Consider the following 195,536-nt stretch of genomic DNA (forward strand, 5'->3'; position numbering starts at 1 on the left):
TGCGCCATGGCCTGCCTTGTAGAGGCGATCAGCTGCTTGTTGGCGAAGAAGCTGAGGCCAAGCACGCCGAGCGCCGCCACGGCTGCCAGCGCGATCGCGGCCAGGCTGCCGAACCTTGCGAGCCGGACGCGGCGTTCGGCCGCCCGGTCGAAGGACACCCAGCCCGATTCCGGGAAGATCACTTTGGTCAGCAGGTCGTGCAGGAAGAAGCTTTTGCCGGAGCCGGAGAGATGCGCTTGCGAAGCACTGCCGAAACTGCGGCCGATCGCGCCCAGCACCTGGTCGAAGGGCGTGCCTTCCTGGGTGCCCGACGAGAAATAGAGCCCGCGCAGGCTGACATTGACCTGGCTGCGCGATGTGTCGAACAGGCTGCCGACGAACTGCATTATGCGGTCCTTCAGCGCGCCGAACTGGGCAGGAAAACCGAACAGCGCGATCCGCGCCACCGGGTCTGGTTCTTCCTGCAGGCGGTCGGCGATTTCTTCGGCGAGCCGCTTCGCCAGCCCGTCGAATTCCGCCGGCGCTTCGCCGGCCATGTTTTTGGTGCGGTCGGCGGTCTGGAATGTCGCGCCCCATACCTTGCGTCTTCGCGCCTCGTCGAAATCGCCGAAATAATCCATGAAACCGGAGACGAGATCGGCCTTGGTGAAGAGCAGATAGACCGGGAACTGGATCTTCAGCGTCTCGTGCAATTCGCGCAGGCGGCTTCTGATCTCGGTGACATGCGCGTCGAGCTGCCGGTCGTCGAAGCCGATCAGGTCGGCGAGGCTGATGGCGAGGATGACGCCATTGATCGGCTGCCGGGTGCGGTGTTTCTTGAGCAGTCCCAGGAAGGCGAGCCAGCTCGCCTTGTCGCGCTCGCGGTCCGACTCGTGCGTGGTGTAGCGGCCGGCCGTATCGATCAGCACCGCCTGGTCGGTGAACCACCAGTCGCAGGACCGCGTGCCGCCGACGCCGGCCACCGGCTGCGCGTTGCCGGAGCCGGCAAGCGGGAACTTCAGCCCGGAATTGACCAGCGCGGTCGTCTTGCCGGCGCCTGGCGGGCCGATGATGATGTACCAGGGAATGTCATAGAGGAAATTGCGCTTGCCGCTCGTCCGCTTCAGCGTCGCGATGGCTTCGCTCATGCGCGCTTCCAGTACCTGGGAATCGTCGTTGCGGTCGTCGCCGCGCACTATGGCCGTTTCGAGCGCCTTTTGGGCTTTGCGCCGCCACCAGAAGCGGAGCCCGTAAAACGTCGCGAGCACCGCAACGGTGGCGCCGATGATCGTGGCCCTGAGCCACACGGGCCCAAGCGGGTGCGTATCGGCAAAGCGGATCAACGGCCCGGCATACCAGAGCGCCGCCGAGAAACCGGCGAGCGCAACCAAGCTGAAGATCCTCAGCAACCAGCGCATCAGCCGCCGTTCTCCGCGCTGGTCTGCAAGGTCTCCTGTTTCGGGATCATCACGTCGACGCGGCGGTTCTTGGCGCGGCCGTCCGCCGTGCCATTGTCGGCGACCGGCTCGTCCTCGCCCTTGCCGTCGGCACTGAGGCGCGTCGGGTCCTTCAATTGCATGGCCATCATCGCCTGGACGGCCTTGGCGCGAGCGACGGAAAGATCGAAATTCGATTTGAACGTGCTCGACTTCTTCGGCTTCACATTGTCGGTGTGGCCGACGATCCGGATCGGCCCGGGTTCAGCGTTGAGCGCCGTGGCGATGTCGGCGGCGACCGGCTGGAACTGCGGTTTCACTTCCGCCTGGCCGGATGCAAACAAGAGCTGGTTGTTGATCTCGACGACGATGAATTCGCCCTTCTCGCCGACGCTCAGTCCGCCGCCGGCGATCGCCTTGGCAAGCGTGGCGCGGATGCGGTCGATCTGGGCGGTATCTGGGACCGCGGGCGGTGGCGGGCTGGCTTGCGCCGGCTCAGTGGGCGCCGCCACGCTGGCGCGTTCGATGGTGACGGGCGTCGAGGGATTGAGCGCCAGCAATTCGCCGGCGGTCGCGTCGCCTTCGTCGGTGATCAGCACCCGCAATCCGAAGAAGGCCGCTGTCACCAGCGTCGCCGCGGCGGCCGCGACCGCCCAGAGCGGCAGCCGCGCCCTTGGCTTCGGCAACGCCGCCGCCATGCCTTGCCAGCGCGGCGAGACGTCGTCGCCGGCGCGCGGCTTGAAATAACGCAGTGTGTCGTAGACGTCGCGCCGGACGTATTCGAGCGTGTTTCGCTCTTTGGCCAGCCCGCGATACTGCCCCTCGAAACCCAGTGACAGGCAGGCATGCATCAGCTCAAGCAGGTCGTAATGCGCTTCCGGCCTGGCAAGGATATTGTTGAGCGCCTCGTAGAAGCCGGCGCCGGTCGGTTGAGTGTGGAAGACCTGCGCCACCAGGCTATGCTGAAGCCAAGTATCCTTGCTCGGCCATGGCAGATTGCCGACAAGATCGTCGGCGGTTTCGCAAAGGGCGAACTTGGCGATCCGCGCGTCTTCCTCGGCTACGCCGGCTTTGGCGATCGCGCGGTCGAAGGTCTCGATCGCGTCGGCGATACGCTCCGCCAGGGTCGCTGCTTGCCGTTCGACCGGCATCAGCCGCAATTGGCCGAAGAGCATCAACAGCGGGGCCGCGGCGGCAAGGATCGGATTGGCCGCGGCGTATCTCACGCCGCCGGCGGCGTCGAGCAGGGCATCCTGCTGCACCCCCGGCGCCGCATTCGCGACCGCTCCCGGGGTCGGCTCCTGGAAAAGCACGGTTCCGGACGACCAGCCGGTTGGCATCTGCCGGCCACCGCCGGGGTCGAACACTGTCGCTTCGCGGGAAGGCGATGGAGCAGGCCGTGCGCCTTCGGGACCGGACCTCTCGGGAACCGCAAGCGGCTTCTGCTTCGGCCGCGCTGCGCGGATGACGGTCTTGTCCGCAGGCTTGGAGGGATCGCCCTTCGAACTCATTGGCGACGATCCATCGTCGCGGCGCGACAAACATGCCTTCGCCATGGAAAACGCGTTTCAGGCTGAGCCTCGGCGGCGGGCCGCGTGGAAAGGCTCATCTCGCTGAAACATGACATTGCTGCACACGCCCCAAGCCGCGCCGCTTTGCCCGCCGGGCAAGCGTCCTTGTGCATTCTAGTCGCCCGGATACCCAATTGAAACGGGGCCGCCGATTGAAATCGGAAAGCAAGATGCTCGAAGGGGCGGCTTCTTCTGTGAGACCCGTCACATATGGCGGGCGCAGTCGGTGCCTCTGAGTCTATTTCTGCTTGTCGGCTTTGGCGTAGGCTTCGGCGAAATAGGCGAGGAAGACATCCAGCATGCCGTTCTCGTGCTCGTCCTCCATCCTCCGCCATGTCGCGACGAGCGCGTCCCAGGCCTGGCTCTTCCTGGACGAGAAGGAAGCCGGTGGGATTTTTTTGGCGATCGCCTCCGGCGACAGGTCGTCGAGCAGCCGCGACAGCGCCGCCTGCATGGCGGCATAGGTCGCGATCTCGTGCGCCTTCAGGTCTCGGAACGCATCCTCGAGGCTGCGCCTGGCATCGAGATAGCCCGCCCTGCGCTTGGCGAACATGATCTCCAATATGTCGTCGGTGCCCGGCACGAATTTCAGCGGGTTGTTGTCCTCGGCGCCGATCATCGTGCGATGCGCGCTCTTGGCGAGCACCTTAGCCGCCGCGCGCGCCTTGAGCAGCAGGGACAGCTGCTCGACCGTGGTCCTCAGCACCGCGCCGATCTCGGCCGCGACGTCGTGCGGGTCGCGCGCCTGCAGGAGGTCCGGCGCGATGCCGGCCGCCCTGGCGATTTCCCGCAGGATCGCGTCCGCTTCCGCGGGCCGATTGGGTAGGGCTGCTGGACCCGGCTGTTGCAAAGCCGAGGATGTCGAGACGGGCGCCGTCCCGGTCGGGCGCTGTTCCGCCGGACTGAAGAACCGCTCATGGCCGGGGTCCAGCGGGCGGCCGGTCGAGGGCGGCAGCTCGCGCTGCGTCGACCCGGTCCTGGTCTGCGCACGTCCGGCCGCGGCCCGTTCGTCTTCGATTGAAACGCCGACGACATAGCGGCCGATCAGCAGCCGGTCGCCCTGGGCCAGCCGGTGCGGCCCGCTCATGCGCTGGCTCGAACCGTTGACGAAGGTGCCGTTGCGCGAAAGGTCGTAGAGCCAGAACGAACCCGCCTGGTAGCGGACCTCGCAGTGCCGGCCCGAGATGAACTTGTCCGGATCGGACAACGTCCAGTCGCAATTCTCGCGGCCGATCTCGAAGCTGCGGTCGCGGGCGGCATAGCTGGCGGCGGTGCCGGCCGGCAGCCTGTCGACATTGCTGATCTGGAGCGAGATGAACATCCGCAAGCGTCGCCGAACTTGGTCAACAAATGCTTATCTTTTCCGCAATTCCGGGCAGAAACGCCAACGTACCATCCAGGAATTGCTTTGGCATTCTAGCAGCGTGCGAGCGCGGCGGGAGAGGAGGGTTTCACACCGGCGCATAGGCCTGTTTAGCCACAGCTGTTATTTGGCCGCCGCCAAACATGTGCTAGGCTGAAAGCGGTCCGGTGCGGTGGGCGTGAAAAGTTCCCGAACGTGATGCGGTTAACATAGCGGGGGCTTCAATCCATCATACTGGCGGCCGCGTCCAGGAGGGGCACGACCATGCCGAACGAACGCGCCACGGTTGTGCAGACGCCGGCTGGCGCCGACCTGACCTTCACCCATCTCATCGGCCGGGATGAGATCAGCCGCTGCTTTGCCTATACGGTCGGCTTCGTCTCGAAGAACTGCGACATCGACCCGCTGAAGATGCTGGGCGGCGCCGTTTCGGTCGAGGGCGAATCCGATCCGAAGCGCTGGTTCAGCGGCCTCGTGTCGGACTTCAAGCTGACCCGCATCGAGGACCGGCTGGCCTTCTACGAGGCCACCGTCAGGCCATGGCTATGGTTCCTCGGAAACACCACCGATTGCCGCATCTTCCAGAACATGACGGCGGTGGAGATCGTCGAGAAGATCTTCTCGAAATATGGCATCGCCAAATTCGAGAAGCGGCTGCAGGGGTCTTATCCCTCGCGCGAATATTGCGTCCAATACGACGAGAGCAATCTCGATTTCGTGCAGCGGCTGCTCGAGCACGAGGGCATCTTCTATTTCTTCGAGCATGACGAGGGCAAGCACACGCTCATCCTTTGCGACGCGATGAGCAAGCTGAAGCCGGCGCCCGGCTACGAGAAGGTGCTTTACAACTTCGAGGGCCAGGCCTCGCGGCGCGACGTGGAATACATCACCGAATGGATTCCGGGCAGCGCGGTTCGGCCGGGCGCCTATGCCCATACCGACTATGATTTCGAAAAGCCTGGCGCCGATCTGATGGCGAAATCCGCCCAGCCTTTCGCCCATAAGGAGGCCTCGGGCGAGAACTATCGCCAGCCAGGCGCCCATCTCGATGTCGGGCGCGGCGACAAGATCGCTGCGATCCGCCGCGAGGAGCTTCAGGCCGTGCACCAGCACAGCACGGCGGTCGGCACGGTGCGCGGCCTTTTTTCCGGCTGCAAGTTCACGCTGGAGAGCTTTCCGCGCGACGACCAGAACCAGGACTATCTTGTGGTCAGCGCCGAATACAGGCTGTTCGATCCGGGCTACCGGACCCAAAACGAGGCCCATAGCGAGAATTTCAAGGTGGTGCTCGGCGTGGCGCCGACCAAACTGCCTTATCGCCCGCCGCGCATCACGCCGCGGCCGATCATGCGCGGCCCGCAGACCGCGACCGTTGTCGGCCCGTCGGGCGAGGAGATTTTCACCGACAAGTATGCCCGGGTGAAGGTGCAGTTCCACTGGGACCGCCTCGGCAAGAAGGACCAGAACTCGTCCTGCTTCGTGCGCGTCTCGCAGACCTGGGCCGGCAGCAACTGGGGTTTCATCCAGATCCCGCGCATCGGCCAGGAGGTCATCGTCGACTTCATCGAAGGCGATCCGGATCTGCCGATCATCACCGGCCGCGTCTACAACGCCGCCCAGATGCCGCCCTATGGGCTGCCGGGCAACGCCACGCAATCCGGCTGGAAGTCGAATTCCTCCAAAGGCGGCGGCGGTTACAACGAGCTGATGTTCGAGGACAAGGCCGGCTCCGAGCTCGTCAACTTCCAGGCGCAGAAGGACCATCACCTGCTGATCAAGCACGACCGCAACAAGACGGTCCAGCACGACCAGTCCGACCGCATCGACCACGACGCCAAGCACTCCGTCGGCCACAACCTCGACGAGGACGTCGGCAACAACAAGACGGTCAAGATCGGCGTCGACCAAACGACGAATATCGGATCGAACGATACGGAAACGGTGGGCGCGAACCGCTCGTTGACGGTGATGGCAAACGAGACGATCCATGTGGTCGCCAACTCGACCGAGAATATCGATGCGAACCACTCGCAGACCGTGGGGCTCAATCAGACAGTCACGGTGGGTGTCGCGCGCGTCGACACGGTGGGGGCTGCGGAAGCGCGAACGGTTGGCGCCTCGCAGACGAACACGATTGGTGCGTCGCGGAGTGTGACTGTTGGGACGGCGCAAAGCCATAGCATTGGGGCAGATGACAGCTGGACGGTGGGTTCGAACCAATCAGTGGACGTCGGTGCAAATCAGAGCTTCAAGATAGGCGGAGCGCATACCTCCGAGATCGGCAAGGGACGTGATGCGAAGATCGCGGAGGACGATGCGACCGATGTGGGCGGTTCGCGGGCTTTGAAAATAGCCAAGGGCAGCCTCGTGGAGGTCGGCGAGGACGGAGCTATCAAGGTCGGCAAGGCCCTCGTCATTGAAGCCGGCGACGCCATCACCATCACTTGCGGCTCGGCAGCGATCGCGATGAAGAAGGATGGCACGATCTCCATCTCCGGCAAGGACATTTCGGTGAGCGGATCGGGCAAGATCAACATAAAGGCATCGAGCGACATCACCATGAAGGGCTCGGAGATAAAGCAGAACTGAGGGGTTTCGATGACCAAGACAGTCGAGCGCATTGAAGGTGTGGTAATCGGCCTATTCCTGGGTTTCGACGAGGGCGGGCCGCTTGTCGTCTTTCCGGGAAACCCGCGGGAGACAGCCGTTGCGGCGCGCAGCCTCGCAGAACTCACGTCGGATATGATCGGCGCGGAGGTGGCGTTGCTGTTCCAGGACGGAGATCTCGGTCGACCGCTGATTGTCGGGCGCATCATCGATCCTCAGCAACGATCAAATATCCCCCACATCATCCGCGACGGTGAGCAGATGCGGATCACGGCAAATGAGCGCCTCGAGCTTCGTTGCGGCAAAGCGACCATTGTCATGGAGAAGGACGGGCACATCACAATCCGCGGCACCTACGTCACAAGCCATGCAAGCGCCGCCAATCGCATCCGCGGCGGCTCGGTCAATTTGAACTGATGCCGGCACCCGTCCTTCGCGAAATTATCCGCCAGCACGCAGAGATGGCTGCGTTCCTCTGGACAATATACGACCATAACCTCCTCAACCCCGGAAGGAACCCGGACATGGACGAGGAGCGGCTTGCCCGACTCGTCGAGCGCCTGGAAGCACATCTTGACGGGCTACGAGTCGCTGGCGAGGTCGGCATCGAGATCGCAAACGAGCGCTACGCCGAATATCCCGAAGCCGGGGAATTGTTCGTCGTGCGCATGCTCTCGGTCAAAGAAGCATTGCCGGTTGCCGAACTCGATCTTGCCAGGGTGCGCACCTATCTGGCTGCGAAGCCGAAGCCAGACACGCAATCTCATTCGAACCGTCAAGTATAATCTGGGCCGTCCCAGTCCGAGCCATTGTATCTAACAGCGGAGTTCCCGCCCGCCAGCGCAAGGTACGAGCCATTGGATGAAAGCCGATAGACGGGGAAACTATCCTTCAGGTTGGAAACCGTTGCTCCATCGAATATGAACACTCCTTGCCCACCGCCCGCAATGTGGATTTTTTTTCGGTAGAACGCCATTTTGTAGAAGTCTCGGCCTCGCTGGGAGACATCGGTCCAGTTAAGGCCAGAGCCGCGAAACAAAGTCCCTGCGCTGCCCGAGACGAGGACATCGCTCGAGGACAGTACCAACAGTCCAACCAAGATCGCGTTGGTGGGCAGCTGGATTTGGGCCCACTGCCTGCCGTCGTAGTGCCAGAAAAGTGCACCTTCGCCAGATACGTAAAGATCGTTGGACGACGACCCAGCTATGCAAAGAATGGTGTTGCCGAGCGCGGGACTGGCAGCGGACCAGCGGATGCCGTCCCAGCGATAAACAACTCCCTCCGATCCTCCGGCATAGATGCTGTTGTCGTCGAAACCCCAGACCGTATTCAGGTGGCGGGGCGAGACCTGGGCTTCCGCCCATTCGGTCCCTGAGCCCGAATGCACCACGCCATTGTCATCGCACACGTACAAACGACCGGAGTTGGAACGCCATATGTCTGTGAACCAACACGGCTTTTCGTAAAGTCGTTCGGTCTGATTGTCGTCGCTTGCCACATCGGATTCGGAGATGACGAACGAGTAGAAACTTTCACCGTCATAGTATGCGACGGCGGAAGAAATGGTCCCGTCATCGGCCACAACCGTGCCATTTACCGTTACGCTGTAATCAGCCATACCATGTCTCCTTAGCGTCCTCTGCGAACCGTACTCGTGGGACTTGGCTTGAATTTGCCGGTCGCGGGCGCGCGCGCCTGGGTGTCGTCTTTCTTGCTTTCTGGGCCGCTCATCATTGCCTTGAAGTGAATGTCGCAAATCATTCTCAGGCACTCGATGGCCGGGTGCTCCTTACCCCTTGGCCCATCCGGGATGTTCTTGGCCTTTTTCATGGCCTCCATATTGGCTTCCCGAACTTCCTCGTAGCTGGGGTTCGTGCCTTTTGCGCGTTGTGCCTTAGCCCACTCGCCTTGCGCTGCGGTTTTGCGGCCATGCTCGGTGTTCGGATCGGTAGCGTCTTCAAGGCACACGCAGGGGGCATCGTTCATAGTGTAGCCCGGTGTTGTGCTAATGGCCTGCCCTCCACGTGAATTCTGGAAACAGGCGTTTTGTAGGATATGGTCCGATTGTTGGTTGGACGCGCATTCCTTGCTGGCGTCGCCGTAGCGGTGCACCTTCATGCCGAGCTTCGCCAAGATCGACGCACACGACTGCCGGCCGATTTTCAACTTTCCGATCTTCGGCCAAGGCGGCGCGTTGCCGGTCGGCGAGGCGTGATTGTTGGTTGACAGATCGGTCATGCGGCTGACCGGTTCACCGTCAGCCTTGACGTCGCTCGACCAGGCTACGGCATACTCCTTGCCGGTGTTGACCGAGGTGATTACGCCCTTCTTCGCAGCACACCCGGCCTCGGTACCACTGGTCTTGGTATAGTATGACTTATTTTTCTGGGTGATGGTTTTACCGCCGATTTTGACGGTCCCCGTCCCGTTATCGGTATCGGAATCGAGTCCGAACGAAGGGTATGGAATAGGCACGCCCGGTGGCGTTGCCGGATTTTCAGGCGGCGTGAAACAAACGTCTGGAAAGGCAGCAATCACCTTGTTCGCCTGTGCTTTGCAGGCAATCTCCAGACCATTCGCGTAGACAGTCATCAGGCTGCCCTCGCAGCGAGGATTGCCGCCCCGCAGGCACCGGCATCGTTAGATGCCTCAATCAGAACGGGATTTCCCGCGGCGTATCCCTTCCGCGCTGCCATCCAAGCCATGCCGACCATTAGCGGAACCACCGCCGCGCCAATATTGCCGAGGGACTCGCCAGGGGACCAGATGTCTTGAAAATCGTGGCGGCCACGCAGCAATCTGAGGCTGGCCAAGGCGCTCTGCTTGAACCAGTATTGCTCGCCAATGAGGTCAGCTATCCGATAGCCAAGCCGGTTCATCTCGATGCCGGTTTCTTTAAACGCAGTGCTGTAGGCCGAAGTCATTCCGTCCGCACGCAATGGCAGGTCCTCGGAATTGTAGATTGTTGCCGGTTCACGCGCCAAACCAAGTCCGAAGAGGCGCAGGCCGTCACCGCGCGAGCGCGCGCACAAGACGGCGGCGGCGGCCTCACCCGGAATAAATCCGTTTGGATTGTCGGCGGCGAGCAGGCGATTTTCGCCGAGATAGTAAGCGATGGCAGGCGCGGTGAGGTAGCTGTCGACGCCTGCAATCATCACATAGGGCACTTCGCCCGATGCCATTATCCTGCACGCCTGATCGAGTGCGATATGCCCGGAAGGTCGACCATGCGCGACGATACGGGAACGCATATTGGGTTGAATTTCGGTGATCTCCGCAACACTGTGTAGCAAGCGCAGGCCATCATCAACCGGCCGGCCGGGGCGATCTTCCTCGGCAAGACAGAGGATGAGGGCAGTATTGCCGCGCGCCTGTGGCACGGCTTCAAAGGCTTCAGAAATCGCTGCTGCAGCGAGGTGTGCCATACGCTTCTCGCCAATCCAGCTTCGGGGCAACGGCACGGGCGCACCGATCAGAGTATCGGCGCCTGACACGAAACTCGTCTCTTGGAAACCGTCGAGCCGAGCACGCATGGCCGCGCAAGCCGAAGGCGCGTCGAGACCAACGGCGGTCACCATGCCGACCGAGGCGATGTCGAGTCTGGCGCTCATGCGTCCTCGACCTCCTCAGGCGCGGTTCCCTCTGCACGGACATACTCCTTGCCTGCTGCGTGCGCACGCAGCATCGACTCCGTGGGTGGGCCAACCCAGCATTCCGAAAAATCGAGGATGGACCTATGAATGCGTTGCGAAGCGCGCCATACAAGCGAGAAGCGACGGTTCTCCAGATCAAATAGGACAGTGTCTGGATGGATCGTCGCCTCCAGCGACTTGTCGCTGTCCTTGAACAGCGTCAGCGGCAGCGCCGTGTTGGGCAGCCGGAAGCTCACGCGCCCCTCAGGCGTCAGATTGACTAACACCACGTCCTCGCCGCCACGCGGGTGATCGATCTGCTGGTCGGGTGGCGCCATCTGGAAATAGCGCTCATCGAAATCCTCAGGCAGAAAAGGGAAGACATTGTCGATCCAGTTCTGGTCGTAGGTGCCGCCATATTCGATACGGCCCGGCCAGCCGCGGCCCATCGGCCCGAAGCTCATCGGCTTGTAGTCGCCGAAGGGTGAGCGGACTTCCTCATCCACCGCTTGCGTGTTCGGCAGGCGCAAGCCTGGGATGAAGCGCTGGTTCCTGGTGCGCGACCAGCCGGTGCCGACCGGGTTGTGTTTGTAGCTGGCGGGCAACTGGTCCTCGGGGTCGAGCCGGTCGACGCCGCCCCAGGCAAGGTCATAAGAGATTGGCAGTTTCAGGAAGGGCTGCGGCGCCGTCGCGGTGAACACCGGTCCGATGGCGCGCCACTCTCGGTGACCGACGACCTCGAACAGCTTTGACCAGTTGCCGACTTTGATGCCGACCGGCACGCGCTCGGCCGGGCGCCCTCCCGGCGCATAGGCGCAGCCATTGGCTATAACATCGCAGCGCGGCTTGCGGAAAGCGAAATCCGTCTCCCACAGCGTCGCCGAATAGCCCGGCACGCCGGTGTGCGTGTCGGCCATCACCAGCGGCACCTGCTCGGCCGATTTCTGCACCAGTCCGCCCGGCTTCGTCGGAAAATCGAAGGTGCCCTTCACCACCACGACCAGCCACTCGTGGCCGGCCTTGTCCATGCCCATGGTGAACTGGTGCGGATAGCCCATCTGGTTCCAGATCTGCATCAGCTGGTCTCCCAACTCGCGGCGAAGATCTGCTCTAGTGTCGGCTGCGGCGCCTGTGGATCGACGTCGAAAATATCCGTATGCGCCGTCCACATGACAAGATCGTCGATGACATCGCCCTCACCGTCGATAGGCGGAACGGGCAGTGCGGCCAGCGCCGCATCCAGTTCGTCGGGCGTCAGCTCGCCCCGTCGCGTGGCGAAGGCCGCTTCCTCGATGCTGTCGAACCAACCGTCCGCATAGGCCAGCGTGAGAGACGCCTCGGTGAGCCGCACGACGACGCTCAGGGGAAACCGGCGGCCAATCCTGTCGGCGCTTTGCACGACGATGCCCATCGAGGCGCCGAACGAGGCTGGGCCCGCTAGGAAGCGCAACGCGGTCTCCGCCGGCCAGGTTTCAAGGTCGAACAGCGGCACGATGTGCTGCGCCAGCCAGCGGTCCCACATGCGCACGAAATCGCCTGGCAACCGCCGCGTCACGAAATCGCCGGCGGCGGGCATCTTGCCGTAGAAGCCGGGTACATTCATATCTGCGGTGGACATGTGAACTTCTTGAACATTTCGAGCGTGTAGGGGTTCTCGACGCTGGCCGCCTTGAGTTCGAAATCGGCCCACATTCCCTTGGTGCCGAGCCGCAGGCTGTAGACGTCGGTGAGCTTGGTCGCGGCGAAGCGGCCGCCGCGCAGCATTCTCAGCCACGCCCAGCTGCCGGTCTCGTTGAGCATCACTTCGGGCGAGCCGTCGACCGGCTGGAAGGCGAGCGATATCACGCCGGTGCCGTCCTTGCCGGGCCATGTCATCGGCTGCGGCCTCGTCGCGTTGTTGTAGTAGACGAGGTTCTGGCCATCGAGGTTGAGCGTCACCCGCGCCACATTGGGCGACAGGTCCTTAGGCTCCAGGGTGAAATTCATCACCGGCCCGGTACCGCCGGGGAAGAGATCGTCGCGGATGTGGCGCGCTTGCTCGAAGGCCGCCAGCGCCGCCGGGTCGAGGCCGAAATCGGCACGCCATTTCCATGGCTCGCTGGCGGTGTCGACATAGTTGATCAGATGGTCGTTGGTGAAGGCGTCGATCAGTCCGGTCGGCCCGAACAGGCGCTGGAAGTCGCGCACATTGACGTCGACCGCGCTGTCGGGGCTGAACGGATAGCGGTTGTTGAGCGCGGCCTGGCAGAAGGGCAGGATGTCGGCGCGCCAGATGGCGTTTAGCTCGTTGGTGACGGCCTTCTGCGACAGGCCGCTGGTGTCGCCGGCAATGCCGCCCAGCCAGTCGTTGATCGGCGAGGGCAGGATCTGCGCCTGTCTCGCGACCGCACCTGTCAGTTCGGCCAGCCCGCCCTGCTTCTTGATGGCATCCTGCGGATCGGGATTGGCAGTCACCGTCTGCAGCACATTGGACAGCGCCGTCAGCGCCACGACGGCCGCGTCGAGCGCCGGCGGCTGGCCGTCGACCTGGGCGATCGTGCCCTTGAGCGGCTTGAAATGCTCGGCCACCAAACTGCCGGTCATATCGACCTGATCGGCCGAGCCCGCGCGGGGCAGCAGTTTCGCGCCCGTCTTTACCACCTTGCCCAATTTGCCGAGCTTGCTTAGCAGCTTCGAACCGGTCTTGGCGGCGCCGCCGTCCTTGTCGTCGGCCGCCGCGTCGTCGGATCGGGTCAGGTCGGTCTCCTGCACCACCGCCGTCAGCAGGCGCTTCAGCGCGGAGTCGGCGCTGGAAAGGTCCTTGAGGTTCTCGCTGGCGACGTTGAGGTCGGTCAGGGGCGCCAGCCGCATGTCGCGCAGGAAACTGTCCCACTGCGCGATATAGTCGTCGTAGTAGAGCTTCAGGATATCTTCCGACAGCGCGGACACCGAGGTCTCCGAATTCTCCGAACAGCCGCCGGCAAACACGGCGCGGTCGAGCGCCGCCTGTCCCGCCACATCCTCGACCCGATCGAGGATCGCGTCGTGGAAGCCGGCATAGGTGTAGGGGCCTGGCACGCCGACGCGCAGCGTCTTGTCGGAGCGGCGCGCGAACACCTTGGCGCCGTTCGGTCCGGCGAAATTGGCCGGCACCCATTCCTTGACGGCTGCCACTTCGGGGTCAGCCAGAAGCTGCTTGTAGGCGCGCTCCGGCAGCGAGATCGTGCAGACCGTCTTCAGCGCCTCGGCGACCAGCTCCTTGTCAGGCGCGATGTAGCTGTCGTCGACCGCCATGCGGCGGATCGCGGCAAGCTGGTGCTCCTCGGCATCGGCGGTCGGGAAGGGCGCGGCCGGCGCGAATTGCGGCAGGCTGTTCACCCACCAGTTCTGCACGAAATCGGTGTCCATCTGCGACAGGCCGGTCATCATGCGGTAGGTCTTCAGCGCGCCGAGCATGAAATCCGGATCGCGGATCTGCCGCCACATCGTGGCCTCCAGCAACGCGACCATATGCGGCTCGAGCACATTGCGCAGCGCATGGTCGTAGGTGTCGGCCTGCGCGCGCACCAGCTCGGCGGAAGCGGTCGGACCGAGCAGATTGTGGACCGCATCCGGCGGAGCGGTTCTGGCGGCCGCCACAGCGTCCATCGCCGCCAGCGCGCCGTCCATGGTCGGCTGCTCGACCGCGGCCGGCATGGCGGCGACGTCGGTCAGCGGCTGCTGCAATGCCTCGAACTGGCCGGCCTGTTCGGTGATGGCGTTGCGGTTGTCGAGATAGGACCAGGTGAACAGTCCGCCGGCGAGCAACGCCGCGAGCGCGCAGGCGGCCGCCGCCCCGCGCCAGATCCAGGCGCGGCGGCGCTGCGCCAGCGGATCGAATGTGCCGAGGCCGGCCTCCTTGAAGATCACCTCGGTCAGGAGGTTCCTGAGGAAGAAGCTGCGCTTCTCGACGCGCGACGCCGGCATGGCACGGCGCGGCGGCAGCCCGAAGGATGAGGAGAGCGCCGCGGTCAGCCGGTCGATCGGCGCGCCTTCCTGCGTCGCCGAGGTCAGATAAAGGCCGCGCAGCCAGGCGGCTTCTTCGTAGCGGCTCTCGCCGAACATCGCCTCGACCAGCACCTGGATCGGCTCGGAAAGGCTCGCCAGCTGCGCCGGGAAACGGAAGATCTCGGCGCGCTGGCCGAGCTTGTCCTCGTCTTCCAGCCGTGGCACCAGCCGCCGCTCCAGTTCGGCGGCAAGCCGGGCAAGCTCCGTCTGGATCGTGCCGGCATTGACCCGGGCGTCGAGCGGGAAAGTGGTTCCCCACACCTGCTCTCGCGCCGTCGTCGACAAGCCGCCAAAAAAAGCTTCGAAGCCCTTGATCAGGTCGGCCTTAGTCAGCATCAGATAGACGGGCAGGCGGATCTCGAGCCGGTCGTTCAGCTCCGCCAGCCGGCGGCGGATTTTTCTGCCATGCGCCTTGATAGCCTCGTCGCCTTCCGAGAGCACATCGATCGACAGCGCGACGATGACGCCGTTGAGCGCGCGGCGGCCGCGGTGCTTCTTCAAAAGGTCGAGGAACCCAAGCCACTCCGCCGCGTCGACATCGGGCTGGCTCTCCTGCTGGACGTAGCGGCCGGCGGTATCGATCAGAACCGCGTTTTCGGAGAAGAACCAGTCGCAATTGCGCGTGCCGCCGACGCCCTGCAGATCGTCGGTGAGGTCGATCGGGAAATTGAGGCCGGACTGGCGCAATGCCGTGGTCTTGCCGGTGGCCGGCGGACCGACGATCACATACCAGGGCATCTCGCGCAGGAATTTTCTGCCGCCGAGCTTGCGCCGCTTGAGCTCGGCCATCACCTCGCTGAATTTGGCGCCGACCGCCGCGACGCTTTCCTCGCCGGGCGTGAGCTGCTTTTCCTGGACAGGCGCCGCGATCTCGGCAACGAACATGCGGTTGGCACGGATCGCGCGGCGCTGCGCGATGATCAGCCAGATCAGCCACAGGATGATCAGCCCTGCGATGATGGCGATGCGCACATTGTCGGATTCGAACGGGGCGTAAGGGCCGACCTGCACAATCGGGCCGAACACCCAGATCAGCAGCGAGAGCAGCGCTATGCCGATCAGCGTCCAGAGAAAACGCGAGGTGATGACGGCCCAGAGGAAGCGCAGGATGAACATCTCAGAGCCTCTTCTCGACCAGAACCTCGACCCGCCGGTTGAGCGCGCGGCCCTCGCGTGTCGAGTTGTCCGCCACCGGATCGGTTTCGGCGCGGCCCTCGGAAGAGATGCTCTCCTGCGGCACGCCGGCCTGCACCAGAAGCTTGGCTATGGTTTCGGCGCGCGCTTCTGACAGACGCTGATTGCTGGCCAGCGGGTTGGACTTTTGCAGGCGCACATTGTCGGTATGGCCGACAACGGTGATCTTTCCGATCAGCTCCTTGTTGTCCAGGATCACCTTGGCGATCGACTCGATCAGCGGCTCGTAGCCTTCCGTCAGCGTCGGTCGGGAGGATTGGAAGAGCTCGGGACTGGAGGACTGGATGACCAGCTTGGCGAGCGACACGCTCTCGGTGCCGCTGAGCGCTCCTTTGAGGTTGTCCGGCGCCTCGGCCTTGAACTCCGGCAGCAGCGCGAAATCGACCGGCTGCGGCTCAGGCGCGGGCGCGTCCTGCTTGGGCGCGGCGCGGGTGACGTCGCCGCGCGAAGCCGGCGGCAGCGTGCGCACGAGTGCGGAGAGCTCGACCGCCTGGCTGCTCAGGCCCATCGACAAGCCGATATAGGCAGCCGCGGCAACGACGACCGCGGCAAGCGCCATCACCCAGATCGGCACGATGAAGCGCTGCGGCTCGTCGGAGGCGATCACGCCTTTCCAGTTCGGCGACAGCGGCGCGTCCTCCGCGTCGGCGTTGCGCAGGAAGCGTGCCGCCGCCACGCGCACGGCATTGAGCGACCGGTCGCCGGCGCGGCCGGGCACGCGGTATTTGCCGCGGAAGCCGAGCGCCAGGCAGTAATATTGCAGTTCCAGCATCTCGCGGTCGCGGTTGGGATGCCGCTCCAGCTCGTCGAGGCGCGTGAAGAACTGGGTGCCGGCATCGACGTCGCCGCGCAACATCACCACAAGCGGCTGTCGCGGCCAGGCGCTGGCGCCGCCCCATGGCGTGTTGAGCGCAAGGTCGTCGAGCAGCGCCGCCACGGCCCATGCGGCCTGGTCCGCGCGCTCCAGCGAGGAGCCCGCGGCAACAGCGGCATCGCGCGCCCGCACCAGCTCGTCGAGCAGGCGCGTGCGCATCACCTCCGGGTTCTCCGGCGCCAGCGCGCTTTCAAGCTCCGGCGCGAATTCGAGCAGCGGCGCGAAGATGTTGATCAGCGCATTGGGATGGGCGCGCGCGCGTTTGACCGGCGCGCCCGGCGCCAGCGGCGCCATCGGCCGGGGCACGGCACCCGTCAGCCGGATGCGTGTGCGTTCGCGATCCTCCGACAGTCCGAAAGGATCATCCCGGCTCATGGCCTCACCTGTTCACCGAATAGCAGTCGACCTGCGGCTCGCTCGGCAGCACGCCGGAAACGCCGATGACGAAGCCGGGGGCGTCGAGCAGCGAGGCCCAATGCTCGCTCTTCTGGTCGAGCTCCAGGCACAGCCGGTCGCCGTCATAGGGGATCTCGCGCGGCTGCGAATGCAACGGCTTCAGCGGAATGCCCGGCAGACGCGACTTCCACAGTCCTTCGAACTGGTCCGCCGAGCCGACCGTCGCCTGGTTGACGAAGATTTTGCGCAGCGCGTCTTCCGAGAGCTCGGAGCCGACACGGATGACGATGCGGCTGGCGACCAGAAGCTTCGGATTATCGATGCGCACCTTCCACACGTTGGTCGCGTGCCGCATGACCGGCAGCGCGCGCGACTTCGGCTCGATGTAGCGCAGGCTAAGGATGAGCGAACGCAAGGCATCCGCCAGCGCCATATAGGCCGGGCCGGGCGCCATGTGGTCGTAGGCCGGCAATTCGCCGAGCCGCCGCGAGCTCGAGCCGTAAGTGGCCATCTCGCCGGCGAGGCAGGCAAGCTCGAGATAGAGCTCGGCCGGATGGAAGACGTCCTGAGCCAGCATATGCGCAAGCCGCGGCCGCGCGGCATTGGCGAGGTGCAGCATCAGCAAATCTTCGACGCTGCGGCCGGCCCCGCCCATCACCATCTTGCCATGCGCCTCGGCGATCTGGTCGAGGCCGGTGACGACCTCCTGCAGCAATTGCCGGTACCAATGCACGGCGCCGGTGATCAGTGTCGGCGGCAGGAAGCTCTCGTCGAGCGAGACGCCGCCATCGGCGCGCACGCCCTTGATGTCGGCGACCGGCAGCGCCGTGTAGCCGCCGACCGATTTGCCGGGCGCCAGCAGCACCGCCTGCGGCCGGGCGATTTCGATCTCTTCCGGATCGGCGCCGCCCTGCACGGCATCGCGCACCGGGACGATCTTGCCGTGGTAGCGCGCGCCGGTCGATTGGGCATGCGCCGGATCGAAGCCGACGCCGCCGGGCGGCTCCAGCGGCAGCGCCACCAGCACCGGCCCGGCGCCGGTGTCGGCCGTGACCGGCAACGGCTTCGGCGCGTCCATAAGTTCCGGGATGGAGAAGGGCGTGCCGTCCGGGAAGATGCCCCGGGCGGACACGATCGACACCTGGCCGGCGTCGAGCAGCGACTGGTCGAGCGTCAGCTGCTGGAAACCGAACGTGTGGAGCTGGCCGGCCTGCAAGGCGCCGCGCACCATTCCCTCGAAGAACCGGTCCTGCTGCTGGAAATGCTGGGTCCTGAGAAACAGGCCCTCCGACCACAGCACCCTGTTTGCGTCGCTCATGCCACTGCTCTCTGCACTGTCCTGTGGTCGGTTTGCTAGGCGGATATGCCGCCCTTGCCGAGGCTGACGTTGATGGTGAATTTCGACCCCGGCGAAACGGACTTGGTCGTACGCCAGTTGCGTCCGCCCGGTTCGCGGATCAGCGCCACGAAGCCGAGCGCTGTCGCGTTCGGCTCGACCGTGATGGTCTTGGCCGCCGTCTTGCCCGGCGCGACCGAGATCGCGTCGGAGCCGATCAGGTCGGCGCCGAGCGCCGAGCCGGCATCGCCCTGCAGCGCGAAATAGTCGGCCGAGTTGAACTTGCCGGTGCTGGCAAGCCGCATCACCAGCACGGTCACCGGCCTGTCGCCGCCACCCGGTCCCGGGTTCATGCCGGCGCCACCGGTCACATTGACCGTGATGACCGATGGTTTCGGCGGGCCGCTCTGGCAAGCCGCAAGCAGCCCCGTTGCGCCAAGGGCAACGATGAATTCCCGTCTGTCGATCATGTCCCTACTCCTCTTCATATGCGTCCCTGAAGTCTGCGCCGATCTCCCCCAGGAAGCTCGATTCCGCGCTCTGGGCGATGTCGCGATGGCGTTTCTGGTAAAGCTCCCAAAGCTTGGCGTTACGCCCGCCGGCGAGCAGATTGCCGATTGTGGAATTGGACTTTAGCTCTTCCTCGATCGCGGCCGGATCGAAACGGTCGATCATGCGCCGAAGCGCTGCCTGCACGCCGCGCCAGGCGCGCACGTGATGCTGCGCGAGATCCTTCACCGCGTCGGCGATCGCCGCCTCGCCGGAGAGGAAGCCCGGGCTGCGTTCCGAGATGATGGTGACGATCACATCCTCGACCGTCGGCAGGAATTTGAGCGGGTTGACCTCGGAGGCGCCGACCATAGTCTGGGCGACGCGCGCGCTTCCTTTTTCCTCGGCGCGCTTGCGCAAGAGCTGCATCAGACCATCGAGCATCAGCCTGTATTCGCGCCCGAACTTTTCCATTTCGGCGATCGGGTCGCGTCCGGGAAAATCGGCCTCCTCGATGCCGATGCCGCGCAGGAAGGCGGCGCGCAACGCCATGTCGCTCGGCGCTGCCGATATCGGGCGTGACGGTTTGGAGACGGGGCGAGGCGAGGGTGCAGCGGGTCCGGCTGCCTGCGCCGGTATCTCCCATGGACGAACGGCTTTCGGCTTCCCGGCCGGCCGTTCGACCCGGCCAGTTGGATCGGCACTGTTGGCGGAAGCGGGCGCCGTGGCCGGCCCGAAGCTGAAATCGTCGAAGCCGGACGGTTTCGGCGCGGGCTCGGGCAAATCGTTGCGCGACGGCATGTCGCCGAAGCCGAACGGATCCGACCGGCCGGCGGCGGGGCCTTCGTCCGAGGCCGGCGTCGCTACCGGATCGAGGCTGAACGGATCGTCGAAGGCGGGCGAGCTGCGCTGGTTCGAGGCGCGATCATAGGCTCCGGGCACAGGCTGCTCGAACGGGTCCGGCAACTCGGCCGGGCGCGGCGGCCGCGGCTCCTCCTCGACCTTGGCCGAGAAGAAATCGTCGCCGCCGATGCTGGCTGGCGTCCACGATTGCGGCGATGACCATGCCGGCGCGGTGTTGGCGATCGGCGCCTGACCGATCGACGTGTGGCCGGCGCTTGGCTGGACCTCGACATGGAGCACATAGTCGCCCATGCGCAGCCGCATGCCGCTTTGCAGCCGTGTCGACCTGCCGGCCCCGAGCGGGCTGTCGGAATCGTCGATGAACAATCCGCTGCTCGACGTGTCGGTGACGTAGTAGCCGTCACGCCCGCCACTGATCTTGCAATGGGCGCGCGAGACAAACATGTCCGGATCGTCGATCTGCCAGCCGGCATCGGCGCTGCGGCCGATCACCAACTCGCCCTCGTCCAACCGGGTCTGCCTCACCACTTGCGAGCGTGGGCCTTGTTCCAGGGTCAAAAGCAGGCTCATCAGGCTGCCTCCGCCATGTCCGGCCGCCAGCCGACGATGGTGCGCAGTCTGAGATCGTCGGCGTCGCCCTTTTCGGCGGGGCGTGAAAGCCAGGAGGTTCGGCCGAGCTGGATGGTTCCCATCTTCGGAGGTGGCACGGCGTCGCGTGCGAGCACGATCCTGAGATCGACGTCGAGCGCCTCGCCGATCATGTCGCGCACCGCCTTCTTGAACAGGCCAAGGCGCCGTTCGCCGGGCAGGAACGACTTGAAGTCGTCGAGGCTGAGCGGACCGACGCGCAATTCGATCCGGCTCTGCCGGCTGAAGACGCGGGGGCCGATCGTTGCTCCGCCGCCCAGCGCCGCATAGGCCTTGCCGACTTGGCTCTGCAGCGCCTTCGGAATGGTGATCCAGGCGGCGACGAATTCCTTGATCTCAACCGGCACCTTGAAGGCGGTGGCGAGGAACAGCGTCAGCCGCTCCGCGCCGTCGATCTGGTTGGCCAGCGATCCGGCCTGGCGCAGCCGCACCGTGTCGAGCTCGGGATCCTGCGTGCCGGGGAGGCCGATCCCGGCCATCGCCTCCAGCATGGCGCGCACGCGTCCGCCGACCGAACGTTCGACCTGCACCGCCGGATGCGCATCCGCCCATGCGCGGTAATAGAGCGCGATCATGCGATGCTGCAGGATGTTGACGAAGTCGACGAAGGTCGTGTCGCTGGTCTGCTCGGCGCCGGCGCCGGTGAACCAGCGCTGCGACAGCCGGTCGAGCACCCAGCGCGTCAGATGCAGCGGCATCGGACCTTCCGGCCCGAGCAGGCCGAGATTGGCGATGGTCACCCGCGCCGGAGCCTTTTCGCCCGCATCCTGGAATTTGATCACGTCCCTGGCCGAGAAGCTCAGCCGCACATGCTGGCCGAGCCTTGCCGGCTCGCGGTCCGCGGTTCCGGAGTGCCCGAACAGCCCGCGTCGCTGCTCCAGGCGGCGCAGCAGCTCGAAGAAATCATACTCCTCCGACAGTGACTCCGCTTCGGTTAGGGCAGGCTGCACTAGATCAGGTAGCGATTGCCGGGCGTCATTGGCCATGGCACATCCTCCTGCTTCTGCAGCAGCCGCGTACGCGTCCGCACGAAACCATTTATCCCGGCATGGCGGGCGAACAGCCGCGCCAGCAGAGCCGAAAGCAGCAGCGTGCTTTGGCCCGCCAGCACAGACTGGTCGACATGCAGCGTCACCTCCGTGCCGCGGCCGAAACACATCGGCCCGTCGATCTGCAGCCGCTCGATCACCGGGCGGGAATCGATGCGGGTGATCGAATGCACGTTGCGGGCAAGGCTCGGATCGCCCCGGTCGGCATAGAGGTCGAGCAGGGCGTGCAGCGGATCGACGCCGCGGCCTTCCTTGGCGAGGCTGAGGAAATTGAGCGAGAGCTGCGCCACCAGCCGCCAGGCGAGATTGTCGGCACGGGATTCGCCTTCGGCGCCGGCCGGCAGCGCTGCCGGGATCGCCGGCTGCGGCGGCCGCAGCGCGCCGAGCAGCCGCACCGCTTCCACAGGATCGGCGGTCTCCAGCGTCAGCGTCGGCGTGTCGTCCAGGATCGGCAGATCGCGGTTGGTGCAGAGCGCCATCACGTCCAGCCGCTTGAGCGGCCGGTTCGCCGGGCTTCCCGCCGGGCGTGAGACGGCGATAAAGACATCGTCGCCGGTGTAGGAGGTGCGGGTCAGGCCGTCGCGGCGCTCGTCTTCCGTCGCCCGGCGCGGGCGCCGCTCCGTCGAATAGACCCAGCCGCTGCCCCGGTTCTGCCCGAGGCTGAACAGTTCTGGGATTACCGCCTCGCTGCCTTCGGCGTCGGCGTCTTCCACCCGGGTGACGCGGAAGATCTCGAAGTCGCGCGCCCGGGTGCGGTCGGCGTGCAGCACCTGGCGAGTCCGGCGCGGATCGATCTCGATGACGTTGCACTCGCGTTCGAAGAGATTGATGATCGGCGTCACGAACAGCTCGAAATCGGCCGCCGCCATATCGGCGAGTTCCGGCACCGGACGCCGGAACAGGAAGATGATCTCCATTCCCCCATCGCATTTGCGCACCACGGGCTGCAGGCCGGCGACGCGCACATAGTGGAAGCGCTCGGGGATCATGAAATATTCGCGCAGCAGCCGGTATCCCTCGAAGGTCGGCCGCGTGCGCGGCATCAGCGCTTCATCGTCGTGGATCCCGATCATTTCGGGTTCGGGCAGAGCGGTGAGCGGATTGGACTTGCCTTCCGCCCGCGCGCCGACGGCCGAACAGGCGCCGAAGATCGCGTCGAAGATCAGAGGCGCCTTGGTGCGCCCGGCGAAATAGAGGTCGAGACGGTCGAGCGACAATTCGCTGAGCTTGCCTTTTCCGGTTCGCGCGAGCGTGATGCGGAACGCCGCTTCGCCGCGCACGCCACCGACCGGCGCGATTCCGGCGGCAGCCAGCGCGCTGCGGTCCTGAAAGTAGCTGACCGAATTGATCGCGATCGGCCACAGCGTGACCTCTTGCGCGGTGGTGAAGGTCGAGCGCGTCGAAAGCCCTGGATGCAGGCCGGAGACCAGCCGCGTGCCGCGCGCGACGGAATGGCCGGCGATCATCGACTGCACCTGCTGTCCAGGTTTCAGCACGGCCATTGCCGTTGCCGGAGCCGGGGTCACCAGGTCGGGATAAAGCACGTCGAGCACGGCACGCGAGAAGCGCGAGCGCTCTGCGTCGAGCTTAAGCCGCGTGCGAGCGGCAAGGAAAGCCACGCCGTCGAGCAGCCGCTCGACATAGGGATCGGGGCAAGGGACGGTGTCGAGGGAAAGGTTGCGCGCGACCGCCGGATGCATGTCGGCGAATTCCGCGGCCAGCGCACGGATATGGGTCAGTTCCTCTTCGTAATACTCGACGAAGACCCGATCCATCTCAGGTCTCCCGGAATTCGGTTCGCGCCAGGCCGTTGTCGAGATTGATCGTGGTGCGCAGCCGCATGCGTTCCGGCGTCGGCGTCATGATCAGCACGGCATCGATCTCGATCTTGAGGCCGATGCTTTTGTCGCCGAGCGTGACGTTGACGGTCGTGGCGCTTTCCTTGAGACGCGGCTCGAAGGTGGCGAGCACCGCGCGGATCTCGCGCGCCAGGGTATCGCGGTCGAAATCCCGCGACGAGCGGCCCGAAAAGGACGGCACGCCGTAATTGACGACGCTGCGGCGCACCTCCGGAAAATCGCCGAGCGGCGGCAGCTCGTCCAAAGGCTGTTCGTGCTCGGCGTCTGAAAGCATCGGCACGGATTCGAAGCGCTCGGTGTTGAACAGGGCCTCTATGTCGCGCCGGACCGCTTCCCTGAGCACGCGCGCTGACACCACCACGCCGCGGCTTTCGATCTCGGCGCGATGCTCAGTCTGGAAGATGAGCCTGTGCAGCCGTCGTTTCTGCTCGGATGTGAGTTCGGCATCGGCATCGATGGCGCGCGCGCTGCCTCCAAGAAGAGCGTCGACGCGATCGGCGCCGAGCTCTTCGTCCAGCAGACGGCGCAACCCATAGATCTCCGAGGTCAGCCCGGGCAGATCGTTGACGAGGCGGTCCCAAAGGGAGGGCTGGACCGCCTCGCGCTTCGCCCGCGAGCTGCCGGCGAGCTGCGCTTTTGCGCCAGGCCGCTTGGCCTCACTTGCCGACATAGACGTCCATTTCGATCTCGTCGTCCTTGTCGTAGACGAACTTGATCTTCTTGTAGGCGAAGCTGACCTCTTCCTCGATCAGGTCCGACTCGTTGGCGTCCTGGCGCATGTCGTATTCCATGATCGAGGCGTCGGTGAGCGTCACGACCAGATAATCGCTGGTCTCGCCGTCGATGGTGCGACGGGCCGAGAACACCACCTCGTCGAGCGCCTTGTTCTCGAACAGCGCCTTCTTCAGATAGGGCGACGACTTGTCGTAATGCTTGAGGAACTTGATCATTCCCATCGACACGCGGCCGCGCCGCGAAAGCGAGTTGGGGTCGTAGGGCGCGATCATTTTGTAATCGACGCCATGGATCTCGATTTCGTCTTCATGGCCGTCGCGCTTGCTCGGGCCCTTGATGTCCGGGACTTTCAGGAAGCCGTCGATCTTCATCGAAGGCGAATCGGTTCTGTCTGGCATTGTCTTTCTCCACCGCTACGAAACAGGATGACTTTGCTTAACGATTTCAGCCCTTCACCGACGGCAGTTCCGACACCAGCCGGAGCGAGGCGTTGATGCCTTCCAGCTGGTAGTGCGGACGCAGATAGAAACGGGCATTGTAGTAACCGGGCCGGCCCTCGACGCTGTCGACCTGGACCTCGGCCGCGGCAAGCGGGCGCTTGGCGCGCGCTTTGTCGTCGGCAAAGGCAGGGTTGGCCAGCACGTACCGGTTGATCCATTCGGTCAACCAGATCTCCATATCGCTGCGTTCCTTGAACGAGCCGATCTTGTCGCGTGCGATCGCCTTGAGGTAGTGCGCGAAGCGCGACACCGGGAAGAGGTAAGGCAGGTTGGCGGAAAGCCGTTCATTCGCCTGCGCGTCCGGATCGACCAGGCGGCCGGCGCGCGTCTCGTCGTCCTGCAGGGAATGCGCGCCGATGAAGGCCGCGAGGTCGGTGTTCTTGCGGTGTAGGATCGGCATCAGGCCGAGCTTGGCCAATTCCGCCTCGCGCCGGTCGTCGATGGCGACCTCGGTCGGGCACTTCATCGCGATGGAGCCGTCGTCGGTCGGGAAGGCGTGCACCGGCAGGTTGAGCACCGTGCCGCCATTCTCGACGCCGCGGATCTGCGTGCCCCAACCATAGAGCTTGTGGCTGCGGTTGATATTGACGCCCATCGGGAAGGCGGCGTTCATCCAGACATATTTGTTGTGGTCGCCGCCCACCTCTTCCTCGAAGGTGAAACCCTTCACCGGAACGGTTTCGGAGCCGTAGGGCAGGCGCGCCAGCACGCGCGGCATGGTGAGCCCGATATAGCGGGCGTCCTCGCTTTCGCGCAGCGACTGCCAGGAGGCATAGGCCGGGTTGTTCACGATCATCTGCAGGTCCTGCGGGTTGGGCAGTTCCTGCCAGCTGTCCATGCGGAACAGCCGCGGCGAGGCGGCCGCGATGAACGGCGTGTGCGCCGAGGCGCAGACGCCGGAAATGTTGCGCAGCAGGCCAACGTCGCGCGGGTGGTTAGAGAATTCGTAGGCGCCGATGATGCAGCCGATCGGCTCGCCGCCCAGCATCGAATACTCGTCCGTATAGACCTTCTTGAAGATCGGGCTCTGGTCCCACATCTGGCCTTCATAGTCTTCCAGCGTGTCGGCCAGCTGCTCCTTGGAGATGTTCATCACCCGAATCTTCAGCTTGGTATCCGTCTCGGTGTTGTTGACCAGGTACCAGAGGCCGCGCCACGTGCCTTCCATCTCGCGCACTTCCGGCGCATGCAGGATCTCGTTGACCTGCGTCGTCAGCATCTTGTCGATGCCGGCGATCAGCGACTTGATCGACTTGATCGCATTGGACGAGATGGTCGTGGTCTCGGAGCGCGATTGCGCGGCAAGCGCCAGGTTGCGCACCAGCTGCTGCAGCTTCTCACTGTCGTCCTTCTTGACCTTGAAATCCTTTTCAAGGAGTCCGCTGAACTCGCCGAGATCTATCGCTTCCGCTTCGGCGGTGGCGACTGCGGTTTTTTGCTGTTCGGCCATGACTTACTCCTCGCCCTTGCCGTCATCCATCGCCTGGCTGGCGATCTTGCTCAGCAGCGGCTCGTTGTTCAGAAGCTGCGCGATGCGCTTTTCGGCGTCGACGCGGCCGTCCATGAAGCCGAGCAGCTCCTCGAGCTGCCGGCGCATCTTCAGGATCTCGGCCAGTTGCGGGACCTGCTCGGCGATTTTGTCGGGCGCGAAGTCGCCCATCTTGGAGAAGGTAAGATCGATCGCCAGCTCTTCCTCACGCTCCTGGCCTTCGGGCTGCGGCAGGGTGTTCTTCACCCGCGCCTTCACCCGCGGCCCCATCGCTTCCATGAATTTCGGGAACCGGTTGGCGTCGGTTTCGACGAAGTTGCGATCGAGGACCGACTTCGACGCTTCCTTGGTCTGCGATGCGCCGGCAAGGTCGGCCATCACGGCCATGACGAACGGCAGTTCGATCGTCGTCGGGCTGCCGTAGGTTTCGACGTCGTAGGCGATCTGCACGCGCGGCGCGCGGTTTCTTTCGATGACCTTCGCTTTGCTCTCTGCTGGCATGCTTTTCTACCTTTCATCCTTCTGGACGGGCTTCTTGGGATCGGGGACACCGGCGAGCAGCCGGAATTCCTTCAGCCCCGACGGGGCGAGATCTTCCATCAGTTCCACGAAATCCATGTGCACCATCCGGCGCACGCGCCGGGCGAGATGCGGGATGGGGCTGGACGGTTCGGTGCGGTCGTAGAAGGCGACGACGAGGTCGAGGCATTTGACGACTTCGTCGCGCGAGTTGATCCGATCCGGCAGACCGGCGCTCGCTTCCATGGGGCTTGCCACACTTGCCATCGTCTCGGCTCCATGACCGTTGCGGGCGGGCATTGCTGGTTCCGCTACCGCTTGCGGAGCGGGCTTCGCGGCACCGTTCGCCGTGCCGGCGGCACCGGAATTCCGCTCCAGCGTCGTCAGCAAACGCTGCAGGAACTTCTTCAATTCCGGGACGGTGGCGCCATGGCCTTCGATACGGGCGTTGAGCGCGGCGTCCACGGCGTCGAGGGCGGCGATCGCGGCATGCGCGTCGCCCAGCAGCGACGTCATCGCCTCGCCGGCCTGATCGATTTGTGCCGCGCATCCGGCGCGCACCCGGTTCAGCAAGTGGTTGTGCGCGCTTACCAAGGCCCCCTTTTCGGCGGCGTTCAGCCCCGAGGCCGCTTCCTGCAGCATGAGGCGCTCGTCGAGCGCGCCCTGTTCCAGATCGCGTCCGCTGATCGGTCCGACTTGGCGCGGCGAAAAGAAGATCTTCTCGCGCAGGTTCGCCAGCAGGCCTTGCTGGGCGTTCTGGAGGTCGAGAAGCGCATTGATGCGCCGCAAGGCCGCTTCGCGCGGCGGCGCGTTCGCCCGCAGCGCCGGATGCATCGTGTCCCAATGCTGCTCGAAAGTCCCGGCGATAAGCGTCAGGCCCTGGGCGAGACCCGCCAGCCCTTCTTCGTTTGCCAAGGCCCGCGCGACGATGACCAGCAGGCGCAGGTCCCTGCCGCGGGAGCGCAACTCTTCGGCCTTTTCGAGCACCGCCACCCAGTCGACCGGACTGGATTGCGAGGTGGGCTTGCCGTTGCCGTCATGGACAACCTTGAGCTGAGGCTCTGTCAGGCGCTCCAGCTCATGAAAGGCCGGGTCGTTGCGCAAGTCCTCTCCCGACGGATTCTCACCGTTCAGAGGATTCAGCCAGAGTGCGAGATCAATCACACTAACCCCCAGCCAGCGGCCCTGAGACCCCTATGTGACGTAACGTTATCACTGGGCTCATGCGACGACAATTGAGCATCTGCACAAAAACTAACGGAAGCTAAACGCGACCGTTCTCTTCGGCGAAACCCATTGCGCGATTGTCGGACCCGGTATGTGAAATGGCTCGCATAGCCCGGACAGCAATCGTGTTTGTTGGCCACGAGTTTGCAAGGCTTGTGTAACTGGGCGGTGCCGCCCGGATGGATCAAACGCCCTATCCGTCACACGGCTTTGTCAAGCAGCCGCTTATATGGCAGGGTACGGTCGGCAGATTGCAGGAGCAGGTTCGATGGAACAGCGCCGGTCATCGCAGAGCTTCAAGCGTAAGGAACTGGTCGCCAAGCTCAACGCCACGGGCGTGCGCGCCTTCAAGGCCGCGGCCGACACCGCCAAGCTGCGCGGCAATCCCTATGTCGAGCTCGCCCATTTCATCCAGCAGCTGGTGCTGTCCGAGCGCTCGGACGTGCAGATGATCCTGGCCGACGCCGGCATCGATGCCAGCCGGCTGACGGCCGACATGACCCGTGCCATCGACAAGCTGCCCTACGGCGCCACCTCGGTAGAGGAATTCTCCGATCACATCTTTCACGCCATCCAGGAGGGCTGGAACCTGGCGACGCTGGAGTTCGGCGTCGAGGAGGTGCGCAGTGCCCATATCCTGCTTGCCTGCCTGAAAACACCGGCGCTGGAGGGCTTGGTCTCCAAGATCAGCGCCGAGTTCGACAAGGTCGACGCGGATGGAGTGATTTCCCGCTTCGCCGATGTCACCGAAGGCTCGCTCGAAGCCGGCTCACCTCCCGTCGAGCCCGCCACTGAGACGCCGATGAAGCGCGGTCCGGGCGGGGATTCGGCTTTAGCCAAATACGCCACAGATCTCACCCAGCGCGCCCGCGACGGCAAGATCGATCCGGTCGTCGGCCGCGATCCGGAAATAAGGCAGATCGTCGATATCCTGATGCGACGCCGCCAAAACAACCCGATCCTGACCGGCGAGGCCGGCGTCGGCAAGACGGCGGTCGTCGAAGGATTTGCGCTGCGCATCACGCAGGGCGACGTGCCGCCGACGCTGCAGAATGTCAGCGTGCGCATGCTCGATGTTGGGCTGATGCAGGCCGGCGCCAGCGTCAAGGGCGAGTTCGAGAAGCGGCTTAAGGCAGTCATCGACGAGGTCCAGGCCTCCGAGGTGCCGATCATCCTGTTCATCGACGAGGCGCATACGCTGATCGGCGCCGGCGGCGCGGCCGGCACCGGCGATGCCGCCAATCTCTTGAAACCGGCATTGGCGCGCGGCGAGCTGCGCACCATCGCGGCCACGACCTGGGCCGAGTACAAGCAGCATATCGAGAAGGACCCGGCGCTCACCCGCCGCTTCCAGGTGGTCAAGATCGAGGAACCATCGGAAGCGGTGGCCGTGCTGATGCTGCGCGGCGTCGCGGGCGTCTTGGAGCAGCACCACAAGGTGCAGATCCTGGACGAGGCGATCGAGGCGGCGGTCTCGCTTTCGCATCGCTATATCCCCGCCAGGCAACTGCCGGACAAAGCCGTCAGCCTGCTCGACACCGCCTGCGCCCGCGTCGCGGTCTCGCAGCATGCGACGCCGGCCGAAGTCGAGGACATCCTGCGCCGCCGCCAGGCGCTGGAGGTCGAGAGCGGCATCATTGGCCGCGAGGCGGCGATCGGTATCGACGTCGCCGACCGGCAGGCCCGTGTCGATGCCGGGCTGGCGGAAACCGAGACGACCTTGGCCGCCGCCCAGGCGCGCTGGGACCGGGAAAAGGCGCTGGTCACTGAGATACTTGAGCTGCGCGCAAAATTGCGTGGCGAGGGCGTACCGCTCGACGAGGCAGCGGACGAAGAGGCCACTGCGGAGACGGCGAATGCGGAGAGCGCGGAAAAGGCGCCCGAGCAAAAGGCTTCCGAAAGCAAGATTGGCGAGAGCAAGGCTGACGAGACCAAGAAAGCCAAGGCCTCAAAAGGTAATGGGGCCAAGGGTGCGAAGGCCGAAACAACTTCAGCCGAGCCGGCGGATGAAGCCGCTGCCGACCTCGCGCGGTTGCGCGAGCTGATGGCCGAGCTTGCCACCGCGCAAGGCGAGACACCGCTCATCCTGCCGTCGGTCGACCGCAATGCGGTCGCCGCCGTGGTGCAGGATTGGACCGGCATTCCGACCGGACGCATGCTCTCCAGCCAGACCGAAAAGGCGCTCAAGCTCGCCGTGACCCTGTCCGAGCGCGTGGTCGGCCAGGACCATGCGATGGAGATGATCGCCAGGCGCGTGCAGACCAGCCGCGCCGGCCTCGGCGCGCCGGAAAAGCCGGTCGGCGTCTTCCTGCTTTGCGGCCCCTCCGGCGTCGGCAAGACCGAGACCGCGCTGGCGCTGGCCGAGACGCTTTACGGCGGCGAGCAGAACCTGATCTCGATCAACATGTCGGAGTTCCAGGAAGCGCACACCGTCTCGACGCTGAAGGGCGCGCCGCCCGGCTATGTCGGCTACGGCAAGGGCGGCATCCTGACTGAGGCCGTCCGCAGGAAGCCCTATTCGGTCATCCTGCTCGACGAGGTCGAGAAAGCGCATCCCGACGTGCACGAAATATTCTTCCAGGTCTTCGACAAGGGTATGATGGACGACAGCGAAGGCCGCCGCATCGACTTCAAGAACACGCTGATCCTGCTCACCTCGAATGTCGGTTCGGACGTCATCATGGATCGCACGAAGAACGGCACGGTGCGGACCGGCATCGATGACCTCGACGCCGCGTTGCGCGCCCCGTTGCTGAAGGTCTTCCCGGCCGCCTTCCTCGGCCGCGTCGTCACGATACCCTACTATCCGTTGTCGGATTCCATGATCGAGGCGATTGCCCGTCACCAGTTCGGCAAGATCGCGCGCCGCCTCAAGGCCACCAATGACGCCGAGCTGGTGATCGGCGACGGCGTGATGGACCTGGTCAAGGCGCGCTGCACCGAGATCGAATCCGGCGGCCGCATGATCGACGCCATCTTGACCAACACGTTGCTGCCGGAGCTGAGCCGCGGTGTGCTCAACCGCTCGCTCGAGGGCAAGAAGATGGCAAAAGTCACCGTGGGCGCCTCGGCGGAAGGATTTACCTACTCGTTCGAATAGGCCTCCACGGTGAGGGAAGCCGTCCTCAGATGGACCAGAGCGCGCCGCCGTCGCAGGCAACGGCCTGGCCGGTGATGTAGGAGGCGCGGTCGGAGGCGAGGAAGGCTGCCAGCGCCGCGAACTCTTCGGGACGGCCGATGCGCCTGGCCGGTATGGCCTGGCTCACTTTTTCGAGATCGAGCTTCGCATCCGCCAGCCTCTCGGTCAGCGTATAGCCCGGCATCAGCGCGTTGAAGGTGATGCCGTTGGCTCCTTCTTCCTTGCTCAGCGTGTTGACCAGCCCGTGGATGCCGGCGCGCAGCGAGTTGGAAAGGGCGAAGCGGTTGATCGGCTCCTTCGCGGCGATGGAGGTTACGAACAGCACGCGGCCCCATTTCTTCTCGCGCATCGAAGGCAGCACCGCCCGCACGATCTCCACCGCGCTCATGAACAGGTTGTCGAAGGCGGCGCGCCATTGCTCGATGGTGAGCTCGTCGAAGGGCGCGGTGGGCGGGCCGCCGGTGTTGACCACCACGATGTCCGGCGCGCCCAGCGTCGCCTTGGCTCTCTCAACCAGTTGCGTCGCCGCGCCCGGCTTCGCCAGGTCGCAGACGAGTGCCGTCGCGCCGATCTCGCGGGCGGTCTGTTCCAATGTCGCGGCGGTTCGGGCGCAGATCGCCACGCGCGCGCCCTCGTCCAGCAACTCCTTGGCCACGGCGCGGCCGAGTCCCTTCGACGCGCCCAGCACGAGTGCCTTCCTGCCTTTCAATCCAAGATCCATCCGTTCTCTCCGATAATGCCGCGCCTCAGGCGCCGCTGACCTCGACGCTGCCAAGACCGGCAATGTCGAACCGATAGGAAAACGCTTTGTCGGGGAAGCGCGTGCGCACGATGCTGCCCGTCATGACGATGTCGCCGGCCTTCATACCCCTGCCGGAAGCGCTGAGATGGTCGGCCAGCCAGGCCAGCGGCTCATACGGGTGACCGAGCGCATCGGCGCCGATCCCTCTGCCGATCTCGACGCCGTCCTCGTAGACGATTGCCTCGACCTTCTCGAGCGCGGCCGGCGGGGCGACGAATTTGCCCAGCACCACGCCGGCATTCCACGAATTGTCGGCGACCAGCGATCGCACGTCCAGCACCGAATAATCGGCATGGCGATCGTCCACGACCTCGACCGCCGCGCAGACGCCGTCGACCGCGACGGCGACCTCCTCGCGCGTATAGGATGCGGCGCGCGGCGCGAGATCGCGGCCGAGCCGGGCGCAGATCTCGAATTCCAGGCCGAGATGACCGTAGTCTCTCAACGAGAGCTTTGCTCCGCTGTGCATAACCCGCCGCCCGAAAATGGAACCGGCTACAGGATGGTCGATTCCGCACATGCTCTGCATGCTGTGCGAGGTCAGGCCGATCTTGTAACCGGCTATTTGATCGTCGCCGATGATCGACCCGACATAGGCATCCTGCACTTTGTAGGCGGAGGCTAGGTCCGACAATCCCTGGATCGTCGCGAACCGCGTGTTGTCTCGATGGCCGCGCACCAGCGCCTGCGCGGCCTCAACGATGTCGAATGCCATGTCAGATCTCTCCACTCCCTCCGACGGTTCGCTCGCCTATTGCCGAACCAGTTCGTCATCAGCCGCCGACCGCCTAAAAGCGCGATGCCTTCATAAAGATTTCCCGATCTAGACCAATTCCAAGAAAAGTGTGAGCGATTAGGTTCGACGACTTCGCCGTATCAGCGTGCCGACTCTTATCGGTCTCGTTGGACCAAGTGGCCCAAAATCTGTGAAACGCGGCACGCAACGTGTTACGCTTTGAATGGACACAGGTGTACATTCGCGCTAGATACGCGCTTAGCGCTGCTTTTGGATGTTCGGCGCCAATGGCAAAGCAGGTATCCTAAGGGGCAATCGATGCGCATATTCGAGCTGGAGACACGGCGGCCAAGCCCTTGCGGTGGGGCGATATCTCCGGCCTGTGACGGCGGTTTGGGCGCATGACGAGACAGTATTCGGCGCTTTCGCTCTTCAAGGAAGGCATCGCCGGCCAGACCGGTTGGGAAAAGGCCTGGCGCTCTCCCGATCCAAAACCGCGCTATGACGCGATTATCATCGGCGGCGGCGGGCACGGCCTCGCCACCGCCTATTATCTCGCCAAAAATCACGGCATCACCAACGTCGCGCTCCTGGAAAAGGGCTGGATCGGCGGCGGCAATACCGGCCGCAACACGACGGTGGTGCGTTCGAACTATTTCTATCCTGAAAGCGCTGCGATCTACGGGCTGGCCCACAGCCTCTACAAGACGCTATCGACGGACCTGAACTATAATGTGATGTTTTCGGCGCGCGGCATTCTGACCCTTGCGCACAGCGAAGCCGGAATGGAGACCGCCGCCCGGTCGGTCAACGCCATCCAGGTCAACGGCATCGATTGCGAATTGTTCTCGGTCGAGGACGTGCGCCGCGTCGTGCCGATCTACAATTTCAGCCCGGATGCCCGCTTCCCGGTCTATGGCGGCACCTGGCAGCCGAGCGGCGGCACCGCCCGCCACGACGCCGTCGCCTGGGGCTACGCACGCGCGGCGAGCCGTCTCGGCGTCGACATCATCCAGAACTGCGAGATTACCGACTTCATTATCGAGAATGGGCGCTGCCGCGGCGTCGTCACCTCGCGCGGCGCAATCCGGGCCGAGCGTACGGGCATGGCGGTCGCCGGCCATTCGTCGGTGCTGGCGGCCAAAGCGGGATTCCGGTTGCCGGTCAATTCCTACGCGCTGCAGGCCTGCGTGTCCGAACCGGTCAAGCCGATCATAGACACGGTGGTGATCTCGCCGGATACGGGCGTCTATGTCAGCCAGTCGGACAAGGGCGAACTGGTGATCGGCGGCGCGCTCGACCGCATCCCGTCCTACGGCCAGCGCGGCAACCTGCCGGTGCTGGAAGGCGTGATCGCCGGTATGCTCGAAATGTTTCCGATCTTCGGCCAGTTGAAGATGATGCGGCAATGGGCCGGCATCGTCGACGTCGTCCCGGATTCCTCGCCCATCATCGGCGAATCGCCGCTGCCCGGCCTTTTCCTCAATTGCGGCTGGGGCACGGGCGGCTTCAAGGCGATCCCCGCAGGCGGCACCCTGCTTGCCCATCTGCTTGCCACCGGCAGCCATCACGACATCAGCCGGCCCTTCGATCTCGACCGCTTCGCCCGCGGCCGGCTGATCGACGAAGCCGCCGGCTCCGGCATCGCCCATTGAAGGTATAGAAAAGATGCAGCTCTTTCCCTGCCCGTTCTGCGGGCCGCGCGAAGAAAGCGAATTTCACTATGGCGGCGAGGCCGGCAATCTTAGGCCCGACGGCAGCGAGGTGACCGCCGAGCGCTGGGCCGGTTATCTCCACATGCGCGACAATCCGAAGGGACCGACCCGGGAGATCTGGGTTCATCTGACCTGCGGTGAGTTCTTCGCGATGAGCCGCGACAGCGTCGATCACAAGGTGTCGAGCTCTTCCTTGCTCGGCGAAGCGGAGCACGGACGATGAGCGCTTCCCGTCTCGCCACCGGCGGCAGCGACATCGACCGCAGCCGTCCGCTGAGCTTCACCTTCGACGGCAGGCGCGTGGAAGGTTTTGCGGGCGACACGATCGCCTCCGCCTTGCTCGCGAGCGGCCAGGCCGTGGTCGGCCGCAGCTTCAAATACCATAGGCCGCGCGGCGTGTGGGGCTCCGGTGTCGAGGAACCCAACGCGTTGGTCGATGTCGAGAGCGCGGTCGGCCGGGTGCCGAATGCGCGCGCCACGACCGTGCAGGCCGCAGACGGCATCAAGGTCAGGAGCGTCAACGCTTCGCCGACGGCCGAGAACGACCGCAACGCGGTTCTGGACCGCTTCGCGCGCTTCCTGCCGGCCGCCTTCTACTACAAGACCTTCATGTGGCCGGACTGGCACCTGTTCGAGCCGCGCATCCGCGCCATGGCCGGACTTGGCGTCGTCGACAGCGACTGGCAGCCGCGCCAGGTCTCGGACCAGGTCAACCATCATTGCGACGTCCTGGTGGTCGGCGCCGGCCCCGCCGGCCTTGCCGCGGCGGCCAGCGCGGCGGCGGCCGGGCACTCGGTCGTCGTGGCCGACGACAGGATGCATCCCGGCGGGTCGCTGCGCCATCGCGCCGGCGAAGTCGATGGCGTCGAGGGCAAGGCGTGGGTCGAGGCGACGGTTGCCAGGCTGAAGAGCGGCGGACAGCTCGTGCTGAGCGAGACGACCGCTTTCGGCCTTTACGACCACAATCTGGTCGCGCTCAACCAACGCCACTCCGACGGCCGGCCGGACACGCTTTGGCGCGTGCGGCCCGGTCGCATCGTGCTGGCGACGGGCGCGATCGAACGGCCCGTGCCGTTCGCCAACAACGACCTGCCCGGAATCCTGTCCGCCGATGCCGCGCTCAGCTACCTGCGCCGTCATGGCGTCCTTGTCGGCCGGGAAATCGTCGTCGTGACCAACAACGACAGCGCCTATGAGCCGGCCTTGGCGTTGGCCGCGGCCGGCGCTTTGGTGACGGTAGTCGATTGCCGGCGCGACGGCGGTGCGCAAGCGAAAGCCGGCATTCGTATTCTGGCCGGCCGGACGGTTGTCGCGGCGCGCGGGCGCAACGCCGTCCAGGGTGTCCTGCTGGACGATGGCACGACGCTTGGCGTCGATTGCGTTCTCGTCTCCGGCGGCTGGACACCCACCGTGCACCTGTTCTCGCAGGCGAAAGGCAAGCTCGCCTGGAGCGACGAGCTTGCGGCCTTCATTCCCGGCGAAGCCATTGATGGGATCGGCGTCGCCGGCGCCGTGGCCGGCACGGTCTCGCTTTCTGACGCTTTGGCCAGCGGCGCCGCGGCCGCCGGCGACTTCGGATCGTTGTCGCCGGCGCCTCGCGGCACTGGAGCGGAAGCAACATTGGGCGTCGTCAGCCTGTGGCCAAAGCCCAAGGCCAAGGGTCGCGTCTGGATCGACTACCAGAGCGACGTCACCGCCAAGGACGTCGAGCTCGCGGCGCGGGAGAACTTCGTCTCGGTCGAGCACCTGAAGCGCTACACCACGCTCGGCATGGCGACCGACCAGGGCAAGACCTCGAACCTCAACGGTCTGGCGCTGCTGGCGGACATCACCGGACGCGGCATCGCGGAAGTCGGCACCACGACCTACCGGCCGCCCTTCACGCCTGTTCCCTTCGCCAGCCTTGCAGGGGCGCGCCGGGGCAGCATGCACGCCCCGGTCCGCCGCCTGCCGCTGGAGGCAAGCCATCGCGCCGCCGGCGGGGTGTTCCAGGAATATGGCGGTTGGCTGAGGCCCGCCTATTATGGCGGCGGCGAAGCCGGCGCCTCGATCCAGGACGAGGCACGGCGCGCCCGGCAGTCGGTCGCGCTTTTCGACGGCTCGACGCTCGGCAAGATCGAGGTGATCGGCCCGCGCGCCGCCGAGTTTGTCGATTTCATCTATTACAACACCATGTCGACCCTGAAGCCGGGCCATTGCCGCTACGGCTTCATGCTGTCGGAAAATGGCGTCGTCTTCGATGATGGCGTCCTGGTCCGCCTGGACGAGCATCGCTTCATCGTCTCCTGCTCGTCGTCGCATGTCGCCGCGGTCCACGCGCGCCTCGAAGAATGGCGGCAGGACCGCTTTGACCGCGATGCGGTCTATATCCACAACGCCACCGCGCAATACGCCACTTTGACCGTTTCGGGCCCGAATGCGCGCCAGGTCGTCGAAGCGCTCGATCTGGGTGCAGCGCTGGACGATGCCAGCCTGCCGCATATGGCGGTCGCCGCCGGCCGCTTTGCCGGCGACGAGGTGCGCATCGCCAGGGTTTCCTTCACCGGCGATCGCAGCTACGAAATCTCCATCCGCGCCGATCGGGCGGAGGCGCTCTGGGCAAGGATGCAGCAGGAGGGCCGCGCCTTCGACGCCGTGCTGCTGGGACTTGAATCGCTGATGATCCTGCGCGCCGAGAAGGGCTACATCGTCATCGGCAAGGACACCGACGGCACCACCATGCCGCACGATCTGGGCGTCGCCGGACCACGGACCAAACGCGCCAGCGAGTTCGTCGGCCGGCGCTCGCTTTTCACGGAAGCTGGAAACAGCAAGGACCGCAATCAGCTCGTCGGCCTTGCGCTGCGCGAAGGCGAGGCGCCGCTGGCGACCGGCGCGCATGGCGTGGAGAAACGAGACGGCCGCCTCAGACGCATCGGTTTCGTCACCTCCAGCTACCAGAGCCCGACCCTGGGACGCCCGGTTGCGCTCGCGCTCATCGAACGGGGCGCCGCGCGGCACGGCGAAACCATCGACGTTCAGCATCTCGGCGTCGTGCGGCAGGCGAAGATCGTCGCGCCTTGCGCCTTCGACCCGGAAGGGAGGCGGCTCCATGCGTAATCTTGCCGAAAAATGGCCGGCGGCGCCCGACTGGGCCACGTCCACGCTCAACAAAGGCGGCGTCAGCGTGCGGACGCTTGGCGGGCTGAACCAGTTGCTGGTCAGCGGCGACCTCGTTGCCTGGTCGAAGGCGTCAAGGCTTGCCGGCGAAGGCGTCGGCGCCGGCGCGATCGCCAGCGGCGACAAATATATGGTGCGGATCGCGCGCGACCGCCTTCTTGCGGTCGGGGAACAGCCGTTTCCCATTGCCGCCGGCTGGCACCCGGCCGGTTTCGCGGTCACGGCCATGGATGCGGCACTGCATGTGTTCGAGATCGAGGGGTCGGACCTGGAGCGCCTGATCGCCAGGGGCACGGCGCTCGATCCGGGAGCGGCAAGCCGCTCGGCTTCGATCCTTTTTGCCGGCGTCGGCGCTCTCTTCTACCGGTTCGGCAACCCCGATCGGGCGCGTCTCCATGTCGACCGGGGCCTTGCCCCCTATCTCTGGGAGTGGCTCGAACAGGTGCAAGTATTGTAGCGGGGTGGTTTCAGGTCTATCTAGCCGGCGTTCAAAACTTGGCCGGCCCGCTATGTTCTCCGATTCCAATGCTGATGAAGTCGTGCGGCGGCCCGGTCTGATCGGCAACACCAAGGTGACGCGCGAGGACTGGATGAAGCTCGCGCTGGAGACGTTGATCTCCGAGGGCGTGGAGGCGGTGCGCGTGCTTGCGCTCGGGCAGAAGCTGAACGTCTCCCGGTCCAGTTTCTACTGGTACTTCAAAAGCCGCCAGGACCTGCTCGACCAGTTGCTGGACTACTGGCGCAACAACAACACCCGTTTCGTCGTCGAACAGGCCGGCAGACCGGCCGTGTCGATCACACAGGCCGTGCTCAACGTCTTCGAGTGCTGGCTGGATGAAGCGCTGTTCAATCCGCGGCTGGATTTCGCCGTGCGCGCCTGGTCGCGCCAGTCGGCAAAAGTGCATCGGATCGTCAACGAGGAAGACGATGCGCGGGTCGACGCCATCCGGGCGATGTTCTCGCGGCATGGTTATGCGGATACGGAAGCGTTCGTGCGGGCGCGCGTGCTCTATTTCACGCAGATCGGCTATTATTCGCTCGAGATCGTCGAGCCGGTCAGCAATCGTCTTTTCCTGACGCCGGCCTACCTGCTCACGCATACCGGCAAGAAACCGCGCGCAGGCGAGGTCGAGGCTTTCGCCGAAAAGATGCTGCTGAAAAGCCCCGGCTGACCGGCCCCGCCATTCGCGATCGCTTCAATTCAGATCGCATGGCCTCCGCGCCCACTATGACGAGCACTCAGGTCCGACGCAAATGGCAGCTTGGCGCCTCATTGCAGACGTCGGACAGCTGTTGCCTGAACGCGGATTCCGTGTGGGTCCGGATGGCTGAATGCGGTTTCCCTGCGCTCTGGATCGGAAATGCCTCAAACGGGATTGCATCCGGAATGCTCTTGTTGTACGAACGTTCAACAAGGCATTTGACGAGCGCCCACCGTGCTACGGACCGAGTTTCCCTTTGCCGTCGAAACCATCGATCCATATTGGATCGCGCTGGCTGACGGCACGCGAATCGCCGCCACGGTGTGGCGCCCGCGCATCGACACCAAGGTGCCCGTGGTGGTCGAAATGGTGCCTTACCGGCGCCGCGACGGCACCGTTGCCCGCGACATCGACATCCACCCCTGGCTTGCCGGCCACGGCATCGCCTGCGCCCGCATCGACATCCGCGGCTCCGGTGATTCCGACGGCGACCTGGCCGACGAATATCTGCCCCGCGAGCAGGAGGACGCCTGTGAGATCATCGCCCATCTGGCGGCGCAATCCTGGTGCAACGGCAATGTCGGCATGACCGGCATTTCCTGGGGTGGCTTCAACGCGCTGCAGGTCGCGGCGCGCCGCCCGCCGGCGCTGAAGGCCATCATCGCCAATTGCGCCACCGACGATCGCTATGCCGACGACATCCACTATATGGGCGGCGCGTTGCTGACCGAGCAGGAAATGTGGTCGAACTTCATGCTGGTGAAGAAGGCGATGGCGCCCGACCCGCAGATTGTCGGCGATGCCTGGCGCGCCATGTGGATGAGCCGTCTGGAAGCGACACGCTCGCTGTCGGAAATCTGGCTCGCCCACCAGCGTCGCGACGACTATTGGCGGCAGGGTTCGGTCTGCGAGGATCATGCCGCGATCGAATGCGCCGTCATGGCCGTCTGCGGCTGGGAGGACAGCTATTCGAACTTCGTGCCGCGCCTTCTGGAACACCTGCCGGGGCCGAAGCTCGGCATCGTCGGACCGTGGTCGCATGCCTATCCGTGTCGCGGCGCGCCGGGTCCGCTGATCGGCTATCTGCAGGAGGCGCTGCGCTGGTGGCGTCATTGGCTTTGCGGCGAAGACACGGGCATCATGGACGAGCCGCTCTACCGGGTCTGGATCACCGGCGAGGAGCGGCCGCAGCCTTTCTACCTCCCGGATCATGCCGGCAGTTGGGCGGCCGAGGACCAATGGCCGTCGCCGCGCATCGAGCGCCGCGTCTTGCATCTGAACGCCGGCGGACTGGGCGGCCAACCCGCACCGGGCGCCACGCTGTCGGTATGCTCTCCCGCCATCGCCGGCCGCGACTGCGGCCGTTGGGGCGGCTATGGCGGTTCATGCCCCGACATGCCCATCGACCAGCGCCGCGAGGACGGCCTGGCGCTATGCTTCGACACTTTGCCGCTCAACGATGATCTGACGCTGCTCGGTGCGCCCGAGCTCGATCTGCTCGTCAGCGTCGATCAGCCGCATGTCAACCTTGCCGCCCGTCTTTGCGACGTCTATCCCGACGGCACTTCGGCGCTGATGACCTATGGCGTGCTCAACCTCAGCCATCGCGACAGCCACGAGCATCCGACGCCCTGTCCGATCGGAACGCCGTTCCGCGTCAGGCTCAAGCTCAACGATTTCGCCCGCACCATACCCAAGGGGCACCGCGTCCGGCTGGCGCTGGCCAACCAGCATTGGCCGATCCTGTGGCCGCAACCGAAACTTTCGCTGCTGTCGGTCGCGAGCGGCGACAGCAAGCTCGTTCTTCCGGTGCGACCCCCGTCGCCGCATGACCGCGACGTCCGCTTCGAGCCGGCCGAAACCGCGCCGCCGGTCCCGACCACGACGCTGGACGAAGGCTTCGACCGTCGCATCGTCACCGACGATGTCGGCTCAGGCCTGCAGATCATCGCCTTGACCTCGGACCATGGAAGCAGGCGCTACGACGATCGCGCCATCACCGTGTCTTCCGCCAACAGCGACACGATGAGCATCAGCAGCGGCGATCCGCTCTCGGCAAAGCTCGTCACCGAGTATCGATGGGCGATTGCCAGCGCCGACGCCGACACCGAAGCGCGCGCGGTGACCGAGCTCACGGCTGATGAAACGCATTTCAACCTGAGTTGGCGTCTTGAAGCCCGAGAACGGGGCAAGCTCGTCCACAGCGCCTCGGCGACACGGCGCATCAGGCGCGATTTCGCCTGAGGGACAGGGAGGAGGCCATGCTCGCATATGCGGTGAAGCGCATCGGTCTCGGTCTCCTGATCCTCGTCCTTGTCATGGTCGCCATGTATGCGGCCGTCTTCCTGGTCCCGGGCGATCCGGCAACCGTGGCGCTCGGTCCGCGCGCCACGCCGGAACTGAAGCGGCTGCTGATCGAGCGCATGGGGCTCGACCAGCCGGTCTGGTGGCAGATCGTCGAATTCTTCCGCAACGCGCTGACCGGCAATCTCGGCTACGACGTCTGGTCGAACCGGCCCGTTTCCACTCTGGTTCTGGAAGCGTTGCCGAACACGCTTGTCCTGGGGCTGACGGCGCTCGCCGTGGCGCTCCTGATCGGCGTGCCGCTCGGCTGCCTGTCGGTGATGCGGCGCGGCACGGCCGCCGATGCCGCCATCGGCGTGCTCTCGGTCGGTGTCATCGCCGTGCCGTCCTTCGTCGTCGCCATCTACTCGCTGCTGCTCTTCGCCGTCACGCTGCGCTGGCTGCCGGCCATCGGGGCGGGCGAGGCCGGAGATTTCTTCAGCCAGGCCAGGGCGCTCGTCATGCCGGCCGCCGCGATCGCCCTCGGCTGGGTCGGCTATATCGCCCGCATGGTGCGCGCCTCGATGATGGAGGTGATGGGCGAGCCCCATATCCGTACCGCGCGCTCATTTGGTTTGCCGGAGTGGAAGATCGTCTCCAAATATGCGCTGCGCATCGCCATCATCCCGACCATCTCGCTGGTCGCGGTCGGCCTCGGCAGCATCCTATCCAGCGCCGTCTTCGTCGAGGCGGTGTTCGCCAGGCCCGGCATCGGCAAGCTGATCACCGACGCCGTCAGCACCCGCAATTATCCGGTCGTCATGGGCACGGTGCTGATCATGACCGCCATCTATGTCTCCATCACCATCGCCGCCGATCTTCTCATCGCGCGGCTCGATCCGAGGGTCCGTGATGTCTTCCGTGGCTGAGGCCTCTCCATCCGCGCCCGATCGACAACGGCTTGTCCTGCTACACGCACTGCTTGCCGACCCCTTCACCCGCGTGGCACTGGTCCTGGTCGCCGGCTTCCTTGTCACCGCGCTCTTCGCGCCCTGGCTGGCGCCCTATTCGCCGGTCAAGATCGATGTGCTGCACAAGCTGCAGCCGCCATCGGCGGAGCACTGGTTCGGCACCGATCATCTCGGCCGCGATCTCTTGTCGCGCGTCATCTACGGCGCGCGCACGGCACTCACCATCGCCATGGTCTCGGTGGCCATCGCCGGCGCCATCGGCCTGCTGCTCGGCCTCATCGCCGGCTATGGTCCGCGCTGGCTCGACGCCATGCTGGTGCTGACCTTCGACAGCATGAATTCGCTGCCGATGATCATGTTCGCGCTTGCCATCATCACCGTGCTCGGCGCCGGCACCGGCACGCTGATCATCGTCATCGCCGCGACGTCCTTCCCAAGCTATGCGCGGCTCATCCGGGCCCAGACGCTGGCGCTGAAGAACAGTGACTACATCCTTGCCGAGCGCCTGCTCGACGCGAGCGCTTCGCGCATCATCTTCATCCACCTCCTGCCCAATGTCGTCGGTCCGCTGATCATCCTTTTGTCGATGGACATTCCGGTCGTCATCATGGTGGAGGCCGGCTTGAGCTTCCTCGGCCTCGGCGTGCGCCCGCCGACGCCGTCCTGGGGCTCGATCCTCTACGACGGCTACACCAGCATCCGCTCGGCACCCTTCATGGTGATCTTCGGCGGGCTGCCGCTGGTGCTGGCGACGCTCGGCTTCACCTTTCTCGGCGAGGGCCTGCGCGACTATCTCGATCCGCGCCTGCAACTGCGGAGGCCGGCATGAGCGGCTCGCTCGCGGCCAGCGGTCTCAGCGTCCGCTACGAAACACCGCATGGCAGCGTGCACGCTCTTCGCCATGTCGATATCGAGGCACATCCCGGCGAGGTCATCGGCATTGTCGGTGAGAGCGGCTGCGGCAAGTCCACTTTGGTCACCGCTCTGGCAAATCTCTTGCCGGCGAACGCCCGCATCGCCGGATCGATCCGATACAACGGCGTCGACCTGACAAAGCTTGATGCGCATCGCCAGCGGCTACTGCGCGGCGACGAGATCGCGCTGGTCGGCCAGGACCCGATGACGGCGTTCAACCCGGTGCTGACCATCGGCGACCAGCTCGTCGACTTCCAGCACCACCGTAAGGATCTCAGCCGCGCGCAGAAACGGGCCCGCATCGCCACCATGCTCGGTCGCGTCGGCATCGCCGATGCCGAACGGCGCATGCAGAGTTATCCGCACGAGCTTTCCGGCGGCATGCGCCAGCGCGTGGCGATCGCCGCCGCCTTGCTGACCGATCCCGGCCTGCTCATCGCCGATGAGCCGACAACCGCGCTCGACGTCACCATGGAGGCGCAGATCATCCATCTGCTGCGCGGGCTCAGGCGCGAATATAACGGCATCATCATCGTCGTCTCGCATCATCTCGGCGTCATCGCCGAGCTCTGCGACCGCGTCTATGTCATGTATGCCGGCGAGGTGGTCGAGGGCGGCGAGGTCGACGCGATCTTCCACGATCCGCGTCATCCCTATACCCAGGCGCTGCTTGCCTGCGATCCCGCCCGCTTCCATGATCGGCTGGACAGGCTGCCGACCATTCCAGGGTCGTTGCCGAGCCTGACCCAACCACTACCGGGATGCGTTTACGCGCCGCGCTGCGATCGCGCCTTCGCGCCATGCGGCTCCATCGCGCCACCTCTGACGAGGCTCACCGCATGCCATGCCGCCCGCTGCCACGCGGTGACGCCATGAGCCCGCTGCTTGCCGTCGAGGACCTCTCGGTCAGCTTCGTGCGCGGCAGCCTGCTCGACCGGCTGATCAACCCGTTCCCGTTGTCCGGCTTCAACGTCGTCGACGGCGTCACGCTGTCGCTCATGCCGGCCGAGACGCTTGGGCTGGTCGGTGAATCCGGCTCCGGCAAGACGACGCTGGCCCGCACCATCCTCGGCCTCATCCGGGCGGCAGCCGGTCGTATCGTGTTCGAGGGGAGGCAGGTCGCGACGCAGTCCGACTTTCGCGCCATGCGCCGGCGCTCGGCGATGATGTTCCAAGATCCGGTCGCCTCGCTCAGCCCGCGCCTGCGCGTCGGCACGCTGCTCACCGAACCGCAGGTCATCCAGGGACTGCCGATGCCGGATCGGCGCGCGGCGGCAAAGGCGCTGCTGGCGCTGGTCGGCTTGCCCGCCTCCTTCGTCGACCGCTTTCCGCATGAATTGTCGGGCGGGCAGGCTCGTCGCGTCGGCGTTGCGCGGGCGCTTGCGATGAAGCCGCATCTGCTGCTTGCCGACGAGCCGACCGCCGGGCTCGATGTGTCGGTGCAGGGCGATGTGCTCAACCTGATCGGCGAGCTCAAGCGCGAGCTCGGCTTCGCCGCCATGATCGTCACCCACAATCTGGCGATGATCCGCCATGTCAGCGATCGGCTGGCCATCATGTATCTGGGGCGGCTCGTCGAGACGGGACCGACGCAAGAGGTGTTCTCAGCCCCATCGCATCCCTATACCGCGACACTGATCCGCTCCGAGCCGATTCCCGATCCGCGCCGGCGCAGCCACAACCCTGCCGTCACCGGCGAAATTCCGAGCGTGTTCCGGCGACCTTCCGGCTGCGAGTTCCACACGCGCTGTCCCCTCGTGCAATCCCGCTGCAAGACCGAGGCGCCGGTCTATCGGCCGATGGGGGCCGGCCGCATGGTGCGCTGCCATTTCCCGCTGCAGACCGGCGGGCAAGAACGGGAAGCCGTCTTACGCGCTTTCGCAAACCAAAGGGGAAACTGAAATGACGAAATGGACAATGGACAGACGTGCATTCCTGAAAGCCGCCGGCGTGCTGGGCGCCGGCCTGGCGATGAAGCCGGGCTTTGCCTGGGCGGCGGCCGGCGACACGCTGCGCATCCGCATGGAAGGCGATCTGCAGACGCTTGATCCCGCCTTCATGATCGGTGGCATCGAAGATGTCATGATGCGCGGCATTTATGTGTCGCTGAACCGCCTCAGCGATCTCAGGCAAGGTTCGCCATGGTCGCTCTGGGGAGCGGAGAAACTCGAGCTGAAGGATCCGAAAACCATCGCCTTCACCCTGATCGATGGGCTGAAATGGTCGAACGGTCTTGGTCCGGTCACCGCCGAAGACGTGAAATTCTCCTACGAGCGTATAGCCGACCCGAACCTGTCGTCGCCCTGGGCTTATCAGTTCGAAAAGCTGGACCGTGTCGAGGTCGTCGACGCCAGATCCGGTATCATCCACCTCAAGGACCCGTACCAGCCGATCTTCGTCACCAGCCTGCCTTACTATGGCGGCCACATCATCAGCCGCGCCGGCACCGAGAAGGCCGGCGGAAAATTCACCACCGAGCCGCCGGCGGCCTGCGGTCCCTATCTCTTCTCGGACTGGCAGCAGAAACAGAAGGTTACGCTGACGGCCAATCCGGACTGGCCGGGACCGAAGCCGGATTTCGGCAAGGTGGAGATCTATGTCGTCGCCGACGATCAGGCGGCGCAATTGGCCTACGAGGCCGATGCCTTCGACTACACCAAGATCGCCATTTCGGCGACCAAGGCCGTGAAGGCCAAACCGCCCGCCAACACCAGCCTCATCGAGGCGCAGTCGACCCGCTATGTCTGGCTGACGATCAACATGCTGAGCCCGCGCCTCAAGGATCTGAAGGTGCGGCAAGCCGTGCAGTACGGCGTCGACGTCGGGCAGATCCTGACCGGCGTCTATGACGATCTCACCAAGCGCTCCACCGGCGTCGTCCAGCCCGGCACGAAATTCGCGCGCCCGAGCAATCTGATCGCGGCGCCCGATTACGAAAAGTCCGCCGCCCTGCTCGCCGAGGCAGGCGTCAGCGACTTGTCGTTGACGTTGACGGTGATGAACGATTCGATCCGCACGGCGACCGCGCAGATCATCCAGGCGAGCCTCGAGCAGGCCGGCATCAAGGTCGAGATCCAGCCTTACGACGAAGCCGCCTTCTGGGGCGTCGGCGACAAGACGCAAGGCGACGGCTATAAGAACATCGACCTGGCGCTGATGGATTTCGCCGGCGGCGTCGATCCGTCCGAGAACCTGGTTTGGTTCCGCCCCGACCAGATCGGCGCCTACAATTGGTCCGGCTTCGACAGTCCCGAATTCGAGACCTGCTATCAGCAACTGATTGCCGAAAGCGACGAGGCCAAGCGCATCGCCTTGTCCAACCGCATGGAGGATTTGATGGAGCAGTCCGGCGGTTTCGTCTTCATCTGCCACCAGCCGCTGGTCGCGATTCATAGGACCGCATTCGAACCCGTCATCTATCCGGACGGTCACCCCAATCCTGTGCTATTCAAGAAGACGGCGTGATCGCTCGATGGACAGGACGGGCGCAATCCATTAGCTGGGTTGCATGACGCAAGCCCAACCGGAAGATGCAAAAAGGAAGCGCGGCGCGAAGAAGGCGCCGCCGCGCTTCAGCCGCGAGCAGGCGGATGTGCGCCGCTCCATGCTGATCGACGCGGCGGCGCGGTGCTTGTCTGTCGGCGGCATCGGCGCGTTCACCATAGATCGCATCTGCAAGGAGGCCGGCGTCTCGCGCGGGCTTATCAACCATCACTTCGAAAGCCTCGATGGGCTGCTGGTCGAAGTCTACAAGTCCTCGCTCTATGCCAGCGTTAACAACCAGATCGACGAAGCCAAGCGCCGCCGCGCTGAGGCGTCCGGCTGGCCCCCGGAGGCCGCGCTGGCTGCTCTGGTGCGGTCCAACTTCGCGCCGGAATATTTCAGCCGCGAGAACCTGCTGATCTGGCTGTCCTTGTGGGGTGAGATCGCCGTCAACGCTCGGCTCAAGGCGGCGCATCGCGAGCTCTACGACGCTTACCGCGCGGAACTTGCCGAAGACATCGCGGCGGTTGCTGTTGAGCGTGGAAGGCAGGTCGACGCTTCCGCGCTGGCGCGCAATTTCATTGCGCTGGTCGACGGGCTCTGGCTCGAATGGTGCCTCGACGAAAGCGTGGTGACGCCGCAGGCGGCGGAGGCGGCAGGGTTCGAGATGCTCGAAGCGCAGGTCGGACCGCTGCGGGACAGTTGAATGTGAGAGCAGCGCTGCTTTGCACCTTGCTGAGTAAGGCTGCCTCAACCTTTCTTGCTTCTTGGACAGCGGCTATCCGGTCATCTGCTTGAGCGCCTTGAGCAGGCGAACATGGGTGTGGGAATGATGGTGCCTGACATGAACGGCCGAATAGATGGGATGTGAAATCTTCGGCGCATCGGCGACGAACTCCGCCACGCCCTCCTGCCGCAATCTGGTCGCCACCGTCTCGGTGACGAAAGCGGTCCCGCCCCGGCTCCGCAGGAGATAGGCGACGGCGCCGCCATTTCCGGTCGAGACGGGGGTGTTCTCAAGCTCCGGCAGCATCTGCCTGTGGGCCCGGTTGAAGAAGGCCGAGTAGTTGGCCCGGATATAGTCGGCCGGCGTGACTGCGCCGAAGGTAAGGCCGCGCGTCGATACCATGACGAAATTCTCCTCGGCGATCTGCTCGTAATGCATGTCCGGGAGGTGCTGCGGCGAATAGAGCACCGCCAGATCGAGGCTGCCGGTTGTGAGATCGAGGATCATCTGGTTGGAGTAGTCGATCTCGACGTAGATCGCCAATTTGGGCAGCGTCGCCCGCACCCATTCCAGCCATCCTTCCAGCACGCGCTCATAAAGCTCGAACTGGATGCCGATGCGGATCAGCCGGTCGAACTGGCCGACCGCCTGGATTTCGCGGCGGGCGTCGAGCCAGCGCAGCCTGACCGCGCGCGCATGCTCCTCGAATCTCAGGCCGGCGACGGTCGGCTCCGTGCCGCTCTTGCCCCGGATGAAGAGCTGCTTGTCCAGCAGTGTCTCGAGCGTGCGGATGCGGCTCGAAACGGTGGACTGGGTGATGCCAAGGCGCTCCGCCGTCCTGTTGAAGTTGCGGCTTTCGATCAGGTCCAGGAATGTGTCCAAGAGTTCAATCTGCATCTCGGCTATCCAGCGCCAGCAATTCTCTCATGGCTAACGCTTTTCGGGCCGGTCCGACAACGGGTAATCGGATTCTTCGATTAACGTCCCGCCGCTGGCTGCGTTGCCGGCGCTGCCTTGGAAGCGCAGGTTTGCCGCAACTCTCGTCCCACCCAATGGCAGGCAAGACATCCATGTTCATCGTCGACACCGACGTTCACAATTACTGGTCCAGCGCCGAGGTGTTGCTGCCCTATCTCGAACCCTACTGGTGCGATTTCCTGATGCGCGGCGAGAAGCCCGGGCCCAGGGGAAGCTTCCCGCATGGTCACCGTCCGTGGCTGCACCCGGAAGGGTTCTCGAGGCACGACATCCGCCCGGAGACCGAGGAGGACAATTACCTGATCATGAAGGAGAGGCACCTCGATCTCTACGACATCGATGTTGCGATCCTCACCGCCGACGAGCCCTTGGAAGCCTCGACTCTTGCCAACTACCACTATGCCAACGCACTGGTGAAAGCCTACAATGACTACATGATCGACTGGTGGCTGCCGAAGGATAGCCGCTTCAAGGGATCGATCATCATTTCGCCGACCGATCCCCATGGCGCCGCGGCCGAGATCCGGCGTCTCGGCCGCCACAAGGACATTGTCCAGGTCCTGGCGAGCCACGGCTCGCAACGCCCCTATGGCGATCCCTTCTACAATCCGATCCACGAAGCCTGCGCCGAGGTCGGGCTGCCCTTCGCCATCCATTTCGGCGGGCAAGGCGGCGTCAACCACAACGCGGTCGCCAGCGGCCCGACCGCCTATTATTGGGAAACGCACGCCTTGCTCAGCCAGCCGGCGATGACCCATGTGGTCAGCATGATCTCCAACGGCGTGTTCGAAAAATATCCCGACCTCTATTTCGTCGTGATCGAGTGCGGCGTGTCGTGGGTGCCTTCGCTGATGTGGCGGCTTGATGCCAACTTCAAGGCGCTGCGAAAGGAGACGCCGTGGCTGAAGATGCTGCCGTCGGAATATTGCCGCCGCAACATCCGCTTCAGCACCCAGCCGTTGGAGCAACCCCAGAACGTCAGGCATCTGTGGGAAACGCTGGAGCACATGGACGGCCAGAACACGCTGCTTTTCGCCTCCGACTACCCGCACTGGGACTTTGACGCGCCGACCAATCTGCACATCCCATCGGGCTGGCGCGACAAGATCATGGGGCTGAATGCGTTGGAGGTCTACAAGCGCATCGAGGCTCCAGCGGCAGCCGTGAGGGTCGCCTGATGAGCGCCGCAACAACCGCGGCGGCGCGGACCTTTGCCTGCAAGGCCGCCGACGTCGCTGTAGGCAAACCCAGGATCGTCACCATCGGCCGCATCCGCGTCGGCATATTCCAGCTCGAGGATGGCTATGCCGCGCTGCTCAACATCTGCCCCCATCGGGCGGGCAATCTATGCGAGGGGCCGGTATCGGGCACCAATCGGCAAACCGACAAGACGGAATTCATCTATGAGCGCGCCGGAGAGCTCATTCGCTGCGCCTGGCACGGATGGGAGTTCGACATCCGGTCAGGCAAATGCCTTGTCGACGAGAAGCTCAGGGCGCGCACCTTTCCCGTTCATGTCGACGGCGACGACCTCTATCTCGAAATACGCCGCTGACCGCAATGTGCCGTAAACTTTGGAGTTTCGACAATGGAAACCGTGAAGTTCACCCAGATGAAGGATGGCGACCGCGAGGACTATGCCTTCCTGACCGAACATGAGACCGAATACGCCGCCGGCACGGCCGACCGGCTGCTGGCGGCGATGGTCGAACTCGACAAATCGGTATCGGGCTACAAGGTGACGCGACTCGGCCATTCGCTGCAGGCCGCCACGCGCGCCTGGAATGCCGGCGCCGATATCGACTGGGTGGTGTCGGCGCTCCTGCATGACATCGGCGACATCTACGCGCCCTACAATCACGACGAATACGCGGCCGCCATCTTGCGTCCATTCGTACGCGAGCAATGCGCCTGGGTGGTGGAAAAGCATGGCGATTTCCAGCTGATCTACTATGGCGCGCATGTCGGTGCGAATCCGCACAAGCGGGATGCGTTCAGGGACAACGCCTATTTCGACGACTGCGCCGAGTTCTGCGAGAAGTGGGACCAGTCGAGCTTCGATCCGGATTATCCGACACGGCCACTGAACTTCTTCGCGCCGCTGGTGCGGGAAGTGTTCGCCCGCAAGAGCCACGATCCCGCTGTCGTCAGGCCCGGAACGCGCATTGCGATGTCGGATGACGCGGCCGCCGCCGAGCGGTCGGGCATGTAGCGAGACTGAGATATTTTTCAGGGGAGTGCCCCGGCCAGTCCTCCCTGCTTCTCCCTCGAAGGTTGCCCCTCAGTTCAAGGGCGATCCGCCTTCGCGCTTGCGCCGCTCCATATAGTCGCGCAGCGCCTCGTCGATGCCGGGATCGATCGGCGGCTGCTCATATTCAGCGACCATGCGTTTCCAGATCACGTTGGCCCGTTCACGCGCGGTGATCTGGCCGCGTTCCATCCAGGTGTCATAGTTGTCCCAATTGGACACCAGCGGCGAATAGAAGGCGCGCTCATAGCGCTGCATGGTATGTGCGGCGCCGAAGAAATGCCCGGCCGGCCCGACCTCGCGCACAGCGTCCAGCGCCAGCGTGTCGATGTCGACGACGGGCGGATCGAAATAGGCCGACATCATCTGCAGCATCTCGACATCGATCACCAGTTTCTCGAACGAAGCGGTCAGGCCGCCGCCGAGCCAGCCGGCCGCGTGCAGCACCAGATTGGCGCCGCCCATCAGGCAGCCCCACAAGGACATCGCGCTCTCGTAAGCCGCTTGCGCGTCGACCGCATTGGCGGCGGTGACGTTGCTGGAGCGGAACGGCACGCCGATCAGCCGGCAGAGCTGCCCGGTGATCTGCGCGGCCTGCGTATATTCCGGCGTGCCGAAGGCCGGCGCTCCGGTCTTCATGTCGACATTGGAGGTGAAGCCCCCATACATCACCGGCACGCCGGGACGGACGATCTGCGTCAGCACGATGCCAGCCAGCGCCTCGGCATGCTGCTGCGACAGCGCGCCGGCAAGCGTCACCGGGCTCATAGCTCCGGCCAGCGTGAACGGCGTGATGACGTTAACCTGGCCGTGCTCGGCCAATGCGATCAGCCCTTCGGCCATCGGCTCGTCGAGCTGCAGCGGTGAATTGGTGTTGATGATGCCGGTGAACACCGGCATCTCGCGCGCCAGATTTTCGCGCGTCGTGCCGAGCGAGATCGCCACCATCTCCAGCGCGTCGACGGCGCGGCCGTGACCAAGCGCCTGCGGCTGCCAGTTCTTGTCGAGCAAAGTGATCTCGGCATAGTAGAGGTCGAGGTGCCGGGTGTTCTGATGCAGGTCGAGCGGTTCGAACGGCCCGCCGCCTTCCTGGTGCAGCACGTTGAAGGACTGGATGAGCTTCAGATAGTCGCACATCTCGGCATAGGAGCCGGGGCGACGGCCGCGGTCATTGTCCATGACATAGGCCGGCCCGCCGACCGACGACAGGATGCAGTGCCGCCCGCCGACCTTGACGTTCTTCTGAGGGTTGCGGGCGCGCAGCTCGAAGGATGAGGGTGCCATGGCGACGCGTTCCATCACCATGGCGCGGTCGAAGCGCACGCGCATCTCGCCTTCGTCGACGGTGCAGCCGGCCGCTCGATAGAGCTGGCGCGCCCGCGGCTGCAGCACGCGCATGCCGATCTCCTCGAGGATGGTGAGGCCCATTTCGTGGATAGCCTGCACCTGGTCGGCCGACAGGACCTCGATCGGCGCGTAGGGCCGCGTCAGCTGCTTCCACGACCGTTGCGCGATGCCGGCCACCTCGCGCTGGGGGCGACCGGGCCTGCGACGTGCGGCGATACGCTCCATGGCTTTCTGGACCTCCTTGTTGACGCAATTCCGAACGGAAAACCCGTTCGCACTTTTCCTGGAATTGCTCTATTCGGCTGCCGTTCGCATCTCGAAATCCGCTGCCGCATCGACGATCGGCGTGTCGCGGCGGTAAGGCCGCCAGCGAAGCTTCTCGCCGATTTCGCGTGCCAGCTTGTGGCCGCTATGCACCGCATGGGCGATGGCGCCGGGCGCCAGCGTGTCGCCGACGCGATCGACGCTCCGGATGCCCGCCGCCGCGAGCACGTCCGCTCTTTCGCTCAGCGCTTCGAACAACTCGTTTCGCGGCAATCGCAGGCCGACGATCAGCACCGAGCGGCAGGCGATGCGGTTCTCTTCGCCAGTGAACAGATGCGCCAGTGTTGCCGTCTCGCCATCGAAGGATTTCAGCAGATGCAGCGTCGTCACCGGCACGTTGCGGCGCGCCAGCGCCCGGTGCACCAGCGGCAGCTCGTTGGTCATGATGGTCCATCCCGACGCTTGGCCGGACGGTGTCGCATAGTTGACCGGAATGCCTTGCGCGGCCAGATGCTCGGTGAGGACGCCGCCCATGTAGTAATTGTCGAAATCGAAGACCAGCGTCGGCCCTTCAGGAAGCTTGCCGGCGGCGATGTCGTCGGGTGTGAGCACGTCCGCATGGTCGAGACGGCCGACGGGGATCTCCATCGAGGAATAGAGCATGTTCGTCCAGCGCGCGCCGGTCGCCAGCACCACGCGCTCCGGCGCCAGGTCGATGATCTCGTCGGCGCCGAGCGCGCTTTCGGGATAGAGCGAGACATTGCTCATCTCGCCGATGCGGCCGAGGCGGTATTCGACGACACGATTCCAGGCCGACAGCCCTGGCAATGTCTTCTCGAAGGTCAGCCGTCCGCCGAAGCCGCGGCTGGCGTCGGCAAGCATCACCTCGTGGCCGCGGCGGCCGAGTGTCATGGCGCATTCGAGCCCGGCCGGTCCGCCGCCGACAATGAGGATGCGTTCGGGCCTGTCGGCGCGCCCGGCGCGCTCGGGATGCCAGCCGCGCCGCCACTCCTCGCCGGCGGTCGGATTCTGGGTGCAGCGCACCGGCACGCCGTCGTGCCAGCTCGAAATGCAGATGTTGCAGCCGATGCATTCGCGGATCTCGGCCTCGCGGCCCTCGCGGATCTTGGCCGGCAGGAAGGGATCGGCGATCGACGGCCGCGCGCCGCCGATGAGGTCGAGCACGCCGCGCCGGATCTGCGACACCATCGTGTCCGGCGAGGTGAAGCGCCCGACGCCGACCACCGGCTTCTTCGTCAGCGACTTGACGAAATCGATCACCGGCTCGTGGCTGCCTTCGCCGGTGAAGCGCGACGCCGAGCAATCGGTCGGGCTGGAGTCCATCTTGACGTCGAACAGGTCGGGCAGGTCGGCCAAAAGTTCGATCAGCTCATGGGCTTCCGAGGGCTGGTTGCGGCCAGGCCGGCCGCGCAGCTCCTCAAGGCTGACACGAAGCGCGACACCGCAATCCTTGCCCACGGCGTCCTTCGTCACCTCGATCATCTCGCGCACGAAGCGGACACGGTTCCCGATCGAGCCGCCATATTCGTCGACGCGATGATTGTATTCCGGCAGCAGGAACTCGTAGCCGAGATAGCCCATCCCGGCATAGACATAGACGATGTCGAAGCCGGCCGTGCGCGCCTTGCGTGCCGCTTCGGCCTGGCATCTCAGCACCTCGCGGATGTCGGCCTTGTCCATCGTCTTCGGCCTCAGATTGCCCATGAAGCCGACATGCGTGGCCATCCACGGAATGCCGGATGGCGACAGCGGCGGCAGGCGGCTTGTGCGGTTCATCACCGAAGCGCCGCCATGCCATAGCTCCACGCCGGCAAGCGATCCATGGCGGTGCACGGCTTCCGTCATCAGCGCGTGAGCGCGGATGTCGTTGTCGTCCCACAGCGTCGCGAAAGGCAGCGGCGCATCGTCCGAAGTCGGATCGATCGAGCAAGCACCCGTGCAGATCACGCCCCATCCGCCTTCGGCCTTGGCTTCGCGAAACGCCGCGCGAACGCGCGGCAGCGCGTTTGTCATCCCGCTAGCATGCGGCACCTGATAGAAGCGGTTCGGCGCGGTGACAGGCCCTATTCTTACCGGCTCGAACAGGATTTCGTAACGAGGGTTGCACGGCATGGCGGCATCTCGAATGCACTGTTGAACGATCGTTCAACAACGTAATCGAGATCGTTCTGGAACGCAATGGCCAAAGCGAGCCGTCCTTCCAGCCTGGCGCGCATATGACGTCCATATGCCAAATGGCGAGATCCGGCAGGATCACCAACGGCCCGGCGAAACCGACAGTTCGTCATCGGCGTCAAACTGGAGCCGGACTCAAAGCGAGGCTTGAAATGCATGTATGATCGGCACCGTCATGTCGATCCGGCCGATCCTTGCGTGTTCATGTTCTACGAGAACTGGCGCTCGAAGGACGACCTCGAGCGGCATTTGGCGATGCCGCATTGGAAGCCGCTATTTGGACGCCTTGACGATCTGGTCGCACGTCCGACGTCCGTCGTTTCGTGATGTTGAGCCGAACGGCGACGTGAAGCAGCGTCGCCAATTATAGCTCAAGCCTGATCGTCACGCCGGCTTGTCGTCAGGATGTCCAAGCTCGCAGAACCAGCCGCCGAGATATTTCACCGACGGTTTGTTCGGATCGGGAACAGGGGTCTTCGCCTCGATGGCGGTACGGAATGGTTCGGCGCTGTCCTGCGGGACAAAGCCCAGATGGTCGGCGCCGCTGTTGTCGACCATCTTCAGCTTGTTGTTGGAAATGCCGAAGGAGATCGTATGGCCGACGCGCGGCGCGGTCAGCGACGCCTCGACCAGCCGCACGCAGTCGGCGAAGGAGAGGTATGACCACAGCATGCGCCGATCGGCCGGCTCGGGGAAGGACGAGAAGATGCGCAGGCACACGGTCTCGATGCCGAACTTGTCCCAATAGAGCCGGCTGAGGCTTTCGACGAAATTCTTCGACACGCCATAGAGGCTGTCGGGGCGCACCGGTGCGTCGACGCCGATATGCGCCTCGATCTCGTGATAGCCGATGGCATGCACCGAGGAGGCGTAGATGACGCGCTTCACGCCGTGTTTCCGGGCCCCTTCATAGATGTGGTAGGAGCCGCGGATGCTGGAATCGAGGATGGTCTGCCATTCGCATTCGAGCGGCGCGCCGCCGAAATGCACGATCGCGTCACAGTCCTTGGTCGCCGCGATGGTCGCCTCCATGTCGGCGAGGTCGAAGACCGCTTCCTCCTCGTGCGGCGCGAGATCGCCGAACGGCTCACGCCCTGCCAGGCGGATTGTCCTTGCCAGCGGCACCAGCCCCTTGCGCAGTTGCGAGCCGAGCCGGCCAGCGGCGCCGGTGATCAGGATACGTTCGTAATGCGGCATTCGTTTACTCCACGTGCGCGACCGCGGCGTTGATGCGCGCGATCGCTTCGCTCAGCACCTCTTCGCTGGTCGCAGTCGAGATGCGGAAAAAGGGCGACAGTCCATAGGCGACGCCGGGCACCGACGCCACCCGGCCTTCGCTCAGAAGATAGTTGGCCACGGCCGCATCGTCCTCCAGAACGACGCCTTTGGGCGTCTTGCGGCCGATCAGGCTGGCGCAGCCGATATAGGCGTAGAAGGCGCCCTCCGGCGGCGACAGCGTCAGGCCGTTGATCTTCCTGATGCCGTCGACGACCAGGTCGCGACGCCTCTCGAAGGCCTGGCGGAAGCGCGCCACCTCGTCCTGCGGCCCGTTAAGCGCGGCGACGGTGGCGGCCTGCGCGATCGAGCACACCGAGGTGCAGGACTGGCTCTGGATCGTCGACATCGCCTTGACGAGCGGTGCGGGTCCTGCCGCGTAGCCGACGCGCCAGCCGGTCATCGCATAGGATTTCGAGACGCCGTTGACGATCAGCGTGCGGTGCTTGAGTTCGGGACATGCCTTGCCGAAGGAAACGAACTCGCGCCCGTCGAAGAGGATGTGCTCGTAGATCTCGTCGGAGAGGACAAGCACATGCGGGTGCTTGGCCAGCACCGCGCCCAGCGCCTTGAGATCGGATTCTGAATACACCGCGCCGGATGGATTGCCCGGCATGTTGAGGAAGAGCCACTTCGTCCTCGGCGTGATGGCCTCCTCAAGCAATGCGGGCGTTAGCCGAAAGCCAGTGGTTTCTGGACATTCGACGACGACAGGCGTGCCGCCGAGCAGCTTCACCATCTCGGGATAGGAGACGAAATAGGGCGCCGGCAGGATCGTTTCGTCGCCAGTCTCCAGCGTGGCCATCAGCGCGTTGAAGATGATCTGCTTGGCGCCGTTGGCCACCACGATATCGTCGGCCGTGTAGTCCAGCCCGTTCTCGCGGCGGAATTTTCCCGCTATCGCTTCACGCACTTCGGGCGTACCGGCGGCAGCGGTGTAGAGCGTCTGGCCGGCCTTCGCCGCGAAATGGGCGGCGTCGATGATGTGGAGCGGAGTCGGAAAATCGGGCTCGCCCAGCCCGAGATCGATCACGTCCACGCCCTTGGCGCGCAGCGCCTTGGCGGCCTGCGAAGCCGCCATCGATGCGGAGGGTTTCACCACCGACAGGCGCGAGGCAACATAGCTCATCAATCGTTCTCCGAAATGTAGCCCTTGGATCGGTCGTTGGCCCGCGCGGCGGCGCTGCGCTTGGCCGGATCGCCATAGCCGCCGCCGCCCGGCAGCTCCAATATTAGCCGCCGGCCGGCGGGCACATGCTGCCAGCCCTTGGGGCGCATCTTCGTGCCGTCATCCAACTTGACCACGCCGGCGACGCCGGACTTGCCGCCATTGCGTCCGCGCGGCGGATGGTTGACGCGGTCGAACATGGCCGAGAAGTCGAACTCGTGGCCGTCGGTCGCGGCGATCTCGATGATTTGGCCCAGGCCGCCGCGGAATTCGCCGTCGCCGCCGGAATTGGGCCGCAGCTCCTTGCGCCAGATGACGATCGGACCGGTGTGCTCCGTCGCCTCGATCGGCATCGTGTGCACGCCAGACGGGAAGGCCGTCGCCGACAAGCCGTCGAGCTCGGGGCGGGCACCCATGCCGCCCGAGTTGAACATCAGCACTTCGGCGCGACGGCCGGAGCCACCGGCGACGGGGCGTGCCGAAATGTGGATGTTCCACAGCGCGCCGGCGCCTTCGGCAAGGATCCTGCCGGGCAGCGCCTTGGCGAACGCGCCAAGCACCAGGTCGGGAACCATGTGGCCGAAGATGTGCCTGAGCGCCACCGGCGCCGGCCGCACGGCATTGAGGATGTTGACGGGCGAGGACACGGTGAAGAAGGCGAGCGAGGCGGCATTGTTCGGAATGTCGGGCGCCACCATGCATTTCAGCGCGTAGCAGGCATAGGCCTTGCTGTAGATGATCGGGCAGTTGATGCCCCAGCGGCTCATCGGATCGGTGCCGGTGAAGTCGACCTCGACATGGTCGTCGCGCACCGAAACCGTAGCCGCGAGCTTAACGGGCTCGTCGTAGCCGTCGGTCACGAGCTCATTCGACCAGCTTCCCTTGGGCAGCGCCCCGATGCGTTCGAGCATGGCGTCGCGGGTGCGCGAGAAGATGAAGCCGCCGAGACCGTCGAGCGAAGTGAGGCCGATCTCCTTCATCATGTCGACGAGACGCCGATGACCGACCTCGTTGCAGGCGGCCAACGAATAGAAATCGCCGACCACCTGATTGGGCTCGCGGACATTGGCGCGCAGGATCCTGACCAGGTCGAGATTGACCTTGCCCTTCTCCGCGAACTTCATGATCGGGATCTGGATGCCTTCCTCATAGACCGACTTGCCGTCGGCGCCGAAGCCGCGGCCGCCGACATCGACGACATGCGCCGTGCAGGCGAAGAAGGCGACGAGCTCGCCGTTGAGGAAGGACGGCGATACCATTGTGATGTCGTGCAGATGGCCGGTGCCCAGCCAAGGATCGTTGGTGACATAGGTGTCGCCCTCGAACATCTCCTCGCGCGGGATCGCGTTCATGAAATGCAGCACGGCCTCGGCCATGGTGTTGACGTGACCGGGCGTGCCGGTGACGGCCTGCGCCAGCATCTGGCCGCGCGGATCGAACACGCCGGCCGACAGATCGCCGGACTCGCGCACCGAGGTCGAGAAGGCGGTGCGCAGCAAGGTCAGCGCCTGCTCCTCGACCACCGAGATCAACCGGTTCCACATGACCTGCATGCGGATTTCGCCAATATCGCTCATGCCTGGCTGCCTTTGCGGATCAGGAGGATCGCGCCGTCGCTCTGGATGACGGCATCGAAGCTGGTGGTGACGACGGTCGATGTCTCGCGCTCGACGATGACGGCCGGGCCCGCCACACGATCGCCCGTGCAAAGCGTGTCGCGCTCGGCGATGCCATAGCTGCGCGGCGCGCCGCTGACCGGATCGAACACCTCGCGGGTCGTTGTCGGTTGGCTGGTCTTCTTGCCCATGGTGAGCTCGTGCCGCGCAACCGCAGGCCGAACATCCGTTGCCTTCACCGACCAGGTAACGATCTCGATCTCCAGCCCGTCGAGCCCGTCGATGGCGCGGCCGAAGAAGCGCTGGTAGCTCTCTTCGAACAGCTCCTTGAGCTTGGCGACGGCATCGTCGCCGAATGGCGCATCGGCCACCGGCACGGGGATTTCCCAGCCCTGGCCGGCATAGCGCATGAAGGCGGTGATCTCGCAGACGATCTGGCCGCTGGCGCCGGTGCGCACAAAGCCTTCAGCGGAGGCTTTGAGATCGGCGAGCAGGGCGTTGACCTCGGCCGGCTTAAATTGCGACAGGCGCGTCAGCTTCGAGGCCAGCGCTTCGTAGCCGAACGGGGCCTTGAGGAAACCGATCGCCGACCCGACGCCGGCGCCGCGCGGCACGATGCACTGGTCGATGCCGAGCTTTTCGCACAGCCTTGCCGCGTGAAGCGGCGCGGCGCCGCCAAAGGCGATCATCAGATTGTCGGAAATGTTCTTGCCGTTCTCGACGGCGTGGACGCGCGCGGCGTTGGCCATGTTCTCGTCTACCACCTCGCAGATGCCGAAGGCGGTCGCCATGGCGTTGAGCGACAGGCGCTCGCCGACCTCGCGCAGGATGGCCTGTTCGGATGCAGCCGTATCGAGCCTGATCGCGCCGCCGGCGAAATTGTGTGGATCGAGCTTGCCGAGCACGAGGTCCGCGTCAGTGATTGCCGGGCGGCTGCCGCCGCGGCCGTAGCAGGCCGGGCCCGGCTCCGATCCCGCGCTCTCGGGCCCGGTCTGGATGCGGCCCATGGCGTCGACCCAGGCGATGGAGCCGCCGCCGGCGCCGATCTCGATCATCTCGATGACGGGGATCGAGATCGGCATGCCCGAGCCTTTCGAGAAGCGGTAGGTGCGCGCCACTTCGAAGGTCCGCGCGGTGCGCGGCGCATAGTCCTCGATCAGGCAGATCTTGGCAGTGGTTCCGCCCATGTCGTAGGAGACGACCTTTTCCAGTCCGAAGCGCTTAGCGATGTCGGCTGCGAAAATGGCGCCGCCCGCGGGTCCGGACTCGACCAGCCGCACAGGGAATTCCGAAGCGGTTTCCACCGAGATCAGGCCGCCGCCGGAGTGGATCATGAAGACGGGGCATTCGGCGGCCATGTCCTTCAGCCGCGTCTGCAGGCGGGCGAGATAGTCGGCCATCTGCGGCCGCACATAGGCATTGGCGCAGACCGTGTTGAAGCGCTCGAACTCGCGCATCTGCGGCGAGACCTCGGCGCTGATCGAGATCGGGATTCTAAGCTTGCGAGCAAGCATTTCGCGCGCGCGGCGCTCATGGTCCGGGTTGGCGTAAGCGTGGATGAAGCCGATCGCCACCGAGCCGAAATTGCCGGCAGCGATGCGGTCGGCGATCTCCTCAAGCGCAGCTTCGTCGAGCGGCTGCAGTTCCTGGCCTTCCGCGCCTATGCGGCCCTTGACCGTGAAGCGGTCCTCGCGCGGGATCAGCGGTGTTGGCAGCTGCAAGTTAAGGTCATATTGCTCGAAGCGGTTTTCCGTCCGCATCTCGATCACGTCGCGAAAACCTTCGGTCGTGATCAGGGCCGTCCTGGCCCCGCGCCGCTCGATCAGCGCGTTGGTGGCGAGCGTCGTGCCGTGGATGATGATGCCTATCTCGGCCGCCGAAATCCCGGCATCGCGGATGACGACGTCGATGCCATCCAGGATCGCCTGCTCGGGCGCCGAATAGTTCGTCAGAACCTTGGTCGAGAATATCGTTCCCCTGACATCGAGGGCGATGTCGGTGAAGGTGCCGCCGATGTCGGCGCCAAGGCGGATGTCGTCTGATCTGGAGGTCATGCCTTGGCTTTCTGGGAAGCGAGCGCGGCGTCGCGCATCTGGGAAAGGGTCTGGCGAGGCGTCAGCGCTTCGGGTGAGATGGCGATGTCGAGGACGGCGCCGGTCGCGGATTGCAGCGCGCGCTCGAATGCCGCCGCGAAATCGCCGGTGGCCTCGACGCGCTCCGCGTGGAAGCCGTAAGCCTTCGCCAGCGTCACGAAGTCGGGGTTCTCGAGCGAGGTGCCGGAGACGCGAGCCGGATAGTTGCGTTCCTGATGCGCACGGATGGTGCCATAGATGCCGTTGTTGATGATCAGCACGATCGGCTGAGCGCCCGCCTGGATGGCGGTGCCGAGTTCCTGGCAGTTCATCTGGAAGTCGCCGTCGCCGGCAAAGCAGACGACCGTGCGCTTCGGATAAGCGACCTTGGCGGCGATTGCCGCCGGCAGGCCGTAGCCCATGGCGCCGGACTGCGGCGCGAGCAGCCGGGCCTCAGGCCCGAACTTGAAGAACTTGTTCGGCCACACCGTGAAATTGCCGGCGCCGTTGGTGAGGATGACGTCGGCCGGCAAGGTCTCGCGCAGCCAGGCGCTGACCGCGACCATGTCTACGGGACCGGGCTGCACCGGCGCGGCAAACGTTCCCTCATAGGCCTTGCGCGCCGCAGCGCGCCACTCGGCCCAGCCACCCTTCACCGGCGTCAGCGCCTTGGCGAAAGCATTCGGGCCGGCATGGACGCCGATCGCGGGCACGTAGATCTTGCCGATCTCGCGGTCGGAGCCGTGCACATGGATCAGCTTCTGGCGCGGCACGGGCACGGAGAGCAGCGTGTAACCGTCCGTCGTCATCTCGCCGAAGCGGACATTGACGGCGAGGATCACGTCCGCGTCGCGGATCAGGTTCTCCACATGCGGCACCATGCCGACGCCGGCCTCGCCGACGAAGACCGGCGAATGGTTGTCGAACTGGTCCTGATAGCGGAAGGCGGCGACGACCGGGATGTCGGAGGCTTCGGCGAAGGCCTTGAGCGCGGCGCGTCCGTCCGCCGTCCAGTTGGCGCCGCCCATGAGCAGGACAGGCCTCTCGGCCGCCGCCAACATCTTGAGCGCAGCAGCAGTCGCCTCCTGTGCCGGCGCGGCTTCGAAAATCGCTGCGGGACCGCTCAGCGGCACGGATTCGGTCGCGGTGGTCAGCATGTCTTCCGGCAACGCGACCACGACGGGGCCGGGCCTTCCGGTCAGGGCCGTGGTCCAGGCCCGCGCCACGATCTCCGGGAGGCGCTTGACGTCGTCGATCTCCACCGCCCATTTTGCGACCGTTCCATACACTGCCCGGTAGTCGATTTCCTGGAAGGCTTCTCGGCCCTTCATGTCGGTGCCAACCTGGCCGACGAACAGGATCATCGGCGAACTGTCCTGCATCGCAGTATGCACGCCGATGCTGGCGTTGGTGACGCCAGGCCCCCGCGTCACGAAGCAGATGCCCGGCGTGCCCGTCAGCTTGCCGTACGCGGAGGCCATGAAGGCAGCGCCGCCTTCATTGCGGCAAAGCACATAGTCCAGCTTTCCACGCGTGTCGTGCAGCGCGTCGAGAACGGCGAGATAGCTTTCGCCGGGTACGCCGAAGCTCTTGGTCGCGCCCAGGGCGATCAGGCACTCGACAAGAAGGCGACCGCCATTGCGGACCATGCTTCGACATCCTCTTAAGCGGCGGCAAGCCAACCGAGCCCGCCTTTCGGATTTATACCTGCACTGTGGCCGGCCGGCGCGAAATCAAGAAATGCGGTCCATTCGAAAGTTTTTCTTTTCTATGAAATCCGCACCAAAACACCGGGGTTCATCGTGCCTTGCGGATCGAATGCGCGCTTGAGCTGCGCCATGAGAGTGCGCTCGGCGGAACTGCGATTGCGGTCGGCCATGGCGATCTTGGCGCGGCCGAGCCCATGCTCGGCAGCAAAGCTGCCGCCCATGTCGGTGGCCAAAGCGGCCAGCGTCTCGGCGAATGCTCCGGCCTTGCCGTCGAAATCGGCGCGGCCTTCCGGCGGCGACAGATTGTAATGGATATTTCCGTCGCCGAGATGGCCGAACGGGTTGATCCGCACGCCCGGAACAATGTCGTGGCATAGTTTCGCGCCCGCCTCGATGAAACGCGCGATCGCGCCCGGCGGCACGGAGATGTCGTGCTTGAGCTGCTCGCCCTCCAGCCGCTGTCCCTCCGGCTGCTCCTCGCGCAACCGCCAGAACTGCGCCCGCTGCGCGCCCGAACTGGCCAGCGCGCCATCCACGACCAGGCCTTGCTCCATGCCCCATTCCAGCGCCGAAGCCAGGATGTCGTCGAGGGGAACGCGCGTCGAGCCCGACGCCATCTCGACAAGCAGATAGGCCTCGCCGCGCGTCTCCAACGGATAGGCGAGGTCTGGAAGATGCTTGAGGGCGAGCGTCAGGCCGACATCCGAAAAGAATTCGAGGCCCGCCAGGAATTCTCCGGCCTCGCCGCGCAGAAAGGCACCGAACGACACGGCGGCGGCGAAGTCGGACATCACCAGCAGCGCGCTCGCCTGCTGCTTTGGCGTGGGATGGATCCTGAGGATCGCGCGCGTCACGATGCCGAGCGTGCCTTCCGAACCGCAGAACAGCTTGCGCAGCTGATAGCCGGCATTGTCCTTCTGCACCGCGCGCATTCCGTCCCACACCGTGCCGTCCGCCATGACGACCTCGAGGCCTAGGACCAGATCCTGCATCATGCCGTACCGGAATGCTTGGCTGCCGCCGGCATTGGTGCCGATCAGGCCGCCGATCCTGGCGCTGCCTTCGGCTCCCAGATGCATCGGGAACATCAGGCCGTGCGGCTCCAGCGCCTCGTGCAGGGAGGCGAGGACGACGCCTGCCTCGACCGCGATCGAGCCGCTCTCCGGATCCGGCTCGCCGATTGCCGTCATGCGCGACAGCGAAACGATCACCGCGTTTGCCTGCTCGGCGACGGCGCCGCCGCACAGGCCGGTGTTGCCGCCTTGCGGTACGACTGCCAATCCTGCCTGCCGGCAAGCCTTGACGACCGCCGCAACTTCGGCCGTGTTCGCGGGCCTGGCAACGCCCAAAGGCGCGACGCCATAGCGGTTCAGCCAGTCGCGATGATAAGGCTCGGCATCGGTGCCCGAAAGCCAGCCTTTCGGTCCGAGAATCTCGCGCAAAGCGGTGACGGGGCCGGTCATTGCGTACCTGCGATATGTGACACGCCGCGTATAGACAGCAGCGGCGCCTGGCTCAATGACCCAGCACCTGCGACAGGAATTGCCGCGTGCGCTCGTTCCGGCAAGAGGTGAAGAACGCCTCCGGCGGCGCCTCCTCGACGATCTCGCCGCCGTCCATGAAGATGACGCGGTCGGCGACGCGGCGGGCGAAGCCCATTTCGTGGGTGACGCAGATCATCGTCATGCCCTCGGAAGCGAGCGTCACCATGACGTCCAGCACCTCCGCGATCATCTCCGGGTCGAGCGCCGAGGTCGGCTCGTCGAACAGCATGATCTGCGGCTGCATGCAAAGCGCGCGGGCGATCGCGACTCGCTGCTGCTGGCCGCCGGAAAGCTGGCTCGGGAACTTCATCGCCTGCTCGGGGATTCGGACCTTCTCCAGAAAGCGCCTGGCCGTCGTCTCGGCTTCCGCGCGCGGCCGCTTGCGCACGATCATCGGCGCGATCATGCAGTTCTCAAGCACCGTCATGTGCGGGAACAGGTTGAAATGCTGGAACACCATGCCGACCTCGCGCCGGATCCCGTCGATGTTGGCGACATCGTCGTTGAGCTCGGTGCCAAGTACCGTTACGCGGCCGCCGTCATGCTGTTCGAGCCGGTTGATACAGCGGATCAGCGTGGATTTGCCGGAGCCGGACGGACCGCAGATGACGATCTTTTCGCCGCGCTCGACGGAGAGGTTTATCTTCCGCAACGCGTGGAATGACCCGTAATGTTTGTCGAGGCCTTCGATGCGGACGGCCGGGCCGGATGAGAGCGTCGAATCCATGCGCGTCTCCTACCGTTCGCCGACCGACATGCGGCGCTCGAGGTAAGCGCCGTAGCGGGACAGGCTGAAGACGAAGACGAAATAGATGAAGGCGATGAAGGCATAGACCTCGACATAGGCGAAGCGCCATTCGCCGGTGCCGTAGGCGGCGTTGCCGGAGGCCAGGATTTCGAAGAAGCCGACGATCACCACCAGCGAGGTTTCCTTGAACGAGATGACGAACTGGTTGATCGTCGCGGGCAATGCGTTGCGCATCGCCTGCGGCAACACGATGCGTCCGATGCGCTGCCAATAACTCATGCCGAGCGCCATGGCGGCTTCTTCCTGTCCTGCCGGAACACCCTGCATGCCGCCGCGCACGATCTCGGCCTGATAGGCGGAGAAGAACAGGGCGGAACCCAGGATCACCCGGTAGAGTTTGTCGCCCTGCAGCCATTGCGGCAGGGCGAAAGGCAGAACCACGGCAAATGTGAAAAGGATCGAGATCAGCGGAAGCGAGCGGACGCCATCGATGATGAGACCGGTGGTGCGCGATATCCAGGGCAGGTCCGAGCGGCGCAGCAGCGCCAGGCAGATCGCCAGCGGGAAGCCGATCAGGCAAGTGGTGACGAAAATGAAGAGGGTGAGCGCCAGCCCGCCCCAGGCCTCCTCGCCGACATAGGGCAGGCCGAGCACGCCGCCCTTCATCAGCACGTAGTAGAGGCCTGTTCCTGCGCTCCAGACGAGGGCGATGCGGCGGCCGGTCCAGAAGGCCGGCATGCAGCTCAGCACTGTCATGACCACCACGCTGACGCAGGCAAGCGCCGAGCGCCATTGCTCCTCGAAAGGATAGAGGCCGAACAGGATGATCCGCCACCGGGCGGCGATGACCGACCAGCAGGCGCCGGCCGCCGCCTGGCAGGCCTCGGGCCCGCCGCCAGTCGTGAACACGGCCGAGAAGACGGCCCAGTCGAGCAATTTCCAGACGATGAAGGCCATGAGCGTCAGGGATATCAACGACAGCAGCGCCTGAAGCGGTGTCGCGAAGAAGCGGCGCTTCAGATCTTCGAGCCTGCCCGGGGCAGGGGGAGCGACAACGATCATCTCCATCTCTGTCATCCCCTCAGTTGATTGCCCTTGAGGGCGATGGCCTTGTTGATGCGGTTGAACACCGCGGCGAGGCTGAGATTGATGGCGAGGAAGCCGGCCATCAGAATGCCGATCACCTCGAGCGTCTGGCCCGAGTGGTTGATCGTCAGCGCCACGATCATGAAGAAATCGGTGAAGCCCACTGCAATGCCCATCGTGGTTGCCTTCATCAGCCAGACATACTGGTTGGCGAGGATCGGCAGCATGGCGCGCAGCGCCAGCGGCAGCCTGACCAGCGTGAAGACGCGCCAGGGGCTCAGGCCCAACGACAGCGCCGCTTCCATCTGACCCTTGCCGACCGCCTTGAAGCCGCCGCGCACGATCTCGGCGATGTAGGAGCCCCCATAGATGGCGATGGCGATGGCCAGCGCGGAAAATTCCGGCGGAATGCGCATGCCTCCCTTGAGATTGAGGCCCTGCAAGGCGGGGAAGTCGAGCAGCGGCAGATCCGGCAGGCGGCCGACCGCGAGAATGACGGCGGCGCAGGCCAGTGCCGCCGCCGCGCCGGCGAGCTGGATAATGGAGCGTTCGCCAAACGGCTGATTGAGGCGGGGTGTCCGGCCAAGCCAGACCGGCAGGGCGATTGCCGCGATGACGGCAAGCATCGCTGCGGCCAGCGCCGTTCCGCCGACATTGGGAATAGGCACGTAGAGACCACGGCTGGTCAGCAGCATGCCGAAAGCCTCATGCGCGGCGCGCGGCGTCGGCAGATGCGTGATGACCGCATACCAGAAGAAGACCTGCAGGATCAGCGGGATGTTGCGGAAGATGTCGACATAGGTGCGGCCGAGCAGCCGCGCCAGTTCGTTGGACGAGGTCCGCGCCAGGCCCACAATCGTGCCGACGATCGTTGCCAGGACAAGGCCGGTGGTTCCGAGGAACAGGGTGTTGATGATGCCGATCAGGAAGAACCACCAATAGGGATCGTTCGCGGTGGCCGGCAGCAGCGAGAAGTTCACGTCCCAGCCCGTCGACTTGAACAGGAAGTCGAAGCCGGAGGTGATGCCTTGCTCGGCGAGGTTGCGCCTGGCGATCATCACGCAGGCAAGAACCATTGCGGCAAGTGAGCCGACGAAAAGGACCTGCAACAGCGTGTTGCGGACCTTCTGATTTCTCAGCAGGCTGACCATCAGGATATTCCCGAATTGGCGCCGGCTCCGCCGGGCAGGCAGCCGGGCGGAGCTCAAAGCGGATGCGTTAGGAACGGATCAGTCGATCACCAGGGGGTCAATCGATCACCAGCGGGAACAGGACGCCGCCATTGCTCCACAAATTGGTCAGCTCGCGATCCATCTTGTAGGGCGAGTCCTTGCCGAGATCGCGATCGAAGATCTCGCCGTAATTGCCGACCTTCTTGATGACGTTGTAGGCCCAGTCGTCGGAAAGGCCGAGGCCCTTGCCCATGCCGGGCGTGACGCCGAGGAATTTGGCTACCTGCGGCGAGGTCGGCTTGGCCTTGATCTCGTCGACATTCTTGGAGGTGATGCCTTCCTGCTCGGCGAAGATCAGCGTGCTCAACGTCCAGTTGGCGATGTCGACCCAGTTGTCGTCGCCCTGGCGCATGATCATCACCTCGGGCTCGACGGCGAGCACGTCGGGAAGGATCACATGATCCTCGACCTTGCTCTTGGCGATGCGGGCGATGGCGAGTGTCGGCCCCCACTGCGCATAGAGATCGCAGCGGCCGGAGAAATAGGCCTGCTCGAGCTCCTCGGTCTTTTCGATCAGCACCGGCTCGAGCTTGATGCCGAGCTTCTGGGCATAGGCGGCGACCTGCTGCTCCTGCGAGGTGCCGGCGGGAATGCAGATCGTGCCGCCATTGGCATCCTTGAGCGATTTCAGATTGAGCTCCTTGTGCGCCATCACCTTGGTCGTGCCGAGATAGTAGGACATCGAGAATTGCAGGCCGAGCTCGGTGTCGCGGCTGAGCGTGCCGCCGGACGCCTTGATGATGATGTCGACGTCGCCCGACTGGAGCGATGGCCAGCGCTGCGCCCAGCTGATCGGCACGACCTTCAGCTTCGCCGGGTCGCCGAACACGGCGGTCGCTACCGCCCTGCAAAGGTCGATGTCCATGCCCTTCCAGTTGCCCTTGTCGTCCACTTCGGCAAAGCCGAGATAGGAGCCGTCATGGCCGGTGCAGTTCAGAACGCCGCGCGCCTTCACGGTCTCCAGCGTCTTGCCGCCGGCGGCCTCGGCCGGCGCAGCCATATGAACGAGGCCCAGGGCCATGGCTGCGGCCCCCCATTTGATAATTTTCATGTCGGTTGTCTCCACTGTTGAGGTTCGTTTGTTCTTGTTGTTGGAGGTCCGAAACAGGTTCGGACCCCGGTTGCCGACCCGCTCCTAGTCGGTGAGCGGGATCGGTTTCGGCAAAAGCTTGAGGTCGCTTCCCCAATCCTGCTGGACGAGCCAGCGATGCAGGGCGGCGACCGCCTTTACGCGCAGATGGCCGCGCGGCATGACGAGGTAGAAGCCCGGGACCTCCTCGGGCTTCATGTCGGAAAGAGCGTCGCGCCCAAGCGGCGCAACCAGCGCACCCGACTTCAGGTCTTCCTCGGCGTCGATGACGGAGACGAGGCCGATGCCGATGCCCTGCAGGGTCGCGCGGCGCATGGTCGCCGCATCGTCGAAGCCGATGCTCCGATCACCTTCCGTGAGCTCGACGGCGAGATGGCGCAAGATGTCCGGCCAGAGACGCTTCGACTTGACGGTATCGAGCAGCGTGAACCGCGTCAGATCCTGCGCCGACTTGATCTTTTCGCCGATTGCCGGCGTGCAGCAGATGATCTTCGGGTCCGGAACAAGCAGCGTGGTCTCGTAGTCGGGCCAGTTGCCGTAGCCCCACTGCACGGTCATATCGATGTCGTCGCGCCCGAAGTCGGGCAGGTCCACCATCGTGGTCAGGCGAAGGTCCGCGCCCGGCAGGATCTCGCGGAAGAGCGAAAGCCTCGGCAGCAGATAATGCGTGGCGAAATAGGGGCTGGCATTGAGGTTGATGCGATCGCGGTAGTTGGACTTGGTGACGCGGCGCACGCCTTCGGAGAATTCGTCGAAACCGGCCTTGACGTAGTGCGAGAGCAGGATCGCCGACTCCGTCAATTCGATCGAACGCCCCTTGCGCTCGAATAAAGTGACCTGCAGCGTGTCTTCCAGGAGCTTGATCTGCTGGCCGACGGCCTGCGGCGTCACCAGCAGCTCATCCGCGGCCTGGCGGAAGCTCTTGTGCTGCACGACCGCGTGGAAGACGCGCAGAGCGTTGAGCGAAGGAAGGCGAAGCTTGCCGGTCATGGTGAATTCCGCCTCCTTTCGTTCGAGACTCCGTCGGTCATGCACTGCTGGCCATCAGTCGCGCCCGGCTGGCGATGTTGGTCAGGCGTAGATGTAACCACCTGAAACGATTACGTTTTCGCCGGTCATGTAGGTGTTCTTGGGCCCGCCGGTCATGAGCACCCATTCGGCGATTTCCGTCGGCTCGGCGCCGCGGCCCAGAGGGCTCGCCTTGGCCAGTTCCTCGAGGAAGCCGAGCGCCTTCGCTTTCTCGGTGGCCATGCCGGCAGGGGCGACGGAATTCACCAGGATCCCGTCCTCGGCGACGTAATGGGCGAAGGAGCGCGTCAGGCTGACGACGGCGGCCTTGGTGGCCGCGTAATGCGCGTTCTGCGGATGCGCCTTGAAGGCGTCGACGGAGGTCAGGTTGACGATCCGCCCGCGCACCTGGGCTTTCGGCTCTTGAGCCTGCATGTGGCGAACGGCGGCTACCATCATGTGGTAGGTGCCCTTGATGTTGATGCCGTTGGAGGCATCCCATTCGGCGTCAGTGATCTCGAGGAGCGGACGGCGAGGGTAGATCGCGGCGCAATTGATCAGCGTGTCGATGCGCCCCAACTTCGATGCAATGGCGTCGAAGGCTGCGTGGCACTGCGGGCCGACCTGGATGTCGCAAGCCGCGGCCGCGGTCGGCAGACCCTTGGCCTTTGCCGGCTCGAGCGCGCTGTCGGCGGCTTCCTTGTTGATGTCGATGATGCCGATCTTTGCCGCCCCGGCCTCCACGGCCATGCGGGCGAGAAGGGCGCCGAGGCCGGCGCCGCCGCCAACGATCAGAACGGAAAGGTCTTTCATTCCAGTGTTCCCTACTTGGTGCCGCTCGGCGAGGTCGGCCAGGTCGGCATGATGTCGAAACGGGTAACGTCGGCCCATGCGGGGAGCGCGAGCACGCCGACGACCATCCTGGCCACGTCATCCGGCTGCACCACTTTGCTGGCGTACATGGCTTCGCGCGCCTTGGTGTCGAGGATGTCGTTGTAGAGCTGCGTCTCGACACGGCCGGCGACGATCTCGGTGACGCGGATACCGGATGGGGAGAGGTCGGCGCGCAGCGCGCCGGCAAAACCGGAGATGGCCGCCTTGGTGGCGGCATAGACGGCAATGTTGGAGAATGCGGCGTGGCCCGCGACCGAACCGGTGAACAATATGTGGCCGGACTGCCTCTCGCGCATCTGCGGCACGACGAGCCGGGTGAGCAGGATCGCCGCGCTGAGGTTCACCTCGAGCGTTGTGTCGATGTCGGCGATTTTCATGTCGGCGAAATTGCCGAGCGGCGGCATGATGCCGGCATTGTTGATCAAGACGTCGATGGTGAGGCCCGCCAACACCGATTCCAGTGCTTCGCGATCGGTGACATCGACGGCGATCGGCACGATGCCCGGGCGCTCGGCCTGCAGTTCTTTAAGCGCCGCCTTGCTGCGTCCGACCGCATAGACCTCGTAGCCGGCATCGCTCAAGGCGACCGCCATGGCGCGCCCTATGCCGCTCGTCGCACCTGTGATGAAGGCTGTCGTCACGTAGGGCTTCCCCGGTTGCTTGATGCTCAGTTTGCGGGTTGGGCCGATGCCGCGAAACCAAGAAAAGCAGCAAAAAGGAAAGATAAACTTTCGAAACGGTTTTCGCCGCCCGAAACGTTCCGTGCTGCACGCGTGATCCGCGAGGCCGCAAACCGAAGAAAAACAGTGCCTTTAACGGCGAGAGAGCAGAATCCGGCGGCCAGGCGAAGCAAAACATGGCTTTCGCAACCCCGTGACGGTTTGCGTGTTCAGGATCGAGGCCTATCCCCTGTCGGGGGCGGCCTTTTCATCCTCGTGAACAGCGAAGCCGCGGCGGCCTTTTGCTCGGCGTCGGTCGCCTCTATCCCCGACGCCTTCGCCAGCGCGCGCACGCGACCCAAGCTGTTTTGCAGATGCTTGCGCATGGCTTGCCGGGCCTTGGCGCCGTCCTGCCTTTCGATGGCGTCGACGATGGCTTTGTGCTCGCTGTGGATGCGCGCGTAATAGCTGTCCTTGAGCGCCGGCTCGACGACATAGCCGAGTTGGAAACGCGGCACGATCATCGGCCCGAGATAGGCGAGGAAGCCGTGGATGAACTCGTTGCGCGCCGCCTTGGCGATCGCGAGGTGGAAATCATAGTCGTAGTGAATCTGGACGGCGGCGGGATCCGCCTGCTGCGCATCGATCTGCTCCATCATTGATCGGATATTGCTGGCCTCCTTGTCGGTCCGCCGTTCGGCACAGAGCCCTGCCGATTCCACTTCCACACTCAGCCTGAGCTCGAGCAAAGCGATGGTCTCCGGCAGGGTGCGCAGCGCCTCGTCGGGGATCGAAAAATTGCGCGGGGTCGGCGTTTCGCTGACGAACATGCCGCGTCCCTGCTGCGGCACCACCATACCCTCCGAACGCAGGCGCGCCACCGCCTCGCGCACCACGGTGCGGCTGACATCATATTCGGCGCAAAGCTCCGCTTCGGTCGGCAATTGCGCCCCGGGCTGCAATTCACCGGAGCGGATCTTTTCGGCCAGGCTCTCCGCCACCACGGTGGAAAGCGGCTTGCGCTTCGTCATTGAGGTCCTTCCGTTCAGGTTCAGATTCGGGATGATGCCCGAACCGGCAAGACGGTTCAAACCGCCGCGGTGACGATCAGTTCGACCAGCATGCCGGGCTTGGTCATCCGTCCTTCGCCGGAAGAGCGCGCCGGCGCATGCTCCTTCGGCATCCAGGCGTCCCACACCGTGTTTACTTCATCGAAATCCCGCACGTCGTCCAGCCACATCTGGACATGCAGGATACGGGTCTTGTCGGTGCCGGCCTTGGCAAGCAGACCATCGATCTTGCCGAGCACCTCGCGCATCTGGTCGGCCGCGGACTGGCCCGGTCTCGCCACTTGGCCGGTGAGGTAGAGCGTGCCGTTGTGGATGACGCCGTGATGGATGCGGGTGTCGAAGTCGAAACGCTGGATATCGCTCACGATATGCCTTTCAGATTGCCGGCGTCTGCCGGATGGGATTGCCTTGCAAATATTGCGCGTAAGGCGCCTGGACGAGCCAGCCGGCATCGACGGGCAGCGTGACGCCCGTGATCGAGGCCGCGCGGTCCGAGCAGAGGAACAAGGCCGCCTCGGCGACATCGCGAGGTTCGACGAAGCGGCGCAGTGCGGTCGTGGCCTGGATCGCTTCGGGGTTACGTTCGCCCTTGGCGATCTTCGCCTTCAGCCCGTCCGACAGCGTGTAGCCGGGCGCCACGGCGTTGACGCGAACCCCATGCGGGCCGAGCTCCGCGGCCAGGATCTGGGTGAGGGCCAGCACCGCATGCTTGCCAGGCGTGTAAGCAGGAAGCGACAGCGGCGCGAAAGAGGCGAGCGACCCGACATTGAGGATCGCGCCGCGCCCGGCGGCCGACATCAGCCGCCCAAATACCTGACAGCCAAGCAGCGTGCCGCGATAGTTGATGCGCCACATCTGCTCGTCTTCGGCGAGGTCCTGGTCGAGCACATGCTTGCCGCTCTGCAGGATGCCGGCGCAATTGACCACGACATGCGGCGTGCCGAAGGCATCGCCGACGGCTTGCGCCAGCGCTTCTACCGAGGCGGGATCGCCGATATCGGTCTGGACGAAGGGCGCGCGTGGCGCGCCTATGCTCTCGCACGCGCTCGCCGCTTCCTTGCCACGAACGGTGTCTCGGCCGGCGACGACCACGTGATATCCATCCTCGGCGAAGCGCTCGGCGATCGCGCGGCCGATGCCGGACGTGCCGCCGATGACGACGGCGGTCGATACGTCAGCCATTGCGGCGGTCCTTCCGTTCGATGTCGAAGAATGCGGCCATGGCCTCGACCTGGAAATCCATCATCGGCCGGCCCGGCTGGATGCGGCAGCCGATCGCCTTCGCCGCCTTGAGCAGCGGCGTCTCGGCCGGCTCCATGATGATGTCGACGATCGTCATCTGCGGCGTCAGCTTGCTCACATCCATCGGCAATGGATCGCCGGCCTTCAGCCCGGACGGCGTGGCGTTGATCGCCATGTCCATGCCGGATGGATCGGGCTCTCCCACCTCGATGCGGCAGTTGGGAAAAGCCTCATTGACCAGCGCAGCGAGTTTTTGCGCGCGTTCCCTGTCGATATCGGTCAAACGGATTTCCGCCGCGCCTTCTTCGGCAAGACAGTAGGTCAGCGAGGCGCCCGCGCCGCCGGCGCCGACCTGGAGGATACGCTTGCCGGCGATCTGGTGCCCGCCCGCCTTCAATCCGTCGATGAAGCCGACGCCGTCGAAATTGTCGGCATACCAGCTGCCGTCAGCCTGCCGGCGCACGGAATTCGCGCTCCGCACGCGCGCGGCGCGGTCATGGGCAGCCGCGCATTTGTGGTAGACCGGGACCTTGTACGGCACCGAAATGATCACGCCGCGGATGTTTTCCGCCGCCGTGATGCCGGCCCAAAAAGTATCGAAGTCCTCCGGACGGCAGCTCAACGGCACCATCAGGCTGTCGAGCCCCTTCTGCTCGAAGATTTCGTTGAAGATACCGGGGCTCTTCGCATGGCCCACGGGATGGGCCAGCATGACGAAGACGTCGGCCTTGCCGGTTCCGCGCATCGGTTATTCCTTTCCGTTTGAGAGTTCGTGGTCGCTCAGAATTTCGAGAGCCCGCACGAGCGACGAATGGTCGGCTTCCGCGCCGCCCGCCCGGGCCGAACAGGCATTCATCAGCTGCTGCGCCGTTGCCGTGCCTGGCAGGGCGACGCCGAGCGCCCGCGCGCTTTCCAGCGCGAGATTGAGGTCCTTCTGGTGCAGCCGGATACGAAAACCCGGCGCGAAGCTGCGGGCGATCATGCGCTCGCCATGCACCTCGAGCACGCGCGAGGAGGCAAAGCCGCCCATCAGCGCACTGCGCACCCTGGCCGGGTCGCAACCGGCCTTGCCGGCAAAGACCAGCGCTTCGGCGACGGCCTCGATGTTCAGAGCGACGATGATCTGGTTGGCGATCTTGCAAGTCTGGCCCGCGCCGTTCTGCTCACCGATCAGCGTGATGTTCTTGCCGAGCTTTTCGAAGATCGGCAGCGCCTGCTCGAACTCCGCAACCGGCCCGCCGACCATGATGGTCAGGCTCGCCGCCTTGGCGCCGACCTCGCCGCCGGAGACCGGCGCATCGAGATAGCCGGCGCCTGCTTCCCTGATCTTTGCCGCGAGCTCGGCCGTGGCGATCGGGCTGATCGAGCTCATGTCGATCACCAGCTTGCCGGCTGACAGCCCTTCCAGAACGCCGTTCTGCCCGAGCAGGACGCGTTCCACGTCAGGCGTGTCGGGCAGCATGGTGATGACGATCTCGGACATCCGCGCCACCTCGGCGGGGGAGGCGACGACCGTTGCTTTCAGGTCCTCTGGAAGAGGGGAGCGGTTCAGGACAGTGACGATCTCATGCCCGGCATCGGCGAGATGCCGCGCCATCGGCGCGCCCATGACGCCAAGCCCGATGAAGCCAATTTTCATATCCACTCCCGTACAGCGTCGGAGCACCTTGCAGCTCACTTGAGGCATATGATATAGGACATCATACAAATTTCAATGCATCTTCTTTTCGCTGGAGGTCCATCGCAAAATGCAGGAGCGGGTCAATTCGCTGAAGGCGGCCGTTCTGGCCGGCCGGGCTCATATCGGCATCTGGTGCTCGCTGGCCTCCGCGCTCACCACCGAGGTCGTTGCAGGCTCCGGAGCGGGCTGGCTGCTGGTCGACGGCGAGCACAGCCCGAACGATCTGCGCAGCATCATGGCGCAGCTTCAGGTCGCGGCGGCGTTCCCCTGTGAGGCGGTGGTACGGTTGCCGTCGGACGATGCGAATCTCATGAAACAAGCGCTGGATGTCGGCGCTCGCAGCCTGATGATCCCGAATGTGCGCACAGCCGACCAGGCGCGCTCCATCGTCGCGGCCATGACCTATGCTCCCGGCGGCTTCCGCGGCTTTTCGGTCGGCCACCGCGCCAACGCCTTCGGCCGCATCGCCGGCTATCATGCAAAAGCGCGCGAACAGCAGCTGCTTGCCGTGCAGGTCGAGGACGAGACTGGTGTCGCCAACGCCTTCGAGATCGCGGCGGTCGACGGGGTAGATGTTCTCTTCGTCGGGCCGGGCGACCTTTCCACCAATATGGGCGCGATGGGCAATCCCGGCGCCGCGCACGTGCAGCAGGCGATATCGTCCGTTCGCAAAGCCGCTGCGTCGGCAGGCAAGGCCAGCGGCATCCTGGCTCCGGTGAAGGCCGATGCCGACCGCTATCTCGCCGACGGCTTCACGATGGTTGCGGTCGGCTCCGACCTCGGTCTGCTGGCGCGGGGTTCGGATGCTCTGATCGCCTCGTTCAACCAGTAGAGCGGAGTACAGAAGTGGCGATACCCCCTTACAAGGCCCCGTCGCGCAACGCCTATGATATCATCATCGTCGGCGGCGCCGTCATCGGCTCGTCGGCCGCCTATTGGCTCAGCCAGGCTCTGGGCAACCGCGCCTCGGTTCTCGTGGTCGAGCGCGACTCGAGCTACGAGTTCTCCTCGACCGCGCTCTCCACCAGCGCGATCCGCCAGCAATATTCCAATCCGATCAATGTGAAGATCAGCCAGTTCGGCATCGAGATCATCCGAACCTTCCAGGAGCGGATGGCGCCGTTCTACACGGATGAGCCGGCGCCCGATCTTGGCTTCAAGGAACACGGTTATCTCTATTGCTGCTCGCCTGAAGGCGTGGAAGCGGCCAAGGAGCGGGTCGAGCTGCAGCGCAGCCTCGGCGCTCATACGGTCTTTCTCGAACCGGGTCCGCTGAAGGAGCGTTTTCCGTGGCTCAATGTCGAGGATCTCGGCGGCGGCTCCTGGGGCTCCCGCGAAGAGGGCTGGTTCGATTCCATGGGCCTGCTGAACGGCTTCCGCCGCGCCGCGCGCGGCAGCGGGGTCGAATATATCGACAATGCCGTGACGGGACTGGACGTCGTTGACGGGCGGGTCGTCTCGGCGCGCTTGGCGACGGGCGAGACGGTCGCCTGCGGAACGCTGGTCAACGCGGCAGGTCCACGCGCGCAGCAGGTCGCAGCCATGGCCGGGCTGTCCATTCCGGTCGCGCCGTACAAACGCTACAGCTTCGTTTTCGCCAGCGCCAATCCGATCCCCGGCCGCATGCCGAACGTCATCGACCTTTCCGGCACCTTCGTGCGTCCCGAAGGCGAGCTTTTCCTCACCGGCAACACGCCGCAGGGCGACGGCCCGGCCGACTATGACGACTTCGAAATGCATTTCGAGGAATTCGACGATTACATATGGCCGGCGCTCTGGCACCGCATCCCCGCCTTCGACGCCTTGAAAGTTCAGACCAGCTGGACCGGCCACTACGAATACAACATACTCGACCACAACGGCATCGTCGGCTTCCACCCTGAGGTGAAGAACTTCATGTTCGCCAACGGTTTTTCGGGCCACGGCCTGCAGCAGTCGCCGGCGGTGGGCCGGGCGGTCTCGGAGCTGATCGTCCACGGCGCCTTCCAGACGCTCGACCTGTCGCCGTTCTGCTATGAAAGAATCCCGCGCAACGAGCCGTTCCTTGAGGAAGCGGTGATCTAGGGCAATTCCAGGAAAAGCGGTCAGGCTCGGCGCCTTCGCCGCGGCCTTCTGGAACTGGACGCGAACCGTACAGCATTTCACGTCGGAGAGAGCCGTTTATAGGACCCCCTGTTGGTGCTTCGATATCGACAGGTTCTCAGATACCAACAAAAATACCTCGCCCCGTTGGACGAAATTGAGGCGGATCAGGTTCATATTGCGAGGTGGGTTCCGCCCGATCTTCGCGGTGCACTACCGTCCGAGCTGCACCAAGGCACTTCGCAGAGGAGCGTCGCCAATATAGATCAGTCCGAGATAAGGATTCGCCATATCGACGATCAGAAAAACCGCCCCTGCAACCGACAGCGCGCAGATGAACAAGGTGAGCCCGACCGTCATGTTGCGTGGCGCCAAAAGACCGAATGTGGCGAACAGGACGGCCAACCAGAACACCAATATGGTTACGAAGGGCCATGGTAGCCCTTCGCTCCCGGCGTCCATGTGCATCCAGTGAGCCTCGGCAATTTGACCGCTGACTTCGAGTGCCCGCGATTGCAGCCAGCGCTGGCCATCGGTTCCCGGCGACAGTGCCCGGAGCAGGTCCTGCACGGGCTCGACCCCGGCATCGAAAACCGACGCGTCGTCGGCTGAACCCTGGTTGTCCGTGTTGGTCCAGGTTTGGTTGAGCCGCGCCACGACGAGCTTGCGAAGCAAGCGACGCGCTTCCTGGGTCTCGGGGCCATAATGCGCCATGACACGGTCAAGCAGCACAACGTGGCCGACCGACGTACGAAGTTCCGCGTCGGCATCGTCGTAATCGGACTTTGCCGAAGCGATCAGCAGGCCGAGAGCGAGCGCCGAAAGCGTTCCTACGATCGCGGTGGCGAGCCTGATCGTATCCTTGGAGTCGGTGCTTAGATGGTGCTCCGGAAGGCGGGGCCTAAGCAACATGCCAAACCATGCGGCTCCGAACAGGCAAAGGAAAACGATTCCCCCGAGGACGACAGAGCTCAATGGAGTGCTCCTATTTGCTTACACGAGTTTGTGCAAACCAGTTGGACTGCGGTCAGCTCCCGCAGTTGTTCGGCGGGGGTCCGCCCGTGAATCGCTCGGATATCCATTGGACCGCCGCTTTCGCACTTCTATCGGCAGCGAGTGCGTGTCCGACTTTCGGCATCATCACCAATTGGACCGGGCTGCCGGCTGCACAAAGCCGCTTTGCGTAGTGTTGGGTCACCGCGGGATCGACGGTGGTGTCGGCCTCACCCTGTGCCAGAAAAATCGGGATGTTGCTGGGCAGAATGCCGATTGTGTTCTGGGCAAGCAGCGACCGCCACGGTTGCAGGCTGGTTAGATTCTTGACCCGCAGAAAGCGCTGCTGAAGCTCTTTGCCGATCTCGGCCCGCGGCTTGATGTCGATGGGCGACTCTATGCAATCCTCAGCGAGGCGGTTGACCACGGGCCGAGCTGCTGGAAGAACGACTTTGTCGATGGGCGCGCCGAAGACACGTGCCCAGGACCACAACGTCATGGCGAGAAGGTTTTTGCCGCCCGGCGTCGCGAAATCATCGCGCAGCAGGGTTCCGAGATCAGTCGCCGGCGCAGCCGCGGCAACCCCGACCAGGCGCAGCTCTGGCGCATATCGCTTGACCAAAAGGCCGGCGTAGAGGACGGCTTGGCCGCCTTGCGAGTGCCCCCAGACTGCAACCTGCGATCCGGCCTCCGCGTCCGATAGGTTTCGAGCCGCACGCAGAGAATCGAGCACCGCGCGGCCTTCGCTCATTCCAACGAGATAAGGATGGGGACCGGGCGTGCCGAGCCCGGGATAGTCGGTCGCCGTGACGATGTAGCCGTGCCTTACCATATCCCGGAGACCTTGGATCTGCTGGAACTTGAACAACGCGAGCGATGGCGCGCAGCGCGGAACAATGCCCGAGGTCGGATGCGCCCAGGCCAGAATCGGCCTTCCGCCGGCGGGCGCTGCTCCCGTCGGAACCACGATCGTGCCGGAGACTGCGATCGGTTCGCCCTTGAGCCCGGTCGATCTGTAGAGCACGCGGTAGGCTTTCGCCGAAAGGAAAAGGCCAACGAACAGCCGCTCTTGCCGGATAATGGTTCCAGGGGGTCCCAGGACCTCTTGCGGCGAAGCCTCATAAAACGCGTCCTGCGCTCGCGCAGCGAGATTGCCAGCCAGCAACAGACACAAGGCAAGGACGATAACGGCTGGCCGCCTATTGGCCATGGAAATGAAAAGCAGCTTCATCTCGCAATCCTCATTTTCCGTTCCGGTGAATCGAAGTCGCGCAACGATTTTGAACATCCGTCCCGCTCGGCCTGAAGCCTTTCTGCTCGGCCCCTGGTCCCGCCGCGACACTAAAGTCCCAGATTGCTCTTGACGTTCTTGAGGTACATCATCTGGTCCGTGTAGGCGCTGACGAGGCAGTCCACATTCGCACCGCAGGCGTTGCGACGGCGGAGGAACTGGCTTTGCGCAGTCTTCGCCTGCGAGACAGTTGCCGCCGGCGCGCCGCTTCCCGTGATGATGAAGTACATGCCGGCGGTCTGTTCATCGAGTCTGCTGAGATTGGCATTGGAGCAGATGGCCTGTTCAGCCGGCAGAAGCGCGTGTTGACAGTCGAAGGAGGCGGCATTCGCTCCTGCCGTCGAGATCAGTCCGGCCGAGAAGAGAAAAGTATAGCGAAAGGCCATGAGCAACATGTCGATGAGTCTTTGCATGGCTAGTCTCCATTGTTAGAATTGTAGTGATCGCGCACTTCGCGCCAGGCGGATGTCCTTCCGACGCGTTTGTTTACAGAGCGCGGAAGGTCCGCTCGACCGTTGCATCTGAAGATAGATAGCGTTGTTGCTCTTGATCCATAACTCAAAATGCTTATCGGCGTATGCCCATGATCGCAGACATGACTTGCGGTGGGAAGATAGTATTGTGTAGTCAGAACAAACCTGGCCTAGCGCTCCGCCATCTGTGAAAAGATTGCAGTGAGCTGGATCCACTGCTGGAGGCGCCGGCGGTGGGAATGCATCGCAAGCGCAGCGTACGGAATCTTACTGATGATGATGACAAGTCTCTGTTCGATTCAGCTGTCGACGTGCCTTTGCGCCCGTCGTCAGCAGGATGGACGAGGCTGCGGCAGCAGCCTCGCTCATCCATTGCGGCGCATCGGCTCTATGAGGAGTGCCATCCGCAGCTTCAGTTCTATCCGACGGGCATCCTGGTCATGGGAGACGGAATTCTTCGCCAGGGACAACAGCCAGCGCTCGGAAAGCCCTGGCCATCAGTCGAACGTCCGAACATCTCGGCCTGGGTCGATGAGCAGGACCTGTTCGGTGGCCAGCAACATTCCGTCAAAGGAGGCAGCAATGACCCTCACTGTAATCCAGCACGTGCTCGAGCGTCTCAAGGCGATCGGCATTTCCGATGTCTTCGGCGTTCCGGGCGACTACGCCTTCCCGGTCAACGACGCCATCTGCAACGATCCCGCCATGCGCTGGATCGGCTGCGCCAACGAGCTCAACGCGGCTTACGCCGCTGACGGCTATGCCCGCATCAAGGGCATGGCAGCGCTCTGCACCACCTATGGCGTCGGCGAGCTCAGCGCCATCAATGGCATTGCCGGCGCCTATGCCGAGCACCTGCCGATCTTCCACCTGGTCGGGGCACCGGGCATGGCCGTGCAGACGTCCCGCCGGGCCATGCATCACACGCTGGGCAACGGCGAATATGATCTGTTCCACCGCATGAGCGAGCCGGTGGTCTGCGCCCATGCGGTCATGACTCCGCAAAATGTTGCCTATGAGACCGAGCGGCTGATCGCCGAAGCGCTATTCCACCGCCGGCCGGTCTACATGGTTTTCCCTGCCGATTATGCCAACCAGCCGGTGCTGGGCTCGGCCGAGCCGATCCGTGCACCTGGAAGCAATGCCGAAGCACTCGAAGCAGCCGTCGCAGCGATCGTGGCCGCACTCGACAAGGCCGAGACGGCCTGCGTGCTGCCAGGCATCCTGATTGCGCGCAGCGGCCTCAAGGCTGCGATGCAAGCGGTCATCGACAAGTCTGGCCTGCCCTTCGCCACCATGTTCATGGACAAGTCCGTGCTCGATGAGCAGCAGGCGGGCTTCATAGGCATGTATGACGGGGCGATTATGAGCGAAGAGGTGCGCGGCTTCGTCGAGGAGTGCGACCAGGTGCTGGCTATCGGCACGCTGGCGTCCGACTTCAACACCGGCGCCTTCACCGCTCGCCTCGACCCAGCCAGGACTATCTCCATCGGCCATCATCATGTCCATGTCGGCGGCAAGACCTACGGCAATGTCGAGCTGGGGAACGCGCTTGAGGCGCTGTCGAAAAAGCTGACGAAGCGCAACTGGAGGCGCATTCCCGCCGTCTCGCTCGGCGCCAAATCGGGCAAGGGCAATGATCCGATCACCGTGGAGGCGCTTTATCCACGCTGGGCCGAGTTTCTGAAGCCCGACGACATCGTGATCGGCGAGACGGGCACGGCCTCGATGGGTCTTGGTTTCGCGCTGATACCGAAGGGCGCTACCTTCCATAACCAGACGCTCTGGGGCTCGATCGGCTGGGCGACGCCCGCCGCCGTGGGCGCCGCTGCGGCCGCACCCGGCCGCCGGGTCGTGCTGGTCACCGGCGACGGTTCGCACCAGCTTACCGCGCAGGAGATCGGCCAGTTCGGCCGGCTGGGGCTGAAGCCGGTCGTCTTCGTGCTCAACAATGACGGCTACCTGATCGAGCGGCTGCTCTGCAAGGATCCGGAGATCGCCTACAACGACATCGCCCCATGGCGCTACACGGAGCTGCCGCATGCGCTTGGCTGCGACGGCTGGTTCACGGCCCGCGTCACCACCTGCGCGGAATTCGACGAAGCGTTGGAGCAAGCCGGCAAGGCAGACAGCGGTGTCTACATCGAGGTCGTCACCGATGCTTACGCCGCCTCGCCGCTCGCCATGAAGCTTCATGAGAGCATGGCGTCGCTCTACAAGGCTTGAGCACCATTGCTGGGTCGAGGACGTAATTGGCCCCGGCGACCGCCGGGCGACCAGCGGCCCATTCAATGGTAGCTTCGGATGGTGCTTTCCTGTCGTCCGGGATGAAAACGAAGGACTAACTTGACGATTTGGGATGAGCGGGCTTTCGAGCCAGCATTCCAAGTGAGCAGCGTGATCACGAGGGGAGAGAGCCAATGAAGCAGGACGTCGAGCTCAGGGCGTTGTTACCGCTCTACCTGGTGACCTTCATCGGGTTCTGCGGCTATTCGCTCATGATCACGCTGTTCATCCCAATGCTGATGGGAGACAACGGCTTTCTCGACCCCGGTACAACAGCCGAGCGGCGAAGCATGGTGCTAGGCATGCTCTTGGCGGTTTATCCCCTCGGCCAGTTCCTGGGATCACCGGTCATCGGCGCCCTGTCTGACCGTTATGGCCGCAGGCCTGTGCTCCTGGTCTCCCTGTTCGTCACGATGGCCGCCTACGTCCTGATCTCCCTTGGCATTGAGTGGCGTTCGCTCGCGATGCTCGCTGCTGGCTGTCTAGTCGGCGGCCTGGCCGAGTCCAACATCGCGATTGCCCAGAGCGCCATATCGGACGTGACCGGACCAGACGAGCGTCCGCGCCTGTTCGCCTGGGTCTATTCCTCATCAAGTCTAGGCTATATCGCCGGCCCGGTTGCCGGCGGCCAGCTGGCGCTCTACCTCGGCTGGAGCTTGCCTTTCTGGCTGATGGTGCCATTGCTTGCCGTAACCGTGCTTTGGACCTGGCTCAGCTTCCGCGAGACGCTGCCGCCGGGCGCAGACCGGCAGTTCAAGGCGTTCGCGGCTCTCACCAATCTCGGCACGGTTTTCACAGACCGTCCGATCCGGCTGCTCTATCTGATCAACTTTCTGATCTATCTCGGTCTGTTCGGCTATTTCCGAATGGTGCTCGTCTACATGGTGGATCGCTGGCATACCACCGTCGACCAGACGACGCTGATCTATTCCGGCCTGGCAGTTATTTCGGCGATCGCCAGTTTTGGGGCGATGGCTCCCCTTGCAAAATTCTTCGGCCTTCATCGGCTGGCCGTCGCAGCCGCGGTCGCGGCGGGACTGGCTATGATGTCGGTGACCTTGCCGGCCGAGCTCTCGTCCATCTGGATTACCGGCGGGCTGGCAACCTTCATGGGAACGCTTGCGCTTGCTTCCTGCCCCACACTACTCGCCAATGCGGTTTCGGCCGAACGTCAAGGCCGCGTCATGGGCAACAACCAGGCGCTGCAGGTAGGCGCGGAATCGCTGAGTGCGATGATCGGCGGTGCGCTGGCCGGAGTGTTTATTCCCCTTCCATTAATCGCATTCGGTCTGCTCCTAATCGCCGCCGGTTTCATGCTGGCAGCCATGCATCGATTGCGTATGCTCGGCGTTTCTGAAGCTTCCATCTGATGGAGAGCTAAACCAAGCCGACGAGCACGACCGTAAAGCGCGTAGCCGAACCAAAGGTGCCGACCCAACCTAAAGCTGACACGCTTGATGCCGGTGTTGGCCCGCATCAGTTCCAGTCAGGTGTTGTATCATCTCAAGAATTACGGGGCGTGCCCGCGGTTCTAAGGCGCAGCAGCCCGCTTGGCCCAATCCTTGTCGTCCTCGCAAGGCAAGCCACGACCCTTGTCGACTTTGGTCCGTGGATAATTCTCGTAGTTCGCCGATTTCAAATATTCGATCAATGCATATTTATCATCGTCACTGAGCTTTGGACCAATCCGTCCGGCGCGTTGCGTGTCATCCGTCCACCAATGGCCTGTGTTCAGGTTGCCGGCAATCGAAGTCTCCAACATCATCGACCCTGGCGCATCGTCTTCGGTATAGCCCAGGTGGGCCGGGTCGTACTCGCGGCTGCCGAATCGAAAGCGGGCCGGCCGGGTATCGCTCAGAAGATCGAACACCGTCCGTACAGAGCCATTGTGAAGGAAAGGCGGTGTTGCCCATACTCCTATCAGCGGCCTGGCCTTGTAGCCGCAAGGCGCGTGAAATTGGACGTCGGCCTCCTGCTCTTCTTTGGGTGTGTTGAAATCCGCGTAGAGCTGCCGACGTATCGCGTTTATGGCAACGTCGAGCTCGACCGCTGTCGCGTTTTTGCTCATTCCCAGCTTGCTGGCGTCATAAGTGCGCCCGGCCCAATGCGTAGCTTGGTTGGGATCGGTCCCGATCTTGCTAAGTGGCACGACAACGACATCCCATAGCCCGTCCGGGGTTTCCCTGATCTGGTGACAACCGGCGCAATGATCGACGAAAAGGTCGCGCCCTTTAGCAGCCTTCGCTTCGTCGATCGGACCGAGGACTTCCGTTGGCCAGGTGGGAGCTGTCAAGCGCTCGAGGGTCTTTTCCATCCAAAGGAGGTTGTCGAGCTGAACGGAGGTCTTCCAGCGCAACGGCTCCGGATTAAGCTCGCCGGTGTGGGGATCGATGATGTTCGTCCTGGCACGCACGCCGAGTGCTTCTCCGATGTTGCGCGAGGTCGAGTTTGGAGGCAGGAAACCGTTGAACTGCAGCCAGCTCAAACGCCATATGTCCCAGAGCTGCGGGTAGGTCACAGGCGCGTCGAGCGGTTGTGAGTTGGACGGTACGCCTAGATCACCTCCGAAAACTTGATTGCTGATGCCTTGCACAGCATCGTATCGCCCGCGGCCGGCTCCAACCGTGTGCAGCTCATAGAAGGAGGGACCGCCGCCGAGCGACTTGAATGCCTCCACGGCCTCTTCGAGGTCTCTGTCGATCCGGTCTGCCGGGTAACCGGACTTCACTGCATCGTTTCGGAATTCTACAAAGCGTGCCTTGTCGTGAGCCAGGGCAGAAACTGCTCCCAGCACGCGTCCGGCAAAGCCTGCCAGATCGATCATGGATTGGCCGCCATCGATCCGGACCGACGTTCCCCGGTATTCAATTTGACCGGTGTGGCACGCAGCACACGAAAGACCAGCAATGGGGATTCCGCCGGTCCTAGCCGGATCGCTGACTGTGAAACCAATTGGCCAGCCGTAAGGATTTTTGGCGTCGTCCTTAACGCCGTCGTATAAAAAACCCAAAGCGCTCAGCGCTTCCGGATCCATGATCCGGTCCCCGTCTGCATCTTTGAGCGCGTCGAGCCAGGCTGCAGGAATGAGGCGCGTGCCTTGATCCGTGAAATAGAAGCGATGCAGCGTCGCCTGGTCGATGTTCTGATCGAGACTGACCGACCGGGCTGGCGTGTCGCTCAGCGCGAAGGTGATTGATGAAGCCGACAGTGTGGCCGCCGCGATTAAAAGACATTGGAGCCTGCGTTTCATCTGGCCTCCGCTTTTGATTCCGAAAGTGGCGTTGTCGTGGCTTCGCGCGATCGGGTTTCCACGGGATGGCTTTAATCGTTTGAGAGGCATAGTATTTATAGTCTTCCAAGAGTACCTTGTTACTTCTTCGGGCGCAATCGCAACGGAAACAATCTATGTCGGATCATATCGATGGCCCACGGCAGATCGGAGATCCATCTGTTGATCTTACCGATCTATTCGCCTTCACGAGCCCGGAAGATCCGCCCCGTATGGTGTTTGCGGTGAATGCGTTTCCTTCCGCCGGAGCCACAGCTTTATTCTCGAATGCGTGCGATTATACCTTATCGATTCGTCCCGCTGCCGTTGTGGGACTTGGCGCAGCGTCGAAATTCCGGACGTCGTCCGATGAGTACCGCTTCACTTGCCGATTTGAAGTCCTTGAGCCTGGACCGGATGGCAGACCGGTGCAGCACGGCACCTGCACCTTGCCAGGCGGCCAGCAACTGCGTTTCGCCGTTGATGACGAGGATGGCGCGAAAACAGACGATGGCGTCTTCCGAATTTTTGCCGGCTTACGGTCGGATCCTTTTCTGCTCGCCTGGGTCGTAGGCAAGGACTCGTTGACGACATGTCCGAATCTGCTGCAGCACGACAATGTTCTGTCGATTGTCCTCGAGTTCGATACGCAGCGCGTTCTAAACCCGCAGAGCGGCTCATTGTTCGCCGCGGTGGCCGAGACAACTCCGGTGCCGTCACCGCCGGGTCTGCTTAATCTAAACCCCCATCGGTTCGATTGGATCGGCCGGCCGGAACAAACCAATCTGCGGCTGAACAATCCGGGATTAGTCGAAGCAGATGATCTCCGTGACCTGTGGAATCAGCAGACCCCGTTTGCAATCCGCGAAGAATTCAAACCGATTTTCCGACGGCGGCTGAAGGACAGTCTGGAAAATTACGACATGCGTGACGGCAAGGCCGACTGGAGCTCCGAGGAAATAGCGGCAAGCGTCGAGGTGTTCCTCGATGACTTCTTGCTGTTCGATGTGCATAAACCGATTACGGACACGAGCTTTCTCGAAATTGAAAAGAGTACGCTCAATGGCGCCGCCTATGAGACCGGCGGCGGCCGGACTATCGACACGCATGATTTCGATATCTTGCTCACCTGGTTGGTGAACCGAGACCGAGGTCCTTTCATGCAGGGCGGTGCGGCAAGCGCCACCAAAGCTGCCAGCAAATCCTTTCCCTACCTAGCTTCGCCCAATGCGCAACTGCAGACCGTGGTCACCACTGTGAACCTGCTGGCATCGCCCGAACCGGTATGGGCGTTGATAGGCGACTTCGGTGGCATGTGGCATCCATTGATTGCCCACATAGACACTGCCGGTACCGGCATTGGGCAGGTGCGCACAATCGAAACGGTTGACGGAAAGCGTATCGTGGAGCGCTTGGAATCGATGGATCCTGGTCAAAGGTCCTATGGCTATTCCTTGATCAGCGGGATCCCGGCCGCGGACTACACAGGGATGCTCGACGTGAAGCCGCACGGAACTGGCTGTTCGGTGCAGTGGCGTATCCAGTATTGGGCGGATGGGCAGCCGGATGCTGTCGTGAAGGCGATTGTCACCACTTTGGAAAAGGTCGGTCTGGAAGGCTTGAAGGCGCGTTTCGGCTCGGCTGCACCTTGAGCAGACTGTTGGTCCATGATTGATCTTAAGCAAGCGACGCATGGCTCGATAGCCGCGCACAATCTCGAGGGCGCTCGCCTTCATGGCTGGGCCCGGTTCTGGCGAACACCAACCCAGTCTGCCGCGGCCGCTGCGCTCCTGGATCAGGAGTTGCTCACAGCCCAGTTTTGCGGCGACACGAGCGCCTTTGATCGTATGGAGACACTCGCGAATGAACTTCTACGAGTAGACCCCGAGGCGGCGGAGACATGGATGGTGCTTGCACAGGTGGCGAGCGCCACTCACCGATTTGGCGACGCAAGAGCAGCCCTGGCGCGAGGAGAGGCGCTTGGGGCGCTGCCAGAGAGCGTAGAGGGACTCTCCTTGGCGATCGACCAAGCTACCGGTACCGACATGGAGCGGCTTCTGTCGAGGCGGCGCGAGCGCGCCGTCCGGACCGGACTCTGGGAGGAGTTGGTTCCGCTCGGAGCACTGCTTGCCGATTTGGGCGAATTCGATGCGGCTGAACAGACCTTTCTTCGCGCTCTCCGGGAATACGGGGAGATATCGCCGTTTGCGCTTGCCTGGGCTTGCTTCGAACTCGGAGTGCTGTGGGGAGAGCGTCGTACGGAACCCTGCGCCGACGCGCCGCTCAATGGTACAGGGCCGCCCTCCACTATCTGCCATGTTATGTGAAAGCCAGGGTGCATCTGGCGGAGATCCTGCTGGCCGAAGGGCAGACCAACGAGGCGGAATGTATGTTGCGCGCCGCGCTTTCGAGCAGCGACCCCGAAGTCCATTGGCGCCTATCGGAAGTGGCGGAGGCAACGGAAGATCCCGCAGGTGCCGAAACCTTTATGACAGCCGCCCGAAGCGGGTTCGAAGCGCTTCTAGAGAGACATCTCCTGGCCTTCGCTGATCATGGCGCCGAATTTTATCTGGCGGGTGGGGCGGATCCGGCTCGAGCCTTCGAACTTGCGCTCCTGAACTATTCCAACCGCCAAACCACCCGCGCCTACAACCTGGTCTTACGGGCGGCTCGGTCGGCCGGGCAACCGGACTTTCACACAAGGCTTCGGCCAAGCCCGGCTGGAATGTGAGATGGAGCATCATATGCTGGACCGTCGAGGCTTTCTGATCATCTCCAGCAGTGCGGTCGTCGCGTTCGGCGCGAGGACGAAGGCTGACGGTCTTGGGGCGCCACGGATCGATTCCGCCCCATCACGCCGACCTGCGGGGAAGGTCGCGGAAATCTCGTTCGTTATCGAAGGATGGGGCGGGCAGGCGCCCAGATCCGACAGTCAGAACGCTGTTCGGATACGGATCAACGCGTCCTGGCGGGCCGCCTGGCGCTAGTCACCTGACCACACCAGCAGCGGAACGTGTTCCGGTATGCTGGGCCAAAGGAGCGAAGTCATGACCGAGAGTTCCCAATCTTCTGAACCCCGTTCCCCGACCCAGTTTCTTTTCCCCACTGACGCACAGTTCTGGTTCGAAACGGTTCGCATGTTCGGTGCCGACGAATATGGTGCCGCTTCTTTTGGCGAAGTGCTGGCAACCAGCGCTCGAATAAGGGCGGGAGATTATGAGAGCTGGTACCAGCAGTGGAATGGCATCGCTGATCGTATTGCGCTCGAAGCCGACGGACAGCTCCGGCGAAACCATCGCGTCAGTGCCCGCGACAGCTATCTTCGCGCATGCAGCTACTACCGGTCCTCGGAATTCTTCCTGCACGCAAATCCGAAGGACCCGCGTGTTATTAGGGCATATGAATGTTCGGTCGCTTGTTACAAAGCCGCCGCCGCATTGTATGAAGTTCCTATCGAGCCTGTTGAAATTCCCTACGAGAAAACGACCCTTCCTGGTTATTTTCATCGGGTCGACAGTAAGGTTCGTCCGCTGCTCATCCTTCATACTGGCTTTGACGGTTCAGCCGAGGAGAAGCATTGGAGCGGTGCGCGTGCGGCGGTCGAGCGCGGCTACCACGTTCTTTGCTTTGATGGACCGGGACAATCCGGACCGCTGCACCGGGAAGGCCTGACTTTTCGGCCGGACTGGGAGAAGGTCCTAACGCCGGTGGTTGACTTTGTGCTGGGTCTGCCCGGCGTTGACCCAAAGCGAATCGCCCTTCGAGGCGACAGCATGGGCGGGTATCTCGCGCCCCGTGCTGCCGCTTTCGAGCATCGTATCGCAGCCCTAATCGCGAATGACGGCGTGTACGACTACGCCGCGCCTTACTTCGCAGGCCTGCCTGAGGCGCAGCGCAATGCTGCGCTCGGCGCGCTGAAATCGGGAGCATCTTCGCGTGTCGATGAGGTCCTGCAGATAGCCATGGAGAAGTCTCCCGTGGCTCGTTGGTCAATCACGCACGGCATGTGGTGCTTCGGTGCATCCAGCCCAAGTGAGTACCTTCACAAGGCGCTCGCCTTCACGCTGGATGGTGGTATTGCCGAGCGGATCCGTTGTCCGACCCTGGTATGCGATGCGGAAGGGGATCTCTTTTTCAAGGGGCAACCGGAACAGCTCTACCAGCATTTGACCTGCGACAAGATGCTGATGAGCTTCAGTATTCATGACGGTGCTGGCGCTCATTGTGAGGCCGGTGCAGGTCGCTTCTCGAATGCACGCATGTACGACTGGCTGGACGAAACGCTCGGTCTATAAGACGTGCTTACTCGACGCCTCCTGACGAAGGCGCATCCTCATAATCGTGTTGGAGCTACATAAACGACCGGTCCTGCGGGTCAGGTTCGACTTCTGGTCCACCGCCATCGACTGTCCGTTGCCGGCGCTCAGATGATGCTATGGGCTCTCACCGGCGTAGAATGGGCGCGCCGAGGACCGCAGGAGACGCTGGCGTGTTAGTCAGCGCAACATGTCGGCGAGTGCAAGGCGCATCGAGGTACTTGGGATTCCAAAAATGCCGCCATAAGGCAGGTCAAGGTCGAGAATCACGAACATCACGCTCGCGACAGAGACGACGGCGATTGCCATGACGAAGATTGACAATGAGTTTCGCGGGGCCTGGAGGCCAAAACTCAGGAACATCAATGTCAGCCAAAACGTCAGTACGCCAGCAAATGGCTCGGAAACCGTTCCCCGGGCGTCTTCGATAACAGCCCAACGCGAAGCCGTGACGTTGGAGAAAATCTCCTTGCACCGAATTGCGACCGACTGATGCAGCGAATCCTGCGGTTGCAATGCCGCTAGCGAAAGCCCGATTCCGCGCATAATCCCTGTGAGCGCTGAAGCCTCGCCGACGAGCGGAAAGTTGGACGTGTCGGGATACGCAACTCCTTCCGGCCTGGGCTCTTGGGGCCATGTGCTGGCAATGACCGCGGCTGTGTAGCCATGCAGCTGTTGGCGTTGCTCGGCAAGCTCGGAGCCGTAGTCTTGCATGCAGCCGTCGAGCTGCGTGAGAGCTGCGGCGTAATTGTTTCGGTCACGATAGGCCGAATTGTAGGAGCTGGTTTCCGAGGCCAGAAGCAAGCTCATGACGAGAGCGGCAAAGGTGACCAAGAGCGCTGTCACGTTACGCAAGAAATCGACCGATTCGCTGCTGCGATGCGGCGCGGGAAGCCTCACTCGCAAGAAAGCGCCTACCATTGCGCTGGCAACCAGCACGGCAAGCAATAGTGATGTCCAGAGGATTTCTCGGCTCATGGCAACCAATTGAACTTAGACGCGACCGGGTTGGCTGAATTGCCACAAATGATCAGGCTAGGTGTTCAGCATGGCTCCAATTCTGGCTCAACGTCGAGAACTTCTCATCGTGTAGTACAAGATCTCTTCCGACCAGCACAAACAGAAGATTGGGAAATTAGTCTCACCCTGACTGGCAATAGGGGGTGAATGGACAGGATCACATATCGATCGGTGCCGGTCCTCTGAGGGACAGTTCGGAGCCTCGCAAGCCGCTTCTGGGTTGTGTTGAAAGCCCTCAAAGCTCGATGCCGGGTATCTGCAGGCAGACATAGCGCCAGCAGATCCTGCGCGCGCGCTCAAGATCCTCTTCTTCATACTCACCGGCATTCTGCCAGAAGAAGCCGTCGATGAGGGCCGCGATGCCATCGACGATATCGTCGACCTGGTCTGCCGGGACCAGTCGCTGCGCAATCTCTCTCGGTCGACTACAATCTGCCGATCGGCACGGCGCACGCATTGCGCAACGTGTCGCTGGACATTCAGAAGGGCGAGATGCTCGGACTTGTCGGCGAATCCGGCAGCGGCAAATCGACGGTCGCCTTCGCGCTGATGGGCCTGCTCGCCAACAATGCCACGGTGACCTCAGGCACCGCCATCATCGAAGGCAGGGAGTTCGACCTGACCAAGCCTAATGCGACGGCGCCCTTGCGCGGTCGGGGCATGGCGATGATCTTTCAGGACCCAATGTTGTCGCTCAACCCGGTTTTCACCATCGGCACGCAACTGATCGAGGTGCTGCGCCGGCGCGCGCCCGACAGCGACCGCAAGACCCGGATCGCGCGGGCCGAGGATGCGCTTGCGAAGGTGAAGCTCAGCAATCCGAAGCAGCGGATGAACCAGTATCCGCATGAACTCTCTGGCGGCATGCGCCAGCGCGTGGTGATCGCCATGGCGCTGCTGTCCGAACCGGCATTGCTGATCGCCGACGAACCGACCACGGCCCTCGATGTCACGGTCGAGGCGCAGATTATGCGCGAAATCATCGGTCTGCGTGATCGCATCGGCTGTGCGGTGCTTCTGATCACGCACAGTCTGGGACTGGTCACCGAGCATTGCGACCGCATTGCGGTGCTTTACGCCGGCGAACGGCTGGAAAGCGGTTCGGTGCGGGACGTCCAGCGTCGGCCCGGCCATCCCTATACGCGCATGCTGTTCGATTGCGAGATCCCGATCGACCGCGAGCGCCATGCCGATGCCGCGCAGAACCGCTTCACCGTCATTGCCGGGGAATTGCCCGATCCACGCCGGCGGCCGCCCGGCTGCATCTTCAACGGCCGCTGCGACGTCTCGTTCGCGGATTGCGCGAAGGTGGTTCCCGGCGACTATCCCGTTGCCGGTAACGCGGCGCATGGCGCCCGCTGTCTTCGGCTGGTGACGCCATGACCGACGCGATCACAGTTCTTGACGCGCGGCTGCGCTTCGGCGAGACGGCGGCGCTGGAGAGCGTCTCGGTTTCGATCCCGCAGGGGACATGCTTCGGCATCGTCGGCGAATCCGGATCCGGCAAGACGACACTGATGCGGGCCATGCTCGGCTTGCAGCGACTGGACGCGGGCGAAATCCGCATCCTCGGCACTCCTTTGCAGCAGGGACACGCCGCGCTCAGGCAGCGCGCCCTCGTCGTCCAGCCGATCTTCCAGGACCCAGCCGCCTCGTTGTCGCCGCGCAGCCGCATTCGTACGCTGATGAACGAGGTCGGCACGGTGCTGAAAGAGCCGCATGCGGCGACGCATGAGCGCCTGCTCGTCATCCTGAAACGGCTCGGCCTGCCCGACAGTGTCATCGACAAATACCCGCATGAGATCAGTGGCGGGCAGGCGAGGCGGGTGGCGATCGCTCGCGCGCTCTTGATGAAGCCCTCCGTCCTCATCGCGGACGAGCCGACCGCCGGCCTAGACGTCTCCGTTCAGGGCGATCTGCTCAACCTTTTGCAGGACATCAGGCGCGCCGAAAACATCACGCTGGTCGTCATCAGCCACAATCTAGCGGTGGTGCGGCTGATCGCGGAAAATGCCATCGTGATGCGCGCAGGCAGGGTGGTTGAGGGCGGCGAGGTTGGATCGTTGTTCGCATCGCCTCGACAACCTTACACCCGCGAACTGTTCGCAGCCTGGCCGAGCTTGGCTTCGAACAACAAGGGCCGCTGAGCGGAAGGACATGCGCAAAGAAATTGCAAGAACAGGCGACGGCGAGAGGTTGGCGGAGAGCTGGCGCGGAGATAGTGCGTGAGGGCTGCGTCCTTGGCCTCCGCGGCCCGGAAAGCCTGCGCTACCTCCCGCAACGGGCCGGGAGCCAGCTCAACCCGGAGGCCCACTTCGGTGGATGTCTCATCAAGGTTGAGATACCCAGGTCTCCATGCAGAGCACTAACACCTCTGGCACCGCCTTGGGTAAGTCGCCTTCGAATATAAGGAAACAGCAGCGATCCACCACCAGAGATTTGTTTAACCGAAGTCTGGACGCTTACGGCCTGCCTTGAAAGAGCTACGTGGTGCGGGCCGTCGCATTTTCATGCGTGGGGAAAGAGGTTGGTGCCCAGAGGCGGATTCGAACCACCGACACGCGGATTTTCAGTCCGCTGCTCTACCAACTGAGCTATCTGGGCCTGTGCCGGCTAACGGGGGCGCCCGCCGGTTTCGCGAAGGCACCAGGCGGCGCCCCTTGAAAGCGCGTGGGTTATAGCACGGGTATCTTGGCTGTCCAGAGCAATTCCAGGAAAAGTGTGCGGCGGTTTTCCGCCCCGGAATTGCGTAAAAACAGGCGCAATTCCCGGAAAACTGCGCGGCTCTTTCCAGCTCCTGAATTGCGTGATAACAGGCACTTAGCCTAGGCGCCGGCTTGTCCGATAAGAAAAATCGCTGGAAAACAGCGGCCGCCGCTCAATCCTCGCCCTCGGGCGAGGGGCTTGGCTTAGGCGCGTCGTCCTCTTCCTCTTCCCCGTCACGGCCGGGGATGACATAGGCGCCCTTCAGCCAGCGATTGAGGTCGATGTCCTTGCAGCGCGCCGAGCAGAACGGGTAATGCTCGCGCGAGGAGGGTTTGCCGCATTCGGGGCAGGGCCGCTTCGGCCTCAGCGGCGTTACCTTGTCGTCCGAACTCATGTGTAGACCATGCTCATGAGCGCGCGGCGTGCCAGTTCTGGTGCGCCTTGAAGCCTTCGCCGGAAAGCAGCGCCACGCTCTCGTAAAGCGGCAGGCCGACCACGTTGGTATAGGAGCCGACCAGCTTGACGACGAAGGAGCCGGCCAACCCTTGCACGGCGTAGCCGCCGGCCTTGCCGCGCCATTCGCCCGACGCGATATAGGCGTCGATCTCCTCGCGCGGCAGCCGCTTGAAGCGAACGCGGGTCTCGACCAGCCGCTGCCGCAGCTTGCCGCCGGGCGTAATCAGGCAGATGCCGGAATAGACCCGGTGCGAGCGGCCGGAAAGCAGGCCGAGGCAATTGATGGCGTCGTCGATCGTCTCGGCCTTGGGCAGGATACGCCGCCCCACCGCCACCACCGTGTCGGCGGCCAGGATGAAGGCCGGTCCATAGTCTTCCTCGCTTTTCAGCGAGATAAGCGCCTTCTCGGCCTTGTCCTTGGAAAGACGCTTGGCCAGCGAGCGCGGATGCTCGGCGCGCAGCGGCGTCTCGTCGACATCGGCGGGCAGCACGCGGTCCGGTTCGATGCCGGCCTGCTGCAAGAGTTCGATGCGGCGCGGCGACCCCGAGGCAAGCACGAGCTTCTGCAGGATGCTCATCGCGCTTCGCGCCGAACTGTTACTTGAAACGGTAGGTGATGCGACCCTTGGTCAGGTCGTATGGCGTCATCTCGACCAGGACCTTGTCGCCGGTCAGCACGCGGATGCGGTTCTTGCGCATGCGGCCGGCCGTGTGGGCGATGATCTCGTGCTCGTTTTCGAGCTTCACCCGGAACATCGCATTGGGCAGCAGTTCCGTGACCACGCCCGGAAATTCGAGGACTTCTTCCTTCGGCATTCGATACCTTTGCTTGGATTGCGTTCCGGCGCCTAGAGCATGATGCCGAAAAGTGTGAAGCGGTTTTCGGACGACATCATGCTCTGATCGAGCCGGAATTTGCGGCGGAACCTATATGATAATCGCCCGCTTGTGAACATGCTTAATCCGAACCGTTTTCTGCGTCCGGAAGCGGAAAACGCCGGCTTATGCGCGCTTTCAGCCGCTCTCGCACGTCGCGATAGGCAGCCATGATGTGCTCGCGCGTCCCGCCTGTGTCGGTTGGATCGGGCATCGGCCAGTATTCGACCTCGATGGCGAGCGAGCGGGTGAGCTCGAGCGCGGCATGGTGCGCCTCCGGCGCCAGCGTTACGATCAGGTCGAAATAATCGTCCTCCAAATCCCCCAGCGTCCTGGGCTGGCGCTCGCCAAGCGAGAGGCCTTCTTCGGCGAGCACGGCATCGACGAAGGGGTCGCGTTCGCCGGCGCGCACGCCGGCCGAAGCGACGAAGGTGGTGGAGGGCAGCATGCGGCGCGCCAATTGTTCCGCGATCGGCGAGCGCACGGCATTCATGCCGCACAGGAACAGGACGGAATGCGGCAACGTGGCCAGGATTAGCCCCGCCAGTGCAGCACGCAGACCAGCGTGAACAGCCGGCGCGCCGTGTCGAAGTCGATCTCGATCTTGCCGGCGAGCCGGTCCATCAGCGTCTGCGAGCCCTCATTATGCAGGCCGCGCCGGCCCATGTCGATCGCCTCGATATGGCTCGGCGTCGAGGACCGGATGGCCTCGTAATAGCTTTCGCAGATCAGGTAATAGTCCTTGACGATGCGCCTCAGCGGCGTCAGCGACAGGATGTGGGTGACCACCTCGGCGCCGTTCTCGCGGCTGACCGCAAAGACCAGGCGCGACTCCGCCAGCGAAAGCTTGAGCTTGTAAGGGCCTGCGCCGTCATCATTGACCGGCCGAAAGCTGTTCTCCTCGATGAGGTCGAAGATCGCCACGGCCCGCTCGTGCTCGACGTCGGGCGTCGAACGTCCGATCGATTCGTCGAGCTCGACGTCGATCAGCCTGTCGCAGGTTTGGTGGTGGCCGGCCATCGCTACATGTGCAGCCTGATCGCCACCGAGCGGGCATGCGCGTCGAGCCCTTCGGCCCTGGCGAGCGCGATCGCGGCGGGCGCCAGCGCCTTGAGCTGCTCCGGGCCGAGCTTCAGGATCGAGCTGCGCTTGACGAAATCGAGCACGGACAGTCCCGACGAGAAGCGCGCCGAGCGTGCCGTCGGCAAAACATGGTTGGAGCCGCCGACATAATCGCCGATCACTTCCGGGGTGTGCCGGCCGATAAAGACGGCGCCTGCGTTGCGCATTCTGGCAAGGAATGCCTCGGCATCGTCGAAGGCGAGCTCGACATGTTCTGCAGCGATCCTGTCGACCAGCGGCAGCGAGGCGTCGAGCGTCGGCACCAGGATGACGGCGCCGAAATCGCGCCAGCTTGCCGCCGCCGTCTCGGCGCGCGGCAGAACTTTCAGCTGGCGTTCGACCGCCTGCTCGACCGCCTTGCCGAATTCTGCGTCGTCGGTGATGAGGATCGACTGGGCCGAAACATCATGCTCGGCCTGCGCCAAAAGGTCGGCCGCGATCCAGTCCGGATCGTTGTCGGCATCGGCCACAACCAGCACTTCCGACGGCCCGGCGATCATGTCAATGCCGACGGTGCCGAACACCTGGCGCTTCGCCGCCGCGACATACGCATTGCCCGGTCCGACGATCTTGGCGACCGGCCTGATCGTCTCGGTCCCGTAGGCAAGCGCTGCAACGGCCTGCGCGCCGCCGACGCGGTAGATCTCGGAAACGCCGGCAAGATCGGCGGCCACCAGCACCAGCGGGTTGATAACGCCGCCCGAGGCCGGCACGACGATGACGATGCGCTCGACGCCGGCGACTTTGGCCGGCACGGCGTTCATCAGCACTGAACTCGGGTAGCTCGCCGTGCCGCCCGGCACATAGAGGCCGACGGCTTCAATCGCCGTCCAGCGCGAGCCGAGCTCGACGCCGGCGGCATCCGTGTAGCGGTCGTCCTTGGGCTTTTGCCGCTCATGATGCGAGCGGATACGGTCGCGGGCGAATGTGAGCGCCTCGACGGTCGCCGGATCGGCCGCTGCATAGGCCGTGGCGATGTCGTCCTTCGACACGGCGATGCCGAGCGCGCCGAGATCGGCTTTGTCGAACTTACGCGTGTAGTCGATCAGCGCCTTGTCGCCCTCGGCGCGCACGCTGGCGATGATGTCGCGCACCACGGCCTCGACATCGGCCGACACCTCACGCTTGGTGGTGAGGAAAGCTGAAAAGCGCTGCTCGAAATCGGCGTCCTGCTGGCGGAGCGTGATGGCCATTGCGTTTTAGCCTCTGTGCACGGGGCGCGAGGAGGCTTCCCAGGAGCCGCCGACATCGGCAAGCCGCGCCTCGACGCATTCGACGTCGAGCATGATGGTGCCGCCGCCCGAAAACACCAATTCGATGATGCCGGCCGGCTTGCTGATAGCGATGAAGCTGACCGCCAGCAGCGACAGCACCTCGGCCGGCTTGTCGCGCGGGATGCCGCTGGTCTTGGCGCCGAGCACGCGGTCGAAATGCAGAACGCTCTGCCGCCGTTCGTTATGCTGGCGGAACAGACCGGATTTCGCTTCCCAGACGAAGCGGTTCATGGTCAGCACGAACCGCTTGGCCGCCGGCAGATATTCGAGGTCGGAGACCTTCATCACGGCGTCCTGGACATGCGCCGAGACGATGCTCAGATCCTGGTCGTCGAGCGCGATGAGCTTGAGAGCTGCCATGCGGAATGCGCACCTGAACGTTGACAATTCAACGTTCTGTTATGCGGTCTTCGCTGCTGGCGCAACCGCCCGCGAAAATTGCCGTGAAGCGTCAGCCCGAAATGCGCTCGATCACCGCGCCGCAGCCGGAGAGCTTCTCTTCCAGCCGCTCGAAGCCGCGGTCGAGGTGGTAGACGCGGTTGACTGTGGTCTCGCCTTCGGCCGCAAGGCCGGCAATGACGAGCGACACCGAGGCGCGCAGGTCGGTCGCCATCACGGGAGCGCCCTTGAGCCTGGCGACGCCGTCGACGATCGCCGTCTGGCCGGAAAGCGTGATGTGGGCGCCGAGGCGCGCGAGCTCCTGCACATGCATGAAGCGGTTCTCGAAGATTGTCTCGGTGATGCGCGACTTGCCCTTGGCCATCGTCATCAGGCCCATGAACTGCGCCTGCAGGTCGGTGGGGAAAGCGGGGAAGGGGGCAGTGGTCACGTCGACCGGCGCAATGCCGGCGCCGTTGCGCTTGACGCGGATGCCTTCATTGGTCGGCGTGATCTCGGCGCCGGTCTCGACGAGAACGTCGAGCGCCGTCTGCAACAGGTCGGGCCGTGCACCTTCCAGCATCACGTCGCCGCCTGTCATCGCCACCGCCATGGCATAGGTGCCGGTCTCGATGCGGTCCGGAATGACGCGCACGCGGGCACCCGACAGCGCCTCGACGCCCTGGATGGTGATGGTCGAGGTGCCGGCGCCGTGGATCTTGGCGCCCATGGCGATCAGGCACTCGGCGAGATTGACGATTTCCGGCTCGCGCGCGGCATTTTCCAGCACCGTCTCGCCCTTGGCGAGCGAGGCCGCCATCATCAAGACGTGGGTGGCGCCGACCGACACTTTCGGAAACACGTACCGATTGCCGTGGAGGCGGCCGTTCCGGGTCTTGGCCACGACATAGCCATTGTCGACGTCGAGCTCGGCGTCCAGCGCCTGCAGGCCTTCGAGGAACAGGTCGACCGGGCGCGTGCCGATGGCGCAGCCGCCGGGCAGCGACACCTTGGCCTCGCCCATGCGGGCAAGCAGCGGGCCGATAACCCAGAAAGAGGCGCGCATCTTCGACACCAGCTCGTAAGGCGCGGTGGTGTCGACGATGTTGCGGGCCGAAAAATTGATGGTGCGCGAATAGCCTTTCTGTTGGCTCTCGCGCCGGCCGTTGACGGAATAGTCGACGCCGTGATTGCCGAGGATGCGGATCAACTGCTCCACATCGGCCAGATGCGGCACGTTTTCGAGCGTCAGCGTGTCGTCAGTGAGCAGCGCCGCGATCATCAGCGGCAATGCCGCGTTCTTGGCGCCCGAGATCGGAATGGTACCGGCCAGCTCGTTGCCGCCGACAATTCTGATGCGATCCATAAGAAAATGTCCCCTCGGCCCGAACAGGCCGCTTCAATCGGTTGAGTATGCCCGGCTTAGACCATTGGCCGGCCTGGTTCAAGAAATAGGATTTTCCTAAAACCGGACCGACTATGGCCGGGCAGTGTGGCTGATTTGGTCAGTCCTTGTGCATTTTTCCAGCAGCCGGCAACCCTTCCGACCGCTGATCGGCATCGCCCGCGCGCCGCGAGCGCGTCTGCGCCTTGCGCTTCTGCAGATTGGCGCGCAGCGCCTCGGCCAACCGTTCCTTGCGCGCGGCTTCGCCCTTTTTCGGTGGATTTGTCTTCTCGCCCATCGTCCAACCCCTGACCGGTGGTCAGCCGGCTGCGATTCCGCAATGGGTAGCATTTTGGCCTGGCGATGTCATGAAAGCTGGAGGTCGGGCGGGTTTAAAGCATGTCTCCCGAAAGTGGGAACCGGTTTCGGGATAAAGACATGCGTAAAATCAAAAACCTAAAGCGTATGGAGCGAATCTGAAAGATCGCGACGCGCTTTAGGCCTGTGGATCAGCCGCGCATGCCGCTTCGAGCCGCATAATTGTTGGCAAGAATCGCATGCGACGCTTTGGGTTTTTCTTGGCCTTGCGCTTACCGGTTCGATATGGCAGAAGCGCCGCCATCGCAGGCTGCGGTAGCTCAGTGGTAGAGCACTCCCTTGGTAAGGGAGTAACCAATTTGACACCAAAGCTGTTTTCGCAGCAAAATCAATCCGTTATCGCCTGGCCGCTTTGCGAGTGGTGTAAGGTCTCGGTGCCGATCTGGTTTCGTTGTAACCAGCTGGCAAGTACGTCAGGACTCAGGGGACTCCAACAATCCCACCAGCGCTGTCACCAGACGCGCTTCTTGGGTCGGCTTACCAACGTTCGGCGCGCCGGCTAAAACTGCCCCTCCAAAAAGGTCCGCCCGGTCGTAAGCACTCGCAACGGCGAATGGCACCTGGAGACTGCGCAGTTTTTCCGCGACGGGAGTGACCAGTTCGTCCCCCAAATTCACGTCGAGCAACGCGACGGAGGGCACCTCGATTTCCAATAGCTTCAGGGCCGCAGCGACACTGGGAACCGGACCCATGACACGCCAATCGCGACGCTCAAGCATCGCCTTGAGGTCCATCGCGATCAGAAATTCATCTTCCACGATCAGGACGGTTTTTTGCACCTGCCTTCAATTGGGTTGGACCGCCTTTTTCAGCGGGATAGCCATCTCCACCTCCAAACCCGAGGCTCGATAGCTTTGTTCCACTTGGCCGCCGAGATCATATGCCAAGGCGAATTGAAGGAGCTGGGTCCCGTAACCGGTGGAAGAAGGCGGGGTTACCTTCGGGCCACCGCGTTCCGTCCAGTTCAGCCGCAACAGGTTCTTGTCCTCGACCGTCCAACGCAACTGGACCTGCCCGCCTGCCGTCGAGAGCGCCCCGTACTTGAGGGCGTTGGTCGCCAGCTCATGCAGGGCAAGCCCGAGAGACACCAATTGCTTGGTATCCAGATGGACCTCTGTCCCGCTCTCGATCTGTATGGATTGAGGGCTCGCTTGGAAGGGCTTCAGCGTGCGTTCTACCAAAGCTTCAAGGCTGCCATCCGCGCCACCGATGAACCCCTGATCATTTGCCTCTGTAATGGCGGTCAACCTGCCGAGAAACGCGTCTCGAAAAGCCTCCCCCGAGACGCCTGCAGCTTTGGTGTGATTTGCGAGCGCCCGCACCAATCCAAGGATGTTCTTCATTCGATGCCGAAGCTCGCCGATCAGAATTTCTATCTCGGCCTCTCTGCGCGTTCTGGAAGTTGCGTCCACGAATGACAACAACATGGTGGTGCCCAAGTTGTCGGGATTGAAAATGGTCCGCGCCGTGACGAGCATCGTCCGCTGTCCCACCCCAAGGAAATCGTGATCCACTTGGTAATCGATGACGGCTGTACTCTTCGGGATCACGTCCGAGAGGAGGCGACGCAGCTCGGGAATATTCCACTGACCGTCGCCAAGATCGTAAATCTGCCTCCCAATCGTGTCGTCGCGCTGGACTTGGAAAGTTCGGAAGAAGGCCCGGTTGGCGCTCTGGATGCACAAGGCTGCGTCCAAAACCAGCAACGGAACGGGAATCGTGTCGACAATCCCCTGCGCCTGCACATGGCCGGTCCTCAGGATCCGGTAGAGGTCTTCCAAGTTCACCATGGCTGGGTCGCGAAGTGATGGCTTACCGCATTCGGCAATGGTTTACCCCACAACGGTTGCTCGCTCAACAGTCCAAGGCTGGTGGCATCGCCTTCTCATTCTCCTTCCGCTTTCCGGCGCTTCGATTGTTGCCCCTCGTTGGCTGGCCGGCGCGGCTTCTTTTTCCCGAACACTTTGTCGATGACGCCCTTGCCCTTTTTGGCGTGGGTATAGTTTTCCATGAGTAGCTTCTTCGTCTTCCAACGGCCCTTTGCGGCCGTGGTAGCGACGTCAACGCCGTTCATCACAATCATCTCGGTCGCGAAGCTGTGGCGGCCTGGCTGATGGGTTCCGAGATAAGGGATGCCGGCCTTGGCGCAGATGCGCCTGATGTCCTTGTAGACCGAACCGCGCTGGATATAGCCGAACAAGCGTGTGTTGGGCTTCTTAGCGGCACGGCCGTTGTGGCGTGGGCCTGAGCGCCTATTCTTCCAGGGTACGCGGACCTCCCATGCGGCCAAACGTTCCCGCTTCCACTGGCGGAGTTCCTGGATCTCGTAGACCATCTCGACCGTCAGATCGGCCTCACCGTCTTCGCCATTCTTGGTGTCGCGGAAAATGACCTTGCGGTTCACCAGGTCGACGTCGGGGGAGTCGTCTTCAAGCGCGATCGCCTCAGAGACGCGGGCGCCGGTCTGGTAAATGAAGAGCATCAAGGCGCTGATCCGGGGGTCGTCGCTGTGCTCCCGGAATGTGTCGATGTAGGAACGGTCGACGGCGCGCTTCGGCGGGGTGCTCGGCCGACGCACGTCTTTGTCCGATTTCTTGAACCCCTTGATCACCACTTCCCGACATTTGCCGTCGTCGGCACTGAGATTGATGACGGCTCGGGTCGGGATGATCACCTGCCGGTTCCATGTCGTGTAGGCCGCGCCGGGGTACAGCACCTTGGCGGCGGCGCGCACGCCCGATCCTGTCATGTCCGAGATCCTGGTGTCGCCGAAATGTTCAAGCAGCTTTTGGATGTAGCTCTCGCTCTTGCCGGCTTCCAGATAGGCCTCGACGGCTTGGGCGAAGGTGAAGAGGTCCTTCGGGTCGAGATCCATTTCCTGCTGCGCGCGGACCTCGCGATTCAGACGGACCTTGTTCGCTTTGACTTCGTCAGTTTCGCCAGTGCTCTCGTGTACGCGCTGCTCGCCTTGTCGGGTCGGGACCGAGCCCGTGAGCCACCAGAACCGGCCGCGCTTATAGATGGTGAGCGGCATGACGCATTACCCCATAAAAACAACTCATCGATCTGCCGCGGCGAGATCAGCACCTGCTTGTCGACACAGTAGCAAAGGCCCGCTTTGATTGCCTTCTCGCGCAACGACCTGGCGGACATACGCAACCCTTTGTCGTGAAAACGCGAAGACCAGTATTCCGGCGTCTGCGAAACGGTAAGCACCTCGGGCGGCTGGTCGTTCATGCGTTCTTCCCGGTCGCGGCCATCTCCTCGAAATCGCCTTTCTCCGGCGCGCGCTCATGAGCATCGATGCGCGCCAGCTCATCCCATTCCTCGCAAAGGTATTCGTATTCGGACTCGTCGCTGTCGAAGAACGGACGGCGGCGGAGGTCGCGGTGCATTCGCCAACGGGTTTCGTCCGCGTAGCGACGGATGTGAAAGGGCATCACCCAATCGGGCGGCGTCGTCTTCCAGGCATCGTAGCTGGCCCATGGATCACTGGCCATGGGAACGCTCCTCGACCAACCAGGTCTGCGAATTTCCGGTGAAGCCGAAGAGGCTGTCGCCCGCCTCGATGACGGCGACAGCCCCGTCGCGCACCGCCGCGTGAACAACATGCTCGGGCACGACCTGGTAAGGCCCTTCGAACCACCATCGCCTCTGGCCACTGGAGAAGCCGAGGCGAAGGGAATCGCCCTTCGCAAGTCGCTCAATGACGGCGGCGACTTTCACGGCGCGCCTAGTTGACCGAGACGCGGCTGTGAGAGCGGCTGCGGATCGGGCGCACGGTCGCCTTGGGATGGCGGCCGAGGCCAGAGGCTTTCGCCAACTGCGACCGCGCGGCGGAATAGTTCGGCGCCACCATCGGGTAATCCGCTGGCAACCCCCACTTCGCGCGGTAGGCGTCGGGCGTGAGGCCGTGGTCGGTCATCAGATGCCGCTTGAGCGATTTGAATTTCAGCCCGTCTTCCAGGCAGATGATGAAATCGGGATGGACCGACTTCTTGGGATTGACGGCCGGCTCTTTCGGAGCGGCCTCGCTGACGATCGTCGGGGCGTCGAGCTTGCGGACAGCGCCGTGAACGCTGGCGATCAGGTCGGGTAGCTGCGTGGCCGGTACCGGGTTGTTTCCGACATAGGCTGAGACGATCGAGGCCGTCAGCTCGATGAAGTTCTTGTCTTCCATGCTTACTCTCCGTGGTAGGGGTTGTGTCGTCGAGGTCAGATCGCCTCGGGTCGACCTGGTGACGGGCGCGCGTGCCCTATTGGTGCCGGCGTCTCGAGGAGATCAATCTCCATCATGCCGGGGTAGCAGGTGGGGGAGCGGCGGCGGATCTGCCGGCGCATGGCCGCGACGTTCACCTGCTCGTAGCCGTGCTGTTGCAGGAAGGCGGCGATTGTCTCCGCCGCTTGGGCCGGCTGCGTCAGCAGCCGCTCGAATGACATGACGAGGGTCGGGCAGCGGCTCTTGGCTCCGACCGCCGCCATGTTCAATGGCCTCTCGCTCCGGATGCCTGCGACCATCGAGCGGATGCTTCTGCGGTTTGTCGCGACGCCGCTAAACATGGCGGAGACCATCTTCAACTGCGACTTGGCCTGCTCGTGCGGTTCCCGATCGAGCCAGATGACGATGTGCTTGGGCAAGTCGAAGACGGGGTGTTCGGCCGGCGCTATGAGCTTGATGGCTTGGCCCCGAAGCGCGGCGAACGCGCTCGGGTCGAAGCTGCGGAACATGCTGGCGCTGCCTTCAAAAGCGGGCCATTCGCCGACACAGGGAACGCCGCCGGCATAGAGCATCTGCATCATCAATGATGTCCCGCATCGGCCGAGACCGGCGACCACTATTGCGGGCAAACTGCTCATTGATGGTTCTCTTTGCTACCAGTTCGGTTCTTAGAGTAACCATTTTGGTTACAAAGAAGTCAAGCAAAAAAGCCGATTATTTTTGATTAGGTCTCGGGCCCGAAAGCACCTGGCTGATCCGCAAACAGGATCACGGTTCGCCAATGTCGGCGCACCCTGTGTCCCAGGCGCCGGAGCGCCTGCAACACCTTTCGCTGCAGCCAGGGCTTTTCCATCAAGTTTCCGGGAAAGCGAGGATCGCTATGCGCAGCGAGCGCCGGCACTTCGATCAGAGGGGAACCCTTGGGATATAAGCTCTGCGTCTGAACGCTCAGAGCCGGGATCATCTGATAGGATTTCAGACCGTCGGCAATTCCGCATGCGGGGTTGAACGCCACATGGTCGACCGCATCCGAGAATACTCGCGTCAGCGCTAGAAGGCGCTCGGCCGCCGGCTTCGAAAGTATGTATCCTCCGCACCCAAAGGAGAAGCTCCGTAGGCGCGCCAGTTCGAAGCCATCGCGAAGCGCAAGTACGGTGCGGTCTAGCCACACCCTTCCGACGACTGTCTCGACTTTGACGAGGTCCGCGTCGCCAGGAATCCAACTGGCCTCCCCAACCAAAAACAGACCCGCCCGCGCTGATATCAACATGTCGTCTTCGAAAACGCAGCCGTATGGGTCCGGGCCCGACGCGATCCGCTCCCAGCATTTGCGGTGGCTGAGGAAGCACCCCACCTCTTCCGGCGTCATCGGAGCTGCCCCGGGGATGGGCCTATACACGTCCGAAATTTCGGCATCGGTGAGCAGCCGCCCGTCCACCGCCGGAACTCGTTCAAAGGCTGCTCCGATCGAGTTGAGGCGGTCAGCCATGTGCTGCATTCTGCCCGGGCTGCGGTCCAGGTTGATGACGTAAGATTTCATGGAGGATGTTATTCGACACCAGTTGCGGGTCGATCCCTTACTTGAACCGCGCAACAAAGGCGGATCACGAGTGCTTGAGCCTATTTGTGATCAGGTCTCGGCGCGTCGGCGCCGATGACGCGCAGCCCTGCCTCGGTGAGACGAACATAGGTCCATGGGTACCCGTCGCTCCCTTTGAGGCTCGCCGGCCTATAAGTCTCGACGAGATTGCTATTGACGATCGCGGTAATCGCTCGCGCGATCACCTGGTTTGCTGTGGCTTCGAAATTGCTGAAACGGCCCTCCCGCTGGAGGATCGTCAGGATGCGCTCGGGGGTGATCTGCTTTCGCGGAATCTCGTCGAGGCCGACCGACCAGCAGTCGATGAAGAACATTTCAGTTTCGCCGCTCGAGTCTCAGGTAGCCGAACCCAGGTCCGGACAGGATCTTGTGGCCAGCCGCGCGTAACTGCTGCACGTAGCGATATACTGTGCGGGTGCAGATGCCGACTCGCTCGGCCAGCATCTCGGCCGTAACGACGTCGGGACCGATCTCGGCGAGGAGCTGGTCGCGTTTCAATTCCCGAATGTCATTCATAGGAGCGATCCTTGCGTTGTGGGCGTTGCGGGGGCGGCGGTCTTCGGTGGCTGCGGCAGCATCCATTTCGCCGGCACGACGGGCTTGCCCCTCTGGGCGAATGGTAGGAGGCGCTTCCAGTCGAAAAACCCGAGCTGGCCGCCGACCGGGATGAACTCGACCGGTCGCGCGTCGGCAACGATCAGCCCCTTCGGGCCGAAAAACCACGGGCTATCGAACTCGGTCACGATGTCGACGACGGTGCCGACTCCGACGATGCCGCCGCGCGCCAGCTCGGCCGGCGGCGGGCATTGGAAACCGAGAGCCCGGCAGAGACCAGCGCAGTCCTGGTATTCGTCACGCGTCATGCCGGTCGAAGCATGGATCGCGAAGTCGCCGCGGAATTTCAGGCCCGGGTTGCCCGCGCGCCAGGACCGGTTTTCGACCGGCTTCCAGCTCATCATGAGGCAGTGCGCCCAGGGCTGGCGCACCGAGAGAGCCAGCGTCGGAAGGTCATCCATCATTCGCTCCTGGCGATCAGCTTGGGTTTCAGTCTGCCTTGCTTGGCCCGGTTCTCGACCGAGATCGGGACACCCGGCCTCTGCTCGAAAATCGTCTGCAGCACCTTGCGCACCTGGTCGGCGCCGGGCGCGTCGGTGGCGAGGATCATTAGCGCCGCGTCGGAGAGCGCCTGATTGATGTTGGCTGCGCTTGCAACGACCGTCGACGCGGCGCGCATCCTGGCCCGGCTACGCTGCCGGGAGAGCCGGAAATATTCCCGCTTCTGGTCCGCGTTGAGGCTGGTGAAGCTTCCCGGCTTCGGCGCGTTCTTCGCCGTCAGCAGGCCATAAAGCTTCGCCAACGCCTCGTCGGGCGAAAGTTGCGTTTGGACATGTCCAACTGCAGTCTCCATCAAGGCGCCGCCGTCAGCAGAATGCCGATCAGGATCAGAAGCGCCCCGATGAACGAGATGACGGCGCCGAGGACATAACCCTCAACCGGCACCCAGCGGCCGGTGATATCGAGATAGGCGCGCCGTGCGCAGGCGCTGATCATGAGGATGAAGCCGACGGCCAGGAAGAACGTGCTCATCACGAGCCTGCGATGTTGGTATGCGTGGTGATGATGTTTGCGCCGCCGTCTGCGCGACCAGGATCCGATGCGGCCGGCGCAAGCCGGTAATAGTCCAGCGCGGCTTCGGCGACGGCGCACTCAGCGAGATCTTCGACCGTCCGGCCTTTCTCTGCCGAAATGGCCTTCATGCGAGCTGCGGTCAGCTCGTCGACATATACCGAGATGATCGGCATCACTCGCCGCCCTCGCTGCGATCGCGCTTGCGCGCCTTGGTGATCAGCACCACCTCGCCGTTCGGATAGATCAGCTCGACTTGCTCGTTGCGGCTGATGCCGTCGAAGATCGTCATCAGTTGGGAGGTCAGGGATACGTTCGCGCGCTCCAGCAAATCCATCTTCGCTTCCGTCTGCGCCTGAGCAATGCGCAGCTGGAGGTCCGAGATCCTGGGCGGGTGCGATACTTCGTTAGGCATGGTCAGTCTCCTCGTCGACGTCTGGTGTGAAGGGTATGAGGCCGCAGCTCGCCTTGAAGCCGATGAAGGGTTCACGAGACCCCAGGCCACCTCCATGTGGCACGCCCGGCACTCCTCCATGTGATCCATGCCGAAGCGGGTCGACCTGGTGGCCGCGCCTTTGCAGGCCGCGTTGCGCGGATCCGGTTCGCTGGTCATCGCTTATTCACCACTTCGAAGGTGAACACCCCGTCCACCACCTTCATGGTGAGGTTCGAAGAGCCGGTGGAATCGATCTCGGCCACCGGCATCTCGACTTTGTTGCCGAGCCGGCGGACCAAGGCGATGATGAGTTGGCTCTTCATCACTCGATCACCATCTGGTGCTCGTAGGAGAGGTCGCGGATGCTGGTCATCGAAAACCTCTTTGGAGCTTCGGGAATGGCCGGCTGGGAATCTTTCGTTTCGGCTTGCCCTTCCGGGCGCGCCCCTCGAGTCGCTTCGTCTTCGCGATCTCGCGCTGGTCGACCGGCGTTTTGACCCCATGCGTCGGCTTGTTCAGCGCGACGATGTTCTCCAGGCAGCAAGACGGCGGGATGGTGTCTTGGGCTTCCGGGTTCCAGCGTCGCCGTTGCAGCGCCGGGTCGTGGTCGAACTGGACCCCTTCGAGCGGGTTGAGCCGCGCGCCGCCGGGCTCCTTGCCCCCTTGGCGCACGACGATCTCAAGCTTCTCGCGGACGCTGAGCGCGCGCGGCCGCCAGTTCTCGGGCGGACCGAGCACCTGGGCGCCGTGGTCGGGGAGGAATGCGATCCGGCCGGCCATGATCAGGCCGCGCTCGGCGGAGTGAGCGCAGCCAGCCGCCGCGCCTTGATCTTGTCAGCGAGATCGCGGCTGCTCTCGTCGTCGTGGAATTGAGCCTCGACATCGAACTCGGTCCAGATTTCCTCCACGGCCGCGGCGGACTTCGCGCCCTGCAGGGCGATCTGGAAATCCTCGAAGAATTTGCCGTAGTCGAAGGCCTCTGGCTTCTCCTCCTCGGCAGCTTCGGCTCCATCGTGCATGCCCTCGACGTCCTTGTCGAAGCCGTTGTCGGGGATAGGGTCGATGGCGTCGAGGCTCGGCACCGGTGGCGGCGATGGCGGGGTGAGCCTCGCCTTGGGTGCAGGTTCGTCCTCGTCGTGCTCAATCAGATCGCCGGCGATCTCGCGGGCCTCGAACTCGTCGCGGACACCGCCGAGCACGTCGCCAAATAGCTCGCGCAGACAGAAACCGGCAGCGCGCCATTGCTTCATCCGCTTGGGATGGCGGAACCAGGAGGAATCGTTGGGGACGTCGCCCCACACCTTCTTGCCGTCGATCCAGGTGGTGCCGCGACGGGTCGGGCGCTCGTCCCAAAGGCCGGCCTGCTTGGCATCGGCAACCGAGTAGGCCACGACCTTCATTTCGCCAGTGTCGGCGCGCACCGCCTTGCACCAGCCGATGGTGCGTTCGTCGACGGTGTTCATGCCTGCCACCACGTCCTTGTGGAGGCCGAGATTGAGGAGCGCTTCCTTCGTCGCGTCGCGCAGATAGCCCAGCTCCAGCGATTTCGCCCGGCCGGACTTTCGAACGACGTTGATTAGACCGTCGCCGTAAAGCGCCGGCTTGCCGCCTATGACGGTAAAGGAGCGCAGCGAAACCATGGGTGGCAGGCCGAGCTCCGCGCCGGACATGATGACGATGGCCACCGCGCTGGTGCCCTTCTTGCCCCAACGCTTCCAGGCGTCGTCGCCGGCATCATCAGCCGGCTCGCGGCCGACAAGCGCCTGTGGCGCCAGACCGGCCTCGACGATCATGGTGGCGAGACGCCACGTTTCCTCGATCGACTGAGGGATGATGGCGCTGATCGCGCCGCCGACCATAAGGGCCGGCACCTGTGCCCGTTCGTTCATTTCCGATCCTCGGGGTTGAAGCTATTGGCGCGCCACGTCCGGCGCATTTCTTCCTGCTCGATGCGCATGTCGTTCCAGGCGAACCAGAAGGCGGCGGGGACTTCGCGGAAGAGCCGCCTGCAAGCGGCGCTGAACATCACGGGAAGCCAGAAAATGACGATGGCAACGCGGACCAGGCTCATGGCTAACGGTCCACGTCGTCGAAGACTGACCGCTTGCCGTTCTCGTTGAGCAGCGTCCCGTCGGGCGACCACATGTGCTGGCCGTTAGGATGTTTGGCCGCGCGCTGCTCATCAGTGCGCACGTCTAGGCGCAGGATCGTGAGCTTCGCCGCGTCGGAATGGTCCTTGACCTCGGCGATCGTGACGCTGGCCTCGCGGCCGCGCACGGGGACCATCACTCGCTGCCCGACGGCGACGTCGAAAGCGCCGGCGAAATAGTCGTAGGTCTTTTCGCTCTCGCCGAATTTCACGGCGACGATCTTCTGATCGCTCATGCTGCCCTCTTGTCTGGAACCCGCTCCATGCCGGCTGGCACGGCCGCGTCTTTGTTGCGCGCGATGCGGTTGGCGATTTTCTCGACCGCCTCCCGCACCTCGGGCTCGTCTTTCAGGGCCATGACCAGCGCGTCGTAATCGGTGATGTTCGCGACCCAATAGGTGTGCAGGGACATCTTGGCGCCGGTCCTGCCGGCGAAGACCGGACGGGCTTGGGCCTCGCGTGCAGCTTCCACGGCGCGCTCGCTCAGCCGCTTGGCCTCGGCCTCGGCCTCGAGCCGTCGTGCCTCCTGCTCGCTCTCCTCTGCGAATGAAGTCGCGATGCCGGGGTAGGTGTCGGCTTCGCGCTGGGCCTTCTCCTCCTCGGCGGCGCGCGCGGCGTCGGCCGCCCGCTGCGCAGCCGCTTGGGCGTCGCGCTGGATGCGGTCAGCTTCCTCGCGGGCCTTGCGCTGGCGATCCTGCTCCTGCCGGTCGAGTTCTTTTAGCCACGCCTCCCCATGCTTTTTCAGCTTCTTGGCGAGGTCCTTGGCATCGGTGCGCAGATCGCGCCATTTGTCGTCGACCGCGTTGCCGCCATCGAGCCAAGGACGCTTCTCGACGTTGAATTGTTCGTCCGCCCTGTTGGCGATGCCGGAGAGCCGCTTTGCCCACACGCCCGCCTGATCGGCCTGCTCTTGGGTGCTGATCGGCTTTTTCAGGAAGCCCTCGACGGTTTCCTTCTCGGCCGCAAGTTCAGCCGTGAGGTCCTTGTGGAGGTCGCCGGTTCTGGGCGGGAGGTTGTGTTCCTTCGAAACCGACGGAGGCTCGTCGGGCCATGGCTCGCCGGCCACCACCGAATGATAGAGCGCTTCACTGATCGGGTTGCGGCAAGCATAGTTCCAGACCTTGTCGGCCTCCGCTTCCCTACCACCCTGCAGGCAGATGACATTGCCCGCCGGGTCGCGCCAGATGGCAACGGGAACCAGGGGCGCATCCTTGAACGGACGGTTCCTGAAAAATCCTGACTCCGGGCTGTCGGCCGAAGGGGCGAGCAGGAGTAACTGATCGTGGGTCAGCTCGCGATATCCGCCCGCCAGTTTCAGGGCCTGACGCCACCATGCATATTGGTCCGCCGTCATCCGTTTGTTTCCTTTTTGTGTTACACGTGAAACCATTTTGGCAACACAATGGGCGCGACAAAGCGGTCGCGGGGTGCAGTGCTGCTTAGATTGGGAGAACCCGGCCGAGCTGGTGCGGGCGAATGGTGCGGGGGGTCACACCAGCCCGGCCGGGAGCACGCAGATACTCAACACATGACCGCGAGGCGTGATGGGAAAATACAACCAGGGGCAACTGGGCCATCGGTCTAGCGATCCTTCTGCGTATCAGGATCGTAACCGATTTGGTACGTTTTGCAAGAGGTGTTTCCGAAATGGTTACACGACAGGCAAAAAAATACGGATCAGAGTGTGGAAATCCGGAGCCGGGCGCGGCCAATGACCTTCAAATCCCCCGGCTGCACGGTTTCGTTGGTCGCCGCGGGGTTGTCGCTGTGGACCTGAACGGAGCCTGTTGTATTCGGCGAAAGGTAGCGCCACTGCACCGCGCCGGCGATTTCTAGAGCGTAGAGCCCGGGGCGATTCGGCACGTTGTCATCCAGATCGATTACAAGCGCATCCCCTTTGGCAACAACGCCATTGGCCTGGTAGGCGTCGACCATCATGAACCGAAGGGTGTGGCCCTCCGAGTTCGGCAGCATCCGTGCCAAAAACTCTGGGTCGATCACCAGCCCCGGCGCTGCGGGCCGGCTTTTGCCGGCGGAGATCTCGAAGACGTGGCTGAATTGGCTGACGTCGACCTCGGCAAGCTCTGGAAACAAAAGCTCTTCCGGCCTGACATCCAGGTGCGGCGCGATTCGTTGCGCCCACTTCATGGTGAGCTTTCGTCCGTTGGGGCCGTCGTCTTCCTCAAGGCGGCCTATTTGCGGCCTTGTGGTCCCAACGCGACGCGCCAGCTCGGCCTTGCTGATGCCGGCTTTTTCCCGGAAGTGCTTAATTCCATTCGCCATATCAATGCGGTAGCTCAAAACGGTATCGTGGGAAACTGTGCCAAATTGGTTACAATCCTTGACGTGTAACCAAATTGGTGACAAAACCCGCCCATGGAAAACCTGCATCAACTGACGAAATGGCGCTTAGATCGCAATCTAAGCACTGCTGACGTGGGCCGGATGATCGACTGTACGCGGCTGACAGTCGATCGGTACGAGGCCGGCCGGATGCCCAGGCAACCATATCTCGACCGCATCGTCGTTATGTCCGACGGTGAGGTGAACGCAAACCACTGGTTGGGCAAGGAGGCGGCAGATGTCGTTGCACGGCGCCGTGCTCCGGCTTGACCCGAGATACGATCGACACGGTTCCTCGTTCCGTCCGAAATTGGTCGGCGCGTTCAACAACTCCCCAGGCCGCAACTCCAAGCGGTTTCCAGCAATCTTCGTCGTGGGCCATCGGCATTCCCCCTGCGGTTGCAGGAATGATGGCGGGGAAATCGTTGGATGTGTCCGACAAGGCATCCGAGAATCCCGATGGGTCGTCGTTCCTTCTCCTGTTTTTTGTGAGGAATCGATGCAGGACATTGCTGCAGAGCTACAACAGGTGGTGTTCAAAGCCGCCGGAACCATCAAACCAGGCATGGGCATCAAAGCCCAGATCAACGCCGCTTGCGACGCGCTGGGCTACCCGCGCGGCCACTGGCGGGTGAGGGAGGCCTGGTATGGCACCGCTTCCAACTGGAACGGCAAAGCCATCTTCGACCTTCTCGGCCGCTACAATCGTTTGTGCCAAAAGACCGGCTCCGATGTTGAGCCAGTTAACGAACCCGTAGCCGTCATCGCGAAAGCTTCGAACACTGGGTGATTTTGACGGAGGTGTGATTTCCTCCGCCAACATCTTCGGCCCTATGTCCCGCACGCAATGTTTCAGCATGAAACATTCCGAGGAGATTTAATCAAAATGAAGCAGACGGACGTGGGGGCAACGGTAAACGCCGAAGTAAAGACAGTGATGGCCGAGTTCTGCCAGACAGCAAGAAGCATCGGATCGGCCGCCGCCGAGCACGCTGCTACGGTGCATCTTGTGGCAGCAGCGGCATATCTGGGAGAAACAGTCGGCCCCAGCGTGACTAAACAGATTCTGTCGGCGATTTTGTCGTCGATCGGATAGACCACAGACTATCGCATTGAACGGCAATACCATTTGTAACTTGTAGGATTGCCGCTCCTCGCGTCGAGAGAGCGACAACATGACGATCATTACCCGCAAGCGGGCGGACCAATACGCCATCATCCCGAATGCTGTCGCCAGTGACGACAGGCTGACGTTCGAGGAGCGTGGCGTGCTGGTCTACCTGCTCGCGAAGCCACACGACTGGAACGTGTCGGTCAAGAACCTCCAGAACCAGGGGAGCATCGGCCGCGACAAGGTCTATCGGATCCTCCAGAAGCTGGAGGAGGTCGGCTATCTCAAGCGCGAACAAGCAAAGAGCTCAGACGGCCGTTTCGCCGCCTACAACTACACCGTCCATGATGATGCTGTGCCCGAGAGCCTGCCGCTACCGCGTCCTGAAAATCAGGAAGCGGCGGCACCGCGTCCTGAAAACACGGAAGCGGCCTCACCGCTTCCTGAAAAACCGGTAACTGGAAATCCGCTTAACGGTGAATCCGACACATACAAAGAACCTACTAAACCAAAATCCCCCCTAACCCCCCTGGCGGGGGGGACAGATGGTCTTTTGGATAAAATGATTTCCATCTGGCCTCAGGAGCACCTGGGCAAGCGAGACGCGGCCGAGCGGGAACTGCAGGCGCTTCCCGTCGACAAGCGACAGCGCGCTGCCGACTGCATCAAGGTCTTCCTGCGTCACTGCACGCTGCGCCGGGAACGAGTGCCTCGCCTGTCGGTCTACCTCTCCGGGCAGATGTTCGAGATCGTCTATGGCGCGCCGGACCTCGATAGCGCCGGCTATTACCGAATTCATCCCGACCGCGCCGAATGGCCGGCATGGCTCGAATACGTTCGCCGCAAGCACGGCGAGGCGAAGGCCGAAAAGGTCCAGGCCGAACGACTGATCCTCGGAAAAACACGCTGGCCGGTCGATCTTTCGCTTGCCAATAGTGTAACCAATTTGGCAACATCTGGAACCGTAACGGATACTGTTTCGGCGGCTCGGGCATGATGAAAATGAAGCGGCTCTTTCTCGACACGCCCGCCGAGCTGGAGAAGCGGATCGACCGCTTCATCGAGCATATGCGGCATGCCGAGGACATCTTCTTCAACAAGAACAAGCGCGGACTGCCCACGCCTCGCGACCTGCTCTGGCTGCTGTTCGCCGATGCCGTCGACACGGCCCGCAACATGCCCGACGCCGAACGACGAATGGTCTCCAAGGTCGGCTCGGCCATGCCGTCGTCTCGAGACACCGAGCACCAAGCCTACGTGCGCGAGCTGTCTCGCATGGCCGACGGAATGCCGCAGTATGACACCACCGACGTTCGCATCGTGGTTCACCAGGCGGCCGTCGATCGCATGGTCGACATCATGGACCTTCTGCGCTTCGTGCGGGCAGGGCGGCAGGGTCAGGACGCGCAGCGCTACAAGCGGACATTCCTGGCGCATGCCGGCGGCCACGGCGTCGAGTTCTGCACGCGCGTCTGGGATCGGCACCGCGTCGAGATCATGTCGAGGCAAGCGCTCCACGACGTCAAGAGCCGCGTCCTGGGCCAGATCCTGGTCGGCATCGAAAAGGAGTTCGGCCTGGTCCGTACCAGCCGGAGCTTCCGGCGCAAAACCGTTCGGGAGATCGACCAGCTGCGAAGGGAACGCAAGCGCGAGGAAAAACGTCGCCGGCGTGAGGAGCAGGAAAATAATGCCGGTTGATATCGCGATGCCGCGCAACCTGGTCGATCGGCGCAAGAATGCCGGCCATGCCGCGGTCTGCGCCGTCGGCTTCGACGCTGATCCGGGCGTCTTCCGGCTTGCCACAGCCGAGAACATCGAAGCGCATCTCCCCCAGCTCCAGCCCGGCCGGTGGGAGAGGCTGCATTTTGCGCACGTTGTCTGGACGCCGGGCCTCGCCGTGGCGCGCACCATGGTTCTGGGCGCCGAGCGCACTCTGGCAAACTGCCATCTTGGCCAGCACTGGTATCGGGCCAGTCTCGACGCGCTCCACGGCGTGATCCTGGCAGAGGCGGCATCTCTTCGATCGCCTATCTGGTCGCAATCCGAGATGATGCACATGCTCAAAGGTCAAGCCATGCGCGCGGCTGACCGCTTTGCGGCCGGGATCGTCTGATGTTCCCGACAGCCGACCAGATCGCACTTGCCATCGTCATGGCCTGCCGGCCGCACCGCGAGGATCCGTTTGCGGTGTGCGCCGGCGAACTCGGCATGCGATCGCGTCATGTCGCGATGGAAGCCTTGATCATCGCCTTTCCTGACGCCCGTCGAGTGGGGCTCGGCAAATGTCTGGCCTACGGCACTCCGCGCTCGGCGCAGGGCCAGGTGATCGGGGCCAAGAAGGGCAAGTGGTGGAGCGACGATCATGTCGACGAGATCGTCGGCGCCATCGTCGCCGAGCAATACGGCGAGCAAGCGCAATGATCGTGCGCCTTTCCCGTTTCGTCCGCCGTCTTCGCGGCCGCGCAATCCCGCGCGTGTCGTGTCGCGGCATATACCTAAGGATCAACTGACATGGACACTCAAATCGCCGGCACCGAGCCGCTGGATGTCGACGAAGACTTCGCGGAGGCCGTCTCCCAGGAACTCGCCCGAGATACCTCCCAGCCGAAACCTACGGTTCGCAACATGATCGTCACCACCGGCATGTCCCTGAAACGGCACATCGACCGGCTGCGCACCAAGGAGACCGAACTGGAGGCGACCAAGGCCGCCGCGACGGTTGAGTACGAGCGCGTCATCGCGCAGGCGAAGCTGGTGCGCGACAATTGCTACCAGGAGACCGACGCCGATCTCCACCAGATCAGGACGACACTCGAGGTGCTCGATCCGGCCCGTGCCAAGCTGTCAGAAATGGCGTAGGCCATGGAGGCGGTTGTCCCCTTCGACGATTCCGGACTCGCTCAGGTGATCGAGCGAGCTCGGATGCTGTTCGACGACGGCGACGTGGCGTCGGCGCGGATGTTGGCGTCGGGTGTCTATGACCAGGCAAAGGCCGCCGGCAGCTATGCTGCTCGCTTCCATGCCGGCGAGCACCTGATCTTCAAGGCGCGCAAGCTCCAAGGCGACGCCCTGCTGATCGAGGCCCGTGCCAAGATCACGATCGCCACGGAGTGGACTGCCGCCCAGGAAAGAGGGGAGGCATCGAAAGGCGGCAGACCGAAAACCGTTCCAGACGGGAACGGTTTCACGGCAGCCGAAGCCGGGCTCACCCGAAAGGAGATCCACGACGCCCGCAAGCTGGCGGATGCCGAGCGGCGAGATCCTGGCATTGTCGAGCGGGTGATCGCCGGGCGGGTAGCGGAAGGACTCGAGCCGAGCAGGGCGAACCTGCGCGTGGCGATCGGCACCGACACGGCCAGCGCGGACGAGCGCGGCAACAATCTTTACGAGACGTGCCCGGAAGCAGTGCACGCGCTTCTGGCGCTGGAGACCTTCGGCCCTCGCATCAAGGAACCGGCATGTGGTCGTGGCGCGATCTCGCGCATGCTGGAGGCGGCCGGCTACGACGTCGTGCTTTCCGATCTCATCGACTATGGCACCGCCGATCGCCACGGCGTCCTGCAGGAGGTGCGGGACTTCCTCACCAGCGAGGCAGGCGACGATTGCGACGATATCGCCACCAACCCGCCCTACGGCGGCGTGCTCAATGCTTTCGTCGCGCATGCGCTGCGCGTGCACCGGCCGCCGAAGATGGCGCTGCTGCTCAACCTGAATTTCCTCTGCGGCTTCGACGATCCGGACCGCAACTACGCCATGGACGACTGCAAGCCGGCGCGCATCCATGTCTTCACGCGGCGCCTGCCGATGATGCATCGCGATGGCTGGGACGGCAACGAAGCCTCGAGCCGCATGAACTTGGCCTGGTTCGTCTGGGAACAGAACCTGGTCGGCGACTATGCCGGGCCGACGGTCATCAACCGCGTTGACTGGAAAGACTATCTGCCGAGCGAGCCCGTGTGATGCCTGCCTATCGCAGCTCGGCCGAAGCCGAGATCCGAGATGCCGCTGTGGCTCGCCTGCGCCAACGCCGCCCCAATGCCAGGATCATCCATGAGATCAACGTCAGCTCGCATGGCCCCAACCGCATCGACGTGCTCGCCGTCGACCGCGCTGAGATTATCGCGTGCGAGGTGAAGTCGGCCAAGGACAAGCTGGACCGCCTGCCGGCGCAGATCGCATCGATGTTCGGCGCGGCGCATCATGTCATCGCGGCGATCCATGAAAAATTCCTGGTCGAGCAGGAAACCAACCAATGGGCGGCTCACGAAGAGCGCGCCGGAAAATTCTTCATGCGCAAGGTGCCTGAGGGGATTAGCCACAAATGCGAAATCTGGGTGTACCCGGAACGCCGGCGCGCTTTGCCTACCGCTCACCACGATCATCTCGAAAAGTGGGCTCTGCCTCACCCCGTGTTCGAGCGCCCTTTGCCCGCGAGCGCAATCGATCTCCTCTGGCGTGACGAGCTGCAACAGCTTTGCTCCTCGTTACGCGTCTCCGCGACGCGCCAATCCGTCATGACGGACATGATCGCGGCGTTGCGGTGGCACTGCACCGGAAAGGAGCTGACGCGCGGCATCTGCCGACTCCTTCGAGCTCGCCAGTGCAAAGAAGCCGATCCCGAAATCGTCGAAAGGTCTGCCGCATGAACCACTTCGCGGGCTTCACCACGCCGGTCGTGGGTGGTCATCATGCCATGCTGCGCTTTGCCGAGGATGGGCGCGCCGAGCCGGTGCTTGGCCCCGGCGGCGAGCCGAAGATTTTCCCGACCGAGCTGGAGGCCTTGAAGGCGGTCACGGAGAGCCTGCTGCGCTACTTCAATGGTCATATGAGGCGCGACGGCGAAACGATCACCAGCGCCCGCGACGCGGCCGAACGCATCTTTCGAAAGGGCCGGATGATTCCGGTGGAGCACCGCTGATGTCAGGATTTCGCGAGGGCTGGGCTCTCAAGTCGCCAACGGCCGTCACCACGCACTACTTTCGCCGGCGCGGCCTCGGACTCGCCGTCTCTCTCTGCGGCTCACAGGATGCGCCGGCCGGGTGGCTCATGGAAAATTCGGGCGCCGGGCAATGTGAACGCTGCGCCACGGTGCGGGCGAAGGAACTCGCCAGATTGGACGCTGCGCCACCAGAGGCGGCCGAGGACGAGCGCGGCGATCGACGGGCGTGCGAAGGGAAGGCCGGCGACTGACGCGCGCTGGCGGAGCCTCTACACTCGACAAGAAAATGGGGCAGCGGAGACCAATCCGCTGCCCCTCCCTACCACAGCCGCCGGCGGTGCCAGCGGTGCGGATTCCTACACCAGCATCGAGCGCGCATGTGCCTGGCGCAGCTGCGACTCCATCGAACGGATGGAGCGGGACGCCGCCGCAAGCGTGTCGGCCCATTTGTCGGCCTTGGTGGGGTCGACCGACTTTAAGGCGATGCACTCGCCATCCTTAAAGCCACCGGCGATCGCGGCGATGATGCGCTCGACCGTCTTCTCCATCCTGCTCATGGCAGCGATATCGTCCTTCGAGGGCTCCGGCCTGTTCTCGTCGTCGAACATGCCGCCCTGCTCGATCCGGTCGCGGACCGCCTGCGCCGCGGCCTTAATGCTCGACCAGTCTTTCAACTTGCCGCTGGAGAACAGCCTCACGATGTTGATCTGATCGGCCGTGGGGAGGTCGACCAGATCGTTCGCGTGGCCGAGCGGGAACGCGCCACTGTCGACTAGCTTCTGGATAGTCTCGTCGAGATTCAGCAGCGCCGTGCGGGCCTTGATGCGCGTCGGCTGGACGCCGATATCCTTCGCCAGCTGCTCGACCGTCCAGCCGCGGTCGATCATCGCCTGAAACGCGCGCGCTTCCTCCAGCGGCTTGATGTCGGCGCGGGCGAGGTTTTCCACGATCGCCTGGAGCGCCATCTCATTGTCGTCGATCTTCACGACCTCGCAGAGAATGTCGGCCGCCTCGATCAACTGGTGAGCGCGCCAGCGGCGCTCGCCACCGACGATCATGAACTTGCCGTCGACCGGGCGGACCGTGATGGCCTGGATAAGGCCGCGCTCGCGGATCGATTCCGCCAGCTCGCGAAGCTTCACCGGATCGAAATGCTTGCGCGGCTGGTCGGGGTTCGGGATCACCAGGTTCAGGGGGATGCGCTTCTTCATGGTAGGGGCTCCGTGGTAGGGAATTTCCTGGTAATATCAACAACTTAGCTTGTAACCAAAATGGTTGCAAGCGGTCGGAGAAGAAATATCCTTAGCCGGGTCCCTTCGCTCCCCAAGCAAGCCTCACGTGAGAACTCTGTCAGAGGCAGTCGCCAAAGAGCGAGAACATAGCGGCGACTGCGAGTTTTCAGTTGAATCGAAGCCCGGTCGTGACGTCAGACATCCGGCGGTCGAAACTCACGCACCACTTTGAACATACCGGGCTCGAAGATCGCAGTCTTCATGACTTCTCGAAGCGCGCTCATCGAGTCACTGTCGGTCCGCATCGCCTCGTATTGCGCAACGCTCTGCCATCGCGCTCGCATCACGACCCGCTCACGATCCAGGCTGAGATGCAGGGTGGCCCCTCCGAAGCCGGGGGCCATCACCACAGACTCTTCCGTGACTTTCGTCAGCAGCGCTATCAGTTTGGTCGGGTCCTCCGTCTTCAGCCGGAAGGTGTTGATCAGAACAACGGGGCCCTGATGGTTCGGCATCATGAAGCGCTTCCTTCCGCCTGCGGCTGAGCGCTTTCTGAGCCTGGGGTTGCCGCAGTTTGCAGCACGGCTTGCAGCTCCTGGTCGAGACGCTGTGCGACAGCGTCGACCAGCGGGTCGCCGAACTGGCCGAAGACGGCGGCCGGTCGGTCGTACTCGAACGCCGAGCCTTCCCCGTCCTCTCGCAACAGGACGCGGATGGGCGCATAAATCCCGGCCGAGAGCTGGTGGCGGGTCATCTTCGAGGCCGTCAGCGGGTTGCCGATATCATATTGGATGGAGCGCCGCTTCTGGCCTGCAATCGCCAGCAGGGCGCCATGGTCTCGGAAGCTGAAGATCGACAGGTTCGCCGAGGCTTCGAGCTCACGCAAAGCGCGCTCGGCTTCTCCGTATCGCAGAAGGGTGAATATACCATCGTCGATCCGCGGGACGAGGCTCTCGAGCCTGTCCTTCGTCTCCGCGAAGGGCTTGGGGGAGCGGATGGTGACGTGCTCGTTTGTGAACACTCGTGTCTCGATCGTAGGGGCCATTGTGTGTCTCCAAATCATGGGGGGCCGGAGGTCAAAAGCGATTGGAAGGTGACTGCCTAGGCGTTGAGGATCCTCTCCACGCGCGCCGCGAGCGCGAGAAGCGCGCGATCCTCACCTTCCGGCCCATCGAGCTCCAGCCCGATCGGGAGGTCATGGCTGTCGGGGCCAATCGGCAGGCTAACGCCGGGCAGTCCTGCTGCGCTGGCGGGAATGGTGTTGTTAGCCAACACTCGGAAATCGACCTCTTCCCCGCCCACTGTGAATTGCGTCTGGTGATCAACTGTCGGCGCCGAGCAGGGCGTCGTCGGGAGGATCAGGGCGTGGGCGCTGTGCCGCGTGAAGACCTGGCTCATGCGTTCCTTCACCGCCAGCCGATCGGTGAACAGGAGGTGATAAGCTTGCTCGCTGAGGTAGCCGGGTGCACCGGGTATGACGAAGTGGTCCCAGGCGTCCTTGACGCCAGCGCGCAGTCCCTCGTGCAGATCCTCGAAGGTGACGGGGATGGCGTGGCGCTCCAGGAACTCGCTAAGGGAGGCCTTGGTCTCGCGGAAGAAGAGGCTCCACGTGGTGTGCAGGGCTAGCGCCTGGAATTCCTCGCCGAGATCGATCTCGACGATTTCGGCCCCGGCATCGGCGAGGCGCAGGAGCGTGTTGCGGAACTGCGCCTCGACCTCGGGATCCACCGGGTTCAGGTACTGGCGCGGCGCAAAAGCGAAACGGATCCCTTTCAGATCGGCTCGAGCGTTCAGCTCGGCCACGGGCGCACCCGTGACGACCTGGTCGATCAGCATGCAATCCTCGACGTTTCGGGCGAAGACCCCTGTCGTATCGAGGGTGTGTGAGATCGGCGCGACCCCTCCGCGCGGCCAGCGCCGGGTTGTCGGCTTGAACCCCACGACGCCGCACAGCGAGGCGGGGACCCGGATCGACCCGATCGTGTCGCCGCCCAGCGTCGCCGGAACGAGGCCGGCGGCCACCGCCGCCGCCGAACCGCTCGACGAACCGCCGGTTACATGGCCGGGCGCATGCGGATTTCCGACCTGGCCATAAGGGCCATTGTCGCCTGTCAAACCATAGGAAAGTTCGACCAAGTTGGTCTTCCCAAGCACGATCGCGCCCGCCGCCTTCAGCGATGCAACCGCCTCCGCGTCTTCAGTTGGTTGGAAGTCTCTGAGCGCATCGACGCCCAGCGTCGTGCGCAAGCCGGCCGTGAGATAGCTGTCCTTGATGCCGAGGGGAACACCGAGCAGCGGTGCGCTCAGCCCCTTGGCGCGGGCCTTGTCGGCTTCGCGGGCAGCGGAGAGGGCCCCGGGCTCGTCCAGGGTGATAAACGCTTTCAGGCCCTCGTCCTGCCGAGCCTTGGCCAGAAGGGCAGAAACGTAGTTTTCGGCATTGACCTCGCCCCGGCGAATGGCTTTCGCGGCGCCTGACACGCCCAGGCGTGTGAGTTCTTCCGGCAAATTGGCCCCGGTGGCCTTGGTCCGCTGGTTCAGCATGACGCTTTCCGATCCGTTTAGATGTTGCACGACATCTATTTGGATGTCATATAACATCTAATCTGTCAAGGACCCCATTGTTGGGTGGTGAAAAGGAGCGTCGATGAGGAAGTCGAACAAGGAAGCCGCGGAAACCCGGCGCGCAATAGTCGCCGCGGCCGCGGACCACATCCGGCGCACAGGCATCGGCGGGGCCAGTCTTTCGGAGGTGATGGCTGCTGCCGGCCTCACCCATGGCGGCTTTTACAAGCACTTTCGCAATAGGGAGCAGCTGATAGGCGAGGCGCTCGTCGCTGCGGGCAACGCATCTGCGGGTATGCTCGGCGCGGTCCGCGCAGAAAAGGGGCGGAACGCTGCGTTGGACAGCTACCTGTCCGCTGAGCATCGTGATGCGGCTACGCCTACCTGTCCAATGGCGGCCTTGGGGAGCGAGGCTGCCCGGTGCTCAGGTGAGACCCGGGCGGCCGCGGCGACCGTCATCGAACAGATGATCGACGAACTCGCCGAAGATCCATCTTCGGAGGAGGCTCGCGGCGAGGCCATGCTGGACTACGCCACCATGATCGGCGCCATGACCTTGGCCCGGATCGTATCGGGGACGCCACTGTCGGAGCAAATCCTTGAACGTGCTAGGGAGCGCCTGCATCGCTAGGGGCTCCCCGCTTGGATGCGCCGCGATCGGTAGATCGCGGCATCACATTTCGCCCTCGATCTTTTCAGCCAGGGGCGTAATGACCTCGTCCCAGATGGCTCTGCAGATTTCGTTGTCGGCGTGGTCGGACACGACGTCATAGCCCGAATTGCCATAGATCAGCTGGAACCACCCGAGCTTGTCTCCGGTCGGGCTCCGCAGATGGATGGCGTCCTCGTCGGTCGAGAAGAGCGCCAGCATGATCGCCGCCTTGTCGTCGGAGCGTTTCACCACCCAATCCTCGCCGTCGTTGACGGAAATCAGGTGGCCCCGGTCGAGGCAGGCCTTCACCAGGGCGCGGGCGATGCGGCGTTCGGCGCGGATGCGGTTGACAGTGTCGCGCGACCGGCGCGCCAGCGCCTGCTCGATCGCCTCGTCGAAGCCGGTCTTCGGCTCGCCTATCTCGGCATCCTCGGCCAGGCGGGCGGACAGCACCCGGTTGCCCGAGGCGTTGAGAGCGTTGCAGATCGCCAGCATCTCGGCCGGCGTAACGTTGATGGTCATGGTCATTCTCCGTGATAGGGTTGGATCTCGAGGAAGGCGCGGGGATCAACCCCACGCCAGTCCCCAGCGCTTGGCGCACACCGCCCCGTAGCCGACGTCGATGGAGCGGTGATCGGTCAGCTCGGTCGCGCAGAAACAGCAATTGCCGGTACGCTTGCCGTGGGCGGCGCCGGCCTTCGAGGGGTTCTCGGCCAGAGCGCTGAGAGCCGCGACCAGGCCGTCAGGACCGGGCGACCGACGCGAGCTAGTGAACTCGCCCTTGCGGTCGATGCGGCCGTACCAGTCGCGGGTCTCGAACGATCCCGGCGACGACACGTTGATCTGGCCGGCGTGGGCGGAGCGCTCACCGGCCAGAGCGAGCACAACCGTCTCGCCGTTGACGTCGAAGCGGATCTTCGGATGCTTGACCTTGTTGGCGATCGCGGTGTCGAACAGCGCGATCAAGCCGTCCATCGAGCCGACCTTGGCCTTCGGCGCCGCGGGCTCGCCGGCCTGTGCGCGCTGGGTCAAGGTAGCGACCCAGGGCCACTGCCGTTCCGAGAGACTCGAGCGGCTGTCATACTGGTGCAGGAGTGAAGCGGCGAACTCCGCGTCGCGGCCGTGCAGCTTCGGAGCTGACTGGCGCAGGGCTTCGATTTCGAGGTTCATATCTGGTCTCCGTGGTAGGGATTTCCCAGATCGGTGCGGCTCCGGCGGTTATGCTAGGCCTGGCCCGTCCCCGGTTCGATTTCACTCGGCCGGTCAGTTGACGAGAAGTCACCAATCGCCGGCCCATTGCTGAAAGGGGAGTTCCGGCGAAGGCTGCAGCGGTGAAAGGAAACGGCTTTCTGCTGCACCGATCTGAATTTCTAAGTTACTTCAATAACTTAGCGTGTTACCAAATCGGTTACAATAGGGTACAAGCCAAAAAATCGAATAATTTCAACCACTTCGCTGGTGGTCAGTTCACCGGCTTGAACCGGGATTGCAGGATTTCGCCGGAAATGGAGCGCTGGTCGTCGCCCGACTGCACCAGTGCCTGGTCAACGTGCTCCGGGTTGATGCCGATCACCTTCCAAACGCGGCCCTGCTGGTCGGGGGCCTCGGCGCCGAGGTAGGGCGCGACCTGGAGGGGCTGCGGCGGCTGGCGCAGGCGGTATTGCGCCGGCAGCTTGGGATGATGCCAACCGCAGCCTTCGGCCTCCAGGCCATGTTCGAACACCTCGAGCCGCAGCTTTTCTTTCAGCCAGACCGAGATGTAGGCGCGATGGCAATACTGGTTGTCGGTCGGGGCCTCGTAGCAGAGCAGGGCAACATCCCTGCCGCCCGAGAGGTCTTCCATTTTGGCGACGATTCGGCCCGCGTTGAGCTTGTCGAGGCCTTCGAAGTAGAGCTGCTTGTATTCGCGTTCGCTGGCGGTCTTAAACCACTCGCCTGGGGCGAGTTCGGGCATCTTGCGGAAGCCCGCCGGATATCCTCGCGGCGTTCCCCTGGACACCCCGATTTTCTGGATCTCGGGCGGGAGCTTGGCGAACCAGGAGCTGGTGAAAATGCGCATCTATCGTCTCTTTCCGTGGTAGGGTTTGGACAGGTCCAATTGTAAAGCGGGCGAACTTCTCAAGCAACCAAAATGACACTGTGTGTTACCATTTTGGTACGTTGCCTCACCCGTACATCTGCATTAGGTATGGGTTCTCTCCAGCGCCTTCGGGCGCTGTCCTGTGGTAGGGATGGAGAGCAAGGCCGATCAGGGGCAACCCGGTCGGCCTTTGATATTTTCGGCGCGGCTGTGGCACTTCGAAGCGCACTTCGGGATAATTGACCCACGCCGTCACGGTCTCGAAACTGATGGCGCGCGGCAGGCTCTTGAAATCGTTGAGCAGCGTCCGGCCGGCCAGGATCCCGTTGCCAGCGAACTCGGCGCCCGAACGGAAAAACTGGAACGTCTTGCGCCACGGTCCGGTTGAGAGCCAGAGGTCGAGGCCCGGCGCTAGCTCCACCCGGTCGAGGCGATCGCTATCAAGAAGTTTGCAGAAGAGCTTGTGGCCCAAGGGCCGGGGCGTCTGATATTCGAACGCCCGCCGGTGTGTGGAATCGATCAGGATGAAGCGCATTGCAGCTCTCTTGCCTCTAGGCGTTGGTTGATGGTGGGGAGCGACCCGGCTGCGAACAATTCGAGCCACCATTTGATCAGCTCGGCGTGGTAACGATCGTCGGCCGCACGATGACGGGGCTCGCGCAGCTGCCGCTCGATCCAGTCAAGCCGGTCGCAAAGCTCCGGCCGGTAGAGCAGGTGGCGGAACGCATCTGCGAGCCGCATGTCGAGAGCGTAATTCCCGGTGCAGCCGAGGGGCGAGCAGTCGCTATGCCAGGACTCCCACAAGTCGAGGGCCTGGCTAATGGTGGGGAGCCGGCGCCGCCGCTCCTCCTCGTCTTCTGGTAACGGACGAAACACTTTTGGACTCCGTGGTAGGGATTTAGATCCTATGATGTAACCAAATTGGTTACAATATGGTCAAGCTAAAAGTAGCTTCTGCGGCCGTCCTTCCAGACCTTGACGGTGATGGTGTTCACGTAGGTCCCGACCTGGGCGAAAGAACCGTGCGGCAGATCGCGGAACTGGCCGTTCAGCTTCTCGATCAAAGCCCGAAAAGCGATGGCCTTGCGGGTCTCGCGAAACTCGCTACCGGCCGACATGATCGCGGCGAGGCACCCGCCATCCTCCAGGAAGTCCAGGGCGTGCACGACGTGGTCGATATCCCGCTCCATGTCGAACGGGGGGTTCATGATGACGCGATCGTATTTCCCCGTCACGGAGGGGCGGAGCGCCAGGAAGTCGGCGGCGTACACCTTGCGGTATGTGCCCTGCGCCTCGAGCGCTGCGGCAAGCGCTGGCTGGAGCTCCACGCAATCGACCTGGTTGTCGAAGCGGTATTCCCTGCGCCAGCGGTCCATCCGGGCCTCGTCCCCATAGCCCGAGTGATCACCGAAATCCTTGATGCTGGTGAGGCAGCGGCGCGCCAGATTGCCGGTGCCGGCGCTGGGCTCCAGGATCCGTAGGCGCGGCTTCTCGATCGGCTGGAGGAGGGGAACACCCTTAAGCAACTCCTCGGCCGCGGCGTCGGGCGTCGGGAAGAAACCGAAGTTCTTCGCCGGCGTGGTCTTGCGGTTGCGGAAAAGGTCGTCCGGTTCCTGGGTCTGCCCGTCGCCAATCACCTCGCCGTAGTATTCGGCGAGCATCTTGTTGACCTTCTCGACCAGGTCGTTGCGCGTGAACCAGAGGTGTGCGTTGCCGTTCTTGTAGGCGACAATCCTGAAATACTCGCCGCGATGTTCGGACTGCTGCGGCTGGAAACCCTTGCGCTCGGCCCGCACCACATTCTCGATACTGTTGTAGGAGGGCTTCTTACCGTCGAGGACGGAGAAGGTGCGTTCGATATCGCGCACGGTGTCCCATGTGCCGCCCCACGAAACGTGGCCATGGTCGCGGTCGAAGGCATAGGTCAAGATCATGCGGCTGCCGACCTTGAACCCGTCGTGAGATCGGAACCGGCGATCCAACTTGGAGAAGGCCGTCGCTATGCCGCGCCGGAAGATCATCTCGGATTCGCCGGCCCACTTCTCGATGGTGGCGTACACGTTGTCGACGGTGACCGGTGGAATCCCCATGATCTCGTCGAGGTTCATCAGCTCCTTGCCGTCGCCGCGGCGGTGGTCGTAGCGCTCCGGCACCCACTTCAAGGTGTCGCGCAGCTCGTCCTTGGCCTGCTTGTCCATCAGGACTTCCAGGTCCGTCATCTTGACCAGATAGTTCCAGCACGAGATGTCGATCAGGCGGATGGCGGTCCGCTTCCACTGCTCGGCATCGGGCAGGTCGACGGCCTCGAAAAACGCTCGCACCTCGCGGTTGTCGCGGTCGCCGTACCTGGAGCAGGCATGTTCGCCAGCGGCCGCTTTCCAGAGCGCCGCCGCCTTCTTCAACTCCCGGTCGGCCTGCTCGATGGATGCGAACGCGCCATGGTAGGCGGCCACGGCTGCGTCGCGATAGGCGACGATCTGCTCGATCGTGTTGCGGGGGATCAGCGCGTTCATGGCTTCGCCTCGACCGGCTTGGCGCTCACGGCGCCGTGCATCTTCTGGAACGTGAAGACGTCTTTGCGCTCGATGACGATCTCGTAGCGCTTGCTGCCGTCGGGCAGCGTAAATTCATATTCAACTGGCTTGGTCACAGGTCTGGTCTCCGTGGTAGGGATTGGTGGGCGACGGGACGTCTCCCGCCGCCCTATCGAAGGGTATTGTTTGTCTCTCAGGGCATCGCCTCTCCTTCTGCTGTTGCGTCAGCTTCCATGTCCGTTTCGGCCGCCTGGAGGTCGGCCAGCCGATCGCGGCAGGAAGGGCAGCGGCAGCTTTCGCTGCCGTCGAAGGGGAAGGGGGTTAGGCAGTCGTCGCAGTAGGGCATCGTTTCAACCGTGGTAGGGAAAAACCTTGTAACCACAACAACTTAACCTGTTGCCAATTTGGTTACAATGGAACCACGGACAAAAAGTCGTGTTCGACGCTCTACAGTCGCATTAACGGTTTAGGGTAAGCGGCAGCCTTGGCCGATATGCGCCATCGGGGCCGTCCATCCGGCGCGTGTTATCCCTGGCGTTGTCTCTAGCGAGCACGTGGAACCATCGGCCGAGGGTATCCCGCCTACTGGACCGTAGGTTTGAGTATTTCCGGAAAGGTCTGCAGATCGTGACCAAGTGTGACTGCTTGGGCTGGCCTCATGATAATTGGTATTGGCTCGCCTTGAGCCGGAAACATGAGAAGCACCACGCCACCAAGTTCTTCGCTCATCACGACGGACCATTTTTCCAGGACGAGCATTTCCTTGGAAACTGCGATCTTCTCCGCCATCAGAATGTCCCCTCAATGCGGCCCCTTAGGCCGCCATTAGTTGCGCCAGGTCTGTTTGAATTCTTGGTCGAACCATCGCTCGGCGTCTTCAAGCGGACCCATGGTGGACCGGAACTCAAGGTAACCGGAGTATCCCTTCTCCCGTAGCCACGACTTGAAATCCGAGAAGCTTGGCTCGTCGGTGGCGGTGATGGTCAGGCCCCGATCTTTCGCCCACTCGTGGCAAAGGTATCGGATCGCCTTTTCGGCCTCGTCCTTCTTCATGTCGGCGCCTCATTTCCGCAACGGATAGCCGTCGACGCCGGTAGTGCGTCGCTCGACAGACTGCTGGATGGACATCAAAGCCCGGCGCGCCGGTCCCGGCTCGGGGTGCAGTCCCTGCCTGAAAGCGGCGATCATCTCGGAAATGGCCGACTTGAGCCTTTCGACGGCTTCTCCGTCCGCCTTCGTCCTCCCCCGGTCGAACTCGAGCGAGGATTCTATGCGCTGGACGACATCCCACCAGGACATGGCTTCATCAAGCGGCGCGTCGTGGGTAAGCCGCTTCCGAAGGTCTTCAACTAAATCGAGCGTATCGTTCATGGAAAGCCCCTGCTATTGCGCCCGCTGATGCATTGCCATGAAAGGCGCAAAGATCATGCCCATTTCCTCTCCCAATTTTCTCAGATGCTCCACTTTGGCGAGCACGACCTTCCTTGCCTCATGTCGAACTGCTTCGTCTTGCTCTCCCCATTTGCCTGACGCGCTGCCAGCCGCCTGGTGACCGTCTATCGCCGTCTCATGGAGGTCTTTCAAATAGTCTTGCACGCTCTTGGGAAAAAGGAATTGGGCGCGCCGGCGGACCTCATGGAAGGGTTGTAGCTGGTGAAGCTCAATGTCATGCCAAGTGTGACTGAAGCAGAATTTGTAAAACTCCGCGGTCTCGTTGAAGACACTGAAGCGCCTGTCGAAAAGGTCCAGAAGGATCTTGTCATGGGCGGTTCGCCATTGACGGTAGGCGATGACGGCAACGGCAAGAGCAATAGCCGCTGTTGCAAACCCCGCGAATGTTGGCCCGAGAGCCTGAATAAGCCTAATCCAATACGGAAGTGCTTGCTCCGTTACTGTCTGGGTCATTGTCACCAAACATCCCCGCCAAGACGAAGCGCAGCATCGCGCGACTGTTGCGCGTACGCAAGCATCACCCCGGCGCGAGCGCCCTGTAAACGGCCATGGCGCCTGCAATGAAGCAGCCGAACGACATCAGACCGAACATGGCACAAAGGTAGAGCGTTGCCGTGACTGGATCGGTTCGCGGCTTCCCGGTAGGCCAACGGTCTGTTCGATACATGATGGCGGGATCAGACCATCGGTCATACCATCGCTCAGCGAACTGGAAATTCAGCCAAGCCAAGAAGGCAGCGACGAGGATGAACCCGATCCCGAACAGGTTCCAGCCAACGCCGGCCATAAGGTCCGGCATCGCATCTGGCGGAAGCTTGTGGTTTCCGTTCCAGAGGCCGCTGATCGCGTAGATCGAGCCGCCATGGACGGCCAACAGGCTGGCGATCAGCCATCGACCGTAGTCAACGTGGTTCCGCTGGCTTGCGGCCCGAAGTTCGCCCATCTGCCGAAAGACCTCGCGAGCATGTTGCTCATACCGCGACCGGTCGGGCTCGGGCCAGTTGCTGATGAAGAATTTCGGATCGTCGGTCATATGCGATCATCCCCCCGAGGTTCGTCCGCGCGGGAGGTTGCTGCAAGGTCCGATGTTGCGCAAGCTTCCCCCAGAGGGGAATTGAACTATTAACCGAATAAGCCGACCTTTCAGAAGGCGAATGCGAGTTGGCCGGAGGCTTCCTGTCTGGAAGCGACACCGAGGGAACGGAGACCTGGCAGGGCAGCGATGAAGCCGCCGGGCTGGTAGGCGGGATCGTTGCGGCGCTCCTCACGGAGGCGGCTGTCGTCGGCGTCGTGCCGTTTATTGCCCTGCCAATAGGCGAGGCCGAATGGCGGGTTGTGGAGCTTGCACTTTGCGGCCGTCTTGCCGTGATGATCGATGAGCAGGTTCTGCTCCATCACGATCGTCAGCATCTCGTCGACGGTCATGGCCTCGTCGACAAACCAGCGCTCGCGGGAGAGCCCGCCCCCGGTAAAGGAGCGGAAGCCGGTCTCGCTGAAAAACGGCCGGTCGAGGTCAATCACCCGGCCGTCGAGCCCGGCGCCACCGAAGAAGCCAGGATAGCGCACGTCGGTCCGACAACCGTGGATGGTGAGCATGAACCGACCGGGCTGGCCGTGCATCGGGATTTCGCCATCCGGCGCGGCCAACTGCTTGCCGAGCCACGCGGATGCCGAGTTCCAGCAGTTGAAGCGGGATCGGCATGTCGCGGGCGTGTACCTCGTCCCGTTCCCACCGTCTTCGCTGTAGCCGTAGCGCTCAATGCGGTAGAGCGTCTCGACACACGCCTCGATCACCAGCTCGTAGGGCAGACGGCCGGGCTTGTCGCAGGCCATCATCGCGGCGTGGTAGTGGTGGAGGGCTTCGCGGGCGATGCAGACCAGATATTCGTCGGACCCGTCGCGCAGCATGGCGACATTCTCCGCGATCTCCTGGCCGCGCTTCTCGGCCTCGATCTGCCAAGGGTGTTTCTTGGCTGGTGCTTTCGGCTTTGCGGTCTTAGCCATCAGAGCAGCCTCCCTTCGGCCACCTGCCAGATGCCGTCGCCCAGCGGCTCGAACGGGCCGCGCTGTAGGGTCTGGCGAACCTTCGCCTTCCAGTTCGGATTGCGGTCGGCCTTCGGGCTGGTCGCCATCTCGCGGTAGAGATCGTCGAGCCGCACGGCCCCGCCGGCGCGCTGCATCACCTTCAACACTTCGTCGACCCACGAGCCGACGGAGGCAAAGCCGAAGATCAGCGAGCGCAGGCGCAGCGGCACGAACGCGCCGGGGATGCCGCTCGCGGCCAGCCGGTCAGCATCATCGGCGCCATAGGCGCAGAACACCGACGGCGCTCCGGCGTTGGCCTTGGCTCGAGTCCCGCCGGCATCATGGAAATGCAGCCGCCCTTCCATGAACAGCAGCGCGTCGGCCGCGCGCCACACGAAATCGTGGAACACCTGCGTTTCGGTGCGCGCGAAGATCAGCGCGATTCCATGAGCGTGGTCGGCCATACGGCCCATCCAGCGGCCGATCACGTTGTTCGAGTATGGTGGGTTGAGCCACACGCGACCGTGCCAGGGCCGGGCCAGACCGTTGTCGGCGATGGTGTAGTGCTGGCGCGCCATGTCCCACGGCCGATCGAGCGGCGCGCAGGGGTCGAGGTCGAAGCTCTCGGCGCCGCCGAGCGCGGCCAGGATGGCGGGAGGGGTCAGCCAGACGTCGGTGCCGGCCGCCGCGGACTGATGGGAGCCGATGGGCATCACACCGCCTCCGCTGCCGCTTCATCGATCTCTTGCAGATCAACCTTCGTCTGATTGCCCGCTTCATCGATGACGGTGAAGACATTCGCGGTCGATTCCGGCTTGCGCATGATGTCCCATGCCCAGCGCGCGGCGGCCTCTGGATCGCCATCGTCTTCGTAGTCGATGGCCCATGTAACGAGGTAGCGGGCCATCAGCTCTGCCTCTCGCATGCATCGTGGCAGTCGCCGTTGTTGCCGAGGCATTCCGGATCGCCCTTGGGGCATCCGTCGTCGTCTTCCTCCTCCTCGTCGACGTCCTCGCGAGTGAGCTGGTCGAAAGTCCACTCGTCACCCTCCTCGTCGAGGAAGATGATCTTGCCGTTGCGCTTGGCGGTCTGGATATCGTTCCAGAAGATTTCGGTGCCGCCGGCATACTCTGGCTCGCCCGTCTCTGGGTCGATATCGCTGATGTGGGCGCGGCCGGTCAGCCGCTCCAAGGTTCCGGTGATCGCGCTTCCGGTTGGGGATAGGTAATGGGCCATGGTCTCTGGTCTCCGTGGTAGGGGATTGTTGCCAAAATGGTTGCGAAACACGCTTGACAAAAAGCCAGGGGGGCAGGCAGAAATCGCGCAGCCTGATATTGCTTCGCGATTCGGCCGGTCCCCGAAAATCAGTTGGTGTCGAAGCCGCTCGGCGAGGGCTGAATTCCGGCCTCGTTCGCCACGAAGCCCACAACGTCGAGCACGTCGCTGGAGCTTAGTTTCTCGATGGTTTCGGCAAAGCGCCGCTTGAAATAGGTCTGGTGCTCGGCGCCGGCGTAGCGGGCCATTCCGATGGCAGCGGCGAAGGTGATCGCTTCGAGACGCGCGCCGCCGAAGCCCGACTTCTGATGGAGGCTGGCCGCGAGATCGTTGAGGGTCATTGTCTGGGGTCCGTGGTAGGGAAAGTAACCATTCTGGTTACAAGTAACTTATTCGGTTACACCTCCGATGCAAGAGAAAAAACAAGGCTTTTTGCGTCATGTTTCAGGGCGTTGTGCCGAAGGAATGCATCGCGCAAATCCTTCGCGTCTCTGAGGTCGACAAGTGGGGCCGGGTCTATAATTGCTGCTCCGGAACGTTCCGGTTCGAGCAGATCACGCTCGCCACTTTCCCCGGCGTGGAGATGCACTCCAACGACGTCAGCCTCTACTCCTCAGCCATCGCCGGCTACGTGCTGGGCAAGCCGATAGACTATGAGTTTCACGGCGCGCTGGACTTCGTGAACGAGTTCGACTTTCGCGAGCCCGATCAGCGCCTCGCCGCGCTGGCCGTCGGCTTCAATCTCGGCCGCTTCGCCGGCGGCAAGGCGAACGCCTACAAGACCAGCCATCGCGAGCACCTGGTTGCGAACTTCGGCAGCTATGTCGAGCGCACCCTGGAGAAGGTGCGCAAGCTTCCGGGCATGATCCCGATCAAGAGCTATTCGCCGCGCGACTGGATCCTGCATCTCGAGGAGGCCATCGACCGCAAGGCCGCGATCTTCTCCTACCCGCCGTTCTACAAGGGCGGCTACGAAAAGATGTTCGAGTTCCTGGCCGAGAACATCAAATGGGACGCGCCTCGATATGAGCTGTTCGATCCCAAGGCGCTGCGCGGCCTCATCGAGCGCGTGCGGCAGGCCGGCGTCCCGTATTGCATCCTCTCGGACCAGATTTACGACGATCTGAAACCCGAGCTGGAATTCGTCTCGGGCCGAGGCCACCCGCACTACTGCTACGTGTCGACGGGCAAGTCGTCCTACCTGCAGCTCGTGCCGCGGTCGGCGCCGTTCCGCTACAAGCCGATCGACCTCGACAAGATCAAGCCGGATTCGGTGGTGACGATCGGCCGGGCCGATGCCGCCCAGATGACGTTCCTCAAGGACGTCTACCTGAAAAAGGGCATCACCCACACGCCCGGCATGGTGAACTATCTGGTGCGGGTCGACGACATGCTGGTCGGCGGCCTGATCTACAACCTCGACAAATTCGCCAAGCGGTCGATCTACCTGCTGTCCGACTTCGCCATCTCGCGCGAGGGCAGGCTGTCGAAGCTCGTCACCAGGCTCGCCTGCAACGGCGAGCTGCTGCGCGACATGGGCAAGCGCTTCATCGACCGGTTCGACAAGGTGCAGACCTCGGCGTTCTCGGACCATCCCGTTTCGATGAAGTATCGCGGCATCTTCGAGCAGACCAAACGGGAAGAGATCGACGGGCCGGAAGGCAAGTTTCGCCTGCATTACGTCGGCGCCCGCATCGATGAGACGCCGCAGCAAGCGTTCGAGTGGTGGTATGGCAAGCACTTCAAGCGTTGACTGGTCGAAGCTCAAGATCGAGCTGCGCCGCGTCGACTACCGCACCCTCAAACGGCGCGAGAAAAACGCGCACTACATGTCGCCGGCGAAGTTCAAGCGCCTGGTCGAAAATATCAAGATCGATGGCGCGGTCACGTCCGTCATCCTCTGCTGCCTCAACAAGGACGGCTCGGAGGAAATTCTGTCGGGCCATCATCGCAGCGCGGCCGGCATCGAAGCCGGCGTGTTCGAGGGCGATGCCCTCATGATCCTCACGCCGTTGAGCGAGGCCCGCAAGGTCGCGATCCAGCTCAGCCACAACGCCATCAACGGCGAGGATGACGCCTCGCTGCTCGCCCAGCTCTACGCCTCGCTCGACATCGATGCGAAGAAGTTCTCCGGGCTCGATGACAGCGTGCTCGCCGGCGACAAAGGACCAGGTGCTACCGCGCTCGGCGGGGCGAACATCAAATACGACGAGCTGTTGTTCTCCTTCCTGCCGGAAGACCGCGTGCGGTTCGAGGTCGAGATGGAGGCGCTTGCCAAAAGGGCGAAGCGTTTCCGCATCCATGCCGCGCCGCAGTCAAGGTTCGACGACTTCTTCGACGCCATCGTGCGCACCAAGAGCCAGCTCAACATCGTCAATTCGGGCATCGCCCTCTCAGTCATGGCGCGCCTTGCCGGCGAGCGGCTGGATCAACTCGAAGCGGAAGCGGAGGATAAATCCGATGCGGCATGAACTGCCCACTCTGCGCGGCTCGTTCCCCCAGCCCGAAGCGCCCAGCGCCGGCCCGCCATTCGGCACCCCGTTTATCGTGGTGCTCGCCATCCTGTCGTTCACCTTCGTCGTGTGCCTCGCACGCGTCCTGCTTCCGTGATCCAGATGCATACCCGTGTGTGTAACGCAGTGTCGGTGGTCAGCATGGCTGCACCATGCAAGCATTCGGGTCAGTTTGCGGATTTGCGCAATTTCGCTGACCCCATGATCCGCAAGGCTTTGCTGCCGGATTTGACCACCATCATGGCATTCAGTTCGGCTCGCGGCATGATGACCATGGGTCACGGGATCAGTGGCAAAAAAAAGAGCCACGCCGAACAGATTGAACACTCGCACGCACGAGTCGTTCGATGATCAAGACGCAGGCGACCGTCACCACGTCGAAGCCCAAGGCGAAACCGGCGAAAAAAAAGCCGACGCCGAAGGGCAAGGCCGGCAAGGCAAAGGCGAAGCCCGAAGCGGCAAAGCCGGCACCGCAGCCCAAGGCCGAGCCGAGGGCGAAGGGTGAGAGGCCACAGGGCGGAGGCTCGCAGCCCAAGCTGGTCGAAAAGGATTTGCCGCGCGTCATCGAGATGCTGCGGCAGTATGGCGGCATCAAATCCGTGGTGGCCGACAAGCTGAACGTCAGCCGCACCACGCTCTACGCGTTCCTCAACGAACACCAGCCTGCCCTCGACGCGGCGGCCGAGATCGACGACGAGATCAAGGACATCGCCGAGGGCAAGGTGATCATGGCGATCCGCGCCGGCGACATGCAGACCGTGCGCTGGTACCTGGAGCTCAAGGGCAAGGATCGCGGGTATGTGCGCCGCGTCGAGCAGACCGGCAAGGACGGCGGCCCGATCGAGACGCAGCAGAAGGCGAACCCGAAAGACTACACCGACGAGGAGTTGGACGTCCTGATTGCGGCAGCGCAACGACGGAAGGCCGCCGAAGCGCAAGGGTGACTTGAATGGCGCAGAAGTCTGCCGCCGCCCGCGCGCCGCTCATTGCCCCCGACCTCGAAGACCTGCTGATCGAGCGAGACCGGCGCAAGGCCAAGGGATCGTTCGCCGAGTTCGTCAAGATCGCCTGGCCGGTGCTCGAACCGGGCAAAGACCTTGTCTGGAACTGGCACATGCAGGTGGTTTGCGACCATCTGCAGGCGCTGGTCGAGGGCAAGTTTCTCGAGCTGGGCCTGCGCAACCGTCTCGTCGTCAATGTGCCGCCGGGCACGTCGAAGTCGCTTCTCGTCTCAGTCTTCCTGCAAGCCTGGGAGTGGGGGCCTGCCGGCCGCCCGGGCATGCGGTATCTGTCGACGGCGTACAACGACGGGCCGGTCAACCGCGACACCCGCAAGTGCCGCGATCTGATCCTGTCGGAATGGTATCAGGCGCGCTGGCCCGAGGTGCGGCTTAGCCGCCGCGCGGAGACGTCGTTTGCCAACGACAACACCGGCACCCGCGAAGGCATCGCCTTCGGCTCGCTCACCTCGCAGCGCGGCGATCGCCTCATCATCGACGATCCGCACTCGACCGAGACGGCGGAATCGCCGACCGAGCGCGCCGCGACCACCCGCAGGTTTCGCGAGGGCGCGCAAAACCGCCTGAACGACCAGAAGCGCAGCGTGATCATCGTCATCATGCAGCGCCTGCATGAGGCCGACGTCACGGGCGTCATCCTCGACGGCAAGATGGATTACGTCCACCTCTGCCTGCCGATGCAGTTCGAGCCCGACCGGTGCTGCTACACCCCGATCAAGGTCGCCAGCTCCGTCGGCGAGCCGATCCTGGCGCGCTACGACGCGAGCAAGCAGCACTGGTACGGCGAGAACGACAATCTGCCGGAAGAGCGCCGCGCCGAGATCGAGGCGATCAAGCTCCAGCTCGTCTGGCGGCAGGATCCTCGCACGGTCGACGGCGAGATCCTCGATCCGATCCGCTTCCCGCCCGATGAGCTGAAACAGCTCTACAACGACATGACGTCGTATGCCGTCGCGGGCCAGTATCAGCAGCGGCCGGCGCCGCGCGCCGGCGGCATGTTCCAGCGTGCCTGGTTTGAGGGTCGCATCGTCAGGGCCGCGCCGAAGGGCACGATCTGGGTCCGCCATTGGGACTTGGCCGGCACGCGCGGTGGCACTGGCGCGCGCACCGCTGGCGTCAAGCTCGGCCGCGACCCCGAGGGCCGCTACTATGTCGGCCACGTCGTGACGCTGCGCGAGGAAGGCAAGTCGGTCCGCAAGACGATCGAGACGCAGGCCGCGCTCGACGGCAAGACGGTCCATATCAGCCTGCCGCAAGATCCTGGTCAGGCCGGCAAGGCGCAGGTGCAGGATTTCGTGGCGCAGCTCGCCGGCTACAAGGTGCATGCCGAGGGCGAGACCGGCGACAAGGTCACGCGCGCCGAGCCGTTCGCGGCGCAGTGCGAGCACGGCAACGTCTACATCGTCGAAGGGGAGTGGAACACGCTCTACCTCGACGAACTCTGCCTGTTCCCAGCCTCCAAGCTGATGGATCAGGTCGACGCATCTTCTGGCGCCTTTACGAGGCTGCTCAACATCAAGGGGGCCATGGTGATCAGCGACGACGTGCTTCGCCGCGCCCGCCAGCCGGGGCCGCGATGAGCAAAAAGCGCAAGGACAAGAAGGCGCGCAGGAAGGCCAAGCGCATTGCGGAGGCCGCCAAGATCGCACCGGTCGCAGCGCTGCCACCTGGTGCGCGCGGACCGACCCGCATCTCGGATGCGATGCTGTCGGCGCTTCGCGCCCAGAGCGCCGCGCCAGCGGAGCCGGTGAAGGTGTTCACCCTGCCGCAGCATCCCGCCGGCGTCGTGCCCGAGGGTAAAGGCCTGGCGATGGACAGCGCCGTCGGCGCGGTCCAGTCATGGGCCAATGGCTTCGCGCTGAACGGCTACTTCTCGGAGGGGATCACCTTCCTCGGCTACGCCTACCTCTCGGAACTGGCGCAGCGCCCGGAATACCGGGTGATCTCCGAGACCATCGCGACCGAGATGACGCGCAAATGGATCCGCTTCACCTCGAACGCCGGCGAGGACAAGGCCGACAGGATCGCGGAGCTGGAGACCGAGTTCAAGCGACTCAACGTGCGCGACATGTTCTGCCGCGCGGCCGAGCAGGATGGCTTCTTCGGCCGCGGTCACATCTACATCGACACCGGCGATACCGACGATGCCGACGAGCTGCAAAAGCCGATTGGCAACGGCTGGGACAAGCTCAGCGTCACCAAGTTCGCCAAGAAGCCCATCCAGGCGCTGCGCACCGTCGAGGCGGTCTGGTGCTATCCGACCAACTACAACTCGAACGATCCGCTCAAGGACAACTGGTATCGGCCTGACAGCTGGTATGTGCAGGCCAAGATCGTCCACACCTCGCGCCTCATCACGCTGATCGGGCGCGAAGTGCCCGACCTGTTGAAGCCGACCTATTCGTTCGGCGGCTTGTCGCTCTCGCAGATGTGCAAGCCCTATGTCGACAACTGGCTGGAGACCCGCCAGTCGGTGAACGACATCATCTCGATGTTCAGCGTGTTCCTGCTCGCCACCAATCTCGGCGAGACGCTGCAGGCCGATGGCGACCAGCTCTTCCGGCGCGCTGAACTTTTCAATTTGGTCAGGTCCAATCGCGGCCTGATGATGATCGACAAGGATACCGAGGACTTCAAGAACGTCGCGGCTCCGCTCTCCGGGCTCGACGTGCTCCAGGCGCAGGCGCAGGAGCACATGGCGTCGGTGAGCCACATTCCGCTGGTCAAGCTGCTCGGCGTCCAGCCCGCCGGCTTGAACGCCTCCTCCGAGGGCGAAATCCAGGTCTTCTACGACTACGTGCATTCGTTCCAGGAACACCTGTTTCGCCAGCCGATCCACCGCCTGCTCGGCTTGGTGATGATCTCGCTGTGGGGCGAGACCGATCCTGGCATCGACTTCGAGTTCGAAAAGCTCGAAGAGACCAACGAGAAGGAAGCGGCCGAGGTTGAAAAGACCAAGGCCGAGCGCGACGTCATCCTGATCGACGCCGGCGTGATTTCGCCTGAGGAATCGCGCCAGCGCGTTGCCGGCGATCCGGACTCGGACTTCTCCTCGATCGATGTCGAGGACATGCCCGACCTGCTCGAAGAGGAGGATGACGGCCTTGTGGTCAAGGGCAGCTCCGAGGAACGGGACGAGGCGGCTTGACGAGGCCCGCGAAATCCGGCTCCGGCTGGTCGAGCTGGTGGGCATGAGCACGCCGGGCGAGATCGACCCTGACAAGTTCTTCCAAACCGTTCTCGTGTTGGAACGGTTTGTCTGGGACGCGGGTGTTGCCAAGCCCGAGAAGCCGGCAGATAGTGCGGCTCCCGTCACGGACAACGCCGGCACCGCTTGATCACGCTCCACCTCTGGGAACTCCTCAAAGCACAGACGCCCGACGATCGCGAGATCGCTGAGACGCTGAGGGATCGTGATGTCCAGCCTGCAAAGTCGTCGGACGGCCAAGCGCAACGAAAAGGTGCTTCGCCCCGTCCGGCCCAACGTCGGGATTGAGACGGCCTATAGGGGCCGCCTGACACGCTTGATCGACGCCATGAGCGACAGCGTGATCTACTGGCTGAAAGCCTCCTATCGGGCCAATACGCCCCGCATAGCGCAGGACGAGACGCCGGCGGATGCGCTGCGCCGATCGATCCGCAAGCTCGCCGCGCAGTGGACCAAGCGCTTCGACGTCGCCGCGGTGAAGCTCGGCGACTATTTCGCGCTCTCGGTCGAGCAACGTTCGAGCGCCGCGCTGCGCAAGATCCTGCGCGATGGCGGCATCTCGGTCGAGTTCAAGATGACGGCCGCGATGCGCGACGTCGTGGACGCGACGATCCACGCCAATGTGGCGCTGATCAAGTCGATCCCGTCGCAGTATTTCGACCAGGTCGAAGGCGCGGTGATGCGGTCGGTGCAGACCGGCCGCGACCTCGCCGGCTTGGTGCAGGATCTCGAGCGCTATTCCGGCACCACCCGGCGTCGGGCCGCCTTCATCGCGCTTGACCAGAACAACAAGGCGACAGCGGCCTTCAACACGGCACGCCAGCTCGAACTCGGCATCGATGAAGCTGAGTGGCACCATAGCGGCGGCGGCAAGGAACCTCGCCCCACGCATGTCCAGGCCGGCCGCGAAAAGGTCCGCTACAAGATTTCGACCGGCTGGTACGACCCGGCCGTCAAACGCTTTATCCGGCCGGGCGAGGAGCCCGGATGCCGCTGTGTCGGGAAGCCCATCCTCAAGGGGTTTTCCTAGACACGGCTATACAAAGGATAGTGGTTCAGGCGGTCATTCTAATCCGTTCCCGCGCCGCTGCGGCTATGAACGCGGATCGAGTGACGCCCTGCCTTTGAGCCGCCTCGTCGATGTCGGCAAGTAAGCCTGCATCCATCGAGATATTGGCGCGAGCCAGTCGACCGGAATCCTTCAATAGCGGCACCGACGCGAGCACAGCACCTTGACCTTGAGCACTGCGAACATCCTTGTCCGCAAGTAGTTCTTCGATAGGGCGCGGACGAGGGGCATGACGGCCCTCAGCGATTTCCTCGGCGACCCATTCGGCGAGAGCGTTAGTTGCATCGGCGATTGCTTCGTCCAGCGTGGCACCCATAGCGGTGCAGCCGGGAGCATCTGGGAAGATGACTCCATAGGCCCCGTCGGCGAAATCGATAAGCGCGATGTAGCGTGACATAATAATTCAGCTCCCTTGAGCTACGTTGAATGTCTTGACTTAGGGCTGGGATTACTCCCAGCCCGCCGCTTTGGCGATAGACCGTGCCACCAAGGGCGTCACGGTCTTATGGCGGGGAACCATGATCATTGGCATCCCGTCCTTTTTGTATTTGTCGTGCTTCGTGCCACCCACGTTCTTCCAGCCCTCTCTTTCGAGGCGGCCTTTGATCTTGGTGGTGTTGGTCTCAAGCATGTCTTGGCTTTCATATCTATGCACAAATATTTGCACATGAGCGGGCGGAAAGTCAAGCTGCAATGTGCAAATATTTGTACACGACGCGAGGAATTCAACCCATGCCAGCCACCTCTGAGGCTCAACGCCGTGCGATGTACGCAGCGGCCGAGGGCCGCAGCACGCTCGGCATTCCGAAGGCTGTTGGCGAAGAGTTTGTCGGCAAGGACGGCGCGGGGCAGGCGGCCTCGCTGATGCTGGTCGCGCCCGATGGCGATGTCCTGGTGCTCCGGCGCTCGTCGACCGACACCAACTGGCCCGGCCATTGGTGCTGGCCGGGTGGCAAGTCGGAGGAAGGAGAAACACCCCTCCGGACCGCCCAGCGCGAGACCGACGAAGAAGCCACCGGCCCTGAGCTGTTCCTGGAGGCGGGCCCCGCGCAGCTGCTCGACGTTCGCGCCACGCCGCAAGGCTGGCTGCACTACACCTATGCCCAGCCGGTGGTCGAGAAGTTCCAGCCGACGCTGTCGGCCGAGCATTCCGGCTATGCCTGGGCTCCCCTGGGATCGCTGCCCGAGCCGCTGCATCCGGGCTTGCGCGACATGCTGGGCGAGCGGCTTGGCATCGCCGCCGATATGTCGCCCGAGGCGATGGACACGCTGCGCTCCAATTTCGTGAAGTGGACGAGGGGCGAAGACATCGGTCTCGAGGGCGCTTGCCCGATTTGCGGCGGCACCGGCGAACTCGCCGGACCTGGTATCGTGTGCGACGAATGCCGCGGAACTGGCTCGGTGGCGCAGGCCAACGACGCGCTCGCCATGGATCGCAACAGCGTGCGTTCGTTCGACCAGGATGGTCATCTGCGCGTCGAGATGACGCCGATCTCGAAGGCGAACGTCTGCCCCTACTATGGCCGCGAGATCCCCGACTTCGAGGCGCTGGGGCTCGATCCCGACCGCATCTATCGCCTCTATCGCGATGCGGATGAGCTGGCGAAAGCCGCCCCGACCTTCGTCGGCAAGCCGCTCCTGCTCAAGCACATCCCGGTCAGCGCCAAGGAACATCCGCGCGAAGCCGTGGTCGGCGCGCTCGGCGATGCCGTCGAGTTCCACGCTCCCTATCTCATGGCGCCGCTCAGCATCTGGGACGGCGCTGCAATCGCGCTGATCGAATCCGATCGGCAGAAAGAACTTTCGAGCAGCTATCGCTACCGGGCCGACATGACGCCCGGCACGCTGGCTGGAGAATCCTACGACGGCGTGATGCGGGACATTTCCGGCAATCACGTCGCCTTGGTCGAGGAAGGCCGCGCCGGGCCTGATGTTGTAGTCGGCGACAGCAAAATGGAGATCATCACGATGAAGAAAACAGCACTGCTGTCGCGCATGGCGTCCGTCGCCCACGGCGCGATCCTTGCCCACGTCATGCCCAAGCTGGCCGCCGATCAGAAGATCGATCTGCGCCCGGCGCTGGCCGACATCACCGCCAAGAACTTCAAGGCCAAGCGCCCGTCGCTTGTCGAGGCGGTCGCCAAGGCCACCAAGGGCAAGCTCGCCGCCGACGCCAAGCTCGACGGTCTCGACGGGCTCCTGCTCGCTCTCGACGAAGAGGCCGACGCGCAGGAGGCCATGGACGAGGACGACGACGACGAGGAGGCCAAGAAGAAAAAGGCCGCCGAGGACGCTGCCGAGGAGGAGGAGCGCAAGAAAGCCGCCGAGGACGCCGAACAGGAAGACGAGGAGGAGAAGAAGAAGGCGATGGATGCTGCGATCGCTGCCGCCGTCACCAAGGCAAAGACCGAGATCCGCGCCGAGATGCTCCAGACCGCCAAGGACGTCCGCGCCGCCGAGGAGGCCGTGCGCCCCTATATCGGCAAGCTCGCCATGGCCCATGACAGCGCCGAGGACGTCTACCGCGCCGCGCTCGCCTCGCTCGGTGTCAACGTCGACGGCGTTCACCCCTCGGCTCTGCCCGCCATCCTCAAGGCGCAGCCGCTGCCGGGCGGTACTCCGGTCCAGAGGCCCAGCGTCGCCATGGACGCGGCCGGCGTCAGCTCGTTCCACGAGATGTTCCCGGTCACGAAGACCCACATCGTCCAGTCGCTCTAAGGCGAGCGGCTGAAATTCCTGAAACCCCTTCGAGCCGGCCAGCGAGCCGGCTCTTTTCATGAGGAGAATCGCCCATGTCTGGCTTTCAGACGCAGGCCGCCTACAATCCCGCCCCGGCTGTTGAGGGCGACTTCGCTTCCACCAATCCCCGCACCACCGTCCTGGCCGCCGCTGGCGCGCTGGTGTGCGGTGTGTTCGGCGCCATCGTCGGCCGCTTCGCCTGGCTGAGCTCTGCCCAGGTCGACAGCGACAACGCTCCGGCGATCGTCAACACCTTCGGCACCGGCCCGGTCGCTGGCTTCGTCCATCGCGAGCAGCAGGGCCTGATCGAGCAGTATCTGCAGGAATCGACCATGCTGGTTCCGGCCGGCTTCCCCATCACCCTTTTCGATGGCGGCGATTTCTGGGTGAAGAACGCCGGCGCGACCCCGGCCTTGGTCGGCCAGAAGGTCTACGCCAACTATGCCGACGGCACGGCGACCGCTGCTCCGACCGGTTCGCCGAATGGCGCAACCACTTCGGCCGGCTCCATCGCGGCCGCGACCAGCGGCTTCGTCGGCTCCATCGTCGGCAATGTGCTGACGGTCACGGCGGTCAATGCGGGCACCATCGTTCCCGGCACCACCATCTCGGGTACCGATGTCGTCAACGGCACCAAGATCGTGCAGCAGCTCACCGGTACGCCGGGCGGCATGGGCACGTATGCGGTCAACATCCCCGACCAGGATGTCGACCCGGGCACGGTGATCGCTGGCACCTATGGCGTGTTCACGGCGGGCGGCGCCATCGTTGGCGTCTTCGGTGTTGGCGACACGCTGACGGGTGGCACCATCGCCGCCGTCACCACGATCACCCAGCAGCTCACCGGCCCGGCCGGCGGTGCTGGCACCTATGCGGTGGACGTCAACACCGTCGTCGCCGCGGCGGCTCTCACCGCTGCCACCAACGTCGAGACCAAGTGGACCGTGCGTTCCTTCGCCCAGCCGGGCGAGCTGATGAAAATCAGCTCGTGGCCGCAGGGCTAACCAACCCCTCCCATCAACCTCGAACCATGCGCCGGCGTGAAAGCCGGCGGTCTGTGAGGAGACACCACCATGAAATTCCACGACTTCAACACGGCCGCCGCAACGTGGGCACAGCACCGCCCGATGTTCGAGCAGGCCGGCATCTACCTGCCTCAGGCGGTCGCCTACGTCGTTGAGGGCTACCGCACCAACCATCTCGCGATGGACGCGCAGCCCCAGCTGGCGACTTCGCCCAACGCCGGCATCCCGGCCTTCCTGACCACGCTCGTAGACCCCGAGGTCTACCGCATCCTCTTCGCCCCGACGCAGGCCGCCGTGATCTTCGGCGAAACCCGCAAGGGCACCTGGATCGACCAGACCGCGATGTTCCCGACCGTCGAGCAGACGGGCGAGGTGTCGAGCTATGGCGACTTCAACGACAACGGTCGCTCTGGTGCGAACATGAACTGGCCGCAGCGCCAGTCCTACCTGTTCCAGACGATCGCCGAGTATGGCGAGCTGGAGATCGAGCGCGCCGGCCTCGGCCGCGTCAATTGGGTCGGCGAGGTCGACGGCGCCGGCACCACCGTGCTCGCCCGCTTCCTGAACACCACCTATTTCAAGGGTGTGCAGGGCCTGCAGAACTATGGTCTCCTCAACGACCCGAACCTCTCGGCGCCGATCACCCCGGCACCGAAGGCCTATGGCGGCGTGAAGTGGATCAACAACGGCCAGATCGTCGCCACGGCGAACGAAATCTACGCCGACATCCAGGCGCTGTGGCTCCAGCTCGTCACCCAGACCGCCGGCCTGATCGACCAGAAAGCCAAGATGACGCTGGCGCTGTCGCCGGAATCGCAGCTCGCCATGACCGCGACGAACTCCTTCAACGTCAACGTCGAGGATCTGCTGCGCAAGAACTTCCCGAACATCCGGGTCGAGACGGCGGTGCAGTATGGCGCGCAGACCGCGATCAACCCGGTCGGCATCGCGGCCGGCAACCAGGTGCAGCTGATCGCTGACGCGATCGAAGGCCAGAAGACCGGCTATTGCTCCTTCAACGAAAAGCTGCGCACACACCCCATCATCCGCGCCATGTCTTCGTGGAAGAAGAAGATGACCAGCGGCACCTGGGGCGCGATCATCCGCCAGCCGATGGGCATTGCCCAGATGCTTGGCGTGTAGCAGGCGAAAGGTTGGCCGCCGTTTAGGTTTTGTTCACTATATGAGCGCAGCCTAACGTAAGGTCATGCCGGTACAGCGTACATGCCTGAAGCCCTAGTGCTGATCCCTCGGTGCTAGGGCTTTTTGATGATCCATTCGACTATGTTTGGATCAACGTAGTCGTCGCCGGTGACGATGCGCACCAGCTTCGTCGCTCGCGGCCGCCACTGGTCTTCGGGCACCTTGTCTTCGTCAACCCAGCGCTGGAATGCGCCGCGCATCACGTCGTATTCGAAGTATGAGTTGTTGTCGTTAGTCGGTTCATCGCCCATCGCCGGAAACGTAGAACCGTTGGAACCGTTCCCTGGGGACCAGGCAAGTGCGGCGTGTTTCCACTATTGACACATTTGTAACCAATATGGCACCAATCAAGCCGTGGGGTGGAGCAGCCCGGTAGCTCGCCAGGCTCATAACCTGGAGGTCGTCCGTTCAAATCGGACCCCCGCAACCAGATCAAAGGGGAAGCCGTCGCGCCCCGAATGCAGAAACAGCTCTTCCATGGGAGAGCCCGACGGACGGCCAGGTTGGGAGACCTGGCAAGAGTTGCGCCACGGAACCTCGCTCCTGGGAGCGGGACGAGAGGTAAGCCGGAACCGAGACCGTTATAAGTCCGGCAGTTATCGAGATGCGGAACCCGCCCGGTGCAAAAATCCGGTCCGACACGGGGAAAGCATGGCCAAAGGGATTGATCGAGATCGGCGATAACCCGGCGGCCCCCTCATTTCCCGGGGAGCACCGCGAGAGGTCCCCAACCCTCGAAGCCCCACCGATGGAGCGCGCCGCACACGGCACCATCGGGAAACAGCGGTCTCGTTTCTCAGTTCCCGCAAGGGAACCAGGGGACGGGCGGACGGACGAGGCTTAGGCCCGTGAGGCGATGGCAGGCAGTGGTAGGAACTGCTTCCGGATTGGAAGTGGTTCACGCTGAACCACCGAAGCCACCGCCAAGCCGGGGTGGGAAGCGAGCGGTCCAGCCGTCCCCTTTTCAGTTTGCGGATGCTCCGTGAGAGGTGCCTGTTCCACAGGCGCTGAGCCAGGATTGACACCTGGCATCCGCTCCAGCCTTCGGGCCGCGTCACTGGTGATTGTTGGTGGGGGCACTGATGATCGCCTCTGGCGCGGCCCGGACGCCTCAAGGAAGCGCGTTTTCTTTCAACCGGAGTACAACGATGTCCGCCACTGTCACCGTCGCCTGCAAGCTGCCGCATGGCCTCGTCCTGCGCCTCCACAAGATGGAGGATGTGAACGAGCCGACCGCCGGCGGCGGCTTTCGCAAGGTGAAGCGCGCACAGGTCGTCGGCGAGCCGGTCACGATCAAAGGCTATAGCCGCCCCTTCGATCGCCGCACCGAGCAGGCACCGGCCGCTGTCACGAGCAGCTATGCGCTGACCAGGGGTGTCGACGCGGACTTCTTCAAGGCTTGGCTCGACCAGAACAAGGATCTCGACGCGGTCAAGAACAACCTGATCTGGGCGCACGACGACACCGACATGGTCGAGGGCTTCATCAAGGAGCACGCAGCGCAGAAATCGGGCTTCGAGCCGGTCGATCCCAACAACCTGCCGCGCGGCATCCAGGCCTACAAGAAGGAAGAGGCCTAATCTCTGACGCGGGCGAACACGGGAGGTCGCCATGGGCGTCATCGTCACTTTCGACTATGCCGCCTTCGTGGCGATCTACCCGCAGTTCGCATCGCTCAGCCAGCCGCAGGTTCTGCAGGGCGCGCTCCCGGTTGCAACGCTCTATTGCCGCAATGATGGCGGCGGCCCCGTCACCAATGCCGCGACGCAGACCACGCTGCTCAACCTGATGGTCGCGCACATCTGCCAGCTCATGTACGGCGCGAACGGTCAGGCGCCGGCCGGGATCGTTGGGCGCGTCTCCAATGCTGCCGAGGGCAGCGTGTCGGTGCAGGCCGACTTCCCCGTTACGCCCAGCAACGCCTGGTTCATGCAAACCCAATTCGGCGCGGCTTACTGGCAGGCCACCGCCGCCTACCGGACCATGCGCTACATCCCCGGCCCGCGCCGCGCCTTCAACCCGTGGCTCAACCAGTAAAGGATATCGTCCATGGACCTCCTCCAGCAATTGCAGCGCGAGTTCCGCGCCTTCCGCAAGCACGCCGAAGACCGCATCCAGACCTTGGAGCGCAGCCTGCGCCTCGCTTCCCCGCCACCTCCCGTGGATCAGCCGGAGACGCCCGCCACCACCACCGCCGCGGCTGTTCCCGATGGAACGACCGGCGCGACCGGCGCCACGGGTGCGGCCGAGACCACGGGTGCAACGGGCTCTACCGGCCCGGCCGTTTCAAGCGGGCCGACCGGTGCCGCAGATGCCGGCGCAACTGGTGCCACGGGCGCAACCGGCGCTGCCGATCCCGTCGCTGATCCGAAGGCCAAAGCAAAGGCGTAAGTCCGTGGTGGAGCTCTCCGGCGGCGACAAGCTCGCCGCGAAGCTGGCCGAGATCGCCAAGAGCCTGCAGAAGGCCGTGTCGGTCGACGTCGGCTTCTTGGAGGGCGCGACCTATCCCGACGGCACCTCCGTCGCGCTGGTCGCGGCGCTGAATGAGTTCGGCAGCCGCGACACGCCGCCCCGCCCGTTCTTCCGGGGCATGATCGAAGACAAGAGCCCCGAGTGGCCCGACGCCGTGGGCAACCTCCTGGTCGCGAACGGCTACGACGCTGAAAAGACGCTGGGCCAGACCGGCGAGGCGATCAAGGGCCAGTTGCAGGCGGCGATCACCGCCTATGACGGCCCGCCGCTGCAGCCCGCCACCATCGCCCGCAAGGGCAACGACAAGCAGCTCGTCGACACCGGCCACATGCTGGCGTCGGTCGACTATGCCGTCAAGAAATCCTGAACCCGGAGACCACTACGATGAGGGCCATCCTTTTTTCGAGCAACCTCGGCGACATTCCCGCCGACCTGGCATTCAAGAACAACTTCGCGGCCGTGACCGATCCGGCCGCTACCGACGACTCGAGCGACGGTTATCAGGTCGGCTCGGCCTGGGTGAACACCGCGACCGACACCGCCTTTGTCTGCGTCGATGCGACCGCTGGCGCGGCCATCTGGACGGCCACCGCACAGGTCGGCAGCACGCAGGGCGCGCCGGCAGCGCACAGCGTCTCGGGCACGCTTACGCCCGCCGATCTGCTCTCGCGCATCATCACCATCCAGCAGGGCGCCGGCGCTGCCTCAGTGCAGCAGCTCCCGACCGGTGCAGCGCTCCAGGCAGCGCTGCCGGCCGACTTCGAGGCCAACGACTCCTTCGACGTCTCGGTGATCAACACCTCCATCGTCGATGCCGAGGACGCCACCATCACCACCAATGCCGGCATGACGCTGGTCGGTTCGATGGACTTTCCGGCGCATAGCAGCCCCACGATCCCGTCGAGCGGGATCCTGCGCTTCCGCAACACCGGCGCCGGCACCTTCACGGTCTACCGCGTCGGCTGATCGACCATGAACCTGCACGGGATCGTCTCGGCGGCGATCGGCACGGTGAACCCGTTCGTGACCGCCACGCTGAAACGGTCCAGCGGCTACACCACGGCGGCCGACGGTACGCGCACGCCGAGCTTTGTCGACGTCCCTGGCGTCCCTCTGCAGGCGCAGGCGCTGAGCTACAACGACCTGCAGCTGCTCGACGGCCTCAACATTCAGGGCGTGCGCCGCGCCGTCTACCTGAACGGCTCGGCCCTCGGCGTGGTGCGCGAGCTGCAAGCGGGCGGCGATCTCTTCGTCTTTCCTGCCGGCACCTTCCCGGAAGGCACCACCTGGCTCGTGGCCCATGTGCTCGAGTCGTGGCCCGACTGGTGCAAGTGCGCCCTGACCCTACAAATGGATGGAGCCTGAAATGGCAAACGGAACCTTCATGGTGCCATGCCCCGCCGGCCAGTGGACCAAGGTCGCTGACGGTGCCAACTATTCGTCGGCGCTGTTGCAGGTGACCAGCATAGGCGGCGTCTTGGCGGCGATCGCCGACAGCGAGCCGGCGGCGGGTGCTTCGGATTGCGTCCTGCTTTCCCAGACCTTCGTGCCGTTCCCGCTCGCGGCCGGCGACCAGGTCTGGTGCCAGCCGGTCGGCGCCGGCGAGGCCACGGTGCGCGGGATCGGCACCAGCGTCTGATGAGCGGCCCGGTCCCCAGCCAGTCAGGCATCCAGACGGTCCTGCGCGGCTTTCTGCTGCAATATCTGCCTGCCGGCGTCGAGGTGATATCGGCGCAAGACAACCGCGTCCCGGAGCCGGCTGGCGATTTCGTCACCATGACGGTGAGCCGCCGCGGTCGGCTCTCGACCAACGTCGATACCTATCAGGATTGCGCGTTTGAGGCCTCCATCGCCGATGAAGTTATGACGGTCACTCAGGTCTCGTTCGGCTCGCTCCTGGTGGGGGCGACCGTCTTCGGAACGGCCGTGGCCGCCGGCACGCTGATCAGTGGGCAGACTGGTGGCGCGACAGGCGGCATCGGTATCTACACCGTCACGCCGGCGCAGACCGTGACGGCGCAGCTGCTCTCGAGCGGCGCTGAGACCATCATGCAGCCGACCGACGTCGTCATCCAGCTCGACGTGCACAGCGCCTCGGATGGCAGCGCGTCCGACATGGCGCAGACGATCGCCACACTGATCCGCGATGAGCGGGCGACACGATACTTCGCCGATGCCGGCATGGATGGCGCGCCCCTCTATGCCGACGATCCCAAGCAGGTCCCGTTCTTCAACGGCGAGCAGCAATACGAGACCCGCTATGTCGTCGACGTGCATCTGCAGGCCAACCAGGCAATCGGCCTGCCACAGCAATTCGCCGACCAAGCCGTGATCGACGTCGTCAACGTCGAAGCGACTTTCCCGGCCTGACCCCTCAAACAGAAAGGACCTGGTCCATGACGACCATCCCGGCCTCGCAGCTTGTGAACGTCATCCCGAACGTTCTCAACGCGGGCGGCAACGCGCTCGTGATGAACGGCCTCGTGCTGACCCAAAACACTCGCGTCCCGATTGGGCAGGTGCTCTCGTTTCCGAACGACGGTGTGTCGGTGTCGAACTTCTTCGGCCCGTCCTCGGAAGAGGCCGAGATCGCGGCGGTCTATTTCAACGGCTTCAACAACTCGACCCAGAAGCCGGCCACGATCCTGTTCGCGCAGTATGCGTCCGCGTCCGTCGCGGCCTATCTGCAAGGCGGCAAGGCCGACCAGCTCTCGCTGGCGCAGCTCCAGGCTTTGAGCGGCACGCTCAGCGTCAACGTCGACGGCTATGTGCGCACCGCGAACGCGATCGATCTGTCGAGCGCGAACAGCTTCTCGGCCGCCGCGGCGCTGATCCAGACCGACCTGAACTCCGCTCCTCCGCAGGCGGCCGCCGTGACAGGCGCTATCGCCCCTGCGACGGCAGCCGTGACCGCCTCCATCGCCGGCAACGTCATGTATGTGACCGGCGTGACGTCGGGCGTTCTGGTCGCAGGCGCGGCCCTCTCCGGCGCTGGCGTCTCGGCCGGCACGCAGATCACCGACCAGCTCTCGGGAACGCCGGGCGGCATCGGCGAGTATGCCGTGTCGATCGAGCAGGTGGTCGCCAGCACTGCGGTCTCCGCGACCTATGGCACCCTCACGGTCACGGCGCTCGCAAGCGGCACCCTGGCTGTCGGCCAGACGCTTGCCGGTGCAGGGGTGACGGCTGGCACGCGCATCGTGGAGCTTGGCACCGGTGAGGGCCTTACCGGCACATACTTCGTCGACAAGACCCAGACGGTGGCGAGCGGCGCAATCACGGCGTCGGCCACGCCGCTGGACGTCAGCTATGACTCGGTCTCCGGCGGCTTCGTCATCACCTCCGCCATCGCCGGCGCGGCCTCGTCCGCAGCCTTTGCCACCGGCTCGGTCGCGGCGGGGCTCTTCCTGACGCAGGCGACCGGCGCGACGCTCTCTCAGGGCGCCGATGGAACGACGCCTGCCGCGTTCATGGCCGGGATCACCCAGCTCACCCAGAATTGGGCGACGTTCATGACGATTTTCGACCCCGATGGCGGTTCGGGCAGCGTGCAGAAGCAGGCCTTTGCCGAGTGGGTCAACAACACCAACAAGCGCTATGCCTACATCGCCTGGGATGCGGACATCACTCCCACCGAAGGCAACGATGCGACGTCGAGCTTCGGCAACATCATCGCTAGCGCCAATCTCGACGGAACCTGCGCCATCTACCATCCGGCCGGCGGGACCACGACGCCCGCGCAGATCGCCGCCTTCATCTGCGGCGCGGCGGCCTCGATCGACTTCCAGCAGACCAACGGCCGCATCACCTTCGCATTCCGGGGGCAGGATGGGCTTGTGGCGGGTGTCACTACCGCGACGGTGGCGAGCAACCTCATCGCCAACGGGTATAACTTCTACGGCGCCTACGCCACGGCCGCGCAGCAGTTCCTGGAGTTCCAGAACGGCACGGTGTCGGGCGAGTTCGAATGGCTGGACAGCTACATCAACCAGATTTGGCTGAACAACCAGCTCCAGCTCTCGCTCATGGAGCTGCTCCAGAACATCAACTCGGTGCCGTACAACGCGGCCGGCTATGAGCTGATCAAGGCGGCCTGCCTCGACCCGATCAACCAGGCGCTGAATTTCGGTGCGATCCGCGCCGGCGTGACGCTGTCGGCGCTCCAGATCGCGCAGATCAACTCGGCGGCGGGCGTCAAGGCGAGCGATACCCTCCAGCTGCAAGGCTGGTATCTCCAGGTCAAGGACGCCACCCCGCAGGTGCGCCAGGCCCGCCAGAGCCCGCCGATCAACTTCTGGTACATGGACGGCGAGTCCGTGCAGCAGATCGAGCTGACCTCGACCCTCGTCCAGTAAGCGGCAACCAATCCACTCGTCAGGAGCCAGACCATGTCGACCCTAACCGCCGCGAACGCGGTCATTACCCTTGCCGTGCCGAACCTCTTTCCGACGCCGGTTCAACTGCAGGGCTTCGCCACCGACAACATCTACGACATGGACAGTGTCGACCAGGTGGAGACCGCCATGGGCGTCGACGGCATCCTGTCGGGTGGCTTCGTCTACAACCCGATCAACCAAACGTTCGTGTTGCAGGCCGATTCCCCGTCGATCGCCTTCTTCGAAACCTGGGCGGCGACGCAGGTGCAGGCCAAGGACGTCTACACCGCCAACGGCTCGACGACGCTGCCGTCGCTCGGCCGCTCCTACATCTCCACCAAGGGTTTCCTGGTGAGCCTGCCGCCGATGCCGGCGGCGGCCAAGATCCTGCAGCCGCGCCGTTTCGCGATCCGCTGGCAGAGCGTTCAAAGCGTCCCGAACTGAGGTAACCCATGCGTAAAGAGATCGACGTCACGATCGCCGATGACGGCCGTGACCAGGGCAAGACCTTCCACATCCGCGAGATGCCGGCGACGCGCGCTGAGAAATGGGCGATGCGCGCGCTACTCGCGGTGGCGCGCTCCGGCGTCGAGCTCCCCGACGACTTCGCCGGCATGGGCATGCAGGGCATTGCCATCGTCGGCATCCGGGCGATCACCAAGATCGCCTTCGAGGATGCCGAACCGCTGCTCGACGAAATGATGGAATGCGTCACCATCAAGCCAGACCCCCGCAATCCGGCCATCCAGCGCCCGCTGATAGAGGGTGACGTCGAGGAGATCGCGACGCTGATCCAGCTCCGGCAGGAGGTCATCAACCTTCACGTCAGTTTTTTTACCAAAGGCGGCCAGTCGAAATCGATCTCGACACAGTCGCCGGCGTCCGCCTCCTCGAATACGGCAATGTCTCCCGAGCCATCGGTCAAGTTCTCTCAAAGGGCAAAACCTCGCTCCGCGAGCTAGACGAGTGGTTGTCGATCGAGGATGTCCACGACCTTCTCGAGGTGGCGATGGTCGATGCCCACAACCTGATGCTGCTGAGAAAGAGGGACGCCAATGGGCACGATCATTGATGAACTGATCGTCCGGCTGAATCTCGATCCAAAGAATTTTGAAGATGGTCGGAAGAAGCAGACCGAGGCCTGGCTAAAGTCGCGCGATGAATTCCGCAAGGGCGGGAAGGAGATCGAGGACAGCTCGAAGAAGGCGGCCGAGACCGTCAACCTGATCACCCGGCGCGTGCTCGAACTCTTCGCCGTCATCACCGGCAGCCAGGCGCTCAGCGACTTCGTGCGCAAGCTCACCAATGCCGACGCTTCGCTCGGCCGCTTCGCCTCGAGCCTCGGGGAATCGCCCCAGCGCATCGCGGCCTGGGAGAATGCGGCCGAACGCTTCGGCGGCTCGGCCGATGCCACCGCCTCGACCTTGGAGCGCGTCAACAAGCAGCTCTACAACCTCAACAAGAACGGCGAGGCGCTGCCGCGCGAATTCTCGCAGTTGCAGGCCTGGACCGGCATGCGGATCGACCCCAACCATGGGCTCGATCGCTACCTGTCCGATGTCGCCGCGGCTCTGCAGAGGTTGCACCAGATCGATGCCGGCGCGGCGCACAATGTCGCGCAGGCGCTGGGCATCGACCCGGCGACCGAACAGCTCATGTACAGGATGGGCGCGGGCATCGACGTCTATCTCGACAAGCTCCAGAAGAGCCTGTCGCCCAGCAACGATGCCATCGAGTCCGCGCAGAAACTGCAAGCGAGCTGGGCCGAGCTCCTCCAGCACATCATCGCGCTCGCCAACGCCATCTATGACAAGCTCGGCCCGGTCCTGGTCGATGCGGCGACAAAGATGTCAGCCTGGATCGACAAGAACCAGGACTGGATCCGGACCGGCATCGTCGACGCGGTGAAGCGTTTCATCGACTTCCTCGAAAAGATCGACTGGAACGCGGTCGGTGCCGGCATGCAGACGTTCGCGCACGGCGCGAAAGACGTCGTCGATGGGCTCGGCGGCATCGTGCACGCGACCGAGATCCTGTTCGGGCTTTGGCTCGGGTCAAAGTTCCTCCGCGTTCTCGGCAACATGCGCATGCTCGCTGCTGGCGGCGCAGGGGCCGGTGCAGCGGAAGGTGCCGGCGTTGGCGTGATGGGTCTTCTGGGCAGGCTATCGCCTTGGCTGGCTATGCTGGGCCTGTCAGGCGACACCCCAAAAAGCTCGGGCGGCTATAACCCACCCGACTTCGAACTCGACCAGATCACGGCTCTCAAGCATTGGGATCGCAGCGGCCCGCAAACGCGCAACCATGCGCATCGGGCTGGCGAGACCACCGTCGACGGCAAGCCCGTTTCGAGGGGCAATCCGCTTCCCGTCACCATCACCGACCAAAAGAGCGACGGCGGCGGCTTCTGGAGCAACCTGGTCAGCGGCATCGGTAGTCTGTTCGGCGCCGGCAGCACCGGCGGCTCGGCGGGCAAGCTTGGAGCGCTCGCGGGCGGCATGGTGGGCGGCACCGGTCCCGGCGGTCCGCAGCGGGCCTCTGGCGGCACGCGAGGCTGGTGGACGCCCGAGCGGCAGTCGCAGGCCTATCAGACCCTCACGGCCGGCGGCTTGTCGGATGCGGGCGCGCGCGGCCTCATCTCGCGCTGGATGAATGTCGAGGCGGCAGGCGGCCCTTCGACCGTCAACAGCATCGGCGCGTCTGGTGTGGCGCAGTGGCTCGGTTCGCGTAAGGCGCGCCTCATGGCCTTCGCCAAGGCGCGCGGCAAAGACTGGAACGATGCCGAGACGCAGTATCAGTTTGTCCTGTCCGAACTGAACGGTCCCGAGAGCCGGGCCGGGAGCATGCTGCGCAACGCCAAGACCGACGCGCAGGGCGCAACCGGTGCATCGATGTTCGAGCGCGCCGAGGGCTACAACGCTTGGTCGGGCATGGACGCCTACACCGGCCGAACCTACCGGGGTATGAAGGCAATCAACACCGGCGCCGCATCGGCGGCGCTGTCGAACATCTCCAGCACCCACACGGCCACGACGTCGAACAGCTCGGTCGAGGCCCATATCGGCAAGGTCGAGGTTCACAGCCAGGCGACCGATGCCAACGGCGTTGCGGCCGACATTAACGACGCGCTCAGCCGGCGTCTCTTCACCGCGCAGGCAAATAGTGGATTGGCGTGATGGCCGGCATTCTTGAACTTCTGACCCAGGATGCCTTCGGGTTGCTGTCGAGCGCGTTCGGCCTGCAGCCGTGGGGCATCTATTTCGGCGGCGTGCCGGTGATCGTCGCCGACAACGTCGTAGAAGTGCAGTATCGCCAGCAATGGTCGATCTCTGACTTCCCGGTCGAGCGGGGGGCCTTCGAGAGCTACGACAAGGTCCAGATACCCTACGATGCGCGACTGCGCTTCACCGCCGGCGGATCGGCGGCTAACCGTGCCGCGATGTTGGCCTCGATCGCGGCCGTCGCTGGCGATACCAATCTCTATGACGTGGTGACGCCGGAGGCGGTCTATCTCTCCTGCAACATCACCCACTACGACTACAGCCGACGCTCGAATGAGGGGATGGGGCTTCTGTCGGTCGATATCTGGCTGATCGAAGTGCGCCAAGCCGCCGGCGCCGCCATGTCTAACACCCAGGATCCGAGCGGGGCATCTCAGGTCAACGGCGGCACCGTCCAGACCGTGCCGGCGAGCAGCGCGCAGCTCGAGCAATTCCAGACGTCGTCTGGGCTACCGGCCGGGGGCTTCTGATGGTCATCATCCCTCTGCAGGCGGTGCCGAACCAGGCGATCGGCGTGACGCTGGACGGGCAGGTCTCGCAGATCAGCCTCTACCAGAAGAACACGGGCTTGTTCATCGACCTCTATGTCGACAACGTGCTCGTGATAGGCGGGGTGATCTGCCAGAACCTCAACCGGATCGTCCGCTCGCTCTATCTCGGCTTTTCCGGCGATCTGCTCTTCATCGACAACCAGGGCGACACCGACCCGTACTACACCGGGCTCGGCACCCGCTACAGCCTCGCCTACGTGTCGGCGAGCGAGCTTCCGGCGCGCTAGCAGCCTTCGGCCCTTAATGACCGGACCATGCGAACTATAACCGGATCGTAGGGCACCTTTTCGTCACGGCTGTAGTTGATCGTAAACAGCGCCGCGCGGTCGGCGCATACTTGGATGGCGCGAACATATCTGATCTGACCGTCTTTGATCCCCGAATAGCTGGCCCAAGTCGGCGTCAGGCGTTTATACGTCAATTTCCAACCGTCTTTTTCGTCCTGCTCCATGCGGTGCTCGATCTCGGCTTCGAAACTGGCTTTTCCCAGCCGAGCACCCCACACGGCCAGGAACGCGTGCCTTTCGCCTTCAAAAGCTGCGCCCTGATCCGAACGCTGAGACAGCGCGAACCCGGGTGGCACATCAAAGATGAAACCAAATTCCTTGACCCCGAAATGCTGCCACGGCTTTGCGTGGACCAAGGCGGTGGAGCACAGAATGCAAACGCAGGCCAAAATCAAACGACGCATTAGCGTTACTCGTCCAAAGTGCCCGGACTCCCGCTCCACGCCTTCCAACAAAGCGTGAGCGAATCCATGCCACCATCCAACTTGTTGGCGGAGCGAACGTTCCATTAGCTCGGGTGATGGCGGCGGGTCTCAACTAATCAGCTTCGGCAGCGTTTGAACCGGTCGCCGACAAAGCACGCGTGGAGCTGCTTCAACTGCGCCGCCACCGCCTCGCGCTGGTCGCACGCCTTGATGGTGTCGGGATCATCGCCCGATCCGCCGCGGCACTGCTCATTCAGGTCGAGATAGGTCTTCTCGAGCGCAGCCTTGTTCGGCTTCGCCAGCGCCGGCGCGACGGTGAAAAGCAGGAGGGCAGCGGTCGCGGCGGCAAGGACTTTGGGCATGGTCGTAACTTTCTTCATGTGAGGCGGTGGTCGGATGGCATTCAGCCAGAAGCGAATTTCCGTCGAGTTCGAACTCGCCAATGGACAGTTTGAAGGCGGCGGCAACACCGCAGAAGTCTCCGGTTTGCGCGTCGCCTGCAACATCGTCAACGCCGGGCAGGGCTCCGGGCAAGCGGAAATTTCGATCTGGGGCCTGCCGCTGGCTCTGATGAACCAGCTATCCACCGTCGGTTCACAGTATCTCCAGATGTACAAGAACGGCATTTCGGTGCTCGCTGGCGACGAGGAGACCGGCCAAAACGTCGTGTGGACCGGCGCCATCGTCTATGCCTACGTCGACGCGCAGGCGATGCCGGATGTGTGCTTCCGGATCAGCTCGCTCCCTGGCGTCTTCCATGCCGCAAAGCCGATCCCGCCGCTGAGCATCAAGGGATCCGGCGACGCCTCGCAGATGATGAAATCTCTCGCGGGGCAGATGGGCCTGGCGTTCGAGGATGCCGGGGTCAAGGTGAAGTTCGCCAACCCCTACTATCCGGGCACGGCATGGACGCAGATGCTGGCGATTGCGCGCGACGGCGGCTTCGACGTTGGCATCGATCGCGGCACGATGGTCATCACGCCACCCGGCAAGGCGCGAAACAGCGACACGGTTCTGATTTCGGCAGAGACCGGCATGGTCGGCTACCCGTTCTTCCAGCAGGCCTTCGTGCTGGTCCGCGCGCTCTACAATCCGGCCGTGAAGTATCAGGGCAAGGTGCAAATCCAGAGCGACCTGACCCCAGCCAACGGCACATGGAAGGTCAACCGCCTCGAGTATCAGTTGGAGGCAATGATGCCCCACGGAAAGTGGTTCATGCTCCTCGAATGCATCGCTGTTGATGCCTCGGCGCCGGCATGAGCAGCCAGGGCTATTTCGGTCAGCAGACCACGTCGGACGACACGGCTGAGATCAATCGGCTGCGCTTCCTCATCCGCCAGGAGCTGGCGCAGGCACGCACAGGCATCCCGGTCAAGGTTGTCGCTGTGCATGGCGGCGGCATCGGCGCGCCGCCCACCGTGGATGTGATGCCGCTGATCAATCAGACCGACGGGCAGGGCAACCAGACGCCCCACGGCGTCATCTATGGCATCGCCACGATGCGCAACCAGGGCGGCACCAACGGCATCATCAACGATCCGAAGGTCGGCGACATCGGCCACATGACGATCTCGGACCGCGATATCTCGGCGCTGAAAGCCAATGGCGGAGCGCAGTCGAACCCGGGCAGCTTCCGGCGTGGCAACATGTCGGACGGCATCTATCAGGGGGCCATCGCCAATCCGGCCAACCAGGACCAGGCCGTCCAGTTCACCGAGGGCGGCATCAAGCTCTTCGACAAGAACGGCCAGATCATCGAGTTTGCGGCCGGCTCCATCACCATCACCACCGCGCAGCTGCGCGTGACGGGCGATGTCATCGCCGGCGCCGGCGGCGAGAACATCAGCGTTCTCAACCACCGTCACACCAACGTCCAGCCCGGCGGCGGCACGTCGGGCCCACCGGAGCCGGGAACATGAAGACGCTGCTTCTCGACACCGACACCTGGGATTTGGTGGCCGACGCGTCGGGCAACATCGCCGTTGCCGACGAGCCCTATTCGCTGGCTCAGGACGCGGCGAGCGCGATCCGGCTGTTCGCGGGTGAGCTCTACTACGACACCACCCAGGGCATTCCCTACTTCGACCAGATCCTGGGCAAGGCGCCGCCGGTCTCGCTCATGAAGGCGTACTTCAATCGCGCGGCGCTGACGGTGCCGGGCGTCTTCTCGGCGCAGACCTTCATCCAGTCCTGGACCGATCGCGCTGTCACCGGCCAGGTGCAGGTGACGGACGAGGCGGGCAACATCACCGCAGCAGGCTTCTAGCACATGGCCGACACTACCAACGTTCCCCCGCCGCAGTGGACGGACACGGGGTTCCTGATCCCGTCGGCCGCGGAGGTCCTTGCCGGCGTTACCGAGGACATCAACGAAGCTTTTGGCGGTGTCCTCAATCCCGCGCTGAACACGCCGCAAGGGCAGCTCGCCAGCAGCGAAACGGCAGTGATCGACGAGGTCAACTCGACGTTCCTGTATTTCACCAACCAGGTGGATCCCGCCTATGCAACCGGGCGCATGCAGGATGCGATCGCGCGAATCTACTTCATCGAGCGAAACCCGGCTCAGCCGACGGTCGTGCAGGCGCTCTGCAATGGCCTGCCGGGCGTCGCAATTCCAGCCGGCTCGCTGGCGATTGCCGAGGATGGCAACCAGTATCTGTGCACCGAGGACGGCGTCATTGGCGCGGGTGGCAGCGTCACCTTGCCATTCGAGTGCCTGGTGGTCGGCCCGATCCCATGCCCTGCCGGAAGCCTCGACCAGATTTACCGAGCCATCCCTGGCTGGGATTCGATCACGAACCCGGATGACGGCGTGCTGGGCAACAACGTCGAGAGCCGATCTGCATTCGAGGCGCGCCGTGCTGCCTCCGTCGCACTGAACTCGCAGGGCTCGCTTCCGTCGGTCCTGGGAGCGGTGCTGGCGGTGCCGAATGTCATTGATGCGTTCGTGACAGAGAACGCCAGCAATGACGTCCAGACCATTGGCGGCGTCTCGATCTACCCGAACTCGCTCTATGTCGCGGTGGTCGGCGGCGACGCCGACGACGTCGCGCAAGCCATCTGGTCGCGCAAAGCGCCCGGCTGCGCCTACAACGGCAATACGACGGTCACAGTCTACGACCAGAGCCCCGGCTATGTCCCGCCGTACCCTGCCTATCGGGTGAGCTTCGAGATCCCCGATCCGTTGGCGATCCTGTTCGCGGTCAACATCGTCAACACGCATCTCGTCCCCGCCGATGCCGCGACGCAAATCCAGAATGCCATCGTCAGCGCCTTTGCCGGCGGCGATGGTGGCCCGCGCGCGAAAATCGGCACCACGCTGTTTGCGAGCCGCTTCTACGCGCCCGTCGCCGCCCTTGGCTCGTGGGCGCAGATCATCTCGATCGAGGTTGGCTCGAACAACAACCCGAGCGCCGTCTTCACCGGCCAGATCGCCGGAACCATACTGACGGTCTCCGCCGTTGCTTCGGGTGCATTGGCGGTCGGCCAGACTATTTCCGACACCACCGGCGCGCTGACTGTCGGCACCACCATCACGGCGCTCGGCACCGGCACCGGCGGCACCGGTACCTATGTCGTCTCCAACAACAAGAATGTGTCGATCGAGACCATGACGGCCGCGATCCCCAATCGCTTCGACATCGACGTCAACATCGACCAGGTGCCGACAATCTCCCCCAATGACATCTCCGTCACCCTGACCTGATCATGGAAGACACAGGACCTCCCTATCCCAGGCCGCCGGCCGGGATACCGAACGGCTTTGGCCAATTCGCGATTGGCATCAGCCCCATCGGCGATTTCCCGCCTTTCGACGTCTGGCGCACTGTCATCAGCCAGTATGCGAATGCGCCCACGCTGACGCAGCTGATCGGGAACATCTTCTCGTATCTCGACCAGACGGCCAACTTCGATGCGTTCTTCGACTACATCTGGAACGTCGACACGGCGCAGGGCTATGGGCTCGACGTCTGGGGCCGCATCGTCGGCGTCAGCCGGGTCTTGCAGGTCACGACCGGGGACTGGTTCGGGTTCGATGAGGCGAGGCCAGGAGCCGATCCGTTCGGGCAAGGCGCGTTCTATTCCGGCGCTCCGCTGACCTCGAATTTCGCGCTGTCGGACGAGGCATACCGCCGGCTCATTTTCGCCAAGGCGGCGGCCAACATCACTAACGGGTCGATCCCCGCGATCAACCAGATCCTGCTCAGCCTCTTCCCCAACAGAGGCAACGCCTACGTTACCGAGGGCGGCAACTACGGGACATGGTTCGGGTTCGAGGAGTCGCTGAACTCCGTCGGCTTCAACCAGGCATCGTTCTACGCGGGCTCGTCGATCCAGACGATGACGATGACCTACACCTTCGCGTTCCAGCTCACCCCTGTCGAACTCGCGATCGTCCAGAACTCCGGCGTCTTGCCGAAGCCGACCGGCGTCAAGGCGTCCGTCGTCATCATCTAAGGATCACTCCATGAAGCTTTCCGCCTTGCCTGCCAAGTTCCCCGTCGCTTGGGGAGCTTCGGCGAGCCCGAGCTATATCCGCTCCATCCCGCTCGGCTCCCAGATCGGGATTGTGAATGGCGCGGCCTCCCTGACCGACGGCTTTCCACCACTCAACTTCCTGCCGGTCGGGTCGGGCGGCGTGCCGCCATTCGGCCAGGACATGAACGGCATTCTGCAGCAGATCACGCAATGGTCGCAGTGGCAGAATGCAGGCGGTCTGGTTCCCTACGATCCGGCCTTTTCGGCAGCGATCGGCGGGTATCCCAAGAGCGCGTTGCTGGCCGGCGCGGCGACTGGCGTCGTTTGGCTGAGCACGGCCGACGACAATACGTCCGATCCCGATACGGGCGGCGCGAATTGGGTCAACATCGGAGCCGCATCCGCGCCGATCATGGTTGGTACCGACACAGGCTCGGCCAATGTCTGCACCGCCGCGGTCCTGCCGGCGCCGAGCGCTTATGTCGATGGCCAGATCTTCGTCGTCCAGAAGGCCGCATTCGACAACAACGGCGCCATGACGGGCAACATTGATGGGCTGGGCACCCATCCTATCGTCAACATGGACGGCACCGCGCTGACGCCAAAGCAATGGCCGGCCAGTGCAACGGGCATCCTCGAGTTCAACAACGCGACGACGTCGTTCCGTCTGCTCAACCCGGCTGTGACCGTGGCCGCCAACGCGGGCCTTGCCGCGACTGATCAGCAGGTCCTTTCGCTGAGCATCACGAGTTTGCCGGCACCCACCGGCGCACTTTCCTTGAACGACAGCCTACCGCTGCACGTGGTGGCGGACGGCGCGGACCGTGAAGTCACGCTCTCGGCGCTCGCCGCAATTCTCCCTGGCGCGATGAAGGCCATGCGCGTCATGACGGCGAGCGGCACATACACGCCGACGGTCGGTGCCAAGAGCATGCTCGTCTTTGCGACGGGCGCAGGTGGCGCAGGTGGCGGTAATGCAACTTCAAACGGCTTCACTGGCGGCGGCGGAAGCGCCGGTGGAACGGCTGTCTATTTCGGTCCCGTGTCTCAGCAGACCGTCACCATCGGCGCCGGTGGTGTCCCAAATCCCTCAAGCGGCAACGATCTGATTGGCGGTTCCGGAGGAACCACCTCTTTCGGCGCTCTTGCCGTCGCTAGCGGTGGCCTTGGCGGCTCTTCCAGCGGCACCAACTCCTACGGAGCGGGCGCGCAAGGGGTGGGCACCGGAACCGCCGGAACACTCTTGGTCCACGGCGGTGGCGGCTCGCCTGGTTCAGGCCATGAAGGCGGTTGCGGGGGCACCTCGTTCTGGGGCGGCGGCGGCTATGGGGGCGCAACGCCTTCGACCGGCGTCCAGGTACCCGGCGGCCCGGGCTCTCTCGGCGGCGGCGGCGGTGGTGGCGACGGCGGCGGCGCGGGCGGGGCCGGGGGCAACGGTGTGGTCGTCATCTTCGAATTCGACTGATCGCGGCATCGTCGCCCTTCTCGTAAGCCGACCACTCACACACATTCGGATTGGGACAAATGAATCCCTTCAGCTACGGCAACGTCCTGACCGCTGGCCAGTGGAGCTACCTGTTCTCGCAGAAGCAGGACGCGCTCGGTTATACCCCGGTGAACCGGGGCGGCGACACGATGCAAGGGCCGCTCAACACCCAGGCCTCCACGGCCGACGGCGCTGGGTTCAGCATCCCTCCTGGCGCTGCTCCGGGAGTGCCGGTCGACGGCCAGATCTGGATGACCATCTTTGGGCTCTTCTTCCAGATCGGCGGGAAAACGATCGGACCGATCGCCAACGGCACCATCGTCGGGCCCTCGAACTCCGTGGTGGGCGACATTCCCGTTTTCTCCACGACCGGCGGCACCGCCCTTGCCGACAGCGGGATCTCGCTCGCATCGCAGCTCCCAAACCTCATCCTGGCTACTCCAGCCTTCGGGAGCGGCGTGCCCGCATTCCGAGCGCTGATCGGGGCTGATCTACCCACGCCGCAGCCCGTGGCACTTGGTGGCGTGAAATCTGCGGCGGCTCCTCCACACCAGTTCGGGACGGGTGTTGATACCAGCGGCAACCCGACGTTCGCGCAGCCTGCAATCAGCGACGTCTCGGGCCTTGCCGCGAACATGCTCGCCTTTTTTGCCGGCGGCACGAGCGCGCAGCTCGCCGCGGCGATGGTCGACGAGACCGGTAGCGGTTCGCTTGTCTTCGCCACGAACCCGACCGTTGCCCTTGCCTCGGCCTCGACCGCCGTCACGCAGACACCCGGCGACAATTCGACCAAGCTGGCAACGACGGCCTATGTGCAGGCAGCGATCTTTGCCACCACGACGCTGCCCGCGACCAGGCTGGCCACGACCGCCGCGCTGCCGGCGGTCACCTATGCCAACGGAGCATCCGGCGTCGGCGCCACGCTCACCGCCTCTGCCAACGGTGCTTTGACGGTCGATGGCGTAGCCGCGAACCTCAACGACGTGGTCCTGGTCAAGAACCAGGCCTCATCGTTCCAGAACGGCATCTACACCGTCACGGCGACCGGTAGCGCGGGCGCGCCTTTCGTGCTGACGCGTGCGACCTACTACAATCTCTCGGCCGACATCGATCTTGGCGACCAAACATTCGTGACAGGTGGAGCGACGCAAGGCGCCACGACCTGGACACAGAATGCCAAGGAAAACCCGGTCATTGGCACTGACCCAATCACGTTCGCCCAGACGGCGGGCGTCGGTTCCTACACAGCCGGCAACGGCCTCACCCTGGCGGGCACGCAATTCGCGATCGACACGACGATCGTCACTGACCTGTCCTCGGCGCAGTCGCTCTCCAACAAGACGCTGGTGAGCCCGGCCCTCAGCGGCGTCCCCACCGCGCCGACTGCAGGTGCCGGCACGAGCAGCGCGCAGATCGCCACCACGGCATTTGCGGCTGCGGCTGCGGCGGCCGCCGCTGCCGGAACGCTTGTCAACGTCCAAGTGAAGACTGCCTCGGGCACCTATACGCCGACGGCAGGCGCAACCCGCGCAATCGTCTTCGTGACTGGAGGCGGCGCTGGCGGCACGACCGGCACGGGCAGCGGCAGTGAAAGCGGCGGCGGTGCTGGTGGCACGACCATCTTTTTCATGAACGGTGTCTCGGCACAGACCGTTACGATCGGCTCGGGCGGCGCTGCCGGCACCTCAGGTGGATCATCCGCGTTCGGCACTGTCACCGCGAACGGCGGCTCTGCCGCAGCCTCTCAGAACATTGGTGGTCGCGGCGGCGCCCCGAGCAGCACAGGCACGCTTAACATTGGTGGCGGCGACGGCGGCTCAGGCACTAATGCGACCGGCAACTCCCAAGGCGGCGAGGGCGGCGCCAGCTTCTGGGGCGGCGGCGGCGCGGGCGGCCAGACCGCCGGCGGCCACAACGCTGGCGCGGCCGCGCAGGCATTCGGCGCCGCCGGCGGCGGCGGTTCGTACAGCTCCGGCGCTGGCGGTGCCGGAGCGCCCGGCGTCGTTCTCATCCTCGAGTTCAAATAAGGATCGCATCCATGCAACTGGCAGTCATCGAAGGCACCGACGTCGTCAACATCATCGAGGGCGACCCGACCTTCACGCTCGACGGCTTCACGATTGTCCCGCTCGTGCAGCCGGGCTACATCGGCGGCACTTACAGCAATGGCGTGTTCAGCGCTCCGCCAGCGCCGGCTGCCGTTGTGCCGGAGAGCGTGTCGGCCCGGCAATTCCACCTCCAGCTAAGCGTTGCTGGGCTGCGCGCGCAGGTCACCGCCTGGATCGGAACGCAGCCCGTCGAGGTGCAAGACGCCTACGAATACAGCGGGAGCTTCGTCCGCAGCGAGCCGATGATGGAAACCGGTTTCGCCGCACTTGGCTACACCTCCGATCAGATCGACGCGTTTTTCACGGCGGCCGCTCTGCTCTGACCCTGCTCGAGTCCCCGTTCTCATTCTGATCAAGCTGCCCTCCCGGGCGGAAAGGAAGTGTTATGCGTCTCGTCGCTGACGTGCGCCGCGTGGTGCTGTTGTCCCTGAGTTTCTGGATGCAGGTGTTCGGCCTCGCCGTGCTCGTCCTGCCGGAGCTCTGGTATCGCGTGACCGGACAGGACTACGACCCAAACGTCGCATGGTGGCTTGGCGTGCTCCTGCTGCTCGCCGGCATTGTTGGCCGGGTCTATCAGCAGGGACTGTCGCCATGGAAGGAATGGGTTCGCATCATTGCCGTGGCGGCGATCGCCTTCGCTTTGGCGCTCCTGCTCGCATGGCCCTCCGGCGCAAGCCCCTTGGGTGGCAGTCCGGCGACCGAGGCACAGACGCTCGATATCGCCGTGCCGTTCATCGCCAAGAAGGAGGGCGAGAAGCTGGTCGCCTACAGGGACTCCGTTGGCGTCCCGACTATCGGCTTTGGCCATACCGCCGGTGTGCACATGGGCATGGTGATCACGCACCAGCAGGCGCTCGACATGTTGCGCCAGGACGTCGCCTCGCACCGCACCGGCCTACACCGATATTTTACGCCGGCGACGATCGACGTGCGCCTGCCTGCCACGCGCGACGCGGCCTACACCTCGCTGGCGTTCAACGTCGGTCCTGCCGGCGCGGGCAAGAGCACCGCAACGCGCCGCCTCAACGCTGGTGACGTCGTCGGCGGCTGTCAGGCGCTGACCTGGTTCGATGAGGCCGGCCATAGGGTGCTGCGCAGCCTTTGGGAACGGCGCCAGCAGGAAAAGGCGCTTTGCATGATCGGCGCAAGTCGATGATGCTCGCTTTCCTCGCGCCGGTTCTGGCAGTCCTCGGCCCGGTCTGGACTTTCTGCACCAGCCGCGTCGGCCTGCCGCTGGTTGTCGCTGGCGGCATCATCCTCTTCTACGAGGGCCTGCCGCTCGGGCCGCTGCGTGACATTCCCTATCTCGGTCCGGAGCTGACAGGCCTCGTCGGCGGTCGCGTCGATCGCGCGTATGCCGCCGGCCAAAAGGCCGAGGACGCGATTTGGGAGGAGAAGATCAAGCTCGCCGCCATCGCCCAGGCGGCCGACACCAAAACGCGGCAACAGGACATCGATGCCGCGGCACAAGCCTACATCGACAAACAGCATAGCGACGCCGGCCGCATCGCCGACCTGGTGCGCGCGCAGAAGGACCAAGACAATGCACCGCCCGTTTCGACGAACCCTTCTGGCTGCAAGCCTGATGGCATCTCTGCAGGGGTGTCAGAGCGCCTCGACGCCATCGGTCGATAACCTGGTGCCGAAGCCTACCGCTCACGTCGATCCGAGTGTGATGCAGGAATGCCGAGGTGTCGTCGATGTCCCGCACACCTTCATTCCATATGATCAGGCGATCCTGCTTTGGGCGAAAGATCGGGCGTCGCTTGGCGATTGCAAACGCCTCGACCACGCCAAGGGCGACACCATCAAGGCGCTCGTGAAATGAGCGGTGGTGCAGTGCCTCAACGTCTTCGCGAACTCGACCCGGAAACCATCCTCTGGCTCGATCGCCTCGACAGCAAGCAGCGTGAAGCCCTTATCTGGGCCGGTCGCCTCAAGCCCGAACAGCGAGATCGGCTCGATGATTTCCTCGACATGGACGAGGATCACTTCCAGGCGGGGTTCGCGGTGGTGAAGCTCTGGACCCGGCTGCGCTGGCTGGGCTCCACATCGATGTGGATCATTTTGACGGTTGCGGGGTTGTTGCTGGCGTTGACCCAGATCATCGACCAGTTGAAGGGATCCAAGCTGTGAGGCTGCCGCGCACCGCTTCCGAAGTTCTGACCGGTCTCATTTTCCTCTTGGCCGGGGCTCTCGGGGTGCTGCTCTACCTGCAGATAGCACAGGCGCTCACCCTGTAATTCCCTGCTCATCACATCCAGTCTTCCCCATCGGCGTCGGCCGGTGGGGGACTTTTTTGCGTTTGGGCGGTTGATGAGCCAGAGCTAAATAGCTTTACCCTTGTCTCGAAGCCGAACAAAACTCGCTGGAAGAGAGGCAATGAACAACACCAGACAAACACTCAGGAGGACGATGTCCTTGTAGAGGAATTCACCGGCAAGGTTCCACGCTATCGGGTCCGTTGAGATGCTCCAGACCACGACCCCAGGGGTCGTGAAGAAAAATGACCAGGTGATCAGAAAGGTTCCTACCCCGATCAAGGCGCCCAAAGCTGACAGAATGGGCACAAACGCGCCTAATGCCAGAAGAAGAGCCGTGAATAACTCGATGCAGCCCAGCAGATAGGCCTCGCCCCTGAGGCCGAAAATCTGGAGCCAAAAAACGAACGGGCTGTTTGAGATGAATTGGGCGATACCGTTCGCTGACTGCGGCGTGAATTTCTGGATCCCGAACGACACGAAGATCAGAACCATGACCCACCTGAGAAGGGCGAGCGGCCAGTAAGATCCAACCCCTTTCTCGGCGACGTTGAATTCTCTATGCATGCTTTTGTCCTCTGCCAAGCAATCCAGGAATAACAAGGAGCCCTTCCCTGACGCACGGGTGCCAAGCGCCAGGTCCAGTGACCCCACCGCCAACTTCGTTGCGCCCCGCAGTTTCGTTACAGTCCCGGCTGCGAAAAACACGTCCGCCCTCGACCTAACTTAGATGAAAGGCACTGGACATCATGTGTAAGCTCGGCGGAGATGACGATCTTGTTTGCACGGTCTGCGACGTGACCGGTCGGCCACTACTCCGGTCCTCGATGAAAGCCGAGCAACTGGTGGTCAGCGACGAGACACAAAACGCCGTAGCGGGGCGGCTCTATCGCGGCGCTCGGAACCATCCCAGCCCTGCGAAATTGACTCGCCGTGTTGCGTCGAGAGTTCCGCGTTTAACCATGGCCCGTTCCGTCTCTAGCCAGAATGCAAAGCGCGCCGCCGTTCGCAAAGCACTCGACCGCCACAAGATCTACATCACCGCGCAGCGCTTCGCAGGCGGCACGTACGAAGCTCGGGTGCTGGTCGAGGGCGAGGTCTATTGGGTCGATGAATTGCGGCTGAGCCAATTGCGGGCAGGCATTCCCCCAACAGAGCTGGAGTTGATACCGGAAGACGATGGCTGAAGATTACGGTTTGCCTCTCTCAGAGGGCTCATTTGTCCTTCGGGGTGACCTGCACAGCCTGCAAAAGCCCTAACACGATCAGCGCTAAGACCGTGCCAAGCACTCCGATCTGCCAGAACCCAAGGCCCACTGCCAACCCGATAGCTCCCGCGAGCCACATTCCTGCGCCGGTGGTCAGACCTTGAACTTCGCCTTTCGAAAAGAAAACTATGCCTGCGGCAAGGAATGCGACCCCGGCGGTGGTTGCTTCAATGAGCCTTATCGGGTCGATCGCCACCTCTTGGCCATCGAAGACATGCATGTGAGTTATTTCAATGGCAAGGACGGCGATCAAGGCAGTTGCCAGGCAGACCAGGATGTGAGTTCGCAGTCCGGCCGGCCGATCACGCCATTCGCGTTCTAGTCCGACCAGTGAGCCGAGTATTGCGGCCAGCAACAGCCTGGCTGAAATCACCGAGAATGGCAGCCAAGTCTTCTGCCCGAAACCTTCGACAAGCTGGTCCATGAGTAACCTCTCGACTGGAAGACGATGGTGCGGGCTGAGGGGCTCCGCTTCCGACCTAGTGCCGCGTCATTGTCAGCGCCGCCCTAAGGCCTTCGCCTCTCGCTCCAGGGTTTCGCGGGCGTTCCCGTGCTTCCTGATCAGATCGCGCACCTGCTCGGGTGTCAGTCCGACCTTCTGGGCGAAATACTCAACCTCATAGTCTTCATCGGCCGAAACCCGATCGCGGTCGCGGAAGTCGCGCTTGCTCTTGTCGTCTGCCATGTCGGTTCCTCCTGAGGGGGAGAAACACGGCTGTTGCCGCCTTGTTCCCGCTCGTGGGCGTTCGGCCGCGGAACGTCTCGACCGCCCGGCCGTTTCCCGAAATGACGCTTTCAGACGATATCCGCATGGTACGAGGGCATGTCCGGCTGGGTCGACATCACCTCGCGCAACAGCGCGATCGCATAGCCCAGCTGGAGCGTGACGGATTGTCGACCGACGGCGCCCTCGATTTTTTGGCGCTTCTCGAAAGCATGCAAGACCTTCACGAACTGCATCTGGCACGGCTGCTCGCAAAGGCTGCGGGACAAGACTTAGTCATCGAACCGGCGGGTGCTGCTGGCTCGGGAACATAGTTGAGTCTGCGCGATTCATCCTCAATGAGCACACGCGGCATCAACTTCGTCGACCGATGGGTGGCAGAGCACCTGCCAAATGCGATGACTGATGATCCCGTCGCCGTGAGCGACCAGGCCGACGAACTGATGAAAGCGGCTGAGCGAGAAGGCATCCCGGCCGCGGAGATCAACGAGGAAGTCGACAGCGTCTTCGAAGTGATCTTCGAAGCGATGGAGAACCGCGAAGGAAGCTTGGCGGGGTAGTCCGCGAATAACGCATATTACATACAAATTCGCTAAAATGCCCGGAACCGATCAGCCTTACGCGGCTTGAATCGCGGTTGTTGGGTATGTGCATGCGTAACGCCTCAGAGCGGTTGAAGTTCATCAAGCCGATGGAGCCGGTGCAAGTTGCGGAGCCGCCGGTCAGTGACGACTGGCTCCACGAGATCAAATACGATGGTTTTCGGACCCAGCTCGTCCTCGATTGGGCCGGCGCCCGCGCCTTCTCGCGGCATGGCCACGACTGGTCAAAGCGATATTGGCCAGCCATCCAGGCGGCAGAAATGCTTCCCGCGACGTCCTTCATCATCGACGGCGAGATGACCGCGCTCGATGCTGACGGCAAGCCGAACTTCCATGCCATGCATTCTCGAATGAAGTGGAACGCCGAGCTGCTGACCTTCGTGTCGTTTGACCTGCTGCACCTCGACGGTGAGGACCTTCGCGCGCTGCCGCTGGTGGAGCGGAAGGCGCGGCTCTGGAAGCTGGTGAAGCCGGCCGACGGCATCATCCAGTATAGCGTGCACGTCGAGGGCAACGGCGCCGATTTCTTCGGGGCCGTCGACAAGATGGGACTCGAGGGGATCGTCTCGAAGCGACGTGAGAGCCTCTATCGGGGCGGCAAGACCGAAGCCTGGGTGAAGGCGAAATGCTGGGACATCGGCGAGTTCGAGCTGCTTGGCATCAGGCGGGAGCCCGGCAAGCCTGCCGTCGCGCTGATGGCCCGTGATGGCAAATATGCCGGCGGCGCAATGATCAACGCAAACCGTTCCATCAAGGAACGGTTATGGCGGCGGGTCGAGGAGGCGAGGGCGAAGCAACCCGCTGGCATGCCGACTGCGGTCGTGAACGGTGTGGAATGGGTGAGGCCTGGCATCCTGGCGCGCGTGAAGACGCTGAGGGGTGAGGCGAAACTACGCCACGCATCAATGCTGGATTTCAGAGAGCGCTGAGACCTACATCGCCTTGATGCGCTTGATGTTGGCGAAGATCCCGCGGCCGGCGTCAGTCAACTCGAAATAGTCCGCATGGGGATTTGGAACCCGCCGGATAGTGCGCTCCTTCAAGCCCCGGAGGATCCCGGGCATGTTCGGATTGTAATAGCCTGGCTGCTCGCCCACGTTCTCGATGGCGCGCATATAGTCGTATTCGGCTTTTTTGTCTTTGCGGGTGAGGGCTCGCATCTGGTCTACCACGGCTGAATGAAGGGAAGGGCTCATTCAGGTCGCCGGCGCGCGCCGGCCATGGGCGCGTGTCAGCGACCGGTGGTAAAGAGGAAAGCCTGCAGCAGATGCTTCATGATTTTCCCGATAATCGATCCGGCGTTGCCTGTCCAGACCGGAGCGGTATCTTCAGCGCAACGGGTTCGAGAGGAGAATAACGATGGCCGTCGCCAAAAAGGACCAGGAGCGCGTCACCTATGCCTGGATGTATGGCCAGCAGGCCCGCAAGGACGGCAAGGAACGCTCGGTGCCGGAATACTGGACCGAGCATGCGGAAGCGTGGCTCCAAGGCTTCGACGGAGTGCCGCTGGGCAGCGAACCGAAGCCGGTGAGCGAGCAACTCGAGGCGGAACTGGACGAAGGCGCGGTCCGCACGCCAGAAGTTCGACTCTGAAGCTATCCGCCGAAGTGACGATCGGGTATAGCAAGCGGCAACATTTAGTTGAAAGACGTGGGCCGCGATGAATCGAGTTGAACTTCTCAAGCAAGTGTCATTCGGCGAGCAGGTCGCCGAAGACGAGGTGAATGAGCTTGCCGACTACTTTGTTGAAACCAACCAATGGGACAGGATTGTAGCGGGGAAGATTGATATTGTCCGAGGTGAAAAGGGTGGAGGCAAGAGCGCTATCTATGCGCTCTTGATGAGTAAGGCCGACGATTTTTTCGACAAGTCGATATTGCTAGTTCCAGCCGAAGCGACCAGAGGCCAGACCGTGTTCAAAGATTTGGCGGCTGACCCGCCAACTTCTGAGACAGAGTTTGTTACCCTTTGGAAGCTTTACATCGTGACCCTGGTTGCCCAGCAGCTTCGCGAGTTCGACGTTAAACACGACAGAATCAATGAAATCTATGACCCTTTAGAAGAAGCTGGACTACTTGAAAAGCAATTGAATCTGCGCAGCCTGCTGCGTGCTGCTCAAGACCTCGCGCGACGCATTGTGAAGGCCGAGGCATTTCAAGGGGAGTTGACGATTGATCCGAATACAGGTGCTCACACGTATGGGGGGAAAATCGTTCTCCGGGAGCCGTCTAAAGATCAGAAGTTGAAAGGGTATATTACAGTTGATCACCTTATCGAGGTTGTGGATGCGGTTTTAGCAGGAAACAGACTCAACGTCTGGATCCTTCTCGATCGATTGGACGTAGCCTTCCAAGACAACCACCAACTCGAAGAAAACGCGCTCCGCGCACTTATTCGCGCTTACGGGGACATTCGGGCTCACCCTCAAATTTCTCTCAAGATTTTCCTCCGCGAAGACATTTGGAAACGTATCGGCGCCACGGGGATGCGCGAGGCCAGCCATATAACGAAGTATGTTGTCCTCGACTGGAACCAATCGACCCTTCTGAACCTAGTTGTTAGGCGCATTTTGAAAAACGACGTTCTCGTGAAGGAATTCGGTCTCGATAAGGAACAAATCCTCAAGGACGCATCCCTTCAGGAAGAGCTTTTCTACCGATTTTTCCCCCAGCAAGTTGAGCAAGGACCACAAAAGTCGCCGACATTCAAATGGCTGGTCAGCCGGTGCGCCGATGGTACAAAAAGGACTGCGCCCCGCGAACTCATCCATCTGCTCCGAAGCATCCTGGACGAAGAGATAAAGCAATTAGAACGGGGCCGTCCCGCCCCTGACGGCGACCAACTATTCGACAGGAGCGTTTTCAAGGCTGCCTTGCCAGTGGTTTCTGACGCCAGATTGCACACCTACCTCTATGCAGAATATCCCAACGAAAAAGACTATGTCGCCAAGCTGGAAGGGCAGCGGACGGAACAGACGCCGGAGAGTCTCGCCGAGCTGTGGGGCATGAGCCGGTCGGCAGCGGCAACGAAGGCCGCGCGACTGGTTGAACTCGGCATATTCGAGGAACGCGGAACCAGAGAGCAGACCTCCTATTGGGTTCCTTTCCTTTACCGGGACGCGTTGAAAATGGTGCAGGGCCGCGCCGAAGCGGACGAGGAAGAGAACTAAGCTCGGGCGTTGTTCATGGTTCGGGTTCGAAATACTCCAGGATAATCACGTAGCCGGCGTCGACCCTCATGCGCGGGTCGTAGTCGGTCTGGTGATCAATTGCGTCGTGTTCCGGCTGCCAGATGACGTTAAGGACACGACCGCCATTGTCGGCGGCTTCGTTCAGCTTCATGTGGAGCACCGTTGGGTTGTTCGGGCACGTCTCGACAGCATAGCGCAGCGGCATGTGACATCTCCCCTCAGCTGAAAAAAGATTCCACAGACTGCCTTGACGATCAAGGAATTTGTTCCTTTTTTGTTCTGATGCCGGAGACCTATAGCCCAAAGGGACGCGATTACCCGCTGTCCGCCCTCAATGACACCATGCGCCTGGTGCGCGTGCGCTGTCGCTATTGCAAGCGCTTCCACAACTATCAGCCTTCCGACCTCATCCAGATCTTTGGCGATGTCGATGTCGACTCGCTTGCCGAGCGGATGGTTTGCGAGAGCGGCGGCCGGGATCACGGCCGGCTCGATATCGAGGCTTTTGCACCTACAGGCCGGGAAGCGGTCGGCCTGGTGATCCGGCAGCTCATCGGGTTCAAGGTCCAACGCATCCCAATTTGGCGAGAACGGCCATGAGTTTCCCCTTCAAGCTACCCGAGATCACCTATCCGCTGGTGATCGATACGGTCGGCAAGACCCTCGCCATGGGCGAGGAAATCAGCGTTCATTGCCACACCTATGGCTGTGGACACACCGGCCGGCTCAACCTGGTGAGCATCGCGCGTCGCCGCGGCATGAACTATTCGTCCGGTGAGGCCGCCCTGCGCGAGGTCATCTATTGCCCCCGTTGTCGCGAGGCTGGGCGCAACGACAAGAACGTCGGCTTCATCCACCACACCTTGGCCGACCCATTCTCGAAGTGGCCGCGCCAGCGGAACGACTACGCGAAGGCAAAGGGCGAGTAGCGTCGGTTGGGCCTTTCACCCATTAACCCTCCTGCGCCACAGCTTGATCAGTTGGTCGGCTATATCGATAACTGCGCCGGCCCACGCATCCTCAGCGTCACCGGGTCTAGCGGCTTGGGCCGCATCAAGCTTTGCAACCATTTTGACGATCTCCCCGTTTTTGAACGTGAGGTGATCGTCGGTATGCGCGAACCTGTTCCTGATTGCTCGTATCTTATGAATTTCGGCGGCTAAGGCCGGCGGAATGAAGCCGAAGGCTCGGGCTATCTTGATCTTGTGGGAGAAGGTCGATAGCGGGCCGTTCTCATAGAGCGACTCCAGCACATTGTTGGATTTTTCTGGCATGTGGGCCTGGAGGACCCTTGTGAGTATCCCTTCGAGCCATGCTGCCTCGGTCAGAACTCTCCCGATGACAGCGCGATCGCCCATGTCACGGAGCTGCTTTTCTAGACCGTCCATCGGACTTTCCACCGTCGGCTGACCGTGGCTTTTCTTCTCGTCATCTGTCATTGCGCCAGCGTAGCTGTGAAAATGTGGGATTGGCAAACCCCACCACCACATCCATTCGCCACGGGGACGGGGCAAGGACGCGCGCGGAGGCCTCCGCAGGTAGTGAGTGAAGGGCGGGGTGCGAAAAACCTCTGTACGGGGCTCTATTTCAATTCGCATCCAGACTGGCAACAATCTGGCAACAAAAACGGTGTAGCTCTCGGCAAACCGGTGTAGGCTGGAGCACGTGCCGAGCCCGTTTGGAACCACATTGGAAACAACGGGCCAAAACGGCGCAGGGTGTTAAAGGCGGCCGCAACGCCTTGCAATTCAAGGCGTCTGCGGTTATTCAGACGCCCGTCGGCTGCGGTAGCTCAGTGGTAGAGCACTCCCTTGGTAAGGGAGAGGTCGAGAGTTCAATCCTCTCTCGCAGCACCAGCTTTCCGAAGCACCGAAATGAGCCCCTCCGGCGATCGCGCCGGCTCAGTTGGTGACATGCGACAGCCGCAGGCCGGCTTCGTCCGTGGCCTCGGCCAGGCCTTCCTCCGCGAAGCGGAACATGTCCTCGAAATCCAGCTCACGCTCGAAAATGACACCGCCGACTTTGATCGCAAGCACGTCCTTGTCGCCTTTCGGCGCGAAATAGATCTCGCCGACCGTGCCGCGAATGCGCTCGCCGACGTCCTTGGCGTCCTCTTCGCTCGCGCCCGGGAGGAAGACGCCGAACATCGAGGTTCCGATCCGGCCGATCAAATCGTCCTTGCGCACCGCGGATTGGATGGCCGATGCGATCAGCCGCAAGGCTTCGTCGCCCCATTCGAGACCGAAACGCAAGTTGATCGATGCCAGATGTTCAGGATGGATGACCAGAAAAGCGCCCGACCTCGGACCGGCCGGTCTCGCCGCTCTCCTGTCGACCATAGAGGTGAACACCTTGCCGTTCAGGCAGCCGGTCAACTGGTCATAGGTGCCGGACCTGGTGAGTTCCTGGCGGTACCGGCGGATCTCGATCTGTTGCCAGCCGATGAGGGCAAACAGCGGCAGACCGATGACGATCGGCACGATGATCGCCGTAACGGCCCCGCGGCCGAACGGCGTCAGGCTGTCGCTGAAAAGCAGCAGGTAGTTGAGCGCGAGCGAAAGGCCGACGCAGGCGGCAGTGCCGAGCGCGGCCAGCAAGATGAGCTGCTTCCATGTTTGAACCGGCGCGGTCGGTGTTTTCGTGGTCAAGGGCCAATCTCCTGTTCGACGCATCGGCTTACAGGAGGTCGGTTACGATTTCGGTTTCACGGAAGCGTACAATTTGATGCAAGTCGGCATCTTCTCCATGGCAAGCGGCGGATGCGGCGCACTGGCTGCCGTTGGACCGGTCCAGGTTTTAGAGCAATTCCAGGAAAAGTGTGAGCGGTTTTCCGTTCGGAATTGCGTAAAAACAAGGAGATAGAGCATTTCACCCTTTCGGTGAAACGGTGAAACGCTCTAGAAGTGCCGAACCGCCCTGACCATTCTGCTTTCACGCAAGGTCCGGGACGGAACCGGCTGCCGACGTTCCCGCGGGCAGCGCTATTGCGGTGGGCCGAAGATGCCCATCCTGGCGTTTCTCGCCACCATTTCCGCCTTGCCGTAAATACCGGTGGGCGCGGCCATCGCCCAGCCGTTGGAAACCAGCCAGGCGCCGACATCCTGCTTGCCGAGGGCGCAGGGCGCGGCGATGGCGAAACGGTCGGCATCCGGCGGCAGGAGGCATTTGAGCGCCCAGCCGCGCAGCCAGGCGTTGAAAGCGGCGCGCGCCCGCTGGCCGCAGGGCCAGGCGGTGTCGTCGACCGTGCAGGTCCTGTCAGGGTCTATGTCGACCGTACCGCTGATGGCGACCGTGCGTCCCATGGCTTCGAAGACCGCCGCGGAAGTCGCGACCGGACGGAAGAGCAGCGTCTCATGCCAATCCTGCGGCATCGGCGTCTTCGGCGTTGTTGCAAGCCCGAGTTCGCCAAGTGGGGGGCGCGGCTCGATGCGCTCGATCCCGGATGGGTCGAGTGGCGGCGGCGCGATGAGGTTCTCGGCGATCTTGCGCGCCGGCTGGCCTGGTCGCCTGTCATGCGTCGGGGTAGGCCGGGCCGGCTTCGGGTCGCCGGCGCCCTGGACCGGCGCAACCGAAGGCGGGTTTGGCGGCAGCCAGCGCCCGCCCTCCGCGATCAGCACCATGCCTGCGAGCAGCCCGACGCCGCCCAGCGCGGACGCAAGCATGGGGCGACCGGGCAGGTTCGTCTGGCTCACGCGTGGCACTCCGCGGGATCGGGCCGGCGGTCGATGATGCTGCCCGAGCCCGAACCATTAGCTCCTGCCGACACGGCGCCGCCCCCGACCGTTGAACCGGATCATACATTAGACATGAGCGACATTCCTTGAAAAGCAAGGCGTTGCGTTAAGCGTCGCGCAACCAATGCCGCCTAGAATCGGCTGTCGGATGTCGAAGGGATGACGCGATGCGCAAGCCGATACTGCTTTTTGCCTTTCCGGCGCTGATGCTGCTTCTACTGGCGGCGGAGCGGATGGCGGCGCTGCTTCTCGGCTTCTATCCGGCGAGCCCCGCTGTGTGGCACGCCTGGCTCGAGCTGCGCCCGTTCTCGACCATGTTCTGGCAGCAGGCGCATGTCTATCTCGACGGGTCGATGGCGCTTGACGTTGCCATCATTGTCTTTGCGATCGGCGCCTGCTGGATGGCCAGCCGCTCGAAATGGTCCGGGGGTTTTTTCCTCGCCAATCACGCTGCCATGATTTTTGCCGGGCTCATGATGGCACTGAGCAGCCACGCGGAAACGGCGAGCACTATCGCCGCCTTCGTCACGCCCCATGGCCTTCAGTTCTCGGTGATGGTCGACCTAAGCTTGCAGAACTGCCTGGTGCTGTGCCTCGGTCTCGCGGCCTGCGCTTATTGCCACGTCGCTTTCCTGCGCGAGGCGAGACAGCGCACGGAAGTTCGCGCGGTCCGCGTGCTTGCGCTGCAGCGCGATCTTTAACCGGCCGGCCCACCGGGCTCAGTTGATCTTCTTGTAATAGACCTTGCCGTCGGGCTGCTGGATACGCTTATAGGACGGATTGGAGCCGGGAGGCGCGACCCTGCGCTTGAACGAGGGCTCCCCGTTTCCGGCGCCGACGCTTTCATCGACCGCTGAAGCGTCCGCCACCGTGGTGTTGCCAGCCATGGACGGCTCCGTCGGGCCGGGCGCCGGCTCGCTGGCGGCGACCGGCTGGCCTTGCTCCAGCTTGGCGATATTGCCGTTGATCTGGCCGAAATTCGCCTGCAACTGGCGGTCCAGCGTCTCGAACCGGCTCTGGAAGCCGTTGTTGACGGTGTCGATGCGGGCGCCGATGCGCTGCTCGAACTGGCCGAGTTGGTCCAGCCGCGCCTCCATGGTCTTGAGGTCGTTGACGCCGCGATAGAGATAGACCGCAGCCGTCACGTTGACGGCGGTGACAAGCAGCGCGCCGACCGCGATGACGCCGATCATCTTGGCCCGGCTGGGCGTTCCCGGGGCGGCCTCCCGGTGAACGAGTTCGATTGCCGGAACGTCCGGCTCGCTGATCATCGTCATTCAACCACCACCTTTGCGCCCACCGCGACGCGTTTGAAGAGATCGATCACATCGGTGTTCGTCAGCCGGAAGCATCCGGACGTGCCGTCGAAACCGACGCCCTTGGGATCGTTGGTGCCATGGATGCGATAGAGCGTGTCGTGCCCGTCGCGCGACAGGTAAAGCGCCCTCGCGCCGAGCGGATTGTAGGGACCGGCCGGCACCATCGCCGGCAGTTCCGGCTGGCGCGCGCGCATCTCCTTGGGCGGGCGCCATTCCGGCCATTCGGTCTTGGAGGCGATCTTGACCGTTCCGGTCCAGCCGAAGCCGTCGCGGCCGACGCTGATCTGGTAGCGCAGCGCCTGGCCCTGGCCCGTCACCAGATAGAGCGCCTTCTCGTTCTTACGGATGATGATGGTGCCGGGTTGCTCGTCGGTCTGGAAGGCGACCGTCTTGCGCAGGCTTGGGCCCATCGCGGGCAGGGGAGGTAGGCTCGACCCGGCCATCGCCACGTCGCAGGCCGACGCCAGCGCGATGCCGATCAGGCCGGCGGCGGCAAGACACCTGGCTGTGCGAAGCATTTGCTTTGCCGCAATTCCGGACGGAAGGCTACGGCGAAGTCCCCGAGCCTGACCGCTTCGCATTTTTCCTGGAATTGCTTTAGCGCTGGGCATTGTCCAGCCGCTCCTTGAACATGCGTTTTAGGTCCTTGTTGAAGCGCGCGCGTCCGTCCACCTCGGAAGGCAGGATGGCGCGGTTCAGCGCGTCGGCCAGAAGCGCGTTGTCCAGCGCCAGCGACTTGATGTGCGGCGCCTTGAAGATCTTCTCCAGCTCGCTGCGCGAGAAGTGGTTGCCGAACCATTTGCGCTTGTGCTTGTTGGCGACCAGCGTGATCGAGACGCCATTGCCGCGCAGCTCGCGGATCTTCTTGTAGAGCCGCTTGCCTTGCCTCAGCGAGGCGACGTTGAGCTCGAAGACGATGAAGATCTCGTCGCTCGTCCTGAGCACCGAATCGTGCCACGGCGTCTCGATGTTGGGCAGGTCGATGACGATGTCGTCGAAACGGTAGGCGACGAGATCGAGCAGCCGGAAGACGAAGTCCGCCCCCTGCGGCTCGAACGGCAGTTGCGGCCGCTCGAAGGAGTAGAGCGTGAGGCCTGACGGCCGCGACAATTTGATGACGTCCATGAGCTCGACATCGAGCCGGTCCGGCTGGCCGATGATGCCGGAGAGGTCGAACTGGTTGAACTGGTTGAGATAGGCGCCGCAATTGGCGCTCTGGAAATCGAGGTCGACGAGGCAGGTCGCGGCCGCCCGCTCGGCCGATTTCGAGGCGAGGTGCTCGGCCGCCGAGATCGCCAGCGTGGTGGCGCCGGCGCCGCCGCTCGCGGCAATGAAGGTGATGATGCGGCTCTTGGTGCCCTGGTTGCCGGTGTCGTGGAAGGTGACGGCGTTGAGCAGCTCCTTGGCGTCGAGCGGCTTGTGCAGCCAGTCGGACGCGTTCATGCGCACCAGCACGCGCGTCTGCTCGGAGGTGAGCTCGTCCGAGATCGCGATCAGCGGCACCGAAGCCCAGGCCGCGCGCGCCTCGACGATTCCCGCATTGCCGAGCAGCTCGCCATTGCCGAGATCGAGGATGATGATGCCCGGCCGGCTGTCGGCCGGCGGCCCCTTCAGGAACTCCGCTGCGTCCGAGACCTTGACGTCATAGATCGCCAGCGCGTCGAGCCGCGTGGTGACATCGCGCTTGAAGTTCGAATCGGACGAAAACAGGGCCACCTGTTTCCGCTTGGTCGGGAGAACTCTGGTGTCGATGGCGTTCATGGGAACGTACTCTTTAAATCTTCACCCGTGACTGTACTCAGCATGGAGGGCATGTTGACGTTCGCGAAGCCCATCAGTCCCTGAAGGAAGAAGAACTGGAAGGTCCGGTTCTGAAGACTGACCGTGATCGTCGGCACTGGGCCACCGAGGCGGGTCTGATAGCCGAGCCCGGTTGCCGTATAGGTGACGACGACGTTGCTGCGCAGCAGGCCCGAGAAGAAGTGGCACATTCCGGGTCTCTGGATGCCGGTCAGTGCAGGACATGCGTCGTCGTTGGTATTGGCCGTGTCGCCGCGGAAGATCCGGCTGAAGGCAGCAGCGCTGAATCCACCGTTGTTGGTGCAAGATCCGGTGGTACCGGTGTAACTGCAGACGAACGGACCGTAGGCGTCGGCGACGACCGGCGCGCCAGGATTGGCCGTTGGTGCAGCCGTCGCAAGATTGGCCGCAACGGGATCCGATATGGATGCCAGTCGCGCTCCTATCTGCACGGCCTTGGTTGCCGCGTTCCACTGGTAAAAGGCATAGCCGAAGTCGACGAAGCCGAGCGTCAATGCAAATAGAAGGGTCGAGACAATGGTCATCTCGACCATGGCCGCGCCCTCTTCGGATTTTGCGAACCCCCTTATCATCGTCAGAACCGCATCAACCGTTCTTGGTGGGAGCCGCTAAGGGTGATCGGCCCAATGCCGATGAGCGCCAGCATGCCTATTCCGGTATAGGGATAAGTGCCGGAGGCCTGGACGACGCAGACTTGCGCGGTCGTGGATCGATACTGCGTGACGCCGTTAACCACGGCATCGTGGCAGCCTGTTCCGATCGTCACGGTGACATTGGTTGTGAGCCAGCCGGGGACCCGTGCGGTGCCCGAGCCAGCCACGTTGCCGAACACCGCGATGTTGGTCGCGAGGTTCGCGCAGTTTATGGCTGCCAGCCCTGCATCCGTGTAAATCTGGCTGTTGCAACGTGCGCCGAAGCGGGCACCATCCGAAAGACCAGCTTCCATCAACAGTTTATCGTGGATGAGATTGCCGAATTCGAACACCCCGGCTGAAAGCGCGAGCATCAATGGGGCGACGAGGGTCATCTCGACCATCACCGCGCCGCGTTGGTCGCGCCGGAATTTTGCAAGGTGACGCAGGGCAAGGCGAAGCATTTTCATCACCGGTAAAGTTGGGCTTCGTCGCGCAGGAAGCTATCCAAGGTCCCCTGACCGCCGCGACCGGTGATGTCTACGAGTTCGACAAAGACCGACCCGCCTGCGTTGGCGCCTGGAACGGGTTCGGTCAGGAAGAAGCTTGCGAAAGCCTCGACGGGGAGATTGGTGCTGTTGCCGTTCAAATCGTTGCCGGCGGCCTCAAGCGCATTGCAGTTGAGGATCGCGCCGTAAAGCAAGCGTCGATCGACAGTTGTCACAGGTGGTTGGCAGGAACTCGGCGGCGTTCCTACCTCGCCGCCCGTTGAGGCGACCCCCACCAAGTTATTCGCGATCTCGTATTGGTAGACCTGATATCGGGTCGGTTTGCTGGTGTTCCAGGAAGAGGGATAGCTGGTTCCTCCGAAATTGGTGCTCCAATAGCCGGACAGGTTCCAGTTCCCGTCGCCCATCCGGCCGCCCATATATGGTGTCGTGCCGTCCCTCGGCAGGCCCATATTGCCCGTCGCGTTGAATGTCAGTTGATTGTAGTTGGGACATTGGTTGCTATTGCCATTGCCATTCCCGTTGCCGCCGGTCGACGCGCCCTTCCGCACATTCGAGGCAGGGCCGTATTCCGAACTGTTGAATGCATTGCCGTTGGCATTGATGCCGAAACGCACGTTGAATGCATCCTGGATCGGGCCGGTGTTCTGGCCGGTCTTGGTGCTCACGCCCTGCGCCGAATAACAGCCGATAGGCCTCGATGTCGCGATCGTCTGCGCGAGACCCTGCGCGCCATTGCCGACGGTGTCGGGCGGCGCCAGGAAGCCGAAATTGCCCGGGCCGTATGCGGCGTTGTTGCCCACGGTGCGAAGTTCGATGAGCCGCCGACGAATGGAAGGATCCGATGCCGCTTGCTGCAAGGTGACGCCGCCGGCAGCATTGGTGCCGTTGACCATTTCATAGGGGTTGCAGATGAAGACCGGCGTATAGTTGCAGACACCCGAGGTAAACCCTGCGACAGAGGTCGCGCCGACATTGAAGCTGTTGTTCGCGGTGCTTCCTGTCAAGAACGACGCCGGGAATATGGCGGCGAAGCCAACGGGCGTCACGGTGACGCGCACGAACCTTGCGTTCGGCGCATCCGTCACTTCGTCGGTGATGATGTTGGCTGCTGCGATCGCAGTGCTGTCCGACGCTGGAAGCGACCGAAGATAGGCCCTCGTCACTCCCGCGGCGAGCAACGTTTGCGGGACGTTGGCCGTGGAGAAAGTATATTGGTTGCTCACCAGGGTCGCTAGAGCCCGGTCGGCGCGGACAATCGAGTCGGTTCGGCCATCCAGTTCAGCAGCCGCGGCCAAAGCCATGGCATCGCCTGCCTTCTGCAGGTCGTTATGCATGTTGTTGACCCGGCTCATATCGATCGCAAGCAGCGAGAAGCCGATGATCGCCGGCAGCATTATGCTGACCAGCAGCAGCGCTACGCCTCGCTGATCGCGCCAAAATCTGCGAATGGTCCCCAACATGACGCTACCCTTTACCCCTCGGTGTCAGGCTCCTCGCATTCCCTGATACAACCGCTTCCTTTCGTTCATTTCACTGTGTGGCCGCACCTGTCGGACCCACGTTGACCGTCATGTTTGTTGTGGGCGCCGGGGAGGGCGGAAGCTTGTATCTTTGCACAACGCCAACCGATCGTGCGCCATCGCCTTTGATCTTCGTGTTGCTCGAAGCCGGGTTGTACGGATCGACGGTCTGCAGCAGCTGGTTGGCGTTCTGCGAGTCGCCGGAAGCCAGCGTCATCGTGTCGTAATTGTTCAAATAGTCGGCCGCGCAGCCCGCAAGCAGGCTGGTGCCGAGAAGCACGACCAGGAGCTTACTTTTTGACATAGACCAGCTTGTCCTTCGATTTCACATCCAGCATGTGGCCGTAAGGGCCGGTGACGCCGTCGCCATGCTCATATTTGCGGATCATGTCTTTGCTGACTTCGAGTTGGCCAAGCAGCATGAGTTCCGGATCGTTGGCCGGCCTCGTCTTGTCGAAAGGCGTGGCCAATTGCTCGCCAGGCTTCACCGGGCGCACCAGATGCGGCGTGACGATGACGACCAACTCCGTCTCTTCCTTCTGCGTGCTAGAATTCTTGAAAAGCGCACCGATGATCGGTACCTGGCCAAGCCAAGGCACCTGATCCTGAAGCCTCGTGTTCTTGCTGGACAACAATCCGCCAACGGCGAAGCTCTGGCCGTCGCGGAGGTCGACAGTAGTCGCCAGCTTGCGGTTGGTGAAGATTGGATCGCCGGCGGGCGTGAAGCCCGTCAGGTCACTGACTTCCGGCGCCAGCTTCATATGGATCTTGCCGTCGTCCAGCACGACAGGCGTGAAGTTGAGATTGACGCCGAACTGCTTGAATACGATTTCGATCTCACCCTGGCTGTTGACGCTGCGGATCGGCACCTCACCGCCGGCGTTGAAGCTGGCGGTTTCGCCGGAAACCGTGGTGAGGTTTGGTTCGGCCAGCAGGCGCACGACGCCCTTCGACTCCAGGGCCTCGATGATCAGGTCAACCTTGACGTTGCTGTCGATGATGCGGGTAATCAGCGCTCCGAACGGACTGGCGGTCGACAGCAGGCCACTAATTAGCTCCCCATCGCCAAGCACGACCGAATTGCCGTCGTCGTCCTTCGATATGGCGCCTATTCCGGTTCCGGTTCGGGTCGTGCCGCTCCTGTTCGTGCTCCTGAAGGACACCCCGAGATCGCGACCGGCATTGCGCTTGGCTTCAAGAATACGCACCGAAAGATTGACCTGCTCGCTATCATCGATGGTCACGGCATTGATGATGGCTTCGGGGCCATATTGCTGGGTCACCTCGACGATCTGCGCCAGCGTCGCTGCGTCCTTGACGTGGCCGCTCAGTCGCACCTTGCCGTTGATCGACCCGATCTCGATACGTGCTTTCGGCGCCACCTGGCGGATCGCGGCCGCCATGTCGCTGACATCCTGGCCGACCTCGATCTGGATGGCCCCCAGCGAGCGCTTGTCCTCGGAAAACAGGTTGACCGTGGTGGTGCCGAGACTCTTGCCGATAATGTAGAGTGTCTTGTCGGTCATCGGTTGCGCGTCGGCGATCTTCTCGTCGCCGACGACGATATCGCCCAACGTCGCGTTGACCGTGATTGTCGTGGACTGAGAAATGGGCACGAACACGCGATGGAGCGATGGGCTCGACACGTCTATGAAGCGGTCAGCCGCTCTCGCTGACTGGCCGGCCGTTGCCGACAACGCTACGGAGAATAGCGCGGCCGCCGCTATCCTCATCCAAATCCCCTTCATCCCTCGTCTCCCATTGCTGCCTGTGGGCAGCCCCTCGTTTACCGCCCGCTTTCTAGCGTTGGCGCGGCACGTCATACGTTTCGAGCTTTACGCCCCGGAACACGCCAATTGTGGCTCTTGCGGGCGGTTCGGGCTGCACATATTTCACCGGCTCGGCTGGGGGGGGCGGCTGCACGACCACGACTGGTTTTGTCTTGCTTAACTCGTCCACCTGGCTGCCGACGCGTTCCACCGCTTTGGCCAGTCCATCGATCTTAGCATCGGCGCGCTGGCGATCCGCTGCAGCCGCGGCATCGGCCGCCGCCTGCTTCTGGGCTTCCGCCTGGCGCTTGGCGACATCCTCCGGCGTGTCGCCCGTGAGATCCGAAAGCGTTATACGCTCGGTCGATTCTGCTTTGCTGGCGGCTGCTTGACGGAGCGCCAGCGACAACTGGCCGGCATCTGCTGCAAGAGTGAGCTTTTGCGCATCTTTGGTGCTGACTTCGACGGTCACCGCCTTCACGACAGTGGGGCTGTCCTTGCTTTCGTCGGCCACCTGGTCGACGGCGAGCACCTTGACGCTCTGCAGCAGAACGTCGACGTAGCTCTTTTCCGGGCCGCCATCGTTATGCGCGGTGCGAGTCAACAGCACGTCGACACGGTCACCGGGGAAGACGAATCCGGCGACGCCGAGCACGTCGTTCACCCGGATGGAAACGGCCTTCATGCCCTCCGCCAGCACGGCTGAAAGTGTGGCGCGTTGGCCTGGGCCTGTAATCTTGGTGGCAAGCACGGGTTCATTGACGCCAATCGCCTGAAGCGCCTGCTTGGCTCCGTCGCCAGCCAGAAGATCTTTTGTCGTCTTGAAAGCGCCGGCCGGGACCGCGCCTGCAGGCCAGGGAATCTCGCGCAATTTGTCCGCGCTGAGAGAATCTCCGAATTTCAGCGGCACGGCGGCTACGACCAGCGTGTCGCGATTCACGTCTTCCGTTCGAGCCATGGCGCTGCGCTGATTAGCGAGCCAAACGTTGGCAAGAACAACCGCCAGGACCCCAAACACGCTGGCAAGAACAATCATTATAAGAGTATTTGCGCGCATTTCCTGCCCCCACCCACGTCGCTCAGCTCGCCGACACGGGTTCCGTGCCCGTGCCGGCGAAGCGACTTATGCATTTACGGCAGTGCCGCCTGCAGCGTTGTCCATTGGCCGACAACCCAGTTGCCGACAAGGATAATCGTGGCGATCACCGCCACGGTGATAATGCCGAGCAGGATGGTGTATTCGACCATAGCAGCGCCATTTTCGTCGCCGCTGAACTGCCGGGACATTGCCATGAGCTTCTTCATGCCAACTCTCCCTTGGAGTTTGAACCCGACGAGACGAGTCAAGGATGTAATCTAGACTCGAGCATCCCTCGTCGCCTTTAATCCATCTAGGCATCGGCGCCAGAAAGCCGGCGCCGATGACTGCTGATCAAATTACGGCAGCGCGGCCTGCAGCGTCGTCCACCGCCCCACGACCCAGTTGCCGACAAGAATGATCGTGGCGATCACCGCCACGGTGATTATGCCGAGTAAGATCGTATATTCGACCATAGCAGCGCCGTTTTCGTCGTCGCGGAACTGCCGGGCCATCGTCATGAGCTTCTTCATGCCAATTAACTCCCTTTGGAGGTTTGAACCCGACGAGACGAGCCTAAGGATGAACCCCATACCCAAGCATCCCCCGTCACTTTCAATCCTAGGTCGCGCAAAAAAGCTGAGTCAAACAGATTAACGGTTCCTTAACCTTCAAATACTCGATTTTACGCTTCTTCAATTTAGACAACAGCTTGATTCGGCTCATTTTTCAAGCGATCTTAACCATTCATTCACAATTCGGCCACGCCAATGCCCCCAGGGCAACAACATTAGGTGCTTGGCATATTCCTTTATATCGAGCGAGTTAGCGGGAACTTCCGTTCGAGTTTCTGGCCAAAGGTCCTACGACTTTGGTCCGTTGGGCCGCGCTATGACGAATAAAATCGACTTCTTGAGTCTCGTATCTTAACTATGTCGCAAGTAATACGGCCGGTGTGTTCTCCAGGCCGCTTGTGCCGCTCGTGGTTAACGCTTAGTTTCGAACCCGGGGAAATGGCAGGGGCAAAGCCAATGTTAGGCCGCTTCATTAAAGGACAAGCCGAGACGCGCGTGCCGCAGGCAAATGCTGTAGCGCCATTGTCGCAACTTCAGCCAACGGAACCGAACGCCGACGTCGACAACTCCGACGAGGCGTTCCTTGCCTTGAAGGTCGACCTGCATCGACATTTGATTGACCGCTTCAATCTCGCGGCGCTGGAGTCTGCTTCTAAGGACGAGATTCTGGATGACATTCGTCCAATCGTCAGGGAATTTGTTCGCGCCCGAAATGTACCGCTGAATGCCCGGGAGCTCGATCAACTGACCAGCGACACGGCGGACGAGATGCTTGGGCTTGGGCCTATCGAGCCGTTGCTCAAGGACGAGTCCATTGCGGACATCTTGATCAATACCCACAAGCGGGTCTTCATTGAACGGCGCGGCGTTCTTGAAGAAACCTCCATCCGGTTTCGCGACGAGGCGCATCTCTTACGTGTGATCAACAAGATCGTCTCGGCCATTGGCAGGCGTGTCGATGAATCATCACCGATGGTTGATGCTCGCCTGGAAGACGGGTCGCGCGTGAACATCGCTGTGCGACCCATTTCGGTAGACGGCCCGCTGGTGTCTATCCGGAAATTTTCAAAACATCCCTATTCGCTTGAGCGGCTGATTGCCTTCAACTCGATCCGCCCGCCAATGGTCGATTTGCTGCGGATAGCCGTGCAGACACGCAAGTCGATCCTGGTTTCGGGGGGTACAGGTAGCGGCAAAACGACTCTGCTAAATGCATTGTCGAGCTATATCCCGTCAAAGGAGCGACTGGTCACGATCGAGGACGCGGCGGAACTGCAATTGCAGCAGCCGCATGTCGGACGTTTGGAAACCCGTCCACCCAATGTGGAAGGCAAGGGCGAGGTCCGTCAGCGCGAGTTGGTCAAGAATGCGTTGCGCATGCGGCCGGATCGCATCATCGTTGGCGAAGTGCGCGGCGAGGAAGCGTTCGACATGCTGCAAGCTATGAACACCGGCCATGAGGGGTCGATGACAACCATTCATGCCAACACGCCGCGCGATGCGATTTCGCGAATGGAGCAGATGGTCGGCATGGCCGGCATGCCGATGACGAACGACTCCATCCGGTCGCAAATCGCTTCGGCTATCGACATCATCGTGCAGACGCAGCGTCTTTCGGATGGCGGCCGGCGGGTGGTTTCCATCTCGGAGATCACCGGCATGGAAGGGAATGTGGTTCAACTCCAGGAAATCTACCATTTCGTTCGCCGCGATGTCGGCCCGGACGGCTCCATCATCGGCGATTTCCGGGCCACCGGGGTTCGCCCGCGATTTGCGCAGGAAGCTGCGACCTTGGGCCATCATTTCGGAAAAGACGCGTTCAATCCGCAGGTTCCGCTCTGATGCCGACCGGCCAAACCCTTCTCTATTTCATCTACGTCCTAGCAGCTGCGTCGGTCATCCTTGCCGCGGAGTCCTTCTACCTCTCCTTTGCGAGCAGGCGCGCGCGGGCAGGAGTGATCAACAGGCGCCTGCAGCGCCTAGGGGAAGCCGCCCCTGCAGAGCAGAGTCTGCAGAGCCTCCTTCAGGAGCGCGGCCTTACCGCTTCGGGAGACTTCATCTTTGGAGCGGTCGCTCTGAATCGCCTCTACACACAATCCGGCGTAACGGGCAACCCGCTCGCGTTTGGAGCGATGTTTTTGCTCGCCGGGCTCGTTCTTGCACTTATTTTGTCTTTGATCTTTGGTGCATCGATACTCCTTGCCATTGGCGCTTTCATTGTGGTGGGAGTAGTGCTGCCGCTTCTTGTGTTGCGAAGGGCGAGGAACAAGCGAATCAACAGATTCGCGGCTCAACTTCCTGATGCCCTCGACATGATTGTGCGTTCCCTGCGCGCTGGCCACCCGACCACGGTGGCTATTGGCTTGGTTGCGCGAGAGATGCCCGACCCTCTGGGAACCGAGTTCGGTATTGTCTCCGATGAGATCACATTTGGTTTGAGCCTCGAACAGGCGGTACGGAAGCTTTCCGAGAGAGTAGGGTTTGAGGGTCTGCATCTGCTATCGGTATCGCTCTCGATCCAGGCCAAGACTGGCGGCAACCTGACCGAGATCCTCTCGAACCTGGCCTCCGTCTTGCGCGAACGCCGGAAGCTGCGAATGAAGATACGGGCGCTCTCTGCCGAAGGGCGGATTTCGGCTTGGATCATCTCTCTTTTTCCGGTCTTCATGTTCGCGATTATGATGCTCGTCTCTCCTAGCTTCTACGGCGATGTTTGGGGAAGCCCGATAATATTGCCCGTTTTCCTGATTTTCGGGCTATGGGCTCTGCTGGGGGACTTTATCATGTATCGCATGGTCAATTTTGATTTCTGAGGAGCGTGAACAGACTTGCTGACCGGTATCGGGAATTCGCCAGTGTTGCTGTCGATCGCTGTCTTCATGGCGGCAGCGGCAATTTTTCTGCTGGCTGCGCTTATTATCCTGCCGGTCATTCAGACCAGAAGAATGGTATCTAGGGCTCTCCTATCCGAGGGTATAACCAACCGTCGTTCGCTGGGCGCGCAGCAAGAGCTCAATAGGATCTCTGCGCAGCGACCGGTTGACGCCTATTTTCGTGCCTTGGAAAAGGAGCGCGGCGAGCCAAATGCATTGGAAGCGAAGCTGTTTCGTGCTGGGTTCCACCAGTCGAGTGCTCCGGCTGTGTATACCATCTGTCGTCTGGGCTCCGTGTGCGTTGGCTTCCTGGCGAGCTACGCGCTGCTGTCCAATCTCTTGCCTCCACAATTGCCCAGCTTCCTCGCATTTGCAGGTTCGGCTCTTCTCGGGCTCGGCTGCATCGTCATTCCTGGTATCATGCTCGATCGATTTGAGAACGCTCAGAAGCAGGTCTATCGGCGTGGTTTCCCGGATTTCATGGATATGATGATCACATGTGCCGATGCAGGGATGAGCTTGGAGGCCGCGGTTGAGCGGGTTGGCACCGAACTCGCCGGTACGCACAAATGGCTGGGTATTCAGCTTTCGATTATGAATCTGCAGTTGCGTGCCGGCAAGCCACTGCGCGAGGCCCTCCGCGAATTGGCTGACCGAGTGGGCCTGGAAGAGGCTAGATCCTTGGCAGTGTTGTTCCGACAGTCTGAAGAACTCGGCACCAGCCTCACCGAAGCTCTGCGGGTCTACAGTGACGAAATGCGTTCGCAACGGATTTTGCGCGCGGAAGAGCAAGCCAACGCCTTGCCGGTCAAGATCATGATCCCCTTGGGTCTATGTATCTTCCCGGTGGTGATGATGGTGGTGATGCTTCCGGTTATCATCCGCATGAAGGGCATTTTCTTCTAGTTGAACATATGCTTTGGTCCTAATATGGGTCGGGGACTCGCGGGGACACCACATGAAGAAGCTGATTGCCGCCGCAACTGGCCTGTTGATGATAGCGCTTGCCGGCTGTCAGACGGACACCACCAGCGGCGTTGTGCGCACCAACGAACCGGCAAAAGGCGATTACACCGCCTTCGGCGATGCCTTCGACGGGCTGAAAACGGTCAGCGATGTCGACTACTACGCCTCGGACCAGGCGGTTACCGAGGCCAAGACCCAGTTCCGTTCCGAAAACTACGGCAACGCCGGCGCGCTGTTCTACAAGGCCACGCGGCTGGCACCCAATGACGGCGTCGCCTGGTTGGGTCTTGCAGCTTCTTGCGACCGCATCCGGCGCTTTGATCTCTCCGATATGGCCTACGGCCGGGCCTATAAGCTGCTCGGAGCGACGCCGGAATATTACAACAATGTCGGCTATTCCTATCTGCTGCGCGGCAAGCTGCAGGAGGCGCGAACCAATTTCCTCAAAGCCTACGAGCTCGCGCCCAACGATCCGACAGTGGCCAACAATCTGAAGCTGCTATCGTCCAGTGTGCGGAACATAGAGCGGTCATGAGCCTTTTGCTCGCGGTATCGCTGTCGCTCAGGGCACTGGCCATCCCGCTTCTTGGCAGAATAGCCTGGACCGATTTCACAACGCAGAAGATCGCCAACCGGGACGTGCTGCTGCTGATATGCCTCGGCCTCGGCTCGCTTCAGTTAGTGGCCTTGGTCGCCGGATCCTGGTGGGACATGGGACTGAGCGCACTCGCCGGCTTGCTATTGTTCGTCGTGCTCTTTCCGTTCTGGGCTTTACGCAAACTTGGCGCCGGCGATGTGAAGCTCATGGCTGTCATGCCGTTTTTGATTGGAGGCAGCGGTCTCGCCCTCTTTTCCATTCTGCTCTTGGTGCTCGCCTTTGCCACTGCCATAGTCATGAAATTTCCTTTCATGCTGCCGGAGGGTGCCTTTCGCGTCTACATCCAGCACCTTGACCGCAAGGGAGTTGTACCGTTTGGCGTGCCGATCGCCATCGCGGCAATCTGCACGATAGCGTTTGAAGTCCTGGTGGGAGCCAGCGCGTTCGTTAACCCGTTTTGACACAACGTGCCTATTCGTTATTAACCCTCCGGAAACCATTAGCTTGCGCTAAAGCTGCTGAAGTGGTTGAATCTTGACGGTCGGCGGGGTGGCCGTATGGATATCTTGAACCTTAAGAGTCTTTTGATCACGGCGCTGATCTTTGTGCCGATCGAGCATTTTTTCGCATTGCGACCGAGCCAAAGGATTTTCAGGAAGGCCTTCTTCAATGATCTGATTTACGCTGTGTTCAATGGCGTCCCTATAACCGTCGGCCTGATTGCAACAGTGACGCTGGCGACCAGCATCTTGGGATGGCTCGTACCAGCCTTTGTGGGCGCGGCGATTTCATCTCAGCCGGTTTGGCTCCAACTCCTCGAGATCATCGTCATCGCGGATATTGGCTTTTACTTCACACATCGGGCTTTCCACGCGATCCCGTTTCTTTGGAATTTCCACGCGGTTCATCATAGTATCGAGGAACTCGACTGGCTTGCAGGGCATAGGATCCATCCGGTCGATCAGATCCTGACCAAAAGTGCCTCGTTCGTCCCTGTCTACTTGTTAGGCTTTAGCGAGGAGTCGATTGCGCTATTTGTGTTCATTTTTCACGCCCACGCCTTGCTGCTGCACGCCAATGTACGGCTGAATGTCGGCCCGCTCCGGTGGTTCATAGCATCTCCTCAGTTTCATCATTGGCACCATGCGCGCGAACGCGCGGCCTATGACAAAAATTTTGCCGCGCAGCTTGCATTCATCGATGTCGTCTTCGGGACGATGCATCTTCCTGGCAAATTAGTGCCTGAGTGCTACGGCGTCGATGATCCCATCCCATCGCATTATGTTGAGCAATTGGCCTATCCGCTGCTCCCAAAAGGCAAGATCAATGAAGTTCCCTCCGCCAGAGATGCGTGATTTCATAGGTCGTGCCACGATGGCGCTATACTTTACGGTCTGCGCAACCTTGAAGGCAGCCGCAACAGCCGGAGAAATCGGCAATGCGGAGTGGACAGCGCCGTGGCTGATCGACATCGGAGCGAGTATAACGGCGCTCGGTTTCATGGTGCTCGTGGTTGTGACGACTGTGGCGCGGCTTCCGCCCGTAAGGACGGCCCAAGGAATCGAGCCACGCATTTCCGCCCTGATCGGTTGCTTCGCCACGATAACTCTGATCGCCGTTCCTCGTTTGCCAATAGCACCAAAGCTGGAGCTGATCGCCGATCTTGTTACGATTGTTGGTTTCTGCTTGTGCATCTGGTGCCTATGGTGGCTTGGTCGGTCGTTCAGCATTCTCGCGCAAGCAAGGCGGCTGGTTACGGCAGGTCCGTACCAGATGGTGCGCCATCCGCTCTACGCCTGCGAAGCTATAGTTCTGTTCGGCATCATTCTTCGAAATCCGACTTGGGTAACGATCACTGTAGGTGTCATAGTCCTTGCATTCCAATATCGCCGGATAGTGAACGAAGAAAAAATCTTGCGAGCTGCTTTTCCGCAGTATCAGGAATATGCGCGAATGGTTCCCATGCTGGTCCCTCGGTTTTCTACGACCGCGCTGATAGATTCTGGCACAGGTTAAATGGTCTTGCCTCAATTGGATTATGTTGATGGCATCGAGGCGTTATTTCTATACAACAATTATGACGACCGGCGTTTTTGCGTCTGTGGATTTGGTGTGGCTTGGCCGTTCTACTGTCAGCCTGTCCCCACTTAACTGGTCCGATTTCGCAACGGTTGCTGCCTGCGTCGCAGGGGCAGTTGTCGTCTCGCGGTTCGTCGAGTGGCGCCTGGCAACGGACGCTTCTCGAATGGCGCGGATAATCCGTAGAGCATCTGACTTTCTTCAAAGCCTCGCGCTTGTCACCGCAGCCTTTGTTCCTTTGGCGATCAGTACCACAATCTTTATGTATCTGGCGAGCGCAACGGAACGCCCTTTCGCCGATCCAACACTAGCTTCGATCGACATGTGGCTCGGCTTTGACTGGCAGCGATTTCTAGCTGCTACCAACAACGGAATTGTTGCTCCCGTGTTGAGCTTCGCTTATCACGCTCTTGGACCTCAATTGCCACTTGTCCTCTTGTGGCATGCGGTAACTAGGCGGAACGACAGAGCCATGGAGCTTGTTGCGCTGCTTGCCGTTTCGTCGTTATTTACGGGAGCGAGTATGGCAATTGTTCCGGCTGAGGGTGCTTACGCTTACTTCAGGCCAGCCGCCGAACAGTTCAATCACTTCACCGCCAAGGCCGGTGTATGGCATTACGACACCCTAATGGCATTGCGATCCGGCCAGCCGTTCGATCTAGTAGTAATCAAAAGCGATGGCTTAGTTACCTTTCCGTCATACCACACGGCGCTCGGCATCATGATCGTCTACGCGCTTCGGCGTTATCGTTGGCTGTTCTGGCCAGTGGGTTGCCTGAACGCCATAATGATCGTTAGTACGCTCCCGGAAGGCGGGCACCATCTGATCGATGTGATTGCCGGGACGATGGTTGGCATTGCTTCGATTCTTGTCGTCAGGAAGATCGGTTCCTATCATCTTCAGACAGCTCGTACGCCATCGACGGCGTACCCTGCAGCCGAGGCATAACGGTCTGCAACTCGTGCCCAGAGGTCTAGCTCGTTGGGGACTCAAGCGCTGTTGTCTACTTCTCCTAGCCTCAGCCGGCGTTTGGCCATGTCCATTGCTGTTCCGGACTTTTCTTGACAACAGGCGGACTTGGGTGTTCGCCGGAAACAGCCGGTTTCGGCGGCTCAAACATCAGCCACTCGAAGAGCGCGACAGCACCTGCACCCACCGTGCCAACAATCGCCAGAATGAGCAGCTTCCCGAGAAAACCCACGAAACCCGCCTCGCCCCTCAAAACCCCGCCGTCTGCTTCTCCACCAGCTTCAGCTTACCCTTCTCCACCTTGAAAAATGGCATCGATCTCTGGCTCGAGCCGTCGCTGCGGAAGCGGAACAGGCCGGTCGAGCCGCGGAAGCCGGTTGTGTTCTCCAGCACCTGCTTGTTGAAGCCGTCTGGGCCGGCCGCGCTCGCTATGCCCGCGCTCAGCGCCACCATGTCGTAGGCATAGGCGACATTGACGTCGGGCTGATACTTGTAGGTCGCCTTGAAGCGGTCGGCGATCGGCCCGGTCTCGCTCTCGTCGAGCGTCGCGATATAGGCGCCCTCGTAGAGCGGATCCATCGGGCGCTCCAGCCAGCGGTCGGTGCCGATCAGCGTCACCGCCTTACTGGGAATGCCTTTGGCCTTCAGCGCCGCCAGCACCGCCGTGGGGCTGCCGCCGCCGCAGGCGACGACCACGGCGTCGGGCGCCTCCACCAGCGAGCTCATGTCCGACACCACCTTCGCGCCGCCGTCGGTCGGCGAATAGGGCAGCGTCACCGCAAGTGTGGCGCCATAGATGCTGAGCGCGTTGGCGACCCGGGATTCAACCGGGCTTGAGTCGGCGCCCGCCGGCACCATCAGCACGAATTTCCTGGCGCCCTTGCTGGCGATTGCCGCCGCGCCCGCCGCCGCGCTGTCGGCCTCGCTGAGCCGCACGGAATAGACGCCGGGGCCGCCGGCGAAATTGTCGGCCAGCGCCAGCACCGGCGGCCGCTTGGAGCCGGAGAGCTTGGCAAGGTGCTGCGCGGCCGCAAGCTCGGACGGCCCGATGACCGCCTTGGCCGTGCCCGAGGTGATCGCCTTCACCGCGAGGTCTTTCGCGTAGCCGCTGTCGCCGCGCGTATCCTCGATCGTCAGCGTCAGAAGCTTGTCGCCGAGATCGGCCATCGCGAGGCGCGCGCCGTCATACATCTTTCGGCCGTTCTCGCCCGTGCTTCCGGGCGCTGAAAGCGGCAGCAGCATGGCGACCCTGGTCGGCCCCGTGCCGAGCGTCAGCTGGGCCTTGGCGGCGGCGGCCGAGGTCGGGCCGCCCGAAGTCGCGCTGCCCGAGGTCTCGACGCTTGCTTGCTGGGCGGACGCCACGGCAGCGCCCGCCTGGCCGGCGGGTGCCGCGATCGCCGATGGATCGAGCACGTCCGACGATCCGTTCTTGGACTGGCATCCGGACGCTGCCGCCGCAATGGCAAAGGCCAGGGCCAAGGCTCGCCACCGCTCGCGTCGGAGATCAGTTGTCGGCATCCCGCCGGCATGCGCGGCAGCCGCCGGCGTCGTCGCGCACGCGTCCGCCTCCACCCTGGCTTTCATCGTCGTCATTGCAAACGGTCGGCGCGGCGCACGCCCGTCAGCTCAGTGCATGTACTCGACCATGCGGTCGTGGAAGCATTCGCATTTGTTGAGCGTGTCTTCGTCCTTGTAGTTCGTCTTGAGGTAGCCATAGGCCATGCCGCAGGCGACCTTGGCTTCCGAGGCCCAGACGAAGGCGGGACGCGACGAGTTGATCCATTCCGGGCTGTTGGCGACGGCGACCGATTCGTCCATCAGCTTCACCACATGGTCCTTGAGCTCGACCATGTTGTCGGTCAGCACCAGGTCCGATGTGCCGACGGTGTGGCAATAATTCACCGCCGGCTCGCCGATGATATCGGCGGCGAAGCCCGTCGACCCGGCCAGCAGCAGCGCCGCGGCCGAAGCCAGCAATCTTGCGGAATGTTTCATGTAAGCCCCTCTTCGAATTGCGAATTCATGTGTTGCTTATGCATAGCATGGAAGCGTGGCTTTGCGCCACGCCCTTAAACCACGTTCGCCGTTGTCGTGTGCGTATGCGCACCGTCATCGTAGAGCAGCGTGATCGTGTTGGCGGCGGGCAGATTGGTCAGTTGCGCAACGTCGACGAAGTTGGCGCCGCCGGTCACACCGTTGACGTCGACGCTCAAGGTTCCGGTCGCCTGGTTGTAGTTCACATAGTCGCCGATGTTTTCCGACCCTGTCTTGAACAACGATGTCAGGTCGATCACATCACCTTCGCCACCATTGTAGTCGGTGATGAGATCCTTGATGTCGATGTGGTCGAGCTTGAACGTGTCGGCGCCGCTGCCGCCCGTCAGCGTATCCTGGCCAAGACCGCCAACGAGGGTGTCGTTGCCGCCCCCGCCATTGATCGTGTCGTTGCCGGCGCCACCGGCGAGATAGTTGTTACCGGCGTTGCCGAACAAGAAGTCGTTGCCCGCGCCCCCGATAAGCCCTTCTATGCCAGTCAGGCTGTCGCCGGTCGCGTCGCCGCCGCCAATAGTGCCGGCCGCGGGGTTGTTGAACGTTCCCGGCGCGCCGGATGCGTGGCCATCGTCGGCGAGGTGGATGGATACCGCCGCCACGCTTCCGGTGTAGTCGGCAATATCGGTCCCGGCTCCGCCCGCGATCGTGTCGGTATGCGTGCTCCCGGCGATCACATCGTTCACCGTTCCAGCGAACCCGTTCAGAGTATAGTTGCCGCCCGAACCCGCAGCCACCTGATGGATGTCCAACCCTTGGATGGCACTCACGTCGCCATCCTTATCGACCGCGCTCACCTGGAAATGGTAGTTCGAATCGCTCGGCAGGATCGTCTGGGAGATGCCAACGCTTTCAAGACGCAGCTTTGAGCCTGGATCGCCAGTGATCGAGATCACGTTGAAGTCGATTGATGGGTCGATGATGAGGTGGCCATTCGTGAGAGTTGCCGTGCCACTTTCCGTCTGTCCCGTCCCGGTATTCGTCGCCGTCCAATGCACTGAACCGGAGCTGTTGTTGCCGGCAGTGAAATCGAGAGCGCTGATATAGCGAGGATTGAGCGAAGGAGCGTCATTTCCGGGTGTTCCGGAGGTGTGAAATTCCATGGTGAAGTTTTCACCATTTTCGACGAACTGGTCGCTCACACCGAAGCCTTGTGTGGAAGAATTGACACCGTTTCCGTTGCCGGTGAATTCCACCAGGCCGTCAGGTGTCTCAAGGAACGGAGTCGGACCACCCGCGCTCAAGCCCGTCAAGGTTTGAGTCACGCTCGTCGCCGCTTGCGGCGTGATGAGGTCGAACTCATACGTGCCATCCGGCCTAACCGTAAGATCGAAGACCTCGGTTGCACCCGACATCGCGTGGAGGACGGTTGTACCGTCCGCCGTGTGTGACGTCGTGTAGGTGATACCGGCAATCACGGGACCAGTAATGTTGAAGTGATCGAGGCCGTCGGCACCTGCCGAAATTGAGAACAGACCGCTGACGGCTCCGACCTCGTTCGGGATCGTGCCGGGGGTGAAGGAGCCGAGAGTTGGGCCGTCGTCATGGAAGTTGAGCGAGTTGCCGATGTTGAGCGTCTGTGAAGCCGTGTCGCCATCGGCGTCGGTCACCGTAGCCGTCAGCGTCACTAGGCTGGCCGCCGACAGCGTCACGTTGTCATCCGGATTGCTGGCGTTTGGATGCACCACGGCGCGCTGTTGGTCGAGCGTGACATTGCCCGAGGCGTCGGTCGAGACCGTGAACACGATCGCGCCACCCGGGCCGGCCCGGCCGACCACTTGGCCGCCCTCAAGACTCAGCACCACCGCCTGGCCAGTCGCCGTGTCGGTCAGTCCAGTCGCTCCGGCATTGAAGCCCACCGTATAGGTCACTGTTCCGGCACCATCGGCGCCGAAGCTTGACGTGAAAGCGCCGGCGAAGCTCTTGCTATCGTTGACCGCCAGATTGCTTTCGTCCACGGTCAGGGAGACGGCTATCCCGCTCAGGGCAATTGAGGGGCCGTCATCGAGGAAGGTGACGGCGCCGCCGATGTCGATGGCGCCGGTGCTGGCGGTGTCGCCGTCGGCGTCCGTCACCGTCGCCGTCACGGCGATCTTGCCGGCAAGGTTGAGCGCGTCGTTGTAGGCGGCAGCCGTCGAGCCGTCGACCAGGTGTTCGAGCGCGACGTT

At 63.1% G+C, this 195,536-nt stretch carries 226 protein-coding genes and 4 tRNA genes (1 of these 230 running past the window's edge); 99 read left to right on the forward strand and 131 right to left on the reverse strand.

The annotated features are described in order from the left end of the window. The 3 genes from tssM (P9273_RS02820) to tagH (P9273_RS02830) all read right to left on the reverse strand — a co-directional run. Positions 1–1,397, reverse strand: the 5' portion of a protein-coding gene (tssM, locus tag P9273_RS02820; RefSeq protein WP_278047513.1) for a type VI secretion system membrane subunit TssM. Its footprint begins 2,131 nt before the window's first position; only the first 1,397 of its 3,528 coding nucleotides appear in the window; it begins with the start codon at positions 1,395–1,397; the stop codon falls past the left edge of the window. Continuing rightward, complete coding sequence (gene tssL, locus P9273_RS02825; protein WP_278047514.1) at positions 1,397–2,926, reverse strand: type VI secretion system protein TssL, long form; 1,530 nt, start codon at positions 2,924–2,926, stop codon at positions 1,397–1,399. Before tssL (P9273_RS02825) ends, tssM (P9273_RS02820) begins: the two co-directional genes overlap by 1 nt. A 298-nt stretch (positions 2,927–3,224) precedes the next feature. Beyond that, the gene (gene tagH, locus P9273_RS02830; protein ID WP_278047515.1) at positions 3,225–4,307 is read right to left on the reverse strand and encodes a type VI secretion system-associated FHA domain protein TagH; all 1,083 of its coding nucleotides are present in this window, start codon (positions 4,305–4,307) and stop codon (positions 3,225–3,227) included. A gap of 306 nt (positions 4,308–4,613) precedes the next feature. Between tagH (P9273_RS02830) and tssI the strand changes: the two genes are divergently transcribed. Genes tssI through P9273_RS02845 form a run of 3 tightly spaced genes read left to right on the forward strand, consistent with a single transcriptional unit; the run spans position 4,614 to position 7,741 of the window. Further along, positions 4,614–6,938 (forward strand): type VI secretion system Vgr family protein, encoded by a 2,325-nt coding sequence (gene tssI / locus P9273_RS02835; RefSeq protein WP_278047516.1) that lies wholly within the window; start codon positions 4,614–4,616, stop codon positions 6,936–6,938. A gap of 9 nt (positions 6,939–6,947) precedes the next feature. Beyond that, a complete protein-coding gene (locus P9273_RS02840; protein WP_278047517.1) occupies positions 6,948–7,373 on the forward strand; it encodes a DUF6484 domain-containing protein in 426 nt (141 codons plus the stop codon). Continuing rightward, the gene (locus P9273_RS02845; protein WP_278047518.1) at positions 7,373–7,741 is read left to right on the forward strand and encodes a hypothetical protein; all 369 of its coding nucleotides are present in this window, start codon (positions 7,373–7,375) and stop codon (positions 7,739–7,741) included. Before P9273_RS02840 ends, P9273_RS02845 begins: the two co-directional genes overlap by 1 nt. On the opposite strand, the gene P9273_RS02850 is transcribed toward P9273_RS02845, so the two are convergent. The 17 genes from P9273_RS02850 to tssA all read right to left on the reverse strand — a co-directional run bounded on the left by P9273_RS02850 (position 7,732) and on the right by tssA (position 27,730). Further along, positions 7,732–8,574 carry a WD40/YVTN/BNR-like repeat-containing protein gene (locus tag P9273_RS02850; protein ID WP_278047519.1) on the reverse strand — a complete coding sequence of 281 codons (843 nt, stop codon included), beginning with the start codon at positions 8,572–8,574 and terminating at the stop codon, positions 7,732–7,734. The two genes, P9273_RS02845 and P9273_RS02850, sit on opposite strands and share 10 nt — an antisense overlap. An 11-nt stretch (positions 8,575–8,585) precedes the next feature. Beyond that, positions 8,586–9,548 carry a DUF4150 domain-containing protein gene (locus tag P9273_RS02855; protein WP_278047520.1) on the reverse strand — a complete coding sequence of 321 codons (963 nt, stop codon included), beginning with the start codon at positions 9,546–9,548 and terminating at the stop codon, positions 8,586–8,588. Beyond that, positions 9,548–10,567: a 3-oxoacyl-ACP synthase gene (locus P9273_RS02860; RefSeq protein WP_278047521.1), complete on the reverse strand. Its 1,020-nt coding sequence runs from the start codon at positions 10,565–10,567 to the stop codon at positions 9,548–9,550. Before P9273_RS02860 ends, P9273_RS02855 begins: the two co-directional genes overlap by 1 nt. Then, on the reverse strand, positions 10,564–11,664 hold the full coding sequence (locus tag P9273_RS02865; protein WP_278047522.1) for a DUF2169 family type VI secretion system accessory protein: 1,101 nt from the start codon (positions 11,662–11,664) through the stop codon (positions 10,564–10,566). Before P9273_RS02865 ends, P9273_RS02860 begins: the two co-directional genes overlap by 4 nt. Next, complete coding sequence (tagF, locus tag P9273_RS02870) at positions 11,664–12,206, reverse strand: type VI secretion system-associated protein TagF (RefSeq protein ID WP_278047523.1); 543 nt, start codon at positions 12,204–12,206, stop codon at positions 11,664–11,666. The genes P9273_RS02865 and tagF overlap by 1 nt, the downstream gene beginning before the upstream one ends. Continuing rightward, positions 12,188–15,730, reverse strand: a complete 3,543-nt coding sequence (gene tssM / locus P9273_RS02875; protein ID WP_278047524.1) for a type VI secretion system membrane subunit TssM — start codon at positions 15,728–15,730, stop codon at positions 12,188–12,190. Before tssM (P9273_RS02875) ends, tagF begins: the two co-directional genes overlap by 19 nt. A 1-nt stretch (position 15,731) precedes the next feature. Further along, positions 15,732–17,057 (reverse strand): type VI secretion system protein TssL, long form, encoded by a 1,326-nt coding sequence (tssL, locus tag P9273_RS02880; RefSeq protein WP_278047525.1) that lies wholly within the window; start codon positions 17,055–17,057, stop codon positions 15,732–15,734. Between the two features lie 4 nt (positions 17,058–17,061). Next, positions 17,062–18,396: a type VI secretion system baseplate subunit TssK gene (tssK, locus tag P9273_RS02885; RefSeq protein ID WP_278047526.1), complete on the reverse strand. Its 1,335-nt coding sequence runs from the start codon at positions 18,394–18,396 to the stop codon at positions 17,062–17,064. Positions 18,397–18,431: 35 nt separating this feature from the next. Then, the gene (tssJ, locus tag P9273_RS02890; RefSeq protein WP_278047527.1) at positions 18,432–18,884 is read right to left on the reverse strand and encodes a type VI secretion system lipoprotein TssJ; all 453 of its coding nucleotides are present in this window, start codon (positions 18,882–18,884) and stop codon (positions 18,432–18,434) included. Between the two features lie 4 nt (positions 18,885–18,888). Continuing rightward, on the reverse strand, positions 18,889–20,337 hold the full coding sequence (gene tagH / locus P9273_RS02895) for a type VI secretion system-associated FHA domain protein TagH (RefSeq protein WP_278047528.1): 1,449 nt from the start codon (positions 20,335–20,337) through the stop codon (positions 18,889–18,891). Further along, positions 20,337–21,401, reverse strand: coding sequence for a type VI secretion system baseplate subunit TssG (gene tssG / locus P9273_RS02900; protein WP_278047529.1), 1,065 nt, complete (start codon positions 21,399–21,401; stop codon positions 20,337–20,339). Before tssG ends, tagH (P9273_RS02895) begins: the two co-directional genes overlap by 1 nt. After that, positions 21,365–23,239 carry a type VI secretion system baseplate subunit TssF gene (gene tssF, locus P9273_RS02905; protein WP_278047530.1) on the reverse strand — a complete coding sequence of 625 codons (1,875 nt, stop codon included), beginning with the start codon at positions 23,237–23,239 and terminating at the stop codon, positions 21,365–21,367. The genes tssG and tssF overlap by 37 nt, the downstream gene beginning before the upstream one ends. Position 23,240: 1 nt before the next feature. Next, positions 23,241–23,993, reverse strand: a complete 753-nt coding sequence (tssE, locus tag P9273_RS02910) for a type VI secretion system baseplate subunit TssE (protein ID WP_040994288.1) — start codon at positions 23,991–23,993, stop codon at positions 23,241–23,243. Further along, positions 23,980–24,429, reverse strand: a complete 450-nt coding sequence (locus tag P9273_RS02915; RefSeq protein WP_278047792.1) for an Hcp family type VI secretion system effector — start codon at positions 24,427–24,429, stop codon at positions 23,980–23,982. Before P9273_RS02915 ends, tssE begins: the two co-directional genes overlap by 14 nt. Before the next feature lie 73 nt (positions 24,430–24,502). Further along, the gene (gene tssC, locus P9273_RS02920; RefSeq protein ID WP_278047531.1) at positions 24,503–26,008 is read right to left on the reverse strand and encodes a type VI secretion system contractile sheath large subunit; all 1,506 of its coding nucleotides are present in this window, start codon (positions 26,006–26,008) and stop codon (positions 24,503–24,505) included. Between the two features lie 3 nt (positions 26,009–26,011). Then, a complete protein-coding gene (gene tssB, locus P9273_RS02925) occupies positions 26,012–26,548 on the reverse strand; it encodes a type VI secretion system contractile sheath small subunit (protein WP_040994294.1) in 537 nt (178 codons plus the stop codon). A 6-nt stretch (positions 26,549–26,554) separates the two neighbouring features. Then, the gene (gene tssA / locus P9273_RS02930; protein WP_278047532.1) at positions 26,555–27,730 is read right to left on the reverse strand and encodes a type VI secretion system protein TssA; all 1,176 of its coding nucleotides are present in this window, start codon (positions 27,728–27,730) and stop codon (positions 26,555–26,557) included. 331 nt (positions 27,731–28,061) lie between these two features. Here tssA and tssH point away from each other — a divergent pair, with 331 nt between their 5' ends. Beyond that, the gene (gene tssH, locus P9273_RS02935) at positions 28,062–30,893 is read left to right on the forward strand and encodes a type VI secretion system ATPase TssH (RefSeq protein ID WP_278047533.1); all 2,832 of its coding nucleotides are present in this window, start codon (positions 28,062–28,064) and stop codon (positions 30,891–30,893) included. A gap of 25 nt (positions 30,894–30,918) precedes the next feature. Here the strand turns inward: tssH and P9273_RS02940 are convergent, their stop codons facing one another. Both P9273_RS02940 and P9273_RS02945 read right to left on the reverse strand, forming a co-directional pair. Next, positions 30,919–31,653 (reverse strand): SDR family oxidoreductase, encoded by a 735-nt coding sequence (locus P9273_RS02940; protein ID WP_278047534.1) that lies wholly within the window; start codon positions 31,651–31,653, stop codon positions 30,919–30,921. 25 nt (positions 31,654–31,678) lie between these two features. Beyond that, the gene (locus P9273_RS02945) at positions 31,679–32,449 is read right to left on the reverse strand and encodes a 2-keto-4-pentenoate hydratase (protein ID WP_278047535.1); all 771 of its coding nucleotides are present in this window, start codon (positions 32,447–32,449) and stop codon (positions 31,679–31,681) included. 422 nt (positions 32,450–32,871) lie between these two features. Here P9273_RS02945 and P9273_RS02950 point away from each other — a divergent pair, with 422 nt between their 5' ends. The 12 genes from P9273_RS02950 to P9273_RS03005 all read left to right on the forward strand — a co-directional run bounded on the left by P9273_RS02950 (position 32,872) and on the right by P9273_RS03005 (position 46,904). Further along, the gene (locus tag P9273_RS02950) at positions 32,872–34,125 is read left to right on the forward strand and encodes a sarcosine oxidase subunit beta family protein (RefSeq protein ID WP_278047536.1); all 1,254 of its coding nucleotides are present in this window, start codon (positions 32,872–32,874) and stop codon (positions 34,123–34,125) included. Positions 34,126–34,138: 13 nt separating this feature from the next. Next, the gene (locus tag P9273_RS02955; protein ID WP_278047537.1) at positions 34,139–34,408 is read left to right on the forward strand and encodes a sarcosine oxidase subunit delta; all 270 of its coding nucleotides are present in this window, start codon (positions 34,139–34,141) and stop codon (positions 34,406–34,408) included. Then, positions 34,405–37,284 (forward strand): sarcosine oxidase subunit alpha family protein, encoded by a 2,880-nt coding sequence (locus tag P9273_RS02960; RefSeq protein ID WP_278047538.1) that lies wholly within the window; start codon positions 34,405–34,407, stop codon positions 37,282–37,284. Before P9273_RS02955 ends, P9273_RS02960 begins: the two co-directional genes overlap by 4 nt. Next, entirely contained in the window at positions 37,277–37,801 is a 525-nt protein-coding gene (locus P9273_RS02965) for a hypothetical protein (protein WP_278047539.1), read from the forward strand. The genes P9273_RS02960 and P9273_RS02965 overlap by 8 nt, the downstream gene beginning before the upstream one ends. 82 nt (positions 37,802–37,883) lie before the next feature. Further along, the gene (locus P9273_RS02970; RefSeq protein ID WP_336619355.1) at positions 37,884–38,516 is read left to right on the forward strand and encodes a TetR/AcrR family transcriptional regulator; all 633 of its coding nucleotides are present in this window, start codon (positions 37,884–37,886) and stop codon (positions 38,514–38,516) included. A gap of 264 nt (positions 38,517–38,780) precedes the next feature. Further along, the gene (locus P9273_RS02975; RefSeq protein WP_278047540.1) at positions 38,781–40,790 is read left to right on the forward strand and encodes a CocE/NonD family hydrolase; all 2,010 of its coding nucleotides are present in this window, start codon (positions 38,781–38,783) and stop codon (positions 40,788–40,790) included. Between the two features lie 17 nt (positions 40,791–40,807). After that, the gene (locus P9273_RS02980; RefSeq protein ID WP_278047541.1) at positions 40,808–41,758 is read left to right on the forward strand and encodes an ABC transporter permease; all 951 of its coding nucleotides are present in this window, start codon (positions 40,808–40,810) and stop codon (positions 41,756–41,758) included. Beyond that, positions 41,742–42,629 (forward strand): ABC transporter permease, encoded by an 888-nt coding sequence (locus P9273_RS02985; RefSeq protein ID WP_278047542.1) that lies wholly within the window; start codon positions 41,742–41,744, stop codon positions 42,627–42,629. The genes P9273_RS02980 and P9273_RS02985 overlap by 17 nt, the downstream gene beginning before the upstream one ends. Beyond that, positions 42,626–43,591: an ABC transporter ATP-binding protein gene (locus P9273_RS02990; RefSeq protein ID WP_278047543.1), complete on the forward strand. Its 966-nt coding sequence runs from the start codon at positions 42,626–42,628 to the stop codon at positions 43,589–43,591. Before P9273_RS02985 ends, P9273_RS02990 begins: the two co-directional genes overlap by 4 nt. After that, the gene (locus tag P9273_RS02995; RefSeq protein ID WP_278047544.1) at positions 43,588–44,616 is read left to right on the forward strand and encodes an oligopeptide/dipeptide ABC transporter ATP-binding protein; all 1,029 of its coding nucleotides are present in this window, start codon (positions 43,588–43,590) and stop codon (positions 44,614–44,616) included. Before P9273_RS02990 ends, P9273_RS02995 begins: the two co-directional genes overlap by 4 nt. A gap of 1 nt (position 44,617) precedes the next feature. Further along, positions 44,618–46,180, forward strand: coding sequence for an ABC transporter substrate-binding protein (locus P9273_RS03000; protein ID WP_278047545.1), 1,563 nt, complete (start codon positions 44,618–44,620; stop codon positions 46,178–46,180). 43 nt (positions 46,181–46,223) lie between these two features. Further along, on the forward strand, positions 46,224–46,904 hold the full coding sequence (locus tag P9273_RS03005) for a TetR/AcrR family transcriptional regulator (RefSeq protein ID WP_278047546.1): 681 nt from the start codon (positions 46,224–46,226) through the stop codon (positions 46,902–46,904). Between the two features lie 72 nt (positions 46,905–46,976). Here P9273_RS03005 and P9273_RS03010 read toward each other — a convergent pair whose 3' ends face one another. Next, a complete protein-coding gene (locus P9273_RS03010; RefSeq protein ID WP_278047547.1) occupies positions 46,977–47,822 on the reverse strand; it encodes a LysR family transcriptional regulator in 846 nt (281 codons plus the stop codon). A gap of 173 nt (positions 47,823–47,995) precedes the next feature. Between P9273_RS03010 and P9273_RS03015 the strand changes: the two genes are divergently transcribed. From P9273_RS03015 to P9273_RS03025, 3 genes are read left to right on the forward strand one after another with little or no spacing between them, the layout of a single operon-like run. Beyond that, positions 47,996–49,081, forward strand: coding sequence for an amidohydrolase family protein (locus tag P9273_RS03015; RefSeq protein WP_278047548.1), 1,086 nt, complete (start codon positions 47,996–47,998; stop codon positions 49,079–49,081). After that, positions 49,081–49,458 carry a Rieske (2Fe-2S) protein gene (locus P9273_RS03020; RefSeq protein ID WP_040994324.1) on the forward strand — a complete coding sequence of 126 codons (378 nt, stop codon included), beginning with the start codon at positions 49,081–49,083 and terminating at the stop codon, positions 49,456–49,458. Before P9273_RS03015 ends, P9273_RS03020 begins: the two co-directional genes overlap by 1 nt. 33 nt (positions 49,459–49,491) lie before the next feature. Further along, complete coding sequence (locus P9273_RS03025; protein WP_278047549.1) at positions 49,492–50,115, forward strand: HD domain-containing protein; 624 nt, start codon at positions 49,492–49,494, stop codon at positions 50,113–50,115. A gap of 69 nt (positions 50,116–50,184) precedes the next feature. Here P9273_RS03025 and P9273_RS03030 read toward each other — a convergent pair whose 3' ends face one another. Together P9273_RS03030 and P9273_RS03035 are read right to left on the reverse strand one after the other, a co-directional pair. Next, entirely contained in the window at positions 50,185–51,723 is a 1,539-nt protein-coding gene (locus tag P9273_RS03030) for a trimethylamine methyltransferase family protein (protein ID WP_040994328.1), read from the reverse strand. Positions 51,724–51,792: 69 nt separating this feature from the next. Next, positions 51,793–53,895, reverse strand: coding sequence for an oxidoreductase (locus tag P9273_RS03035; RefSeq protein WP_040994330.1), 2,103 nt, complete (start codon positions 53,893–53,895; stop codon positions 51,793–51,795). A gap of 219 nt (positions 53,896–54,114) precedes the next feature. Here P9273_RS03035 and P9273_RS03040 point away from each other — a divergent pair, with 219 nt between their 5' ends. After that, the gene (locus P9273_RS03040; protein WP_278047550.1) at positions 54,115–54,285 is read left to right on the forward strand and encodes a putative quinol monooxygenase; all 171 of its coding nucleotides are present in this window, start codon (positions 54,115–54,117) and stop codon (positions 54,283–54,285) included. Positions 54,286–54,342: 57 nt separating this feature from the next. Here the strand turns inward: P9273_RS03040 and P9273_RS03045 are convergent, their stop codons facing one another. From P9273_RS03045 to P9273_RS03130, 18 genes are all read right to left on the reverse strand, one after another. After that, the gene (locus P9273_RS03045) at positions 54,343–55,155 is read right to left on the reverse strand and encodes an NAD-dependent epimerase/dehydratase family protein (RefSeq protein ID WP_278047551.1); all 813 of its coding nucleotides are present in this window, start codon (positions 55,153–55,155) and stop codon (positions 54,343–54,345) included. A 4-nt stretch (positions 55,156–55,159) separates the two neighbouring features. Beyond that, positions 55,160–56,362, reverse strand: a complete 1,203-nt coding sequence (locus P9273_RS03050) for a pyridoxal phosphate-dependent aminotransferase (RefSeq protein WP_278047552.1) — start codon at positions 56,360–56,362, stop codon at positions 55,160–55,162. Further along, entirely contained in the window at positions 56,362–57,978 is a 1,617-nt protein-coding gene (locus P9273_RS03055) for a hydantoinase B/oxoprolinase family protein (protein WP_278047553.1), read from the reverse strand. Before P9273_RS03055 ends, P9273_RS03050 begins: the two co-directional genes overlap by 1 nt. After that, positions 57,975–60,071 carry a hydantoinase/oxoprolinase family protein gene (locus tag P9273_RS03060; RefSeq protein ID WP_278047554.1) on the reverse strand — a complete coding sequence of 699 codons (2,097 nt, stop codon included), beginning with the start codon at positions 60,069–60,071 and terminating at the stop codon, positions 57,975–57,977. Before P9273_RS03060 ends, P9273_RS03055 begins: the two co-directional genes overlap by 4 nt. Then, positions 60,068–61,738, reverse strand: a complete 1,671-nt coding sequence (locus P9273_RS03065) for a thiamine pyrophosphate-dependent enzyme (protein ID WP_278047555.1) — start codon at positions 61,736–61,738, stop codon at positions 60,068–60,070. Before P9273_RS03065 ends, P9273_RS03060 begins: the two co-directional genes overlap by 4 nt. Before the next feature lie 119 nt (positions 61,739–61,857). Further along, positions 61,858–63,261, reverse strand: a complete 1,404-nt coding sequence (locus P9273_RS03070; RefSeq protein WP_278047556.1) for an FAD-binding oxidoreductase — start codon at positions 63,259–63,261, stop codon at positions 61,858–61,860. Between the two features lie 52 nt (positions 63,262–63,313). Continuing rightward, entirely contained in the window at positions 63,314–64,069 is a 756-nt protein-coding gene (locus P9273_RS03075) for an amino acid ABC transporter ATP-binding protein (RefSeq protein ID WP_278047557.1), read from the reverse strand. Between the two features lie 9 nt (positions 64,070–64,078). Further along, positions 64,079–65,158: an amino acid ABC transporter permease gene (locus P9273_RS03080; RefSeq protein WP_278047558.1), complete on the reverse strand. Its 1,080-nt coding sequence runs from the start codon at positions 65,156–65,158 to the stop codon at positions 64,079–64,081. A 5-nt stretch (positions 65,159–65,163) separates the two neighbouring features. Next, entirely contained in the window at positions 65,164–66,327 is a 1,164-nt protein-coding gene (locus P9273_RS03085) for an ABC transporter permease subunit (protein ID WP_278047559.1), read from the reverse strand. 97 nt (positions 66,328–66,424) lie between these two features. Continuing rightward, positions 66,425–67,459: an amino acid ABC transporter substrate-binding protein gene (locus tag P9273_RS03090; protein WP_278047560.1), complete on the reverse strand. Its 1,035-nt coding sequence runs from the start codon at positions 67,457–67,459 to the stop codon at positions 66,425–66,427. An 84-nt stretch (positions 67,460–67,543) separates the two neighbouring features. Next, positions 67,544–68,488: a LysR substrate-binding domain-containing protein gene (locus P9273_RS03095; protein WP_040994350.1), complete on the reverse strand. Its 945-nt coding sequence runs from the start codon at positions 68,486–68,488 to the stop codon at positions 67,544–67,546. A gap of 81 nt (positions 68,489–68,569) precedes the next feature. Next, entirely contained in the window at positions 68,570–69,319 is a 750-nt protein-coding gene (locus P9273_RS03100; protein ID WP_278047561.1) for an SDR family NAD(P)-dependent oxidoreductase, read from the reverse strand. An 11-nt stretch (positions 69,320–69,330) separates the two neighbouring features. After that, a complete protein-coding gene (locus tag P9273_RS03105; protein WP_052458579.1) occupies positions 69,331–70,041 on the reverse strand; it encodes an SDR family oxidoreductase in 711 nt (236 codons plus the stop codon). Positions 70,042–70,289: 248 nt separating this feature from the next. Next, entirely contained in the window at positions 70,290–71,090 is an 801-nt protein-coding gene (locus P9273_RS03110) for a FadR/GntR family transcriptional regulator (protein WP_040994354.1), read from the reverse strand. Between the two features lie 56 nt (positions 71,091–71,146). Then, the gene (locus P9273_RS03115) at positions 71,147–71,494 is read right to left on the reverse strand and encodes a RidA family protein (protein WP_040994356.1); all 348 of its coding nucleotides are present in this window, start codon (positions 71,492–71,494) and stop codon (positions 71,147–71,149) included. A 10-nt stretch (positions 71,495–71,504) separates the two neighbouring features. Then, positions 71,505–72,311 carry an SDR family NAD(P)-dependent oxidoreductase gene (locus P9273_RS03120; protein ID WP_278047562.1) on the reverse strand — a complete coding sequence of 269 codons (807 nt, stop codon included), beginning with the start codon at positions 72,309–72,311 and terminating at the stop codon, positions 71,505–71,507. Then, complete coding sequence (locus tag P9273_RS03125) at positions 72,304–73,116, reverse strand: shikimate dehydrogenase family protein (RefSeq protein WP_040985596.1); 813 nt, start codon at positions 73,114–73,116, stop codon at positions 72,304–72,306. The genes P9273_RS03120 and P9273_RS03125 overlap by 8 nt, the downstream gene beginning before the upstream one ends. 3 nt (positions 73,117–73,119) lie before the next feature. After that, positions 73,120–74,010, reverse strand: a complete 891-nt coding sequence (locus P9273_RS03130; RefSeq protein WP_278047563.1) for a 2-hydroxy-3-oxopropionate reductase — start codon at positions 74,008–74,010, stop codon at positions 73,120–73,122. A gap of 109 nt (positions 74,011–74,119) precedes the next feature. On the opposite strand from P9273_RS03130, the gene P9273_RS03135 reads away from it, so the two are divergent. After that, positions 74,120–74,884 (forward strand): HpcH/HpaI aldolase family protein, encoded by a 765-nt coding sequence (locus tag P9273_RS03135; protein WP_278047564.1) that lies wholly within the window; start codon positions 74,120–74,122, stop codon positions 74,882–74,884. Between the two features lie 14 nt (positions 74,885–74,898). Further along, positions 74,899–76,116, forward strand: coding sequence for an NAD(P)/FAD-dependent oxidoreductase (locus tag P9273_RS03140; protein ID WP_278047565.1), 1,218 nt, complete (start codon positions 74,899–74,901; stop codon positions 76,114–76,116). A 231-nt stretch (positions 76,117–76,347) separates the two neighbouring features. Here P9273_RS03140 and P9273_RS03145 read toward each other — a convergent pair whose 3' ends face one another. From P9273_RS03145 to P9273_RS03155, 3 genes are read right to left on the reverse strand one after another with little or no spacing between them, the layout of a single operon-like run. Beyond that, positions 76,348–77,109 (reverse strand): bestrophin-like domain, encoded by a 762-nt coding sequence (locus tag P9273_RS03145; RefSeq protein ID WP_278047566.1) that lies wholly within the window; start codon positions 77,107–77,109, stop codon positions 76,348–76,350. Between the two features lie 52 nt (positions 77,110–77,161). Beyond that, a complete protein-coding gene (locus P9273_RS03150; RefSeq protein WP_278047567.1) occupies positions 77,162–78,415 on the reverse strand; it encodes an alpha/beta fold hydrolase in 1,254 nt (417 codons plus the stop codon). Between the two features lie 53 nt (positions 78,416–78,468). Then, complete coding sequence (locus P9273_RS03155; protein WP_278047568.1) at positions 78,469–78,831, reverse strand: lysozyme inhibitor LprI family protein; 363 nt, start codon at positions 78,829–78,831, stop codon at positions 78,469–78,471. A 642-nt stretch (positions 78,832–79,473) separates the two neighbouring features. On the opposite strand from P9273_RS03155, the gene P9273_RS03160 reads away from it, so the two are divergent. Beyond that, positions 79,474–81,117: an alpha-keto acid decarboxylase family protein gene (locus P9273_RS03160; RefSeq protein WP_278047569.1), complete on the forward strand. Its 1,644-nt coding sequence runs from the start codon at positions 79,474–79,476 to the stop codon at positions 81,115–81,117. Positions 81,118–81,311: 194 nt separating this feature from the next. Beyond that, positions 81,312–82,547 (forward strand): MFS transporter, encoded by a 1,236-nt coding sequence (locus P9273_RS03165; protein ID WP_278047570.1) that lies wholly within the window; start codon positions 81,312–81,314, stop codon positions 82,545–82,547. 161 nt (positions 82,548–82,708) lie between these two features. Here P9273_RS03165 and P9273_RS03170 read toward each other — a convergent pair whose 3' ends face one another. After that, positions 82,709–84,427: a di-heme-cytochrome C peroxidase gene (locus P9273_RS03170; RefSeq protein ID WP_278047571.1), complete on the reverse strand. Its 1,719-nt coding sequence runs from the start codon at positions 84,425–84,427 to the stop codon at positions 82,709–82,711. A gap of 155 nt (positions 84,428–84,582) precedes the next feature. Between P9273_RS03170 and P9273_RS03175 the strand changes: the two genes are divergently transcribed. The 4 genes from P9273_RS03175 (at position 84,583) to P9273_RS03190 (ending at position 88,740) form a co-directional block, all read left to right on the forward strand. After that, positions 84,583–86,097: a DUF4331 family protein gene (locus P9273_RS03175; protein ID WP_278047572.1), complete on the forward strand. Its 1,515-nt coding sequence runs from the start codon at positions 84,583–84,585 to the stop codon at positions 86,095–86,097. Positions 86,098–86,112: 15 nt separating this feature from the next. Further along, positions 86,113–86,772, forward strand: coding sequence for a hypothetical protein (locus P9273_RS03180; RefSeq protein WP_278047573.1), 660 nt, complete (start codon positions 86,113–86,115; stop codon positions 86,770–86,772). Positions 86,773–86,780: 8 nt separating this feature from the next. Beyond that, positions 86,781–87,176: a hypothetical protein gene (locus P9273_RS03185; RefSeq protein WP_278047574.1), complete on the forward strand. Its 396-nt coding sequence runs from the start codon at positions 86,781–86,783 to the stop codon at positions 87,174–87,176. Positions 87,177–87,492: 316 nt separating this feature from the next. Further along, positions 87,493–88,740: an alpha/beta hydrolase family protein gene (locus tag P9273_RS03190; RefSeq protein WP_278047575.1), complete on the forward strand. Its 1,248-nt coding sequence runs from the start codon at positions 87,493–87,495 to the stop codon at positions 88,738–88,740. Between the two features lie 201 nt (positions 88,741–88,941). On the opposite strand, the gene P9273_RS03195 is transcribed toward P9273_RS03190, so the two are convergent. Both P9273_RS03195 and P9273_RS03200 read right to left on the reverse strand, forming a co-directional pair. Beyond that, complete coding sequence (locus P9273_RS03195) at positions 88,942–89,700, reverse strand: bestrophin-like domain (protein ID WP_278047794.1); 759 nt, start codon at positions 89,698–89,700, stop codon at positions 88,942–88,944. Positions 89,701–90,016: 316 nt separating this feature from the next. After that, positions 90,017–90,238 carry a hypothetical protein gene (locus P9273_RS03200; RefSeq protein WP_278047576.1) on the reverse strand — a complete coding sequence of 74 codons (222 nt, stop codon included), beginning with the start codon at positions 90,236–90,238 and terminating at the stop codon, positions 90,017–90,019. An 8-nt stretch (positions 90,239–90,246) separates the two neighbouring features. On the opposite strand from P9273_RS03200, the gene P9273_RS03205 reads away from it, so the two are divergent. Both P9273_RS03205 and P9273_RS03210 read left to right on the forward strand, forming a co-directional pair. After that, the gene (locus P9273_RS03205) at positions 90,247–91,164 is read left to right on the forward strand and encodes an ABC transporter ATP-binding protein (RefSeq protein ID WP_278047795.1); all 918 of its coding nucleotides are present in this window, start codon (positions 90,247–90,249) and stop codon (positions 91,162–91,164) included. Then, positions 91,161–91,928, forward strand: coding sequence for an ABC transporter ATP-binding protein (locus tag P9273_RS03210; protein WP_278047577.1), 768 nt, complete (start codon positions 91,161–91,163; stop codon positions 91,926–91,928). The genes P9273_RS03205 and P9273_RS03210 overlap by 4 nt, the downstream gene beginning before the upstream one ends. 381 nt (positions 91,929–92,309) lie before the next feature. On the opposite strand, the gene P9273_RS03215 is transcribed toward P9273_RS03210, so the two are convergent. The 10 genes from P9273_RS03215 to P9273_RS03260 all read right to left on the reverse strand — a co-directional run bounded on the left by P9273_RS03215 (position 92,310) and on the right by P9273_RS03260 (position 98,275). Beyond that, positions 92,310–92,385: transfer RNA gene (locus P9273_RS03215), tRNA-Phe, on the reverse strand. Between the two features lie 274 nt (positions 92,386–92,659). Further along, a complete protein-coding gene (gene yacG / locus P9273_RS03220; protein WP_278047578.1) occupies positions 92,660–92,881 on the reverse strand; it encodes a DNA gyrase inhibitor YacG in 222 nt (73 codons plus the stop codon). A 13-nt stretch (positions 92,882–92,894) separates the two neighbouring features. Beyond that, entirely contained in the window at positions 92,895–93,521 is a 627-nt protein-coding gene (locus tag P9273_RS03225) for a Maf-like protein (protein ID WP_278047579.1), read from the reverse strand. 19 nt (positions 93,522–93,540) lie between these two features. After that, a complete protein-coding gene (gene infA, locus P9273_RS03230; protein WP_006200926.1) occupies positions 93,541–93,759 on the reverse strand; it encodes a translation initiation factor IF-1 in 219 nt (72 codons plus the stop codon). Positions 93,760–93,901: 142 nt separating this feature from the next. After that, entirely contained in the window at positions 93,902–94,342 is a 441-nt protein-coding gene (locus P9273_RS03235) for an arsenate-mycothiol transferase ArsC (protein WP_278047580.1), read from the reverse strand. Positions 94,343–94,353: 11 nt separating this feature from the next. Continuing rightward, positions 94,354–94,839, reverse strand: a complete 486-nt coding sequence (locus tag P9273_RS03240) for a UPF0262 family protein (RefSeq protein WP_278047581.1) — start codon at positions 94,837–94,839, stop codon at positions 94,354–94,356. Positions 94,840–94,841: 2 nt separating this feature from the next. Beyond that, complete coding sequence (gene hisD, locus P9273_RS03245) at positions 94,842–96,134, reverse strand: histidinol dehydrogenase (protein ID WP_278047582.1); 1,293 nt, start codon at positions 96,132–96,134, stop codon at positions 94,842–94,844. 6 nt (positions 96,135–96,140) lie between these two features. After that, positions 96,141–96,575 carry a DUF2948 family protein gene (locus P9273_RS03250; RefSeq protein WP_278047583.1) on the reverse strand — a complete coding sequence of 145 codons (435 nt, stop codon included), beginning with the start codon at positions 96,573–96,575 and terminating at the stop codon, positions 96,141–96,143. A gap of 91 nt (positions 96,576–96,666) precedes the next feature. Further along, positions 96,667–97,959 (reverse strand): UDP-N-acetylglucosamine 1-carboxyvinyltransferase, encoded by a 1,293-nt coding sequence (gene murA / locus P9273_RS03255; RefSeq protein ID WP_278047584.1) that lies wholly within the window; start codon positions 97,957–97,959, stop codon positions 96,667–96,669. 139 nt (positions 97,960–98,098) lie between these two features. Then, entirely contained in the window at positions 98,099–98,275 is a 177-nt protein-coding gene (locus P9273_RS03260; protein ID WP_278047585.1) for a hypothetical protein, read from the reverse strand. A 329-nt stretch (positions 98,276–98,604) separates the two neighbouring features. Here P9273_RS03260 and P9273_RS03265 point away from each other — a divergent pair. Further along, positions 98,605–98,680 (forward strand) — tRNA-Thr (locus P9273_RS03265). 88 nt (positions 98,681–98,768) lie between these two features. On the opposite strand, the gene P9273_RS03270 is transcribed toward P9273_RS03265, so the two are convergent. From P9273_RS03270 to P9273_RS03375, 22 genes are all read right to left on the reverse strand, one after another. After that, on the reverse strand, positions 98,769–99,134 hold the full coding sequence (locus P9273_RS03270) for a response regulator (RefSeq protein ID WP_278047586.1): 366 nt from the start codon (positions 99,132–99,134) through the stop codon (positions 98,769–98,771). A 6-nt stretch (positions 99,135–99,140) separates the two neighbouring features. Continuing rightward, the gene (locus P9273_RS03275; protein ID WP_336619356.1) at positions 99,141–100,145 is read right to left on the reverse strand and encodes an HWE histidine kinase domain-containing protein; all 1,005 of its coding nucleotides are present in this window, start codon (positions 100,143–100,145) and stop codon (positions 99,141–99,143) included. 95 nt (positions 100,146–100,240) lie between these two features. Next, positions 100,241–101,389 (reverse strand): tyrosine-type recombinase/integrase, encoded by a 1,149-nt coding sequence (locus tag P9273_RS03280; RefSeq protein ID WP_278047587.1) that lies wholly within the window; start codon positions 101,387–101,389, stop codon positions 100,241–100,243. Positions 101,390–101,588: 199 nt separating this feature from the next. Continuing rightward, complete coding sequence (locus P9273_RS03285) at positions 101,589–101,855, reverse strand: hypothetical protein (protein WP_278047588.1); 267 nt, start codon at positions 101,853–101,855, stop codon at positions 101,589–101,591. Then, complete coding sequence (locus tag P9273_RS03290; RefSeq protein WP_278047589.1) at positions 101,845–102,081, reverse strand: hypothetical protein; 237 nt, start codon at positions 102,079–102,081, stop codon at positions 101,845–101,847. Before P9273_RS03290 ends, P9273_RS03285 begins: the two co-directional genes overlap by 11 nt. A gap of 7 nt (positions 102,082–102,088) precedes the next feature. Next, positions 102,089–102,535 (reverse strand): MucR family transcriptional regulator, encoded by a 447-nt coding sequence (locus P9273_RS03295; protein WP_278047590.1) that lies wholly within the window; start codon positions 102,533–102,535, stop codon positions 102,089–102,091. A gap of 35 nt (positions 102,536–102,570) precedes the next feature. Next, positions 102,571–103,155, reverse strand: a complete 585-nt coding sequence (locus tag P9273_RS03300; RefSeq protein ID WP_278047591.1) for a hypothetical protein — start codon at positions 103,153–103,155, stop codon at positions 102,571–102,573. A gap of 143 nt (positions 103,156–103,298) precedes the next feature. Continuing rightward, positions 103,299–104,114 (reverse strand): glycosyltransferase family 25 protein, encoded by an 816-nt coding sequence (locus tag P9273_RS03305; RefSeq protein ID WP_278047592.1) that lies wholly within the window; start codon positions 104,112–104,114, stop codon positions 103,299–103,301. An 80-nt stretch (positions 104,115–104,194) separates the two neighbouring features. Continuing rightward, entirely contained in the window at positions 104,195–104,488 is a 294-nt protein-coding gene (locus P9273_RS03310) for a hypothetical protein (RefSeq protein WP_278047593.1), read from the reverse strand. 1 nt (position 104,489) lies between these two features. Beyond that, positions 104,490–104,690, reverse strand: a complete 201-nt coding sequence (locus P9273_RS03315) for a helix-turn-helix domain-containing protein (protein WP_278047594.1) — start codon at positions 104,688–104,690, stop codon at positions 104,490–104,492. Beyond that, positions 104,687–105,190, reverse strand: coding sequence for a hypothetical protein (locus tag P9273_RS03320; RefSeq protein WP_278047595.1), 504 nt, complete (start codon positions 105,188–105,190; stop codon positions 104,687–104,689). Before P9273_RS03320 ends, P9273_RS03315 begins: the two co-directional genes overlap by 4 nt. Continuing rightward, positions 105,190–105,582, reverse strand: a complete 393-nt coding sequence (locus P9273_RS03325; RefSeq protein WP_278047596.1) for a hypothetical protein — start codon at positions 105,580–105,582, stop codon at positions 105,190–105,192. The genes P9273_RS03320 and P9273_RS03325 overlap by 1 nt, the downstream gene beginning before the upstream one ends. Beyond that, entirely contained in the window at positions 105,582–105,761 is a 180-nt protein-coding gene (locus P9273_RS03330) for a hypothetical protein (RefSeq protein ID WP_128314367.1), read from the reverse strand. The genes P9273_RS03325 and P9273_RS03330 overlap by 1 nt, the downstream gene beginning before the upstream one ends. Next, complete coding sequence (locus P9273_RS03335) at positions 105,761–105,976, reverse strand: hypothetical protein (RefSeq protein ID WP_278047597.1); 216 nt, start codon at positions 105,974–105,976, stop codon at positions 105,761–105,763. The genes P9273_RS03330 and P9273_RS03335 overlap by 1 nt, the downstream gene beginning before the upstream one ends. Next, entirely contained in the window at positions 105,976–106,413 is a 438-nt protein-coding gene (locus P9273_RS03340; protein WP_278047598.1) for a hypothetical protein, read from the reverse strand. The genes P9273_RS03335 and P9273_RS03340 overlap by 1 nt, the downstream gene beginning before the upstream one ends. Beyond that, positions 106,410–106,559: a hypothetical protein gene (locus P9273_RS03345; protein ID WP_278047599.1), complete on the reverse strand. Its 150-nt coding sequence runs from the start codon at positions 106,557–106,559 to the stop codon at positions 106,410–106,412. Before P9273_RS03345 ends, P9273_RS03340 begins: the two co-directional genes overlap by 4 nt. 46 nt (positions 106,560–106,605) lie before the next feature. Further along, a complete protein-coding gene (locus tag P9273_RS03350) occupies positions 106,606–107,016 on the reverse strand; it encodes a hypothetical protein (RefSeq protein WP_278047600.1) in 411 nt (136 codons plus the stop codon). A gap of 2 nt (positions 107,017–107,018) precedes the next feature. Beyond that, positions 107,019–108,125 (reverse strand): hypothetical protein, encoded by a 1,107-nt coding sequence (locus P9273_RS03355; RefSeq protein ID WP_278047601.1) that lies wholly within the window; start codon positions 108,123–108,125, stop codon positions 107,019–107,021. Next, positions 108,122–108,307 carry a hypothetical protein gene (locus tag P9273_RS03360; RefSeq protein ID WP_278047602.1) on the reverse strand — a complete coding sequence of 62 codons (186 nt, stop codon included), beginning with the start codon at positions 108,305–108,307 and terminating at the stop codon, positions 108,122–108,124. Before P9273_RS03360 ends, P9273_RS03355 begins: the two co-directional genes overlap by 4 nt. Positions 108,308–108,309: 2 nt before the next feature. Then, positions 108,310–108,621 (reverse strand): hypothetical protein, encoded by a 312-nt coding sequence (locus P9273_RS03365; protein ID WP_278047603.1) that lies wholly within the window; start codon positions 108,619–108,621, stop codon positions 108,310–108,312. After that, entirely contained in the window at positions 108,618–109,739 is a 1,122-nt protein-coding gene (locus P9273_RS03370; RefSeq protein ID WP_278047604.1) for a hypothetical protein, read from the reverse strand. The genes P9273_RS03365 and P9273_RS03370 overlap by 4 nt, the downstream gene beginning before the upstream one ends. Before the next feature lie 323 nt (positions 109,740–110,062). After that, on the reverse strand, positions 110,063–110,686 hold the full coding sequence (locus tag P9273_RS03375) for an XRE family transcriptional regulator (protein WP_278047605.1): 624 nt from the start codon (positions 110,684–110,686) through the stop codon (positions 110,063–110,065). A gap of 75 nt (positions 110,687–110,761) precedes the next feature. Here P9273_RS03375 and P9273_RS03380 point away from each other — a divergent pair, with 75 nt between their 5' ends. From P9273_RS03380 to P9273_RS03430, 11 genes are all read left to right on the forward strand, one after another. After that, complete coding sequence (locus tag P9273_RS03380; RefSeq protein WP_278047606.1) at positions 110,762–110,998, forward strand: helix-turn-helix domain-containing protein; 237 nt, start codon at positions 110,762–110,764, stop codon at positions 110,996–110,998. A 229-nt stretch (positions 110,999–111,227) separates the two neighbouring features. Next, entirely contained in the window at positions 111,228–111,518 is a 291-nt protein-coding gene (locus P9273_RS03385; protein WP_278047607.1) for a hypothetical protein, read from the forward strand. Between the two features lie 96 nt (positions 111,519–111,614). Next, entirely contained in the window at positions 111,615–111,824 is a 210-nt protein-coding gene (locus P9273_RS03390) for a hypothetical protein (protein WP_128314376.1), read from the forward strand. 79 nt (positions 111,825–111,903) lie between these two features. Then, the gene (locus P9273_RS03395; protein ID WP_278047608.1) at positions 111,904–112,836 is read left to right on the forward strand and encodes a hypothetical protein; all 933 of its coding nucleotides are present in this window, start codon (positions 111,904–111,906) and stop codon (positions 112,834–112,836) included. After that, complete coding sequence (locus tag P9273_RS03400; protein WP_278047609.1) at positions 112,833–113,537, forward strand: hypothetical protein; 705 nt, start codon at positions 112,833–112,835, stop codon at positions 113,535–113,537. The genes P9273_RS03395 and P9273_RS03400 overlap by 4 nt, the downstream gene beginning before the upstream one ends. Then, positions 113,527–113,952: a hypothetical protein gene (locus P9273_RS03405; RefSeq protein ID WP_278047610.1), complete on the forward strand. Its 426-nt coding sequence runs from the start codon at positions 113,527–113,529 to the stop codon at positions 113,950–113,952. The genes P9273_RS03400 and P9273_RS03405 overlap by 11 nt, the downstream gene beginning before the upstream one ends. After that, positions 113,952–114,260, forward strand: coding sequence for a hypothetical protein (locus P9273_RS03410; RefSeq protein WP_278047611.1), 309 nt, complete (start codon positions 113,952–113,954; stop codon positions 114,258–114,260). Before P9273_RS03405 ends, P9273_RS03410 begins: the two co-directional genes overlap by 1 nt. A gap of 90 nt (positions 114,261–114,350) precedes the next feature. Further along, positions 114,351–114,698 (forward strand): hypothetical protein, encoded by a 348-nt coding sequence (locus tag P9273_RS03415; RefSeq protein ID WP_278047612.1) that lies wholly within the window; start codon positions 114,351–114,353, stop codon positions 114,696–114,698. 3 nt (positions 114,699–114,701) lie between these two features. After that, the gene (locus P9273_RS03420; RefSeq protein WP_278047613.1) at positions 114,702–115,799 is read left to right on the forward strand and encodes an SAM-dependent methyltransferase; all 1,098 of its coding nucleotides are present in this window, start codon (positions 114,702–114,704) and stop codon (positions 115,797–115,799) included. Beyond that, positions 115,799–116,485: an NERD domain-containing protein gene (locus P9273_RS03425; RefSeq protein ID WP_278047614.1), complete on the forward strand. Its 687-nt coding sequence runs from the start codon at positions 115,799–115,801 to the stop codon at positions 116,483–116,485. Before P9273_RS03420 ends, P9273_RS03425 begins: the two co-directional genes overlap by 1 nt. Next, on the forward strand, positions 116,482–116,757 hold the full coding sequence (locus P9273_RS03430; RefSeq protein WP_278047615.1) for a hypothetical protein: 276 nt from the start codon (positions 116,482–116,484) through the stop codon (positions 116,755–116,757). The genes P9273_RS03425 and P9273_RS03430 overlap by 4 nt, the downstream gene beginning before the upstream one ends. A 377-nt stretch (positions 116,758–117,134) precedes the next feature. On the opposite strand, the gene P9273_RS03435 is transcribed toward P9273_RS03430, so the two are convergent. From P9273_RS03435 to P9273_RS03450, 4 genes are all read right to left on the reverse strand, one after another. Next, positions 117,135–117,989, reverse strand: coding sequence for a ParB/RepB/Spo0J family partition protein (locus P9273_RS03435; RefSeq protein WP_278047616.1), 855 nt, complete (start codon positions 117,987–117,989; stop codon positions 117,135–117,137). Between the two features lie 215 nt (positions 117,990–118,204). After that, positions 118,205–118,528 carry an antibiotic biosynthesis monooxygenase gene (locus P9273_RS03440; protein WP_278047617.1) on the reverse strand — a complete coding sequence of 108 codons (324 nt, stop codon included), beginning with the start codon at positions 118,526–118,528 and terminating at the stop codon, positions 118,205–118,207. After that, on the reverse strand, positions 118,525–119,055 hold the full coding sequence (locus P9273_RS03445; protein ID WP_278047618.1) for a DUF302 domain-containing protein: 531 nt from the start codon (positions 119,053–119,055) through the stop codon (positions 118,525–118,527). The genes P9273_RS03440 and P9273_RS03445 overlap by 4 nt, the downstream gene beginning before the upstream one ends. 56 nt (positions 119,056–119,111) lie before the next feature. Further along, positions 119,112–120,551 carry an amidase family protein gene (locus P9273_RS03450; protein ID WP_278047619.1) on the reverse strand — a complete coding sequence of 480 codons (1,440 nt, stop codon included), beginning with the start codon at positions 120,549–120,551 and terminating at the stop codon, positions 119,112–119,114. 103 nt (positions 120,552–120,654) lie between these two features. On the opposite strand from P9273_RS03450, the gene P9273_RS03455 reads away from it, so the two are divergent. After that, a complete protein-coding gene (locus P9273_RS03455; protein ID WP_278047620.1) occupies positions 120,655–121,203 on the forward strand; it encodes a TetR/AcrR family transcriptional regulator in 549 nt (182 codons plus the stop codon). A gap of 42 nt (positions 121,204–121,245) precedes the next feature. On the opposite strand, the gene P9273_RS03460 is transcribed toward P9273_RS03455, so the two are convergent. The 17 genes from P9273_RS03460 to P9273_RS03540 form a co-directional block, all read right to left on the reverse strand. Further along, positions 121,246–121,746 carry a hypothetical protein gene (locus P9273_RS03460; RefSeq protein ID WP_278047621.1) on the reverse strand — a complete coding sequence of 167 codons (501 nt, stop codon included), beginning with the start codon at positions 121,744–121,746 and terminating at the stop codon, positions 121,246–121,248. A gap of 45 nt (positions 121,747–121,791) precedes the next feature. Next, complete coding sequence (locus tag P9273_RS03465; protein ID WP_278047622.1) at positions 121,792–122,394, reverse strand: DUF6011 domain-containing protein; 603 nt, start codon at positions 122,392–122,394, stop codon at positions 121,792–121,794. A 292-nt stretch (positions 122,395–122,686) separates the two neighbouring features. Further along, the gene (locus P9273_RS03470) at positions 122,687–123,283 is read right to left on the reverse strand and encodes a DUF488 family protein, N3 subclade (protein ID WP_278047623.1); all 597 of its coding nucleotides are present in this window, start codon (positions 123,281–123,283) and stop codon (positions 122,687–122,689) included. Between the two features lie 106 nt (positions 123,284–123,389). Next, a complete protein-coding gene (locus tag P9273_RS03475) occupies positions 123,390–123,839 on the reverse strand; it encodes a hypothetical protein (protein WP_278047624.1) in 450 nt (149 codons plus the stop codon). Further along, positions 123,824–124,180, reverse strand: a complete 357-nt coding sequence (locus P9273_RS03480; protein ID WP_278047625.1) for a hypothetical protein — start codon at positions 124,178–124,180, stop codon at positions 123,824–123,826. Before P9273_RS03480 ends, P9273_RS03475 begins: the two co-directional genes overlap by 16 nt. Before the next feature lie 65 nt (positions 124,181–124,245). After that, positions 124,246–125,817 carry a DUF4942 domain-containing protein gene (locus tag P9273_RS03485; protein ID WP_278047626.1) on the reverse strand — a complete coding sequence of 524 codons (1,572 nt, stop codon included), beginning with the start codon at positions 125,815–125,817 and terminating at the stop codon, positions 124,246–124,248. Beyond that, a complete protein-coding gene (locus tag P9273_RS03490; protein ID WP_164757276.1) occupies positions 125,814–125,954 on the reverse strand; it encodes a hypothetical protein in 141 nt (46 codons plus the stop codon). The genes P9273_RS03485 and P9273_RS03490 overlap by 4 nt, the downstream gene beginning before the upstream one ends. Positions 125,955–126,420: 466 nt before the next feature. After that, positions 126,421–126,627 carry a hypothetical protein gene (locus P9273_RS03495; RefSeq protein WP_278047627.1) on the reverse strand — a complete coding sequence of 69 codons (207 nt, stop codon included), beginning with the start codon at positions 126,625–126,627 and terminating at the stop codon, positions 126,421–126,423. A 36-nt stretch (positions 126,628–126,663) separates the two neighbouring features. Continuing rightward, positions 126,664–126,891, reverse strand: coding sequence for a hypothetical protein (locus P9273_RS03500; protein WP_278047628.1), 228 nt, complete (start codon positions 126,889–126,891; stop codon positions 126,664–126,666). A gap of 9 nt (positions 126,892–126,900) precedes the next feature. Continuing rightward, a complete protein-coding gene (locus P9273_RS03505) occupies positions 126,901–127,209 on the reverse strand; it encodes a hypothetical protein (RefSeq protein ID WP_278047629.1) in 309 nt (102 codons plus the stop codon). A 12-nt stretch (positions 127,210–127,221) separates the two neighbouring features. Continuing rightward, positions 127,222–127,743 (reverse strand): hypothetical protein, encoded by a 522-nt coding sequence (locus P9273_RS03510; protein WP_278047630.1) that lies wholly within the window; start codon positions 127,741–127,743, stop codon positions 127,222–127,224. Between the two features lie 64 nt (positions 127,744–127,807). Beyond that, on the reverse strand, positions 127,808–128,323 hold the full coding sequence (locus tag P9273_RS03515; protein ID WP_278047631.1) for a hypothetical protein: 516 nt from the start codon (positions 128,321–128,323) through the stop codon (positions 127,808–127,810). Between the two features lie 110 nt (positions 128,324–128,433). Next, positions 128,434–129,294, reverse strand: a complete 861-nt coding sequence (locus tag P9273_RS03520; protein ID WP_278047632.1) for a hypothetical protein — start codon at positions 129,292–129,294, stop codon at positions 128,434–128,436. Then, entirely contained in the window at positions 129,294–130,028 is a 735-nt protein-coding gene (locus P9273_RS03525; RefSeq protein ID WP_278047633.1) for a DNA N-6-adenine-methyltransferase, read from the reverse strand. Before P9273_RS03525 ends, P9273_RS03520 begins: the two co-directional genes overlap by 1 nt. Beyond that, entirely contained in the window at positions 130,028–130,222 is a 195-nt protein-coding gene (locus tag P9273_RS03530) for a hypothetical protein (RefSeq protein WP_278047634.1), read from the reverse strand. The genes P9273_RS03525 and P9273_RS03530 overlap by 1 nt, the downstream gene beginning before the upstream one ends. Further along, entirely contained in the window at positions 130,222–130,551 is a 330-nt protein-coding gene (locus tag P9273_RS03535) for a hypothetical protein (RefSeq protein ID WP_278047635.1), read from the reverse strand. Before P9273_RS03535 ends, P9273_RS03530 begins: the two co-directional genes overlap by 1 nt. A gap of 128 nt (positions 130,552–130,679) precedes the next feature. After that, complete coding sequence (locus P9273_RS03540; protein ID WP_278047636.1) at positions 130,680–130,931, reverse strand: hypothetical protein; 252 nt, start codon at positions 130,929–130,931, stop codon at positions 130,680–130,682. Positions 130,932–131,029: 98 nt separating this feature from the next. Between P9273_RS03540 and P9273_RS03545 the strand changes: the two genes are divergently transcribed. From P9273_RS03545 to P9273_RS03585, 9 genes are all read left to right on the forward strand, one after another. Further along, complete coding sequence (locus P9273_RS03545; protein WP_278047637.1) at positions 131,030–132,343, forward strand: putative antirestriction adenine methyltransferase; 1,314 nt, start codon at positions 131,030–131,032, stop codon at positions 132,341–132,343. Then, entirely contained in the window at positions 132,321–133,061 is a 741-nt protein-coding gene (locus P9273_RS03550; protein ID WP_278047638.1) for a ParB N-terminal domain-containing protein, read from the forward strand. The genes P9273_RS03545 and P9273_RS03550 overlap by 23 nt, the downstream gene beginning before the upstream one ends. Further along, on the forward strand, positions 133,051–133,200 hold the full coding sequence (locus P9273_RS03555; protein WP_278047639.1) for a hypothetical protein: 150 nt from the start codon (positions 133,051–133,053) through the stop codon (positions 133,198–133,200). Before P9273_RS03550 ends, P9273_RS03555 begins: the two co-directional genes overlap by 11 nt. Positions 133,201–133,244: 44 nt before the next feature. Continuing rightward, complete coding sequence (locus tag P9273_RS03560) at positions 133,245–133,454, forward strand: hypothetical protein (protein WP_278047640.1); 210 nt, start codon at positions 133,245–133,247, stop codon at positions 133,452–133,454. Next, positions 133,451–134,047 (forward strand): hypothetical protein, encoded by a 597-nt coding sequence (locus tag P9273_RS03565; RefSeq protein WP_278047641.1) that lies wholly within the window; start codon positions 133,451–133,453, stop codon positions 134,045–134,047. The genes P9273_RS03560 and P9273_RS03565 overlap by 4 nt, the downstream gene beginning before the upstream one ends. Before the next feature lie 5 nt (positions 134,048–134,052). Then, positions 134,053–135,702, forward strand: coding sequence for a phage terminase large subunit (terL, locus tag P9273_RS03570; RefSeq protein WP_278047642.1), 1,650 nt, complete (start codon positions 134,053–134,055; stop codon positions 135,700–135,702). Next, positions 135,699–137,270, forward strand: a complete 1,572-nt coding sequence (locus tag P9273_RS03575; protein WP_278047643.1) for a DUF1073 domain-containing protein — start codon at positions 135,699–135,701, stop codon at positions 137,268–137,270. Before terL ends, P9273_RS03575 begins: the two co-directional genes overlap by 4 nt. 43 nt (positions 137,271–137,313) lie before the next feature. Further along, positions 137,314–137,460 carry a hypothetical protein gene (locus tag P9273_RS03580; RefSeq protein ID WP_278047644.1) on the forward strand — a complete coding sequence of 49 codons (147 nt, stop codon included), beginning with the start codon at positions 137,314–137,316 and terminating at the stop codon, positions 137,458–137,460. A gap of 198 nt (positions 137,461–137,658) precedes the next feature. Then, positions 137,659–138,360: a phage head morphogenesis protein gene (locus tag P9273_RS03585; RefSeq protein ID WP_278047645.1), complete on the forward strand. Its 702-nt coding sequence runs from the start codon at positions 137,659–137,661 to the stop codon at positions 138,358–138,360. A gap of 25 nt (positions 138,361–138,385) precedes the next feature. Here the strand turns inward: P9273_RS03585 and P9273_RS03590 are convergent, their stop codons facing one another. After that, the gene (locus P9273_RS03590; protein ID WP_278047646.1) at positions 138,386–138,796 is read right to left on the reverse strand and encodes a type II toxin-antitoxin system HicB family antitoxin; all 411 of its coding nucleotides are present in this window, start codon (positions 138,794–138,796) and stop codon (positions 138,386–138,388) included. 51 nt (positions 138,797–138,847) lie between these two features. Beyond that, the gene (locus P9273_RS03595) at positions 138,848–139,030 is read right to left on the reverse strand and encodes a type II toxin-antitoxin system HicA family toxin (protein WP_278047647.1); all 183 of its coding nucleotides are present in this window, start codon (positions 139,028–139,030) and stop codon (positions 138,848–138,850) included. Between the two features lie 101 nt (positions 139,031–139,131). Between P9273_RS03595 and P9273_RS03600 the strand changes: the two genes are divergently transcribed. The 3 genes from P9273_RS03600 to P9273_RS03610 all read left to right on the forward strand — a co-directional run bounded on the left by P9273_RS03600 (position 139,132) and on the right by P9273_RS03610 (position 143,306). After that, the gene (locus tag P9273_RS03600) at positions 139,132–141,117 is read left to right on the forward strand and encodes a DUF2213 domain-containing protein (protein ID WP_278047648.1); all 1,986 of its coding nucleotides are present in this window, start codon (positions 139,132–139,134) and stop codon (positions 141,115–141,117) included. Between the two features lie 74 nt (positions 141,118–141,191). Continuing rightward, positions 141,192–142,142 (forward strand): structural cement protein Gp24, encoded by a 951-nt coding sequence (locus P9273_RS03605; RefSeq protein WP_278047649.1) that lies wholly within the window; start codon positions 141,192–141,194, stop codon positions 142,140–142,142. Between the two features lie 69 nt (positions 142,143–142,211). Next, on the forward strand, positions 142,212–143,306 hold the full coding sequence (locus P9273_RS03610; protein ID WP_278047650.1) for a hypothetical protein: 1,095 nt from the start codon (positions 142,212–142,214) through the stop codon (positions 143,304–143,306). 113 nt (positions 143,307–143,419) lie between these two features. On the opposite strand, the gene P9273_RS03615 is transcribed toward P9273_RS03610, so the two are convergent. Then, positions 143,420–143,617 (reverse strand): hypothetical protein, encoded by a 198-nt coding sequence (locus P9273_RS03615; protein ID WP_278047651.1) that lies wholly within the window; start codon positions 143,615–143,617, stop codon positions 143,420–143,422. Positions 143,618–143,719: 102 nt separating this feature from the next. Here P9273_RS03615 and P9273_RS03620 point away from each other — a divergent pair. From P9273_RS03620 to P9273_RS03690, 15 genes are all read left to right on the forward strand, one after another. Next, positions 143,720–143,796, forward strand: a tRNA-Met gene (locus P9273_RS03620). Between the two features lie 718 nt (positions 143,797–144,514). Beyond that, on the forward strand, positions 144,515–144,946 hold the full coding sequence (locus tag P9273_RS03625) for a hypothetical protein (protein ID WP_278047652.1): 432 nt from the start codon (positions 144,515–144,517) through the stop codon (positions 144,944–144,946). A 31-nt stretch (positions 144,947–144,977) separates the two neighbouring features. Next, positions 144,978–145,403, forward strand: a complete 426-nt coding sequence (locus tag P9273_RS03630) for a DUF4054 domain-containing protein (protein ID WP_128314992.1) — start codon at positions 144,978–144,980, stop codon at positions 145,401–145,403. Positions 145,404–145,415: 12 nt separating this feature from the next. Continuing rightward, positions 145,416–145,757, forward strand: a complete 342-nt coding sequence (locus tag P9273_RS03635; protein ID WP_278047653.1) for a hypothetical protein — start codon at positions 145,416–145,418, stop codon at positions 145,755–145,757. Positions 145,758–145,761: 4 nt separating this feature from the next. Further along, positions 145,762–146,205, forward strand: coding sequence for a hypothetical protein (locus tag P9273_RS03640; RefSeq protein ID WP_278047654.1), 444 nt, complete (start codon positions 145,762–145,764; stop codon positions 146,203–146,205). A 17-nt stretch (positions 146,206–146,222) separates the two neighbouring features. Beyond that, positions 146,223–146,804: a hypothetical protein gene (locus tag P9273_RS03645; protein ID WP_278047655.1), complete on the forward strand. Its 582-nt coding sequence runs from the start codon at positions 146,223–146,225 to the stop codon at positions 146,802–146,804. A 6-nt stretch (positions 146,805–146,810) separates the two neighbouring features. Beyond that, a complete protein-coding gene (locus P9273_RS03650) occupies positions 146,811–147,203 on the forward strand; it encodes a hypothetical protein (RefSeq protein ID WP_278047656.1) in 393 nt (130 codons plus the stop codon). Between the two features lies 1 nt (position 147,204). After that, positions 147,205–147,477, forward strand: a complete 273-nt coding sequence (locus P9273_RS03655; RefSeq protein ID WP_278047657.1) for a hypothetical protein — start codon at positions 147,205–147,207, stop codon at positions 147,475–147,477. Further along, positions 147,477–148,208, forward strand: a complete 732-nt coding sequence (locus P9273_RS03660) for a phage neck terminator protein (protein WP_278047658.1) — start codon at positions 147,477–147,479, stop codon at positions 148,206–148,208. The genes P9273_RS03655 and P9273_RS03660 overlap by 1 nt, the downstream gene beginning before the upstream one ends. A gap of 26 nt (positions 148,209–148,234) precedes the next feature. After that, complete coding sequence (locus P9273_RS03665; RefSeq protein WP_278047659.1) at positions 148,235–150,193, forward strand: DUF3383 family protein; 1,959 nt, start codon at positions 148,235–148,237, stop codon at positions 150,191–150,193. 33 nt (positions 150,194–150,226) lie between these two features. Beyond that, positions 150,227–150,658 carry a phage tail fiber protein gene (locus P9273_RS03670; protein WP_067328704.1) on the forward strand — a complete coding sequence of 144 codons (432 nt, stop codon included), beginning with the start codon at positions 150,227–150,229 and terminating at the stop codon, positions 150,656–150,658. An 8-nt stretch (positions 150,659–150,666) separates the two neighbouring features. Beyond that, a complete protein-coding gene (locus P9273_RS03675; RefSeq protein WP_278047660.1) occupies positions 150,667–151,176 on the forward strand; it encodes a hypothetical protein in 510 nt (169 codons plus the stop codon). Between the two features lie 93 nt (positions 151,177–151,269). Next, on the forward strand, positions 151,270–153,387 hold the full coding sequence (locus tag P9273_RS03680; protein ID WP_278047661.1) for a phage tail tip lysozyme: 2,118 nt from the start codon (positions 151,270–151,272) through the stop codon (positions 153,385–153,387). Beyond that, positions 153,387–153,962, forward strand: coding sequence for a phage baseplate protein (locus P9273_RS03685; RefSeq protein WP_278047662.1), 576 nt, complete (start codon positions 153,387–153,389; stop codon positions 153,960–153,962). Before P9273_RS03680 ends, P9273_RS03685 begins: the two co-directional genes overlap by 1 nt. Beyond that, a complete protein-coding gene (locus P9273_RS03690) occupies positions 153,962–154,270 on the forward strand; it encodes a phage baseplate plug family protein (RefSeq protein WP_278047663.1) in 309 nt (102 codons plus the stop codon). Before P9273_RS03685 ends, P9273_RS03690 begins: the two co-directional genes overlap by 1 nt. On the opposite strand, the gene P9273_RS03695 is transcribed toward P9273_RS03690, so the two are convergent. Both P9273_RS03695 and P9273_RS03700 read right to left on the reverse strand, forming a co-directional pair. Next, entirely contained in the window at positions 154,267–154,734 is a 468-nt protein-coding gene (locus P9273_RS03695; RefSeq protein WP_278047664.1) for a hypothetical protein, read from the reverse strand. The genes P9273_RS03690 and P9273_RS03695 overlap by 4 nt on opposite strands. 137 nt (positions 154,735–154,871) lie before the next feature. Next, entirely contained in the window at positions 154,872–155,117 is a 246-nt protein-coding gene (locus P9273_RS03700) for a hypothetical protein (RefSeq protein WP_278047665.1), read from the reverse strand. A gap of 34 nt (positions 155,118–155,151) precedes the next feature. On the opposite strand from P9273_RS03700, the gene P9273_RS03705 reads away from it, so the two are divergent. The 12 genes from P9273_RS03705 to P9273_RS03760 all read left to right on the forward strand — a co-directional run bounded on the left by P9273_RS03705 (position 155,152) and on the right by P9273_RS03760 (position 164,964). Further along, a complete protein-coding gene (locus tag P9273_RS03705; RefSeq protein ID WP_278047666.1) occupies positions 155,152–156,015 on the forward strand; it encodes a baseplate hub protein in 864 nt (287 codons plus the stop codon). After that, positions 156,012–156,674 (forward strand): hypothetical protein, encoded by a 663-nt coding sequence (locus P9273_RS03710; RefSeq protein WP_278047667.1) that lies wholly within the window; start codon positions 156,012–156,014, stop codon positions 156,672–156,674. Before P9273_RS03705 ends, P9273_RS03710 begins: the two co-directional genes overlap by 4 nt. Further along, entirely contained in the window at positions 156,671–157,021 is a 351-nt protein-coding gene (locus P9273_RS03715) for a hypothetical protein (RefSeq protein ID WP_278047668.1), read from the forward strand. The genes P9273_RS03710 and P9273_RS03715 overlap by 4 nt, the downstream gene beginning before the upstream one ends. Before the next feature lie 3 nt (positions 157,022–157,024). Beyond that, positions 157,025–158,461, forward strand: a complete 1,437-nt coding sequence (locus P9273_RS03720; RefSeq protein WP_278047669.1) for a baseplate J/gp47 family protein — start codon at positions 157,025–157,027, stop codon at positions 158,459–158,461. Between the two features lie 2 nt (positions 158,462–158,463). Beyond that, the gene (locus P9273_RS03725) at positions 158,464–159,213 is read left to right on the forward strand and encodes a DUF2612 domain-containing protein (protein ID WP_278047670.1); all 750 of its coding nucleotides are present in this window, start codon (positions 158,464–158,466) and stop codon (positions 159,211–159,213) included. A gap of 10 nt (positions 159,214–159,223) precedes the next feature. After that, entirely contained in the window at positions 159,224–160,699 is a 1,476-nt protein-coding gene (locus tag P9273_RS03730; protein ID WP_278047671.1) for a glycine-rich domain-containing protein, read from the forward strand. Between the two features lie 59 nt (positions 160,700–160,758). After that, positions 160,759–162,747 (forward strand): hypothetical protein, encoded by a 1,989-nt coding sequence (locus P9273_RS03735; RefSeq protein WP_278047672.1) that lies wholly within the window; start codon positions 160,759–160,761, stop codon positions 162,745–162,747. Positions 162,748–162,758: 11 nt separating this feature from the next. After that, positions 162,759–163,151, forward strand: coding sequence for a hypothetical protein (locus P9273_RS03740; RefSeq protein WP_278047673.1), 393 nt, complete (start codon positions 162,759–162,761; stop codon positions 163,149–163,151). Positions 163,152–163,213: 62 nt separating this feature from the next. Then, positions 163,214–163,984 (forward strand): lysozyme, encoded by a 771-nt coding sequence (locus P9273_RS03745; RefSeq protein WP_278047674.1) that lies wholly within the window; start codon positions 163,214–163,216, stop codon positions 163,982–163,984. Continuing rightward, entirely contained in the window at positions 163,981–164,463 is a 483-nt protein-coding gene (locus P9273_RS03750) for a hypothetical protein (RefSeq protein ID WP_278047675.1), read from the forward strand. The genes P9273_RS03745 and P9273_RS03750 overlap by 4 nt, the downstream gene beginning before the upstream one ends. Positions 164,464–164,467: 4 nt before the next feature. Next, positions 164,468–164,656, forward strand: a complete 189-nt coding sequence (locus tag P9273_RS03755) for a hypothetical protein (RefSeq protein ID WP_278047676.1) — start codon at positions 164,468–164,470, stop codon at positions 164,654–164,656. Further along, complete coding sequence (locus P9273_RS03760; protein WP_095783063.1) at positions 164,653–164,964, forward strand: hypothetical protein; 312 nt, start codon at positions 164,653–164,655, stop codon at positions 164,962–164,964. Before P9273_RS03755 ends, P9273_RS03760 begins: the two co-directional genes overlap by 4 nt. A gap of 191 nt (positions 164,965–165,155) precedes the next feature. Here P9273_RS03760 and P9273_RS03765 read toward each other — a convergent pair whose 3' ends face one another. Beyond that, positions 165,156–165,656 carry a YkgB family protein gene (locus P9273_RS03765; protein ID WP_278047677.1) on the reverse strand — a complete coding sequence of 167 codons (501 nt, stop codon included), beginning with the start codon at positions 165,654–165,656 and terminating at the stop codon, positions 165,156–165,158. A 182-nt stretch (positions 165,657–165,838) separates the two neighbouring features. On the opposite strand from P9273_RS03765, the gene P9273_RS03770 reads away from it, so the two are divergent. Next, positions 165,839–166,276, forward strand: coding sequence for a hypothetical protein (locus P9273_RS03770; RefSeq protein ID WP_278047678.1), 438 nt, complete (start codon positions 165,839–165,841; stop codon positions 166,274–166,276). A gap of 28 nt (positions 166,277–166,304) precedes the next feature. On the opposite strand, the gene P9273_RS03775 is transcribed toward P9273_RS03770, so the two are convergent. The 3 genes from P9273_RS03775 to P9273_RS03785 all read right to left on the reverse strand — a co-directional run bounded on the left by P9273_RS03775 (position 166,305) and on the right by P9273_RS03785 (position 167,317). Further along, complete coding sequence (locus P9273_RS03775) at positions 166,305–166,781, reverse strand: MgtC/SapB family protein (RefSeq protein ID WP_278047679.1); 477 nt, start codon at positions 166,779–166,781, stop codon at positions 166,305–166,307. A 72-nt stretch (positions 166,782–166,853) separates the two neighbouring features. Then, positions 166,854–167,042 (reverse strand): DUF3606 domain-containing protein, encoded by a 189-nt coding sequence (locus P9273_RS03780; RefSeq protein WP_278047680.1) that lies wholly within the window; start codon positions 167,040–167,042, stop codon positions 166,854–166,856. A gap of 110 nt (positions 167,043–167,152) precedes the next feature. Next, the gene (locus P9273_RS03785) at positions 167,153–167,317 is read right to left on the reverse strand and encodes a hypothetical protein (RefSeq protein ID WP_278047681.1); all 165 of its coding nucleotides are present in this window, start codon (positions 167,315–167,317) and stop codon (positions 167,153–167,155) included. A gap of 102 nt (positions 167,318–167,419) precedes the next feature. Between P9273_RS03785 and P9273_RS03790 the strand changes: the two genes are divergently transcribed. Then, positions 167,420–167,641: a DUF768 domain-containing protein gene (locus tag P9273_RS03790; RefSeq protein WP_278047682.1), complete on the forward strand. Its 222-nt coding sequence runs from the start codon at positions 167,420–167,422 to the stop codon at positions 167,639–167,641. Positions 167,642–167,733: 92 nt separating this feature from the next. Then, positions 167,734–168,612 (forward strand): ATP-dependent DNA ligase, encoded by an 879-nt coding sequence (locus tag P9273_RS03795; protein WP_278047683.1) that lies wholly within the window; start codon positions 167,734–167,736, stop codon positions 168,610–168,612. 3 nt (positions 168,613–168,615) lie between these two features. Here P9273_RS03795 and P9273_RS03800 read toward each other — a convergent pair whose 3' ends face one another. After that, entirely contained in the window at positions 168,616–168,879 is a 264-nt protein-coding gene (locus P9273_RS03800) for a hypothetical protein (RefSeq protein WP_278047684.1), read from the reverse strand. Positions 168,880–169,042: 163 nt separating this feature from the next. Here P9273_RS03800 and P9273_RS03805 point away from each other — a divergent pair, with 163 nt between their 5' ends. Beyond that, entirely contained in the window at positions 169,043–169,276 is a 234-nt protein-coding gene (locus P9273_RS03805) for a hypothetical protein (protein WP_278047685.1), read from the forward strand. A 67-nt stretch (positions 169,277–169,343) separates the two neighbouring features. Next, positions 169,344–170,852, forward strand: a complete 1,509-nt coding sequence (locus P9273_RS03810) for a P-loop ATPase, Sll1717 family (protein WP_278047686.1) — start codon at positions 169,344–169,346, stop codon at positions 170,850–170,852. A gap of 13 nt (positions 170,853–170,865) precedes the next feature. On the opposite strand, the gene P9273_RS03815 is transcribed toward P9273_RS03810, so the two are convergent. Beyond that, positions 170,866–171,024, reverse strand: coding sequence for a hypothetical protein (locus tag P9273_RS03815; RefSeq protein WP_278047687.1), 159 nt, complete (start codon positions 171,022–171,024; stop codon positions 170,866–170,868). A gap of 11 nt (positions 171,025–171,035) precedes the next feature. On the opposite strand from P9273_RS03815, the gene P9273_RS03820 reads away from it, so the two are divergent. Both P9273_RS03820 and P9273_RS03825 read left to right on the forward strand, forming a co-directional pair. Further along, positions 171,036–171,473, forward strand: a complete 438-nt coding sequence (locus P9273_RS03820) for a hypothetical protein (protein ID WP_278047688.1) — start codon at positions 171,036–171,038, stop codon at positions 171,471–171,473. Further along, positions 171,470–171,802 carry a hypothetical protein gene (locus tag P9273_RS03825; RefSeq protein ID WP_278047689.1) on the forward strand — a complete coding sequence of 111 codons (333 nt, stop codon included), beginning with the start codon at positions 171,470–171,472 and terminating at the stop codon, positions 171,800–171,802. The genes P9273_RS03820 and P9273_RS03825 overlap by 4 nt, the downstream gene beginning before the upstream one ends. A 15-nt stretch (positions 171,803–171,817) precedes the next feature. Here the strand turns inward: P9273_RS03825 and P9273_RS03830 are convergent, their stop codons facing one another. After that, a complete protein-coding gene (locus P9273_RS03830; protein WP_278047690.1) occupies positions 171,818–172,312 on the reverse strand; it encodes a DUF4145 domain-containing protein in 495 nt (164 codons plus the stop codon). A gap of 342 nt (positions 172,313–172,654) precedes the next feature. On the opposite strand from P9273_RS03830, the gene P9273_RS03835 reads away from it, so the two are divergent. Continuing rightward, positions 172,655–172,729, forward strand: a tRNA-Thr gene (locus P9273_RS03835). 45 nt (positions 172,730–172,774) lie between these two features. Here the strand turns inward: P9273_RS03835 and P9273_RS03840 are convergent. Together P9273_RS03840 and P9273_RS03845 are read right to left on the reverse strand one after the other, a co-directional pair. Beyond that, positions 172,775–173,521 (reverse strand): GGDEF domain-containing protein, encoded by a 747-nt coding sequence (locus P9273_RS03840; protein WP_278047691.1) that lies wholly within the window; start codon positions 173,519–173,521, stop codon positions 172,775–172,777. Positions 173,522–173,854: 333 nt separating this feature from the next. Continuing rightward, on the reverse strand, positions 173,855–174,565 hold the full coding sequence (locus tag P9273_RS03845; protein ID WP_278047692.1) for a thermonuclease family protein: 711 nt from the start codon (positions 174,563–174,565) through the stop codon (positions 173,855–173,857). Between the two features lie 209 nt (positions 174,566–174,774). Here P9273_RS03845 and P9273_RS03850 point away from each other — a divergent pair, with 209 nt between their 5' ends. Then, the gene (locus P9273_RS03850) at positions 174,775–175,308 is read left to right on the forward strand and encodes a hypothetical protein (RefSeq protein WP_278047693.1); all 534 of its coding nucleotides are present in this window, start codon (positions 174,775–174,777) and stop codon (positions 175,306–175,308) included. Between the two features lie 18 nt (positions 175,309–175,326). On the opposite strand, the gene P9273_RS03855 is transcribed toward P9273_RS03850, so the two are convergent. From P9273_RS03855 to P9273_RS03905, 11 genes are all read right to left on the reverse strand, one after another. Further along, positions 175,327–175,884: a hypothetical protein gene (locus tag P9273_RS03855; protein WP_278047694.1), complete on the reverse strand. Its 558-nt coding sequence runs from the start codon at positions 175,882–175,884 to the stop codon at positions 175,327–175,329. After that, positions 175,881–176,444 carry a L,D-transpeptidase gene (locus tag P9273_RS03860; RefSeq protein WP_278047695.1) on the reverse strand — a complete coding sequence of 188 codons (564 nt, stop codon included), beginning with the start codon at positions 176,442–176,444 and terminating at the stop codon, positions 175,881–175,883. Before P9273_RS03860 ends, P9273_RS03855 begins: the two co-directional genes overlap by 4 nt. A gap of 79 nt (positions 176,445–176,523) precedes the next feature. Beyond that, positions 176,524–177,687 (reverse strand): AAA family ATPase, encoded by a 1,164-nt coding sequence (locus P9273_RS03865; RefSeq protein WP_278047696.1) that lies wholly within the window; start codon positions 177,685–177,687, stop codon positions 176,524–176,526. Continuing rightward, positions 177,684–178,280 (reverse strand): TadE/TadG family type IV pilus assembly protein, encoded by a 597-nt coding sequence (locus P9273_RS03870; protein WP_278047697.1) that lies wholly within the window; start codon positions 178,278–178,280, stop codon positions 177,684–177,686. Before P9273_RS03870 ends, P9273_RS03865 begins: the two co-directional genes overlap by 4 nt. A 41-nt stretch (positions 178,281–178,321) precedes the next feature. Then, entirely contained in the window at positions 178,322–178,843 is a 522-nt protein-coding gene (locus P9273_RS03875) for a TadE/TadG family type IV pilus assembly protein (protein ID WP_278047698.1), read from the reverse strand. A gap of 5 nt (positions 178,844–178,848) precedes the next feature. Next, positions 178,849–180,351: a pilus assembly protein TadG-related protein gene (locus tag P9273_RS03880; protein ID WP_278047699.1), complete on the reverse strand. Its 1,503-nt coding sequence runs from the start codon at positions 180,349–180,351 to the stop codon at positions 178,849–178,851. Between the two features lie 70 nt (positions 180,352–180,421). Then, the gene (locus P9273_RS03885; protein WP_278047700.1) at positions 180,422–180,715 is read right to left on the reverse strand and encodes a hypothetical protein; all 294 of its coding nucleotides are present in this window, start codon (positions 180,713–180,715) and stop codon (positions 180,422–180,424) included. Then, positions 180,702–182,159, reverse strand: coding sequence for a type II and III secretion system protein family protein (locus tag P9273_RS03890; protein WP_278047701.1), 1,458 nt, complete (start codon positions 182,157–182,159; stop codon positions 180,702–180,704). The genes P9273_RS03885 and P9273_RS03890 overlap by 14 nt, the downstream gene beginning before the upstream one ends. A gap of 52 nt (positions 182,160–182,211) precedes the next feature. After that, positions 182,212–183,237 (reverse strand): Flp pilus assembly protein CpaB, encoded by a 1,026-nt coding sequence (gene cpaB, locus P9273_RS03895; RefSeq protein WP_278047702.1) that lies wholly within the window; start codon positions 183,235–183,237, stop codon positions 182,212–182,214. Positions 183,238–183,311: 74 nt separating this feature from the next. Continuing rightward, entirely contained in the window at positions 183,312–183,485 is a 174-nt protein-coding gene (locus tag P9273_RS03900) for a Flp family type IVb pilin (RefSeq protein WP_278047703.1), read from the reverse strand. A 132-nt stretch (positions 183,486–183,617) separates the two neighbouring features. Next, the gene (locus P9273_RS03905; RefSeq protein ID WP_278047704.1) at positions 183,618–183,791 is read right to left on the reverse strand and encodes a Flp family type IVb pilin; all 174 of its coding nucleotides are present in this window, start codon (positions 183,789–183,791) and stop codon (positions 183,618–183,620) included. Between the two features lie 498 nt (positions 183,792–184,289). Between P9273_RS03905 and P9273_RS03910 the strand changes: the two genes are divergently transcribed. The 8 genes from P9273_RS03910 (at position 184,290) to P9273_RS03945 (ending at position 191,298) form a co-directional block, all read left to right on the forward strand. Beyond that, positions 184,290–185,675 (forward strand): CpaF family protein, encoded by a 1,386-nt coding sequence (locus P9273_RS03910; protein WP_278047705.1) that lies wholly within the window; start codon positions 184,290–184,292, stop codon positions 185,673–185,675. Then, complete coding sequence (locus tag P9273_RS03915; RefSeq protein ID WP_278047706.1) at positions 185,675–186,646, forward strand: type II secretion system F family protein; 972 nt, start codon at positions 185,675–185,677, stop codon at positions 186,644–186,646. Before P9273_RS03910 ends, P9273_RS03915 begins: the two co-directional genes overlap by 1 nt. A gap of 66 nt (positions 186,647–186,712) precedes the next feature. Beyond that, complete coding sequence (locus P9273_RS03920) at positions 186,713–187,612, forward strand: type II secretion system F family protein (RefSeq protein WP_278047797.1); 900 nt, start codon at positions 186,713–186,715, stop codon at positions 187,610–187,612. Between the two features lie 52 nt (positions 187,613–187,664). Beyond that, positions 187,665–188,207: a tetratricopeptide repeat protein gene (locus P9273_RS03925; RefSeq protein WP_278047707.1), complete on the forward strand. Its 543-nt coding sequence runs from the start codon at positions 187,665–187,667 to the stop codon at positions 188,205–188,207. Beyond that, positions 188,204–188,731 (forward strand): prepilin peptidase, encoded by a 528-nt coding sequence (locus P9273_RS03930; RefSeq protein WP_278047708.1) that lies wholly within the window; start codon positions 188,204–188,206, stop codon positions 188,729–188,731. The genes P9273_RS03925 and P9273_RS03930 overlap by 4 nt, the downstream gene beginning before the upstream one ends. A gap of 96 nt (positions 188,732–188,827) precedes the next feature. Next, the gene (locus tag P9273_RS03935) at positions 188,828–189,625 is read left to right on the forward strand and encodes a sterol desaturase family protein (RefSeq protein WP_278047709.1); all 798 of its coding nucleotides are present in this window, start codon (positions 188,828–188,830) and stop codon (positions 189,623–189,625) included. Next, complete coding sequence (locus tag P9273_RS03940) at positions 189,597–190,286, forward strand: methyltransferase family protein (protein WP_278047710.1); 690 nt, start codon at positions 189,597–189,599, stop codon at positions 190,284–190,286. Before P9273_RS03935 ends, P9273_RS03940 begins: the two co-directional genes overlap by 29 nt. Positions 190,287–190,314: 28 nt before the next feature. Then, positions 190,315–191,298 (forward strand): phosphatase PAP2 family protein, encoded by a 984-nt coding sequence (locus P9273_RS03945; protein ID WP_278047711.1) that lies wholly within the window; start codon positions 190,315–190,317, stop codon positions 191,296–191,298. Positions 191,299–191,368: 70 nt separating this feature from the next. On the opposite strand, the gene P9273_RS03950 is transcribed toward P9273_RS03945, so the two are convergent. The 4 genes from P9273_RS03950 to P9273_RS03965 all read right to left on the reverse strand — a co-directional run. After that, positions 191,369–191,551, reverse strand: a complete 183-nt coding sequence (locus tag P9273_RS03950) for a hypothetical protein (protein ID WP_278047712.1) — start codon at positions 191,549–191,551, stop codon at positions 191,369–191,371. Between the two features lie 17 nt (positions 191,552–191,568). Further along, entirely contained in the window at positions 191,569–192,798 is a 1,230-nt protein-coding gene (locus tag P9273_RS03955) for an ABC transporter substrate-binding protein (RefSeq protein ID WP_336619357.1), read from the reverse strand. Positions 192,799–192,945: 147 nt separating this feature from the next. Then, entirely contained in the window at positions 192,946–193,314 is a 369-nt protein-coding gene (locus P9273_RS03960) for a hypothetical protein (protein ID WP_278047713.1), read from the reverse strand. A 74-nt stretch (positions 193,315–193,388) separates the two neighbouring features. Then, on the reverse strand, positions 193,389–195,536 hold a 2,148-nt coding region (locus P9273_RS03965; protein WP_278047714.1), incomplete at its 5' end, for a DUF5801 repeats-in-toxin domain-containing protein.

This window comes from Mesorhizobium sp. WSM4935 (genome assembly GCF_029625735.1).
GTDB lineage: Bacteria > Pseudomonadota > Alphaproteobacteria > Rhizobiales > Rhizobiaceae > Mesorhizobium.

Excerpts from the sequence above, each read along its gene's own strand:
- P9273_RS03100 (WP_278047561.1), bottom strand. The coding sequence starts at position 69,319 with ATGAAAGACCTTTCCGTTCTGATCGTTGGCGGCGGCGCCGGCCTCGGC.
- P9273_RS03670 (WP_067328704.1), top strand. The coding sequence starts at position 150,227 with ATGTCGACCCTAACCGCCGCGAACGCGGTCATTACCCTTGCCGTGCCG.
- P9273_RS02940 (WP_278047534.1), bottom strand. The coding sequence starts at position 31,653 with ATGGATCTTGGATTGAAAGGCAGGAAGGCACTCGTGCTGGGCGCGTCG.
- P9273_RS03810 (WP_278047686.1), top strand. The coding sequence starts at position 169,344 with ATGAATCGAGTTGAACTTCTCAAGCAAGTGTCATTCGGCGAGCAGGTC.
- P9273_RS03345 (WP_278047599.1), bottom strand. The coding sequence starts at position 106,559 with ATGAAGAGCCAACTCATCATCGCCTTGGTCCGCCGGCTCGGCAACAAA.
- P9273_RS03815 (WP_278047687.1), bottom strand. The coding sequence starts at position 171,024 with ATGAAGCTGAACGAAGCCGCCGACAATGGCGGTCGTGTCCTTAACGTC.
- P9273_RS03310 (WP_278047593.1), bottom strand. The coding sequence starts at position 104,488 with ATGTTCTTCATCGACTGCTGGTCGGTCGGCCTCGACGAGATTCCGCGA.
- cpaB (WP_278047702.1), bottom strand. The coding sequence starts at position 183,237 with ATGCGCGCAAATACTCTTATAATGATTGTTCTTGCCAGCGTGTTTGGG.
- P9273_RS03465 (WP_278047622.1), bottom strand. The coding sequence starts at position 122,394 with ATGAACCTCGAAATCGAAGCCCTGCGCCAGTCAGCTCCGAAGCTGCAC.
- P9273_RS03795 (WP_278047683.1), top strand. The coding sequence starts at position 167,734 with ATGCGTAACGCCTCAGAGCGGTTGAAGTTCATCAAGCCGATGGAGCCG.
- tssB (WP_040994294.1), bottom strand. The coding sequence starts at position 26,548 with ATGCCAGCAGAGAGCAAAGCGAAGGTCATCGAAAGAAACCGCGCGCCG.
- tssI (WP_278047516.1), top strand. The coding sequence starts at position 4,614 with ATGCCGAACGAACGCGCCACGGTTGTGCAGACGCCGGCTGGCGCCGAC.
- P9273_RS03165 (WP_278047570.1), top strand. The coding sequence starts at position 81,312 with ATGAAGCAGGACGTCGAGCTCAGGGCGTTGTTACCGCTCTACCTGGTG.
- P9273_RS03700 (WP_278047665.1), bottom strand. The coding sequence starts at position 155,117 with ATGCCCAAAGTCCTTGCCGCCGCGACCGCTGCCCTCCTGCTTTTCACC.
- P9273_RS03055 (WP_278047553.1), bottom strand. The coding sequence starts at position 57,978 with ATGAGCGATATTGGCGAAATCCGCATGCAGGTCATGTGGAACCGGTTG.
- P9273_RS02915 (WP_278047792.1), bottom strand. The coding sequence starts at position 24,429 with ATGAAGATCGACGGCTTCCTGAAAGTCCCGGACATCAAGGGCCCGAGC.
- P9273_RS03625 (WP_278047652.1), top strand. The coding sequence starts at position 144,515 with ATGTCCGCCACTGTCACCGTCGCCTGCAAGCTGCCGCATGGCCTCGTC.
- P9273_RS03675 (WP_278047660.1), top strand. The coding sequence starts at position 150,667 with ATGCGTAAAGAGATCGACGTCACGATCGCCGATGACGGCCGTGACCAG.
- P9273_RS03635 (WP_278047653.1), top strand. The coding sequence starts at position 145,416 with ATGGACCTCCTCCAGCAATTGCAGCGCGAGTTCCGCGCCTTCCGCAAG.
- P9273_RS03930 (WP_278047708.1), top strand. The coding sequence starts at position 188,204 with ATGAGCCTTTTGCTCGCGGTATCGCTGTCGCTCAGGGCACTGGCCATC.
- P9273_RS03725 (WP_278047670.1), top strand. The coding sequence starts at position 158,464 with ATGGAAGACACAGGACCTCCCTATCCCAGGCCGCCGGCCGGGATACCG.
- tssL (WP_278047514.1), bottom strand. The coding sequence starts at position 2,926 with ATGAGTTCGAAGGGCGATCCCTCCAAGCCTGCGGACAAGACCGTCATC.
- P9273_RS03830 (WP_278047690.1), bottom strand. The coding sequence starts at position 172,312 with ATGACAGATGACGAGAAGAAAAGCCACGGTCAGCCGACGGTGGAAAGT.
- murA (WP_278047584.1), bottom strand. The coding sequence starts at position 97,959 with ATGGATCGCATCAGAATTGTCGGCGGCAACGAGCTGGCCGGTACCATT.
- tssF (WP_278047530.1), bottom strand. The coding sequence starts at position 23,239 with ATGGATCGGGTCTTCGTCGAGTATTACGAAGAGGAACTGACCCATATC.
- P9273_RS03320 (WP_278047595.1), bottom strand. The coding sequence starts at position 105,190 with ATGGATGACCTTCCGACGCTGGCTCTCTCGGTGCGCCAGCCCTGGGCG.
- tssM (WP_278047524.1), bottom strand. The coding sequence starts at position 15,730 with ATGTTCATCCTGCGCTTCCTCTGGGCCGTCATCACCTCGCGTTTTCTC.
- P9273_RS03770 (WP_278047678.1), top strand. The coding sequence starts at position 165,839 with ATGTGTAAGCTCGGCGGAGATGACGATCTTGTTTGCACGGTCTGCGAC.
- P9273_RS03400 (WP_278047609.1), top strand. The coding sequence starts at position 112,833 with ATGATGAAAATGAAGCGGCTCTTTCTCGACACGCCCGCCGAGCTGGAG.
- P9273_RS03190 (WP_278047575.1), top strand. The coding sequence starts at position 87,493 with ATGACCGAGAGTTCCCAATCTTCTGAACCCCGTTCCCCGACCCAGTTT.
- P9273_RS03160 (WP_278047569.1), top strand. The coding sequence starts at position 79,474 with ATGACCCTCACTGTAATCCAGCACGTGCTCGAGCGTCTCAAGGCGATC.
- P9273_RS03305 (WP_278047592.1), bottom strand. The coding sequence starts at position 104,114 with ATGAAATCTTACGTCATCAACCTGGACCGCAGCCCGGGCAGAATGCAG.
- P9273_RS03035 (WP_040994330.1), bottom strand. The coding sequence starts at position 53,895 with ATGCCGTGCAACCCTCGTTACGAAATCCTGTTCGAGCCGGTAAGAATA.
- P9273_RS03085 (WP_278047559.1), bottom strand. The coding sequence starts at position 66,327 with ATGGTCAGCCTGCTGAGAAATCAGAAGGTCCGCAACACGCTGTTGCAG.
- P9273_RS03180 (WP_278047573.1), top strand. The coding sequence starts at position 86,113 with ATGATTGATCTTAAGCAAGCGACGCATGGCTCGATAGCCGCGCACAAT.
- P9273_RS03960 (WP_278047713.1), bottom strand. The coding sequence starts at position 193,314 with ATGAAACATTCCGCAAGATTGCTGGCTTCGGCCGCGGCGCTGCTGCTG.
- P9273_RS03790 (WP_278047682.1), top strand. The coding sequence starts at position 167,420 with ATGAGCACACGCGGCATCAACTTCGTCGACCGATGGGTGGCAGAGCAC.
- P9273_RS03520 (WP_278047632.1), bottom strand. The coding sequence starts at position 129,294 with ATGGCTAAGACCGCAAAGCCGAAAGCACCAGCCAAGAAACACCCTTGG.
- P9273_RS03510 (WP_278047630.1), bottom strand. The coding sequence starts at position 127,743 with ATGACCCAGACAGTAACGGAGCAAGCACTTCCGTATTGGATTAGGCTT.
- tssL (WP_278047525.1), bottom strand. The coding sequence starts at position 17,057 with ATGAGCCGGGATGATCCTTTCGGACTGTCGGAGGATCGCGAACGCACA.
- P9273_RS03730 (WP_278047671.1), top strand. The coding sequence starts at position 159,224 with ATGAAGCTTTCCGCCTTGCCTGCCAAGTTCCCCGTCGCTTGGGGAGCT.
- tagH (WP_278047515.1), bottom strand. The coding sequence starts at position 4,307 with ATGTTCATCTCGCTCCAGATCAGCAATGTCGACAGGCTGCCGGCCGGC.
- P9273_RS03325 (WP_278047596.1), bottom strand. The coding sequence starts at position 105,582 with ATGGAGACTGCAGTTGGACATGTCCAAACGCAACTTTCGCCCGACGAG.
- P9273_RS03545 (WP_278047637.1), top strand. The coding sequence starts at position 131,030 with ATGTTTCAGGGCGTTGTGCCGAAGGAATGCATCGCGCAAATCCTTCGC.
- P9273_RS03610 (WP_278047650.1), top strand. The coding sequence starts at position 142,212 with ATGAAATTCCACGACTTCAACACGGCCGCCGCAACGTGGGCACAGCAC.
- P9273_RS03050 (WP_278047552.1), bottom strand. The coding sequence starts at position 56,362 with ATGAGCTATGTTGCCTCGCGCCTGTCGGTGGTGAAACCCTCCGCATCG.
- P9273_RS03785 (WP_278047681.1), bottom strand. The coding sequence starts at position 167,317 with ATGCAGTTCGTGAAGGTCTTGCATGCTTTCGAGAAGCGCCAAAAAATC.
- P9273_RS03600 (WP_278047648.1), top strand. The coding sequence starts at position 139,132 with ATGCCAGCCACCTCTGAGGCTCAACGCCGTGCGATGTACGCAGCGGCC.
- P9273_RS03425 (WP_278047614.1), top strand. The coding sequence starts at position 115,799 with ATGCCTGCCTATCGCAGCTCGGCCGAAGCCGAGATCCGAGATGCCGCT.
- P9273_RS03855 (WP_278047694.1), bottom strand. The coding sequence starts at position 175,884 with ATGACGATGATCAGCGAGCCGGACGTTCCGGCAATCGAACTCGTTCAC.
- P9273_RS02945 (WP_278047535.1), bottom strand. The coding sequence starts at position 32,449 with ATGGCATTCGACATCGTTGAGGCCGCGCAGGCGCTGGTGCGCGGCCAT.
- P9273_RS03590 (WP_278047646.1), bottom strand. The coding sequence starts at position 138,796 with ATGTCACGCTACATCGCGCTTATCGATTTCGCCGACGGGGCCTATGGA.
- P9273_RS03760 (WP_095783063.1), top strand. The coding sequence starts at position 164,653 with ATGAGCGGTGGTGCAGTGCCTCAACGTCTTCGCGAACTCGACCCGGAA.
- P9273_RS03135 (WP_278047564.1), top strand. The coding sequence starts at position 74,120 with ATGCAGGAGCGGGTCAATTCGCTGAAGGCGGCCGTTCTGGCCGGCCGG.
- P9273_RS03645 (WP_278047655.1), top strand. The coding sequence starts at position 146,223 with ATGAGGGCCATCCTTTTTTCGAGCAACCTCGGCGACATTCCCGCCGAC.
- tssH (WP_278047533.1), top strand. The coding sequence starts at position 28,062 with ATGGAACAGCGCCGGTCATCGCAGAGCTTCAAGCGTAAGGAACTGGTC.
- P9273_RS03240 (WP_278047581.1), bottom strand. The coding sequence starts at position 94,839 with ATGGCCGGCCACCACCAAACCTGCGACAGGCTGATCGACGTCGAGCTC.
- P9273_RS03695 (WP_278047664.1), bottom strand. The coding sequence starts at position 154,734 with ATGCGTCGTTTGATTTTGGCCTGCGTTTGCATTCTGTGCTCCACCGCC.
- P9273_RS03900 (WP_278047703.1), bottom strand. The coding sequence starts at position 183,485 with ATGAAGAAGCTCATGGCAATGTCCCGGCAGTTCAGCGGCGACGAAAAT.
- P9273_RS03780 (WP_278047680.1), bottom strand. The coding sequence starts at position 167,042 with ATGGCAGACGACAAGAGCAAGCGCGACTTCCGCGACCGCGATCGGGTT.
- hisD (WP_278047582.1), bottom strand. The coding sequence starts at position 96,134 with ATGGCCATCACGCTCCGCCAGCAGGACGCCGATTTCGAGCAGCGCTTT.
- P9273_RS03740 (WP_278047673.1), top strand. The coding sequence starts at position 162,759 with ATGCAACTGGCAGTCATCGAAGGCACCGACGTCGTCAACATCATCGAG.
- yacG (WP_278047578.1), bottom strand. The coding sequence starts at position 92,881 with ATGAGTTCGGACGACAAGGTAACGCCGCTGAGGCCGAAGCGGCCCTGC.
- P9273_RS03175 (WP_278047572.1), top strand. The coding sequence starts at position 84,583 with ATGTCGGATCATATCGATGGCCCACGGCAGATCGGAGATCCATCTGTT.
- P9273_RS03650 (WP_278047656.1), top strand. The coding sequence starts at position 146,811 with ATGAACCTGCACGGGATCGTCTCGGCGGCGATCGGCACGGTGAACCCG.
- P9273_RS03130 (WP_278047563.1), bottom strand. The coding sequence starts at position 74,010 with ATGAAAATTGGCTTCATCGGGCTTGGCGTCATGGGCGCGCCGATGGCG.
- P9273_RS03125 (WP_040985596.1), bottom strand. The coding sequence starts at position 73,116 with ATGCGCGGAACCGGCAAGGCCGACGTCTTCGTCATGCTGGCCCATCCC.
- P9273_RS03385 (WP_278047607.1), top strand. The coding sequence starts at position 111,228 with ATGCAGGACATTGCTGCAGAGCTACAACAGGTGGTGTTCAAAGCCGCC.
- P9273_RS03515 (WP_278047631.1), bottom strand. The coding sequence starts at position 128,323 with ATGACCGACGATCCGAAATTCTTCATCAGCAACTGGCCCGAGCCCGAC.
- P9273_RS03210 (WP_278047577.1), top strand. The coding sequence starts at position 91,161 with ATGACCGACGCGATCACAGTTCTTGACGCGCGGCTGCGCTTCGGCGAG.
- P9273_RS02950 (WP_278047536.1), top strand. The coding sequence starts at position 32,872 with ATGACGAGACAGTATTCGGCGCTTTCGCTCTTCAAGGAAGGCATCGCC.
- P9273_RS03920 (WP_278047797.1), top strand. The coding sequence starts at position 186,713 with ATGGCGGCAGCGGCAATTTTTCTGCTGGCTGCGCTTATTATCCTGCCG.
- P9273_RS03940 (WP_278047710.1), top strand. The coding sequence starts at position 189,597 with ATGAAGTTCCCTCCGCCAGAGATGCGTGATTTCATAGGTCGTGCCACG.
- P9273_RS03335 (WP_278047597.1), bottom strand. The coding sequence starts at position 105,976 with ATGCCGATCATCTCGGTATATGTCGACGAGCTGACCGCAGCTCGCATG.
- P9273_RS03365 (WP_278047603.1), bottom strand. The coding sequence starts at position 108,621 with ATGAGCGATCAGAAGATCGTCGCCGTGAAATTCGGCGAGAGCGAAAAG.
- P9273_RS03275 (WP_336619356.1), bottom strand. The coding sequence starts at position 100,145 with ATGGTGAACTTGGAAGACCTCTACCGGATCCTGAGGACCGGCCATGTG.
- P9273_RS03660 (WP_278047658.1), top strand. The coding sequence starts at position 147,477 with ATGAGCGGCCCGGTCCCCAGCCAGTCAGGCATCCAGACGGTCCTGCGC.
- P9273_RS03485 (WP_278047626.1), bottom strand. The coding sequence starts at position 125,817 with ATGAACGCGCTGATCCCCCGCAACACGATCGAGCAGATCGTCGCCTAT.
- P9273_RS03430 (WP_278047615.1), top strand. The coding sequence starts at position 116,482 with ATGAACCACTTCGCGGGCTTCACCACGCCGGTCGTGGGTGGTCATCAT.
- P9273_RS02860 (WP_278047521.1), bottom strand. The coding sequence starts at position 10,567 with ATGAGCGCCAGACTCGACATCGCCTCGGTCGGCATGGTGACCGCCGTT.
- P9273_RS03945 (WP_278047711.1), top strand. The coding sequence starts at position 190,315 with ATGGCATCGAGGCGTTATTTCTATACAACAATTATGACGACCGGCGTT.
- P9273_RS03405 (WP_278047610.1), top strand. The coding sequence starts at position 113,527 with ATGCCGGTTGATATCGCGATGCCGCGCAACCTGGTCGATCGGCGCAAG.
- P9273_RS03870 (WP_278047697.1), bottom strand. The coding sequence starts at position 178,280 with ATGGTCGAGATGACCATTGTCTCGACCCTTCTATTTGCATTGACGCTC.
- infA (WP_006200926.1), bottom strand. The coding sequence starts at position 93,759 with ATGCCGAAGGAAGAAGTCCTCGAATTTCCGGGCGTGGTCACGGAACTG.
- P9273_RS03445 (WP_278047618.1), bottom strand. The coding sequence starts at position 119,055 with ATGGCCCCTACGATCGAGACACGAGTGTTCACAAACGAGCACGTCACC.
- P9273_RS03420 (WP_278047613.1), top strand. The coding sequence starts at position 114,702 with ATGGAGGCGGTTGTCCCCTTCGACGATTCCGGACTCGCTCAGGTGATC.
- tagH (WP_278047528.1), bottom strand. The coding sequence starts at position 20,337 with ATGAGCCTGCTTTTGACCCTGGAACAAGGCCCACGCTCGCAAGTGGTG.
- P9273_RS03330 (WP_128314367.1), bottom strand. The coding sequence starts at position 105,761 with ATGAGCACGTTCTTCCTGGCCGTCGGCTTCATCCTCATGATCAGCGCC.
- P9273_RS03615 (WP_278047651.1), bottom strand. The coding sequence starts at position 143,617 with ATGGGCGATGAACCGACTAACGACAACAACTCATACTTCGAATACGAC.
- P9273_RS03860 (WP_278047695.1), bottom strand. The coding sequence starts at position 176,444 with ATGCTTCGCACAGCCAGGTGTCTTGCCGCCGCCGGCCTGATCGGCATC.
- P9273_RS03075 (WP_278047557.1), bottom strand. The coding sequence starts at position 64,069 with ATGGATTCGACGCTCTCATCCGGCCCGGCCGTCCGCATCGAAGGCCTC.
- P9273_RS03295 (WP_278047590.1), bottom strand. The coding sequence starts at position 102,535 with ATGGAAGACAAGAACTTCATCGAGCTGACGGCCTCGATCGTCTCAGCC.
- P9273_RS03280 (WP_278047587.1), bottom strand. The coding sequence starts at position 101,389 with ATGCCGCTCACCATCTATAAGCGCGGCCGGTTCTGGTGGCTCACGGGC.
- P9273_RS03925 (WP_278047707.1), top strand. The coding sequence starts at position 187,665 with ATGAAGAAGCTGATTGCCGCCGCAACTGGCCTGTTGATGATAGCGCTT.
- P9273_RS03015 (WP_278047548.1), top strand. The coding sequence starts at position 47,996 with ATGTTCATCGTCGACACCGACGTTCACAATTACTGGTCCAGCGCCGAG.
- P9273_RS03735 (WP_278047672.1), top strand. The coding sequence starts at position 160,759 with ATGAATCCCTTCAGCTACGGCAACGTCCTGACCGCTGGCCAGTGGAGC.
- P9273_RS03095 (WP_040994350.1), bottom strand. The coding sequence starts at position 68,488 with ATGACCGGCAAGCTTCGCCTTCCTTCGCTCAACGCTCTGCGCGTCTTC.
- P9273_RS03020 (WP_040994324.1), top strand. The coding sequence starts at position 49,081 with ATGAGCGCCGCAACAACCGCGGCGGCGCGGACCTTTGCCTGCAAGGCC.
- P9273_RS03885 (WP_278047700.1), bottom strand. The coding sequence starts at position 180,715 with ATGTCAAAAAGTAAGCTCCTGGTCGTGCTTCTCGGCACCAGCCTGCTT.
- P9273_RS03585 (WP_278047645.1), top strand. The coding sequence starts at position 137,659 with ATGAGCGACAGCGTGATCTACTGGCTGAAAGCCTCCTATCGGGCCAAT.
- P9273_RS03495 (WP_278047627.1), bottom strand. The coding sequence starts at position 126,627 with ATGGCGGAGAAGATCGCAGTTTCCAAGGAAATGCTCGTCCTGGAAAAA.
- P9273_RS03150 (WP_278047567.1), bottom strand. The coding sequence starts at position 78,415 with ATGTTCAAAATCGTTGCGCGACTTCGATTCACCGGAACGGAAAATGAG.
- P9273_RS03720 (WP_278047669.1), top strand. The coding sequence starts at position 157,025 with ATGGCCGACACTACCAACGTTCCCCCGCCGCAGTGGACGGACACGGGG.
- P9273_RS03825 (WP_278047689.1), top strand. The coding sequence starts at position 171,470 with ATGAGTTTCCCCTTCAAGCTACCCGAGATCACCTATCCGCTGGTGATC.
- P9273_RS03455 (WP_278047620.1), top strand. The coding sequence starts at position 120,655 with ATGAGGAAGTCGAACAAGGAAGCCGCGGAAACCCGGCGCGCAATAGTC.
- P9273_RS02865 (WP_278047522.1), bottom strand. The coding sequence starts at position 11,664 with ATGCAGATCTGGAACCAGATGGGCTATCCGCACCAGTTCACCATGGGC.
- P9273_RS03200 (WP_278047576.1), bottom strand. The coding sequence starts at position 90,238 with ATGCGTGCGCCGTGCCGATCGGCAGATTGTAGTCGACCGAGAGAGATT.
- P9273_RS02995 (WP_278047544.1), top strand. The coding sequence starts at position 43,588 with ATGAGCCCGCTGCTTGCCGTCGAGGACCTCTCGGTCAGCTTCGTGCGC.
- P9273_RS03595 (WP_278047647.1), bottom strand. The coding sequence starts at position 139,030 with ATGCTTGAGACCAACACCACCAAGATCAAAGGCCGCCTCGAAAGAGAG.
- P9273_RS03080 (WP_278047558.1), bottom strand. The coding sequence starts at position 65,158 with ATGGAGATGATCGTTGTCGCTCCCCCTGCCCCGGGCAGGCTCGAAGAT.
- P9273_RS03315 (WP_278047594.1), bottom strand. The coding sequence starts at position 104,690 with ATGAATGACATTCGGGAATTGAAACGCGACCAGCTCCTCGCCGAGATC.
- P9273_RS03850 (WP_278047693.1), top strand. The coding sequence starts at position 174,775 with ATGCGCAAGCCGATACTGCTTTTTGCCTTTCCGGCGCTGATGCTGCTT.
- P9273_RS03555 (WP_278047639.1), top strand. The coding sequence starts at position 133,051 with ATGCGGCATGAACTGCCCACTCTGCGCGGCTCGTTCCCCCAGCCCGAA.
- P9273_RS03410 (WP_278047611.1), top strand. The coding sequence starts at position 113,952 with ATGTTCCCGACAGCCGACCAGATCGCACTTGCCATCGTCATGGCCTGC.
- P9273_RS03665 (WP_278047659.1), top strand. The coding sequence starts at position 148,235 with ATGACGACCATCCCGGCCTCGCAGCTTGTGAACGTCATCCCGAACGTT.
- P9273_RS03475 (WP_278047624.1), bottom strand. The coding sequence starts at position 123,839 with ATGCGCTTCATCCTGATCGATTCCACACACCGGCGGGCGTTCGAATAT.
- P9273_RS03890 (WP_278047701.1), bottom strand. The coding sequence starts at position 182,159 with ATGAAGGGGATTTGGATGAGGATAGCGGCGGCCGCGCTATTCTCCGTA.
- P9273_RS03300 (WP_278047591.1), bottom strand. The coding sequence starts at position 103,155 with ATGATGCAGATGCTCTATGCCGGCGGCGTTCCCTGTGTCGGCGAATGG.
- P9273_RS03025 (WP_278047549.1), top strand. The coding sequence starts at position 49,492 with ATGGAAACCGTGAAGTTCACCCAGATGAAGGATGGCGACCGCGAGGAC.
- P9273_RS03800 (WP_278047684.1), bottom strand. The coding sequence starts at position 168,879 with ATGAGCCCTTCCCTTCATTCAGCCGTGGTAGACCAGATGCGAGCCCTC.
- P9273_RS03070 (WP_278047556.1), bottom strand. The coding sequence starts at position 63,261 with ATGACCGGCCCCGTCACCGCTTTGCGCGAGATTCTCGGACCGAAAGGC.
- P9273_RS03575 (WP_278047643.1), top strand. The coding sequence starts at position 135,699 with ATGAGCAAAAAGCGCAAGGACAAGAAGGCGCGCAGGAAGGCCAAGCGC.
- P9273_RS02990 (WP_278047543.1), top strand. The coding sequence starts at position 42,626 with ATGAGCGGCTCGCTCGCGGCCAGCGGTCTCAGCGTCCGCTACGAAACA.
- P9273_RS03060 (WP_278047554.1), bottom strand. The coding sequence starts at position 60,071 with ATGACCTCCAGATCAGACGACATCCGCCTTGGCGCCGACATCGGCGGC.
- tagF (WP_278047523.1), bottom strand. The coding sequence starts at position 12,206 with ATGTCCACCGCAGATATGAATGTACCCGGCTTCTACGGCAAGATGCCC.
- P9273_RS03155 (WP_278047568.1), bottom strand. The coding sequence starts at position 78,831 with ATGCAAAGACTCATCGACATGTTGCTCATGGCCTTTCGCTATACTTTT.
- P9273_RS03110 (WP_040994354.1), bottom strand. The coding sequence starts at position 71,090 with ATGACGAAGCGCAAGCCGCTTTCCACCGTGGTGGCGGAGAGCCTGGCC.
- P9273_RS02845 (WP_278047518.1), top strand. The coding sequence starts at position 7,373 with ATGCCGGCACCCGTCCTTCGCGAAATTATCCGCCAGCACGCAGAGATG.
- P9273_RS02855 (WP_278047520.1), bottom strand. The coding sequence starts at position 9,548 with ATGACTGTCTACGCGAATGGTCTGGAGATTGCCTGCAAAGCACAGGCG.
- terL (WP_278047642.1), top strand. The coding sequence starts at position 134,053 with ATGGCGCAGAAGTCTGCCGCCGCCCGCGCGCCGCTCATTGCCCCCGAC.
- P9273_RS03505 (WP_278047629.1), bottom strand. The coding sequence starts at position 127,209 with ATGAACGATACGCTCGATTTAGTTGAAGACCTTCGGAAGCGGCTTACC.
- P9273_RS03580 (WP_278047644.1), top strand. The coding sequence starts at position 137,314 with ATGAGCACGCCGGGCGAGATCGACCCTGACAAGTTCTTCCAAACCGTT.
- P9273_RS03360 (WP_278047602.1), bottom strand. The coding sequence starts at position 108,307 with ATGAGCCTGGTCCGCGTTGCCATCGTCATTTTCTGGCTTCCCGTGATG.
- P9273_RS03905 (WP_278047704.1), bottom strand. The coding sequence starts at position 183,791 with ATGAAGAAGCTCATGACGATGGCCCGGCAGTTCCGCGACGACGAAAAC.
- P9273_RS03340 (WP_278047598.1), bottom strand. The coding sequence starts at position 106,413 with ATGACCAGCGAACCGGATCCGCGCAACGCGGCCTGCAAAGGCGCGGCC.
- P9273_RS03865 (WP_278047696.1), bottom strand. The coding sequence starts at position 177,687 with ATGAACGCCATCGACACCAGAGTTCTCCCGACCAAGCGGAAACAGGTG.
- P9273_RS03775 (WP_278047679.1), bottom strand. The coding sequence starts at position 166,781 with ATGGACCAGCTTGTCGAAGGTTTCGGGCAGAAGACTTGGCTGCCATTC.
- tssJ (WP_278047527.1), bottom strand. The coding sequence starts at position 18,884 with ATGATCGACAGACGGGAATTCATCGTTGCCCTTGGCGCAACGGGGCTG.
- P9273_RS03380 (WP_278047606.1), top strand. The coding sequence starts at position 110,762 with ATGGAAAACCTGCATCAACTGACGAAATGGCGCTTAGATCGCAATCTA.
- P9273_RS03005 (WP_278047546.1), top strand. The coding sequence starts at position 46,224 with ATGACGCAAGCCCAACCGGAAGATGCAAAAAGGAAGCGCGGCGCGAAG.
- P9273_RS02980 (WP_278047541.1), top strand. The coding sequence starts at position 40,808 with ATGCTCGCATATGCGGTGAAGCGCATCGGTCTCGGTCTCCTGATCCTC.
- P9273_RS03285 (WP_278047588.1), bottom strand. The coding sequence starts at position 101,855 with ATGGCCAGTGATCCATGGGCCAGCTACGATGCCTGGAAGACGACGCCG.
- P9273_RS03460 (WP_278047621.1), bottom strand. The coding sequence starts at position 121,746 with ATGACCATCAACGTTACGCCGGCCGAGATGCTGGCGATCTGCAACGCT.
- P9273_RS03535 (WP_278047635.1), bottom strand. The coding sequence starts at position 130,551 with ATGGCCCATTACCTATCCCCAACCGGAAGCGCGATCACCGGAACCTTG.
- P9273_RS03710 (WP_278047667.1), top strand. The coding sequence starts at position 156,012 with ATGAGCAGCCAGGGCTATTTCGGTCAGCAGACCACGTCGGACGACACG.
- P9273_RS03500 (WP_278047628.1), bottom strand. The coding sequence starts at position 126,891 with ATGAAGAAGGACGAGGCCGAAAAGGCGATCCGATACCTTTGCCACGAG.
- P9273_RS03875 (WP_278047698.1), bottom strand. The coding sequence starts at position 178,843 with ATGCTTCGCCTTGCCCTGCGTCACCTTGCAAAATTCCGGCGCGACCAA.
- P9273_RS02955 (WP_278047537.1), top strand. The coding sequence starts at position 34,139 with ATGCAGCTCTTTCCCTGCCCGTTCTGCGGGCCGCGCGAAGAAAGCGAA.
- P9273_RS03225 (WP_278047579.1), bottom strand. The coding sequence starts at position 93,521 with ATGAGCATCCTGCAGAAGCTCGTGCTTGCCTCGGGGTCGCCGCGCCGC.
- P9273_RS03250 (WP_278047583.1), bottom strand. The coding sequence starts at position 96,575 with ATGGCAGCTCTCAAGCTCATCGCGCTCGACGACCAGGATCTGAGCATC.
- P9273_RS03260 (WP_278047585.1), bottom strand. The coding sequence starts at position 98,275 with ATGGGCGAGAAGACAAATCCACCGAAAAAGGGCGAAGCCGCGCGCAAG.
- P9273_RS02965 (WP_278047539.1), top strand. The coding sequence starts at position 37,277 with ATGCGTAATCTTGCCGAAAAATGGCCGGCGGCGCCCGACTGGGCCACG.
- P9273_RS03565 (WP_278047641.1), top strand. The coding sequence starts at position 133,451 with ATGATCAAGACGCAGGCGACCGTCACCACGTCGAAGCCCAAGGCGAAA.
- P9273_RS03440 (WP_278047617.1), bottom strand. The coding sequence starts at position 118,528 with ATGATGCCGAACCATCAGGGCCCCGTTGTTCTGATCAACACCTTCCGG.
- P9273_RS02850 (WP_278047519.1), bottom strand. The coding sequence starts at position 8,574 with ATGGCTGATTACAGCGTAACGGTAAATGGCACGGTTGTGGCCGATGAC.
- P9273_RS03355 (WP_278047601.1), bottom strand. The coding sequence starts at position 108,125 with ATGAACGAACGGGCACAGGTGCCGGCCCTTATGGTCGGCGGCGCGATC.
- P9273_RS02985 (WP_278047542.1), top strand. The coding sequence starts at position 41,742 with ATGTCTTCCGTGGCTGAGGCCTCTCCATCCGCGCCCGATCGACAACGG.
- P9273_RS03715 (WP_278047668.1), top strand. The coding sequence starts at position 156,671 with ATGAAGACGCTGCTTCTCGACACCGACACCTGGGATTTGGTGGCCGAC.
- tssK (WP_278047526.1), bottom strand. The coding sequence starts at position 18,396 with ATGAGCGACGCAAACAGGGTGCTGTGGTCGGAGGGCCTGTTTCTCAGG.
- P9273_RS03000 (WP_278047545.1), top strand. The coding sequence starts at position 44,618 with ATGACGAAATGGACAATGGACAGACGTGCATTCCTGAAAGCCGCCGGC.
- P9273_RS03880 (WP_278047699.1), bottom strand. The coding sequence starts at position 180,351 with ATGTTGGGGACCATTCGCAGATTTTGGCGCGATCAGCGAGGCGTAGCG.
- P9273_RS03470 (WP_278047623.1), bottom strand. The coding sequence starts at position 123,283 with ATGCGCATTTTCACCAGCTCCTGGTTCGCCAAGCTCCCGCCCGAGATC.
- P9273_RS03390 (WP_128314376.1), top strand. The coding sequence starts at position 111,615 with ATGAAGCAGACGGACGTGGGGGCAACGGTAAACGCCGAAGTAAAGACA.
- P9273_RS03750 (WP_278047675.1), top strand. The coding sequence starts at position 163,981 with ATGATGCTCGCTTTCCTCGCGCCGGTTCTGGCAGTCCTCGGCCCGGTC.
- P9273_RS03045 (WP_278047551.1), bottom strand. The coding sequence starts at position 55,155 with ATGCCGCATTACGAACGTATCCTGATCACCGGCGCCGCTGGCCGGCTC.
- P9273_RS03935 (WP_278047709.1), top strand. The coding sequence starts at position 188,828 with ATGGATATCTTGAACCTTAAGAGTCTTTTGATCACGGCGCTGATCTTT.
- P9273_RS03395 (WP_278047608.1), top strand. The coding sequence starts at position 111,904 with ATGACGATCATTACCCGCAAGCGGGCGGACCAATACGCCATCATCCCG.
- P9273_RS03435 (WP_278047616.1), bottom strand. The coding sequence starts at position 117,989 with ATGAAGAAGCGCATCCCCCTGAACCTGGTGATCCCGAACCCCGACCAG.
- P9273_RS03605 (WP_278047649.1), top strand. The coding sequence starts at position 141,192 with ATGTCTGGCTTTCAGACGCAGGCCGCCTACAATCCCGCCCCGGCTGTT.
- P9273_RS03525 (WP_278047633.1), bottom strand. The coding sequence starts at position 130,028 with ATGCCCATCGGCTCCCATCAGTCCGCGGCGGCCGGCACCGACGTCTGG.
- P9273_RS03745 (WP_278047674.1), top strand. The coding sequence starts at position 163,214 with ATGCGTCTCGTCGCTGACGTGCGCCGCGTGGTGCTGTTGTCCCTGAGT.
- P9273_RS03550 (WP_278047638.1), top strand. The coding sequence starts at position 132,321 with ATGGCAAGCACTTCAAGCGTTGACTGGTCGAAGCTCAAGATCGAGCTG.
- P9273_RS03040 (WP_278047550.1), top strand. The coding sequence starts at position 54,115 with ATGTATGATCGGCACCGTCATGTCGATCCGGCCGATCCTTGCGTGTTC.
- P9273_RS03685 (WP_278047662.1), top strand. The coding sequence starts at position 153,387 with ATGGCCGGCATTCTTGAACTTCTGACCCAGGATGCCTTCGGGTTGCTG.
- P9273_RS03530 (WP_278047634.1), bottom strand. The coding sequence starts at position 130,222 with ATGGCCCGCTACCTCGTTACATGGGCCATCGACTACGAAGACGATGGC.
- P9273_RS02840 (WP_278047517.1), top strand. The coding sequence starts at position 6,948 with ATGACCAAGACAGTCGAGCGCATTGAAGGTGTGGTAATCGGCCTATTC.
- P9273_RS03170 (WP_278047571.1), bottom strand. The coding sequence starts at position 84,427 with ATGAAACGCAGGCTCCAATGTCTTTTAATCGCGGCGGCCACACTGTCG.
- P9273_RS03705 (WP_278047666.1), top strand. The coding sequence starts at position 155,152 with ATGGCATTCAGCCAGAAGCGAATTTCCGTCGAGTTCGAACTCGCCAAT.
- P9273_RS03690 (WP_278047663.1), top strand. The coding sequence starts at position 153,962 with ATGGTCATCATCCCTCTGCAGGCGGTGCCGAACCAGGCGATCGGCGTG.
- tssG (WP_278047529.1), bottom strand. The coding sequence starts at position 21,401 with ATGGCCAATGACGCCCGGCAATCGCTACCTGATCTAGTGCAGCCTGCC.
- P9273_RS03630 (WP_128314992.1), top strand. The coding sequence starts at position 144,978 with ATGGGCGTCATCGTCACTTTCGACTATGCCGCCTTCGTGGCGATCTAC.
- P9273_RS03350 (WP_278047600.1), bottom strand. The coding sequence starts at position 107,016 with ATGGCCGGCCGGATCGCATTCCTCCCCGACCACGGCGCCCAGGTGCTC.
- P9273_RS03765 (WP_278047677.1), bottom strand. The coding sequence starts at position 165,656 with ATGCATAGAGAATTCAACGTCGCCGAGAAAGGGGTTGGATCTTACTGG.
- P9273_RS03560 (WP_278047640.1), top strand. The coding sequence starts at position 133,245 with ATGGCTGCACCATGCAAGCATTCGGGTCAGTTTGCGGATTTGCGCAAT.
- tssE (WP_040994288.1), bottom strand. The coding sequence starts at position 23,993 with ATGTCGGCAAGTGAGGCCAAGCGGCCTGGCGCAAAAGCGCAGCTCGCC.
- P9273_RS03805 (WP_278047685.1), top strand. The coding sequence starts at position 169,043 with ATGGCCGTCGCCAAAAAGGACCAGGAGCGCGTCACCTATGCCTGGATG.
- P9273_RS03415 (WP_278047612.1), top strand. The coding sequence starts at position 114,351 with ATGGACACTCAAATCGCCGGCACCGAGCCGCTGGATGTCGACGAAGAC.
- tssC (WP_278047531.1), bottom strand. The coding sequence starts at position 26,008 with ATGGCCGAACAGCAAAAAACCGCAGTCGCCACCGCCGAAGCGGAAGCG.
- P9273_RS03065 (WP_278047555.1), bottom strand. The coding sequence starts at position 61,738 with ATGGTCCGCAATGGCGGTCGCCTTCTTGTCGAGTGCCTGATCGCCCTG.
- P9273_RS03540 (WP_278047636.1), bottom strand. The coding sequence starts at position 130,931 with ATGACCCTCAACGATCTCGCGGCCAGCCTCCATCAGAAGTCGGGCTTC.
- P9273_RS03450 (WP_278047619.1), bottom strand. The coding sequence starts at position 120,551 with ATGCTGAACCAGCGGACCAAGGCCACCGGGGCCAATTTGCCGGAAGAA.
- P9273_RS03910 (WP_278047705.1), top strand. The coding sequence starts at position 184,290 with ATGTTAGGCCGCTTCATTAAAGGACAAGCCGAGACGCGCGTGCCGCAG.
- P9273_RS03090 (WP_278047560.1), bottom strand. The coding sequence starts at position 67,459 with ATGAAAATTATCAAATGGGGGGCCGCAGCCATGGCCCTGGGCCTCGTT.
- P9273_RS03655 (WP_278047657.1), top strand. The coding sequence starts at position 147,205 with ATGGCAAACGGAACCTTCATGGTGCCATGCCCCGCCGGCCAGTGGACC.
- P9273_RS02960 (WP_278047538.1), top strand. The coding sequence starts at position 34,405 with ATGAGCGCTTCCCGTCTCGCCACCGGCGGCAGCGACATCGACCGCAGC.
- P9273_RS03680 (WP_278047661.1), top strand. The coding sequence starts at position 151,270 with ATGGGCACGATCATTGATGAACTGATCGTCCGGCTGAATCTCGATCCA.
- P9273_RS03030 (WP_040994328.1), bottom strand. The coding sequence starts at position 51,723 with ATGGAGCGTATCGCCGCACGTCGCAGGCCCGGTCGCCCCCAGCGCGAG.
- P9273_RS03120 (WP_278047562.1), bottom strand. The coding sequence starts at position 72,311 with ATGGCTGACGTATCGACCGCCGTCGTCATCGGCGGCACGTCCGGCATC.
- P9273_RS03915 (WP_278047706.1), top strand. The coding sequence starts at position 185,675 with ATGCCGACCGGCCAAACCCTTCTCTATTTCATCTACGTCCTAGCAGCT.
- P9273_RS03010 (WP_278047547.1), bottom strand. The coding sequence starts at position 47,822 with ATGCAGATTGAACTCTTGGACACATTCCTGGACCTGATCGAAAGCCGC.
- P9273_RS03370 (WP_278047604.1), bottom strand. The coding sequence starts at position 109,739 with ATGACGGCGGACCAATATGCATGGTGGCGTCAGGCCCTGAAACTGGCG.